Origin of the sequence: Martinezella rhizogenes, assembly GCF_000799715.1 — a bacterium.
In the GTDB taxonomy this organism is placed as follows: domain Bacteria; phylum Pseudomonadota; class Alphaproteobacteria; order Rhizobiales; family Rhizobiaceae; genus Rhizobium; species Rhizobium rhizogenes_C.
Genome location: NZ_JUHG01000018.1, coordinates 169,550 through 350,268, shown reverse-complemented (window position 1 = coordinate 350,268; position 180,719 = coordinate 169,550). Strand labels below are relative to the sequence as shown.

The 180,719-nt window shown below is 59.8% G+C and carries 166 protein-coding genes and 7 tRNA genes (1 of these 173 cut by a window edge); 70 read left to right on the top strand and 103 right to left on the bottom strand.

What is annotated here, in order from left to right; all coding sequences use genetic code 11:
* Both EX00_RS27870 and EX00_RS27865 read right to left on the bottom strand, forming a co-directional pair.
* Positions 1-597: GTP-binding protein (locus EX00_RS27870; protein WP_047465152.1), on the bottom strand; the 597-nt coding region annotated here is incomplete at its 3' end.
* Positions 598-1,014: 417 nt separating this feature from the next.
* Entirely contained in the window at positions 1,015-1,434 is a 420-nt protein-coding gene (locus tag EX00_RS27865) for a DUF3597 domain-containing protein (RefSeq protein ID WP_047465149.1), read from the bottom strand.
* Positions 1,435-1,752: 318 nt separating this feature from the next.
* Between EX00_RS27865 and EX00_RS27860 the strand changes: the two genes are divergently transcribed.
* On the top strand, positions 1,753-1,974 hold the full coding sequence (locus EX00_RS27860; protein ID WP_047465146.1) for a hypothetical protein: 222 nt from the start codon (positions 1,753-1,755) through the stop codon (positions 1,972-1,974).
* A 196-nt stretch (positions 1,975-2,170) separates the two neighbouring features.
* Here the strand turns inward: EX00_RS27860 and EX00_RS27855 are convergent.
* Both EX00_RS27855 and EX00_RS27850 read right to left on the bottom strand, forming a co-directional pair.
* A tRNA-Gly gene (locus EX00_RS27855) sits at positions 2,171-2,244 on the bottom strand.
* A gap of 24 nt (positions 2,245-2,268) precedes the next feature.
* Positions 2,269-2,353: transfer RNA gene (locus tag EX00_RS27850), tRNA-Tyr, on the bottom strand.
* Between the two features lie 196 nt (positions 2,354-2,549).
* Here EX00_RS27850 and rlmB point away from each other — a divergent pair.
* The 3 genes from rlmB to EX00_RS27835 all read left to right on the top strand — a co-directional run bounded on the left by rlmB (position 2,550) and on the right by EX00_RS27835 (position 5,102).
* A complete protein-coding gene (rlmB, locus tag EX00_RS27845) occupies positions 2,550-3,458 on the top strand; it encodes a 23S rRNA (guanosine(2251)-2'-O)-methyltransferase RlmB (RefSeq protein WP_047465142.1) in 909 nt (302 codons plus the stop codon).
* Positions 3,459-3,498: 40 nt separating this feature from the next.
* Positions 3,499-4,197, top strand: coding sequence for a protease inhibitor Inh/omp19 family protein (locus EX00_RS27840; RefSeq protein WP_047465140.1), 699 nt, complete (start codon positions 3,499-3,501; stop codon positions 4,195-4,197).
* A 110-nt stretch (positions 4,198-4,307) separates the two neighbouring features.
* Positions 4,308-5,102, top strand: coding sequence for a class I SAM-dependent methyltransferase (locus tag EX00_RS27835; RefSeq protein WP_080761337.1), 795 nt, complete (start codon positions 4,308-4,310; stop codon positions 5,100-5,102).
* Positions 5,103-5,114: 12 nt separating this feature from the next.
* On the opposite strand, the gene EX00_RS27830 is transcribed toward EX00_RS27835, so the two are convergent.
* The 3 genes from EX00_RS27830 to EX00_RS27820 all read right to left on the bottom strand — a co-directional run bounded on the left by EX00_RS27830 (position 5,115) and on the right by EX00_RS27820 (position 6,034).
* A complete protein-coding gene (locus EX00_RS27830) occupies positions 5,115-5,414 on the bottom strand; it encodes a hypothetical protein (protein WP_404944047.1) in 300 nt (99 codons plus the stop codon).
* Between the two features lie 112 nt (positions 5,415-5,526).
* Positions 5,527-5,796, bottom strand: coding sequence for a hypothetical protein (locus EX00_RS27825; RefSeq protein WP_007691964.1), 270 nt, complete (start codon positions 5,794-5,796; stop codon positions 5,527-5,529).
* A gap of 162 nt (positions 5,797-5,958) precedes the next feature.
* A tRNA-Thr gene (locus EX00_RS27820) sits at positions 5,959-6,034 on the bottom strand.
* A 171-nt stretch (positions 6,035-6,205) separates the two neighbouring features.
* Here EX00_RS27820 and EX00_RS27815 point away from each other — a divergent pair.
* Entirely contained in the window at positions 6,206-6,979 is a 774-nt protein-coding gene (locus EX00_RS27815) for an NAD kinase (RefSeq protein ID WP_047465129.1), read from the top strand.
* Between the two features lie 57 nt (positions 6,980-7,036).
* Here the strand turns inward: EX00_RS27815 and prfB are convergent.
* The 3 genes from prfB to EX00_RS27800 form a co-directional block, all read right to left on the bottom strand.
* A protein-coding gene (gene prfB, locus EX00_RS27810; RefSeq protein ID WP_155294143.1) for a peptide chain release factor 2 occupies positions 7,037-8,168 on the bottom strand; the annotation gives its coding sequence in 2 pieces (ribosomal slippage) (positions 7,037-8,098 and positions 8,100-8,168; 1,131 coding nt in all).
* Positions 8,169-8,294: 126 nt separating this feature from the next.
* On the bottom strand, positions 8,295-10,760 hold the full coding sequence (locus tag EX00_RS27805; RefSeq protein ID WP_047465124.1) for a penicillin-binding protein 1A: 2,466 nt from the start codon (positions 10,758-10,760) through the stop codon (positions 8,295-8,297).
* A gap of 261 nt (positions 10,761-11,021) precedes the next feature.
* Entirely contained in the window at positions 11,022-12,290 is a 1,269-nt protein-coding gene (locus tag EX00_RS27800) for an N-acetylmuramoyl-L-alanine amidase (RefSeq protein WP_404944046.1), read from the bottom strand.
* Positions 12,291-12,922: 632 nt separating this feature from the next.
* On the opposite strand from EX00_RS27800, the gene EX00_RS27795 reads away from it, so the two are divergent.
* Positions 12,923-15,817, top strand: coding sequence for an Rne/Rng family ribonuclease (locus tag EX00_RS27795; protein ID WP_047465122.1), 2,895 nt, complete (start codon positions 12,923-12,925; stop codon positions 15,815-15,817).
* Between the two features lie 381 nt (positions 15,818-16,198).
* Here EX00_RS27795 and EX00_RS27790 read toward each other — a convergent pair whose 3' ends face one another.
* Complete coding sequence (locus tag EX00_RS27790; RefSeq protein ID WP_234709124.1) at positions 16,199-16,696, bottom strand: hypothetical protein; 498 nt, start codon at positions 16,694-16,696, stop codon at positions 16,199-16,201.
* Positions 16,697-16,924: 228 nt separating this feature from the next.
* A complete protein-coding gene (locus tag EX00_RS27785; RefSeq protein WP_047465226.1) occupies positions 16,925-18,082 on the bottom strand; it encodes a pyridoxal phosphate-dependent aminotransferase in 1,158 nt (385 codons plus the stop codon).
* Between the two features lie 212 nt (positions 18,083-18,294).
* On the opposite strand from EX00_RS27785, the gene EX00_RS27780 reads away from it, so the two are divergent.
* From EX00_RS27780 to EX00_RS27755, 6 genes are all read left to right on the top strand, one after another.
* Positions 18,295-19,062: a DsbA family protein gene (locus tag EX00_RS27780; RefSeq protein WP_047465120.1), complete on the top strand. Its 768-nt coding sequence runs from the start codon at positions 18,295-18,297 to the stop codon at positions 19,060-19,062.
* 212 nt (positions 19,063-19,274) lie between these two features.
* A complete protein-coding gene (gene aroQ / locus EX00_RS27775) occupies positions 19,275-19,712 on the top strand; it encodes a type II 3-dehydroquinate dehydratase (protein WP_047465118.1) in 438 nt (145 codons plus the stop codon).
* Between the two features lie 24 nt (positions 19,713-19,736).
* Positions 19,737-20,201 carry an acetyl-CoA carboxylase biotin carboxyl carrier protein gene (gene accB / locus EX00_RS27770; protein ID WP_047465115.1) on the top strand — a complete coding sequence of 155 codons (465 nt, stop codon included), beginning with the start codon at positions 19,737-19,739 and terminating at the stop codon, positions 20,199-20,201.
* A 4-nt stretch (positions 20,202-20,205) separates the two neighbouring features.
* A complete protein-coding gene (accC, locus tag EX00_RS27765) occupies positions 20,206-21,558 on the top strand; it encodes an acetyl-CoA carboxylase biotin carboxylase subunit (protein ID WP_202903781.1) in 1,353 nt (450 codons plus the stop codon).
* 6 nt (positions 21,559-21,564) lie between these two features.
* Positions 21,565-22,188, top strand: coding sequence for a leucyl/phenylalanyl-tRNA--protein transferase (gene aat, locus EX00_RS27760; RefSeq protein ID WP_047465112.1), 624 nt, complete (start codon positions 21,565-21,567; stop codon positions 22,186-22,188).
* A gap of 353 nt (positions 22,189-22,541) precedes the next feature.
* On the top strand, positions 22,542-23,180 hold the full coding sequence (locus EX00_RS27755; RefSeq protein ID WP_047465111.1) for a DUF1062 domain-containing protein: 639 nt from the start codon (positions 22,542-22,544) through the stop codon (positions 23,178-23,180).
* Between the two features lie 70 nt (positions 23,181-23,250).
* Here the strand turns inward: EX00_RS27755 and EX00_RS27750 are convergent, their stop codons facing one another.
* From EX00_RS27750 to EX00_RS27725, 6 genes are all read right to left on the bottom strand, one after another.
* Positions 23,251-23,688: a DUF2155 domain-containing protein gene (locus tag EX00_RS27750; RefSeq protein ID WP_047465108.1), complete on the bottom strand. Its 438-nt coding sequence runs from the start codon at positions 23,686-23,688 to the stop codon at positions 23,251-23,253.
* A 104-nt stretch (positions 23,689-23,792) separates the two neighbouring features.
* On the bottom strand, positions 23,793-24,191 hold the full coding sequence (locus EX00_RS27745; protein WP_047465105.1) for an NADH:ubiquinone oxidoreductase subunit NDUFA12: 399 nt from the start codon (positions 24,189-24,191) through the stop codon (positions 23,793-23,795).
* 105 nt (positions 24,192-24,296) lie between these two features.
* The gene (locus EX00_RS27740) at positions 24,297-24,764 is read right to left on the bottom strand and encodes a GNAT family N-acetyltransferase (protein WP_047465102.1); all 468 of its coding nucleotides are present in this window, start codon (positions 24,762-24,764) and stop codon (positions 24,297-24,299) included.
* Positions 24,765-24,783: 19 nt separating this feature from the next.
* On the bottom strand, positions 24,784-25,287 hold the full coding sequence (locus EX00_RS27735; RefSeq protein WP_047465100.1) for a GNAT family N-acetyltransferase: 504 nt from the start codon (positions 25,285-25,287) through the stop codon (positions 24,784-24,786).
* Between the two features lie 4 nt (positions 25,288-25,291).
* On the bottom strand, positions 25,292-26,797 hold the full coding sequence (gene gatB, locus EX00_RS27730) for an Asp-tRNA(Asn)/Glu-tRNA(Gln) amidotransferase subunit GatB (RefSeq protein ID WP_047465099.1): 1,506 nt from the start codon (positions 26,795-26,797) through the stop codon (positions 25,292-25,294).
* 87 nt (positions 26,798-26,884) lie between these two features.
* The gene (locus tag EX00_RS27725) at positions 26,885-27,394 is read right to left on the bottom strand and encodes a GNAT family N-acetyltransferase (RefSeq protein ID WP_047465096.1); all 510 of its coding nucleotides are present in this window, start codon (positions 27,392-27,394) and stop codon (positions 26,885-26,887) included.
* A 300-nt stretch (positions 27,395-27,694) separates the two neighbouring features.
* Here EX00_RS27725 and EX00_RS27720 point away from each other — a divergent pair, with 300 nt between their 5' ends.
* Positions 27,695-27,952 (top strand): YjhX family toxin, encoded by a 258-nt coding sequence (locus tag EX00_RS27720; RefSeq protein WP_047465092.1) that lies wholly within the window; start codon positions 27,695-27,697, stop codon positions 27,950-27,952.
* Positions 27,953-28,024: 72 nt separating this feature from the next.
* On the opposite strand, the gene EX00_RS27715 is transcribed toward EX00_RS27720, so the two are convergent.
* The 4 genes from EX00_RS27715 to EX00_RS27700 form a co-directional block, all read right to left on the bottom strand.
* Entirely contained in the window at positions 28,025-30,034 is a 2,010-nt protein-coding gene (locus EX00_RS27715) for a DUF4139 domain-containing protein (protein ID WP_047465091.1), read from the bottom strand.
* A 263-nt stretch (positions 30,035-30,297) separates the two neighbouring features.
* Positions 30,298-31,779 carry an Asp-tRNA(Asn)/Glu-tRNA(Gln) amidotransferase subunit GatA gene (gene gatA / locus EX00_RS27710; protein ID WP_047465088.1) on the bottom strand — a complete coding sequence of 494 codons (1,482 nt, stop codon included), beginning with the start codon at positions 31,777-31,779 and terminating at the stop codon, positions 30,298-30,300.
* Between the two features lie 60 nt (positions 31,780-31,839).
* Entirely contained in the window at positions 31,840-32,127 is a 288-nt protein-coding gene (gene gatC, locus EX00_RS27705; RefSeq protein WP_047465086.1) for an Asp-tRNA(Asn)/Glu-tRNA(Gln) amidotransferase subunit GatC, read from the bottom strand.
* A 67-nt stretch (positions 32,128-32,194) separates the two neighbouring features.
* Entirely contained in the window at positions 32,195-32,905 is a 711-nt protein-coding gene (locus EX00_RS27700; RefSeq protein WP_047465084.1) for a metal-dependent hydrolase, read from the bottom strand.
* 116 nt (positions 32,906-33,021) lie between these two features.
* On the opposite strand from EX00_RS27700, the gene ruvX reads away from it, so the two are divergent.
* A complete protein-coding gene (gene ruvX, locus EX00_RS27695) occupies positions 33,022-33,516 on the top strand; it encodes a Holliday junction resolvase RuvX (RefSeq protein WP_047465082.1) in 495 nt (164 codons plus the stop codon).
* Here the strand turns inward: ruvX and EX00_RS27690 are convergent.
* From EX00_RS27690 to EX00_RS27675, 4 genes are all read right to left on the bottom strand, one after another.
* Positions 33,453-33,785 (bottom strand): DUF6105 family protein, encoded by a 333-nt coding sequence (locus tag EX00_RS27690; protein WP_047465080.1) that lies wholly within the window; start codon positions 33,783-33,785, stop codon positions 33,453-33,455. The genes ruvX and EX00_RS27690 overlap by 64 nt on opposite strands.
* Positions 33,782-33,955, bottom strand: coding sequence for a hypothetical protein (locus EX00_RS31820; protein ID WP_202903780.1), 174 nt, complete (start codon positions 33,953-33,955; stop codon positions 33,782-33,784). Before EX00_RS31820 ends, EX00_RS27690 begins: the two co-directional genes overlap by 4 nt.
* Positions 33,956-34,084: 129 nt before the next feature.
* Positions 34,085-34,744: a TetR/AcrR family transcriptional regulator gene (locus EX00_RS27680; protein WP_047465076.1), complete on the bottom strand. Its 660-nt coding sequence runs from the start codon at positions 34,742-34,744 to the stop codon at positions 34,085-34,087.
* Between the two features lie 103 nt (positions 34,745-34,847).
* Positions 34,848-35,465, bottom strand: coding sequence for a GNAT family N-acetyltransferase (locus tag EX00_RS27675; RefSeq protein ID WP_047465074.1), 618 nt, complete (start codon positions 35,463-35,465; stop codon positions 34,848-34,850).
* 84 nt (positions 35,466-35,549) lie between these two features.
* Here EX00_RS27675 and EX00_RS27670 point away from each other — a divergent pair, with 84 nt between their 5' ends.
* Both EX00_RS27670 and vapC read left to right on the top strand, forming a co-directional pair.
* Positions 35,550-35,750, top strand: a complete 201-nt coding sequence (locus tag EX00_RS27670) for a type II toxin-antitoxin system VapB family antitoxin (protein WP_047465071.1) — start codon at positions 35,550-35,552, stop codon at positions 35,748-35,750.
* Positions 35,747-36,145: a type II toxin-antitoxin system VapC family toxin gene (gene vapC / locus EX00_RS27665; protein WP_047465068.1), complete on the top strand. Its 399-nt coding sequence runs from the start codon at positions 35,747-35,749 to the stop codon at positions 36,143-36,145. Before EX00_RS27670 ends, vapC begins: the two co-directional genes overlap by 4 nt.
* Positions 36,146-36,160: 15 nt before the next feature.
* Here the strand turns inward: vapC and EX00_RS27660 are convergent, their stop codons facing one another.
* Positions 36,161-37,819, bottom strand: a complete 1,659-nt coding sequence (locus tag EX00_RS27660; RefSeq protein ID WP_047465066.1) for an acyl-CoA dehydrogenase family protein — start codon at positions 37,817-37,819, stop codon at positions 36,161-36,163.
* Positions 37,820-38,001: 182 nt separating this feature from the next.
* Between EX00_RS27660 and EX00_RS27655 the strand changes: the two genes are divergently transcribed.
* From EX00_RS27655 to rpmG, 9 genes are all read left to right on the top strand, one after another.
* Positions 38,002-38,958, top strand: a complete 957-nt coding sequence (locus EX00_RS27655; protein WP_047465064.1) for an aspartate carbamoyltransferase catalytic subunit — start codon at positions 38,002-38,004, stop codon at positions 38,956-38,958.
* Positions 38,955-40,244: a dihydroorotase gene (locus EX00_RS27650; protein ID WP_047465062.1), complete on the top strand. Its 1,290-nt coding sequence runs from the start codon at positions 38,955-38,957 to the stop codon at positions 40,242-40,244. Before EX00_RS27655 ends, EX00_RS27650 begins: the two co-directional genes overlap by 4 nt.
* A gap of 32 nt (positions 40,245-40,276) precedes the next feature.
* Positions 40,277-40,894: a glycerol-3-phosphate 1-O-acyltransferase PlsY gene (gene plsY / locus EX00_RS27645; RefSeq protein WP_047465060.1), complete on the top strand. Its 618-nt coding sequence runs from the start codon at positions 40,277-40,279 to the stop codon at positions 40,892-40,894.
* Positions 40,894-42,045, top strand: a complete 1,152-nt coding sequence (dprA, locus tag EX00_RS27640) for a DNA-processing protein DprA (protein ID WP_047465059.1) — start codon at positions 40,894-40,896, stop codon at positions 42,043-42,045. The genes plsY and dprA overlap by 1 nt, the downstream gene beginning before the upstream one ends.
* A gap of 240 nt (positions 42,046-42,285) precedes the next feature.
* A complete protein-coding gene (gene topA, locus EX00_RS27635; RefSeq protein ID WP_047465058.1) occupies positions 42,286-44,955 on the top strand; it encodes a type I DNA topoisomerase in 2,670 nt (889 codons plus the stop codon).
* Positions 44,952-47,330, top strand: coding sequence for a ribonuclease R (gene rnr, locus EX00_RS27630; RefSeq protein ID WP_047465057.1), 2,379 nt, complete (start codon positions 44,952-44,954; stop codon positions 47,328-47,330). The genes topA and rnr overlap by 4 nt, the downstream gene beginning before the upstream one ends.
* Before the next feature lie 30 nt (positions 47,331-47,360).
* Positions 47,361-47,816, top strand: coding sequence for a DUF983 domain-containing protein (locus tag EX00_RS27625; protein WP_047465055.1), 456 nt, complete (start codon positions 47,361-47,363; stop codon positions 47,814-47,816).
* A gap of 307 nt (positions 47,817-48,123) precedes the next feature.
* Positions 48,124-49,308 (top strand): MFS transporter, encoded by a 1,185-nt coding sequence (locus EX00_RS27615; RefSeq protein ID WP_047465052.1) that lies wholly within the window; start codon positions 48,124-48,126, stop codon positions 49,306-49,308.
* 96 nt (positions 49,309-49,404) lie between these two features.
* A complete protein-coding gene (rpmG, locus tag EX00_RS27610; protein ID WP_007626161.1) occupies positions 49,405-49,572 on the top strand; it encodes a 50S ribosomal protein L33 in 168 nt (55 codons plus the stop codon).
* A gap of 820 nt (positions 49,573-50,392) precedes the next feature.
* Here the strand turns inward: rpmG and EX00_RS27605 are convergent.
* The gene (locus EX00_RS27605) at positions 50,393-51,766 is read right to left on the bottom strand and encodes a PleD family two-component system response regulator (RefSeq protein WP_047465046.1); all 1,374 of its coding nucleotides are present in this window, start codon (positions 51,764-51,766) and stop codon (positions 50,393-50,395) included.
* Between the two features lie 16 nt (positions 51,767-51,782).
* A complete protein-coding gene (locus tag EX00_RS27600) occupies positions 51,783-52,154 on the bottom strand; it encodes a response regulator (protein WP_028754034.1) in 372 nt (123 codons plus the stop codon).
* 131 nt (positions 52,155-52,285) lie between these two features.
* Here EX00_RS27600 and EX00_RS27595 point away from each other — a divergent pair, with 131 nt between their 5' ends.
* Both EX00_RS27595 and EX00_RS27590 read left to right on the top strand, forming a co-directional pair.
* Entirely contained in the window at positions 52,286-52,594 is a 309-nt protein-coding gene (locus EX00_RS27595) for a DUF3572 domain-containing protein (RefSeq protein WP_047465045.1), read from the top strand.
* Between the two features lie 2 nt (positions 52,595-52,596).
* Entirely contained in the window at positions 52,597-53,244 is a 648-nt protein-coding gene (locus tag EX00_RS27590; protein ID WP_047465044.1) for a hypothetical protein, read from the top strand.
* A gap of 17 nt (positions 53,245-53,261) precedes the next feature.
* Here EX00_RS27590 and EX00_RS27585 read toward each other — a convergent pair whose 3' ends face one another.
* Complete coding sequence (locus tag EX00_RS27585) at positions 53,262-53,843, bottom strand: hypothetical protein (RefSeq protein ID WP_047465043.1); 582 nt, start codon at positions 53,841-53,843, stop codon at positions 53,262-53,264.
* Between the two features lie 81 nt (positions 53,844-53,924).
* Between EX00_RS27585 and EX00_RS27580 the strand changes: the two genes are divergently transcribed.
* The gene (locus EX00_RS27580) at positions 53,925-55,214 is read left to right on the top strand and encodes a DNA polymerase IV (RefSeq protein WP_047465219.1); all 1,290 of its coding nucleotides are present in this window, start codon (positions 53,925-53,927) and stop codon (positions 55,212-55,214) included.
* Here the strand turns inward: EX00_RS27580 and EX00_RS27575 are convergent.
* The gene (locus EX00_RS27575) at positions 55,184-56,929 is read right to left on the bottom strand and encodes a GNAT family N-acetyltransferase (RefSeq protein ID WP_047465042.1); all 1,746 of its coding nucleotides are present in this window, start codon (positions 56,927-56,929) and stop codon (positions 55,184-55,186) included. The genes EX00_RS27580 and EX00_RS27575 overlap by 31 nt on opposite strands.
* A gap of 198 nt (positions 56,930-57,127) precedes the next feature.
* On the opposite strand from EX00_RS27575, the gene EX00_RS27570 reads away from it, so the two are divergent.
* Entirely contained in the window at positions 57,128-58,396 is a 1,269-nt protein-coding gene (locus EX00_RS27570) for a L,D-transpeptidase family protein (RefSeq protein ID WP_047465040.1), read from the top strand.
* Here EX00_RS27570 and dnaE read toward each other — a convergent pair.
* Positions 58,393-61,890, bottom strand: a complete 3,498-nt coding sequence (gene dnaE, locus EX00_RS27565) for a DNA polymerase III subunit alpha (protein ID WP_047465037.1) — start codon at positions 61,888-61,890, stop codon at positions 58,393-58,395. The two genes, EX00_RS27570 and dnaE, sit on opposite strands and share 4 nt — an antisense overlap.
* A 442-nt stretch (positions 61,891-62,332) precedes the next feature.
* Here dnaE and EX00_RS27560 point away from each other — a divergent pair, with 442 nt between their 5' ends.
* On the top strand, positions 62,333-62,800 hold the full coding sequence (locus EX00_RS27560; protein WP_047465033.1) for a DUF5680 domain-containing protein: 468 nt from the start codon (positions 62,333-62,335) through the stop codon (positions 62,798-62,800).
* Between the two features lie 7 nt (positions 62,801-62,807).
* On the opposite strand, the gene EX00_RS27555 is transcribed toward EX00_RS27560, so the two are convergent.
* From EX00_RS27555 to EX00_RS27435, 25 genes are all read right to left on the bottom strand, one after another.
* Positions 62,808-63,491 carry an ABC transporter ATP-binding protein gene (locus EX00_RS27555; RefSeq protein ID WP_047465031.1) on the bottom strand — a complete coding sequence of 228 codons (684 nt, stop codon included), beginning with the start codon at positions 63,489-63,491 and terminating at the stop codon, positions 62,808-62,810.
* A 15-nt stretch (positions 63,492-63,506) separates the two neighbouring features.
* Positions 63,507-64,817 carry a lipoprotein-releasing ABC transporter permease subunit gene (locus tag EX00_RS27550; RefSeq protein WP_047465030.1) on the bottom strand — a complete coding sequence of 437 codons (1,311 nt, stop codon included), beginning with the start codon at positions 64,815-64,817 and terminating at the stop codon, positions 63,507-63,509.
* 23 nt (positions 64,818-64,840) lie between these two features.
* A complete protein-coding gene (proS, locus tag EX00_RS27545; RefSeq protein WP_047465027.1) occupies positions 64,841-66,163 on the bottom strand; it encodes a proline--tRNA ligase in 1,323 nt (440 codons plus the stop codon).
* Positions 66,164-66,803: 640 nt separating this feature from the next.
* A complete protein-coding gene (locus EX00_RS27540; protein WP_047465025.1) occupies positions 66,804-67,082 on the bottom strand; it encodes a DUF1467 family protein in 279 nt (92 codons plus the stop codon).
* A 105-nt stretch (positions 67,083-67,187) separates the two neighbouring features.
* Positions 67,188-67,592, bottom strand: coding sequence for a methylmalonyl-CoA epimerase (gene mce / locus EX00_RS27535; RefSeq protein WP_047465022.1), 405 nt, complete (start codon positions 67,590-67,592; stop codon positions 67,188-67,190).
* A 36-nt stretch (positions 67,593-67,628) separates the two neighbouring features.
* Positions 67,629-69,302 (bottom strand): ribonuclease J, encoded by a 1,674-nt coding sequence (locus EX00_RS27530; RefSeq protein WP_047465021.1) that lies wholly within the window; start codon positions 69,300-69,302, stop codon positions 67,629-67,631.
* A gap of 13 nt (positions 69,303-69,315) precedes the next feature.
* Positions 69,316-70,083 carry a biotin--[acetyl-CoA-carboxylase] ligase gene (locus EX00_RS27525; RefSeq protein WP_047465019.1) on the bottom strand — a complete coding sequence of 256 codons (768 nt, stop codon included), beginning with the start codon at positions 70,081-70,083 and terminating at the stop codon, positions 69,316-69,318.
* Entirely contained in the window at positions 70,083-71,525 is a 1,443-nt protein-coding gene (gene nuoN / locus EX00_RS27520; protein ID WP_047465016.1) for an NADH-quinone oxidoreductase subunit NuoN, read from the bottom strand. The genes EX00_RS27525 and nuoN overlap by 1 nt, the downstream gene beginning before the upstream one ends.
* Positions 71,526-71,543: 18 nt before the next feature.
* A complete protein-coding gene (locus EX00_RS27515; protein ID WP_047465014.1) occupies positions 71,544-73,055 on the bottom strand; it encodes an NADH-quinone oxidoreductase subunit M in 1,512 nt (503 codons plus the stop codon).
* Positions 73,055-75,049, bottom strand: a complete 1,995-nt coding sequence (nuoL, locus tag EX00_RS27510; protein WP_047465011.1) for an NADH-quinone oxidoreductase subunit L — start codon at positions 75,047-75,049, stop codon at positions 73,055-73,057. The genes EX00_RS27515 and nuoL overlap by 1 nt, the downstream gene beginning before the upstream one ends.
* A 7-nt stretch (positions 75,050-75,056) precedes the next feature.
* Complete coding sequence (gene nuoK, locus EX00_RS27505; RefSeq protein ID WP_007689961.1) at positions 75,057-75,365, bottom strand: NADH-quinone oxidoreductase subunit NuoK; 309 nt, start codon at positions 75,363-75,365, stop codon at positions 75,057-75,059.
* Positions 75,366-75,396: 31 nt separating this feature from the next.
* Positions 75,397-76,011, bottom strand: coding sequence for an NADH-quinone oxidoreductase subunit J (locus EX00_RS27500; RefSeq protein ID WP_047465007.1), 615 nt, complete (start codon positions 76,009-76,011; stop codon positions 75,397-75,399).
* 152 nt (positions 76,012-76,163) lie between these two features.
* Complete coding sequence (gene nuoI, locus EX00_RS27495) at positions 76,164-76,655, bottom strand: NADH-quinone oxidoreductase subunit NuoI (RefSeq protein ID WP_047465005.1); 492 nt, start codon at positions 76,653-76,655, stop codon at positions 76,164-76,166.
* 40 nt (positions 76,656-76,695) lie between these two features.
* Complete coding sequence (gene nuoH, locus EX00_RS27490) at positions 76,696-77,739, bottom strand: NADH-quinone oxidoreductase subunit NuoH (RefSeq protein ID WP_047465002.1); 1,044 nt, start codon at positions 77,737-77,739, stop codon at positions 76,696-76,698.
* A gap of 12 nt (positions 77,740-77,751) precedes the next feature.
* The gene (gene nuoG / locus EX00_RS27485) at positions 77,752-79,833 is read right to left on the bottom strand and encodes an NADH-quinone oxidoreductase subunit NuoG (protein WP_047465000.1); all 2,082 of its coding nucleotides are present in this window, start codon (positions 79,831-79,833) and stop codon (positions 77,752-77,754) included.
* 241 nt (positions 79,834-80,074) lie between these two features.
* A complete protein-coding gene (locus EX00_RS27480) occupies positions 80,075-80,779 on the bottom strand; it encodes a 5' DNA nuclease (RefSeq protein ID WP_155294142.1) in 705 nt (234 codons plus the stop codon).
* 8 nt (positions 80,780-80,787) lie between these two features.
* On the bottom strand, positions 80,788-82,092 hold the full coding sequence (gene nuoF, locus EX00_RS27475; protein ID WP_047464995.1) for an NADH-quinone oxidoreductase subunit NuoF: 1,305 nt from the start codon (positions 82,090-82,092) through the stop codon (positions 80,788-80,790).
* Between the two features lie 10 nt (positions 82,093-82,102).
* Positions 82,103-83,254 carry an NADH-quinone oxidoreductase subunit E gene (locus EX00_RS27470; RefSeq protein ID WP_047464993.1) on the bottom strand — a complete coding sequence of 384 codons (1,152 nt, stop codon included), beginning with the start codon at positions 83,252-83,254 and terminating at the stop codon, positions 82,103-82,105.
* Positions 83,255-83,269: 15 nt separating this feature from the next.
* A complete protein-coding gene (locus EX00_RS27465) occupies positions 83,270-83,587 on the bottom strand; it encodes a hypothetical protein (RefSeq protein ID WP_047464991.1) in 318 nt (105 codons plus the stop codon).
* Positions 83,587-84,777, bottom strand: coding sequence for an NADH-quinone oxidoreductase subunit D (locus tag EX00_RS27460; RefSeq protein ID WP_047464990.1), 1,191 nt, complete (start codon positions 84,775-84,777; stop codon positions 83,587-83,589). The genes EX00_RS27465 and EX00_RS27460 overlap by 1 nt, the downstream gene beginning before the upstream one ends.
* 66 nt (positions 84,778-84,843) lie before the next feature.
* Complete coding sequence (locus EX00_RS27455) at positions 84,844-85,446, bottom strand: NADH-quinone oxidoreductase subunit C (protein WP_047464989.1); 603 nt, start codon at positions 85,444-85,446, stop codon at positions 84,844-84,846.
* A gap of 18 nt (positions 85,447-85,464) precedes the next feature.
* Positions 85,465-86,046 carry a NuoB/complex I 20 kDa subunit family protein gene (locus tag EX00_RS27450; RefSeq protein ID WP_007689948.1) on the bottom strand — a complete coding sequence of 194 codons (582 nt, stop codon included), beginning with the start codon at positions 86,044-86,046 and terminating at the stop codon, positions 85,465-85,467.
* Positions 86,037-86,402, bottom strand: a complete 366-nt coding sequence (locus tag EX00_RS27445; protein WP_047465218.1) for an NADH-quinone oxidoreductase subunit A — start codon at positions 86,400-86,402, stop codon at positions 86,037-86,039. Before EX00_RS27445 ends, EX00_RS27450 begins: the two co-directional genes overlap by 10 nt.
* Positions 86,403-86,662: 260 nt before the next feature.
* Positions 86,663-86,739, bottom strand: a tRNA-Asp gene (locus tag EX00_RS27440).
* Positions 86,740-86,790: 51 nt separating this feature from the next.
* Positions 86,791-86,867: transfer RNA gene (locus EX00_RS27435), tRNA-Asp, on the bottom strand.
* A gap of 393 nt (positions 86,868-87,260) precedes the next feature.
* Between EX00_RS27435 and EX00_RS27430 the strand changes: the two genes are divergently transcribed.
* Positions 87,261-87,336: transfer RNA gene (locus tag EX00_RS27430), tRNA-Val, on the top strand.
* 439 nt (positions 87,337-87,775) lie between these two features.
* Here EX00_RS27430 and EX00_RS27425 read toward each other — a convergent pair.
* The 6 genes from EX00_RS27425 to EX00_RS27400 form a co-directional block, all read right to left on the bottom strand.
* Positions 87,776-89,080 carry a capsule biosynthesis protein gene (locus EX00_RS27425; protein WP_047464986.1) on the bottom strand — a complete coding sequence of 435 codons (1,305 nt, stop codon included), beginning with the start codon at positions 89,078-89,080 and terminating at the stop codon, positions 87,776-87,778.
* A complete protein-coding gene (locus EX00_RS27420; protein ID WP_234709123.1) occupies positions 89,080-90,657 on the bottom strand; it encodes an LTA synthase family protein in 1,578 nt (525 codons plus the stop codon). The genes EX00_RS27425 and EX00_RS27420 overlap by 1 nt, the downstream gene beginning before the upstream one ends.
* 143 nt (positions 90,658-90,800) lie before the next feature.
* Positions 90,801-91,655, bottom strand: a complete 855-nt coding sequence (locus EX00_RS27415; protein WP_052210971.1) for an SDR family oxidoreductase — start codon at positions 91,653-91,655, stop codon at positions 90,801-90,803.
* A gap of 18 nt (positions 91,656-91,673) precedes the next feature.
* A complete protein-coding gene (locus EX00_RS27410; RefSeq protein ID WP_047464983.1) occupies positions 91,674-93,095 on the bottom strand; it encodes an aminotransferase class I/II-fold pyridoxal phosphate-dependent enzyme in 1,422 nt (473 codons plus the stop codon).
* The gene (locus tag EX00_RS27405; protein WP_047464981.1) at positions 93,092-100,561 is read right to left on the bottom strand and encodes a type I polyketide synthase; all 7,470 of its coding nucleotides are present in this window, start codon (positions 100,559-100,561) and stop codon (positions 93,092-93,094) included. The genes EX00_RS27410 and EX00_RS27405 overlap by 4 nt, the downstream gene beginning before the upstream one ends.
* A 351-nt stretch (positions 100,562-100,912) precedes the next feature.
* Positions 100,913-102,091, bottom strand: coding sequence for a polysaccharide biosynthesis/export family protein (locus tag EX00_RS27400; protein ID WP_047464978.1), 1,179 nt, complete (start codon positions 102,089-102,091; stop codon positions 100,913-100,915).
* Positions 102,092-102,509: 418 nt separating this feature from the next.
* Here EX00_RS27400 and EX00_RS27395 point away from each other — a divergent pair, with 418 nt between their 5' ends.
* The 7 genes from EX00_RS27395 (at position 102,510) to EX00_RS27365 (ending at position 111,361) form a co-directional block, all read left to right on the top strand.
* Positions 102,510-103,535 (top strand): class I SAM-dependent methyltransferase, encoded by a 1,026-nt coding sequence (locus EX00_RS27395; protein ID WP_234709122.1) that lies wholly within the window; start codon positions 102,510-102,512, stop codon positions 103,533-103,535.
* A 139-nt stretch (positions 103,536-103,674) separates the two neighbouring features.
* Positions 103,675-104,760: a hypothetical protein gene (locus tag EX00_RS27390; RefSeq protein WP_052210970.1), complete on the top strand. Its 1,086-nt coding sequence runs from the start codon at positions 103,675-103,677 to the stop codon at positions 104,758-104,760.
* Positions 104,741-106,036, top strand: coding sequence for a KpsE/RkpR family capsule polysaccharide export protein (locus tag EX00_RS27385; protein ID WP_047464975.1), 1,296 nt, complete (start codon positions 104,741-104,743; stop codon positions 106,034-106,036). Before EX00_RS27390 ends, EX00_RS27385 begins: the two co-directional genes overlap by 20 nt.
* A 13-nt stretch (positions 106,037-106,049) precedes the next feature.
* Positions 106,050-106,703 (top strand): ABC transporter ATP-binding protein, encoded by a 654-nt coding sequence (locus tag EX00_RS27380; RefSeq protein ID WP_047464974.1) that lies wholly within the window; start codon positions 106,050-106,052, stop codon positions 106,701-106,703.
* Positions 106,704-106,771: 68 nt separating this feature from the next.
* A complete protein-coding gene (locus EX00_RS27375) occupies positions 106,772-107,998 on the top strand; it encodes a KpsE/RkpR family capsule polysaccharide export protein (protein ID WP_234709121.1) in 1,227 nt (408 codons plus the stop codon).
* 119 nt (positions 107,999-108,117) lie between these two features.
* Positions 108,118-109,125: a hypothetical protein gene (locus tag EX00_RS27370; protein ID WP_234709120.1), complete on the top strand. Its 1,008-nt coding sequence runs from the start codon at positions 108,118-108,120 to the stop codon at positions 109,123-109,125.
* 52 nt (positions 109,126-109,177) lie between these two features.
* Positions 109,178-111,361 (top strand): glycosyltransferase family 2 protein, encoded by a 2,184-nt coding sequence (locus EX00_RS27365; RefSeq protein ID WP_047464967.1) that lies wholly within the window; start codon positions 109,178-109,180, stop codon positions 111,359-111,361.
* Between the two features lie 48 nt (positions 111,362-111,409).
* Here EX00_RS27365 and EX00_RS27360 read toward each other — a convergent pair whose 3' ends face one another.
* From EX00_RS27360 to EX00_RS27350, 3 genes are all read right to left on the bottom strand, one after another.
* Positions 111,410-111,805: a (R)-mandelonitrile lyase gene (locus EX00_RS27360; RefSeq protein WP_047464964.1), complete on the bottom strand. Its 396-nt coding sequence runs from the start codon at positions 111,803-111,805 to the stop codon at positions 111,410-111,412.
* A 107-nt stretch (positions 111,806-111,912) separates the two neighbouring features.
* Entirely contained in the window at positions 111,913-115,374 is a 3,462-nt protein-coding gene (locus tag EX00_RS27355; RefSeq protein ID WP_047464961.1) for an ATP-binding protein, read from the bottom strand.
* 3 nt (positions 115,375-115,377) lie between these two features.
* The gene (locus EX00_RS27350) at positions 115,378-116,613 is read right to left on the bottom strand and encodes a metallophosphoesterase family protein (protein ID WP_047464958.1); all 1,236 of its coding nucleotides are present in this window, start codon (positions 116,611-116,613) and stop codon (positions 115,378-115,380) included.
* A 217-nt stretch (positions 116,614-116,830) separates the two neighbouring features.
* On the opposite strand from EX00_RS27350, the gene EX00_RS27345 reads away from it, so the two are divergent.
* Together EX00_RS27345 and EX00_RS27340 are read left to right on the top strand one after the other, a co-directional pair.
* Positions 116,831-117,817, top strand: coding sequence for an aldo/keto reductase (locus EX00_RS27345; protein ID WP_047464955.1), 987 nt, complete (start codon positions 116,831-116,833; stop codon positions 117,815-117,817).
* A 74-nt stretch (positions 117,818-117,891) separates the two neighbouring features.
* Positions 117,892-118,629, top strand: a complete 738-nt coding sequence (locus EX00_RS27340) for an SDR family oxidoreductase (RefSeq protein ID WP_047464953.1) — start codon at positions 117,892-117,894, stop codon at positions 118,627-118,629.
* A gap of 94 nt (positions 118,630-118,723) precedes the next feature.
* Here the strand turns inward: EX00_RS27340 and hupB are convergent, their stop codons facing one another.
* From hupB to clpP, 4 genes are all read right to left on the bottom strand, one after another.
* Positions 118,724-118,999, bottom strand: a complete 276-nt coding sequence (gene hupB / locus EX00_RS27335) for a DNA-binding protein HupB (protein ID WP_007692705.1) — start codon at positions 118,997-118,999, stop codon at positions 118,724-118,726.
* A gap of 205 nt (positions 119,000-119,204) precedes the next feature.
* Complete coding sequence (lon, locus tag EX00_RS27330) at positions 119,205-121,625, bottom strand: endopeptidase La (RefSeq protein ID WP_047464950.1); 2,421 nt, start codon at positions 121,623-121,625, stop codon at positions 119,205-119,207.
* 419 nt (positions 121,626-122,044) lie between these two features.
* Entirely contained in the window at positions 122,045-123,322 is a 1,278-nt protein-coding gene (gene clpX, locus EX00_RS27325; protein WP_047465209.1) for an ATP-dependent Clp protease ATP-binding subunit ClpX, read from the bottom strand.
* A 302-nt stretch (positions 123,323-123,624) separates the two neighbouring features.
* On the bottom strand, positions 123,625-124,257 hold the full coding sequence (clpP, locus tag EX00_RS27320; RefSeq protein ID WP_047464947.1) for an ATP-dependent Clp endopeptidase proteolytic subunit ClpP: 633 nt from the start codon (positions 124,255-124,257) through the stop codon (positions 123,625-123,627).
* Positions 124,258-124,562: 305 nt separating this feature from the next.
* Between clpP and EX00_RS27315 the strand changes: the two genes are divergently transcribed.
* Positions 124,563-125,807 (top strand): cytochrome P450, encoded by a 1,245-nt coding sequence (locus tag EX00_RS27315; RefSeq protein ID WP_047465206.1) that lies wholly within the window; start codon positions 124,563-124,565, stop codon positions 125,805-125,807.
* A gap of 123 nt (positions 125,808-125,930) precedes the next feature.
* On the opposite strand, the gene pstB is transcribed toward EX00_RS27315, so the two are convergent.
* From pstB to EX00_RS27275, 8 genes are all read right to left on the bottom strand, one after another.
* Complete coding sequence (pstB, locus tag EX00_RS27310; RefSeq protein WP_047465203.1) at positions 125,931-126,689, bottom strand: phosphate ABC transporter ATP-binding protein PstB; 759 nt, start codon at positions 126,687-126,689, stop codon at positions 125,931-125,933.
* 107 nt (positions 126,690-126,796) lie between these two features.
* Positions 126,797-127,648: a phosphate ABC transporter permease PstA gene (gene pstA, locus EX00_RS27305; protein WP_052210969.1), complete on the bottom strand. Its 852-nt coding sequence runs from the start codon at positions 127,646-127,648 to the stop codon at positions 126,797-126,799.
* Between the two features lie 11 nt (positions 127,649-127,659).
* Positions 127,660-128,631, bottom strand: a complete 972-nt coding sequence (pstC, locus tag EX00_RS27300; protein ID WP_047464945.1) for a phosphate ABC transporter permease subunit PstC — start codon at positions 128,629-128,631, stop codon at positions 127,660-127,662.
* A 75-nt stretch (positions 128,632-128,706) separates the two neighbouring features.
* Positions 128,707-129,678, bottom strand: a complete 972-nt coding sequence (pstS, locus tag EX00_RS27295; protein ID WP_234709127.1) for a phosphate ABC transporter substrate-binding protein PstS — start codon at positions 129,676-129,678, stop codon at positions 128,707-128,709.
* Positions 129,679-130,013: 335 nt separating this feature from the next.
* The gene (locus tag EX00_RS27290; RefSeq protein ID WP_047464939.1) at positions 130,014-130,358 is read right to left on the bottom strand and encodes a cupin domain-containing protein; all 345 of its coding nucleotides are present in this window, start codon (positions 130,356-130,358) and stop codon (positions 130,014-130,016) included.
* An 84-nt stretch (positions 130,359-130,442) separates the two neighbouring features.
* Positions 130,443-131,510, bottom strand: coding sequence for a D-alanine--D-alanine ligase family protein (locus EX00_RS27285; protein WP_047464936.1), 1,068 nt, complete (start codon positions 131,508-131,510; stop codon positions 130,443-130,445).
* Positions 131,511-131,619: 109 nt separating this feature from the next.
* Positions 131,620-132,903 (bottom strand): O-acetylhomoserine aminocarboxypropyltransferase, encoded by a 1,284-nt coding sequence (locus EX00_RS27280; protein ID WP_047464934.1) that lies wholly within the window; start codon positions 132,901-132,903, stop codon positions 131,620-131,622.
* A gap of 171 nt (positions 132,904-133,074) precedes the next feature.
* Complete coding sequence (locus tag EX00_RS27275; protein ID WP_047464931.1) at positions 133,075-133,503, bottom strand: CoA-binding protein; 429 nt, start codon at positions 133,501-133,503, stop codon at positions 133,075-133,077.
* Between the two features lie 113 nt (positions 133,504-133,616).
* On the opposite strand from EX00_RS27275, the gene EX00_RS27270 reads away from it, so the two are divergent.
* The 8 genes from EX00_RS27270 (at position 133,617) to EX00_RS27235 (ending at position 141,071) form a co-directional block, all read left to right on the top strand.
* A complete protein-coding gene (locus tag EX00_RS27270; RefSeq protein WP_047464929.1) occupies positions 133,617-133,943 on the top strand; it encodes a hypothetical protein in 327 nt (108 codons plus the stop codon).
* Between the two features lie 894 nt (positions 133,944-134,837).
* Positions 134,838-135,674 carry an EamA family transporter gene (locus EX00_RS27265; protein ID WP_047464927.1) on the top strand — a complete coding sequence of 279 codons (837 nt, stop codon included), beginning with the start codon at positions 134,838-134,840 and terminating at the stop codon, positions 135,672-135,674.
* A gap of 239 nt (positions 135,675-135,913) precedes the next feature.
* On the top strand, positions 135,914-136,378 hold the full coding sequence (rplM, locus tag EX00_RS27260) for a 50S ribosomal protein L13 (RefSeq protein ID WP_007692724.1): 465 nt from the start codon (positions 135,914-135,916) through the stop codon (positions 136,376-136,378).
* A 2-nt stretch (positions 136,379-136,380) separates the two neighbouring features.
* Positions 136,381-136,848 carry a 30S ribosomal protein S9 gene (rpsI, locus tag EX00_RS27255; RefSeq protein WP_037194169.1) on the top strand — a complete coding sequence of 156 codons (468 nt, stop codon included), beginning with the start codon at positions 136,381-136,383 and terminating at the stop codon, positions 136,846-136,848.
* A 21-nt stretch (positions 136,849-136,869) separates the two neighbouring features.
* Positions 136,870-137,271 carry a hypothetical protein gene (locus tag EX00_RS27250; protein WP_234709119.1) on the top strand — a complete coding sequence of 134 codons (402 nt, stop codon included), beginning with the start codon at positions 136,870-136,872 and terminating at the stop codon, positions 137,269-137,271.
* Between the two features lie 74 nt (positions 137,272-137,345).
* Positions 137,346-138,299, top strand: a complete 954-nt coding sequence (speB, locus tag EX00_RS27245) for an agmatinase (RefSeq protein WP_047464924.1) — start codon at positions 137,346-137,348, stop codon at positions 138,297-138,299.
* Positions 138,300-138,385: 86 nt separating this feature from the next.
* Positions 138,386-139,318 (top strand): N-acetyl-gamma-glutamyl-phosphate reductase, encoded by a 933-nt coding sequence (gene argC, locus EX00_RS27240; RefSeq protein WP_047464921.1) that lies wholly within the window; start codon positions 138,386-138,388, stop codon positions 139,316-139,318.
* A 379-nt stretch (positions 139,319-139,697) separates the two neighbouring features.
* On the top strand, positions 139,698-141,071 hold the full coding sequence (locus EX00_RS27235; RefSeq protein WP_047465196.1) for a tlde1 domain-containing protein: 1,374 nt from the start codon (positions 139,698-139,700) through the stop codon (positions 141,069-141,071).
* 37 nt (positions 141,072-141,108) lie between these two features.
* Here the strand turns inward: EX00_RS27235 and EX00_RS27230 are convergent, their stop codons facing one another.
* Positions 141,109-142,212, bottom strand: a complete 1,104-nt coding sequence (locus tag EX00_RS27230; protein WP_047464918.1) for a COX15/CtaA family protein — start codon at positions 142,210-142,212, stop codon at positions 141,109-141,111.
* Between the two features lie 113 nt (positions 142,213-142,325).
* On the opposite strand from EX00_RS27230, the gene EX00_RS27225 reads away from it, so the two are divergent.
* Positions 142,326-142,535 (top strand): DUF2842 domain-containing protein, encoded by a 210-nt coding sequence (locus tag EX00_RS27225; RefSeq protein ID WP_047464915.1) that lies wholly within the window; start codon positions 142,326-142,328, stop codon positions 142,533-142,535.
* A 139-nt stretch (positions 142,536-142,674) separates the two neighbouring features.
* Positions 142,675-143,937: a GNAT family N-acetyltransferase gene (locus EX00_RS27220; protein WP_047464913.1), complete on the top strand. Its 1,263-nt coding sequence runs from the start codon at positions 142,675-142,677 to the stop codon at positions 143,935-143,937.
* Here EX00_RS27220 and EX00_RS27215 read toward each other — a convergent pair whose 3' ends face one another.
* Entirely contained in the window at positions 143,938-146,121 is a 2,184-nt protein-coding gene (locus EX00_RS27215; RefSeq protein ID WP_047464911.1) for a GumC family protein, read from the bottom strand.
* Between the two features lie 192 nt (positions 146,122-146,313).
* Here EX00_RS27215 and EX00_RS27210 point away from each other — a divergent pair, with 192 nt between their 5' ends.
* The 6 genes from EX00_RS27210 to EX00_RS27185 all read left to right on the top strand — a co-directional run bounded on the left by EX00_RS27210 (position 146,314) and on the right by EX00_RS27185 (position 152,532).
* Complete coding sequence (locus EX00_RS27210; RefSeq protein WP_047465192.1) at positions 146,314-146,889, top strand: polysaccharide biosynthesis/export family protein; 576 nt, start codon at positions 146,314-146,316, stop codon at positions 146,887-146,889.
* Positions 146,890-146,901: 12 nt separating this feature from the next.
* The gene (locus tag EX00_RS27205) at positions 146,902-148,047 is read left to right on the top strand and encodes a glycosyltransferase family 4 protein (protein WP_047465191.1); all 1,146 of its coding nucleotides are present in this window, start codon (positions 146,902-146,904) and stop codon (positions 148,045-148,047) included.
* Positions 148,048-148,123: 76 nt separating this feature from the next.
* Positions 148,124-149,686, top strand: a complete 1,563-nt coding sequence (locus tag EX00_RS27200) for an undecaprenyl-phosphate glucose phosphotransferase (protein WP_047464909.1) — start codon at positions 148,124-148,126, stop codon at positions 149,684-149,686.
* Positions 149,683-150,945, top strand: coding sequence for an O-antigen ligase family protein (locus tag EX00_RS27195; RefSeq protein ID WP_047464907.1), 1,263 nt, complete (start codon positions 149,683-149,685; stop codon positions 150,943-150,945). Before EX00_RS27200 ends, EX00_RS27195 begins: the two co-directional genes overlap by 4 nt.
* Positions 150,942-152,147, top strand: a complete 1,206-nt coding sequence (locus EX00_RS27190; RefSeq protein WP_047464905.1) for a glycosyltransferase family 4 protein — start codon at positions 150,942-150,944, stop codon at positions 152,145-152,147. Before EX00_RS27195 ends, EX00_RS27190 begins: the two co-directional genes overlap by 4 nt.
* Before the next feature lie 94 nt (positions 152,148-152,241).
* A complete protein-coding gene (locus EX00_RS27185; protein ID WP_047464903.1) occupies positions 152,242-152,532 on the top strand; it encodes a helix-turn-helix domain-containing protein in 291 nt (96 codons plus the stop codon).
* Between the two features lie 2 nt (positions 152,533-152,534).
* Here the strand turns inward: EX00_RS27185 and EX00_RS27180 are convergent, their stop codons facing one another.
* Together EX00_RS27180 and EX00_RS27175 are read right to left on the bottom strand one after the other, a co-directional pair.
* Positions 152,535-153,551 (bottom strand): extracellular catalytic domain type 1 short-chain-length polyhydroxyalkanoate depolymerase, encoded by a 1,017-nt coding sequence (locus tag EX00_RS27180; RefSeq protein WP_047464901.1) that lies wholly within the window; start codon positions 153,549-153,551, stop codon positions 152,535-152,537.
* A 224-nt stretch (positions 153,552-153,775) separates the two neighbouring features.
* Entirely contained in the window at positions 153,776-153,988 is a 213-nt protein-coding gene (locus EX00_RS27175) for a hypothetical protein (protein WP_047464898.1), read from the bottom strand.
* Between the two features lie 213 nt (positions 153,989-154,201).
* Between EX00_RS27175 and EX00_RS27170 the strand changes: the two genes are divergently transcribed.
* A complete protein-coding gene (locus EX00_RS27170) occupies positions 154,202-154,909 on the top strand; it encodes a thermonuclease family protein (RefSeq protein WP_047464896.1) in 708 nt (235 codons plus the stop codon).
* 37 nt (positions 154,910-154,946) lie between these two features.
* Here EX00_RS27170 and EX00_RS27165 read toward each other — a convergent pair.
* Positions 154,947-155,023 (bottom strand) — tRNA-Pro (locus EX00_RS27165).
* A gap of 115 nt (positions 155,024-155,138) precedes the next feature.
* Entirely contained in the window at positions 155,139-155,531 is a 393-nt protein-coding gene (locus tag EX00_RS27160; protein ID WP_047464894.1) for a BA14K family protein, read from the bottom strand.
* A gap of 177 nt (positions 155,532-155,708) precedes the next feature.
* On the opposite strand from EX00_RS27160, the gene EX00_RS27155 reads away from it, so the two are divergent.
* On the top strand, positions 155,709-155,969 hold the full coding sequence (locus tag EX00_RS27155) for a hypothetical protein (RefSeq protein WP_007692766.1): 261 nt from the start codon (positions 155,709-155,711) through the stop codon (positions 155,967-155,969).
* 75 nt (positions 155,970-156,044) lie between these two features.
* Here EX00_RS27155 and EX00_RS27150 read toward each other — a convergent pair whose 3' ends face one another.
* Together EX00_RS27150 and EX00_RS27145 are read right to left on the bottom strand one after the other, a co-directional pair.
* Positions 156,045-156,371 carry a hypothetical protein gene (locus tag EX00_RS27150; protein ID WP_007692768.1) on the bottom strand — a complete coding sequence of 109 codons (327 nt, stop codon included), beginning with the start codon at positions 156,369-156,371 and terminating at the stop codon, positions 156,045-156,047.
* A gap of 327 nt (positions 156,372-156,698) precedes the next feature.
* Positions 156,699-157,799, bottom strand: coding sequence for a porin (locus EX00_RS27145; RefSeq protein WP_047464891.1), 1,101 nt, complete (start codon positions 157,797-157,799; stop codon positions 156,699-156,701).
* A gap of 399 nt (positions 157,800-158,198) precedes the next feature.
* Here EX00_RS27145 and EX00_RS27140 point away from each other — a divergent pair, with 399 nt between their 5' ends.
* Complete coding sequence (locus EX00_RS27140) at positions 158,199-158,483, top strand: hypothetical protein (RefSeq protein WP_047464889.1); 285 nt, start codon at positions 158,199-158,201, stop codon at positions 158,481-158,483.
* 29 nt (positions 158,484-158,512) lie between these two features.
* On the opposite strand, the gene EX00_RS27135 is transcribed toward EX00_RS27140, so the two are convergent.
* The 6 genes from EX00_RS27135 to EX00_RS27110 all read right to left on the bottom strand — a co-directional run bounded on the left by EX00_RS27135 (position 158,513) and on the right by EX00_RS27110 (position 162,996).
* Positions 158,513-159,061: a MerR family transcriptional regulator gene (locus EX00_RS27135; protein ID WP_047464887.1), complete on the bottom strand. Its 549-nt coding sequence runs from the start codon at positions 159,059-159,061 to the stop codon at positions 158,513-158,515.
* A 224-nt stretch (positions 159,062-159,285) separates the two neighbouring features.
* Positions 159,286-159,624, bottom strand: coding sequence for an integration host factor subunit alpha (locus tag EX00_RS27130; protein ID WP_047464885.1), 339 nt, complete (start codon positions 159,622-159,624; stop codon positions 159,286-159,288).
* 105 nt (positions 159,625-159,729) lie between these two features.
* Positions 159,730-160,701: a beta-ketoacyl-ACP synthase III gene (locus EX00_RS27125; RefSeq protein WP_047464882.1), complete on the bottom strand. Its 972-nt coding sequence runs from the start codon at positions 160,699-160,701 to the stop codon at positions 159,730-159,732.
* A gap of 19 nt (positions 160,702-160,720) precedes the next feature.
* The gene (plsX, locus tag EX00_RS27120; RefSeq protein WP_047464878.1) at positions 160,721-161,767 is read right to left on the bottom strand and encodes a phosphate acyltransferase PlsX; all 1,047 of its coding nucleotides are present in this window, start codon (positions 161,765-161,767) and stop codon (positions 160,721-160,723) included.
* Positions 161,768-161,869: 102 nt separating this feature from the next.
* Entirely contained in the window at positions 161,870-162,427 is a 558-nt protein-coding gene (locus EX00_RS27115; protein WP_047464876.1) for a YceD family protein, read from the bottom strand.
* 11 nt (positions 162,428-162,438) lie between these two features.
* Positions 162,439-162,996 carry a ubiquinol-cytochrome C chaperone family protein gene (locus EX00_RS27110; RefSeq protein WP_047464874.1) on the bottom strand — a complete coding sequence of 186 codons (558 nt, stop codon included), beginning with the start codon at positions 162,994-162,996 and terminating at the stop codon, positions 162,439-162,441.
* A 278-nt stretch (positions 162,997-163,274) separates the two neighbouring features.
* Here EX00_RS27110 and EX00_RS27105 point away from each other — a divergent pair, with 278 nt between their 5' ends.
* Positions 163,275-163,784 (top strand): outer membrane protein assembly factor BamE, encoded by a 510-nt coding sequence (locus EX00_RS27105; RefSeq protein WP_047464872.1) that lies wholly within the window; start codon positions 163,275-163,277, stop codon positions 163,782-163,784.
* A 72-nt stretch (positions 163,785-163,856) separates the two neighbouring features.
* On the opposite strand, the gene EX00_RS27100 is transcribed toward EX00_RS27105, so the two are convergent.
* The 3 genes from EX00_RS27100 to ribH form a co-directional block, all read right to left on the bottom strand.
* Positions 163,857-165,995 (bottom strand): sodium-translocating pyrophosphatase, encoded by a 2,139-nt coding sequence (locus EX00_RS27100; protein ID WP_047464869.1) that lies wholly within the window; start codon positions 165,993-165,995, stop codon positions 163,857-163,859.
* Positions 165,996-166,244: 249 nt separating this feature from the next.
* Positions 166,245-166,727, bottom strand: coding sequence for a transcription antitermination factor NusB (gene nusB / locus EX00_RS27095; protein ID WP_047464865.1), 483 nt, complete (start codon positions 166,725-166,727; stop codon positions 166,245-166,247).
* Between the two features lie 4 nt (positions 166,728-166,731).
* Entirely contained in the window at positions 166,732-167,187 is a 456-nt protein-coding gene (gene ribH, locus EX00_RS27090) for a 6,7-dimethyl-8-ribityllumazine synthase (RefSeq protein ID WP_047464863.1), read from the bottom strand.
* 199 nt (positions 167,188-167,386) lie between these two features.
* On the opposite strand from ribH, the gene EX00_RS27085 reads away from it, so the two are divergent.
* The 3 genes from EX00_RS27085 to EX00_RS27075 are packed head-to-tail and all read left to right on the top strand — an operon-like array spanning position 167,387 to position 168,972.
* On the top strand, positions 167,387-167,884 hold the full coding sequence (locus tag EX00_RS27085) for a cupin domain-containing protein (protein WP_047464860.1): 498 nt from the start codon (positions 167,387-167,389) through the stop codon (positions 167,882-167,884).
* 51 nt (positions 167,885-167,935) lie between these two features.
* On the top strand, positions 167,936-168,460 hold the full coding sequence (locus tag EX00_RS27080) for a GNAT family N-acetyltransferase (protein ID WP_047465189.1): 525 nt from the start codon (positions 167,936-167,938) through the stop codon (positions 168,458-168,460).
* Between the two features lie 32 nt (positions 168,461-168,492).
* Positions 168,493-168,972 carry a GNAT family N-acetyltransferase gene (locus EX00_RS27075; protein WP_047464858.1) on the top strand — a complete coding sequence of 160 codons (480 nt, stop codon included), beginning with the start codon at positions 168,493-168,495 and terminating at the stop codon, positions 168,970-168,972.
* A gap of 12 nt (positions 168,973-168,984) precedes the next feature.
* On the opposite strand, the gene EX00_RS27070 is transcribed toward EX00_RS27075, so the two are convergent.
* From EX00_RS27070 to EX00_RS27040, 7 genes are all read right to left on the bottom strand, one after another.
* Positions 168,985-169,605, bottom strand: a complete 621-nt coding sequence (locus tag EX00_RS27070) for a riboflavin synthase (RefSeq protein ID WP_047464855.1) — start codon at positions 169,603-169,605, stop codon at positions 168,985-168,987.
* Entirely contained in the window at positions 169,605-170,714 is a 1,110-nt protein-coding gene (gene ribD, locus EX00_RS27065) for a bifunctional diaminohydroxyphosphoribosylaminopyrimidine deaminase/5-amino-6-(5-phosphoribosylamino)uracil reductase RibD (RefSeq protein ID WP_047464851.1), read from the bottom strand. The genes EX00_RS27070 and ribD overlap by 1 nt, the downstream gene beginning before the upstream one ends.
* A gap of 2 nt (positions 170,715-170,716) precedes the next feature.
* Complete coding sequence (nrdR, locus tag EX00_RS27060) at positions 170,717-171,193, bottom strand: transcriptional regulator NrdR (RefSeq protein WP_007692797.1); 477 nt, start codon at positions 171,191-171,193, stop codon at positions 170,717-170,719.
* A gap of 9 nt (positions 171,194-171,202) precedes the next feature.
* Positions 171,203-172,501 (bottom strand): serine hydroxymethyltransferase, encoded by a 1,299-nt coding sequence (gene glyA / locus EX00_RS27055; RefSeq protein ID WP_047464848.1) that lies wholly within the window; start codon positions 172,499-172,501, stop codon positions 171,203-171,205.
* Between the two features lie 178 nt (positions 172,502-172,679).
* Entirely contained in the window at positions 172,680-173,993 is a 1,314-nt protein-coding gene (locus EX00_RS27050) for a L,D-transpeptidase family protein (RefSeq protein WP_047464845.1), read from the bottom strand.
* Positions 173,994-174,518: 525 nt separating this feature from the next.
* A complete protein-coding gene (gene ldtR, locus EX00_RS27045) occupies positions 174,519-175,034 on the bottom strand; it encodes a transcriptional regulator LdtR (protein ID WP_034519488.1) in 516 nt (171 codons plus the stop codon).
* A gap of 130 nt (positions 175,035-175,164) precedes the next feature.
* Positions 175,165-175,602 carry a DUF6163 family protein gene (locus EX00_RS27040; protein WP_047464842.1) on the bottom strand — a complete coding sequence of 146 codons (438 nt, stop codon included), beginning with the start codon at positions 175,600-175,602 and terminating at the stop codon, positions 175,165-175,167.
* 144 nt (positions 175,603-175,746) lie between these two features.
* Between EX00_RS27040 and hemB the strand changes: the two genes are divergently transcribed.
* The 6 genes from hemB (at position 175,747) to EX00_RS27010 (ending at position 179,818) form a co-directional block, all read left to right on the top strand.
* Positions 175,747-176,760, top strand: a complete 1,014-nt coding sequence (hemB, locus tag EX00_RS27035) for a porphobilinogen synthase (protein ID WP_047464839.1) — start codon at positions 175,747-175,749, stop codon at positions 176,758-176,760.
* 77 nt (positions 176,761-176,837) lie between these two features.
* On the top strand, positions 176,838-177,296 hold the full coding sequence (locus tag EX00_RS27030; RefSeq protein ID WP_047464837.1) for an RDD family protein: 459 nt from the start codon (positions 176,838-176,840) through the stop codon (positions 177,294-177,296).
* A 192-nt stretch (positions 177,297-177,488) separates the two neighbouring features.
* Positions 177,489-178,265: an arginyltransferase gene (locus EX00_RS27025; RefSeq protein ID WP_047464835.1), complete on the top strand. Its 777-nt coding sequence runs from the start codon at positions 177,489-177,491 to the stop codon at positions 178,263-178,265.
* On the top strand, positions 178,266-179,147 hold the full coding sequence (locus EX00_RS27020) for a DMT family transporter (RefSeq protein WP_047464832.1): 882 nt from the start codon (positions 178,266-178,268) through the stop codon (positions 179,145-179,147). It abuts the gene before it with no gap.
* 60 nt (positions 179,148-179,207) lie between these two features.
* Positions 179,208-179,429, top strand: coding sequence for an AbrB/MazE/SpoVT family DNA-binding domain-containing protein (locus tag EX00_RS27015; RefSeq protein ID WP_007691500.1), 222 nt, complete (start codon positions 179,208-179,210; stop codon positions 179,427-179,429).
* Positions 179,426-179,818: a type II toxin-antitoxin system death-on-curing family toxin gene (locus EX00_RS27010; RefSeq protein WP_047464831.1), complete on the top strand. Its 393-nt coding sequence runs from the start codon at positions 179,426-179,428 to the stop codon at positions 179,816-179,818. The genes EX00_RS27015 and EX00_RS27010 overlap by 4 nt, the downstream gene beginning before the upstream one ends.
* Before the next feature lie 102 nt (positions 179,819-179,920).
* Here the strand turns inward: EX00_RS27010 and parC are convergent, their stop codons facing one another.
* On the bottom strand, positions 179,921-180,719 hold the final stretch of the coding sequence (parC, locus tag EX00_RS27005) for a DNA topoisomerase IV subunit A (RefSeq protein ID WP_047464829.1). 1,460 nt of this gene lie beyond the right edge of the window; 799 of the gene's 2,259 nt are visible here — the last part of the coding sequence; the start codon falls outside the window, past its right edge — the gene reads right to left on this strand; it ends in the stop codon at positions 179,921-179,923.

The following is a 180,719-nucleotide window of genomic DNA, read 5'->3' as shown; positions in this document are numbered from 1 at the left end:
CGTCGGGATGTAGGCGTCAACAGCAGCCATCAGCTCGCGGATCGCGTCTTCGCCGATGGTCTTGTTGCTGTCGTTGAGCGCGGCAAGAGCCGAACCCTTGACGACCGGGACGTCGTCGCCCGGGAAATCGTAGGACGACAGAAGTTCGCGAACTTCCATCTCGACGAGCTCCAGAAGCTCGGCGTCGTCAACCTGGTCGACCTTGTTCAGGAACACAACGATCGCCGGTACGCCAACCTGGCGGGCGAGCAGGATGTGTTCGCGCGTCTGCGGCATCGGGCCGTCGGCGGCCGAGCAAACCAGGATCGCGCCGTCCATCTGGGCGGCACCGGTGATCATGTTCTTCACATAGTCAGCGTGGCCGGGGCAGTCGACGTGCGCGTAGTGGCGAGCAGGCGTCTCATATTCAACGTGTGCCGTCGAAATCGTGATGCCGCGCGCCTTTTCTTCCGGTGCGGCGTCGATCTGGTCATACGCCTTGTACTCACCGAAGTACTTCGTGATCGCTGCCGTCAGAGACGTCTTGCCATGGTCAACGTGGCCAATCGTGCCGACGTTAACGTGCGGCTTATTGCGCTCAAACTTACTCTTTGCCATTTGAATGCTTCCTGTGAACGTAAATGAGTGACCCCGGCGAACCGGTTTAGTGCCGCCGTTTAAGGCTTTCGTCGCATTTGCGCAAGACTTAATTGCAGGCCCTGTTCTCGGCTAGGTATGGCCGATAGTGGGCGGTGAGCCGCCCCTGGCAATGATTCGCCGCGAAGGTTTCGCCAGCCGATCCGGAAAGACATAAAAGCATTTGCCGGTTCAGCGGCTTAGATAGGTATGTCAAGGAAATAGTTCCAGATGCCGGGAGCAAGATCGCACCCGCATTGGTCGAGCCGAAGACGCCACGTCAACGAAAAACGCCCTCTCCGGTCAGGGAAAGGGCGCCAAAAACCGCGATCACGCGATCGCCTATCTCACATCGACTTATGGCGCCCTTCACTTCAGGGCGCCACGAGCCTGCTGCGATCAATCGAGCAGATCGGCCGGCACCTTGCCGCCATTGTCCGAAAGCTTCTTCAGAAGCGCCTTGTGCAGGAAGATGTTCATCTTGGCGGAATCGCCCGCGTCGCCGGCATAGCCCAGCTCCTGCGCAAGCTCCTTACGTTCCGTAAGGCTCGCATCCATCCCGAGCGCCTTCATCAGATCCACGATCGAATGTTTCCAATCGAGTTTCTGGCCGCTCTTTTTCACGGCCGCGTCGAGGATGGAAGCGATATCCACAGGGGAAGCCGCTGTCGTCGAAGCCGGCGCGCTTGTGGCAGGCGGCGTAGATGAAGGAGCCGATGTCGGCGCAGTACCAGCGGTGGTTGGTGTCGCGGTCGGGGGAGCTTCGGCAGCCTTCGCCTCTCCCCAGATTGCGCTCTTGATCTTGTCGAAGATACCCATGTGCATTCCCCCGTTTCGGTTGGCGTACAAATATCTATCGCTCATTCAAATATAAGCAACCCCTCACGCCAAAGATGCATAGCTGAATATCCTATGGAGCGCGCGGGATGCGTCCAGACAGGCATAACCGGGCGCGGCATCGGTTTCACCCGAATGAGATCGGCGCGATCAATCAGTGGATGTGATTTTGGTGCCGGCCGCGAGCTATCAGCCTTGAATAACGCGGATGTCGTATCGAAGAGTGCATCGCAACATTCTACTATCGACTTTGCTAATACAACATGCATTGATAGCGCGTCGTTCATTTGGAGATTTGAGATGGCATTAGCTCAGCTGACAAGTGCGGATGCAAGTATCGGCACGATCTACGTGAACCCCTCTAATGTGGTGTATGTCGCCACAGCACCGAAATACACCATCATCGCTACAACAGTGCCTAATTCGAACGGTGTGCCATTTCTCCTGTACGTCGCTGACAGCGTCGAACAGGTAAAGCAGAAGCTCAACATTGCCATGGGCAAAATAGCCACTCCTGCTTGATCTTAGCAAACACCTCCGACCTCTAGCTCTATTTTGCCCGGTCTCGCCGAATCGGTGGGATCGGGCAAGATCGGCGCAGCAGTAGCGCGATCTGAACAGCTACCCCGTCGTGGAGGGCGCCCAGATATCGGCCCTTTCGTCGTCGGTGAGGACGATGAGAAGACCTATTGGAAGAATCATATAACGATTGAGAATATGGAGCGGGTAGCGGGAATCGAACCCGCGTATTCAGCTTGGAAGGCTGCTGCTCTACCATTGAGCTATACCCGCGGGTGGTCAAGATCCGGTCCGGAATGGTGGAGGGAGTTGGATTTGAACCAACGTAGGCTGAGCCAACGGATTTACAGTCCGTCCCCTTTAACCACTCGGGCATCCCTCCAGTATTCCGACTGGATCTTGCGACCAAGCTTGCTAGACCAGCGTCACCGCTTCGATCTGCGCCGCGTATATGACCGGCCCGTTTCCGTCTGTCAACACAAGGAATTGCCAAAAATGACGAAAAAATTTCAGTCTTGAGGAAAACGCCTGGACGAAAGAGGACTATGCGCTCCGAGGCGCTGTCGCTATAAAGCCGCATGAGCAAAGATAAAACATTTGGCCATTCCGGCCCTGAAACCCCCGTCGATGACAACTCGGCCAAGGACACGCATTACGCCACACTGCGGCGCGCGCATCGCGATGCCAAGCGCGAGCGCGGCGAAATCCCGACGCCTGTGCCACAGAAACGCAAACGGCCTGGCGCGGACGACTGGAAGCCGCCAGCGCTGGCGCCCGATCAGGTCTATCTCTATGGCCTCCATACGGTTCGCGCCGCCCTTGCCAATCCCGAGCGGAAGAACATCAAGCTGTCGGCTACGCAGAATGCGCTGGTACGGCTCGAGATCGGCCCCGTCGACGCACTCAGCATTCCGTTCGAGATCGTCTCGCCGCAGGACATCGACAAGGTATTAGGCCCTGAAGCAATCCACCAGGGCGTGATGCTGGAGACCCGCCCCCTGCCCGTTCGCCGCCTCGAAGCGCTGAGAGACAGCCCGTTGCTGCTGGTGCTCGACCAGGTGACCGATCCCCACAATGTCGGCGCGATCATGCGCTCGGCCGTGGCCTTCGACGCAGCCGCCGTCATCACCACGCAGCGTCACAGCCCGACCGAATCAGGCGTACTGGCGAAATCCGCCTCCGGCGCGCTGGAACTCATCCCTTATATACAGATCACCAATCTCGCCGATGCGCTCGGCGAACTGCATCGCCTCGGCTTCGTCAGCATCGGCCTTGATTCGGAAGGACCGGCGCCGCTCGAAGGCACGTTTTCGGGCGAGAAAGTCGCTCTTGTCCTCGGTTCGGAGGGCAAAGGACTACGCCAGAAGACACGGGAAACCGTGAACGCCCTGGCACGACTCGACATGCCAGGCGCGATCAAGTCGCTTAACGTCTCGAACGCCGCCGCCATCGCCCTTTATGCGGCACGGTCCTATCTGAGAACCTAGCGGCACTCCGCCGCCGCAGCAGATTTTGGGAGAATTTGCCTTGATCCGTAGTTTTGGTCTCGCGGCGGTTTTCGCCGCCGTCATCCTCGCCGCCGGCCAACCGGCGCGCGCTGCCGATGATGAACTTGTGAAGGCGCAGGCAGGCACCTGGCTGCTGGCGCCCGAGAGCGGCGCCAAGGGCTGCCGCCTCACCTTCGAGACCGGGAAAACGGCCGGCGGCTATGCTATCAGCGGCGCGGATGCCTGCGCGACCGCCCTGCCAGCACTTGCCAGGGCGAGCACCTGGAATTTCACCGACGACGGCTCGCTCACCATCAGTGACGCGACGCAGAAGGTGCTGGTTCGCCTTCAGGAGGAGGAGGGCTCGCCTTGGGAAAGCGAAGGGGCCGATCCGATGTGGCTGCTGCCGGCGCTCGGCGATGTCGATCATGTCCCGAGCGCGGCAAGCCTGAGCGGCGCCTGGCAGGTCCGGCAGCCGGACGGCAAAGCCATCTGCGATGTCACGTTGTCCAGCGAGACAGACAAGGACGGCACATCGAAAATGTCACCGGGCAGCGACTGCCCGGCCAATATCGCTGATCTCAAGCTCTCCCTTTGGGCCACGGAAGGTTTCGGGCTGGTGCTGATGGGTACCGACGGCTCCTCGCTCTCCTTCGACATGCAGCCAGATGGCAGCTTCAAGACATCCGACGAAGAAGAAGGAGATCCGATGCTGCTGGTGCGCAAGCAAGGCGGCTAGGAAGCAGCTTTCTCGTCCGTGGGTTGACGTTCGGGAAATACGACTATGTAATATTAGGCTTTACTAAAACTTGTCCTGATAAGACATATCGGAAAACGGGCGCGGCGTGCATGATCCCATCGAATATCCGTAAATTCATCTTCCACGAGTTGCGAAGTGTTGAAGGATATATCGATCCGCCTGATGCCCTTGTTTATCTTTCCATCCTGGAGCGCCAGCGGGAGCTCGGATTGGATGGCGGCGTCGCTGAAATCGGCGTCTATTTCGGCCGCTCCTATTTTCTCCTGAAAAAGATCACCTCGCCGGACGATCAGGTGCTCGGCATCGATCTCTTCGACATCGGCGAAATGTCGAACGGCATGTCCGAGCAATATCGCTCGTTTCTGAGGCATGGCGACCGGCTGGGCCTGCCGGTCAACAAGGACCTGCTTGTCGCCAGCGATAGCGCGGAACTGCTGCCAAAGGATATATTGGACAAGGTCGGCAAGGTTCGCTTCTTCAGCATCGATGGCGGACACACACTGTCGAACATCATGGCCGATAGCCGGCTGGCAAAAGAGACCGTCGCCGATCATGGCGTTATCGTCTTCGACGACACCTTCAACCCCGCCTGGCCGGAAGTGACCGTCGGCGTCGCCGATTTCCTGCGTGACAACGATGCAGGCTTTTCGGCCTTCTGCATGACAAAATACAAGACCTATGTCTGCCGACGCGAATTTCATGATTTCTACCGCGCGACGATCATGCGGGCACCGCATCTCAGAGCCTTCGAACGGGCGGAAACGCATTTTCTGGGATCGGACGCCGTGCGCCTGCACAACCCCTTCGGCCGGCGCATTCTCTATGAGCTTATGACCCGTTCAGGCATGGGCGCGCTTTCGGAGCGCGCCTACCGCTGCCATTAAACCGGAGCCCGTTCAACGAACCGCAATCGGTTGAGGATGCCAAGCCGATTGTTGCCACAGCGATCGCTGAGTGACCGGACATCCTTCTTGCAGCTTCGACCAGGAGGTGACGTTGAGGTTCATCTCGCACTGGGCAAGATAGCTCCTGCCACCCACGGTCATGCAGGCGACCTCGCCGATCGCATGCTGTTTTCCATCGCTGTTCTTGCAGTAGCAATCCTGGCCGGCCAGCGCCGGCGTAGTTGCCATCACCGCGCTCACGACGAGCGATACTCCCAAGACGATATGCCTGAATGCCTTGCGCATGGCCATTCCCTCGTCCGCAGTCGAAGGAGAAGTTTATGCCCATTTCTGGCGTTGTAAATACGCCCGCATTCGCAGCGGATTAGCCTTACGAAGACCCTATCAGACCAACGAGGCTCGGCTAGTGAACCGCCGGATCGGAGTCGTCAAAAAACGTCTTGATGCCATCGCGGGCAACCGTCGCCAGGAACTCGTCAAACGCCTCACGATCGGTCGCAAACGGCTCTTCCCATTCGATCAGGTCCTCGTCGGGCGTAATCACTTCCATCCGCCAGTCCTGCTGGGTGCCTGCCGGACGGAAGATATCCACGAGCACGGTCATCCCGTCCTCGGTGAATTCGCCGGAGAGCTCGGAGTGTTCGAGTTTGGGCTTCTTGGGCTTACCGGTCATATCTTTTCACACCTAGAAAAAGAGAATCGCATGTTGGCGATCATCATGAATACCCAAAGGATGACATTTCCAATCATGCCGTCCAATCATGCTGGCGCAAATACCTTCTCGCACTGGGCGATCTGGCCGCCAACTCATGAGATGTTCAGTCATTGGGAAAAGTGGTGCCCCCGCCAAGGTTCGAACTCGGGACCCCCTGATTACAAATCAGGTGCTCTACCAACTGAGCTACAAGGGCACATCGGCATGCCAAGTAGCAGATTTTGATTTCCTGTAAAGAGGAAAAACGGCCATTCGGCCTCGAGCCGGCGGATCGGCCATCCCCTTGTGGATTCACCAGTCTTTGCAAAACGTCTTGTCGCATAGGGGGAATATCATTTACCTAGTATGACTGTTCAAAGGACATTGCATGTCACGCGCTTTTCAATCTGTTTGTTTTCTCGCCTCCACAGCGCCGGAAGCCCAGGCTGCCCGGCAGGAGCTGATTCGCCTTTACGGCCAGACGCCGCAGGCGAATGCCGATATCGTCGTGGCGCTCGGCGGCGACGGCTTCATGTTGCAGACACTGCATAATACGATGAACTCCGGCAAGCGCGTCTATGGCATGAATCGCGGCTCCATCGGTTTCCTGATGAACGACTATCGCACGGAAAACCTGCAGGAGCGCATCGAAGCAGCCGTCGAGAACGCTTTTCATCCGCTGCAGATGACCACGCGCAATGCGGATGGCAGCAGTTGCGTTGCGCTCGCCATCAACGAGGTGTCGCTGTTTCGCCAGTCCTATCAGACGGCCAAGCTGAAGGTCGAGATCGACGGCCGCGTCCGCCTGCCGGAACTGATCTGTGACGGGCTGATGGTGACGACGCCGGCGGGCTCCACCGCCTATAATCTCTCCGCCCATGGTCCCATCCTGCCGCTGGAAGCGCCGCTGCTCGCCATGACACCGGTCAGCGCCTTCCGTCCCCGCCGCTGGCGCGGTGCCCTTTTGCCGAACAAGGTGACGGTCGACATCACCGTGCTCGAAGCGGAAAAGCGCCCGGTTAACGCCGCAGCCGACAATACCGAGGTCAAATCGGTCGTCGGCGTCCGGATCATGCAGAGCGAAGATACGACGGCACGCATCCTGTCCGATCCGGACAGGTCGTGGTCGGACAGGATCCTGGCGGAACAATTTTCGGATTGAGGATTGCCACAAAAAAAGCCCCGTCTCCGGGGCTTTTTATTCAAACAGATCCTGACCTCAGTCCACGTCGTCGACGACGGCATCGGCTGCGCCGCTGATGCGGTGCGCGAGCGCTGCTTCCATGAACTCGTTGAGATCACCGTCGAGCACATCGTCGGGAGCGGTACTGGTGACACCCGTGCGCAGGTCCTTGACGAGCTGGTAGGGCTGCAAGACGTAGGAGCGGATCTGGTGGCCCCAGCCGATGTCGGTCTTCGACGCGGCTTCGGCATTGGCCGCCTCTTCCCGCTTCATCAACTCGGCTTCGTACATACGAGCGCGCAGCATGTCCCACGCCTTGGCGCGGTTCTTGTGCTGCGAGCGCTCCTGCTGGCATTGGACGACGATGCCGGTCGGGATGTGCGTGATACGCACGGCCGAATCGGTCGTGTTGACGTGCTGGCCGCCGGCGCCGGACGAACGATAGGTATCGATGCGGCAGTCACCTTCATTGATATCGATCTGGATCGAATCATCGACGACCGGATAGATCCAGATCGACGAGAAGGAGGTGTGACGGCGTGCATTGCTGTCATAGGGCGAAATGCGCACCAGGCGGTGAACGCCCGATTCGGTCTTCAGCCAGCCATAGGCATTGTGGCCCTTGACCAGAAGCGTCGCGGACTTGATGCCGGCTTCTTCGCCGTCATGGACTTCCAGAAGCTCCACCTTGAAGCGCTGGCGTTCGGCCCAGCGGGTATACATGCGCAAGAGCATGTTCGCCCAGTCCTGGCTCTCCGTGCCGCCGGCGCCGGAATGGACTTCGACGTAAGTGTCGTTGGAATCAGCTTCGCCCGACAACATGGCTTCCACCTGCCGGCGCGCAGCCTCCGTCTTCAACGTCTTGAGAGCGTCTTCGGCCTCGCGAACGACACCGGCGTCGCCCTCTTCCTCACCAAGCTCGATCAGCTCGACATTGTCGGCAAGCTGCTGCTCAAGCGCGCGCACGCCGCTGATGCCGTCATCAAGCTGCTGGCGCTCGCGCATCAGCTTCTGTGCTTCGGTGGCATCGTTCCAGAGGTTCGGATCCTCTGATTTATTATTCAACCAGTCCAGTCGTCTTACCGCCTGATCCCAGTCAAAGATGCCTCCTCAGCAGGCTTATGGCCTGCTTGGTTTCGTCGACAATTTTCTCGATTTCCGCTCGCATGATCCTGCTTCTTCGTTCGGCGGCTCGATGTGAACCGCTGCTCAATTCAAAGAGTGCTGGTGACATAGATACACATGCCGCGGCTGTAAAGCCCCGCGGCATGTTCATTGGACAAATCCGATTGGATCAGAAGAGGCCGCCGGAACCTGATGTGACCGCCTGATTGGCCTGCGGCGAGGTTCTAAGAATCTCCTCGGGCGCAACCTGCGCCGAAGCATCGCCGCCGCCGATGACCGTGAAGGTCGTGGCCGGACCGGTGCCGGGCTTGAAGGCTTCCATGATGGCGTTCGGATCGCCGGGCTGAGCCGCCATGCCGGTCCCGCGATTGACCGCCGTGATCGTCATGCCCGCTGGAACCTGGAACTTCTGCGGTGGCTCATCCTTGGTGGCAGCCTGCATGAATTCGTTGAAGATCGGTGCGGCCAGCGACCCGCCGGTTCCGCCGCGACCAAGCGTGCTCGGCGTATCGTAGCCGATATAGAGGCCCGCAACGAGGCTCGGCGTATAACCGACGAACCAGGCGTCCTTCTCATCGTTGGTCGTACCGGTCTTGCCGGCGACATCGGTATTCAACTTGATCTTGCCGGCGGCGGTGCCACGAATGATTACACCCTGCATCATCGAGGTGACCTGATAGGCCGTCATCGGATCAAGCACCTGCTCGCGGTTGTCGGCGATCACAGGTTCATCCTGGCTCTTCCATTCGCTGACATTGCAGGCCTCACAGACACGCTCCTCATGCTTGAAGATGGTCGCGCCGTAACGGTCCTGAATGCGGTCGATCAATGTCGGCTTGATCTGCTTGCCGCCGTTGGCAATGACCGAATAGGCCGAAACCATGCGCAGCACCGTCGTTTCGCCGGCGCCGAGCGACATGGCAAGCACCGGATTCATGCGATCATAGATGCCGAAGCGATTGGCATATTCGGCGACGAGCGGCATGCCCATGTCGGCGGCAAGACGCACGGTCATCAGGTTGCGAGAATGCTCGATGGCAAAGCGCAGCGTATGGGCGCCACCGCCCTCGCCTTCATAGTTTGTCGGCTTCCAGACATCGCCATTGCTAAGAGTGATCTGCAGAGGATCATCGAGAATGACCGAAGCCGGAGTGTAGCCATTGTCCATGGCCGCTGCATAGACGAAGGGCTTGAAGGACGAGCCGGGCTGGCGCTTGGCCTGGGTGGCACGGTTGAATTCCGATTGCGCATAGGAGAAGCCGCCGACCATGGCGAGCACGCGGCCGGTATGCGGATCCATCGCGACGAGGCCGCCCTGCACTTTCGGCGGCTGACGCAGGCGATAGGTGCTGGAATCCGCGCCGCCGGTCTTCTGGGCGAAGATCACATCGCCGGGGCTCAGCACGCCGCTCGGCGATTTCGCGGTCTTGCCGCTGCCAGCCAGGCGGAACGCCCAGCGCATATCGGCGGCGGCGATGGTGCCACGCTTGCGCTCGGTCGCAACCCTGCCGGCGGCATCGACGCTTGGCTGCAAGCCGATATCGACCGTCTGGTCGGATACCGAAAGCACGACGGCAAGCCGCCACTCCGGAACGTCATTCAGAGCCGGAATCTTGGCAAGCTCCGGACCCCAATCCTGCGATGTCGCGATCTGCTTGATAGGGCCATGGAAACCACGGCGCTCATCATAGTCGATGAGGCCGTCCTGCAGCGCCTGGCGTGCTTCGAGCTGCATCTGCGGATCAAACGAGGTGCGCACGGAGAGGCCGCCCTCATAGAGGGCCTTCTCTCCATATTGGTCGATCAACTGCCGGCGAACTTCCTCGGCAAAGAAATCCGAGGCGGCGAGCGATGGTCCGCTCTTCGGCGGCACGACGCCGAGGGACTGCTTCTTGGCCTCTTCACCATCGCTCTGGCTGACATAGCCGTTCTCGACCATGCGGTCGATGACCCAGTTGCGGCGGGTCATCGCAGCTTCGGGATGGCGGAAAGGATTGTAGTTGGAAGGCCCCTTGGGCAGCGAGGCGAGATAGGCCGAATCGGCGATGGTCAGTTCATTGACCGATTTGTCGAAATAGGTGAGTGCGGCACCGGCTATGCCATAGGAATTGAGCCCGAAATAGATCTCGTTGAGATAGAGCTCAAGGATCTTGTCCTTGCTGTATGCCTGCTCGATGCGGAAGGACAGGATCGCTTCCTTAAGCTTGCGGTCGAAGGTCTGGTCGGACGACAGCAGGAAGTTCTTGGCGACCTGCTGTGTGATCGTCGATGCGCCGACAAAGCGGCGGCCGGAACCGATATTCTGCAGGTTGACGGCGACCGCGCGCATCAGACCACCGACGTCGACGCCAGGATGATTATAGAAATTCTTGTCTTCGGCGGAGAGGAAAGCGGCCTTGAGGCGGTCGGGAATGGCCTGGATTGGAATAAACAGCCGGTTTTCCCGCGAATATTCCTTCATCAGCGCGCCGTTGCCAGCATGGATGCGCGTCGTTACCGGCGGCGCGTATTTCGCCAGGACCTCGTAGTCCGGCAAATCCTTGGAGACGACGCTCAGATAAATAGCTGCCGCGGCTGCAACACCCAGGAACAGGATGCAGCCCAGTCCAAAGAAATATCCTATCAGTCTGACCATATGATGCTACCGGTGCTTCTTCTTCATGCGGCACATATGCGAGATCATCGCATATTCACGGGCGTTTTGCACGCTCACGGTGTTAATGCAAGACGGCAACAACACAAAGCCGTGCATGCTCTCCGTGGGCGAACGATACTTTGCTGTAAAGGCGGGAATGTGAGCAAAATAGGGCTCACTACCGGTATTTGCCATTTCATCCCGGCCTATTAGCAGCGGCTGTTACATGGAAGACACGAATGGCGGCCGCCGTCCATACCTTTAACCGCCATTCGCAACGGTCGAAACGCGGTATTGTTTGACGGCTTCGGTTAACTGACCGACCAGCTTCTGCCGCCAATCGTTGTCGAGCAACAGCTTCTCGTCATCCTTGTTCGACAGGAACCCCAGTTCGAGCAGGATAGAGGGCACGTCCGGCGCCTGCAGCACGCGGAAGCCGGCGTGGCGATGCGGATTGTTGATCATGGCAATCTGGCCGTTGAAGGAGGTCAACACGTCCTGCGCCAGCGAAATGGAAAAAGCCTGCGTCTCGCGCCGGGTCAGGTCCATGAGGATATCGGCGACCGCGGCGGGCTGGGCTTGCGTCTCCGCACCGGCGAGCTGATCGGAATTGTTCTCGCGGTCGGCCACTTCGCCGGCGAGCTTGTCGGAGGCCCTGTCGGAGATGGTATAGACCGTCGCGCCGCGAATATCCTTCTGCTTCAACGTATCGGCATGCAGCGATATAAAGAGTGAGGCATGGTTCTGCCGGGCGATGGTCACGCGTTGCGACAGCGACAGATATTCATCCTTGTCGCGCGTGAGGAAGGCCTTGATGCCGGGCTGGGCGTTCAGCTTGTCGGCCAGGAGCTTGGCATAGGCGAGCGTGATTTCCTTCTCCTGCGTGACACCGTCGCTGGCGGTGGCGCCGGTGTCGATGCCGCCGTGACCTGCATCGACGGCCACGAGAAAGGTACTCGGATCGGGCTTTTCCATCGGCACTACCGGGCCGACATCCCTCGCCGTATCGTCATTGGTCCAGCTTTGCTGTTTGACAAGCTCGGCGAATTGGCCGGCGGGCACCATTTCGGCGTCGAGCACAAGGCGATGCCCCTTGCCGCTTTCGTCGGGCTGCACCTTGGCCATGACCAGCTTCACTGGCTTCGTTGCCGTCAGCACGATACGGGCGCTGTCCTCATCCATCGTGCCGTAGCGGATATCCTTGAAAAGACCGATCGGCTTCAGGTCGGCAGCCGGAAAACCGAAGGCGGTTGCCGGAAGATCGATGACGACACGCACCGGATTGTCGAGATAGTGGACGGAGAACGCCGGCTCGCGGTCCATGTCGATGACGATGCGGGTACGGGCGTCATCGCCGGCAATGCGGGCACCATAGGCAAGCACGGGATCGGCGGCGGCCTCAGCCGTCGTAAGCGGAGAAACAATTGAAAGAACCGTCACGGCGAGAGCCGCTATTGCAGTTCGCAAAGCCCTCACGCCATTCTCCGTCCCGCGCCGCGATCCCTTTAACAACTGCCCACCGCGCCCCATATTCAATCCGATGTTGTTTTTGAAGTCCAAAAAGGACGGGAAAGCCATCGATAGCGCGATAGTCTTTGATGTGACGGCGCGCCGCATAAAGAATCGGAAACGCGGTCCCCGCACCTTCCTCATCCGACGAATCCATCAATATTATGGCATACTTGGCTTTCCCCTTGCTATTGTGACAGATAAAACATACAACGCATATTAGGGTAGAAGTGTTGACGGGATAGAGTCGCCGCAAAGGCAGCCGCCTCGAGTACTAGGCGCCATAAGCGGCCGTCATCCGCCGTCTCCAGTGCTTCTGCTCCCATACTGGATATCTGGATTTCCTGTTTTGCGCGGGAAATTCATCGGTGGATAGCCACCAAACGCTCTTTAGAGAGCACATTCATCGGACCCGAACATTGGGTCTAAGGCATTGTCGATCTCGCTTGGTTACGGATGTTACCGCAGCAGCTTTCTCAAGAAGTGAACAGACCCCGGGGAACTAACGTCCCGGCTGCTGTCTGGCTGTTGTCATCGCAAAACAACCAATCGCGACTTTCATTATTCGGTGCAGCAGTGGTGGATTGTATCCGGCTTGTCTCAATGACAGGCCGGGCTCTTCCCGCATGCCGGCGCCGAGGAGCACAACTTTCATGGCAGACAAAATGCTTATCGACGCGTCTCACGAGGAAGAGACGCGCGTTGTTGTCGTTCGCGGGAACCGCATAGAAGAATTTGACTTCGAGTCTCAGCACAAGAAGCAAATCCGCGGCAACATCTATCTCGCCAAGGTAACCAGGGTAGAACCCTCGCTACAGGCCGCTTTCGTTGATTACGGCGGCAACCGGCACGGCTTCCTGGCCTTTGCCGAAATCCATCCCGATTACTATCAGATCCCGCTCGCCGACCGGCAGGCGCTCTTGAGGGCGGAAGCCGAAGAGCATCGCCGCGACGACGATGTCGAGCATGTCGAAACGGCGCTCGATCTTTCCCAGCAGGATCAGCCTGACGTTGGCATCGTTCAGAAGGACGAAGTCGCCGCGGCCGATGACGCTGTCACGGCGGCCATCACCGAAGAGGCCCCTGCCCTTGAGGCAACTGCTCCCGCTGCCGAGGCGGAAGCACCGGTCAAGAAGGCCAAGCCGCGCCGCAGCCGCAAGAAGGTGGTTGCTGAAGCTCCCGCCGACGACGCACCCGTCGCCGAGGCAAAGGTCGACGCCCCCGGCGAAGACGAGGAAGGCCCGTCCGGTTCAATGGCCGCGATGGTTGAGACCGACTCGATCTCCGAAGACGTCGACGTTTCCAAGCGCCGTCATGACGATGACGACGATGATGATCACGACCATGAAGAGGAAGTGATCGAATCCGTCGGCGCCGAAGACGCCATGGAAGAGGTTCCGGACCGCGTGCAGCGCAAGCCGCGCAAGCAGTACCGCATTCAGGAAGTCATCAAGCGCCGGCAGATCCTGCTGGTGCAGGTTGCCAAGGAAGAGCGCGGCAACAAGGGTGCTGCTCTCACCACCTATCTCTCGCTTGCCGGCCGCTATTCGGTTCTGATGCCAAACACGGCACGCGGCGGCGGTATCTCCCGCAAGATCACAAATCCGCAGGACCGTAAGCGCCTCAAGGAAATCGCAAAGATGCTCGAAGTGCCGCTGGGCATGGGCGTCATCCTGCGTACCGCCGGCGCCAACCGCACGAAGGTCGAGGTTAAGCGCGATTTCGAATACCTGATGCGCCTGTGGGAAAACGTCCGTACGCTGACGCTCGCGTCGACCGCTCCCTGCCTCGTCTATGAAGAAGGCAGCCTGATCAAGCGCTCGATCCGCGACCTCTACAACAAGGACATCAGCGAAGTCATCGTCTCCGGCGAGGAAGGCTATCGTGAAGCGAAAGACTTCATGAAGATGCTGATGCCGAGCCACGCCAAGGTGGTTCAGCCCTATCGCGACATCCACCCGATCTTCTCGCGCTCCGGCATCGAGGCGCAGCTCGACCGCATGCTGCAGCCGCAGGTCACGCTGAAGTCCGGCGGCTACCTGATCATGAACCAGACGGAAGCGCTGGTGTCGATCGACGTCAACTCTGGCCGCTCGACCCGCGAACATTCGATCGAGGATACGGCGCTTCAGACCAACCTCGAAGCCGCCGACGAAGTGGCCCGCCAGCTTCGCCTGCGCGACCTTGCCGGCCTTGTTGTCATCGACTTCATCGACATGGAAGAAAAGCGCAACAACCGCGCTGTCGAGAAGAAGCTGAAGGAATGCCTGAAGAACGACCGTGCCCGTATCCAGGTCGGCCGCATCTCGCATTTCGGTCTTCTGGAAATGTCGCGCCAGCGCATCCGCGCGTCGGTTCTGGAAAGCACCACCCAGGTCTGCTCGCATTGCGGCGGCTCCGGCCATGTGCGCTCGCAGTCCTCAGTCGCGCTGCATGTTCTGCGCGGCATCGAAGAGTATCTGCTCAAGAACACGACGCACGACATCACCGTCCGCACGACACCTGAAATCGCGCTTTACCTGCTCAACCACAAGCGTCAGACGATCGTCGACTATGAGAGCCGCTTCGGCGTTGCCATCATCATCGGCGCTGACAATGCCGTCGGTGCACAGCATTTCGCGATCGATCGTGGCGAGCCGGTGGAAAATCCGGTGAAGATCGAAACCCTGTTCAACTTCGCCGCCATTCCGGAGGATGATGACGACGATATCGTCATCGAGGCCGATGAGGACGAAGACGAAGAACTGGAAGAAAAGGCAGCCAGCGTCGAGCAACAGCCTGTTGCCCGGTCTTCCGAGAGCAATGACGGCAACCGCAAGCGCAAGCGTCGCCGCCGTCGTCGTGGTCGCGGCAGCGATGCCCAGACAGCTTCCCAGTCCGATGACACCTCCGCCGAAGACGGCGATGAGGATGGAGACGAAGGCGACGAGGACGATAACAACGAGAGCAGCGAAGTCTCGGCCGTTTCCGGCAGCGATGACGATGACGCTCAGCAAAAGCGCAAGCGTCGCCGTCGCGGCAAGCGTGGTGGTCGCCGCAATCGTGATGGCGAAGGCAATGAATTGGCTGCCGGCGAAGAATCCGGTTCCGACGAAGATGCTGACGGTGAGGATGACGGCGACAACGACGTCTCGGTAACTGTCGCAGAGACCGTCGTTGCCGAAGGCGAAACCGCCGTCGAAAGCCAGCCGGCCATGGCCGCTGTCGAGACGGCATCCATCGTCACCGAAGATGTGAAGCCTGCCAAGAGCCGCAGCCGTCGCAAGCCGAAGGCGGAAGCATCGCCTGTGGAAGCCCCGATCGTCGAAGCTCCCCCTGTGGTTGACGTCGAAGCCGAAACGGTTGCCGAAATCGCAGTCGATCTCGATACCCCGGCCGAACCGGTCGTAGCGGCCGAGCCCGAAGCAGCCAAGCCGGCTCGCGCCAACCGCGAATCGAATGTCACCTCCTCCGAGCCGGTGGTCAAATCCACCCGCACGAACGAGGCCACCGATAGCGACGGCAAGCCGAAGAAGGCTGGCTGGTGGCAGCGCCGCGGGTTCTTCTGAACTCTGCTGTTCGGAACGAATTAAAAAACCGGCCGTGGTGACACGGCCGGTTTTTTTGTTTTGAAAGACAGCGGGCGGGTGCGGCAGATTATTCTTTTCCGACCCAACCTCGACCTTCAGTCCCGCCTTCTTCACAGTTTGATTCAAGGGTTTCCTGAAATACCTTCAAAATCAGTCGCAAGTGATTGATATAGGATTCTATTTGAGGTTTATCCTGTTCACACAGGCATTCACTGTAAGCGATACTCTTGCATGATGAACGCCCGCGCTCGTTTGTATCAGCAGGACAAGCGAAAACTTGTTTCCCAAAGGCAGGTCAACGACAGGCTCCCATGACTGAAGAAGGTCACTTCGGACTTCGCCGACAACTACCGAAGCGCGTCAGTGATTGAGAACCAAGCGTAACTCGCCCAGCACCACGTAGGTTCTTGCCTGTAGGCCAACCTTCATGAAAACGGCAGACTGGCCGCTTGCACAGTCATGCGGAACAAAATCCTTCGGCAATATCTCTTCGATTGACGAGGAAATTTCGTGCTTTGATAAGACATCGAGATTCTTTGACCGTTTGAAAGAAGCAATCTCGATTGCTTCTTTACCAATCAGCACGAACGCAAAATGCCCTTCGTCTGAGGAATATTTGCTCGCAGCAAGATATTTGTTCACCCTCACGGCTACCAACTCTTTTGAGGGCAACCGATCTTGGTAGGGCTGGAGCAAGCAAACCGTCTGAGCTTCGAACGATGATAGATTAGAAAACTGGGCGGCCTCGCCAACCTTGAATTTGTTGAAATCGTCTTCTTTCAAAGAGCCAGCATTGGCGAAAGGTCCGTAGGCAATCACAGCCACAAGACCAACAAACCTGATGAAATTCACCTGCATTCGCTTCCTCCAGGATCGACACAAGACACAACCTTCTGTTGCTGCAATTGCTAACACGTCCTCGTGGTTTTTTTACAGGGGACATGTTCAAGAAAATCGGATCGATTGTCGAACGCCGGATTCCACCTCAATTGTATCCTTCAGGTGAACTGACGTTGTGGGTCATCGCGGCTATCATCCGTCAATAACGCCACTCATGGTGTTTACCTGTAGCGGGATAAGCCTTTTCTATTTCAGCCAGGCGGCCATACGCTCCACGGCTTCCTCGATCTCCGTATTCGAGCCGGCATAGGAGATGCGCATCGCGCGGTGTCCCTCGATCGGATCGAAGTCGAGGCCGGGCGTGGCGGCGACGTTGATTTCGGCCAGCATCTTGCGGGCAAAGGCCATGCTGTCGTTGGTGAACCTGCTCACATCGACATAGGCGTAGAAGGCGCCGTCCATCGGCGAGGCGATGGAGAAGCCGATTTCAGGCAGGCGCTGCGTCAGGAAATCGCGGTTGCGGCGATAGCTTTCGCGATAGACATCGAGTTCCGCCCCTGCCCCAAGCGCCGCCGTGGCGGCGATCTGCGATAGCTCCGGCGCGGAGATATAGAGGCTTTGGGCGACACGCTCGATCGGGCGCACCAATCGCTCCGGCAGCACCATCCAGCCGATGCGCCAGCCGGTCATGCAATAATATTTCGAGAAGGAGTTGATGATGATCGCCTCGTTCGTCAGTTCCAGCGCGCTGGTCTCCTCGCCGACGAAGGTTAGGCCGTGATAGATCTCGTCTGAGATGAAAGCGATCGAGCGATCGGCGCAATAATCGGCGAGCGCCTTCAACGCCGCCCTGCCCGTCACCGTGCCGGTGGGATTGGCGGGGCTTGCAAGCAGCACACCCTTCAGCCGCTTGCCGCTGGCCGTCTGTGCAGCCTCCAGGCTTTCCGGCGTCAGCGTAAATTGCGTTTCCGCCGTGACGGGCACCTCGACGACATCGAGCCCGAGGGCGGCCAGGATGTTGCGATAGGCCGGATAGCCGGGCCGGGCGATGGCAACGCTATCTCCCGGGTCGAACAGCGTCAGGAAGGCGAGATTGAAACCGGCCGACGAACCGGTGGTGATGGCGATCCGCGCGGGATCGATCTCCAGCCCATGCCGCGACCGGTAATGGCCGGCCAGCGCCTGCTTCAGCGCCAGTGTGCCGAGCGCGTCGGTATAGCCGATGCGGCCATGATCGAGTGCTGTGCGTGCCGCCTGAAGCGCTGCCTGGGGTGTCGGGTGCGACGGCTGTCCGACGGCCATGGAGATGACCGCATGCCCCGCCTGCCGCCGCCGTGTCGCCTCCGCCAGCACGTCCATGGCATGGAAGGGTTCGACATCGCTGCGTTTGGATAGGGAAAACAAGGTCACTTCTCTCTTCGTATCGGATTGGCGTGTGACAATTGCCGCAATATCGGTCCGTTCACAATCCCGCGATTGCGGCTTCGCCGTGAAAATTCCTGTTTCTGGAAATAAGCATGCACCGTAAATTGCCCATACCTATTTGCGGATTTTAACCCGGCGGTGCTATGTCGGCCCGAAGATGAAGTCTTAGCATCGACTCGAACGAGGACCCAATGACCCTTTTTTCCAAAACTCTGCTGACGGTTTCGGCGGTTGCCATTGCCGCATCGCTCGCCTTCGTCCAGCCCGCAGCCGCACTGGATGATCAGCAGAAGAAGGAGTTCGGAGAGTTCATCAAGGAATATCTCGTCGAGCATCCGGAAGTCCTGCTGGATGCGCAGGCCGCACTTGAGAAGAAGCAAGATGCAGCGCGCCTCGCCCAGTCGAGCCAGGCGGTTACCCAGAACAAGGACGCCATCTTCAATTCCAAGAGCGATGTCTCGATCGGCAATCCGAAGGGCGACATCACTGTCGTTGAGTTCTTCGACTATAATTGCACCTATTGCCGCCATGCGCTCGGCGATATGGAGACGCTCCTGAAGCAGGACACGAATGTGCGCTTCGTGTTGAAGGAATTCCCGATCCTCGGACCGGATTCGGTTGCAGCATCAAGGGTCTCCGATGCTTTCCGCAAGCTGGCGCCTGAGAAATATGCCGCGTTCCATCGCGCGCTGCTGGGCAGCGACGGCCGCGCCTCGGAAGACAGCGCTATCGAAGTCGCAAGCTCGCTCGGCGTCAGCGAGGCGGCGATCCGCGCCGAGATGGCCAAGAGCCCCAACACCGATTCGGTCAAGGCCACTTACCAGCTCGCCACCGATCTCAATGTCACCGGCACGCCGGCCTATATCATCGGCAACGAGACGATCTCTGGCGCCATCGGCCTCGAGGCCATTCAGCAGAAGATCGCCAATGTCCGCAGTTGCGGCAAGACCACCTGCTGACCCAAGGGGCCTGACGACCCCGCTCGGTCGCCAGACAGGCAACACTCCGAAAGGGGCGCAGGCCTTTACGAAACCGAAACGCTTCCGGATTGAGCGCAAAATCGCCAAAATCGGGGCGTTTCCACACCAGACATGCGCGCCCTCTTATCTGGGGGCTTTCCTACAGGCCCTCGGGAGTCTATAGGTTGCGCTGCACTTTGACGGAACCTCTGATGGCGCAAACCATTTTCGTCCTGAACGGACCCAATTTGAATGCCCTTGGCAAGCGCGAGCCGGGCATCTATGGCGGCAAGACACTCAAGGATATCGAAGCCGATTGTAAGTCCGTGGGCGAAGGCCTGGGCTTCGTCATCGATTTCCGCCAGAGCAATCATGAAGGCGTGCTGGTCGACTGGATGCACGAAGCCGGCGATACCGCCGCTGGCGTTGCGATCAATCCCGGGGCCTATGGCCATACGTCGATCGCGCTTCACGATGCGATCCGGGCGATTTCCATTCCTGTGGTGGAGGTTCATATTTCCAACATCCACGCACGCGAAGAATTCCGGCACAAATCGATGATCGCGCCCGCTGCCAAGGGCATGATCTGCGGTTTCGGGCCTCACAGTTACATCCTGGCGCTGCACGCGCTGAAATCCATCACGCAATAGCAAGAATTACAGGGCACAACATCCATGGCTGAAAAGAAAACGGGTATCGACCAGGCGCTGATCCGCGACCTCGCCAATATTCTCAATGAAACCGATCTGACCGAGATCGAAGTCGAGCAGGAAGATCTGCGCATCCGCGTTTCCCGCGCCGGCACGACGCAATATGTTCAGGCGCCGATCGCAGCCCCGGCCTATGCCGCAGCAGCCGCCGCCCCGGCAGTAGCCGCCGCTCCCGTCGGCAAGGTACGCAATCCGGATAGCGTCATCAGCGCTCCGATGGTCGGCACCGTCTATCTGGCGTCCGCACCGGGTGCAGCGGACTTTGTCCAGGTCGGCTCCGTCGTCAAGGAAGGCCAGACGCTGCTCATCATCGAAGCGATGAAGACGATGAACCAGATCCCGGCGCCCAAATCCGGAACGGTGACCGAAATCCTCATCAAGGATGGAAGCCCGGTCGAATACGGCGAAGCCCTGGTGGTCATCGAGTAAGCCCATGCCCATGATTTCGAAGATACTCATAGCCAATCGCGGAGAGATCGCCCTTCGGGTGCTGCGCGCCTGCAAGGAGCTTGGCATCGCCACCGTTGCCGTGCACTCGACAGCCGATGCCGACGCGATGCATGTGCGTCTGGCGGATGAAAGCGTCTGCATCGGCCCGCCGCCGTCGCGCGAAAGCTATCTCAACATCCACCAGATCGTTGCCGCCTGCGAGATCACTAGCGCCGATGCCGTGCATCCGGGCTATGGGTTCCTGTCGGAGAATGCCAAGTTCGCCGATATCCTCGATGCGCATGGGATCACCTTCATCGGCCCAACTGCGGACCATATCCGTATCATGGGCGACAAGATCACCGCCAAGACCACAGCGCTGAAGCTCGGCATTCCCGTCGTTCCCGGTTCGGACGGCGAAGTGAAGACCGAGGCGGAAGCGCTGAAGACGGCCAAGGAAATCGGCTATCCCGTGCTGATCAAGGCAACCGCCGGCGGCGGTGGCCGTGGCATGAAGGTTGCGCGCACGGAAGCAGATGTCATTGAGGCCTGGTCGACGGCTCGCACCGAGGCCGCCGCCGCCTTCGGCAACGAATCCGTCTACATGGAAAAATACCTCGGCAAGCCGCGCCACATTGAAGTCCAGGTGTTCGGCGACGGCGAAGGCAATGCCATCCATCTCGGCGAACGCGATTGCTCGCTGCAGCGCCGCCACCAGAAGGTCTGGGAAGAAGCCAATTCACCGGCGCTCAACGTTGAGCAGCGCATGAAGATCGGCCAGATTTGCGCCGACGCCATGATGAAGCTGAAGTACCGTGGCGCCGGCACGATCGAGTTTCTCTACGAAAACGGCGAGTTCTATTTCATCGAAATGAACACCCGCCTGCAGGTGGAGCATCCGGTCACGGAAGCGATCACCGGCATCGACCTCGTGCACGAACAGATCCGCGTCGCGTCGGGCGGCGGTCTTTCGGTGACGCAGGACGAAGTGCATTTCCACGGTCATGCCATCGAATGCCGCATCAACGCCGAGGACGCGCGTACCTTCGTGCCCTCGCCCGGCACGATCACGCATTTCCATGCCCCTGGCGGTCTCGGGGTGCGCATCGATTCGGGCGCCTATCAGGGCTACAAGATCCCGCCCTACTACGACAGCCTGATCGGCAAGCTGATCGTGCACGGCCGCACCCGCGTCGAATGCATGATGCGCCTGCGTCGTGCGCTCGACGAATTCGTGGTCGACGGCATCAAGACCACCCTGCCACTGTTCCAGGATCTGGTTTCCAATCAGGATATCGCCAACGGCGATTACGATATCCATTGGCTGGAAGACTACCTGGCGAAGACTACGGTCTAAGCGCCCATGGCACGGCCGCGCGGCAGAAATCCCGGCATTACTCCGGAAATTCTGCTGCGCGCCTATTCCATCGGGCTCTTCCCGATGGCCGAATCGGCCGATGATCCGGAAATCTTCTGGGTCGAGCCCGAGTTGCGCGGCGTCCTGCCCCTCGACGCCTTTCATATTTCGAAAAGCCTGGCGAAGACCATCCGCCAAAAACCCTTCGATATCCGCTTCAATACGGATTTCGATGGCGTCATTGCCGCCTGCGCCGAACAGACCAACGGCCGGCCCAGCACCTGGATCAACAAGACGATCCGGTCGCTCTATTCCACACTTCACCATATCGGCCACGCCCATTCCGTCGAGGCATGGGAAGGCGACAGACTGGTCGGAGGCCTCTACGGCGTCTCGCTCGGTTCGGCTTTCTTCGGTGAAAGCATGTTCTCACGCCGCACGGACGCCTCGAAAATCTGCCTGGTGCATCTGGTCGAGCGATTGAGAGAGCGCGGCTTCACCCTGCTCGATACGCAGTTCACCACCGAGCACCTGAAGACATTCGGCGCGATCGACATGCCGAAGGATGAATACGCAAAGATGCTGGAAAAGGCGATGGAATCGCCCAATTTGAGCTTCTCCGGCAGTTAAACTCAATTTCCTAAGCGTCTTCAAAAATACCGGCATGTCACTGGCTTCAACTCTAAGCTTTTGTCTGCTATCGCTCGACGTGAAGAGTGTTGGCGCGTCGAGGTTTCACTTTGCCTTCGTAAATACCGGTCTCATCCAATTTCACCCCGTATGTGGGGCGGCTCATAGCTGCCCGGCGTATGATCATGTTCACCGGGTGGTGGCCTGAGACCGGTTTGGCATTGTTGACATGCGCCATGCGCAGCCATTGCTGTCTCAGCTCTTCATCCGTCCAAAACATCGCCACACCGCGCCCGTAAAGGGCTTGTCTTGCCGCCAGCTTGGTGAACTTCCGAACGGAAGACCAAGACGGTATGTGCTCTATTCTCAAGGTCCGATGGACCATCAATCCCCGAACTGCCCCGCAACCATCGATCGCCTGCAGCGGCTGCGGAGGACTCAAGCCCTTCAGATCTAGCGGCAAGATCAGGCTCAACGCCAACGGCAAGAAACTCGACGCCTGGCTCGTCTACAAATGCGCGGCCTGCGACAAGACATGGAACCGCACGCTCTTCGAACGCCAGAATGTTCGTGGCCTTGTCCCTCTCGCTCTGGAGGCGCTGCAAACCAACGATCCCTCATGGATCAGGGTGCAGGAATTCGACCTCGAGGCATTGCGGCGCAAAGCTCTGCGCGTCGACGAATTTGCCGATGCCGATGTGCAGAAAGAGGTGCTGCACGAAACGGTTGGCTGGACAGTGCTGGACATCGAGCTTGCGGTCACGCTTTCCTTCAGTGTGCGCCTGGACCGCCTGCTTGCCTCGGAACTCGGCATTTCACGATCCCGGCTTCAGGCTCTGCATAAAAGCACGAAGCTGCAAATCCACCCGGATCGCGCCGACGCCATGCGGCGAAGGGTCAAGGGCGGCACGCGCATCGTCATCGATCTCAGCGACCAAGCCGATCGACATCCGGTTGGGTTGGCTGCCGCGTCGCCAGGAGAAAATGGCTGACGAAATAGCCCGCGGAAGGACTATTCCGCGGGCGAATCTCACAAGATTTTCGGTGCCTGGAAAAAGCGCGTTACTTGCCGGCCGAATCCGGTGGCGGAACGTCCGACTTCTGCTTGCACTCTTTCAACCAGACGTCATAGATCGGATGCTCGACGGCGTTGAGGCCAGGGCTGTCGGCAAACATCCAGCCGGTGAAGATACGGCGGATGCGGCGGTCGAGCGTGATCTCGTCCACTTCGACAAAACCATCGACCTTCTGCTGCTCGGTATCATCGCGCGAATAGCAAGCCTTCGGCGTCACCTGCAGGGCGCCGAACTGCACGGTCTCGTTGAGATAGACATCAAAGGTGGTGATGCGACCGGTGATCTTGTCGAGGCCGGAGAAGACGGCAACGGGATTGGAAATACGCGCCGCCTCGGCGGTCGGCGGCAACAGGGCTCCCGCCGCTAAAGCAAGAACTGCCGCCGATATCGCACGCAAAGTAGCGCTCCGCGTGAAAAACGTCATATCCGCCAATCTCCGCTTGGTCTCGGTCAAAGCGCCGAGCACGAGCCGGCATGTTCTGCGCCTATAGGCCAATTGTGGCCAAAGGACGAGCCGGCTTCCTATGCTCAGTTGCCCGGCGTCCAGGCGTCATAGTCGCCGGTTACCCGCGGACGTTCGCCGGCAACGGCGAGCGAACCTGGCGGGCGATAGGCCTGCGGCGAGCCGGTTGGATTGGCGCGATGCGAAATCTGCCATTCCTTGGCGACGTAATTGTCCTTGGTCGGCGGAACGTCGGTGCGGTGGTGCATCCAGCCGTGCCAGCCCGGAGGAATGGCGGAAGCCTCGGCATAACCCTTGTAGATCACCCAGCGCTTCGGAAGACCGTAGGACGACATGCCGCCTTCGTAATAGACATTGCCCAATTCATCCTCGCCGACACGCTTGCCGAACCGCCAGGTCGCGAACCGCGTACCCATCGTCTGACCATTCCACCAGGTGAAGGTTTGCAGGAGTAAATTCCACATGTCTTTTCCTCGATACCCACAACAGGGCAAGCGATACCAGAATTCAATTCTTCGCTTATGCCGCCGCTGGGCTTGCTTGTCCAGTGATTCCAGCGGCAAAAGCGGTCATTTCAAAGTCATCTTGAAACCGAGATGGCTCGGCTTGAAGCCCAATCTCTCATAGAAACGATGGGCATCCTTGCGCACGGCGTTCGATGTCAGCTGCACCAGCCGCATGCCGCGGCCTTTTGCCTCGCCAATGCAGAATTCGATCATGGCAGCACCAATCCCCTGCCCGCGCAGATCGCCTCGCGTCTGCACGGCTTCGATGATCATCGCGGAGGAGCCGCGCCCGGTCAGAGATGTCGTGATCATCGTCTGGAACGTGCCCACCGCTTCGCCAGCCAGTTCGGCAACATAAAGCGTCTGATCGGACGAGGACTGGATGGTGCGGAACGCCCGGAGGTAGTCGTCATAGGCGGCGCGATCGGTAGTATCGCCGTGGCCGCCGACAGCATCGGCGGCGAAGAGAGCGATCAAGGCGGGAAGGTCAGACTCACGAGCTTCGCGAATGATCAAATTGGCGCCGTTCATGATCGACCTGCCTCAGCTTTCAGTGGTCTTCGAGAGGCTTCTCGAACACCAGCGCCGGAATGCCCGATTGCTCATTTCCGCAGTTTTCGGTGCGGCCGACTTCGACAAAACCATGCGCCTTGTAAAAGGCGATCGCCGGCTCATTTTGCGGATCGACTTCGAGCCGCATGACCTCGGCATCCGGAAAGCAGGTTTCGAGCTCGGCGAAGATATCGCGGCCGACGCCCTGACGCTGGCAGCGCGGGCTGACATAGAGCATGTAGAGCACCACGGTTTTCGTCAGCTCGGTCGACATGGCGGCATAGCCCATGCCGCCGATGTTCTTGCCGTCGTCCGCGACGAGAAACTCGGAGTTCTTTCTGGCGAGCCGCGTCCTCAAGGATTGAAGAGAATGCCAGGAACCATGCAGTTCGCTGACCTTGTCTGCACCATAGAGCCGATCATAGGTCGCATGCCAGGTTTCGCGCAGCAGAGCACGGACCTTCTCCAGATCCTGCTCGCCGGCGGTGCGGACGAAATACACCCGATTATTCCTCTTCGATGCCGAGCTTGGCCTTGACGAGGGCTTGCACGGCCTGCGGATTGGCCTTACCGCCGGTCGACTTCATCACCTGGCCCACGAACCAGCCGGCAAGCGTCGGCTTGGCCTTGACCTTGGCGACCTGATCCGGATTGGCGGCGATGATCTCGTCGACGGCCTTTTCGATGGCACCGGTGTCGGTGACCTGCTTCATCCCTCGGGCTTCGACAATCTCGGTGGGATCGCCGCCTTCGGTAAGCACGATCTCGAACACATCCTTGGCGATCTTGCCGGAGATGGTTTCGGCCTTGATGAGATCGATGATCGCGCCGAGCTGGGCGGGCGAAACCGGAGTCTCTTCAATATCTTTGCCGGTTCTGTTCAAGGCGCCCAGCAAGTCGTTGATCACCCAGTTCGCCGCCATCTTGCCGTCACGACCAGCCGCAACGGTTTCAAAATAATCGGCGATCGCCTTTTCTGAGACGAGCACCGAGGCATCGTAGATCGACAGGCCGAGCTCGTGTACGAAGCGCTCCTTCTTGTCGTCCGGCAGCTCCGGCAGATGCGCCGCAAGCTCCTTGACGAAGGCATCGTCGAATTCGAGCGGCAGCAGGTCCGGATCGGGGAAATAGCGATAGTCATGCGCGTCTTCCTTGGCGCGCAGGGAGCGGGTCTCGCCCTTGGTCGGATCGAACAGGCGGGTTTCCTGGTCGATCGAACCGCCATCCTCCAGAATGCCGATCTGGCGGCGGGCTTCGGATTCGATCGCCTGGCCGATGAAGCGGATGGAGTTGACGTTCTTGATCTCGCAGCGCGTACCGAACTCGCCGCCCGGACGGCGCACGGAAACGTTGACATCGGCGCGCATCGAGCCTTCGTCCATGTTGCCGTCGCAGGTGCCGAGATAGCGCACGATCGTCCGCAGCTTGGTCATGTAGGCCTTGGCCTCATCCGACGAGCGCATGTCCGGCTTGGAGACGATTTCCATCAGCGCCACGCCGGACCGGTTGAGGTCGACATAGGACATGGTGTTGTGCTGATCGTGCAACGACTTGCCTGCGTCCTGTTCCAGATGCAGGCGCTCGATGCCGATCTCAATATCCTCGAATTGGCCCTGACGATCGGGGCCGAGCGAGATGACGATCTTGCCCTCGCCGACAATCGGGTCCTTGAACTGAGAGATCTGATAGCCCTGCGGCAGGTCGGGATAGAAATAGTTCTTGCGGTCGAAGATCGAGCGGTTGTTGATCTGCGCCTTAAGACCAAGACCGGTGCGCACGGCCTGCTTGACGCATTCCTCGTTGATGACCGGCAGCATGCCAGGCATGGCTGCATCAACCAGCGAGACGTTGGAATTCTGCGGCTTGCCGAACTCGGTCGAAGCACCGGAGAAGAGCTTGGATTTGCTCAACACCTGGGCATGGACTTCCATCCCGATAACAATCTCCCAATCGCCGGTGGCACCGGGGATGAAGCGTTTCGGATCTGGCGTACGGACGTCGACAAGGGTCATGGGAAGCTCTTGAAATGCTGTTCTTCTGAACTTTGTGAGGTAGAGCAATTGGCGGGGCGGCGCAAGACTTTCGGCACCGCGCGGGCGCTATAAGCCCGAACCATATGTCCCGTCGCTACCATCAACCAGCGTCTTGGCGAGGCCAACCGTCGGCAGGTCGCGATCGAGCTTCAGAGAATAGACGACGGAGAGCCAGTGGATGGCATAGCCATGGGCCTTGAAGAAGCCGATTGCCTCGCCGTTGTCGGCATGGGTCTGCAACGCGACGTTTTCCAGCCCCTGCCCGCGAACATCCTGCTCGATGCGCGCCAGCAATGCCGAGCCGAGCCCTTGCCTGAGAAAATCCGGATCGATCCAGAAATCGGAGATGGTCTCGTCCAGCGCCTCTCGCGCCGCCCAGCCGGCGACCTCCCCGTTCAACTCAACGACGGTAATCGTCAGCCAGACATCGCGGGTGAAATTCGAGAAGGCATCGCTGGCGCCTTCCAGCATCGCCTCGGAGCCGCCGACCGACCCCATGGCCTTCCGCCACGACCGCAGGCCGATATTGGTCAATATCTCCGTTTCGCCCTCGCGAGCATTGCGAATATGGATCATCGAGCCCCCGATGTTTTCAGCAGTAAAACACCGGCCCGCGGCTTTTGCCAGCGGCCAGATGAAAGCAAGTGCACAATAGCGACCCATGTCCAACGAGAGTGCAACTTGACCGGCGGCTACAACCTGTTTTAAAAATGCCGCGTCAATGGAGTTTTTATGTCCAATTCGTCTGAGCCCCGGTAAAGGCCCCGCCCGCAAGTTTTCTTGTGCGCTGGGCCCGAAAACGAAGCCCCGGCTTCCCTGAAGGGAGCGCCGGATTGTTTTGTTGCGCCTTATGGCGCTTTCCGGATCTCGAAAACCATGGACATTTCCCGCGCAGAACAGCGCATCCTGCATCTGCTCGCCCAGGGCGGGCGCATTGAAATCATTCGCTCCGAAACCAAGAAGATCGAGGACGCGAGTTGCTTCACCCGCGACGGCTGGCTCTATCCCGATTTCGGGATTGAACTCTTTCGCAAGCTCAGACGCCTGAAGGCCATCAGGTCTACCGACGGCTATCCCTATCGGATCACGGAGAAGGGGCTGAAGCTGGTGAGGGCACAGCTGAATAATCGATAGAGACACGAGAGCCGCCCGATCGGGGCGGCTCTCACCCGCTGATGCGGCTCACGGGCAGTGCGCCGAGAGCGATCAGAATGTCCTGATGATGTCCGTCACATGGTCGCCTCGACGATCGCTTTCCTCCTGCACCGAATCGCGCCTTTCGTTCATTGCAGCGATTTGATCCTCGCTATCCGCCAGAGCCTTCAAATAGCGCTTCTTCAGATCACTATTGTCAGGCACGGCGCCGATATTGCGTCTTATCCGCTCCTGCTCATTGATAGTTTTCTCGATTTCACTATCGAGGCTCGCCAGTTCGTTCTGGATCGCGACCTGCCTTTTGCGCGCGTCTGCAAGATTTGCGAGCTTGTCCGTAAGTTCTTTGTCATGGGTCGAAGCCGACCATCCGAGCAGCATGTCCGGCTCTGCGTCGACTAGAGCATAACTGTTGCTCTGAAGCTGCTCGTCGACCGCCGTCAGTGTCTTTTCCGTAGCCGCCGGAACAACCGTCTTGAGCCGCTGGTGTGTTGCCGTCTTGCCGAAGCTTTCGCCGGACGAAAATGACCAGCTGTCCTTGATCGGGTGCTCGACGATGACAGTCCTTTCGCCGTCAAGTGCCCCTGACACAGTGTATGTGGTCGTCTGGCGATATTTAACGACTGCTTGCATCACACCATCCGAAACCTTCAGGGAGGCAATCTCCTCGGTCGGCGTCTGCTGCTCGCTGATCGATACCTTTCGATCGGTTGCAAAACTGGCGAGGCGCGTATCCCCCTTGGGCAGCGCGGATAGCTGGGAATCGCCGACGTAGCCAATCTTGCTATCGTAGAGCGTGAGAATTCCCGCCGGCATGCTGACACCTGTGGTGTTCTTGAGCATCACGGCGGCGATGGGATTGCGGAAGGCGCTGCCCGCCCGATACATGTCCACCATATCCGCATCCAGTTCCGCATCCACGATCGGCACCGATAAGGTGTCGCCATTTGCCAGATCGTAAGTCCCTGGAAGCTCAAAAGTGGCCGAGATATCGCTTTCGGTCGCAGCGGTCGGATTGGCTGCGGCCATTTGCATTGGCACTGCCGGCCTTTCCAGCTCGTCAGCCATGTATGCCGACGCCCCTGCCTTTCTGTTGACACCGCCCATCATTGCCTTGGCAGGCGCGGGCGCTGCTTGTTCCTCGACATCCGATGACAGACGCTGCCTGTTGGACAGGTCTCCGCTATCGGGATCAGGAACATTGCTCGAAGCCGTGTCGACCGGCACCTCTTGCCGCTCTCTCCAGTAGAGCTGGTGCAGGCCCTGCTTCAGCGTCACCGGCTCGGCGGAAGTCAACGTCAGTTTTACGCCCTTCCAATCTTCGCCACTGGCGTTTTCCAGCACGGTCCATGCCTGCAAACGCGCTTTGCCATTTCCCTCGGTCACAACCTTGTAAGCCGTTTTCCAGATCGGAGACGGAACGACATAGGTTAGACCGACATCGCCGCTGCTCTTCGCACCGTTCACCTTGATATCAATGGTGCGGGTGCTATCGTTCTTGCCGCGGGCAATGGCAGATGCTGCTTTGGCTACCTTTGCTCTCATGTCGGCATCGTCAATCCGGACGGACGCATCCTCACCAAGCGCCAGCGTCTCCACCGCGCCATCCTTGTCAAGAACGGTCAGCAGGTGAACCGTCGCGTTCTCGCCGGCCTTCCTGATTTCGATCCCGAGAATGTCTCCCTCAACTGTTTTTCCGCCGCTGGTTACCGATACCCTGGCGCCCTGTATCGATGTCAGAAGCGACGGCACGGATGAGAGCGCTTCCGGCGTGAACGGCAGCCCCTTGAAAGTTTCCTGCAACGGCTGCGGCCCTGCCAGCGAAATGCCAGCCACCGAGCCCTCTGTCCCATTGACCACAAGGCTCTTGAGCATGTCATCGACCTGATCGAGCGGCACCTCGAGCCGGACTACGCCGTCGCTATCGACTGCGGCCGATCGAGAGACCTCGGCAAGGCCACCCGAGGACAAGGTAATGGCACGAATGGCCCCACTGTCGGCCGCCAGCGAAACTGCTGGAAATGCTACGCTGAGAAGCAGGATCGCCGTGACTTTTTTGAGCATGAAGAGACCTTCCGAATCGGTTGCAAATGATAAGGCCAAGCGGCTCGTTGCAATTTATGATCGAATTTCGGTCCAAAGTATGATCCCGCCCGGGCGGAATATTGGCACGCGCGGATAGGAAAAGAATTCATTGCGAGCTGCGTCTATGATGCTGGTGTTCTTGAAATTCGCATCCAGCGCGTCGCCGCTCGGTCAGCCGGCAAATCCAACCGCGCCGACCGCTTTACGGTCGGCGACGGTCATAGATCTTAAGATGAGGTTGCTTACCACCACTTCGTCGGCGTGAACTTGCCGGCGGCCCGTTCGATGACGTGCGCCGTCTTGAACAGCGTTTCTTCGTCGAACGGCTTGCCGATGAGCTGCAGGCCGAGCGGCAGACCCTTCTTGTCGAGGCCAGCGGGGACGGCGATGCCGGGGAGACCGGCCATGTTGACTGTCACCGTGAAGATGTCATTGAGGTACATCTTGACCGGATCGGAGGCGAGGTCCTCGTCGGCGATGCCGAAGGCCGAGGACGGCGTGGCGGGCGTCAGGATGGCGTCGACGCCAGCGTGGAAGGCAAGCTCGAAGTCGCGCTTGATCAGTGTGCGGACCTTCTGGGCGCGCAGGTAATAGGCGTCGTAATAGCCGGCGGAGAGTACGTAGGTGCCGATCATGATGCGGCGCTTGACCTCGTTGCCGAAGCCGGCGGCGCGGGTCTTCTCGTACATGTCAGCAATGTTCTCGCCATCGACGCGCAGGCCGTAACGCACGCCATCATAACGGGCGAGGTTCGACGATGCCTCGGCGGGGGCGACGATGTAATAGGCCGGCAGGGCGTATTTCGTGTGCGGCAGCGAGATGTTGACGATCTCGGCGCCGGCATCCTTCAGCCAGGCAATGCCCTGCTGCCAGAGCGTTTCGATCTCGTCCGGCATGCCATCAACGCGATATTCGTTCGGAATACCGATCTTCATGCCCTTCAGCGACTGGCCGAGCGAAGCTTCGTAATCCGGCACCGGCAGATCGACCGAGGTCGTGTCCTTGGCGTCGACGCTGGCCATCGACTTCAGGAGGATGGCGGCGTCGCGAACATCGCGGGCGATCGGGCCGGCCTGGTCGAGCGACGAGGCGAAGGCGACGATGCCCCAGCGCGAGCAGCGGCCATAGGTTGGCTTGATGCCGACCGTGCCCGTGAAGGCGGCGGGCTGGCGGATGGAGCCGCCGGTGTCGGTGGCCGTAGCACCGGCGCAGAGGTGCGCGGCAACGGCAGCGGCCGAACCGCCCGAGGAACCGCCCGGAACGAGCTGCTGGTTCGAGCCATTAGCGCGCCAGGGGTTGATCACCGGGCCGTAGTAAGAACTCTCGTTGGAGGAGCCCATGGCGAACTCATCCATGTTGAGCTTGCCGAGCATGACGGCACCGTCGTTCCAGAGGTTCTGGGTCACGGTCGATTCATAGCGCGGCTCAAAACCGTCGAGAATATGGCTGCAGGCCTGGGTGTGGACGCCTTCGGTGCCGAAGAGATCCTTGATCCCCAGCGGAATGCCTTCCAGCGCACCGGCCTTGCCGGCGGCAAGACGCGCGTCGGATGCCTTGGCCATATCGCGCGCCTTTTCCGGCGTCACCTTGATATAGGCGTTGAGCTGAGCATTGACCGCGTCGATCGTCGAGAGATAGGCCTCGGTGAGTTCGGTGGCGGTGATGTCCTTGGCGCGCAGCTTGTCGCGGGCTTCGGCAATGGTCAGGCTGGTCAGTTCGCTCATCTTGTTTCGCTTCAGATCTTTAAAAAGGGCAACGGGTCGGAACAGGCTCGGAGCGAGCCCCTATTCGACGACTTTGGGCACCAGGAAGAAATTCTGATCGGTGATCGGCGCGTTGGCGACGATGTCATCGGCCTTGCTGCCGTCGGTGACTTCGTCCGTCCGCTTCTTCATCGCCATCGGCGTGACGGAGGTCATGGCCTCGATCCCGTCGACATTCACTTCGGAGAGTTGCTCGACGAAGCCGAGAATGCCGTTCAGCTCGCCCATCATCCGCTGCGCTTCGTCTTCATTGACGGCGATGCGGGCAAGATGGGCGACGCGTTTAACGGTGGCAAGATCGACGGACATGGCATTCTCCGGATAGGATTTTTCCTATCGCTATAAAGGCCATGTCCGCCATACGCAACGGGTATCGTTATGCGGAAACGCTCTCGCCCGGCTTGGGCGCCGCGACCGCCGTCTTCGAACCCTCCAGGCCGGCAATGAACTTTTCCGGGGTCTGGTCGATGATCGGGAAGGTGCCGTAGTGGCAGGGAATGGCGGTCTTGAAGTTGAAGAAGCGCTGGCAGGCGAGTGCTGCGACGGCGCCGCCCATGGTGAAGCGGTCGCCGATCGGCACGATGCCGATGTCGGGCTGATGCAGCTCGTTGATCAGGCCCATGTCGGAGAAGATGTCGGTATCGCCCATGTGGAACAGCGACGGCTCGTCGTCGAAATGTAGCATCAGGCCGTTCGGATTGCCGAGCGCATGCGACATGCCATCCTCGGTGATCTGCGCGGAGGAATGCAGCGCGTTGGTGAAGGTGGCGGTGAAGCCGCCCAGGGAGACTGTGCCGCCGGTATTGCCCATTTCCAGCTTCTCGACACCCTTGCTGCCGAGCCAGGCGGCGAGATCGGCGTTGGCGAGAACGACGGCGCCAGTGTCCTTGGCGATCTGAACCGTATCGCCGACATGGTCGGCATGGCCGTGGGTGAGCAGGATGTGCGTGACGCCCGCCGTGGCCTCCTTGAGGTCGATCCCGGCAGCGGCGAAGGAAGAGTTATAGCTGAGGAATGGGTCAATAAGGATTTTAGCCTTGGCCGTTTCGAGACGGAAAGCGGAGTGGCCGAGCCAAGTGATCTTCATGGATTTCTCCTTAATGCTTGATTTGAAATGCAAGACTGGTGTTAGGACATATCCGAAACCGTCACAAAGAAAAGCGGTGTGGACTTCAATTTGTTTTGACGGGGAGACAACAGCCTATGACGACGCTGACCATCGAAGACCTTGCCGTGATGCTGCTGCCCCGACAGGCGATTGCCGGCCTCGATCTCGGCACCAAGACGATCGGCCTTGCCATGTCCGATCTCGGCCGGCGGTTCGCCACGCCACGCCCGGTGATCAAGCGGGTGAAGTTCACCCAGGATGCCCAGACGCTGCTTGCCTTCGCCGAGAAGGAAAAGGTCGCCGCCTTTGTCATCGGGCTACCGATGAACATGGATGGGTCGGCGGGGCCGCGTGTGCAGGCAACCCGCGCCTTCGTGCGCAGCATGGCCGACAAGACCGCCCTGCCCTTCGTCTACTGGGATGAGCGGCTGTCGACGGTCGCAGCCGAACGGGCGTTACTGGAAATGGACGTTTCGCGCGCCAAGCGGGCCGAGCGCATCGACTCGGCTGCCGCAAGCTTCATTCTTCAGGGAGCCTTGGACAGGCTCTCGGCTCTCGGCAGGCCGGCTTTTCCAGACCTCGATTCCTGACGGCGCTTCCACCACGCCAGGATGTCGGCGCGCTTGCGGAAAGCGAGGAGCGCGAAAACCAGCAAGGTGTCGAAGGCGATGGCACGGGCCACCAGCGGCGGAATGGTTTCCGGCGGAATGCCCAGAATATTGCCGTAGATATGGAAGACGAGGTCATGCATCTGCCGCGTGAGCATGAAGATGCCGAAGCTCATATCGTAATATGACAGGTAATACCACGCCCCGAGGAACGAGACAGGCGCGGCCCAGAAGATCAGCACCCACTTCATGCGGTTCCCCTTCGGCGCTGATATTGCGTCGTTCCAGACGAAAGGACCAGCCAGTTCGTCAGCGCCATGGCGCTCAACACCATTGCCGGCACCGTTATATCTAGTGCCAGAACGGCGAAGAACATCATCGCCGCGATGAGAAACGGGATTTTTGCGGGTCTGGACCCCATGGCTGCACGCTTATTGGTTAACAATCAGTCTTCGCACAGTGGCGAGTTAACCGATGCGGCGCAATGTAAACCAATTGTTAAGGTTAACAGCCGGGCGAGGCTGTGGATATCTCCCGAACGATCAGAGTATCAGCCGTAAACGCCACGCACGATGCGCCTCAGCGCCGTGGCCGCCTTCTCCCAATCCTTCGTTGTTTTCAACGCCAGGCCTGCGCATTGGTCACCAACGGCGGCGGAGAGAACCAAATGCTGTATGGCCGAGAAGATCAGCGCATTGACGGCGACTGCGTCGATCCCCTTTGGTGGCAGCAGCGAGCCGCGCATGCGCTCGATCCAGCCGCCGAGCGCCTTCGAGCGCGCTTCCGAAAGCCGTCGCACCTGTTCGCTGTTCTCGGAGACTTCCCAAGCGACGATACGGCGCATCAGCGGATCGGCACGCAGCGCATCAAGGAAAAGCAGAGCCAGACGCTCCATCAGGTCGCCATAGGTCAGCAGGAACATGCCGCCGGTATCGTCGGGGATACGATCCTTCACCCAGCTTCCGAGATCCGTGCCGATCGCCTCCACCAGGCCGTTGAGGCCGCCGTAATAGCGGTAGATCAGCTGCTTGTCGCAGCCGGCGCCGCGGGCGACCGCATTGATGCCGAAATTCTGGAATCCCTCCTCCGCCAGCAGCCGTTTGGCGGCATCGAGGATAGCCTGTTCGGTGGCGGCGCGATTACGAACTCGCTTTTCCGGCTCGACGGGTGTTTCGATCGGCTCTCTCAGAACGGCGTTTGCGCTCGGCATCGTGTCGGCTCCAGTCAGTCACCGGTCGGTGAATAGCAAGCCAAGCACAAGCGAACAATGACGCGACGGGGATGGCGGCATGTTAAACTGAGGAATCCACAGATTAGAGATATTGGCCGAACCAGACGGTGCTCTCCGATGCAAGCGCTGTCGGCAATTCCACCTGCGTAAATCCGCGTGACGCCCAGAATCGAATCCCGCTGTGATTGCCCGCACTTGCGCCAAGGTGCACGCCTTTGACTTCATTGTCGCGGGTGTTCGACAGCCATTTGTCGAGAAGCGCGCTGCCGATGCCCCGCCCCTGTGTGCGCGGCAAAAGGTTCATATGGATATGGGCCGGAAACGGATCGGTGAGAACGGCGGGCACTCTCTTTGGATGATGGATTGCATAACTGCGCTGCTGATCCGCGTTCCATGCCGACGGATCGCCCGTTGGCTCCGGATAGCGTTCCCGCAGTTCCGGCCACCATTCGCGCTCCAGCCTTTCCTCGAAAGCAGCCGTGTCGAAGACGCCGGCGATGTAACCACAAACTCCCTCCTCGTCCTCCGCAACAAAGACGGTCTGCGGGCTGAGAACAGCGTAGGGCACCGAATAAATATGCCCGATCATCCGCCCATCGCGATGGAGCGCCGTCGCATCCTTGCCGGCATCGCCTGTGACCAGGGAGATGACATAGAGCTGGTCGATGTCATCGGGTCGGACGGAACGGAGGTTGATCATGGGGGACCTCGATAATTGCTTTCGCGTTTACATTTCGCGCGCTGATGTGTATGATTTCTTATCGACATACACACGAGATTGCAAATGCGAACGAACATCGACATTGACGACGCATTGATCGCGGAAGCGATGGCTGCAACAGGACAGTCGACGAAAAAGGCGACCGTTGAAGAAGCTTTGCGGAGCGTCGTTCGCTGGCATCGCCAGAAAAAAGCCTTCGATGACCTTGCCGGACTTGGTTGGGAAGGCGATCTCGAAGACATGCGCAGAGATCGGCAAACGTGATCGTTGTCGACAGCTCCGTTTGGATTTCGCTTCTACGCGCAACGGAGACGGAAGCCGTGCTTCGTTTGCGAAACATACTCACCGCAGGGCCTCCCGATATTCTGGTCGGAGACCTGATCCTTCTCGAGGTTCTTCAAGGTGCCCGGGGCGAGCGACAGGCAACATTGATCGAACGAAACCTTCGCCAATTTACCATTCGACCGATGTTGAATGACGCACTCGCCGTCAAGGCAGCGCGCAATTACCGCCTGCTACGTGCGCAGGGAGTTACGGTGCGCAAAACCATAGACGTCATCATCGGTACATTCTGCATCGAAGAAGGCCATACTCTTCTTCACGATGATCGAGACTTCGATCCGATGTCCGCACATCTGGGCTTACAAGTCGCCCTGTAAATCCAACCCCACCACCTAAGTCGCCGGCGGATACAGCAGATCGACGATGTAGCTCGCGTCGAACCGCGCATCGAGCATGCCGTAGGTCGAGCGCCAGCCGCCGGCCAGGCGGGTTTCGATGAAGGCGTCGGCGATCTTGCCGGCACCCAGTCGATAAAGCTCTGCGGCACCGGCGGCGAGCGCCATCTGCTCGATCAGCAGGCGGGCAGCGCCCTCGTCCTGTTCGCACAGCGCCATGGCGGCCCGGAGCACGTCGATGGTCTTCTTGCCCGCCGGACCGAGATCGCGGGCAAGGCCGGCGAAGACGGTCTCGAACAGGTCCCTGCCCCGGTTCAGCACGCGCAGCAGATCGAGCGCCATGACATTGCCGGAGCCTTCCCATATCGCATTGACCGGTGCCTCGCGATAATGCCGGGCGATCGGGCGTTCCTCGATATAGCCGCTGCCGCCGATGCACTCCATCGCCTCGTAGATCAGCGCGGGCGCGATCTTGCAGCACCAGTATTTGGCAACCGGCGTCATGACGCGGGCATAGGCGGCGTCTTCGCTGCTGGTGCTGGCCTTGTCAAAGGATTCCGCCAGCCGGAAGGCGAGCGCGGTTGCGGCCGCGACATCGAGCGCCATGTCGGCGAGTACGCGCGTCATGATCGGCTGCTGCACCAGCGTCTTGCCGAAAACGCTGCGGCCGCGCGTATGATGCACGGCTTCGGCGAGCGAAGCCCGCATAATGCCGGCGGAGGCAAGGGCGCAATCGAGGCGCGTCAGCGTCACCATGTCGAGAATGGTGCGGATGCCGCCATCGGGGGCACCGAGCAGGAAGCCGAAAGTGTCGCTGAACTCGACCTCGGAAGAGGCATTCGAGCGATTGCCGAGCTTGTCCTTTAGCCGCTGGAATTGCAGGCCGTTGGCGGAGCCATCCTCGAGCAGTCGCGGCACCAGGAAGCAGCCCATGCCGTCCTTGGTCTGCGCCAGCATGATGAAGGCATCGCTCATCGGCGCCGACATGAACCATTTGTGGCCGGAGAGCCGGTAGATACCGTCGCTGACCTTGTCGGCGGTCGTCTTGTTGGCGCGCACATCCGTGCCGCCCTGCTTTTCCGTCATGCCCATGCCGATGGTGACGGCGGACTTCTGCATGGCCGGCTTGTTGGACGAATCATACTTGCGCGACAGGACCTTCGGCGCCCAGTCTTTTTGCACCGCCGGAGACGCCATCATCGCCGCGACCGAAGCGCTGGTCATGGTCAGCGGGCAAAGATGGCCGCATTCGAGCTGCGCCGTAAGATAGAAACGTGCTGCGCGAACCTTGTGCGACTGGCCTTTCGCATCCGGATCGGCCTGTGCGTCCCAGATAGAAGAATGCAGACCCGCCGACATCGAACGGCGCATCAACGCATGCCAGGCCGGGTGGAATTCGACCACGTCCAGCCGTTCACCGCGCGGCCCATGGGTGCGCAGTTGCGGTGTGCCCTGGTTTGCCATGCGCGCCAGTTCCTGCGCCTCATGCGAGGTGACGTAGCGGCCCATCTGCTCCAGATCCTCGCGCGTCGAGCGCGGCAGGCCGGAGGTCAGATCGACGATCAGCGGATCGGAACGATAAGCATTGATGCCGGACCAGAGGCTCGGCTGGTTCAGTTCAGCAAATGTATCGTCATTCCGGGTCGATTGGGTCATATTTCGCTTTTAGAGCATGAGGATTGCAAAAGGAAACCGGAAGTTTCGTCTCGCGAGATTAGCGCTGTAACGAGATTCGAATCAAATTGCATGGGGAACAAATGAGCTTATCCAAAGCCCACGCTTGCCCCTGAGCCACTCCCTCTTTATAGACGCCCTGACGAAATCCAGAGGGCAGCTTCATGGTCTTCTTTCCCCACCGCCACCTCATCGGCATCAAGGGCCTCACCGAGCAGGATATCACCTATCTTCTCGACAAGGCCGACGAGGCGGTGAAGATCAGCCTCCAGCGCGAGAAGAAGACATCGACGCTTCGCGGGCTGACGCAGATCAATCTCTTTTTCGAAGCCTCGACCCGCACGCAAGCCTCTTTCGAATTGGCTGGCAAGCGGCTGGGTGCCGACGTGATGAACATGTCGGTCGGCAACTCCTCGGTCAAAAAAGGCGAGACGCTCATCGACACGGCGATGACCCTGAACGCCATGCGCCCCGACGTGCTGGTCATCCGCCATTCCAGCGCCGGCGCCGCCGCGCTCTTGGCACAGAAGGTCTCCTGCTCCGTCGTCAACGCCGGCGACGGCCAGCACGAGCATCCGACGCAGGCGCTGCTCGACGCGCTGACCATCCGCCGCGCCAAGGGCAAGCTGTCGCGCATCATCGTGGCGATCTGCGGCGACGTGCTGCATTCGCGCGTCGCCCGCTCCAACATTCTGCTGCTGAATGCCATGGGCGCGCGGGTTCGGGTCGTGGCACCCGCCACCCTGCTGCCCGCCGGGATTGCGGATATGGGCGTTGAGGTCTTCCATTCGATGAAGGAAGGGCTGAAGGACGCCGATGTGGTGATGATGCTGCGCTTGCAGCGCGAACGCATGTCCGGTGCCTTCGTGCCTTCGGTGCGCGAATACTTCCATTTCTATGGGCTCGACGCAGAGACGCTGAAGGCCGCCAAGGAGGATGCGCTGGTCATGCATCCCGGCCCGATGAACCGTGGTGTCGAGATTGCCTCGGAAGTCGCCGACGGCCCGCAAAGCGTCATCGCCGAGCAGGTGGAAATGGGCGTCGCTGTGCGCATGGCAGTCATGGAGACGCTGCTGATCTCACAGAACCAGGGGCCGCGCACCGAGGGAGCTGGCGCATGAGCAACTCGATCGTCCTCCAGAACGTCCGCATCATCGACCCCTCGCGCAATCTCGATGAGGTCGGCACGATCATCGTCGCAAACGGCCTCATCGTCGCTGCCGGCAAGGACGCGAAGAGCCAGGCCGCACCGAAAGGCGCCGAAGTGCGGGATTGCACCGGCCTCGTCGCCGTTCCCGGCCTGGTCGATGCCCGCGTGCATGTCGGCGAGCCCGGCGGCGAGCATCGCGAGACCATTGCCTCGGCCAGCCGCGCGGCGGCGGCCGGCGGCGTTACCTCATTCATCATGATGCCGGACACCGATCCCGTCATCGACGACATCGCTCTGGTCGAATTCGTCAAGAAGACGGCGCGCGATACGGCTGTCGTCAATGTCTATCCGGCTGCAGCCCTCACCAAGGGCCTTGCCGGCGAGGAAATGACGGAAATCGGCCTCCTGCGCCAAGCCGGTGCCGTCGTCTTTACCGACGCGCATTCCGGTGTCCACGACACGCAGGTTCTGCGCCGGATCATGACCTATGCGCGCGAATTCGGCGCGGTCATTTCCTGCGAGACCCGCGACAAATATCTTGGCGCCAATGGCGTCATGCATGAGGGGCTGTTTGCAAGCTGGCTCGGCCTTTCCGGCATTCCGAAGGAAGCCGAGCTCATTCCGCTCGAGCGCGATCTGAGGATCGCTGCCCTGACCCGCGGCCACTACCACGCAGCGATGATTTCGGTGCCGGAATCGGCGGAGGCCATCCGCCTTGCCCGCTCTCGCGGCGCAAAGGTCACCTGCGGCATCTCGATCAACAATCTGGCGCTGAACGAAAACGACATCGGCGAATATCGCACCTTCTTCAAACTCTATCCGCCGCTACGTGCCGAAGACGACCGCATGGGGATGATCGAGGCACTGGCCGACGGCACGATCGACATCATCGTCTCCTCGCACGATCCGCAGGATGTGGACACGAAGCGCCTGCCGTTCGGAGAGGCGGAGGATGGCGCGGTCGGGCTGGAAACACTGCTCGCCGCAGCGCTTCGGCTCTATCACAGCGGCCATGTCAGCCTGATGCGGCTGATCGACGCCCTGTCGACGCGGCCGGCGCAGATCTTCGGTCTCGACGCCGGCACGCTGAAGCCGGGCGCGAAGGCCGATATCGCCTTGATCGATCTCGATGAGCCTTGGCTTGTCGCCAAAGACATGCTTCTGTCGCGCTCGAAGAATACACCGTTCGAAGACGCAAGAATGAGCGGCCGGGCCGTTGCAACCTATGTCGCGGGCAAGCTGGTTCACAGTCTCTAGGTGAAGCTGGGGCTTATAGGGAATAAGACGTGATGGCGGAATTCTGGACATGGCAGCTCACCCTGCCGACCGCACTGGCAGCAGCCGTTATCGGCTATCTCCTCGGCTCCATTCCCTTCGGCCTGGTTCTGACGCGCATGGCCGGTCTCGGCGATGTCCGCAATATCGGCTCGGGCAATATCGGCGCAACCAATGTGCTGCGCACCGGTAACAAAGGTCTGGCGGCGGCAACGCTGCTGCTTGATGCCTTCAAGGGCACGGTGGCAGTACTGATCGTCTCGCACTTCTTCGGCGAGGACGCAGGTATTCTCGCCGGCTTTGCCGCCTTCATCGGCCATATCTTTCCGGTCTGGATCGGCTTCAAGGGCGGCAAGGGTGTTGCGACCTACCTGGGTATTCTCCTCGGCCTCGCGCCGTTCATGGCTTTGATCTTCGCCATCGTCTGGCTGGTCATCGCCTTCACTACCCGCTACTCTTCTCTTTCCGCACTGGTTGCAACCCTTGTCATTCCGGTTGCATTGTGGATACTGGGCGCCGACAAGATCGCCGCCGTCATGGCGCTGATGACCGTTATCTCCTGGTACAAGCACCGGGCCAATATCATCAGGCTGACAGCCGGCACGGAAACCAAGATCGGAGCGAAGGGGTAATGGTCGCAGGCAGCGCAGGACGAAACGGAATTGCGCTGACGGAAAAACAAAGGATCGCCTGGCTCAGGCTCATCCGCTCCGACAATGTCGGCCCCTCGACCTTTCGCGATCTCATTCATCATTATGGCTCCGCTGAAGCCGCTCTCGCCGCCTTGCCGGACCTGTCGCAACGCGGTGGCGGGACGCGGGTGATCCGCATCGCCAGTGAGCAGGACGCGCTGCGCGAACTGGAGGCAGTGCATCGTTTCGGCGCCCGCTTCGTCGGCATCGGCGAGCCGGGCTATCCGCAGGCTCTGAAAGAGATCGACGGGGCGCCGCCGCTTCTGACTGTCAAAGGCAACCTGTCGGCAGCGGTTCGTCCGGCCATCGGCATCGTCGGTTCGCGCAATGCCTCGATCAGCGGCGCGAAATTCGCTGCCATGATCGCCCGCACCTGCGGCGAGGCCGGCTACGCCATCATCTCGGGCCTCGCCCGTGGCATCGATACGGCCGCGCACCGCGCCAGCCTTCGGACCGGCACAATCGCCGCCATGGCCGGTGGGCTCGACCAGCCCTACCCGCCTGAAAATGTCGGCCTGCTGAACGAGATATGGGACGGCGACGGCCTTGCCGTCAGCGAGATGCCGTTTGGCTGGGAACCCCGGGCGCGCGACTTCCCGCGCCGCAATCGGCTGATATCAGGCATTTCTCTCGGCCTCGTCGTGGTCGAGGCTGCGACACGCTCCGGTTCGCTGATCACCGCGCGCCTTTCCGGCGAATTCGGCCGACTGGTCTTTGCTGTCCCCGGTTCGCCGCTCGATCCGCGCTGCGAGGGCACCAATGGCTTGCTAAAGGACGGTGCGATGATCGTCACCCGTCCGGAGGATATCGTCGAAGCGCTGCGGCCATTGGCCGAACCCGACCTGTTTCGCTCGCAACTTGCGGAAACGCCGGTCGAAAAGAACGACAAGCCGTTGTCGCCACCGCCAGACGATACCGACCGCGATCAGATCGTCGACGCGCTCGGACCGACGCCCGTGGAGATCGACGACATTATCCGGCATACCGGCCTGTCGGTATCGTCGGTCCATTCCGTGCTTCTCGAACTGGACATGGCTGGGCGGCTGCATCGACATCCGGGCGGGCTGGTGTCGATCTCAATGCTGGATTGAAAGCATGGCCGATCATCCCGATATGATGGCTGCACCCCCGCCGGAAGCGTCGGCGAACATTTTTTCGGGATGTAATACAGATGCCATCCGGAAGGGATCGCGGCATCGAGCCGTTGGCAAAAATCGACATCGCCTCTTGACCGCGACGAATTCCCTGTCCATGTCGGAAGGCCGGGGAGCGAAAATACCCGGTTTCTCCCGCGCCTTTTTCCGGCGCGACCTCTTATTCAGAGATTTATGATGAACGTTGTAGTGGTGGAATCGCCTGCCAAGGCCAAGACAATCAACAAATATCTGGGACCCGGATATACGGTTCTTGCTTCCTTTGGCCATGTGCGAGACCTGCCCGCCAAGGACGGCTCGGTCCTGCCCGATCAGGACTTCGAGATGCTGTGGGAAGTTGACGCCGCTTCGCAAAAGCGGATGAAAGACATCGCCGATGCGATGAAAACCTCCGATGCCCTATTTCTCGCGACCGACCCGGATCGCGAAGGCGAAGCGATTTCCTGGCATGTGCTCGATCTTCTCAACAAGAAGCGTGTCATCAACGGCAAGCCCGTCAAGCGCGTCGTCTTCAATGCCATCACCAAGAAGGCCGTGCTCGACGCCATGGCCGACCCACGCGACATCGATGTGCCGTTGGTCGACGCCTATCTCGCCCGCCGCGCCCTCGACTATCTCGTCGGCTTCAACCTGTCGCCGGTGCTGTGGCGCAAGCTGCCCGGCGCTCGCTCGGCGGGTCGCGTGCAGTCGGTGGCGCTGCGCCTCGTCTGCGATCGCGAAACCGAGATCGAGCGCTTTATTTCCGAGGAATACTGGAATCTCTCGGCAATCCTGAAGACGCCGCGCGGCGACGAATTCGAGGCCCGGCTGGTGGCTGCCAATGGCAAGCGCCTGCAACCGCGTGCTGTCGGCAATGGCGAAGAGGCCGGCAATCTGAAGGCGCTGCTGGAAGGCGCCTCTTATGTCGTCGACACCGTCGAGGCAAAGCCGGTCAAGCGCAATCCGAGCCCGCCCTTTACCACCTCCACCCTGCAGCAGGCCGCTTCCTCCAAGCTCGGCTTCTCGGCCTCGCGCACCATGCAGGTCGCACAGAAGCTCTATGAAGGTGTCGACATCGGCGGCGAAACCGTCGGTCTCATTACCTATATGCGTACGGACGGTGTGCAGATGGCACCGGAAGCGATCGACGCGGCGCGGATCGCCATCGCCGATCAGTTCGGCAACCGCTACCTGCCGGAAAAGGCCCGCCTCTACTCGACCAAGGCGAAGAACGCCCAGGAAGCGCACGAAGCGATCCGCCCGACGGATTTCGACCGTACTCCGGATCGTGTGCGCAAATACCTCGATGCCGATCAGCTCCGGCTCTACGACCTCGTCTGGAAGCGTGGCATCGCCAGCCAGATGGCCTCGGCCGAGATCGAACGTACCACCGTCGAGATCCTCGCCGCCAATGGCGACCAGAAGGCTGGCCTGCGCGCCGTTGGCTCCGTGATCCGCTTCGACGGCTTCATCGCCGCCTATACGGACCAGAAGGAAGACGGCGAGCAGAGCGACGATGCCGACGACGAGGATGGCCGCCTGCCGGAGATCAATGCGCGCGAAAACCTCGCCAAGCAGAAGATCAACTCGACACAGCACTTTACCGAGCCGCCACCGCGCTATTCTGAGGCATCGCTGATCAAGAAGATGGAAGAGCTCGGCATCGGCCGCCCGTCGACCTATGCGGCAACGCTGGCGACGCTGCGCGACCGCGACTATGTGACGATCGACAAGCGCAAGCTGTTGCCGCAGGCCAAGGGCCGCCTGGTGACCGCGTTCCTCGAAAGCTTCTTCACCAAGTACGTCGAATACGACTTCACGGCCGATCTCGAAGAGAAGCTCGACCGCATTTCGGCCGGCGAATTGAACTGGAAGGATGTGTTGCGCGACTTCTGGCGCGACTTCTTCGCCCAGATCGAGGACACCAAGGAGTTGCGCGTCACCAACGTGCTCGACGCGCTGAACGAAGCGCTGGCGCCGCTGGTCTTCCCGAAGCGTGAAGACGGCAGCGACCCGCGCATCTGCCAGGTCTGCGGCACCGGCAACCTGTCGCTGAAGCTCGGCAAATACGGCGCCTTCGTCGGCTGCTCAAACTATCCGGAATGCAACTATACGCGCCAGCTCTCCTCGGATGGCGGCACTGAAGCCGAATCCTCGGGCTTGAGCGAACCGAAGGCGCTCGGCACCGATCCGGTGACCAATGAGGAGTTGACGCTGCGCTCCGGCCGTTTCGGACCCTATATCCAGCGTGGCGATGGCAAGGAAGCCAAGCGCGCCTCTCTGCCGAAGGGCTGGAAGCCGGAAGACATCGACTACGAGAAGGCGATGGCGCTGATCTCGCTTCCCCGCGATATCGGCAAGCATCCCGAAAGCGGCAAGATGATCTCATCCGGCATCGGCCGTTACGGGCCGTTCCTGCTGCATGACGGCAGCTACGCCAATCTCGAGACAGTGGAAGACGTCTTCACCGTCGGCCTCAACCGCGCCGTCACCGTTATTGCTGAAAAGCAGAGCAAGGGACCAGGCGGAGGACGCGGCACGCCGGCGGCCTTGAAGGATCTCGGCGCCCATCCCGATGGCGGCGGCTCGATTACGGTTCGCGATGGCAAATACGGACCCTATGTCAACTGGGGCAAGGTCAACGCCACTCTGCCGAAGGGTTCTGATCCGCAGGCTATCACGGTTGAAGAAGCGCTGGCGTTGATCGTTGCCAAGGCCGGCAAGTCCGGTGGTGGAAAGCCGGCCAGAGCGCCCGCCAAGGCCAAAGCCAAGACGGCAGCGGCCGCGAGCAAGACGACGAAGACCACCGCCAAGCCGAAAGCCAAAGCGGCCTCCAAGACGAAGACAACGAAGAAGAGTGCAGAGTGAGCAGAGAACCACGCGGCAGAAATTCATCGCCGGAGCAACGCTCCGGCAAGGTTGGCCGCGTGACGAAAAACAGCGGCGATGCAGAGCCGATGATGGCGATCATCCACGGCGTCCTGCCGCCGCGCGAGGTTCTCCTGCGCTTCATCGCCGATCATCCCCAACAAGCGTCCAAGCGGGAACTTGCCAAGGCTTTCGGGCTGAAGGGCGAGGCCCGCATCGAACTCAAGAGCCTCCTGCGCGAGCTTGAACAGGACGGCATGGTGCAGAAGAGCCGCAAGTCGCTCATCCGCCCCGGCGCACTGCCGCCGATCGCTGTTCTCGATATCACCACGCGCGACAAGGACGGCAGCCTGATCGGCCGCCCGACCGAGTGGCCGGAAGAAAACGGCGTGGCTCCGGCCGTGATGATCAAACAGTCTTCTTCGCCAGCCGGCCGCAACGGCAAGGGCAAGGCGCCCGTCGCCGGCATGGGTGACCGCATCCTCGCCAAGATCTTTTCGGCCGTCGATCGCGGCGGCCCTGCCTATACCGCCCGCATCATCAAGGTCATCGACAAGCGCCAGGGCGCGTCCATGGGTGTCTTCCGCGAGACACCGGGCGGCGGCGGACGGCTGATGCCGATCCAGCGGCGCGGCGAGGAAATGGTAATCGATCCGGAATATACCGGCGATGCCAAGGACGGCGATCTGGTCGAGGTCGAAGTGGCCCGTCTCGGCCGTTTCGGCCTGCCGCGCGCCAAGGTTCTGTCGATCGTCGGCTCGGTCGCATCGGAAAAGGCGATCTCGATGATCGCCATCTATGCACATGGCATTCCGCATGTTTTCCCGCAGGCCGTCACCGCCGAGGCGGACGCAGCCAAGCCCGCTACCATGTCGCATCGCGAGGATTGGCGCAGCCTGCCGCTGATCACCATCGATCCGGCCGATGCCAAGGACCATGATGACGCCGTCTATGCCGAAATGGACCCGTCACCCGACAATCCGGACGGCGTGATCATCACCGTCGCCATCGCCGACGTCTCCTGGTATGTGCGCCCCAAGTCGGCGCTGGATCGCGAGGCCCAGAAGCGCGGCAATTCGGTCTATTTCCCGGACCGCGTCGTGCCGATGTTGCCCGAGCGCATCTCCAACGATCTCTGCTCGCTCAAGGAAGGCGTCGACCGCCCTGCCCTTGCCGTGCGGATGGTCTTTTCCAAGGAAGGCCGGAAAGCCGGCCACACCTTTCATCGCATCATGATGAAGAGTGCCGCCAAGCTGTCCTATCAGCAGGCGCAGGCGGCGATCGATGGCCAGCCGGACGACAAGACCGGGCCGATGCTGGAGCCCATCCTGAAGCCGCTGTGGCACGCCTACAAGATCATGCAGCGTGGCCGCGAACGGCGTCAGCCGCTCGAACTCGACATGCCGGAACGCAAGATCCAGCTGAAGCCGGATGGCACGGTCGATCGCGTCATCGTGCCGCCGCGTCTCGACGCCCATAAGCTCATCGAAGAAATGATGATCCAGGCGAACGTCGCCGCCGCCGAGACGCTGGAGAAAAAGAAGCAGGCGCTCATCTATCGCATCCATGACGGCCCGACACTTGCCAAGCAGGAAGTGCTGCGCGAATTTCTCGCTACACTCGACATCACGCTTGCCAAGGGCGGCAATGTCCGCGCCAACAGCTTCAACGGCATCCTGGCAAAGGCCGAGGGCACGCCGCACCAGACCATGGTCAACGAGATGGTGCTGCGCTCGCAGAGCCAGGCAATCTACAGCCCCGACAATATCGGGCATTTCGGCCTGAACCTGATGAAGTACGCGCATTTCACCTCGCCGATCCGCCGCTATGCGGACCTGATCGTGCATCGCGCCCTTGTCGGCTCGCTCGGCTTCGGCGAGGGCGGCATCACGCCGGACGAGGAAGCAGTGCTCGACGATATCGCCGCCGAGATCTCCACCTTCGAGCGCCGCGCCATGGCGGCCGAGCGCGAAACAGTCGACCGGCTGATCGCCCATCATCTTGCCGGGCGTGTCGGCGAGGAATTCGAGGCACGCGTCGGCGGCGTCACCAAGTCGGGACTATTTGTCACCCTGCCCGACTATGGCGCCGATGGTTTCATCCCTATATCCACGCTCGGCTCCGACTATTTCATCTATGATGAGGCGCATCAGGCGCTGACGGGTGAAAAGACCGGGCTCGGCTTTCGCCTCGGCGACAGCGTGACGGTGCGCCTAGTGGAAGCGATCCCGCTTGCCGGTGCCCTGCGCTTCGAAATGTTGAGCGACGGCCGCGCCATGCCGACAGCGATGCGCTCCTTCCACAAGGCGACGCGCCGTAACACCAGTCCGGCGCGCAAGGCACCGGGAACAAGGCCACCGCGCGGCCGCCGATAGACGGCTGCTGCCGGCAGGAAGGAAACGTTCATGACGAGCAGCCCGTCCGATTCCACGATCCGCTATGGCGGTCCCGACGAGGCTGAACGACCGCTGGGGCGCTCCATCATGCGCGGCTTACTGAACCGCTGTCCACGCTGCGGCACGGGCAAGCTCTTCCGTGCCTTCCTGAAGCCGGTCGACCGCTGCGCCGCCTGCGGCGAGGAAATATTCCACCAGCGCGCCGACGACCTGCCACCTTATCTGGTGATCCTTGTGCTCGGCCATGTCGTGGTCGGCGGTTTTATGATGACGGATATGGCTTTTCATCTGCCCGTATGGGTCCATCTCGCCATTTGGGCGCCGATCACGGTGATCACCGCGCTGGCCATCATCCAGCCGATCAAGGGTGGCGTCATCGGTCTGCAATGGGCGCTGAGGATGCATGGCTTCGGCGGCCATGACGACAGCCCGGATGAATGGGATCAGGGGAACAACCGCTCTTGAACACCGCGCTCGAACGGATATCGCCAGCCTTATCGGCCGGCCAGGGTCGGCATGTGCCGCTACAGCCGTCGGTCATGACCGGTATGGAATCATCGCATATTGGTGATTCGCGCGAATTGCCTGATCTCCAACGGCTTGACATCGGCGGCGTTTCTTGTCTGAACATGCCGGGCGTCGAAAGGATCATTCTGGAGGGTACGACCGATCCCATGAGAGCCGAACCGTCACCTGGATTTGGCCGTGCCGTGCCTTTCTATCCCCCCGCGTCGCGAATGATTCGTTCGCCAAATGCTCTAAGGATCAATTCATGACTGAACAGACGAACGGCAAGGCCGGCCATGTCGAAGAAATTCACTGGCCTTCGCTCGTCGCCGCGATTTCGTCCGTTTCGGCTGTCGGCATCGCCATCGGCCTCGGCCTCCCGCTCCTCAGCATCATCCTGGAAAAACGCGGCATTCCCTCGAGCCTGATCGGCCTGAACACGGCGATGATGGGGGTCGCCGCGGTGATCGCGGCTCTGATCACCACGAAGCTCGCCCATCGCTTCGGCGTCACACAGACGATGATATGGGCCGTCGTGCTGTCGGCACTGAGTTCCCTCGGCTTTTACTACGCTGATAATCTGTGGCTCTGGTTTCCGTTGCGCCTGATCTTTCACGGCTCGACGACGACCCTGTTCATCCTGTCGGAATTCTGGATCAATGCCGCTTCCCCACCCTCCAAGCGAGGTTTCGTGCTCGGCATTTATTCCACGGTTTTTTCGCTCGGCTTTGCCGCTGGGCCCCTGCTGTTCTCGCTGGTCGGCAGCGAGGGGCTGATGCCGTTTGCCATCGGCGCCTGCATCATTCTCGCCGCGGCCATACCGATCTTCATCGCCCGCAACGAGAGCCCGATCGTCGACGAGAAGCCGGAGCTGCATTTCGTCCGCTACATCTTCCTGGTGCCGACAGCCACGGCTGCCGTCTTCGTGTTCGGTGCGGTGACCGTCGGCGGCGGATCCTTGTTCACCAGCTATGCCACTCGCCTGGGCTTCAACGAATCACAGGCAGCCCTGCTGCTGACGGTGATGGGCGTCGGGAACTTCATCTTTCAGATCCCGCTTGGGCTGCTTGCCGACCGTATGCACGACAAGCGGCCGTTGCTGTCGATCATGGCGACGATCGGGTTCGTCGGCGCGCTTCTGCTGCCCTCGCTGGCCTCGAACTGGATGCTTCTGGCAGTCATCCTGCTGTTCTGGGGCGGCTGCGTCTCCGGCATGTATACGGTAGGCCTCAGCCACCTCGGAACGCGCCTGACGGGCTCTGATCTGGTCGCTGCCAATGCCGCGTTCGTTTTCTGCTATGCGATCGGTATGGTCCTTGGGCCTCCGACCGTCGGCACCGCCATGGATATCGCCAGCCCCAGTGGTTTTGCCTGGGCGATCGCCTTTTTCTTCGGCCTTTATGTCCTGCTTTCGGGGATACGGCTGCTTTTCATGGGCAAGAGGGGTTGACTTTTTGGGCGCGATTTGTAGTTTCGCGCCAGAATTTGCCGTGGACCTCCGCACTGGCCGTCCACGGCTTTCATTTTTCTTAAAGGCAGGACGACCATGGCCAAGGCTACCACTATCAAGATCAAGCTGCTGTCGACGGCCGACACCGGTTTCTTCTACGTTACGACGAAGAACAGCCGTACGATGACGGACAAGATGACGAAGACCAAGTACGACCCGGTTGCTAGGAAGCACGTCGAGTTCAAGGAAACGAAGATCAAGTAAGTTTCCTAAACTTCTGGTTACAGAAAAAGGCGCAACCGCAAGGTTAGCGCCTTTCTCTTTTCGGACCCGCTTTCCTGTGCAAAACGTCACGAGGGCGCCGACGATCAGGGGATCCTAAAACGCATCTCGCTGATATTTAAGGCCAAAGAAAAACGCCGCCTCCCAAAGGAAGAGCGGCGTTTTAAATTGGGGGCCGGCTAGCCTGCAAAACGGCACGAGGAACCGCTTGAAATTGCCTGCCAGCCGACCGACCCCACGACCCAGGAGATGCGGCGGACCTGAGCATCATGGGGTATTCTCAAAACCCTCTCGGGTTATCTCTGTACGGGACTAAATTTGCGCGAAATCAAAAGAAAATCAACAAATTCTTAATGATAAAAAATTCTGCTCTGGCCGAATGGTTAAAATTCCCGCTTTTACCCAATTTCATCCATAGAAAAGATAACAATCCCGAAGCGAGTACATCCGAAAAACGAAGAGATAATTAGCGTATACATAGCAAATTCGAACGGGAGATATTTAAGTACAATTTCATACTATGGTGACAGGCATATTATGAGTGGCGTCCTCATGGTTTTTCACCCGTTCGATTTCAGAGCCATCAAGCATATCGTGTACAATACGTTATCGGGCATTGGGTCATTGCCGGCAGCCAAGCATTTCGGTCAGATTATACAGCAATTATAACGTTTATTCTGCGGCAGAAATTAGTGTGCATATAATTGTGGAAGCATGGTTCTAAATTTTTGATTGTTGTTCAAAACCCCGAAATGCCCATGGATATTGAAGGGTACCAGATCCGGGACGGCATCATTTCGGATCAGGCGGCCGCGGCAACGACCCGATTGCGGCCTGCCTTCTTGGCTTCATAAAGGGCAAGGTCAGCCTGCTTCATCAACTGCTCGGGCGTCTCTATGGTTTCCAGGCGGGACGAAATGCCGAATGAAGCGGTGATGTTGAGCGCGGCGCCCGTTTCCCGCAGCGTGACTGGCACGGTTTCCACCGCCGCGCGCAGACGCTCGGCAACGACGGCGGCAACCTCGGGAGGCGTATCCGGCATCACCACGACGAACTCCTCGCCGCCATAACGGCAGGCCAGGTCAGCACCGCGCACGGTGGAGCGGATACGAGCGGCAAATTCCTTCAGGACTTCATCGCCCGCGTCATGGCCATGGGTATCGTTCACCAGCTTGAAGCGGTCGATGTCGGTGATCAGGATCGAGAGCGGCCGGCCCCGCGCCAGCGAGCGGTTGAACAGGATCTTCAGGTGATTGTCGAGATAGCGCCTGTTGTTGAGGCCCGTGAGCGCGTCGGTGACGGCAAGCTCGATCGTGTGCTGCATGCTGGCACGCAAACGATCATTATAACGCTTGCGGCGGATCTGCGTCAGGCTGCGAGCAACCAGCTCGTTCGGATCCAGGGGCCGGACGATATAGTCATTGACGCCGAGGTCGAGCGCCCGGACGATCATCTCGTCAGCCCCCTGCTCCGTCACCAGCAGCACCGGCAGGAAGCGCGTGCGCTCCAGCGAGCGAAGCTGTGAGCAAAGCCGCAACGGGTCGTAATCGTCGAAATTGGAGTTGACGATGACGAGCTCGAACGGCTTTTCCGCAGCCTCGAACAAGGCGGCCTGCGGATCGGAGGTTGCCGTCACCTGGGCGATCGGTTTCAGGGCGCGGATGATGCGCTCCTGTGAATTGGCCCGGCCATCGACCAGGAGGACTTGGCCAGTTTCGTCAACGCGGCCATCCCCCAGGCGCAGCAGATCCTCGATGCCGAAATTGCGGGCCGTCTCGTTGCGCATCCGCAGCTCGTCGCTCAGCGTCTTCAGGCGCAACAGGCTTTTGACGCGCGAGATAAGCTGCAGGTCGTTCACCGGCTTGGTCAGGAAATCGTCGGCACCGGCTTTCAGCCCACGCACGCGGTCGGTCGGCTGATCCAGCGCGGTGACCATGACGACGGGGATATGCGAGGTGCGCGGATCGGACTTCAACCGCTCGCAGACGTCGAAACCATCCATGCCGGGCATCATGATGTCGAGCAAGACGAGATCGACCTGCGTGCTGTCGCAGATGGCCAGCGCCTTCAAGCCATCCTCGGCGGTCAGCACCTCGAAATACTCCGCCAGCAGCCGCGCTTCGAGAAGCTTCACATTGGCGGGGATGTCGTCAACTACCAGGATGCGCGCGGTCATCGGTCTTTCCCCACGCTCAGGCGTCGCCCAGATAAGTCTTGATGGTCTCTATGAATTTCGGAACGGAGATTGGCTTCGAGACGTAGGCTTCGCAGCCGCCCTGGCGGATGCGCTCTTCGTCACCCTTCATCGCAAAGGCGGTAACCGCGATCACCGGAATGACGTGCAAATCGTCATCCTCCTTCAGCCATTTCGTCACTTCCAGCCCCGAAACTTCGGGAAGCTGGATGTCCATCAGGATCAGGTCCGGGCGGTGTTTACGAGCCAGATCAAGGGCTTCCATGCCGTTCCGCGTCTGGATCGTGGTGTAGCCTGACGCCTCGATCAGATCGCGAAAGAGCTTCATATTCAGCTCGTTGTCTTCTACAATCATCACTTGCTTAGGCATGGAGAGCTGTCCCTGCATTCGGTATTGCATCCACTTGCTGAAAATATAAGGTCGCGACAAATCGATTCCAAAAATATTTGAATCGGACATTAGCGGCATTTGGTTGAAAAATAGGTAACTTACCTCTCAAAATGCAAAGTAACTTCAAGAACTCCAAGAAGGCGGCCGCCGATCCGCAGGAGACTGCGATCGCGGTACTTGGCTGGCTCGCCAACGAGCCGGATATGTTCGGCCGCTTCCTGGCCCTGACCGGCGTCGAACCGGCACAGGTGCGCAACGCCATCAACGAACCGGCCTTTCTTGCGGGCATGCTGGATTTCCTGATGAACCACGAGCCGACCTTGCTCGCTTTCAGTGAGGCAAGCGGAATGGCGCCGGAGACTGTTATGGCTGCTGCGGCGCATTTTTCACCGCCCGGCCTCTCCTCGGGAGAATATTGACGATGGACGCTCCGATCGAACTGGATATGTCGCATGTCCGCCTGGGAGACCGGCCGCTGGTCGTCTGCGATGTCGATGATGTGGTGCTGCATTTTTTTGCGCCTTTCCTGGTCTTTCTCGATGCCGAGGGCCATGAATTCCTGCCGCGTTCTTTCCGGTTGACCGGCAATATCATTTCGAAGACCAATGGCGCGGCTCTGGAGGAAAAGGACGTCCATCGCCTGATCGAGGCTTTTTTCGAAGCGCAGGAACAGTGGCAGACGCCGCTCGACCGTGTCGTCGAGGCCCTCGGCGATTTCTCGAGGGACGCCGACGTCGTGTTCCTCACCGCCATGCCGCCGCAATTCTGGGCCCAGCGCCGCCGCCTTCTCGACCGGCTCGGCCTTGCCTATCCGCTCATCGCCTCGCTGCAGCCGAAGGGGCCGATCGTGCAGACCCTGCACGGCGCTCGCCCCCTCCCCGTCGCCTTCGTGGATGACATGGCGCATAATCTGCATTCGGTTCGCGACCATGTCGAAAGCTGCCTTCTGATCAATCTGAAGCCGGATTCGATCGTGCATCGCATGGCTCCAACCGTGGCCGCCGATATTCCCCAGACGAACGACTGGGCTGAAGCCGCGCCATTGATCCACGCCCATATCGCCCGCTGACCACAGCCGCGGCGCCATCAGAGAATGAGGCGCATCAAGGGTCGCCCATCCTTTCGTTTCGCCACTTCGGAAAATCCGGCGGCCTCGAATATGCTGAGCGAGCCGACATAGAGGCCGACGGATTTCGACTGTTTCGTCCGTTCGATCGGACAGCCTTCCAGAATACGCGCGCCGGAGGCCTTGGCGAAATTCACCGCCTCCGACAGCATGCGATGGCTATATCCCTTGCCGCGATCGCGCGAATTCATGAAGAAGCAGCTGACGGCCCAGACGGAGGCGTCTTCGGCATCGGCCGGCTCGATCGGCCGTGACACGGTTTTCGGGGAGTTCCACTGCGGCAGTTCCGAGCGCGGACCGACCTGCGCCCAGGCGACTGGCCGTTCACCGATATAGCCGAGAATGCCGAGCGACGGACCGGCGGCGACCCTCGCCTGCATGAACGCCTTTTTGGCATTGCCATCCATCGTCTTACGGTCGGATGTCGGAATGCGGAAATAGGTGCACCAGCAACCATAGCAGGCGCCGCTCGGCCCGAAGAGCGTTTCGAAATCGTTCCAGCGATCCGACGTCAGGGGCAGCACTTTCAATTCATCCAACATCCCCTCCTTTGTCGTTTTTCCGCCTTGAGACTCGCGAGCTTAGAACATAAGGTGGCGATGTTCAATTTTTGTTCTCGTTTCATGACCAGCGCGCCCGACAAAATTTCAGGTTTTTGCCGCGATTGCTTGAGCGAGCAATTGAGCGAGCGAACGCGTTGCCGTGCCTGCGGCAGTCCGCGCCTTGTGTATCACCGTGAACTCTACGACCTGACGCTGGCGCATATCGATTGCGACGCCTTTTATGCCTCCATCGAAAAGCGTGACAATCCGGAGCTGGCCGACAAGCCGGTCATTATCGGTGGCGGCAAGCGCGGTGTCGTATCCACCGCCTGCTATATCGCTCGCATCCATGGCGTCCGCTCAGCCATGCCGATGTTCAAGGCGCTGGAAGCCTGTCCGCAGGCGGTCGTCATCCGCCCCGACATGGAGAAATATGTTCGCGTCGGCCGCGAGGTGCGAACGCTGATGCAGGAGCTGACGCCGCTGGTGCAGCCGCTTTCGATCGACGAGGCATTTCTGGAGCTCGAGGGCACGCAGCGCCTGCATCATGACCCGCCGGCGCGGATCCTGGCGAAATTCGTCAAGCGCATCGAAAGCGAGATTGGCATCACCATCTCGGTCGGCCTCTCCTATTGCAAGTTCCTCGCCAAGGTGGCGTCCGATCTGCAGAAGCCGCGTGGTTTTTCAGTGATCGGGCGGGAGGAGGCACTGTCGTTTCTAGAACCCCGCCCCGTGACGACCATCTGGGGCGTCGGCAAGGCATTCGCGGCGACACTGGAAAGCAACGGCATCCGCACCATCGGCCAGTTACAGACCATGGAGGAAGGCGATCTGATGCGCCGCTATGGCGTTATCGGTCAAAGGCTTTTCCGCCTGTCGCGCGGCATCGACGACCGCACCGTGCATCTGAATGACGAAGCGAAAAGCGTATCGGCGGAAACGACCTTTTTCGACGACATTTCCCGGCACGAAGACCTCGTGCCGATCCTGCGCGATCTCTCGGAAAAAGTGTCGCGCCGCCTGAAGCGTGGCGACATCGCAGGGCACACCGTCGTGCTGAAGCTGAAATCGGCGGATTTCAAAAGCCGCACGCGCAACCGCCGCCTGGAAGACCCGACTCAGCTTGCCGACCGCATCTTTCGCACAGGCCTGCGATTGCTCGAACATGAGACCGACGGGACGAAATTCCGCCTGATCGGCATCGGCGTCACCGATCTCTGCGACGCCGCCCGCGCCGATCCACCGGATCTGATCGACGAACAGGCGACCCGCCGCGCGGCAGCCGAGGCGGCAATGGACAAGCTCAGGGAAAAATTCGGCAACAAGACCGTCGAGACCGGCTACACATTCGGCGGCAAGCGCGGAACGTGAGAGAGGGGCGGCAGCATGTCCGGCTCTTCATCGAAAAGTGCGGCGCGATTGGCGAGCGCCTGCTTGTAATCCGGCCTGATCGCAATCGCATCATCATAGCTCGCCAGTGCCTCGTCGGGGCGCCCCAGGTGGCGCAATGCGTTGCCCTTGTTATTGTGGGCGACAGCATGGTCCGGCTCCAGGGCGATGGCGCGATCATAGCGGATGACGGCGGCCTCGAAATTCCGGGTCGCGGCAAGGATATTGCCGTAGGAGCAATGGACGGCAGCGGAATCGGGACGGAGCTCCAGTGCCCGCCCGATCTCGGCCTCCGCCTCCCTGGCCTCGCCGCGCAGCAGCAGCAGTATGCTCAGCCGATGCACCGCATCGAAATCTCCGGGATTTTCGGCGATCGAAACGCGGCATTGCCTTTCCGCCTCAGCACGGTCCACGGCGCCCTGATCACCGGCTGCGGCGTCGTCGGACCAGATTGCCTGCCAGAGCGTCCGTGACGCCATGATGTCACGGTAGAGGGCCAATGCCTTGCCATGCGTGGGCTCGACGGCAAGGATCTGCCGGCAGCCGATCTCGGCATCGCTGTGATCACCGGCGGCATGCAGATCTTTGACGCGGGCAAGTACAAGCGGCAGACAATGCGGATCGAGCCGCTCGCCCAGATTCCACTCCGTTCTCGTGTCGATCCGATAGTGCTCGATGCGCCGGCTAACGGAGCCGAAAATATACTTATGGGCATAATTGCCCGCGCCGAGATCGTAGATACGAAAGCCATTCTCGATCGCCCAGCGGATCGTATAGGCGTGCAACATCAAGCCTGGGGACATATCCCGGATCGTCACGTCTCGGGCGCTGAGGAAGCAGATCAGGCTCTTCCTGGGGTGGTCAAGAAGGATAGCGGAGGCCGCGATCGGTGTCTCGTCCTGCCGCAAGATCGGCAGAAAGAGATCGGCGCCGCAATCCGGCAGAACCGACCGGGCATTGTCGAGGACGTAGTGCGCATGGCCTGGATCGCGCTGTCCCCATTGCCTCTTCCAGAGGCCCAGCAACGCCGCCAAGTCGTCCCCAGCAGTTCCACTGTCGCCATGGGTCACCCGGAGCGCCGTTGAGCTATCCAGCTTGCGCAGGCCAAGACGAACATTGCGCCGTATTCGTGGACGAAGTTTTTCGCTGAGGAAGGATTCGAAATCCGCCGGTAGCGTCACATGGAGATGGATCTCGGGGTCGACCCGGTCCGTCGCATTCTGAATGCGCGCGGGGTGCCGGACCCTGTCACCGGTAAAATCCTCGGGCGGGAAATGGTCAATGAAAAGTCCGATCCGCGCGGATGACCGATCAATACCGTCCAGATGCAGGCTGCGCCAATGAAAGCTGCGGATGTGCTCCGCAAAAGCCAGGGCCGATGCGTCAGCATGGGCCGCATCACAAAGAATGCCGGTATAGGGAGCGAAGTAGGAACCGCCCATGGCGATGATATTATAGAAGCCCTTGCCTCGATCGAGGCCAGTGCCGAGCTGGATCGGGAAGAAAGCGACATAGGTGTCGTCAGCCTCCTCCTTCGCCGCCAGCACGAACCAGGGCAAGTTGCGTGAAGAAAACCAGCTCGATATCCAGGTCCAGGACAAAAAGCTGTGTGCTTCCGGGTCGATCTCATAGATCCGATCCCAGTTGCCTTTCAACGCTTGCAGATCTTCCAGCGTTTCGATCACGTCCACTTGCATGTCGAACCCCCATCCGGCTCCACATTCTGTAATTTAAGAATTACATAAAACACATCTTGCCGCAATTGCGCTGATTGGGCAGGTCTTTTCGTGGTGAATCGTCGAAAAAGCATTTCGAATAGGCGGCTTGTCTTCAAGTCTTCCTTAAACTTCGAAGTCTAGTCTGCACCAATACGAGTATTGCGTTTTGGTATGTGTATGAAGCGGCGTTTTCTTTTCGGACTTGGCCTGTTATCGGCCACAGCCCTCGTTTACCCTGCCCTTGCGGCGGACGACGTCCGCACGTTGCAGATCGTCGTGTCGAAGGATCGGCAGTCGCTGGCCGTCTATGACGGCGACAAGGTGGTGGCGACGTCGAAGGTTTCGACCGGCAAGCGTGGCCACACGACACCGAGCGGCATCTTCTCCATTCTGGAGAAGGAGGTCTATCACGAGTCCAACCTCTATTCGAACTCGCCGATGCCCTTCATGCAGCGGCTGACATGGTCCGGTATCGCGCTGCACGAATCCAATTCAGTGCCGAATTATCCCGCATCACATGGCTGCGTGCGCATGCCCAGGGCTTTTGCCAAGATGCTCTACCAGATGACCGAGCGCGGCGTGCATGTCGTCATCGCCGACCATCCGCTGGTGCCGCAGCCTTTCGAACATGCCATGTTGTTCCAGCCCGAGGCCGCACCCGCTTCCGTGCTGTTCTCCGATCTCGAGCTGCGCCCGACGACAGCTGTCTTCATCCCACAGGCGAAACCGGTGCAGGTCGCCACGACCGATACAGCCGCCTTGCCGATCCCGCCGGCCGCACGGGCAGCGCAGCCGGTCGCTCAAGCTCCACTGAGCATCCTGATGACCCGCCGGGGACTGCGCGAAAACGTTCGCGATCTACAGGGTCTGTTGAACGACATGGGCTTTGCGACCGGCACGCCTGACGGCTTGCTTGGACCGGCGACCGTGCAGGCGATCGGGGACTTCAAGAAGGCGCACGACATCATGACATCGGGCAGCCTTGTCAGCCCGGCGCTGATGAAGGCGGTCTATGCCGCCGCCGGCAAGGGCGAGCCGCCGAACGGCACCATCATGGTTCGCCAGAATTTCAAGCCGCTGTTCGAGGCGCCCGCGATCATTACGGATCCGCAGGAAGCGCTCGGCACGCATTTCTTCACTGCAAATGCGATCGACAGGATCAACGGCAAGGCGGACTGGTTCGGCGTGACGCTGGAGGACGATCTCTCCAAGGCTACAAAAAAACGGCTTGGTATCACCAGTGAAGAGCAGGCGCAATCGCTCGACGCCGCCGACCGCGCGCTGAACCGCATTACCATACAGGACGACATCAGGCGCGAGATCGGCGACCTGCTGACCGCAGGGTCGTCGCTGACGATTTCCGACACCGGCGTAGGCCCTGAAACCGGCAACGGCACCGATTTCATCACCATCACCAATAGCGGCGCGCTGGGGAAAAAGGGCTAGACCAGCTCCACATCGATGACGCCGGGTGCCGTGCGCAGCGCGGCCGCGATCTCCGGCGTGATGCGGTATTTGTCTTGCAGCACCACCTCGACTTCGCGCTTACCCTCCTCCTTGATGACGATGAAGGAGACCAAGCCATCGCCCTTGGCGTTGAGATGCGCCGCCACCGCCTTCAGCGGGCCGGAATCGCGCACGTAAACGCGCAGCGCCTTCTGCATCTGCAGCGACTTTTCTTCCAGCGACTGGGCCGTCTGCAGCCGCAGGCTGATGCCTTCCGGCCGTTCGTCGGCCTGGGCCGTTATGACGAAGGATTTACCCACTTCGAGAACGTCGCGATATTGATTGAGCACTTCTGAGAACAGTACCGCTTCAAACTGGCCCGAAGCGTCGGAGAAGACGAAGATGCCCATCTTGTTGCCGGTGCGCGTCTTGCGTTCCTGTTTGGAGATGACCGTGCCAGCCAGACGGCCATTGCTGGCCCCCTGCTTCACCGCCGCCGAGAAGTCGGCAAAGTTCTGCACGCGCATCTTGTCCAGCACGCTCTTGTAGGTGTCGAGCGGATGGGCCGTCAGATAGAAGCCAAGAACCTGGAATTCGCGCAGCAGCCGTTCCGAGGCGAGCCAGGGTGTGAACGGCGAAAACGAGATCTTCTCAGGCCCCGAAGCGGCACTTCCGAACATATCGTGCTGGCCGCTGCGCTTGTTTTCCTGCGCAACCTGCGCATAACCCATGATCCGGTCGATCCCGCCGATCAGTTGCGCGCGGTCGATCTCGAAACAATCGAAGGCGCCGGCGGAAATCAGGCTTTCCAGCACACGGCGGTTGATCTGCTTCGGATCGATGCGCAGGCAGAAATCCTCGATACCGGCGAAAGGCTGGTCGCCGCGGACTTCGACAATATGGTCGACGGCGGATTCGCCGACACCCTTGAGGGCGGCCAAGGCGTAATAGATGCGGTTCTCGCCCGTCTCGAAACGGCGGAACGAGGTCTGGATCGACGGCGCGATGACTTCGATACCGAGACGCTTGGCATCCTGGCGGAAGTCGTTGACCTTTTCGGTGTTCGCCATATCGAGCGTCATCGACGCCGCGAGGAACTCCACCGGATAATGCGCCTTCATATAGGCTGTCTGATAGGAGACGATGGCATAGGCGGCGGCGTGCGATTTGTTGAAGCCGTAATTGGCGAACTTGGCCAGCAGATCGAAAATGACGTCCGATTGGCCCTTCGACACACCGTTCTTGACTGCGCCGTCGACGAAACGCTCGCGCTGCTGGTCCATTTCCGCCTTGATCTTCTTACCCATGGCGCGGCGCAGAAGATCGGCCTCGCCGAGCGAATAACCAGAGAGCACCTGGGCGACCTGCATCACCTGCTCCTGGTAGACGATGACGCCCTGGGTTTCCTTCAGAAGGTAGTCGATGGTCGGATGGATCGATTCGATCTCTTCCTCACCATGCTTGCGGGCATTGTAAACCGGGATGTTCTCCATCGGACCGGGACGATAGAGCGCCACGAGCGCGATGATATCCTCGATGCAGTCCGGGCGCATGCCGATCAGCGCCTTGCGCATGCCCGCACTTTCCACCTGGAACACGCCGACCGTCTCGCCGCGCGAGAGCATGTCGTAGGTCTTCTTGTCATCGAGCGGGATACCGGCGAGATCGATGCTGATGCCGCGCTTGGCGACGAAATCGACAGCTGTCTTCAGGACCGTGAGCGTCTTCAGGCCGAGAAAGTCGAACTTCACCAGGCCGGCCTGCTCGACCCATTTCATATTGAACTGGGTGACCGGCATGTCGGAACGCGGATCGCGATACATCGGCACCAGCTTCGACAGCGGCCGATCGCCAATAACGATGCCGGCGGCGTGTGTCGAGGCGTGGCGATAGAGGCCCTCGATCTTCTGGGCGATGTCGAGCAGGCGGGCGACGACCGGTTCCTTGTCAGCCTCCTCCTGCAGACGCGGCTCTTCCTTGATCGCCTGGTGCAGAGGTGTCGGACTGGCGGGGTTGTTCGGCACCAGCTTGCAGATCTTGTCGACCTGGCCATAGGGCATTTCCAGCACGCGACCGACGTCGCGAAGGGCGGCGCGCGCCTGCAACGACCCGAAGGTGATGATCTGCGCCACCTGCTCGCGGCCATATTTGGCCTGGACATAGCGGATCACCTCTTCACGGCGATCCTGGCAGAAGTCGATGTCAAAGTCCGGCATCGACACGCGCGATGGGTTGAGGAAGCGCTCGAACAGCAGCGAGAAGCGCAAGGGATCGACGTCCGTAATCGTCAGAGCATAAGCAACCAGCGATCCCGCGCCCGAACCACGGCCCGGCCCGACCGGAATATCGTGCCGCTTGGCCCATTTGATGAAGTCCGCAACGATCAGAAAGTAGCCGGGGAATTTCATGCCCTCGATAACGCTGAGCTCGAATTCCAGCCGCTCCCGATAATCCTTTTCCACATAGCCCGGCGCCATGCCGAGCGAGGCGAGACGCTGATCCAGACCCTCAACCGCCTGTGCGCGCAACTCCGCCGATTCGGCGCGATCGGCCTCCTCCTCATTGTCGGTGGCGCCGGTGAAGCGCGGCAGGATCGGCTTGCGGGTCTTCAGAACGAAAGAACAGCGCCGCGCAATCTCGACGGTATTTTCCAGAGCCTCCGGCAGATTGGCAAACAGCTTCGCCATATCGGCGCGGCTCTTCAGATAATGATCCGGCGTCAGGCGGAACCGGGTGTCGTCCGAAACGATGGCGTTGTGAGCAACGGCCATCAGCGCGTCATGGGCATCGTAATCGTCACGGGTCGGGAAGAAGGCCTCGTTGGTGGCGACCAGCGGCAGCTCATGCTCATAGGCGAGCGCGATCATCCTCTGTTCGTGGCGACGGTCATAGGTACCGTGACGCTGCAGCTCGACATAAAGCCGGTCGCCGAACAAGCGCTTGAGTGCCAGAAGCCGTGACAACGCCAGGGGCGCATGCCCCTCCTTCAGCGCCATGTCGACCGGACCGCCGAGCGATCCCGTCAGCGCAATCATGCCCTCCGTGCCGATCTCCTCCAACCAGGAGGCGGTGACATGGACAGCCTGATTGCCTTCGCCACCGAGATAAGCGCGGCTGACAAGGTCAACCAGCCGCTCATAACCGCGATCAGTGGCGGCAAGCAATACGATAGACGGCAGTTTGGCCAAGGCCTGCTGCGGGCCTCGCTTCTCGCCCTCGACACCATCCTCCATATCGATCGACACCTGGCAGCCGATGATCGGCTGCAAGCCCTCATCCATTGCCTTCTGGGAGAACTCCAGCGCGACGAAAAGATTGTTAGTGTCGGTGACTGCGATGGCCGGCTGATTGTCGCCGACCGCCTTGGCAAGGATCTTCTTCAGGGGCAATGCGCCCTCGAGCAGCGAATAGGCGGAATGGACGCGAAGATGTACGAATTCCGGCGTGTCACCGACCGGTGCGCTCGTCGCGCCGCTGCTCGCCATATCCGCCATTTTATGCCCTTCCGCATGCCCAAATGAATCGGCTGCATTGTCGGCATAGCGGACGGTAAAGTCCAGAAGCTATCCTCATGAATCACGGGCGCATCGCAACACCCGTGGGGATAAATCTCACATCGCCATCATGATCAGGGAAAAGCTGGCGACGAACATCACGATGGAGGTGAATGCTGCAACGTCTCGAATGATATCGGTCATTTACGCGCTCCTTACTCGTTATGTTTCTTATTTGTTCTATTTTTGTTCGAGAGTCAATAGGTGCATCAATAAATTTCATCGTCAGTATTTTTGAGCGCGACTGGGCATGGAATAGCAGGCGGACCAAATCGGGAGTGATGCGGCGCACCCGGTCATGGCTTCCATTTGTTCACTATACGTTCTTTACAAACCATGGCTCGCATGACATGCTGATCGCTCACCATGAATGGAGAGAACCGTGCCGGATCTTGCCGAGCTGAATGATTTCATTGTCACGGCGAAGGCCGAAACCTATGTCGGCGATGGCGAGAGACTGCCGTCCTGCCGCAGCGGCTCGCATGACATCGGCTATACCCGCGGCCGCTGGCGCTATCTCGACAGCTATTTCGGCGGCACGGATTTCGCCGGACAGGAACTGATCTGGCTTGACGACGAGCCGGTCTGGGTGATGAATTATTTCGGGCGCATTGTCGAACGCGATCTGATCAACGGGACAGTCGCGGGGATGATCATCAAGGCGTCGCTGCTGCGGCTCTACCTCGATGAGAAACGCTTTCTAGGCGGCTTCGAATTCGACCATCCGCTCGGCCGCTATGTCGACCGCAGCACCGGTGGCTGCGATCACTTCATCGGCCACGAAGTCATCCTTGTGAACGAGCGCAAGGCTTACGAGCTGGATTATCGCGGTGGGCTGATCGTCCCGTGACGGACGATCAGAACTCCACAACCTTGCCGTCATTGATGGTAACGCGACGGTCCATGCGCGCCGCAAGGTCGTGATTATGCGTGGCGATCAGCGCCGCGAGGCCCGACTGCCGCACCAACGCCTCGAGCGCATCGAAGACGTAATGCGCGGTTTCGGGATCGAGATTGCCGGTCGGCTCATCGGCCAGCAGCACCAGCGGTGCATTGGCAACGGCGCGGGCGATGGCGACACGCTGCTGTTCACCGCCGGAAAGTTCGGTCGGGCGGTGATCGGCGCGGTGTCCGATGCGCATATAGTCGAGAAGCTGGGCGGCGCGAACGCTCGCCTCCTTCCGCGACAGGCCGGAAATCAGCTGCGGCATCATGATATTTTCAAGCGCCGAAAACTCCGGCAGCAAATGATGGAACTGATAGACGAAACCGATCTCGCTGCGGCGGACCGCCGTGCGCTTTTCATCCGACAGTCCTTCGCAGGCATGGCCGTTGATCGTCACCTCCCCGGCGTCGGGATGTTCCAGCAGGCCGGCGACATGTAGGAGCGTCGACTTGCCCGTCCCCGACGGCGCGACCAGGGCGACGATCTCGCCGCTGTGCAGGGCGAAGTCGGCGCTCTTCAGGATCGACAGCCGGGTTTCGCCCTGCCCGTAATGACGCTCCACGCCCGAGAGCTGGAGAACGACGTTGCGTTTCATCAAATGTGGAATTCCTTATTCGTACCGTAGCGCCTGCACCGGATCGAGCCGTGAGGCGCGCCAGGCCGGGAAGATCGTGGCGAGGAAGGACAGCGTCAGCGCCATCACGACCACGGAAATGGTCTCGCTCAAATTCATCTCCGCCGGCAGCTTGCTGAGGAAGTAGACTTCCGGATTGAAGATCACCGTACCCGATATCCAGGAGAAGAACTGGCGGATGGACTCGATGTTGAGGCAAACGAAAACGCCAAGAGCGACGCCGGCAAGCGTGCCGACAACGCCGATCGCCGCCCCCGTCATGAAGAAGATGCGCATGATCGCCCCCGATGTCGCACCCATGGTGCGCAGGATGGCGATATCGCTTCCCTTGTCCTTCACCAGCATGATCAGGCCTGAAATGATGTTGAGCGCCGCGACGATGACGATCAGCGTCAGGATCATGAACATGGTGTTGCGCTCGACCTGCAGCGCCGAGAAGAAGGTTTCGTTGACCTGACGCCAGTCGGTCAGAAAGACCTGCCTGCCCGCAACCGCCTCAATCTTCGGCCTGATTGCGTCGACATCGTCAGGATTGCTGACGAAAAGCTCTATCTTCTCGACGATCCCCTCGGCATTGAAAAAGAGCTGCGCTTCCTCAAGCGGCATGAAGACCACGGAGGAATCATATTGCGACATCCCCACTTCGAAGAGGCCGGATATGGTATAGGCCTTGACGCGCGGATTGACCCCGAAAGGCGTGACGTCGCCGTCTGGCGCGGTGAGCGTGATCTGATCGCCAACGGCCAGACCCAGTTGCCGTGCCAGGCGCGAGCCGACCATGACGCCCTGGCCGGCGGCAAAGCCAACCATGTCGCCTTCGACGATATGGTCCGAGACAGTCTTGAGCTTCGTCAGGTCCTCGGAGCGGATGCCGCGCACGAGCGCGCCCGTGCCGGAACCGCCGCGACCGGAGGCGAGCGTCTCGCCCTCGACCAATGGCAAGGCCATGGTAACGCCTGGAACGGTCATGAATTTCTGCGCCAGCGCGGCATAGTCATTCAGCGGCGAATCGACAGGCTGGACAACGACATGGCCGTTGAAACCAAGAATTTGCTTGAAAAGCTCGGCGCGAAAACCGTTCATCACGGCCATGACGATGATCAGCGCCGCGACGCCGAGCATGATGCCAACCAGCGAGAAGCCGGCGATGACCGAAATCGATGCCTCCTTGCGCCGGGAGCGCAGGTAGCGCCAGGCAACGAGCCGCTCGAAACCGGAGAATGGACGCGATGACGGACCAGTCGTGAAAGACTTTTCCTGCTGCTCGACTGCCGCGGTTACCGCCATTCGCTTCTCATCCTATTGCTGTATCAGCCTGCCAGTTTATTGATCGCCGCTTCGACGGTCATCGTCTCGCGGGCGCCAGTCTTGCGGTCCTTGACTTCCACCTCGCCGCTCGCGATCGAACGCGGTCCGACGATGATCTGCACGGGCACACCGATCAGATCTGCCGTCGCAAACTTCGTTCCAGCGCGATCGTCCCGATCGTCGAGCAGGACATCCTTGCCGGCCTTGGACAACGTTGCGTAGATCGTCTCGCAAGCGGCGTCGCAGGCCTGATCACCGGACTTCATGTTGATCACGACGACATCAAAGGGCGCGACCGAGGCCGGCCAGATGATTCCGTTCTCGTCATGCGATGCTTCGATGATGGCGGGAACAAGGCGTGTCGGGCCAATACCGTAAGATCCCATGTGGACGGCATGCTCCTTGCCGTCGGGACCCTGCACTTTCGCACCCATCGGCTCGGAATATTTCGTGCCGAAATAGAAGATATGACCGACTTCGATGCCACGGGCCGACAGGCGCTCGCCTTCAGGGATAGCGTTGAAGGCCGCCTCGTCGTGCATTTCGGAGGTTGCCGCGTAAAGCGACGTCCACTTGTCGAAGATCCCCTTCAGACCGGCGGCATCATCAAAATTGGTGTCTTCCGGCGGAATATCGAAATTGACGAAATCCTTGTGGCAGAAAACTTCGGATTCGCCGGTATCGGCGAGAATGATGAACTCATGGCTAAGATCGCCGCCGATCGGCCCGGTGTCGGCGCGCATCGGAATTGCCCTCAGACCAAGGCGATCGAAGGTGCGCAGGTAGGCCGCAAACATCTTGTTGTAGGCCACCACGGCGCCTTCCTGCGTCAGATCGAAGGAATAGGCATCCTTCATCATGAATTCGCGCGAGCGCATGGTGCCGAAGCGCGGACGGATCTCGTCGCGGAACTTCAGCTGGATATGGTAGAGGTTCAGCGGCAGATCCTTGTAGGACTTGACGTAGGAACGGAAGATGTCGGTGACCATCTCCTCGTTGGTCGGGCCGTAAAGCATCGGCCGATCCTGGCGGTCCTTGATGCGAAGCATCTCCTTGCCATAGGCGTCGTAACGGCCGCTTTCCTGCCAGAGCTCAGCCGACTGCAATGTCGGCATCGACAGCTCGATGGCGCCGGAACGGTTCTGTTCCTCGCGAATGATCTTGTTGACCTTGTCGAGAACGCGCTTACCCAACGGCAACCAGGAATAGATGCCTTGCGACTGCTGACGGATCATGCCGGCGCGCAGCATCAACCGGTGGGAAACGATTTCCGCCTCCTTGGGATTTTCCTTCAGGATGGGCATGAAGTAACGAGACAGGCGCATGGGTTGATTCCAGATGGTTTGACGTTCCGCATCCGGCGGAATCGTTAAAAAATTGACTGCTGGAGGCAGTTCATAACTGCTTCGGGGCAGGAAGGAAACCCGCATTTGCAAGGCGCGAATCCGGCGAACACCCGCAAATGCCGGGCGCCATCAAGCACTTTTGCGAATTCAAAAAAATGCATGTTTATAAGGATTTGTGGCGAGAAACTGTCAACAGAAAAATTCTGCGCGACTGTAACAAAAAAGCAAAAAAACAGATGACAAAGCTCATTCTTTGAGCTAATTTTAGCTCACAAAAGAGGCAAGGAGGCTAAATTCTTGTCGTTTCGCGGTCAAGTCTTGGGAGGATCAGATCTTAGGCGCGCTCGTCGCTGCCCCGGCAACGGATAAGGATCACGCGATACTTAAAAACAAGGCTTACCGCCTTGTTTTTTTTTGCTTTCCCGGCTCAAGCAGCCACCCGGTTTCCTCAAAAATCGAGCTTTGAAACGCCCCTCGGCCGCAACCAGTCGGCCTGATGGGACGCCCATTGTCGCGCAGCCTCTTTGCCTCAACCAGATGACGAGGGTATGACGGTTTCCGGGCTATTCAGTGACATATGATGTCCGGTGATGTCCGAAAGAATTTCCGGAGACGAGCATCAGCCATCGTAGCGTGGAATGATCGGTGGAATAGAGTTGAAGCCGAAGCCGAAATAGTGGGCGCTGACATACCACGCGCCGTAGATCACGGCGGATACCAGCGTCGTGATCAGCACCACCCGCCAGCCGCGAAATTTCGTCGGGGCACTTTCGACCGTGCCGAGGATGACGTGATTGTCCTCGGCCTGCGTGCGCAGGCCAAACGGCAGGACGGCGAAAAGCGTGATCCACCAGACAACGAAATAGACGGCGCAAGTCGAGAAAATCTGCTGGGCCATATGCTCCCTCAAGACAGGCTAAAATCAGCCTGTCTCCTCCTCATCCACAAACAGTCTATAGAGCCAAAGCCGGCGCGTTTCAAAGCGCGGCCCAGCGCCCTAATGTCACACTTGCTCGAGCTCGATGAGCGTCCCGAAGAAATCCTTGGGGTGCAGGAAGAGCACCGGCTTGCCATGGGCGCCGATCATGGGCTCGCCATCGCCCAGCACCCGCGCGCCGCCCGCGATCAGGCGATCACGCGCCGCCAGGATATCGTCCACCTCGTAGCAGATGTGATGCATGCCGCCAGTTGGATGCTTGGCCAGGAATTTCAACAGCGGAGAGGCATCGCCAAGCGGCTCCACGAGCTCGACCTTGCTGTTCGGCAACTCGACGAAAACGACGGTGACCCCATGCTCCGGCAAGGACTGCGGCTCGGTTACCTTTGCGTCCAACGTCTCGCGATAGGTGGCGGCGGCGGCGGTGATATCAGGAACGGCAATCGCAATATGATTGATGCGTCCGAGCATGGCTGTTCTCTCTTCCTTGATCGGATCGAAACGTGGTCAGCCCGCCATGCGCGTGACGAAGACAGTCACGACAGGCTTCTTGCCCCAGCCTTGGTTAGCGGCGGAGCGCACCGCGCGGCGCGCGGCTTCCTGCAGCATGTCGATATCCTTGCGACGTGCGCGGGGAATACTCTCAATGGCGCTGACGACGGCGTCGAAAAGCGTATCTTCCATCTCCTCACCCTCATCGTCATAGGCCGGCAGGCCGATCGCGACGAGATCCGGATCGCCGACGATGTCGTAGCGGGCATCGAGCACGACGTTGACGGCGACATGGCCGACATAGGAGAGCTTCTTGCGCTCGCCGATGCCCATCTCGTCGAAATCGCCGATCAGTATGCCGTCCTTGAAGATACGACCATGCGGTGCCTGGCCGATCACTTCGACAGAACCGGGCGCCAGCCGCAATATGTCGCCGTTGCGAACCTTGGGCACGATGGCGATGCCGGATTGCTCGGCCAGCTCTTTATGCGCCGCCAGATGCGTCGGCTCGCCATGCACCGGTACGACGACCTTCGGCCGCGTCCATTCGTACATTTTCTGCAGCTCGTTACGGCGTGGGTGGCCGGATACGTGGACGAGCGCTTCCGCGTCCGTCACCACATGCACGCCCTGTTCGGTAAGGCCGTTCTTGATATCCTGGATCGCCTTCTCGTTGCCGGGAATGGCGCGCGAGGAAAAGACGACGATATCGCCGGCGGCGAGCGCGACATGGCGCATCTCATCGCGTGAGAGCTTGGCAAGGGCGGCGCGGGGCTCGCCCTGGCTGCCTGTCAGGATGATAACGACCTTGTCGCGTGGGATATAGCCATACTCATCCTCGGCGATGAACGGCTTGAGGCCTTCCATGATGCCGATATCGCGGGAGACGTCGACCACGCGCTTCAACGAACTGCCGAGCAACAAAATCTCGCGGCCCGCAGCTTCGGCGGCCTCGGCAATGGTGCGAATGCGGCCGACATTCGAGGAGAAAGTGGTGATCGCCACCCTGCCCTCGGCATTCTCGATGATCTTGCGCAGGCTTGCGGAAACATCCTTTTCCGACGGCGACACGCCATCACGGAGCGCATTGGTGGAATCGCACATCAGCGCCAGCACGCCCTCGTCGCCAAGCTGGCGGAAGCGTGCTTCGTCAGTCAGCGGCCCGAGCGACGGCTCGTGGTCGATCTTCCAGTCACCGGTATGGATGACATTGCCGACCGGTGTGCGGATCATCAGCGACATCGGCTCGGGGATGGAGTGGTTGACGGCGACGCCTTCGATGCTGAAAGGGCCGACATTGATGCGGTCACCGGCCTTGAACGGGGTGATCGGGATCTGGCCCATCGTCTTTTCATAATCGCGCTTGGCTTCCAGCAGACCGGCGGTAAAGCCCGAGGCATAGACGGGGACGTTCAGGCCCGGCCAGAGATCGCTCAGAGCACCGTAGTGATCCTCATGCGCATGCGTGATGATGATGCCCTTGAGGTTCTTGCGTTCCTTGGCGAGGAAGCGGATGTCGGGGAGCACGAGATCGACGCCCGGCAGGTCCGGCCCCGGAAAGGTGACACCGCAATCGACCATGATCCACTGGCGATGTTCCGGCGGACCATAGCCGTAAAGGGCGAGGTTCATGCCGATCTCGCCGACGCCGCCGAGAGGCAGAAACACCAGTTCGTCTTGCTTCGCCATATCTATCTTTTACCTACGATCTGAAAAAAACGTCGCCCGCCGCGATCGGCAAAACCTTGCCGCCGCCGGCGTCGAGCATCAACAAGCCATTATCATCAATTCCGGCAAAATGCCCGGAAATCGAACGATCCGGCAGATTCACTGTGATCTTTTCACCAACACCGCAAGCAACGTCGCGCCAGCGCGCCGTTATCTCGCGAACACCCTTGCCGCTGTTCCAGGCGGCCAGCGCCTCGGCCATTGAGGCATAGAGATGTGCAAACAATTCTTCCGGCGACACCATCGAACCCTGCTCGCGCAGGCAGGTGACCGGATACATCGGATTGTCGGGCATGACGGCGACATTGATGCCAATGCCGATCACCAATGCATAGCGTCCGTCCGGGAGAGCCTCGCCCTCGATCAGGATGCCACAGGTCTTCTTGCGACCAATCAGGATGTCGTTCGGCCATTTGACCTCGACGGGCTCCGCCGCCAGGGGCAGCACGCCGCGCACCGCCTGGTGCACACCGACAGCGACAGCCAGGGGCAGCGAGCCTAGGCGGTCCATGGGGGCGGGATCGATCAGAAGAAGGGAAGCGTAGAGATTACCGGGTTCGGACACCCAAGGACGTCCACGGCGTCCGCGGCCACCCGTCTGGCGGGCTGCCGTTACCCAGAGATTTCCGGCGTCACCAGCCCGCGCGCGCTCCAGGCATTCGCTATTGGTGGACGCAGTCTCTGAGAGGGCATCATGCCGGAAGTCGGCGAGCGACTTCCGGCTATTCATGTCAGACGCCATCAAAACAGCGTCGCGGCGGCAAGGTCGGCAGCACCACCGATAGCGCCGCCAAAGAAGATGTAGGTGATAACGAAGAGACCCGAGAGGCCGAAGACCAGACGTAGCGAACCGTCCGTGCGGACGAACTCGTCCTTGGCTTCATCGAACCACATCAGCTTGATGACGCGCAGATAGTAGTAGGCGCCGACGACCGAGGAGAGAACGCCGATAATAGCAAGCGCATAGAGATGGGCCTGGATGGCAGCAACGAAGACGAAGTACTTCCCGAAGAAGCCTGCCAGCGGCGGGATGCCTGCCAGCGAGAACATCAGCGCCGTTAGCACGGTTGCCATGAACGGGTTGGTTGTCGAAAGGCCGGCGAGATCATCGACATTCTCGACCTGACGGCCGTCCTTGCGGCGCATCGCCATGATGATGGCGAAGACGCCAAGGGTCATGACCATGTAGATGACCATATAGAGCATGACGCCGGAGACGCCGGTCTGGTTGCCGGCCGCGAGGCCGACCAGCGCATAGCCCATGTGACCGATGGACGAATAGGCCATCAGTCGCTTGAAGTTGCGCTGACCGATCGCCGCGAAAGCGCCAAGCACCATCGAGGCAATCGAGATGAAGACGATGATCTGCTGCCAATCAGCAAGCACCGGCTGGAAGGCGGTGATGACGAGACGGACCAAGATCGCCATGGCCGCGACCTTCGGAGCGGCCGCGAAGAAGGCGGTGACCGGGGTCGGAGCACCTTCATAGACGTCCGGCGTCCACATATGGAACGGCACGGCGGAGATCTTGAAGGCCAGACCGGCAAGGACGAAGACCAAACCGAAGACAAGGCCGAGAGAACGGGTTTCGGAGCTCAGCGCCGTGGCGATCGCATCGAAGGTCGTATGGCCGGTGAATCCGTAGACCAGCGACATGCCATAGAGCAGCATGCCCGAGGACAACGCGCCGAGCACGAAATACTTCAGGCCGGCTTCCGTCGACTTGAGGTTGTCGCGGTTGATGGCGGCAACGACGTAGAGCGCCAGTGACTGCAGTTCCAGCGACAGGTAGAGCGAGATCAGGTCGTGCGCCGAGATCATCAGCAGAATGCCGAGGGTCGCCAGCAGGAGGAGCACCGGGAACTCGAAGCGATCGAGCTGCTGCTCGCGCGCCTGCCCCATGCTCATGAACATGGCGACGATCGAGCCGACCAGCGCGACGATCTTCATGAAGCGCGAGAAGCCGTCGGCGAGATAGGCACCGCCGTAGGCCAGGCCCTCGCCCGGCACGAAGATGATCCAGAGACCGGCCACCGCGAGAACCGCGATGGCAAGGCCGGTAACCGTGGGACCAGACCGTTCGCCTGAGAAGACGCCGATCATGAGCAGCACAAGTGCACCGACCGCGAGGATGAGCTCGGGGATGGAAAGATGCAGGCTTGCAAGAATTGTGTCAGCAGTCATGTCGAATAAGTCCCGTCATCAATTCATCGACAGCGCAACATTCTGCGCGGCGTGCAGGGCTGCGGTGTAGTTGTTCACAAGCAGATCCACCGAAGCGGCCGTCGCATCGAAGATCGGAGCCGGATAGACGCCGAAGAGGATCGTCAGTGCGATCAGCGGATAGAGGATCAGCTGTTCGCGTGGCGACAGATCCAGCAGCTTCTTCAGGTTTTCCTTTTCCAGCGCGCCGAAGATGACGCGGCGGTAAAGCCAAAGCGCGTAAGCGGCCGAAAGGATAACACCGGTGGCGGCAAACAGCGCAACCCAGGTGTTGACGCGGAAGACGCCGATCAGGGTCAGGAATTCGCCGATGAAACCGGAAGTGCCGGGCAGACCGACATTGGCCATGGTGAAGATCATCATCGCCACCGCGTATTTCGGCATGTTGTTGACCAGGCCGCCATAGGCCGCGATTTCGCGGGTATGCGTACGGTCATAGATCACGCCGACGCAGAGGAAGAGCGCGCCCGAGACGATGCCATGCGACAGCATCTGGAAGATCGCGCCCTGCACGCCCTGCTGGTTGGCCGCAAAGATGCCCATGGTGACATAGCCCATGTGCGCAACCGAGGAGTAGGCGATCAGCTTCTTGATGTCTTCCTGCATCAGCGCCACTAGCGAGGTGTAGATGATGGCGATGACGGACATGGCGAAGACGAGTGGCGCGAAATATTCAGACGCGTTCGGGAACATGCCGAGCGAGAAGCGGATGAGACCGTATCCACCGAGCTTCAGGAGGATACCGGCCAGGATGACCGAGCCCGCCGTCGGCGCCTGAACGTGGGCATCAGGCAACCAGGTGTGGACTGGCCACATCGGCATCTTCACCGCGAAGGAGGCGAAGAAGGCAAGCCATAGCCATGTCTGCATATGCGGCGGGAACTTGTAGGCAAGCAGCGCCGGAATGTCCGTGGTGCCGGCCTGCCAGTACATCGCCATGATGGCGAGCAGCATCAGCACCGAACCGAGCAGCGTATAGAGGAAGAACTTGTAGCTAGCGTAGACGCGATCCTTGCCGCCCCAGACGCCGATGATCAGGAACATCGGGATGAGGCCGGCTTCAAAGAAGACGTAGAACAGCACGATATCCAGCGACACGAAGACGCCGATCATCATCGTCTCGAGGACGAGGAAGGCGATCATGTAGTCCTTCAGGCGTTTCTCGACCGAGAGCCAGCTTGCCAGCACGCAGAAGGGCATCAGGAAGGTCGACAGGATGACGAACAGCATGGAGATGCCGTCGACGCCAAGGTGATAGCTGATGCCGGTACCGAGCCAGCCGTGCTTCTCGATCATCTGGAAGCCCGGATTGGCGTTGTCGAAACCGATCCAGATGAACAGTGAGACGACGAAGGTGAAGACCGTCGTCAGCAGCGACACGTTCAGGATGTTGCGGCGGCCATTGGGTCCGTCATCCCGCATGAACAGCAGAATGAGAACGCCGACCAGCGGCAGGAAGGTGACCGTTGAAAGAATAGGCCAATCGGTCATCAGAGGGCACTCCCGAGCATCATCCAGGTAACGAGGGCTGCAATACCGAGCAGCATCGCGAAGGCATAGTGATAGAGGTAACCGGTCTGAAGACGGACGACGCGGTTGGTAACATCGGAGACGCGGGCCGCGATACCGTTCGGACCGTAGGTATCGATGACGCCAACATCGCCCTTCTTCCACAGGAAGCGACCGAGCGCCTTAGCGGAACGAACGAAGAGGAAGTCATAGAGCTCGTCGAAGTACCACTTGTTCAAGAGGAACTCGTAGAGCACGCGATGCTGCTTTGCGAGCGCCTTCGGCGTCTCCGGCGACTTGATGTACATGTACCAGGCGGTCACGAAACCAAGCACCATCGCAATGAACGGGCTGAGCTCGACCCAATGCGGAGCATGCTCCATCTCTTCGAGGATCTTGTTGTCCGGCAGCGTGAAGAGCGCATGCTTCCAGAATTCCTCGTAGTCATGGCCGACGAAGTAGTCGTGGAAATACCAGCCGGCGAAGACGGCGCCGATTGCCAGCAGATAAAGCGGGATCAGCATGACGTTCGGCGATTCATGGACATGATGCATGACCTCGTGCGAAGCGCGGGGCTTGCCGAAGAAGGTCATGAAGATCAGGCGCCAGGAATAGAAGCTGGTGAACAGCGCGGCGATAACCAGCAGCGTGAAGGCAAAGCCCGAGGCCGGATTATGCGACGTGTAGGAAGCCTCGATGATCGCATCCTTGGAGAAGAACCCGGCAAAGCCGATCGGCGAGAATGGAATGCCGACGCCGGTGATCGCCAGGGTACCGATGATCATCATCCAGTAGGTCTTCTTGATGTGCGAACGAAGGCCGCCCATGTGACGCATGTCCTGCTCACCATCGACGGCGTGGATGACCGAGCCGGCGCAGAGGAAGAGCAAAGCCTTGAAGAAGGCGTGCGTGAACAGATGGAAGATGGCGGCGCCGTAAGCGCCGACGCCCAGCGCCACGAACATATAGCCAAGCTGCGAACAGGTCGAATAGGCGATGACGCGCTTGATGTCGTTCTGCACGAGGCCGACGGTTGCCGCAAAGAAGGCGGTGATCGCGCCGATGATGGTGACGAAGGTCAGCGCATCCGGCGAGAGTTCGAAGATCGGCGACATGCGGGCGACGAGGAAGACGCCGGCGGTGACCATGGTGGCTGCATGGATGAGCGCCGACACCGGGGTCGGGCCTTCCATGGCGTCCGGCAACCAGGTGTGCAGCAGGAACTGCGCCGATTTGCCCATCGCGCCCATGAACAGCAGCAGGCAGACGCCGGTCAGCGCATGACCGCGATCAAGATGCATGCCGAAGAGGTTCAGCACGATATCGCCCGGCTGACCGCCCTGCCCCGCGGCAAAGGCCTGGGCATTGCCGAAGATGACGTCGAAGTTGATCGAGCCGAAGAGAACGAAGACGCCGGCGATGCCGAGCACGAAACCGAAGTCGCCGACGCGGTTAACAATGAAGGCTTTCATCGCAGCGGCGGATGCCGACGGCTTCTTGAACCAGAAGCCGATGAGCAGATAGGAGGCGAGACCGACGCCTTCCCAGCCGAAGAACATCTGGGCGAGGTTGTCGGAGGTCACCAGCATCAGCATGGCGAAGGTGAAGAGCGAGAGATAGGCGAAGAAGCGCGGACGATGCGGATCGTGATGCATGTATCCGATCGAATAGACATGAACGAGGGTCGACACCGAGTTCACGACGATCAGCATCACCGAGGTCAGCGTGTCGATGCGCAGCGTCCAGGCCGCGTCGATGCCGCCGGACTGGATCCAGCGCAGGACTTCGATCTTGATCGGGCCTTCGCCATGGCCGAGCGCCACTGTAAAGAAGGCGACCCAGGACAGGATCGCGGCGACGATCATCAAGCCGGTGGTGACGTATTCCGAAGCCTTGGCACCGATGCCGCGGCCGAACAGGCCGGCGATGAGAGCGCCAATCAGGGGAAGAAAGACGATAGCCTTATAGAGGAACATAGCTGTATCAGCCCTTCATCACGTTGACGTCTTCGACGGCGATGGAACCGCGATTACGGTAGAAGACGACGAGAATAGCCAGACCGATGGCCGCTTCGGCGGCGGCGACGGTCAGAATAAACAGAGCGAAGACCTGGCCAACGATGTCGTTGAGGAACGACGAGAAGGCGACCATGTTGATGTTGACCGCGAGCAGGATGAGCTCAACCGACATCAGGATGATGATCACGTTCTTGCGGTTCAGGAAGATACCGAAGACGCCGAGCACGAAAAGAATGGCGCTGACCGTGAGGTAGTGGGAAAGTCCGATGACCATGTTCTTGTTCCTTTAACCCTCGTGCCTCGCCTCAGACGCCCTGCCCCGGCTTGACCTTGACCACCTCGACGGCGGTCGCGGGCGTGCGGGCGACCTGTTGGGAAATATTCTGACGCTTGATGTGCGTGCGATGCCTCAGCGTCAGAACGATGGCGCCGATCATCGCGACTAGCAGCACAAGGCCGGCGATCTCGAAGAAATAAACGTAGTTGGTATAGAGCACGTCGCCGAGCGCGGCGGTGTTCGTCCGTTCCGTCAAAGCCGGGATCGGCATGGCGACCGTCTTGGCGATAGTGGGCGAAATCACGCTGCCGCCGACAACGACGATCAGTTCGGCGGCGAGGATGATGCCGATCAGCGCGCCGATCGGGGCATATTCCAGAATGCCTGCCCTGAGCTCCGAGAAGTCGATGTCGAGCATCATGACGACGAAGAGGAAGAGAACCGCAACTGCGCCGACATAGACGACCAGCAGGATCATCGCCAGGAATTCCGCCCCCAGGAGGAGGAAGAGGCCTGCGGCATTAAAGAAGACCAGGATGAGGAACAGGACCGAGTGGACCGGATTCCGCGCCGAGATAACCATGAACGCCGACGCCACCGCGATGAAGGCGAAGATATAGAAAAAAAGAGCCTGCAGACCCATGTTGGTGCCTTTTTCGTCTTCCCCCGGGCAGCCGGGAGTGTCTCTGCCCGATGAGGCTTGACCGGACACATGTCCGGCACAAAGCCCCGGTCTCTATTCAACCGCGACGGCGACCATCTCAGCCATCCGTCACGACATATTCAAAAGTCCGCTTAGCGGTACGGCGAGTCGATCGCGATGTTGCGCGCGATTTCACGTTCCCAGCGGTCGCCATTCTCCAAAAGCCGCGCCTTGTCGAAATAAAGCTCTTCGCGGGTTTCGGTGGCAAATTCGAAGTTCGGCCCTTCGACGATAGCGTCGACCGGGCAAGCTTCCTGGCAGAAGCCGCAATAGATGCACTTCACCATGTCGATGTCGTAACGCACCGTACGGCGGGTGCCGTCATTGCGGCGCGGCCCGGCTTCGATGGTGATAGCCTGGGCAGGACAGATCGCCTCGCAGAGCTTGCAGGCGATGCAACGCTCTTCGCCGTTCGGATAGCGGCGCAAGGCGTGCTCACCACGGAAGCGCGCGCTGACCGGTCCCTTTTCGAAGGGGTAATTGATCGTCGCCTTCTGTTTGAAGAAGTAACGCATCGACAGAAAGAATGCGCCGACGAATTCCTTGAGGAACACCGAGCTGACGGCATTGGAAAATCCGGCCATCTTCAACCTCCAAATCTGCTTGAAGCGAGGATCGACATCATCATGCCCATCCCATCAGCTTCAGCACGAATGCAACGATAATGACCATGGCGAGCGACAGCGGCAGGAACACCTTCCAGCCGAGGCGCATGAGCTGGTCGTAGCGGTAGCGCGGCACGAAAGCCTTGACCATCGCGAACATGAAGAAGACGAGGCACGACTTCAGCATGAACCAGATGATGCCCGGGACCCAGCTCAGGATCCAGATATCGACCGGAGGCAACCAGCCGCCGAGGAAAAGGATCGTGGTCAGCGAGCACATGAGAACAACGGCGGCATATTCACCGAGCATGAACATCATGTACGGCGCGGAACCGTATTCGACCATGAAGCCGGCAACCAGTTCCGATTCCGCTTCCGGAAGGTCGAAGGGCGGACGGTTCGTTTCAGCCAGCGCCGAAATGAAGAACACGATGAACATCGGGAACAGCGACAGCCAGTGCCAGTCGAGGAACGAGGCAGGCAGACCGAGCTTGGTGCCGAGGCCTGTCTGCTGCGACATGACGATATCCGTCAGGTTGAGCGAACCGACGCAGAGCAGCACGGTGACGATGACCAGGCCGATCGAGACTTCGTAGGACACCATCTGCGCGGCCGAACGCAGCGCGCCGAGGAACGGATACTTCGAGTTCGAAGCCCAGCCGCCCATGATGATGCCGTACACTTCGAGCGACGAGATCGCCAGAATGTAGAGAATGCCGACATTGATGTTGGCGATAACCCAGCCGTTCGCCACCGGCACGACGGCCCAGGTGGAAAGCGCTAGAACCACGGAAACCAGCGGCGCCAGGAGGAAGACTGCCTTGTTGGCGCCGGCCGGGATGATCGGCTCCTTGACCATGAACTTCAAAAGGTCGGCAAAGGACTGGAACAGGCCAAAGGGGCCAACGACGTTCGGGCCGCGGCGCAGCTGAACGGCCGCCCAGATCTTGCGGTCGGCAAGAAGGATATAGGCGATAAAGACCAGCAGGCAGACCAGCAGCAGCAAGGACTGACCAATCATAATCAGCGCCGGCCAGAGATAGGTCGAAACGAATGAATCCATGGTCCTCTGCCCTTACTCTGCCGCAGCCTGGAAATTGTTGCGGGCCAATGCGGAGCACTCGGCCATAACCGCCGAGGCACGCGCTATCGGGTTCGTCAAATAGAAGTCTTTGATCGGCGAAGCAAACGCGGATTTGCCCATCGCGCCGGCTTTTTTCGCAAGTGCGACAATTTGAGCGCTATCGCCTTCGGCGATCTCGTCGATACCGGCGAAATGCGGGAAAGCGGCATAGAGCTTGACGCGCAATTCTCTCAGCGAATCAAAGGGAAGCTTCTTGCCGAGCACATCGGAAAGGGCGCGAATGACAGCCCAGTCCTCACGGGCGTCGCCCGGGGCGAAGCCCGCGCGGTTGCCGACTTGGACGCGGCCCTCGGTATTGACCCAGGTGCCCGACTTTTCGGTGTAGGTGGCCGCCGGTAGGATGACGTCGGCATTGTGCGCGCCGTTATCGCCATGCGAGCCGATGTAGACGGTGAACTTCGAGCCCTTGCGGCTGAAGTCCAACTCGTCGGCGCCGAGCAGGAAGAGAACATCCATCGAGGCAAGCATCTGAGCTGCATTGACGCCCTTGGCGCCCGGCACGAAGCCGAGGTCGAGGCCGCCGACGCGGGACGCCGCCGTATGCAGCACGGCAAAGCCGTTCCAGTCATCCTTGACGACGCCGACGGCAGCGGCGAGCTTGGCGGCATTCGCCAGCACTGCTGCACCATCGTTGCGGATGAGCGCGCCCTGGCCGATGATGATCATCGGCTTCTGCGCGGTCTTCAGAACGTCGGCGAAGCTATGCGAGCCGCTGACGAGATCAGCAAGCGTCTCCGGACCGGCACCGAGATAATCGACGGGGTAACGCAGGTCGCCATGTTCGCCGATCACACCGATCGGGAACTTGCCACGACGCCAGCGCTTGCGGATGCGCGAATTCATCACGGCTGCTTCGAAGCGCGGATTTGCGCCGATGATCAGCAGCGCATCGGCGGCTTCGATGCCTTCGATGCTCGGATTGAAGATGTAGCTTGCGCGGCCCAGCGACGGATCAAGCGCCGTCCCGTCCTGGCGACAGTCGAGATTTTCCGATCCCAGCGATTTCAGCAGTTCGGAGAGAGCGTACATCTCTTCGACCGAAGCAAGATCGCCGGCGATCGCGCCGATCTTGTCGCCGCTGGTGGCGGCAACCGCCGACTTGATGGCGGCAAAAGCATCGCCCCAGCTTGCCGGCTGCAGGCGGCCATCCTTGCGGACGTAAGGCTTATCGAGGCGCTGCGTCTTCAGGCCATCCCAGATGAAGCGGGTCTTGTCGGAGATCCATTCTTCATTGATCTGCTCGTTGACGCGCGGCAGCACGCGCATGACTTCGCGGCCGCGGGTATCGACGCGGATGGCCGAGCCGAGTGCGTCCATGACGTCGATCGATTCGGTCTTGCTCAGTTCCCACGGACGGGCCGTAAAGGCGAAGGGCTTCGAGGTCAATGCGCCGACCGGGCAAAGGTCGACGACGTTGCCCTGAAGCTCGGAGGTCATCGCCTGCTCGAGATAGGTGGTGATCTCGGCATCTTCGCCGCGGCCGATCAGGCCGAGTTCGGAAATGCCGGCGACTTCCGTCGTGAAGCGGACGCAGCGCGTGCAGTGGATGCAGCGGTTCATCACGGTGCTGACGAGCGGGCCGATATACTTGTCTTCGACGGCGCGCTTGTCTTCCTGATAGCGCGAGCTGTCGATACCAAACGCCATGGCCTGGTCCTGCAGGTCGCATTCGCCGCCCTGGTCGCAGATCGGGCAATCCAGCGGATGGTTGATCAGCAGGAATTCCATTACGCCTTCGCGGGCCTTCTTGACCATCGGCGTGTTGGTAAAGACTTCCGGAAGCTCGCCATTCGGGCCGCCACGGATATCGCGCACGCCCATGGCGCAGGAAGCCTGCGGTTTCGGCGGGCCACCCTTCACCTCGACGAGGCACATGCGGCAATTGCCGGCCACCGACAGTCGTTCATGGAAGCAGAAGCGCGGGACTTCGGCGCCGGCTTCCTCGCACGCCTGGATAAGCGTGTAGTGATCCGGGACTTCGATCTCGTTACCGTCAATCTTCAGTTTTACCATCGTCCACTCAGTCCTATGTCCCGTCTGCCGCCGAGCCTGGCCGCAGACAATTTCATGACCGCAACACCATCTCGCCACCGGAACGGCATTTCAGCCGCGTGGCACCGGTCTTGCTCACAATCACCTTTGCCGAACCTTGCCCCCGCAAGATCGGCGTCCCGGCTGCGACATCGCAGGCCCCGCCCGCAACATGCTTCACCGCCTCATTCATGCTCTACGGCTGGATCAGCCGTAGAAAACTTTAACCCCGGCCCTTCGGCTGGAGCGCCCTTGCCTGGCCGACCCAGTCGTCACGGCGGATACGGCCATCAAAACCGAGCTCCGCATCGATCCGATCGATATCCCTGTCGCTCCAGGCGGCAATATCGGCAACGCGCAGAATGCCGCGTCCGTTCAGAACCTGCTCCAGCTTCGGGCCGATACCCGAAATCCGCTTCAGGTCGTCCGTCTTCACGGCAGCCTTGCGGCTACGTGCCGGAGCCGACGCTGGTTTTGCCGCAACCGGCTCCGCGATGGCGGCAACCTTGACTTTGGTTTTGACCGCGGCCTTGGCCGGCGCGGCTTTTACCGCGGCCGTCTTCGGCGCGACCTTCTTTACGACTGCCGGCTTTACAGCGGCAGGCTTGGCAGCGGGCGACGCCTTTACCGGCTTCGCTTCCCCTGCTCCATCCTTCTTTGCCGCCGGCTTTTCTTCGGTCGGCGCGGCAGCACGCTTACTCGTTGCATCGACCGCGCCCTGCAACGCACCGAAGAACGCGCCGGCGATCTGCGACGTGAAACCGAATCCAATGGCGGCAGCCGCGGCGAATGCCGCCGCAGGATGCGCCATCAACGGGTGGATCGGCATGACCGGCGCGTTCCGCAGCATATCCGCGGCAAAACGGCCGAGATCAGCCGATGCATCGGCTGCTCCGCTGTCCTGCCTGGTATCTGTGGTCTTCGCCATTGTCATCCCTACTCGGCAGCTTCCAGCACTGCGCCGTGGCTCGTCGCATTGGCCGTGTACTGGTCGATGCGTCTTTCAATTTCCGGGCGGAAGTTGCGGATCAGGCCCTGTACCGGCCATGCGGCGGCATCGCCGAGCGCACAGATGGTATGGCCTTCGATCTGCTTCGTCACCTGGAACAGCATGTCGATCTCGCGCTTCTGCGCATTGCCCTTGGCCATGCGTTCCAGCACGCGCCACATCCAGCCGGTGCCTTCGCGGCACGGCGTGCACTGGCCGCAGCTTTCATGCTTGAAGAAGGCCGAGATACGGGCGATCGCCTTGATGACGTCGGTGGACTTGTCCATGACGATCGCAGCAGCCGTGCCGAAGGACGATTTGACTTCGCGCAGGCCGTCGAAATCCATCGGGCAGTCGATGATGTCAGCCGCCGGAACGATCGGGCACGACGCGCCGCCGGGAATGACGGCAAGCAGATTGTCCCAGCCACCGCGAATGCCGCCGCCATGCTTGTCGACCAGCTCGCGGAAGGTGATGCCCATCGTTTCTTCGACCGTGCACGGACGGTTGACGTGACCGGAGAGCATGAACAGCTTCGTGCCGACATTGTTCGGACGGCCGAAGGAGGAGAACCAGCTGGCGCCGCGACGCAGGATCGTCGGGGCAACGGCGATCGACTCGACGTTGTTGACGGTGGTCGGGCAGCCGTAGAGACCCATGTTGGCCGGGAATGGCGGCTTCAGGCGCGGCTGGCCCTTCTTGCCTTCCAGGCTTTCGAGCAGCGCGGTTTCCTCGCCGCAAATGTAAGCGCCGGCGCCATGATGAACGTAAACATCATAATCCCAGCCCAACTTGTTGTTTTTACCGAGAAGTCCGGCATCGTAGCATTCGTCGATCGCCGCCTGCAGCGCCTCGCGCTCGCGCATGTACTCGCCGCGAACGTAGATATAGGCGGTGTTCGCACCCATGGCGAAACCGGCGATGACGCAGCCTTCGATCAGCGTATGCGGATCGTGGCGCATGATGTCGCGGTCCTTGCAGGTTCCCGGCTCCGACTCGTCGGCATTGACGACGAGGTAATGCGGACGGCCGTCGTTTTCCTTCGGCATGAAGGACCACTTGAGGCCGGTCGGGAAGCCTGCGCCGCCACGTCCGCGAAGACCGGAGGCCTTCATCTCGTTGATGATCCAGTCACGGCCCTTTTCGAGGATCTGCTTGGTACCATCCCATGCGCCGCGCGACATCGCGCCCTTCAGGGACTTGTCCTTGTGGCCGTAGATATTGGTAAAGATGCGATCTTGATCTTGTAACATGCTTCACCTCTTACCGCGGCTTCTTGCCGAAGACCTTGATATATTCCGCTTCGCCACCCTTAGCGAGTGCCTTGGCCTGATTGATCCAGTCGTCGCGCTCAATGCGGCCCTTGAAATTCAGATAGCCGTCGACCCATTCGCGTTCGGCCTTCTTCCACTTTGCAACCTGCGCGAAGGTGAAAATACCCAACTCATGCAGGATGGCTTCGATCTTGGGACCGACGCCGGAAATCAACTTCAAGTCGTCCGGGGTCGCGGGCTTCTCGATACCGGCCGGACGGTTCTTGTCGGTCAATGCCGGCTTCTGCGCGCCTTCGGTCTTGCTGGCAGCCGGCTTGGCCGCAGCAGTGCCTGAAAGCGGCTGCGTTTCGGCTGCCTTGGCATTCTTGGCGGCGGCGGCCAGCGCGGTTGCCGGCGTCTTCAGCGCTGCGTTGGTTTCAGCGTCGGTGCTCTTTGCGCGAGCCGCCTCGGATGGCGGTATCGGAGCCGCGTCGACCTTGGCCGAAGCAGTGCTGCTCGCAGCCTTGCCGCCTGCGCTCTTTGCTTTCGGAGCCTCCGTCGTCAGCGACGTCAAGCCACCTTCCGGCGCGGAGAAGACGCGGTCGATCTGCGGGCCGGTCGGGACTTTGCTGCCCTCGCCTGCGGAGAATGCATCGATGATCTCTTCGAGACGTTCAGGCGTCAGATCCTCATAGGTATCCTTGCCGATCACGACCATCGGTGCATTGACGCAGGCGCCCTGACATTCGACTTCTTCCCAGGAGAGCGTGCCATCGGCATTGCGTTCGAAGGCGTGGCCGTTGATCTTGCTCTTGCAGACCTTCACCAGCCCTTCGGCGCCACGCAACATGCAGGGCGTCGTGCCGCAAACCTGGATATGTGCCTTGGTGCCGACCGGGTTGAGCTGGAACTGAGTGTAGAAAGTCGCAACTTCAAGCGCGCGGATATGGGCCATGTCCAGCATGTCGGCGATTGTCTCGATAGCCGCCCTGGTGACCCACCCTTCCTGCTCCTGCGCGCGCATCATCAGCGGGATAATCGCGGATTGCTGGCGACCCTCTGGATATTTCTTGATCGTCTTTTCCGCCCAGGTCGCATTTTCCTTGTTGAAGGCGAATGCGGCTGGCTGGAATTGATCTTCGGCTAGTCGACGAACGGACATCTTTCACGCCTTATCTCAGTTTATGGACCCACACCGCGTATCTGTCAGGGACAAGAATTCGCAGGCATAGGCCGACTGGTCTTTTTGCATAAACACAACAAACTTTCCGCCGTTCGGCACAGCGGCCTTGATTTCATACCCTTGCGACACGAGATCGGCCATGGTCGATTCCTTGCCCGGCGGGACTGCATTATCGCCCTTTGCAACATTCGCGCTTTTGGCATTCGAACCTTGCAGAGAGATGCTGGGCAACGTCTGCGTCTTGCCGACTTGCTGGGCGGAAGCACCCGAAGCGACAAGCAACGCGGCAACGATGACCGGCCATTGCTGCATCAGCGATCCACCTCACCGAACACGATGTCGAGCGAGCCGAGCACGGCCGCGACGTCGGCAAGCTGATGGCCACGGCACATGAAATCCATGGCCTGCAGATGCGCGTAACCCGGGGCGCGAATCTTGCAGCGATACGGCTTGTTCGAACCGTCGGAGATGAGGTAGACGCCGAACTCGCCCTTCGGCGCTTCGACGGCGCAATAAACCTCGCCGGCCGGGACGTGATAACCTTCAGTATAGAGCTTGAAATGGTGGATCAGCGCTTCCATCGAACGCTTCATCTCGCCACGCTTCGGCGGTACGACCTTACCATCGAGCGAAGAGACCGGACCGGTCTTGGCATCGCCGAGCAGACGGTTGACGCACTGCTTCATGATACGGACGGATTCGCGCATCTCGATCATGCGAATCAGATAGCGGTCGTAGCAGTCGCCGTTCTTGCCGATCGGAATGTCGAATTCCAGATCCGAATAGCATTCATAGGGCTGCGAGCGGCGCAGGTCCCAGGCTGCCCCGGAGCCGCGGACCATGACGCCCGAGAAGCCCCAGGCCCAACAGTCTTCCAGCGAGACGACGCCGATATCGACGTTACGCTGCTTGAAGATGCGGTTGCCGGTGAGAAGGTCGTCGATATCGTCGAGCGCCTTCAGGAAGGGATCGCACCAATCGCCGATGTCCTGGACCAGCTTTTCCGGCAGATCCTGGTGAACCCCGCCCGGACGAATGTAGGCGGCGTGCATGCGCGAGCCAGAGGCGCGCTCATAGAACACCATCAGCTTTTCGCGCTCTTCGAAGCCCCAGAGCGGTGGCGTCAGCGCACCAACGTCCATAGCCTGCGTCGTGACGTTCAAGAGATGCGACAAGATGCGGCCGATTTCCGAGTAGAGCACGCGGATCAGCTGGCCACGGATCGGGATTTCGATGCCGAGCAGCTTTTCGACGGACAGCGCAAAAGCATGTTCCTGGTTCATCGGCGCCACGTAGTCGAGGCGATCGAAGTAAGGAACGGCCTGCAGATAGGTCTTCGTTTCGATCAGCTTTTCCGTGCCGCGATGCAGCAGGCCGATATGCGGATCGACGCGTTCCACAATTTCGCCGTCCAACTCAAGGACAAGACGCAAAACGCCGTGCGCAGCCGGATGCTGCGGACCGAAATTGATGTTGAAGTTGCGGACGTTATGTTCTGTCATGGCGACGGGCTCGCGTTTCCAGGTATTCTCGAGAATGGCAGGCTCAGCCCGCCACACACCATCAAATTATGCCTTTGCTTTCTCGTCGCCCGGCAGCACGTAATCCGTGCCTTCCCATGGAGAGAGAAAGTCAAAGTTGCGGAATTCCTGCTTCAGCTCGACCGGCTCATAGACGACGCGCTTGGCGGCGTCATCATAACGAACTTCAACGAAGCCGGTGGTTGGGAAATCCTTGCGCAGCGGGTGGCCTTCAAAACCGTAGTCGGTCAGGATGCGACGCAGATCCGGATGGCCGGTGAAGAGAACACCGTACATGTCCCAGGTCTCACGCTCAAACCAGTCGGCACCCGGATAGATGCCGCAGGCCGACGGAACAGGCTGATCTTCGCCAACTGGAACCTTGATGCGGATGCGCAGATTCTTCTTCGGCGACAGCAGATGATAGACGACGTCGAAACGATCGGGACGCTGCGGCCAGTCGACGCCGCAAATATCCGTCATGTTGACGAAGCCGCACTTGGCGTCATCACGCAAGAAGGTCAAAAGCGCGATCACGTTTTCGGCTGATGTCGTCACGTTCAGCTCGCCATACTTGATCTCGCTATGCGAAATCAGGGCGCCGCGAACTTCCGTAAGATAGGTGGCAAGCTCGTTCAGGGCTTCACTCATAATACCTTGTCCCCTGCCTTACCGTTCGATCGTGCCGGTGCGCCGGATTTTCTTCTGCAGCAAAAGCACGCCGTAAAGCAGCGCCTCCGCCGTGGGAGGACAGCCCGGTATGTAGATATCGATCGGCACGATGCGGTCGCAGCCGCGCACAACCGAATAGGAATAGTGATAGTAGCCGCCGCCATTGGCGCAGGAGCCCATCGAGATGACGTAACGCGGTTCCGGCATCTGGTCATAGACCTTGCGGAGCGCCGGAGCCATCTTGTTGGTCAGCGTGCCGGCGACGATCATGACGTCCGACTGGCGCGGCGAGGCGCGCGGTGCGAAGCCGAAACGCTCGACGTCGTAACGCGGCATGGAAACCTGCATCATTTCGACGGCGCAGCAGGCGAGACCGAAGGTCATCCACATCAACGAGCCGGTACGGGCCCAGTTGATCAATTCATCGGTGGAGGTGACCAGGAAACCCTTGTCGGCGAGCTCATTGTTGATCTCGCCGAAGAACGGATCGTTGCTGCCAACCGGCTTGCCGGTCGCGGGATCGATGATCCCCTTCGGCTGCGGCGCAACGAGCGTCGTGTTGCTTTGGGCTACTCCCATTCGAGCGCTCCCTTTTTCCATTCATAAATAAAGCCGATGGTCAGCACCGCAAGGAACACCATCATCGACCAGAACCCGAACCAGCCGATCGCACTGAAGGATACGGCCCAGGGGAAGAGGAAGGCGACTTCCAGGTCAAAGATGATGAAGAGGATCGACACCAGGTAGAACCGGATATCGAACTTCATGCGGGCGTCATCGAATGCGTTAAAGCCGCATTCATAGGCCGAGAGCTTTTCCGAATCGGGCGCCTTGAAGGCGACGGCAAACGGCGTGATCAACAACGCCAGGCCGATCACTACGGCAATACCAATGAAAATTGCTATCGGAATATAGGAACTGAGCAGTCCAGTCATCATGTCCATCCCTGCCTGCCATGAGCGCCGGGGCGGCGCCTCTGAGCAAATGCCCAAGCCAAGCGAAAGAGCGTTGCAACAAAGCCGTGGTTAGCGCAGCCGGAGCGCGGGCGCAAGCCTTTTGAATGTCTCGCTTCAAGCACTAGCGAAGCGGACTTATCAATGTGTTGCAACGATATCGCGACAAATCGGCGCAAAGGCGAAAAGGGTCTTTCGCACTCGCAGCAAATAGATGATTGATTGTAGTTACTTGAAGCGAATGGCGCGAGTGACGGGGCTCGAACCCGCGACCTCCGGCGTGACAGGCCGGCACTCTAACCGACTGAGCTACACCCGCGCATTGTTTGACCTGACGGTCTGGCAAAAGCCCGGAATTCATTCTTTGAAATGGCGCGAGTGACGGGGCTCGAACCCGCGACCTCCGGCGTGACAGGCCGGCACTCTAACCAACTGAGCTACACCCGCATTCATTTCAAAGCGTTCCGGATGCTTTCGCACCCATCAAAGCGGCCTTGGCCGTCCGATGAGCGGCTAACTACGGGGTTCGTGTTTGGGTGTCAAGCAGGTTTGAATACAAATCCGTGACAGATCGCGAATTGTTTTCAGAGGCAACGGCAGCGCGCTTCGGTTCCATCGATTTAGCATGGCAGGTTCGCGCTCCACGCATTTCAAAAACAGCCCATATGCCCCGCCCTCACCCGGCCTGCTTTCGAGAAAACACATATTGTTGATAACTCGCGCCGACACCGCGCGAGCAAAAAAATCAAAAAATCTTCACAAACACTCTTGCGGTTTTTCGTCGTTCCGCATAGATCACGGCCACCGAAACGCGGCGGGCAATTGCACCGCTTCGCTGAAGGGCGATTAGCTCAGTTGGTAGAGCGCCTCGTTTACACCGAGGATGTCGGCGGTTCGAGTCCGTCATCGCCCACCATTTTTCCAAAAAAAGAAGATGAATAGGCAAGGCAGCTAGCTTGCCAGTTGTTCGACGCCTGTTCTCACTTGGGAGAGCGTGCCCTCGATGTCTTGCGCACGAATGGCACCGGCACGCCGAAGCGTGCCGCTCAGTAGTTGCCCGTGATGACGATCGTCAAAAGCACCGCTGAAACAAGCACCAGAGCTGCGATGATCGCCAGCAGCTCCTTCAGCATAAACCGTTCCATCTTACTGCCATCCATGACGTTTGCTCCCGGCAAACCGCGTGTTCGTTCTTTGTCTCAACGCCGAATCGACGCATTCAATTTACTACGATTCCCTATGTAAGGTGCCGTTATGTCAATTTCAGGATCGGCGGCCTTGTCGGCGACTCACATATGCGAGAGTGCGCCGCGCTGCTTTTCCAAGGCTGATTGGGCCTTCGACTCAATGGAGGCTTAGGTGATATCGATTTTCATCGGCTTTTGCCGTGGCGGCGGATCGATATAGGCGCCCGGCAAATTGACGGTCCGGGCCATAAGCCGTTCCGCGATCGCAGCCGCCGCCACGCGTGCGCCAGCATGGGAGTAGAAATTCCCGCGCACCTGGATGGAGGCGGCCAGCAATTTCAGGAATGCGCTGCGGATATCGGCCGATGGTGCCGTGGGATGTTCCCAGAAGAGGTCCAGCAGCTTCTGATCGGTCAGACCTTCGATATCGTAGATGGCCGCTCCCAGTGTTTTCACCGGCCTCTCGGCTTGCAGCGCCGAAAGTGCCGCCGTGGAATTGACCGTCACCATGCCAAGGCTCGCCGCGATCAATTTTTCGAGATTGCCGCCGTCGATGACGTGAACGCGGGACGAAACGGCATGGGAGGCGCAGACGCCGTCGACATAGCGCTTCCAATCGACGAGGCCATTATCAAGTGGATGAAGCTTGATCACCAGATGTGTATCCGGAGCCGCATGCGTAGCGAAGGAGCCTATGATCTGCCTTATGGCATCCTGTTGCCGACGGAAGGGAGAATGCGAGCGCAGCTGATAATCCGTCTGAAGCTGCAAGGGGTAGACGAAAAATCGCGTCCCATCGGCAATCAAGCCTTCGATCGTCAGGTCGGCCTTCCGCGCGCGCCTCCCGCTCGACGGCAGGCGGCGAAGCCAGCCCACATATTCCCTCAGCGGATGATAGAGCGCATGGCGCTGATAACCGGGATAGAGGAACCACAGGAAGGCATTCGGGAGATTGTAGAGAAGGTCATAGGCCGCTTCGGCGAGGAAACTGTGGCTAAAGCGGCGCGCCCAGTCCGGCTCGGGCAGGCCCTCTGCTGCTTGCAGGATATGCTGCGGATCGACGGGAAAACGCGAATTGGACGACATTCCGTCACGCTCAAGCGTCACCCAATCCGGCCGTAAATATCCCATCTCGACGATATTGATCCCGGCGCCCTGCCGCCGCGCCTCCTCGATCGCTACCTGATGATAGGGGCGCTCCTCGCCGAGAAGAATCACGTCCGTGATCTTGTCCTTCTCGATTCGTCGGCGGACATAATCGCGCCAGCCGGAGAAATTGCCGCGATAATTGAAGGTGCCGCGGCGATGCCAGAACATCCAGTCGCCGGGATTGAGATTGATGCGGATGCAGCGGCAACTCGCAGCCTCCAGTCGCCTGGCGATTTCGACGAAAAGCGGCGATGACGGCCCCTGCAGGAAGAGAAAGACGCGCGCCGCTGTTTCCTGCTCGCCAGCCCCCTGCCCGCTTGCCATCACTCCGGGACCTCAGTGCTAAGGCCGGCGTAGCGCAGCAAGGTACCGATGAGGTTCCAGGGCGCTTCTTCCTGCGCCGGCATCGGCTTTTGCGAATGTGCCCGAGCGCGCCCGAGCGGAACGATGATGTAGTCCGTGCGCGGATCCGGAAAGGGATCGGCGAAAGCTTTCAGCAGCGGCGCGTGATCGCCATAGAACAGCAGCCAGACGGGACGATCGAGCCGATCGAGATGATGGGCAAGATTGCCGAGCGCATGGTCGGCGCGCATCAGCAATTCGCTATAGATATCCACAGGATCCGTCAGGTCGCCGCAGCGGCCAGGCTCCCAGGGGCCGTGATTCGCCATGGAGGCGACGAACATGAAGTTTTTCGCCGTTCCATCCTCGTCGATCGCGCGAATCACGCTCTTCGTCAGCGCGAGATCGCTGACATAGGGGCCGTCACGCTCGGGCCGGTGGTCGAATTCGTCCAGCATCATCATCCGGTCGAAACCGAGCTGCGGCATGGCCTTGTGGCGCAGGAAGAAGGTCTTGTCATAGGGGTGGATAAACTGCGTCTTCCAGCCAACTTTCTTCAACCGCGCCGGCCAGACGACATCCTTGTAGTGGCTGGCGCGCAGATAGGGATAGCTCGCGTCGATATGGACATTCTCGGGCAAAAGGCCGCTCAACACGGCGAATTCCGTGCGCAGCGTATAGCCGCCCTCGAAAACGCTGGTCATTCGCCCCCATTGCACCGCCTGCTCCCGTAGTCGGTCGAGATTGGGCAGCTTGACGCTCTCCACACCGAAATGCCGGAGATCGATGAAGGATTCGGACTGCCAGACGACGATCAGCGGCTCGTCGTCACCATGTTCCCACAGCTCGTGGAGAGCGGAGATGAGCCGCTCCGACAACTGCGTGACGATCGCCTCACGCTTGACGCCAACCCAAATGACGAAATGAAAGACGACGGATTCAAACGTGCCGAACCTGACCGTATCCTTCTTGACGTCGACCTTGCCCAGAACCTTCTGCGTGAAACGACAGACCGGATCGCTGACGATCCGGCTGAACAAGGCCAGCCAAGGGCCGAAGGCGACGGCCAGCATCACGAGAACCGACAGGAAGCCGTTACTATCGGGCAGGATCGACGGCTCGAAATACATGTAAAGGCCGCTGACGCCGAACACATAGGAAAGCGCGATGATCCAGAAGACGACGTTTAGGGAGCTCGCGTAGAAAATTTCCTTGTATTTGAAAACGTCGACCACCAGAGCGATATCGGAAAAGACCAGGGGTTCACGGATGAACTGGAATTTTGCACGCGAAATACCGGTGAAGATGACGAAAAAACTGATCGCGCCCTGCGCGCCGTAAAGCGGACGCCAGGAAATCGCGAAGAAACCGGCATAGACGAGAGCGATGACCGGAATTTTCGCAGCCCATTCAAAGGCCCGTCGCCTCAAGCTTCTCTCGGTACGATTCTGCCTGTTGGTTGCGGCGGGCATCGCAAAGGGGTCGGTCAGGAATATGACGACGCAGGAAAATGCGAAGCAGGCAACCGTCAGAAGAGCCGGAAAATCATGAAGCTTCAAAACTATATTGTCCAAATATTCGCCAACTACCGCCGCTCTTTCCTAACACCGGAACGAACGCGGCCCCTTCCAAATTTTTTCGTCTCTTGCGCGCCTTATGCCGAGTACGCCACATTATCGCGCGGGTTGAGCAAACTCCGTGATCATTTCCCGTGATCAAAGCCTTCATCGACCGCATCGACAAGAGTTCCCTCTCGTTCTTGCTCAGTTATTTTTCTCATTTTGCGGGAAAACCACCACATCAATGGCGGTTTTATCAACGGGCCGAAATAGGCGAGTGCCGTCAGTGACAATCCGAAGTGAATTCGCACCTTGCCACGATCGAGGCCACGGACGATCTTTGTCGCCACAGCGTCGGCGCTCCAGGGTTTGACGGATCCCATCAAAAGCTCCGCCTCGGCGGGCCGCATCGACATTTCACGGCGATATTGCGGCGTGAGCGTATCGGGCGGAAAGCACACGGAGATGCGAACTCCGAAAGCACCGGCCTCGGCACACAAGGCTTCGGCAAAACCGGCCAGAGCCGACTTGGAAGCGCAATAGGCGGTGTAGCCATAAATGCCGATCAGCGCGGCGCCCGAGGAGATCATCATAATCTTGCCGCCACGGCGCGCCTTCATGCCCTTGTAGACCGCGCGCACGACGTTCGCCGTTCCGACGAGATTGGTGGCGATCTGTTCATCAAAGACCGCCGCCGACATCGCGTCGAAAGCACAGGGTTCGACAATCCCCGCCGAGGCGACGAGGATGTCGCAAGGACCGAAGGCGCGTTCGCAGAGCGCGACGGCTTCCAAGGTCTGGCTGGCCGATGCAACATCGACGGAGGCGATCTGGATGCGAGAGGGATCGACGCTGGAGATGGCGGTAAGTTCGTTGCGTGCCTGCGCCAGACGCCCGAAATGACGGGCGAGCAGGGAAACGCGATCTCCCCTGGTGGCATAGAGCTTGGCTACCGCCAGACCGATCCCACTTGAGCCTCCGGTGACGATAACATGCATGAAATGATCGCCTTGAGGTTAGGGCTTGATGGATGCCTGACGCGTCGGCAACAACTGCATCACCTTGTCCATGTCGATGGACCCTAGGCCGAAGTTCCGATCCTGTAAATCTTTGAGTTTTCGGGCAGTTACGGCGACGGAATGACGAATTTGCTCTTCGGTATGATCGCAGGTGATGAAGAAGCGCAGGCGCGCCATGCCTTCGGGCACGGCCGGATGAATGATGGGCAAAACATTGATGCCCTCGTTCAGCAGATCGTTGGAAAGCTGCACCGCCCGTAGCGAATCACCGACAATGACGGGAACAACCGAAAAGCCGAGGCTCAGGCCGGTATCGAGACCCGCCTGCCTGGCGCATTCCAGGAACAGATTGCCGTTACGCCGGAGCCGCGCGGCCCTGTCCGGTTCCGATTCCAGGATTTGCAGACCCGCGATAGCCGCCGCCGCCAGAACCGGGGCAAGGCCGACACTGTAGACGAAGCCGCCCGCCTCTGCTTTCAACACATCGGCGAGCGCACTGCTGCCGGCGATATAGCCACCGCAACTCGATGTCGTCTTCGAGAGCGTTCCCATCCAGATGTCGACATCGCGCGAATCGAGCCCGAAATGCTCGAAGGTGCCGCGGCCGTTCGCGCCCAGGATGCCGAGCGCATGCGCCTCGTCCACCATCAGCCAGAAGCCATAGCGTGCCTTCAGCTCCAGCAATGCCGGGAGATCGGCGACATCGCCATCCATGGAGTAGACACCTTCGACGATCACCAGGATGCGGCGAAAATCGGAAGACAGCGTCTTCAGGATGCTTTCAAGATTTTCGGCATCATTGTGCTTGAACAGACGCCGCGCCGCGCCGGAAAGCTTGATGCCGGCAAGCGCGCTATTATGGATGAACTCGTCATGGATGACGAGGTCCTGCGGGCCCATCAGGCAGCCGATGGTGGCGACATTGGTCAGGTAACCACTGACGAAACAGACGGCGGCATCGACGCCGTAGACCTTGGCGAGTTGCTGCTCCAACTCGACATGCACCGGCCGCTCTCCGGCGACAAGCCGGCTGGCGGAGGCGGAAATGCCAAAGCGGTCGATGGCCTCCTTGGCACGAGCCGCTACCGACGGGTCTGTATTGGTGCCCAGATAGTCGTAGGAGGCAAAATTGATAAACTCGCGCCCACCCATCCGCGTCGTCGCGCCGGCGGCAACATCATGCGAGCGATAGAAGGGATTGGCGATACCCGCCATCTCGCCGGCAATCTTCTGCGTCATCACGCGCTTGTATTCCGGCAGGTCCTCAAAGCGCGTGGCCTGGCGTACCGGCTGCTGCGCCTGCTTGTTCAACCGTTCGGCCCGGTTGCGCCCAGAGGATTCACCGACGCGGCGCATCTGCTCCAGCAGGCTGCTTTTCCGCTCGCCAGCGGTAGCATCATCATCGGCATCCTGCGTCATGACTGCGCGGCCTTCTTCGGTTGCAGGGAGTGGCTCTGTACCAGGCGGCTAACCACCTGATCCTCGCCTACCGCCGAGCTGGCGGCCTCCTCGCCACTACGGTTCATGACGCGATCGCACAAACGGCTGACGACGTCACTGACCGTTGTCCCCTCCCCGACACCGCTCAAGGGAATGTCGAAGCCGGTCTTCTGCTGGAAGCTCATGCCGAGTTCCATCGCCATCAGACTGTCTAGGCCGATATCCTTTAACACCTTGTCGGGCGTGATCGTATCTTCCGTCACGCGCAGGATCGCGGCAATTTCGGAGGCGACAACCGTATGCAACGCGGCCTGCGCCTCATCCTCGGACTTGCCTTTGATCAGTTCCCGCAGATCGATCGTATCACCATCGTTCAAGGTTTGATGGTTGGCCGCATGGCGCATCAGCGGCGCGAACAGCGACCGGCCGGCGATCGGCAGCATACGGGCCGCGCTCCAATCGATCTCCGCGATCATGACGGCGGCGGCCTCGACCTTGCCGGTGTCGGCAAGCATGTAGCGCTCGACCTGCTCCAGCGCAGTGCGCGCCCTCAAAGCGGCCTTGCCGATACGCTTGGACAGGAGGTCGTTGACTTCGCCGTTGCGGGCCAGGAAACCCTTGTCGGCAATGGCGCCGAAGCCAACAGCGAGCGCCGGCAATCCGGCGGCGCGGCGCGCACGCGCCAGACCTTCGAGGTAGCCGTTCGCGGCAACATAATTCGCCTGCCCCGGATTGCCGAGCATGGTGGTCGCAGAGGAAAACAACAGGAACAGATCGAGATGATCGTATCTGGTCAAACGATCGAGAATACCGGCGCCGCGAACCTTCACATCAATGACGGGTTGGTTGCGCTCCGGCGTCAGGTTGGCGAGCAGTGCATCATCCAGAACCATCGCGGCATGGATAACACCCCTCAGCGCGCCTTCGGAGCGAAGCAAGCCAAGCAGGGATTCGACGGCCGCCCCGTCGGTGATATCGCAGGCGTGCAGCGTTGTGACTACACCCTTCTTTTCCCATTCGCCAACAGCTTTCAGCGTCTCCTCATCAGCCATGCCCCGGCGCGAGCACAGCGCGATGCGGCGCGCACCCTTGGAAACCAGCCAATCGGCGGCGGCAAGACCGAAACCGCCGATGCCGCCAGCCACGAGGAAAACACCATCGGGGTCGAGCCGCAGCGATTTCGCCGGAGCCGGTAAGACGCGGTCGATACCCAGAACAGGCGGGCGGACGACGATCTTGCCGATATGGCCAGCATTCTGCATCAACCGGAAAGCGCTGCCGATCTCGTCGTAGCTAAAGGCTCGATAGGGCAGCGGCGTCAGCTTGCCGTCGGTAAAGAGCTCGCCGATCTCGGCAAAAATCCGCTTTGTGAGAGCCGGAGCGCTGACCAGCAACTGGTCGGCGTCGATGCCGAAATAGCTGATGTTGCGGCGGAAGGGGCGCAGGCCGATCTTGCGGTCGGAGTAATAATCACGCTTGCCCAACTCCAGGAAACGTCCGAACGGCTTGACCAGCTCGATGCTCCGCTCCATCGCCTCGGAAAACAGCGAGTTCAACACGAGATCGACGCCTTCGCCGCGTGTGAGACGGCGAACACCCGCAACGAAATCCAACGAGCGGGAATCGAGCACATGATCGGCGCCAAGCATCTCCAGGAAACGGCGCTTCTCGACCGTACCCGCGGTGGCGATCACCTTGGCACCCTTGAGCTTGGCGATCTGGAGCGCGGCGAGGCCGACACCGCCGGCCGCACCATGGATCAGGATCGTCTCGCCAGGCTGAATACGCCCGAGCTCGACCATCGCGTAATAGGCGGTCAGGAAGGCAACGGGCACCGTGGCCGCGGCAACTGTCTCCATTTTCTCCGGCAATTTGGTAACGCCATCGCGGCGCACGCGCACATGGGTCGAAAACGCAGCGGGGCCGATCCCCATAACCTTGTCGCCCGGCTGGATATCATCGACGGCGGATCCTGTCGCCAAAACGCGACCAGCGAATTCCATGCCGATGGTGGCGCCGGCAAACCCATCCTCCAGCGCCTCTTCCGGAAGCAAGCCCATGGCCCACATGACATCGCGGAAATTGAGGCCAGTGGCTTCGACGGCGACAATCACCTCGCCATCCAACGGCACCGGCGGGTTCGTCTCTTCCCAAACGACGCTGTCGAGGCGGCCGCTCGTGTGCTGCCGGATCGTCGCTGCCGAGACGTCACGGCGGCTCATATCGCTCAAGGCAAAGGGACCAGCGGCAGCGCGAATCTCGCGGACTTCGCCGGTTGCCCGATCCAACGCCCATTCCCTGTTGTCGGTCTTGGCCACAAGGATCGTCTCCACGGCCGCGATCGCCCGCTCGTCATCCGTTTCGGCATCCAGAAGATGCACATCAAAGACGTCGTATTCGTTCTGCAGCACGCGCGCGAAGGCCCAAAGGCCGGAATTGGCGCCATCAATCCGCTCTTCGGCCAGCGGCGAGCCGCCCGGAGCGATAATCACCAGTCGTGGCCTGTCGCCATCGGCGCGACGCGCCAAGGCATCCGCCAGTTTCGCAAACGTCTGCAGCCGCGCCAGCGACAAGTCGGCCGCATCACGATCGCCCTGTCTCTCCGCCGCGTAGAGAATGCGAATCGGATGATGTTCGAGCGACGTTAGGACATCGCCGAGATCCAGAGGCGTCGTTGCGACATCGATTACGGTGGTCCGCGCGCTGGAGATCCCAACAGGGTTCTCGCCACACTCGCATAAAACGAGCAGCGGCGCATCGACATCCGGCGAGGTGGCGGCGTCGACCATCTGGCGTTCAGACACGGCCATTGCCGTGATCAGCACGCCTTCCGGAAAGATCTTTTCTTCGGCTTGCGCCTTGCCGAAACCAAGTGCCGCGAAGATATCCTCGACCTGTTGCACTGTGCCGAGCTGGCCCACGGGGAACTCCGGCGATTGGCTGCCGGCAAACCATCCCTCCGACAGACCGAAGGCAAAATCGTTGAAGGCGCTCGGCGCACGATCAACGAACAAAAGCTGCGCACTGTGCAACGCAGCTGCGCGGATGGCGGCTTTCAGCCCCTCGTCGCGGGACAGAAGGTGCTGGCTTTGATCGCCTGACGCAACAATGATGTCGGCAAGCGGCTGATCCGCAAGCTTGGCAGGCTCTGTAACGATGACATGCGCATCCCGCTCGAAGGCGATTTCAAGCGCATGGCGCACCTGCTCTCGCGGCTCGGCGATGATCAGACAGGCGCCGGCCTTCGCGGCGATCGCCGCCAGCCGTTGGCTGAACGCCGCGGATGTCGAACCCACCTCCAGAATATGGCCAACGATACCGGGATTGGCCTCCATGGATGCCGTCAGCGCTTCTGCGATGATCGAAAGCCGCTTGCCGCTCAGAGGCGCATGAACAAGTACGTGCTTCAACGTTGCGCCGCCAACCGCATGAACGGTCGCCTTGGTCGATGACTGGCCAAGGACATGCTTGTGGACGGCGGCGAGACGCTCCAGCGCCTCGCGATAGGCATTGTTGACGAGAACGGCTTCGGCAACACGGCCGGCGTCTTCACGATAAAGCTCCCGCAAGACGTCGCTTACCGGCGGCAAGGTAAAATCGAGCGGTACGCGCCACTCGCCGTCATCGGCCGAGGCAATACCGGCATCCTCCAGAATATAGAGGCAGTTGACCAGGAATGACCGGAACTCCGGCTCGTCGGGAAGGCTAGAAAACGAAATTGCTCCACCCTTGCCCGCAACCGCCAGTGCGATCTCGTGACACGCCCGATAGATCGTCGCATCAAGCAATAGCGTCGCATTATTGAACGAATGCGTCCTCGCGGGACCTTGCAGTGCCGAAGCATCCGGCAACGTTATGTCCGAACCGGCCCGACGCCCGAAGATCGCCGACGGCACGGTCTCATAATGGAATGCTACGGAGGCAAGCGTCGTATGACGACGCAAGTAGGTGCGGCGGAAGCGGCAATCGTCGAAAACCGCAATCTGACAGCCCTCGGCGTCCATCATGCGGAAACGGGCCTTGATCGAGTTCCGGCTGAACCGATCAATCTCTATGACGGCTTTGGCAACCGGTCTTCCCTTGCCCGAAACACGCACGGTGCCGAAACGGACTGGAATATAAGGGGCGCCGGCCTCGTCACCGGACAGTTGCTCGAACAGCGCAACGAGACCATGAAACGCCGCATCGACCGACATCGGATTGAGATTATAGGTCACAAACGGGTGGGTTGGTGCGGCGGCTCGCTTGAGATCCACTTCGATGACATCGTGGCCGAAAGCGACGGCCTTCGACAGAAGCTGGAAATGCGGACCGTATTGCAGGCCGAAACGCTCCGCCATGTCATAGGTTTTCTCGGAGGTCAGCACGAACTTGCGGCCCTCGGAGCCACGCAGGGCTCGCTCCTCGATCACGCCGAGATCGATCGGCTTGCGGCCTCGCGCAACGGCATGGACGGTCCAGTCGTCATTACTCAGCCGCTCGCGCGAGCGGATCTCGATGTTGCCGGTCTCCGGCGACAGGATGGTCGACAGCTCTGCTATGCGGTCTTGGCGCAATTCCAGTGGCCGCAGGATCTCGAGATTGCCGATCTCGACCTCATCGGTCTCGTAATATTGCTGTATCGCGGTAACGGCGATCTCGATGAAACCGCTGCCCGGCAGGATCGCCTTGCCATCGACAACGTGTTCGGCGAGGTCGGCAAACAGATGCGCGTCCAGATGGTTCTTCCAGCTGGAACTGTTGGGATCCGTGCGCCAGCCGAGCAAAGTATAAGGGCTCTTGCCGTCACGGCCAAAAATATCGATCTCATCCGTAGTCGGCTGTGAACGCAGTTCGACTGGCTCGAATGGCAGGGGCGGCAGCTTAACGAAGGCATTGCGCGTTGCGCTGCCCCGCGAGCGCAGCGCCGGCGCACCATGTGCCACAGCGCGCGCGAAAGACTGCGAAACCGGATCGCGGTCGGGGACAGGCGCCTCGCGCAGCAATGTCGGTATCGTAACCACCTGGACGGACGCCTGCTTGGCGATCTCCGTCACATAATTCGACAGGATCGGACGCGGAGCGATCTCAATGAACAGGTTGCATCCCATCGCGATTGCCGCCTGACAGGCAACCTTGAAAAGCACGGGATCGCGGACGTTGCGCCACCAATATTGGGTATCCAGTAGACGACCGTCATGAAGCTCGCCGGTCACCGACGAAATGAAAGTACCCGTGCCGGCATCCGGTGCGACATCCGGCAAATCCGCCAGGAAGGCGTCCTTCGCCCGGTCAATGATCGGGTGATGGAAAGGATAGTTGATGTCGAGGACGTGCGCGACGATATGCGCCTTGCGGGCGGCATCTCTGAATGCCTCGATCTCGTGGACGGGACCGGAAATCGTGACCGAATTCGGCGCGTTGATCGCCGCAATGCAGATATCGTCCAGGCCGTGAGACTTGGCGAAGGCGAGTGTTGCGTCTTCATTGAGAACCACGGCGGCCATCTTGCCTTCACCGGCAAGAAGATCCTGATGCAGCGAGCGCTTAGCGACGATCACGACCGCCTCGGCAGCCGTCAGCGCCTTGGCCGCATAGGCGGCTGCGATTTCGCCGACCGAATGGCCGAAGACAATATCAGGCTTCACGCCAAGTGCCGCCAGGCAATCCGACAAAGAGGCCTGAACGGCAAACAGCAAAGGCTGCGCGATCTTGGTGTCGGCGAGCCGCAAGGCCAGATCAGCCGAAACCAGAATATCCGTCAGCTTCTCACCGAGATAATATTCAAAGAGCGCGCTAAACGACTGGAAACATTGCCGGAAATGGCGGTTTTCCTGATAGGCCTCGACGCCCATTCCCGCCCATTGCGATCCGTTACCGGAAAAGACGAAGGCAATCTTGACGGCTTGGCTCGGCACTTCACCGATTTCACCAACGGAACTCTCGCCGGACAAATGCGCATCGATCGCCGCAAGCACCGCAGCGCTATCCTTCGCTTTGGCTGCGAAACGGTGACGCATGGGCTCACGATTGGCCACGGCGGACGCGACGATCTGCCGGGCCTCCTTAGGCTCCGCATAGGTCAGGCTGTTCTTATAGTCCTCAAGTAGTCTCGAAAGCGCCGAGGCTGTGTGAGCGCTCGCGACGAAAATCGTGCCATCACCTCGCATCTGCGGTTCGGGAGGAGCGACCGGATCGGGATCGCTGATGACGACATGAGCATTCGTGCCGCCGAAGCCGAAAGAATTGATGCCGGCGAAGCGCGGGCGTTTCGCCGGAAGAAGCTCGATGGCCGATGTATTGACCCGAACATTCAATCCCTCAAAATCGATAGTCTCATTCGGCTGATCGAAATGCAGTGACGCCGGCAGGAAATTGTTCTCCAGCGCGATCATTGCCTTCAGCAGGCCGAAGAGGCCTGAGGCAGGTTCGGTGTGGCCGATATTGGACTTGATCGAGCCGACAGGCACGGGCGCCCGCCGGTTTCGGCCAATGACTTCGCCGATCGCCCAGACTTCGGCGGGATCGCCGACCTTGGTGCCTGTGCCGTGGCCCTCGATGAAGGCGACACGGTTGACGTCGATATTCTTCCCTTCATAGATCGAGCGTAACAGTGCGGCTTGCGCCTCTCGCGACGGCAGCGAGATACCATTCGTGCGGCCAGAGGAATTGACCCCGACCGCATGAATGCGAGCGTAACTGCGATCCTTTTCACGTAGCGCGCGATCGGTCCTGCGCAGAATGACGACCGCGCCACCTTCCGCGCGAACGTAGCCGCGGCCATTGTCGTCATAGGCCCGGCAGAGACCTTCCGGCGACAGCATGCGCGCCTGGGCAAAGCCGACAAAGGAGAGCGGGTGGAGCAGAAGGTTGACGCCACCAACGATCGCGGTGTCGATATCACCACATTCCAGCGCCCTCACCGCCTGATCGAGCGCCACAAGCGACGACGAGCAGGCCGTGTCGATCGTCATGCTTGGCCCCTGTAGGCCGAAAATATGTGAAATTCGGTTGGCAACGATCGAAAGCGTGTTGCCGGTCATGAAATAGGGGCTGCCGGACGCCGGATCTTCGGCCGTCAGATTGCCATGGTCGAGCGACGATGCCCCAACATAGACGCCGACCCTCTCGCCGTCGAAGCCATCCACAGGCAAGTTCGCATCTTCCAGAGCACGCCAGACGAGGTTCAGAAGGATGCGCTGCTGCGGATCCATCTGCATCGCCTCGCGTTGCGAGAGGCCGAAGACTGCCGGATCGAAAGAATAGATGTCCGCCATGACGCCGGCGGCGTAGCTGTAGGTTTTCCCTTGAGTGCCGACGACCGGGTGCCAGAAACGCGCAAGATCCCAGCGTTCATCAGGGATGCGACCGACAGTACAACGTCCTTCCTTGAGAACGAGCTGCAGCTCCTCAATCGAACCCGCCCCCGGGGCGATGCTCGCCCGTCCGATAATTTCAATCGTCATGATCTCTCGGCGTTATTTTTTTAAACTATCCCAGGATGTAAAGTAGCCATCTTCATCTAATAAACGTTCACATCATAATTATCTGCAGTTGTCACCCGTAAAAAGACCAAGTACGGAATGCTGCGTTGAGTAACGGACAGCAATGACGACGCTTTTTGACAAAAAGTATCGGCGGGCAATCGCTTTCGAATGACCGAAGATCGGCGCTTGGAAAATGCGAGCAGCCACCTGCCGGCTCCCGTAAGTCTTCGCGATCCCATAGGTTTTGATCTTTCGACAGTACAACGATCCGCCGAGATCATGCCGGCGCCGGAGGATGCGGAACCATGCATCCCCCCCGCCCCTCGGGGCTTACTGCCCCAGGTTAGCCGCCGTCGCGGCACCCTGAGAGGCTATCCCGAGCGGGGAGCCAACCAGCGTCAGGAACTTCCGGATATCAACCGAGGGGTGACGCGATACATAGATGACGTCACGGCTCTTGACCGGGAATGTTTGCCCAACGATGAGACTGTCGGGATGCGACATGTCGAATCGATAGACGATCGGGTAACGTCCCTTGGAATCCGCCGCCATTCCCTTTTGCATGAGCGCCTGGAAACGCGCTGGGCCGAGCAGGCTCCTGACGATATCCGGCTCCTCATAGCGGAACAGGAAGAATCCCTGGGCATTGGTCGACTCATCGACCGCGCCGTGCCCCAGGGCGACAGCCTCGAGAAGATTGAGGTCATTGGCGCCGAACTCGATACGACCGTCACCCTTGACGGAACCGAGAAGGGTAAAGGTTCTCGGATCGCGCACAAGGAAAACCTGGTCGCCAGGCTGAACGTAAATGTCCTCGGAAGGGTGTTCGACGATCGACTTCAGAAGGGCGGTGCCGATCTTGTTGCCGCGAACCACCGTGACCGAGGTTTCATAAGGCTGCGTAACCGGTCCACCCGCCTTGGCGATCACCTGCGTGATCTTTTCGCTTGTGAGGTCCAGGGGAACCAACGACGGACGGCCGACGGCTCCGGAAACGGTCACCGTACGTGATGCCGTGCCTGTGCTCGTGACAATAACATCCGGTTCGACCGCCTTGGTTGCCAATGCAGCCAGAACCGCCTTGCGGGCCTGCTCCAGCGTCTTGCCCGCGAATTTGACGGACCCCGCATAGGGAATGGCCGCCGTTCCATCCGGCTGGACGACAATATCCAGCGACACCTGCTTCGACTGCGCCGTCGAGAACAACCCGTCGGAGCCGGCTTCGAAAATGGTCACCCGCAGCGCGTCGCCGACACCGATAACCACCCGCCCGACACCGCCGCCGATGCCAAACCGACGGTTGAGCGCGGTGGAAACATAATCGGAAACGAGACGGGCCGTACGGCTATCGATATCGACCACATCGAAAACGGCCGCGTTCTTGCGTCCGAGTTCGGCGCTGGATTGTCCGGCGTCATCACCGATGGCACCGGCCAGCGGCCCCTCGCTCGATACGGAATTACATCCCGCCAGAACTACGCAAACTAGCAACGCGCCTACGCGAATCAATTGAATAACCTCAAAATCAATACCCCCGCCACAGCCGACTCGATCGGAGCAGCGCATTATTCACAAATCCGTTGGCGCCTTGAAAAGCATAACGGACGTCCCTCAACAAGCCCATTCAAGACACACGCCGCCAAAAAATTGCATGCCATGACATAAGTACACTTTGCCACAAACGATCGCGCGACCTTATGGCCATAGGCTGAAAGTATGGGTAACGCAATTTATCTCGGCAAACTTGTATAAATTTAAATTAATATTTATTGAATGATAAAAGTATTCGTTAAGGAATAACGTTAAGCAAAGTCCATCTATAGTCGACCTGAATGAAGCGGGCTTACTCCCTTCCCCTTTTTATAAGCACGCTCTTGCCTATCGCAGCCGCGAACTCTAAACCGTGGCAGACGCATGGACGGCGACCATGACAACCAGGGATCAGTCAAACTTCGGCATCGTTCTTCGCAGGATTAGCCACGGCGGAAGCGAACGAATTCATCTGAGATTACAGGGTACAACACACACTGCGACGAGGTACCGGTTCGACGCGGTCTGGGGGCTCCTCGAAACCAGAACGAAAAAAGTACCGATGAGAATGAAGGTTTTGCCAATGTTCGGCTTTCCAAAGCGATCCAAGAATAAGACCCAGGAGAGCGCTCTCGGAGCGATATTCGATCAATACGAACAGAGCAAACCTGATCATCAAAATGCGATCGATGCTCTTCCCGGCTGGAGTTGCGCCTTTCCCGCCGCCCTCAAACTGAAAGCTGGAAACCTTCATCTCTATACGGATGACCGGATCAGCTGGGCTTTGAAAACCTACGGTTCTATCGAGGGAAAGAAGATTCTTGAGGTCGGACCGCTGGAAGGAATGCACACCTACATGCTGGATCGCCAGCGTCCGGCGCGGATCGATGCCATCGAAGCAAACCGGCTCTGTTTTCTGAGATGCCTGCTGACAAGACAGGTCCTCAATATCAATAGCGCTTCGTTCTTGCTGGGCGACATTCAGGCCTGGCTTGCCGAGCACGAGGAAGTCTATGATTTCGCCCTCGCCTCCGGCGTGCTCTACCATATGGCTGATCCAGGGGAATTCTTGAGACGGCTGGCAAGCCGCACCAAGGCAGTTTTCATCTGGACGCATTTTTTCCTCGACGAGGCGATGCCCAAAGGCGATGCGCGGCGGCGTCCCTTCAGTGGTAAAGTCGAAACGAAAACGATCGAGGGTGTTCCCGTGCGCTATTATGAGCGCAGCTATCAACACGCCAACTCGAATGCCTCCTTCTGCGGCGGCATGAAGGATCGGCATTTCTGGATGCATCGGGACGACATATTGGGGCTGCTGGAAAAGCTTGGATACAACGACATCGTGATCAAGGATCAGAATTACGATCATCCCGGCGGACCGTGCTTCTCTCTCCTGGCGCGCAAGGAGCCTGCTACTTCCTGACAACGGCACCAGCATGCAGGTTTGAACACCAGGATTTGGGATGATCTTGACGTGATTGAAGGCACAGACGACAACTTGATGGTTCCTGAAGGTCAACGCGGCCCCCCCACCGAACGGGCCGGGACGCCGGGAGGCATCGGTGCTATTTAATCTCGAATATGATCGGGGCACGGTTCTGGAGGGCTATCTCATCCCGGACGGCTTTTCCGATCTGCCGCATATCAGGGTTTCGGATGCCAGCGGCAATCTGATGGTTCTGCCCTGTGACCAGATCAAGCAGGCGGTCGTCGATTCGGGTCGCCATGAGAACGGCCGGGTCGGCTTCAAACTCGACACGAAGATCATTCCGGATCTCGCCGAACGCAGTACCCTCATGATCCACGACGCCAAGTCGGGATTGCTGGTCTACCGTCGACCGCAGGTATCACAACTGGTCTCGCAGAAAATCTTGCGGCTGGAAACGCAACTCCTGCCGATGGTCAAGTTCGATTATCACTGCGGCCGTCATTTTCAGTACGAGCTGTCGTCGGTGGAGCGCTTCGGCCACGAAACGGCGCTACAAGCCTTTCATCTCAATGCCGTCAAGTCGATTTACATCAGCGGACGCCTGCTGTTGCGCAACTATGAGGAGTTTCTTGACAAGGGTTTCAAGGCCATCGTCTTGCTGACCGACCCTTATTACGAAATGGCCCTGCGTATCTTTCTCCTGAAACGCATGGCGAAAACGCAGATCTCCTTCTTTGGCGACCGTGACAAGATCATCCTGGCGCCCGCGGCGGAACACTTCGCCGAGGTCGATCTCGAAAGCGAGACGTCTCTTAAATCGGCGCTCAAGAAAGCGCCGCAGAACGTCACGAACGTTCTGGTCTCGCCCGTTACCCGCCAGCTCGTCACAACCACGCCGGAGCAACTGTCGACGCGCGGCGATGTCGCCGCGGCGATCGACCTGCTTTCCCGCTTCACCGTCGTCGGACACGATACCAACAGCATCCATTTTCAAGACGCGGTCGGTGAACTCTTCGGCATTTCGATCGGCGACCTTCCGCTGCTCTCCAGGCACACCGCCCTTGAAGACGTTGCTAGGAGATTGCGTTCGTTGCATATTGCCGAACTAATGCTCGAAGAAGATTTGATCTTTGATCACTATGTGCGTGAGGCGATGAAACCAACCGCGCCGGAATTGCGGAACATGAGTGCAAGCCGACATGCCCAAAACAGTCATTGAAGAGACCATCGATCAGCAATATCCGCAGGTAAAGCCCGCGCGTCAGATCCTGCCGTCACTGTTTCGACGGTGGGTCCCCGAGCGTCGCGAACGCAATGATCTGCAGGAGATCGAATATATACCGGCGCCTGGTGTCCAGGACCCGGAGCTTCAAACCGGCGGGAAGCCGCCGATCAGGCTCATCACCTTCCTGCTGTTCGTTATTCTGCCGTTTCTGGTGTGCTCGGTCTATTACATCTTCATTGCTTCGGATCAGTATGTCGCCGAAGCTCGCTTTGCCGTTCGCTCGCTTTCCAGCACCGGTTCGGGCGACAAGGGCGATGGTACATCATCCGACAACAGTTCCGGGCCCACGGGCCTTCTCAACATGCGCTCCGCTTCGCAAGACGCTTACGTCGTCACGAGCTTTATCCACTCGACGGAAATCCTCAAGCGGATTGGCGAGAAACTCGACTACCGATCGATGTTTGTGCGGCCGGATGCGGATTTTCTATCGCGATTTCGCTCCGCGCAATCCGACGAGGAATTTCTCGATTATTGGGCGGATCACGTCAGCGCTTATATCGATGTCTCCTCGGGCATCATCACCCTGAAGGTGCGCGCATTCACGCCGGATGACTCCGTCAAGCTTTCCGAGGCTATCATCCAGGAGAGCGAATTGCTGATCAACCAGCTTTCGCAGCGCGCGCGCGACGACATCGTGCAGAGCATGCGCGGCGACGTCGAGAAAAGCGGAAAAGCCTATAGCAACACCTTGACCGCGCTCAACCAGTTCCAGCATCAATCCGGACTTCTCAGTCCGGAGACTCAGGCCACCAACAGCAGCACGCTTCTGACGGGACTGCTTGCGCAGAAGCTCGCATTCGAAACGCGACTGTTCGTGATGCGGCAGTCAAATGCGGATAGTTCGCCGGCCTATCAACAATTGACCCTTGCCCAGCAAAGCCTCCAGGATCAGATCGACAAGATGAAGCTGGAGCTGACGGGTCCGGAAAATGCGAGCCTTGCCAAGGCATTGCTGGAATACTCGCAGCTGGACACAAACCGGATGATCGCGGAGAAGCTCTATGAGGCTTCTCAAAGGAATTACGACACGGTGCTTGCCGAAGCGCTTCGAAAGACGCTTTATCTCGCCGTCTTCGTCAGTCCAACGCTTCCGGATGAAGCCATCTTTCCGCATCGGTTCACGACCCCATTGATGATATTGCTTGCTCTGGCCGTTATCTGGATGACCCTTTCGCTGATTTGGGCATCCGTGGAGGATCACCGGATATAGTGAGAGACGACCGATGATCCGCTTCAAAAACGTGTCGAAACATTTCAAGACACAAAATGGCAAGAAAGTAATCCTGGATCGCGTGAGCTGCGAATTCATGTCGGGCTATTCCTATGGCCTGCTCGGCGTGAACGGCGCGGGAAAGTCGACAACCATGCGGATGATCGCCGGCACGATGCTGGCAAATTCCGGCAGGATAACCAAGGACGTTCGGGTATCATGGCCGCTGGGCTTCGCCAGCGGCTTCAACCCCTTCATGACGGGCAGGGCAAATCTCCATTTTGTCGCCCGGGCCTATGGAGAGGACGTCGGACGAGTCTCCCGTTTTGTCGAGGAATTCGCGGAGCTGGGCGACTATATCAATGCGCCGGTGCGCACCTATTCCTCCGGCATGAGCGCGCGATTGGCCTTCGGGCTTTCCATGGCCATCGAATTCGAGTGCTACCTGGTCGACGAGGTCCTCTCCGTCGGCGATGCCCGCTTTCAGGAGCGTTGTCGCGCCGCTTTCGAGAGCCGCCGAAAATATTCCGACATCATCATGATCTCGCATAGTATGGGCATGATCAAAAAGCACTGTGATAAGGGTATGGTACTCGTCGACGGCAGACTTATGGTTTTCGACAAGGTCGAACAGGCGATCGAAGCCTATTACAGATTGAACAGGTAAGATGCGACGGAGTGGCAGCAAGGTCCCATATGGCTCACGATAGTGGAAAAACGTCTGAATCTGTTCAGTTGAGCGCGATCCAGCACAGCCGCGATGTAGCCGCGAAGTTGTCCGTGACCGCGCGCAAGCTGCGTTTCTCGACATCGAAGCGGAGCCAGCTTTTCAAAGCGGTCGGCCTGCGCCCCCGCCCGCTGGAGCAAGTTATCGGACGGCTGATACTGGCTTCCGCGATTCTGATTGTTGTCATTCCGAATATTGTTTCGGTCTTCTACTTCACGCGTATTGCCGTGGATCAATACCAGTCAGAAACACGCTTCACCGTCCGCTCCTCGACGCCGGCACTTGGCAAGGATCAGCTCACCAAGGTCACGGGCCTGCCATCGGCGCAGATCGCCCAGGATACACAGATCGTCACGAATTTCATTGCCAGCAAGGACATGGTGGCCGCCCTCCAGTCCAAGGTCAATTTCCAGAAGCTCTATGGAAACCCGGATATCGATCCACTGGCGAGGCTCAGGCAGGATGCCTCGACGGAGAAGCTGCTCGACTACTGGGAGGACATGGTCTCCATCAAGACCGACGCGAACAGCGGTATCGTGACAGTCAAGGTCCGAGCCTTTTCGGCTGCTGACTCGCAGAAGGTATTGCAAGAAGTGGTCGCCGCCTCCGAAGTCGTGGTCAACGATGTCAACAACCGCATCTGGCGCGATGTCATCACCACCGCTCAGACCAATCTCGACAATGCGAAAAACCAATTGCAGAAAACGCGGGAGCAGCTTCAACTCGCCCGCAATCAAACCGGCGTCCTCAGCGTCGCGGGATCATCGGCGATCTTTACGAACCTGATCACAACCGTGCAGACAGACAGAATCAACCTCCAGCAGAGATACGATGCGCTGCTCGGCAATGTATCGCCCACCGCGCCGCAGATGCGGGTGCTGAAGCGCGAGATCGAAAGCAAACAAAAGCAATTGGACGATCTGAACAGGCAGGTGGCCGGACAAGGCAAATCCGAACAGAACCTGGCGGACGTATCGGTCGACATGTCTCAGCGAGAGCTGGAGCAGACCCTGGCCGAACAGCAGTTTGCGGCGAGCATGAAAACGCTGGAGCAAGTACAGTTCGTCAGCAAGCAGCAACTGCTTTATCTCGACACGTTCCTTGCCCCAAATCTGCCCGACGAAGCGAAATACCCCAAGCGCGGGCTCTGGATCGGCGGCGTTCTAGCAGCCACCATCCTCATCTGGGGCGCTGTTGTCGGCCTGCTGACGGCCCTGCGAAATCGTCTCGCGTGATTTCCCCCGGTCGACCCTCCATGCAAATCCTGCGCAACATCATCTACGGATTGCTTCCAAGGCCTCGGCTTTCCGCCGCGCCCATTGCTGGAGCGCCTTCCCCTGCAAAGCGGCTTCTCGTGTTGTCGCGATACCCCAATCCCAGTGTCAGCTATTATCTGGACGAGCGAACCAAGGCTCTTGCCGATATCCCCGTCATCATGAAGGGCCTCGACGAGGGATTGGAGGACGTCGACAGCGAAGGGCTTTTTGTCATCATCTGCCGCTATATCAAGGAGCCGCAATTGCGCTGGCTGGAAGACAAGCGAGGCAGCCTGGCGGGGGTGGCCTATTTCGTCGATGACGATATCCCCGCCGTCGTTGCCGGTGACGAGGCGACCTGGCCCTACAAAATCACCCTCCTCAATCTCGCCGTCCGACCGCTTCCTCGGGTCAATCGGTTACTCACGCATCTGTGGACATCGACGGAGACCCTAGCGGACACGTTGACGAATACACACCAAAAGATCGAGATCCTCGCGCCCATGCCGGCGGCTCCAGGCCGGAGACCGTCGGAAATTTCCGACGAAACCTCCGCGTCGCTGAAAATGGTTTATCATGGGACGGGCGTTCATCGCCGTGAACACGAGTTCCTGATGCCGATCGTCAAGACAGCGATGGACAAGCACAGGAATTTGCATTTCGAGGTTTTTGCCGAGGGCAATCTTGCGCGCCAGTGGAGCCGCCAGGACATCGACCCGGCGCGAACGACCATAGGCCTACCATTGCCCTGGGCGTCCTATCTCGCGAAGACCACGGATCATGGCGCTGATATCGCGCTCGCGCCGCTCCTGATCGGCAAGACCAATGATAGCCGATCGGACACCAAGCGGATCGACATCAGCCGCCTGGGCGCCGCCGCGATATTTTCCCGCTGCCCGACATTCGCGCGCTGCGCCGTCGCCGGGGAGCTTCACATCGGCAACACAGCGGAAGAATGGCTGATGGCGATCGACCAGCTCGTGGGCGATAGGGATCGGCGATTGATTGCGCGCAATGCCACAATGAAATCCATAGAAAAAATGCGGCAGAGCACGACGACGGCGTTTCCGGGGATCCGTTTCAATGCGCTTGGCGATATGGCATGAATTGGCCATGGAGACGCTCTGCGCCGCCGGCCGTTAGGATATCCAGGTATCAATGACACTCAAGATTTTACCGAACGACGACCTTGAACGCGAGATTTCGCCGGAAGCAAATTCCAACCTATGGAAGTCGCTTGGTGACGACCCCGCTTTCGAAGTCAGATTTTCGCCTGTCAGAAAAAGGCTTGTCGTCATTCATATCGCCGGCGCCGACGAGGCCATAGACCCGAAATTCTATATCAATCGCGGTCGTGGGTTCCGCGAGAAGGATACGGTCACGCTGACGTCCGGGCGTCGGTTCATCGTCACGGCGGATGTCGGGGCTATCGGCACCATCTGCGCCCTGCGCGCCGACCCGGCGACCTTTCCCACCACGCTCAGCTTCGACGTGAAGGCGTTTTCCTCGGCAAAATCGGCCGAGAAGCACATCGCCGCTTTGCTTGGCGCACATGGGCCAGCCGAGCGCGTGGATCTCGGCAAACTGCCGCAATACTGGACGAAAGTACCAAAACTTGCCTTCGGAAAACGGTCGCCGAGCAGGACGATACAATATGCGGAGGCGAGCTATCGGCTGGGCTCCGATCTTCCCTCACCATCCGTTTCCGCCACTCCCGGCACCTGGCTCAGCGTTGTCGTGCCCGTCTACAATGCCCCACCCCGTTATCTCGACGATCTCGTCAGATCCTTTGAAGAGCAAAACGAAGAGGGGGCGGAACTTATTCTCAGCGATGACGGATCGAACGCGGCAGAGACGCAACGATGGTATGAGACGCAGAAGCCGAAAGACAATATCCGGTTCGTTCTGAATGACCGGAACGGCGGCATAGCGGCCGCCACCAATGCCGGGCTATCTCAGGCTCGGGGCCTATGGGTTGCCTTTCTGGACCACGACGATGTGATCGCACCGCACGCGTTCAAGGTCGTGCGGCACACGCTCGAGCAGAATCCGGGTGCGAACTTCCTCTATACCGACGAATTGGTGGTCGACGACACGCTAAGGCCTACTGGCCTGATGTTGAAGCCGGCCTATGATCCCGTTCTCCTGACGGGCGTCAACTACATCAACCATTTCTCCATCTATCGCCGCAGCCGGCTTCAGGAGATCGGCTATTTGCGCACCGGCTATGACGGCTCGCAGGATTATGACCTGCTGCTGCGCTATCTGGAGGGTCTGCCCGACGATACCGTCCTGCACTTGCCCTATCCGGCCTATTGGTGGCGGCGCAACGGACGCACCTATTCGCGCAAGTTCATGGATGCCGCGACCACCAATGCCCGCAAGGCGCTTTTCGAACGGTTCGCGCTCCGGCAACAGCCTATTCGCGTGGAGAAAGCGCTGACGGATACCCTCCATCGCGTCATGTTCGAGCGGCCGGAGGCTTCATGGCCCAAGGTTTCGATCATCATTCCCAGCAAGGACAGCCTCGACCTGATCTCTAGGGTGCTGAAGGATATTTTCGAGCGAACGGACTATGCGAATTTCGAAGTGCTGGTCGTCGATAACGGCTCCTCGGACCAGGCTGTCCTCGATCTTTACGACCATTACCGCCGGACCTACCCGCAATTCTCCGCATCGATCTCGCCGGAACCGTTCAACTTCTCACGCTCGGTCAATCGCGGCCTCGGCGCCGCCACGGGTGAACACCATCTGATCCTCAACAACGACGTCGAAATCATCGAGCCGGGCTGGCTGCAAGAGATGGTGACTTGCCTCGCCTATGAGGGGACCGGCATTGTCGGCGCCAAGCTTCTCTTTGGAAACAACAAGCTCCAGCATGCCGGCGTGGTCATCGGCTTCGGCGGGCTGGCGGGTCATTGGTACATGAGCAAGCCCAGGGAGTTCGGCGGCCCGATGAACAGGCTGCATGTCCGCAACTCCATGACCTGCGTGACAGGGGCGGTCATGCTGATTTCCGGCGACTGCGCCCGCGCCATCGGCACATTCGACGAAGAGAATTTCGCGGTCGCCTATAATGATGTCGACTATTGCCTGCGCGCCCACAAGGCCGGGTTCCGCATCATATGGACGCCGTTCGCCTGCCTTTATCACCATGAATCACTGTCACGGGGATCGGACAAATCGGGAGAACGGAAGAAGCGCTTCGAACGGGAGAAGGATAATTTGCGCAGGCTGCACGGGACGCTGACCTTCGCGGACCGCGCCCTCAATCCGGCCTATAGCCGGGACAAGTCGGACCCCAAGATCCTGATACCGACGAAACTGCACGTTCCACAGTGAATTCACGGCGATCCCACCGGATCGCCGTCGTGTCGCGTCGTTTTGCCCTTATGCGCGATACTGCTCCTCGGTCACATATTCCATCCAGTCCGCGGCCTTGCCGTCCTGCGTCTCCTGAATGGCGATATGGGTGAGCGCGGTCTCCGGCCCGGCGCCGTGCCAGTGCTTTTCGCCAGGCGTGAACCAGAGGACATCGCCGGCATTGATCTCGCGGATATCGCCGCCCCAGCTCTGCGCAAGTCCCTTGCCCGCCGTCACCACCAGTGTCTGGCCGAAAGGATGCGTGTGCCAGGCGGTGCGGGCTCCCGGCTCGAAACTGACGCTGACGACCTGGACGCGGGCTGGCGCCGGCGCTTGCATCAAAGGCTCCTGGCGCACCTCGCCAGTGAAATACTCAGCCGGTGCCTTGAGCACGGCGCGCGATCCATTGGGCTTAATTTCCAAGGCTAATCTCCTGCTACGAACGGCGCTCACCGCGCCTGGTTCCTCCAGCCAGCCTATGCCATTCGAAGACGTCATCCAAGCGAGAAGGCCGGCATTCCACCGAGCGCTCAAAGCTGGATCAGATCCAGATCCCCACCGATCTCCCGTTTGGCAATCTCGACCACGCTCATCTCATGCGTGAAGAGAATGGTCTGGAAGCGCTCCGCCGTGCCGGCGAGAGCCTTCAGCCCGGCACTGGCGCGCTCATCGTCGAAGGTCTGGAAGATATCGTCGACGATGAGTGGGGCCGGCTCGTTGCGGGAGGAGTAGTCTTCCAAGAAGGCAAGCCGCAGAGCGAGGTAAAGCTGATCGCCGGTACCCTCGCTCAAGCCTGCGAGCGGCACGCGCTCACCGCCGAAACGTTCCGCCAGCAATTGCAGCGTATCCGTATCGTCGTGCTCCTCGACCAGCCGTGTGAAGCCATGGCCGGTCAGCAGCGAAAACAGCTCTCCCGCCCGCGTGATGACCGGATCGGCCTGCTGCTCGCGATAGGCCTCCATCGAGCTTGCCAGCATCTGCGCGGCAAGCTTCAGCACCACCCATTGCCGCGCCAGGTCCTTGGCTTCCTGTTCGGCGGAGAGCTTTTCGAAAACGGCGTATTCAGCGCTGACACCGGTTTCAAGCGCGCTTCGCTGCCGCTGGTTTTCCGCCAGACGAGCCACGAGCGCACCGTTCTCGGTGAACTGCCTTTGATCTTCGGCGGAGAGCCGTTCGATCTCCAGCCCGGCGGCGACGCGTTCGAAGCCGATAAGTTCCGCACGGATCACATCTTCGCCATCGCCTTCCGCCTGCTGGCGCAGGCGGTCGCGGCTTTCCGTCAGCCGCGCCTGCAAACGGGCGCGATCGCGCAGACGCGAGAGCAGAGCAAACAGATCAGTGTCCTCGGGCAAATCCGCCGCCATATCGGCAAGGCTAGCCATCACCGTCGCAAGCGCTTCGCCGCACTGGGTAGCCTGCGCCTCGGCGCGTTGGCGCTCCTCCTCGAGCCGGTCGTGTTTCTTCTGCTCGCCACGCACGGCGCTGACGCGAGCGTGCAATGCCTCGGCGGCGGCGTCCGGCGGCAGGTGATCCACCTCGTATCCAGCGGTGGCGGCAAGGGTCGCGAGACGCCGCTCAAAATCGGCCATGTCGCGGCGCATGCCGCCGACGCGACGCTGACGATTGTCGTGCTCCGCCAGAACATCCGGTAGCTCCGTCCATGCCTTCAAGGCCGCAGCGGCCATTTCCAGCGTCGCATCGGCGGAAAGGCCGAGCAAAAGGACAGCCTTGCCGAATGCATCGCGCCAAATGGCCTGACGGTGCTCAATATCCTGCTGCTGCTCACCGAGGCGCGTCAGCCGATCCCGCGCGGCACCAATCTCGCCCTCGCGCGTACGGCTCTCGCTCCAACGCTCTGAAAGCAGGCGAAGGTGTTTTCGCAAGCCTTCCGCCATAGCACCTGGCGGCAGGCGGCCGCTCTTGTAACCGGTGGCCTCGGCAATATCCTTCAGCCCCGGCGAGACACGCGTCTCCGCCAATGCGGCCTCACTCCGCTCATCCAGCAGATCACGAAGAGCCCGGCGCTCGCGGAAGAGAGCCTCGATCCCGCGCCGCCATTCCAGCATCGCTGCCGGATCGAGAGCGGAAACACCGGATGCATCGAAGAGTGCCGCGAAAGCAGCCAGTGCCTTTGTCGACGTCTCTTCTCGCTGTTGCAATCGTTTTGCGGCAGCCTCGCGTTCCTGAAGCAGCCGCGCCTGACGCAAGCGATTATCGGCATGGCGCGAGACACGATCCGCATCGCTCAGCGCCACATCGGCCAGTCGATCGGCGTCTGCGAGGCTTGTCGCAAAGCTGGCGATCGCTTTGCCATCCGGAGCTGGGCCTCCATCCGTCAACCCGTCGCGGATCGATCGCCATTGGGCATCGCGAGCCTCACGCGCGCCGGTGATCTGTTCACGGGTGACGATCGGGCCAGTACGCTCCGCATCCACCAGCGCCTGTTCGATATCGGCCAATTGCTCATCATAGCCACGCACCTTGTCGGATGCCTCGCGCACGCTGGTGCGGGCCGCATCGATGGTCTCACGATGCGCGACAATTTCGGCACTGTCCGGCAGCGGGGCTGCAAAGAGCGCGTCGATATCAACGATCGATGGACGCAGGCGGGAAGCAGTTTCGCGAAGATCCGTCTCGATACGGCTGATCTGCGTCTCCAGTCCATCAAGGCGGGCAAGGCTGGCGAGATCGCCAGTCAATGCTTCGAGTTGATCAACATAGGGTCTCGGGTCGATCAGGCGGCCTGCAGAACCATCCTTCTCAAGCGACGTCAGCTGTCGGCGCTCGCTGTCCAATTGCTCGGCATTTCCCTGGCCCTGCAACAACAGCCGCCTTCCCTCCTCCACCAGCTCGGAGAGGCGGACGCGATCGGCGTCGCTGGGTTGCTGCTTTTCCAACTGCGCCGTATCAGCAAAGCCTAGACGGCGGCTCAGTTGCGCAAGCGTCGCCTCATAGCCGGCCAGCTCCTGATCGACGCGCGGCAGATCCTGGCGCTGGCTGCGATAATTGCCGGTATCGGCAAAGAGCTGGGTGATATCGTCCGATATCTGCAACACGGTTTCGTCGATGCGGATCAGCGACAGCTCTTCACCGGTGCGCGCGGCAAGCTGCTGGGCGCGGCGCAGCTCCTCCTCTGCGGCACGCTTGTCGTTCAGGCCCTGCTCCAACCGATCGGCAAAACTATCCGGTATCGCCGTGAGATCGGCAAGGTCATCAAGGGCCGCCCGCTCGGCATCAATTTCAGCGAGCAGCGGCTGTAGCGTCTTCAGCTTCTGCAGCCGATCGAGTGCCTGTCGCGTCTGGCGGCGTTGATCCTGAAGGCGCTCCAGCTCGGCTTCGAGTTCGGCAGCTTCGGCTAGCAGCTTCTTCCAGTCTCCGGATTTGAGCTCGTTGTCGCGTTCGACCTTGCGCGCCTCGTCGTGACGGTCCAGCGCCTGATAGAAACTGCGGTCCTTGGAGCGCCGCTGCGCATAGATGCCATCGGCCTCGCCGTCCAGCGACTGGCGCAGGCGAGAGAGGCCGGTGAGACCAGAGGCAGCGGAAAACAGCAGGCTGCCGATCTCGCCGCCGCTGCGCAGCATCGCCGTCGCCCCTTGCCGCAAACGCAGCGAATCGAGGCCGAAGGCGCGCTCGAACACATCACGGCTCAGATTGCCGAGAAATGGCGCCAGGGCGTCTTCGGCAAGCGGTGTTTCCTTGTCGTCGGGAGCAAGCAGCGTGTTTTTGCGCCCGCGACGCCGACGAAAGGCGAGTGTCGTTCCATCGCGCGTGGCGATCGATGCGCCGACGCGCAGGGTTGTCGGCTCGTGCAGGAAGCTTTGCTCGGCGGCCGTGGGAAAGCCGAACAGCAGGTCGGAAATCGCACTCAGCGCCGAGGACTTGCCGGCCTCGTTCGGCCCGTAGATAACATGCAGCCGAGCGCCCGTGCGAAAATCGAGCGTGCGGTCGGTCAGCGCGCCGTAGCGGAGAATGTCGAGCCGGTTAAAGCGCATGGGTCAGCTCGCCCCCTGCCCGCGCGCCAACAGCAATTGCCGCGCTTCTTCGATCAAGGTCTCCAGAGTATCGTCCAGCGGCAACTCTGCCGCGCCCAAACCTCCTGGCAGACGAACCGCAATCTCGCCGACGAGCCGGCCCGCTTCGGCCACGATGCCCGCGTCGCCGGCATGCTCGGAAAGCAATTGCCCGAGATCGAGCGTGCCATTGGCCTCGACAGACGCCGCTGCGGGCTGCTCCAGCCGCAGTTCCAGCTTTTCCAGCCAGATATCCTCATGCACGCGATGGCAGGCTGCCTCGACTTCGTCACGCCATTGCTGGCGATTGGCGGCGATGGCGCCCTGCAGCGGCGTGATACCCGACAGCCGAACCCGCAGCGCCGTCATCCGCCCCGCCATGTCATCGGCCAGCGGCTGCACCGCCTGCTCGACATGACGCAGGATCGCGGCCTGATCGTCCTCGGGATCGACCGTTATATCGACCTGCGCAAACCGCGCCTCGTCGACGATCAGCCGTTCGTGGCTTATGCGGCCATCCTCGACGGTGACGAGCACCGCTCCCTTGGCGCCACGCTCACGAATACTGCGACCTTGCAGATTGCCGGGAAAGATCACCAGCGGATCCGTTGCCACCACTTCATAGTCATGGACATGGCCAAGCGCCCAATAGTCGTAGCCGCGCGAACGCAGATCCTCGACCGAGCACGGCGCATAGGGCGCATGCGGCTCGCGGCCGGTGAGCGATGTGTGGAGAATGCCGATATTGAACCAGCCGGATACGGGTGCTGGATAGTTTATGGCCAGATTGTCATTGGCCGAGCGCTCGGCAAAACCCTGCCCGTGCAGCGCCACCCGCAGCGCTTCCAGCCTGACGGAGCCGGGCTTGCTGGTCGGGAATTCATGGACGTTCTCCGGCAGAGTGATGGTCTTGGTGATGACGCTTGCCGCATCGTGATTGCCGCGCAGTAGATAGACCGGGATGCCCGCCCGCTCCAGCCGCGCCATTTCGCGATTGAAGAACAGGCCGATCTTGTTGTCTTTCCAATCGCCGTCGTAAACGTCGCCGGCGATGAGGAAGAAATCGACCTGTTTCTCGATTGCCAGCCCCACCAGCGTCGAAAAGGCCTTGCGGCTGGCCTCTACGAAGATCGAGGCGACAGCAGCATCCTTCAAGGCCAGCCCCTGGAAAGGACTGCCGAGATGCAGATCGGCGGCGTGGATGAAGCTGAAAGAGGCCATAGGCTCCGGTCGATGTCAGATATCTGGCATCCCTTTTAGGCAAATACGACGCTGATGAACACCATGCCGCGCGGGTCATCCCATGCTTTCGTGTATTGCCGAGCGCTGTCATATTCCTATGTCACACGATTGCGATCCTGCGCCATCCTCACGCGCTTGCCGCGACTTCAGACGGCTGCTACTGCGCTAGACATTCAGCACGAACGGAGAGATTTTCATGAGACACCATGCTTTCGGCCGCACACCCTTCACCGTCACGGATGTCGGCTTCGGCGCCTGGCAAATCGGCGGCGCCTGGGGAGATGTCAGCGAGGCCGATGGCCGCGCCGCACTGAACGCAGCACTCGACGCCGGCATGACCTTCATCGACACTGCCGACGTCTATGGCGATGGCCGCTCCGAGAAGATCATCGCCGACGTGCTGAAGGCCCGTGGCGGCGCGCGCCCGATGGTTGCGAGCAAGGCCGGCCGTCGGCTGAACCCGCATGTCGCTGACGGCTACACCAAGGCCAACCTCGAAGGCTTCATCGACCGCAGCCTGAAGAATCTCGGCGTCGACAGCCTCGACCTGGTGCAACTGCATTGCCCGCCGACCGAAGTCCTCTATCGTCCCGAGGTCTTCGCCGGTCTCGACGAATTGCAGAAGGCCGGCAAGATCAAGGGATACGGCGTCAGCGTCGAGAAGGTCGAGGAAGCGCTGAAGGCGATCGAGTATGCAGGCGTCGTCAGCATCCAGATCATCTACAACATCTTCCGCCAGCGCCCTGACCATCTGTTCTTCAAGGAAGCCAAGCGGAAACAGGTCGCCGTCATCGCCCGCGTGCCGCTCGCCTCCGGCCTGCTCTCCGGCAAGATCACCCGCGACACCCACTTCGCCAGCGATGACCACCGCAACTTCAACCGCAACGGCGAAGCCTTCGATGTCGGCGAAACCTTTGCCGGCGTGCCTTTCGAGGTCGGCCTGCAGGCGGTGGAAGAGGTGCGCAAGCTGGTCCCGGCCGGCGCCAGCATGGCGGCCTTCGCGCTGCGCTGGATTCTAATGAACGATGCTGTCACGGTTGTCATTCCCGGCGCCCGCAACGCCGAGCAGGCCAAAGCCAATGCCGCCGCCGCCAACCTCGCGCCACTCTCGGCCGATGTCATGACCGCTACGCGTGAGATCTACGAGCGCCTGATCGCTCCGCACGTCCACCACCGTTGGTAAGAGCAACGACGATCTAGACAACACGTGGCCGGGTGCAGACCCGGCTACGAACAGGGATCAAGGAGGAAAATTCAATGAAGGTGGCTCTGGTAACGGGCGCGTCCCGTGGTCTTGGCGCGGTCATCGCGCGCGGATTGGCGGAGGACGGCTGGGCCGTGGCTGTCAATTATGCGAACGATACGCCAGGCGCAGAAGCGGTGGTTGAGGCGATCCTGCAACGGGGCGGCAATGCCTATGCGGCGAAGTTCAGCGTGATCGACAAGGCTCAGCTGACCGCAGGTCTGGATGCAATCAGGGACGCGCTCGGTCCGGTCGACCTGGTCGTCAACAACGCAACGGGTCCGCAGCCGAGCATGCCATTGATGGAGCAATCCTGGCAAACCTATCTCGATCAGCTCGAGTTCTTCGTCAAAGCGCCCCTCGAACTGCTTCAGGCGGTGCTGCCGGATTGGCGCGCGCGCAAGTCGGGACGAATTATCAATATCGGCTCGGAAATAGCAGAGCTCGGCAATCCTCATGTCGGGAACTATGCATCGGCAAAAGGCGCCATGCTTTCGATGACCCGCTCCTGGGCCCGGGAACTGGCACCCGAGGGGATCACGGTCAATCTGGTCGCTCCCGGCTGGATTCCCGTCGAGCGCCATGTCGGAGCGTCTCAACAGTCGATCGATGGATATCTCGATCAGACCCCGCTTGGGCATTTCGGGACGCCGGAGGACATCGCCCACATGGTGGTATTCCTCGCCTCGAACAAGGCGGACTTCCTGACGGGTCAGAAATTTGCGGTCAACGGCGGACGAACGCTTCTATGAGCGAGAGCTGCAAATAAAAAAGGGGATCCGAAAATTCGGACCCCCAATATCCTCCACCCCCAGGGAAAACGCCTGGCGGCAGGTGAAAACAAAATCAGCTGTTAACAGCGTCCTTCAGGCCCTTGCCGGGCGTGAACTTCGGCACGTTGCGAGCCGCGATGTCAACTTCAGCGCCGGTCGACGGGTTACGACCCTTGGAGGCTGCACGGTGAGAAACGGTGAAGCTACCGAAACCTGCGAGACGAATGTCGCCGCCCTTCTTCAGTTCAGCCTGCACGGCATCGAAAACAGCGTCAACAGCGGAAGCAGCGTCGGCCTTCGTAATACCGGCCTTCTCGGCCACTGCGGACACGAGCTCATTCTTATTCATGTTTCCACCCCTTTCTACTGGTATGAAACGACTAGTCTGTTAGCGGGGCGCAGAATACGTATGCTCCGGCCCGCCGCAACCCCAAAAGCCCTGCAAATCAAGGAAAAGCAAGCACTGCCAAAAGCTTTTCACAAAAAAAGACCGGCAAAAACGCCGGTCTTTTCTGGTTTTGTGTCAATTTGTCATAAATCAGGCGAAACCGCACTTAATGCGCGATCGTCGCACCGACATCGTCCACACCCTCGACTGTTGCAATCACCGGTGTTTCGACGGTGCCGTCCCATTCGATCGGCTCGGGCCTGCGAACCAGCGCATGCTTGATCACCTCGCCCATGCGGGATACCGGGATGATCTCCATGTTGTTTTTCACGTTATCCGGAATCTCCGCCAGATCCTTGGCGTTTTCTTCCGGAATCAGCACCTTCTTGATGCCGCCGCGAAGCGCTGCGAGCAGCTTTTCCTTCAAGCCGCCGATCGGCAGGACACGTCCGCGCAGCGTGATTTCCCCCGTCATGGCGACATCCTTGGAAACCGGGATGCCGGTCATGATCGAGACAATGGCGGTTGCCATCGCGACACCGGCCGACGGACCATCCTTCGGCGTTGCCGCTTCCGGTACGTGAACGTGAATGTCGCTCTTGTCGAAGCGCGGCGGCTCGATGCCAAAATCGACGGCGCGCGAGCGGACATAGGAGGCCGCCGCTGAAATCGATTCCTTCATCACTTCCTTCAGATTGCCGGTAACGGTCATGCGACCCTTGCCCGGCATCAGCACGCCTTCGATCGTCAGCAACTCACCACCGACTTCCGTCCAGGCGAGACCGGTGACGACACCGACCTGATCCTCACGTTCGGCTTCGCCATGGCGGAAGCGTGGAACGCCGAGATACTGGTCGATATTCGCAGCGGTGACCGCGACGGACTTGCTCTTGCCCTTGATGATCTCGGTGACCGCCTTGCGGGCGAGCTTCATCAATTCGCGTTCGAAGTTACGAACACCGGCTTCGCGGGTGTACTGCTGGCTGATTGCCATCAGGGCATCGTCGCTGACCGAGAATTCCTGCGGCTGCAACGCGTGTTCCTTGATGGCCTTCGGCAGCAGGTGCCGCTTGGCGATTTCGCACTTCTCGTCTTCGGTGTAGCCGGCGATACGGATGATCTCCATGCGGTCCATCAGCGGAGCCGGGATGTTCAGCGTATTCGCCGTCGTGATGAACATTACATCCGACAGGTCGTATTCGACTTCCAGGTAATGGTCCATGAAGGTCGAGTTCTGCGCCGGATCCAGCACTTCCAAAAGAGCCGAAGACGGATCGCCACGAAAATCCATACCCATCTTGTCGATTTCATCGAGCAGGAAGAGCGGGTTGGACTTCTTGGCCTTCTTCATCGACTGGATGACCTTGCCGGGCATCGAGCCGATATAGGTGCGGCGGTGACCACGAATCTCGGCTTCGTCACGAACGCCGCCAAGCGCCATGCGGACATACTCACGGCCGGTCGCCTTGGCAATCGACTGGGCGAGCGAAGTCTTGCCGACGCCCGGAGGGCCGACGAGGCACAGGATCGGGCCCTTGATTTTCGCGGCACGAGCCTGGACGGCCAGATATTCGACGATGCGCTCCTTGACCTTGTCCAGGCCGAAATGATCCGCTTCGAGGATCTTCTCGGCATTGTGCAGGTCGGCCTTGACCTTCGACTTCTTGTGCCAGGGGATGCCCAGCAGCCAGTCGAGATAGTTGCGCACGACGGTGGCTTCCGCCGACATCGGGCTCATCTGGCGCAGCTTCTTCAGCTCCGCGTCGGCCTTTTCCTTGGCTTCCTTGGATAGCTTCGTCTTGGAGATGCGCTCTTCCAGTTCGGCCATCTCGTCGCGGCCTTCCTCGCCGTCGCCGAGTTCCTTCTGGATCGCCTTCATCTGCTCATTCAGGTAGTATTCGCGCTGCGTCTTCTCCATCTGGCGCTTGACGCGCGAGCGGATACGCTTTTCGACCTGCAGCACCGAAATCTCGCCTTCCATGAAGCCGAGCGCCTTTTCGAGGCGGCCCTTGACGCTCGTGGTTTCCAGCATCTCCTGCTTCTCGGTGATCTTGATCGACAGATGCGAGGCAACCGTGTCAGCGAGCTTGGAATAATCTTCGATCTGGCTGGCGGCGCCGACCACTTCCGGCGAAATCTTCTTGTTGAGCTTCACATAGCTCTCGAATTCCGAAACGACCGAGCGGCTCAACGCCTCCAGTTCGACCGGATCTTCCTGCGGCTCATGCAAGACGTGGCCGAGGGCTTCGTAGAAATCCTCGCGCGCCGTATAGGTGTCGACCTCCGCGCGTGCCTTGCCTTCGACCAGTACCTTGACGGTGCCGTCGGGAAGTTTCAGGAGCTGCAGTACGTTGGCCACGGTGCCGACCTTGTGGATCGCATCCGGGGCCGGATCGTCATCGCTGGCATTGATCTGGGTGAGCAGCATGATCTGCTTGTCAGACCCCATGACCTCTTCCAGCGCGCGGATGGACTTCTCCCGTCCGACGAACAGCGGCACGATCATGTGGGGGAAAACCACGATGTCGCGCAACGGCAATACCGGATAGGCAATGCTCTCATTTGCCGCAGACGTTTTCTTAGTCATGTCATTTCCTTTCCGTCGTCCCGTTCCCGGGCTCTCTACCGGCTTTAGGGGATTAGCCGGCTCTCTCACTTGGGTTAGAAGTGGAGCTTCACATTATCTATTTCAAGTCGTGCGGGACGCGTGCGCCGTGAGGCAGCGAAACACGTATTCACGAGAAGGAACGCAACAACAAACACCGGACCCCGGCTACTCGAACACTGCCGGTAACGCGGCCCCGGAGGACCAAAGCCGGGCGAAAGCCCAATCCACCGACGATTCCGGAATCATGCCATCATGGCTGCGGCGGGCGCTCTTCACAACCGGTTTGGACGGCGTTCCCATAAGCTTATCCCGGACTTTATCAGCAAACTGTACGATTTTTCAAATAGAAAGGGGCCCGTCAACGACGAGCCCCTGGATTTAAGCCGCAGATCTGTCGATCAGGCGGTGGCGTTGGCCTTTTCATCCTGCCGATCGGCATAGATGTAGAGCGGGCGGGCGGAACCACGAACCACTTCCTCGGAAATGACCACTTCGCGGACACCTTCCAGCGCCGGCAGATCGAACATGGTGTCGAGCAGGATCTTTTCCATGATCGAGCGCAGGCCGCGAGCGCCGGTCTTGCGCACGATCGCCCTCTTGGCGATTTCGCGCAATGCGTCCTCGTGGAAGTTCAATTCGACGTCTTCCATCTCGAACAGGCGCTGGTACTGCTTGACGAGCGCGTTCTTCGGCTCCGACAGGATCTGGATCAGCGCGTCCTCGTCCAGGTCTTCCAGCGTCGCCAGGACCGGCAGACGACCGATGAATTCCGGGATCAGGCCGAACTTGACCAGATCTTCCGGCTCCAGCTCGCGCAGCACTTCGCCGACGCGGCGGTCATCGGGGCCCTTGACTGCGGCACCGAAGCCGATCGAGGTCTTTTCGCCGCGGGCGGAGATGATCTTGTCGAGACCGGCAAAAGCGCCGCCGCAGATGAACAGGATGTTCGTCGTGTCAACCTGCAGGAATTCCTGCTGCGGATGCTTGCGGCCACCCTGGGGAGGAACGGAAGCAACCGTGCCTTCCATGATCTTCAGAAGCGCCTGCTGCACGCCTTCGCCCGAGACATCGCGGGTGATCGACGGATTGTCCGACTTGCGGGAAATCTTGTCGACTTCGTCGATGTAGACGATGCCGCGCTGGGCACGCTCGACATTGTAGTCGGCAGCCTGCAGCAGCTTCAGGATGATGTTTTCGACGTCTTCGCCAACGTAACCGGCTTCGGTCAGCGTCGTGGCATCAGCCATGGTGAAGGGCACGTCGATGATGCGGGCCAGCGTCTGCGCAAGATAGGTCTTGCCGCAGCCGGTCGGGCCGACGAGCATGATGTTCGACTTCGCCAGTTCGACATCGCCGTTCTTGGACGCATGAGCGAGACGCTTGTAGTGGTTGTGCACCGCCACCGACAGAATCTTCTTCGCCTGCCTCTGGCCGATGACATATTCGTCGAGAACCTTGATGATATCCTGCGGCGTCGGCACGCCGTCGCGGGATTTGACCATCGAGGATTTGTTTTCCTCGCGGATGATGTCCATGCACAATTCGACGCATTCATCGCAGATGAAGACGGTCGGTCCGGCAATCAGCTTCCGGACTTCATGCTGGCTCTTGCCGCAGAATGAACAATACAGAGTATTCTTGGAGTCGCCGCCGTTGCTGCCGCTGACTTTGCTCATATCCTTTTCCTTCCAGCACGCCGCGGATTCCAAATCGAAATCGCGGTCCACTCAATGCGCCCGCCGGACCTGCCCCTCGTTTCATCAGCAGGTCGCGGCGCTCTTCGGGGTACTGAACGCAGCCCAACAAACCTGCCGGGCCGCGGTGGCAACGAATCCCCCTTCGAATGCCGAATGCCATGTCATAAAAACGCTACATAGCATGAATGCTTACTATTACCGTGTTCCGCTCCACATTAAACCCCTATTCGATCACAAATGGGATAGAACTGTGGCGTAGAAGTCACCGCCGCGTGGATAACTCACGTAGCGGCTTCACCTTCCATTTCGGTACGCGACGTCAGCACCTTGTCGATCAGACCCCAATCCTTGGCCTCTTCGGAGGACATGAAATGGTCACGATCGAGCGTCTGCTCGACCTCTTCATAGGTCCGGCCGCAATGCTTGACGTAAATTTCGTTCAGGCGACGCTTCATCTTGATGATGTCGCGGGCATGGCGTTCGATATCCGAAGCCTGCCCCTGGAAACCGCCCGACGGCTGGTGAACCATGATGCGGGAATTCGGCGTTGCGAAACGCATGTCCTTGTCGCCAGCGGCAAGCAGCAGCGATCCCATGGACGCAGCCTGGCCGATGCAAAGCGTCGAAATGGCCGGCTTGATGAACTGCATCGTATCGTAGATCGCCATGCCGGCGGTCACGACACCACCCGGCGAATTGATATAGAGCGCGATTTCCTTCTTCGGGTTTTCCGCCTCGAGGAAGAGAAGCTGGGCGCAGACCAGCGTCGCCATGTGATCTTCCACCGGGCCGGTCAGGAAGATGATGCGCTCCTTCAGCAGGCGGGAATAGATGTCGTAGGACCGTTCCCCGCGATTGGTCTGCTCAACAACCATCGGCACCAGAGCCATAGCTGTATCGACTGGATTTCTCATGTGCGTCCTTTACCAAGCTTGCCCCGACGGCGATAACGCCGGGAATCGAATAAATTCTTTATCCCTACATAGAGTGTCACCGCCCTGCACTTCAAGACGCCCGAAGGGATAACGTCAAAAAGGACTAATGCTCAATAGATGTCGAAGAAGCGTTTCCTGCCGCTGATGCCAATAGACCCGATGACGCGATACGAGTATTCCACCGCATTTCCCAACCAAAAGGTGAAGGAAGGATGAAATCCGGCGATGTTGGCACAGATGCAACGGTCTTTTCCCATCCGATTTATTCCGATAATCCTCTTCTCATGACCATATCCTCCATTTTCTCCATCGATCCCGTCGCACGCCGCCTTTCCCTCGATGGCCGCAACCCCGCCTTCTACGGCAACCCGAACGCGGTCTACGCCGCCTTGCATGCCGAATGTCCCACCTTCTACTGGGAAGAGCAGAAGCAATGGTATTTCATCGGCTACGACCATGTGAACGGGCTGCTGCGCGACCGCCGATTCGGCCGGCAGATCCTGCACATCGCCAGCCGCGAAGAGCTCGGCATGGCCGCGCCACAGGCGCATCTGAAAAACTTCGATCTGGCCGAGCAGCATTCCCTGCTCGAAATCGAGCCGCCGGAACACACGCGGCTTCGAACCCTCGTCAACCGCGCCTTCGTCTCCCGCCATGTCGAGAAGATGAAGCCGGAGCTGGCCGAGCTGGCGAACCGGCTGATCGACAAATTCGAGAAGAAGGGCGAAGTGGAATTGCTGTCGGCCTTTGCCGATATCATCCCCGTCACCATGATCGCCGGGATGATCGGCATTCCGGAGGAGATGGGGCCGCAGCTTCTGAAGTGGTCGCATGCCTATGTCCGCATGTACATGTTCGGCCGCACGCGCGAAGACGAGGACGCCGCGGATCAGGCCGCGAAGGAATTCTCCGATTATGTGAAATCCGTCATCCGCGAGCGCCGCGCCAATCCGCGCGACGATCTCCTGACCCATATGATCACCACCGAGCACAAGGGCCAGTACCTGACCGAGGACGAGCTGGTGTCGACGACGATCGTGCTGCTCAATGCCGGGCACGAGGCGACCGTGCACCAGATCGGCAACTCTGTCCGCGTCATCCTGGAAAGCGGCTATGCGCCATCGGCGCTTTTCAAGGACGAGGCGACGACAGAGCGCACCGTGGAGGAGACGCTGCGTATCTGCGCGCCGGTGCATATCTTCGACCGCTGGTGCCTGGAGCCGGCGGAAATAGACGGCGTTTCGTTCCAACGTGGCGACAAGGTGGCGATGATCCTCGCCGCCGCCAATCTGGACCCCAGGAAATTCTCCGATCCCCTCACCTTCAAGCCGGACCGCAATGAAGCACCGAACCTCTCCTTCGGCGCCGGCATCCATTTCTGCATCGGCGCGCCGCTGGCGCGGCTGGAGCTGAACGTGGTGCTGCCGATCCTGTTCCAGCGCCTGCCCGGCCTGAAGCTCGCCAAGACGCCCGAGGTCAAGGACGTCTATCACTTCCACGGTCTCGACCGACTGGAATTGAGCTGGTGAAGGAGAGGATGGCGGGGTGATCCCTTTACCCTGCCCCTACCGCGACCCAAAACGCAAAATGGCGCGCCAAGCGGGCGCGCCATCGTAAAATTGCCGGCTGCGGTGAGGCCCGCTTCTGTCATATCAGCCGTAACGGCCGGTGATGTAGTCTTCCGTGCGCTTCACCTTCGGCGCCTGGAAGATCTGCTCGGTCGGGCCGTACTCGATCAGGTCGCCGAGATACATGAAGGCGGTGCTGTCGGAGATACGGCTGGCCTGCTGCATGTTGTGCGTCACGATGACGATGGTGAACTCCCCCTTCAGCTGCGAGACAAGTTCCTCGATCTTGGCGGTCGAGATCGGGTCAAGAGCTGAGGTCGGCTCGTCGAGAAGCAGGACTTCCGGACGCAAGGCGATGGCGCGGGCAATGCAGAGGCGCTGCTGCTGACCGCCGGAAAGGCCAAGTCCGCTCTGGTGCAGCTTTTCCTTCACTTCGCTCCATAGTGCTGTTTCCGTCAGCGCCGCTTCGACGCGGGCGTCCATTTCGGCCTTGGAAATCTTCTCATAGAGCCGGATGCCGAAAGCGACGTTTTCATAGATCGACATCGGGAACGGCGTAGGCTTCTGGAACACCATGCCGACCTTGGCGCGCAAATCGTTCAGATCGACGTCCTTGGCGAGAATATTGCGACCGTCCAGCAGAATCTCGCCGCCAACCGTCTGGCCCGGATAGAGATCATACATCCGGTTGAAGGTGCGCAGCAGCGTGGACTTACCGCAACCCGAAGGGCCGATGAAGGCGGTGACCGCATTTTTGCGGATGTTCATATTCACACCCTTCAGAACGCGATGGCCGTTCTGATAGGTAAAATCGAGGTTCTTCACCTCAAGTTTCGCGAGCATGCCGAGATCCGACTGAGAAACGGCGTCCTTCCCCGGCTGCGCGTTGACGCTCTGGAAATTGTTGTCGCTCATGTTCATGGTTTCATTCCTATCGTTCGGCGGCTGCGTCATTGGCGACGTCCACTCAAGACACGGGCAAGGATATTGAGGGCAAGGATGGCAACGGTGATGATCAGCGCGCCGGCCCATGCCAATTGTTTCAGATCCTCGCCTGCGTCGGCGGCGAGCGTATTGATGGCGACCGGCAGCGTGGCGATTGGACCGGTCAGACTTGCATTCATGAATTTGCTGTAGCCAGCCGTGAAGAGAAGCGGCGCGGTTTCGCCGCTGATACGGGCAACGGCCAGCAGGATGCCGGTGAGGATGCCGGTCCAGGCGGAACGGTAGATCACCATCGTCATCGACTTCCAGCGCGGCGCGCCGAGTGCTGCGGTCGCCTCACGAAGCTCGTTTGGCACCAGCAACAGCATGTCCTGCGTCGTGCGGTTGACGACCGGAAGGGCGATCAGCGCCAGCGCGAGGATGCCGGCGATGGCAGAGTTGCCGTGCATGGGTACGACCACGGCGCCGTAGACGAACACGCCGATGATGATCGAGGGTGCGGACAGCAAGATATCGTTGAGAAACTTGGCGGCCTCGGTAAGCTTGGTGCCGTTGGCATATTCCACCAGATAGGTGGCGGCGAGAATGCCGATCGGCGCTGCGATCAGGATGGCGCAGCCCGTGACCAGTACCGTGCCATAGATCGCGTTGATCAGGCCACCGCGCGAGCCCTGGGCCGGGATCGACATGGTGAACACGTCGAGGCTGAGCGCCGATACACCGCGATAAATCAAGGTTCCAAGGATCACGCTGAGAAAGAATATGCCGAGAATGGCCGCGATGAGGCACAAGACCATCATCACCCGGTTCTTCCCATAACGCCTCGACACGAGGTTCTGACGAATTGCATTGTCCATGGTTTTTTTCCTCAAAGCGCGGTGCCGCGGCCGATCATCCACCTCGCCGCCGCGAGCACGCAGAACGAAAGGACGAACAGAAGCAGGCCGAGCGCAATTAGGCTCGACAATTGCAGACCATCGGCATCGCCGAAATTGTTCGCGATCTGGGCGGAAATGGTGGTGGACGGCGAGATGATCGACGATTGCAGGCGGCTCACCGAGCCGATAACGAACGTGACGGCCATGGTTTCGCCAAGCGCGCGGCCAAGGGCGAGCATGATGCCGCCGACGAGGCCGCGACGCGTATAGGGGATCAGGATATGGCGAGCCACCTCCCATGTGGTCATGCCCGTGCCGTAAGCGGATTCACGCAGCATCGGCGGCACCGTGCCGAACACGTCGCGGGAGATCGCGGTGATAAATGGCAGGATCATGATGGCCAGTACGAGGCTTGCGGTCAACAGGCCGACGCCCGGCGCCGGCGGCTGGAACAGCAGGCCGATCAACGGCACCTGGCCGATCGTCATCATAAGGAAGGGCAGAATATAGGTCTGCATCAGCGGCACGAGAATGAACAGGCCGACGATGCCGTAGATAATAGAGGGAATACCGGCCAGAAGCTCGATGGCCGTACTGATCGGACGTCGCAGGCTACCGGGGCAAAGTTCCGTGAGGAAGATGGCGATGCCAATGCCCAGGGGAACGGCGATCAGCATGGCGATGAACGAACTCACCAGCGTACCGACCACGGCAGGCACAGCGCCATAGATATCGACGGGAGCGCTCCACTTCGTGCCCCAGAGGAACGAAAACCCGAAGGCCTGGAAGGTTGGCAAGGCATCGATGATAAGAACGACGATGATCGCCAGCAGCAGAAGCACGACAAGAGTAGCCGAGCCAAGCGTCATAAAATAGAAAATCCGATCCTGTATCCGGAATTTTCTGGTGACGGCGCTGGTATCCAGTGCCTGGAAGCCAGCCGTCTGAGTCGCATCAGCCATCGATTTCCCCTTGTCCTGTCACGAAAGGCGGACAGGGGCATACCCTGTCCGCCGTAACTTCTCAGCTAGCACAAATTACTTCGCGCCAAAGTCCTTCGTCCAGGACTTCTCAACAACCGCGGCAACACTCTCCGGGATAGCAAGATAGGACAGGGCGGTCGCGTCCTTCTGGCCGTGTTCATAGGACCACTTGAAGAACTTCAGCGCTTCTTCGTTGACAGCAGGATCGGCCGGCTTCTTGTAGAGCAGAACCCAGGTCGAAGCTGCAATCGGCCAGCTCTGGTCGCCCGGCTGATTGGTGATGATCAGGTTGAAGTTCTTGGCATTGGCCCAATCGGCGTTGGAAGCAGCAGCCTTGAATGTGTCGAGGCTCGGCTCGATAACCTTGCCGGCAGCATTCTTCATCTTCGCAAAACCGATGTGGTTGGCGATGACGTAGGAATATTCAACGTAGGAGATCGAACCAGCTGTCTGGTTGACAGTGGTGGAAACACCTTCGGAACCCTTGGCGCCGAAGCCGACCGGCCATTCAACCGCCGTGTTCGAACCAACCTTTTCCTTCCACTCCGGCGAAACCTTCGCCAGGTAGTCGGTGAAGTTGAAGGTCGTGCCCGAGCTGTCGGCGCGATAAACGACGGAGATCGGCGTGGAAGGCAGCTTAACGTCGGGGTTGAGGGCCTTGATGGCCGCATCGTCCCACTTGGCGATCTTGCCGAGGAAGATGTCGGACAGTGTCTTGCCGTCGAGAACGAGTTCGCCCGGCTTCACGCCTTCAACGTTATAGGAAACGACGATACCGCCGGAGATCATCGGGAACTGGGCAATGCCGTTCTTCTCGAGGTCAGCGTCGCTCATCGGCTTGTCCGAAGCGCCGAACACGATGGTCTTGTCGAGGAGCTGCTTGATGCCGGCGCCCGAACCGACCGACTGATAATTGACGACATTGTTCGTCGCGGCCTTATAGCCTTCAGCCCACTTGGACAGAACCGGCGCGATGAAGCTCGAGCCAGCGCCCGTGATGTCGGCAGCCGAGGCCGAAACGGACATGGCAGCGATGAAGCCCGCCGTCAGGCAAAGCGAACGAAATTTCTGGTTCAGCATGTTAGACTCACTTCCTCAAGTGATGAAAGGATGGCGAGCAGGAGTCTGGCGCGGGGTGTCCCATCGGTTGGTAACGCCCACCTGAATCTCCTGGCGACAGTGATGCGTCTAAAGGCGCAGTGTTTCAGTTTGATGACAGTTTGGTGAAAGCCCGGTGACACAACCTGTGGCAATGGAAACGGCCGCCCCGAGGACCGCATGAAAAAGACCGGCGCGCATTGATTCGACACCGGTCTTCATGTTTTGATTCAACTGGCTTCGCGACGGAATCCGAAGCGCTTTCAGAGGCGGATCACATAGTCCTTGCGAGTCGTTTCAATGACTTCCCAGGTCCCCTTGAAGCCGGGCCTTAGAATCATCCGGTCGCCGGCACGCAGGTGAAAAGTCTCGCCATTCTCGGCAGTTACCACCGAATGGCCGGAGAGGATGTGGAAATATTCCCACTCGTCATAGACGATCTTCCATTTGCCCGGCGTCGCCTCCCAGATGCCCGCATAGAGCCCGCCATCGGCCTCCTCGGCATTCCAGGTGCGAAATTCCGGCGCTCCGGAAATGACCCGATCCTCGGCCGGCGCGCCCGTTTCCGGTTCGATGCCGGCGGTATCCAATCGTAAATATGTTGTCATAAATCCCTCATGCCGAGCTCGAAACGGGCTGTCGTAATGTCTCGCATCTGGTCAACTCCGCGACGTTGAAGAACAACAATCCGGTTATCGCCCGCCTCTTGCAAGCCCGTGTTCGATCAGCCGGTCGACGAGCACTGGATAGGAAATCCCGCTCGCTTCCATGGCCTTGGGATACATGCTGATATTGGTGAAGCCCGGCATCGTGTTGACCTCGTTCACCACCATGCTCATGTCCGGCCTTACGAAGAAATCGACACGCGCGAGACTTTCGCAGCCCAATGCACGAAACGCATCCTGCGAGAGCTCGCGAAGACGCTGGGTCAGATCGGCAGGCAATTCTGCCGGCACGCGAGTCACGGCGCCATCTTCATCGATATATTTTGCTTCATAGGTATAGAAGCTGTGGTCCTGGCCGGTGACGATCTCGCCCGGCAGGGAAACAAACAGCGTCCCATCGGTCTGCTCCAGGACGGCGCATTCGATTTCACGCGCCTTGACGAACTCCTCTATCAGAACCTTGTCGTCATGCTTGAACGCTTCGACGAGCGCTGCTCGAAATTCGTCGGCGTTCGCCGCCTTGCTGACGCCGACGGAAGAGCCCTGTCGCACCGGCTTGACAAAGATCGGCGATCCCAACTTGCTCGCCGCCTCTTCAAACGAAGGGTGATCGCCAGGTCTGACGGTGATCGAACGGGCAACCGGCAGGCCGGCGTCGCGCAGCAGGCGCTTGGCGATATCCTTGTCGATGGCGGTTGCCGATCCAAGGATGCCACAGCCGACCAAGGGAACGCCGATCATACGGGCGAGGCCCTGGATGGAGCCATCCTCGCCATAGAGACCGTGCAGGACCGGGAACAGGATATCTATCGCCGGCAACTCTCGCGGCCCGGCCGGATCGCTGACAGCAAGAATCCGGCCCTTGCCGCCCGGCAGCAGGCAGACTTCAAGACCAGCATAAGCGACTGGGTCAGGCAGAGAGCTCCCTTCCAGATCGATCAGCAACCATCGTCCATCACGGCTTATGACGATCGGCACGATCTCGTATTTCTCGACATCGATTGCTTTTATGACGTTGCGGGCGGACAGGAGGGAAACATCGTGTTCTGAGGACTGTCCGCCAAAGAGGACCGCTACGCGCAATCTTGAGGTCATGGTTTTCTGGAGCTCACCGTTTCAATTCGTCGCTAAAGTTGTAGCGGACCAATTGCAACGAAATTGCGATCTCCACGAGGCCGTAAACCGAGAAAGTGGTTGGCGCGCGTCAAACCTTCGCCAGGGCCTGCTCCAGATCGGCGATGATGTCCTTCACATCCTCGATGCCGATCGACAGCCGCACGACGTCAGGACCGGCACCGGCGCCAATCTTCTGCTCGTCGGTGAGCTGTTTGTGCGTTGTGGAGGCCGGGTGGATGACCAGCGAGCGCGTGTCGCCGATATTGGCGAGATGGGAGAAGAGTTCCAGGGCTTCCACGAAGCCCTTGCCCGCCTCATAGCCGCCCTTCAGGCCGAAGGTGAAGACGGAGCCCGCGCCCTTCGGCGAATAGCGCTGTTGCAGCGCATGGTTCGGGTGATCCTCCAGGCCGGCATAATTCACCCAGGCCACCTTGTCCTGCCCCTTCAGCCAGCGTGCGACCGTAATCGCATTGTCGGAATGGCGCTGCATGCGCAGCGGCAGTGTTTCGATGCCGGTCAGGATCAGGAAGGCGTTGAAGGGGGAAATAGCGGGGCCGAGATCACGCAGGCCAAGGACCCGGCAGGCGATGGCGAACGCGAAATTGCCAAAGGTCGCGTGCAGCACAATGCCATTATATTCCGGCCTCGGCGTCGACAGCATTGGATAGTTGCCCGACGCGGACCAGTCGAAGGTGCCGCCGTCGATGATGATGCCGCCCATGGAATTGCCGTGACCGCCGATGAATTTGGTCAGGGAATGCACGACGATATCGGCGCCATGCTCCAGCGGCCGGATGAGATAGGGGCTTGCCAAGGTATTGTCGACGATCAGCGGCAGGCCATGCTTGCGAGCGATCGCCGCGATCGCCGCGATATCCACGAAAGTGCCGCCGGGATTGGCGAGACTTTCAATGAAGATGGCGCGGGTGCGTCCGTCGATTTGTGCTTCGAACGTGGCGGGATCATCGGAATCAGCCCAGCGAACATGCCAATCGAAATTCTGGAAGGAATGGCCGAACTGATTGATCGAGCCGCCGTAGAGCCGCTTGGCCGCGACGAAATTGTCGCCCGGCTGCATGATAGTGTGGAAAACGATCATTTGAGCGGCATGGCCGGAGGCAACGGCAAGGCCCGCCGTGCCGCCTTCGAGGGCCGCCACCCTCTCCTCCAGCACCGCCTGGGTTGGGTTCATGATGCGGGTATAGATATTGCCGAACTGCTGCAGCCCGAAGAGCGCTGCGGCATGATCCGCATCCTGGAAGACGAAGGAGGTGGTCTGGTAAATCGGCGTCGCGCGGGCACCCGTCGTCGGGTCCGGCTGCGCGCCCGCATGGATCGCCAGTGTGTCGAAACCCGGATTGTTCGTCGCCATGATCTTTCCTCCCGTCAACATTATTATCGCGATGACAGGATCATAGCGCCTCGGATCTGAAAGGTAACCGCGAAGATTTCCAAGCTCTTCCTCTTACAGGAAAAACTTGCTCTCTTTCGTTGATATCACGCGACAAATGGCCAGTGCTCGTGGATGAGCGTTATGCCTGCGTCAGGCGACCAGTCGCGGATATTCGATGGCCGGGCAGCGGTCCATGATGACCTTGACACCGGCCGCTTCCGCCCTCGCCGCAGCAGCATCGTCACGCACGCCGAGCTGGCCCCAGATGACTGGCGGGCGCGGCTCGATCATGATCGTCTCCTCGACCACCGATCGCAGATATTCCGGCGCGCGAAAGACATCGACCATGTCCACCGGCTCCGGGATGTCGGATAGATGGCCGAAGACCCATTGGCCGAGGATCTCCTTGCCGGCCTGTCCGGGATTGACCGGAATGACGCGATAGCCCCGCGCCAACAGATAGGCCATGACGCCGTTGCTCGGACGCTCGGGATTGGGTGATGCGCCGACGAGCGCGATGGTGCGCACGGACAAAAGGATATCGGCGATATAGGAATCATCATAACGGTCGTGGTTCATCACGGAGCCTCCCCATTCGATCACACTTGTGTTTTGTCACAAATCCGGAAGCCAAAGCTTCGCTTTTGGATGTATATATAAGGATTATAACAGTTTCAGGGAGGATTGCCCCGATGAAAAAAATCATCCTGCTGGGCTTGCTGATCACCTCGGCCACCACGCCGGCATTGGCGATATCACGCTACAATGCAATGTCCTTCACCTGCGCCGAGGCCAGGGCAATCATCAACCGCGAACGGGCCGTCATCATGCGATATCCATCCACGAGGGTCCGCAACATGACGCTCTACGATCGCTACGTCTCGGATAGCAATGCCTGCAATGCCGGCTACTATGCCTATCAGGACTACATGCCGACCAAAGACCGGGCCAATTGCCCCGTCTATACCTGCCGACCATCAACCGACTTCGACGACGACGATATTTTCCTTCGGCGATGAAAAATTTTTATCGCCGATAAGATTAATCGCAACCCCTGCAAGCATCTGATTGCTCCGAATCTTTCTCTCTATTTGTTTCCGCGCCCGGATTCGAATCAGGTCGGCCGCTGTCGCCATACCTGGCCTGTCGCAACGTAAAATAGTTTCTGGCGCATAGGATTTTTGGGGTCGCGCCCAAAGCGCTTTCAATCACGCCCGTTCCAGTTGGCGGGTTGTGTTCTCATGAAATGCGATTTTTGTTCACTATTCATTCAGAGGTGAATTAGTGAAATCTTATAATGAGTTACAGAATGAGGCCCGATTGCGAACGGACGATATATGCTATCACATGAATTTACTGCGAAAAAAGAGCGTGGTTAAAAATCACTTATTCTACAATAAATATTACTTTTTGTTGTCTCAGTTGAGAATGCTAGTTGATTTCTCTAGAAAAAGCCAGCGTCGCGCCGATATGTTATTGCGCTTGAGTTTTGCCCGCATCTATCTCCGCTTACCGCCTTTCATGCCTCGGCATACGTGTCATTCTCCAGACGACGGAGACCGGACGAAGCCGGATCGCCAAATTGATTAACGCTATTTCTCTTCGGTATTTTCACAGCGCTTTGAGCACCCATCGACGACGGCCGCCACAATGCGTTCACTCGACATCCAATTTTTGTTCTCGCTTCATACCCACATGCATTAGAAACACCTCATAGTTGAGTATCGAAAATAGAACGGATAGGAAACGACGGAGCCGGCGTATTTTCCGCCGATCGATAGCGCGGCAATATGGTCGACAAACCATGGACCGGCTTATCTGTTGCTTTTTGGTGCATTGAGGATCAAATGGCGGCGCGATAACCACAAATTATCAAGTTTTTGCCCGCTAGCGCCTATTTCCTTGAGGTTTCCGTGTCTCTTGACGTCGTCGCTCTTGTCCTTTTCGGCGCCCTGCTGCACGCGACCTGGAATGCGATCATCAAGGCCGGCACTGACAAGTCGCTCGATGCGGCATTGGTTTCGGCCGGCGGCGCGGCGACGGCCCTGCCCTTCCTAGCATTTCTGCCGCTGCCAGCCTCCGCCGCGTGGCCGTTCATCGGCGCGTCGGCGATCCTGCAGTTCGCCTATTTCCAGCTGGTGGCCGCCGCCTATCGCGCCGGCGATATCGGCCTCGTCTACCCCCTGATGCGCGGCGTTGCGCCGATGATCATCGCGGCGACCAGCGGCTTCATCCTCAAGGAGAGCCTGTCGGGCGGCGCCGTACTCGGCATCATGACCATCTGCGCAGGCATCATGACGCTGGCCTTCGAAGCGCGTAAGGGCGGGCGGACAGCCATCAAGCTCGCGCTTTCCAATTCCGTGGTGATCGCCACCTATACCTATGTCGACGGCATCGGCGCGCGGCTATCGGGCAACTCCATATCCTATACGCTATGGATGTCGCTTCTGCCGCCGGTACTCCTGTTCGCCTGGGCGATCTCGCAGCGCGGCGTGAACGCCGTGACCGCCCATGTCCGCTATAATTGGTGGCGCGGCCTGATCGGCGGCGCCGGCTCCATCGCATCCTATGGCCTGGCGTTATGGGCGATGACAAAGGCGCCCGTCGCCACCGTCGCGGCACTGCGGGAAACCTCGATCCTGTTTGCGCTGGTGATTTCCGTGGTCATTCTAAAAGAGCGGTCGAGCATCTGGCGCTACATCGCCGGCGCGATCATTGCCGCGGGCGTTCTGATTCTGAAGCTGGTTTGAGGCCAAAAAGTATGTGGTATATAAATACCCTATAGGTAACATGCTGATTTTGCTTTGTGATTTTTACAAGTGTCAAAATCGATCATATTGACCTTCTTGCACATTCTCTCTATAAGCCGCCCCAGATCACAGCCTTTCCGGGCCGTTTTCTTTTTTGGCGTTCGTTTCGCTCGCCAAACCAAGCAACAAGAAACGCCCTGATGCCCTCGGGTCCAGGGTCCTAAAAGAGAGTATACAACATGGCAACCTTCTCCCAGAAGCCTGCAGAGGTGGAGAAGAAGTGGATTCTCATCGACGCCGAAGGGCTTGTCGTTGGTCGTCTCGCTTCTATCATCGCTATGCGTCTGCGTGGCAAGCATAAGGCTACCTTTACGCCGCACGTCGACGACGGCGACAACGTCATCGTTATCAATGCCGACAAGATCGTTCTGACCGGCAAGAAGTACGAAGACAAGGTTTACTACTGGCACACCGGTTATGCCGGCGGCATCAAGGAGCGTACCGCTCGTCAGATCATCGAAGGCCGCTTCCCGGAGCGCGTCGTCGAAAAGGCTGTCGAACGCATGGTTCCCCGCGGCCCGCTCGGCCGTCGCCAGATGAAGAACCTGCGCGTCTACGCCGGCTCCAACCATCCCCATGAAGCGCAGCAGCCAGTCGTTCTCGACGTGGCCAAGCTGAACAAGAAGAACGTAAGGAGCGCCTGATAATGGCTGATCTCTCTTCCCTGAAGGATCTCGGCACGGTATCGGAAGCAGCTGCTCCCGTTCACGTCCGCAAGGTTGACTCGCTCGGTCGCTCCTACGCGACCGGCAAGCGCAAGGACGCAGTTGCCCGCGTTTGGCTCAAGGCCGGCTCTGGCAAGATCATCGTCAACGGCAAGGACTACACGGCTTATTTCGCCCGTCCGGTCCTCCAGATGATTCTGCGCCAGCCGATCTTCGCTGCTGCCCGCGATGGCCAGTTCGACATCATTGCCACCGTTGCCGGTGGTGGTCTTTCCGGCCAGGCCGGTGCTGTTCGTCACGGCCTGTCCAAGGCTCTGACCTACTTCGAACCGGGCCTGCGCCCGGTCCTGAAGAAGGGCGGCTTCCTGACCCGCGACAGCCGCGTCGTCGAACGCAAGAAGTACGGCCGCGCCAAGGCTCGCCGTTCGTTCCAGTTCTCGAAGCGTTAATCGCTTATCCGAGATCGGATTTTGGAAAGGCCGGGCTTTGCCCGGCCTTTTTTGTTTTTCCTGATCTTTTTTGACGTATGCCACATCGCCATGCAGGCAAAGCGCGCATTTTATGGCAAACTCCCGCATCACCCATGGAGGAGCTTCAGGATGACACGGACGATAGCTGGATTGATCCTGGCATTTCTGCTTGTGATATCGGGCATCTCGCCTGCCCTTTCGGCGGACGCTCCGCAGCCGACAACGCAAGAGCAAGCGCAGATGGAAAGCATGAAGGAATTCATACAGGCCAATCCGGATTGCAAGGAGTTCACCGATCAATGCTCGGTCTGCACCCTCAGCGACGGAAAAGCCAAATGCTCCACGCCGAAAATCGCTTGCGTCAAGCAGGTCTACCAATGCTCAGCTCCAGCCAGCAAATAGCAAAGCCTTGCAGGCATGGATGCTTGCGCGCGTCGAGCTAGCCTGTGCTTTCAGCCTAACCGAAGGAGAAATCCGTGCCGAGCACGTCGATCGATCATGCCTTTACAACGACCAGCCTGACATCCGCCGCCAGCGACCCGACTTTCGCCGGCGCGCTCTCCTTCATGCGCCGCCGCTTCACCAAATCGCTCGAAGGCGTCGATGCCGTCGTCTGGGGCATCCCCTTCGATGCGGCCACCTCCAATCGGCCGGGAACGCGCTTCGGGCCGCAGGCAATCCGCCGCGCCTCCGCGATCTTCGACAACGACCCACAATACCCCTTCAACCGCGATCTCTTTGCCGAGATGTCCGTCATCGACTATGGCGATTGCTTGCTCGATTACGGCAATCACCAGGAGACGCCGGCGGCGATCGAAGCCCAAGCAAACACGATCCTCGACAGCGGCGCTTTTCTTCTGACGCTCGGCGGTGATCATTTCGTCACCTGGCCTTTGCTCAAAGCGCATGCCGCCAAGTATGGCCCGCTGGCGCTGGTGCAGTTCGACGCGCATCAGGATACCTGGTTCGACGATGGCAGGCGCATCGATCACGGCTCCTTCGTTGCCCGCGCCGCCCGCGATGGCCTGATCGATCCCGACCGCTCAATCCAGATCGGCATACGCACCCATGCGCCGGAGAACTACGGCATCCGGGTTCTCCATGGCCACGAGGTCGAGGATATGAGCGCCGCCGATATCGCGTCGACCATCATCACCCATACCAGGGGCGCGCCCACCTACCTGACATTCGATATCGACTGCCTCGACCCGGCCTATGCGCCGGGCACGGGGACGCCCGTGGCCGGTGGGCCGTCAAGCGCGAAAATCCTGTCGACGCTGCAGCGCCTGCATCAGCTCGATATCAGGGGCGCCGATGTCGTTGAGGTATCACCGGCCTATGACCATGCCGACATCACCGCCATTGCAGGGGCGACAGTGGCGATGTATATGCTCGGTCTTCACGCTGAAAAGCGTGCAAACGGTCGTTGAGACCAGCTGTTATCATTCTGAATCAACTTCATGGCAAACTGAGTCCGGAAACATTCTGAACCTATTGAAAGAGCAGGAATAAAGACATGGCACCGAAGATCTTCATCGATGGCGAACACGGCACCACGGGCTTGCAGATCCGCACGCGCATGGCCGACCGCCGCGACGTCGAGCTTCTGTCCATTCCGGAAGCGGAGCGCCGCAATGCCGCAATGCGCGAGGACATGCTGAACAGCGCCGACATCGCCATTCTTTGCCTGCCCGACGATGCGTCGAAGGAAGCGGTGAAGATGGTCTCGGCCAACAACAATGTCCGCGTCATCGACACCTCGACCGCCTTCCGCGTGCATCCGGATTGGGCCTATGGCTTTGCCGAAATGGACAAGGATCAGGGCGGCAAGATCACGAGCGCGCGTTTCGTCGCCAATCCTGGCTGCTATCCGACCGGCGCTATCGCCCTCATTCGGCCGCTGCGCAACGCCGGCATCTTGCCGGACGGCTATCCCGTGACTGTCAATGCCGTTTCCGGCTACACCGGCGGCGGCAAGCAGATGATCGCGCAGATGGAAAATGCCGATCATCCGGATGCGATTACCGCGCCGCATTTTCTCTACGGTCTGCCGCTGACCCATAAGCATGTGCCGGAAATGACGACGCATGGGCTGCTCGATCGCGCGCCGATCTTCTCGCCGTCGGTCGGCAAGTTCCCGCAGGGCATGATCGTGCAGGTGCCGTTGTATCTCGACGACCTCGCCGAAGGCGCGACGATGGACAGCATCCATGTCGCGCTTGCCGCGCATTTTGCCGGCCAGGACATCGTACAGGTCGTCCCGCTTGCGGACAGCCGCGCCCTGCCGCGCGTCAATGCGGTCGAACTGGCCGGCAAGGATACGATGAAGCTGTTCGTGTTCGGCACGCCGGGCACCACCCAGGTCAATCTCGTCGCCCTGCTCGACAATCTCGGCAAGGGCGCCTCGGGTGCCGCGGTCCAGAACATGGACCTGATGCTCTCCGCCTAAGACCTCTCAGCGGCACTTCCAATTTTCGGCGGTCGGGATTTCATTCCGGCCGCCGAATGCATTTTGACGATTGCCTTGCGGACAAGTGAGCTGTCTCCGCCCACACCTAATTCATCACCAAAACAAAAAAATGATTGCGTGTGATACTTACGCCACATTCACTCCCTACGGCCTGCACCAACCATTTCGGGACACTGCGGCTACGGTCATGGCTCATAAAGCAATTTTCAGGATCGAGCCGGCGTAAAGGAATTGGTTACCATAATTCGGCATGCTTTCCGACAGCCGGCAGAGTGGCGTCCGGACGCAGATTACGCGTCCCGGCACGGATACCTTTGTGAGCCGGCATGGTGCGTATGTAGTTTGGATCAAGAGTATCATGGCGTTTGCGGCCGAGACGTTCGGTAACATCAATTCCCGTTCCGGGCCTGCTTTGCGCCGGAACAAATCCTCCGGGATCAGTCCCGGCACCGTCGTCACCGGTATCTCGGTGGTGGTTTTCGCCTGGGTAGCGGCGACCCTGATCACCACGCAATCGATGGTCCTGTCCCTGCCTGGCGCGAATATGTCGGCGATAGATTCGTTCACGCCGAGGGCATCTGCTTTCATCGTGCCGCAAAGCCATCTGACACGCCCTGCCCGCCTGGCGAGCCAGACCTTGCCGATGCACCAGCCAAGTCACGCAAGCAGCGTGCCGGCCGACGCGCCGATCGGCGGGGCCGGATATACGGCGACTAGGGACGTCGTCGTACAGCCCAAGGCAACCGCTGCCGATGCGATGCGGGCACAGCTTGCAAGCGCCCTTGCGCAGCAGGCCTCCGAGTTTCGACAGGCGCAGGCTTCGGCGTCAAGCATCAAGGGCAACCGTCCGGTCATAGCGGCGTCGCCCGCCGCAATCGACCATCTGCGCAAGGTGATCGCTCTCAACTTCGCCAGCACAGTGCAATCGCTGATGCAGGTCAGATATGCCGCCGCATCCTTGCCGACGGCCGCGCCGGCAAACGCCGCCCCGCGGCCGGTTGAAATTGCTTCCGCTGCTCCCCTTGCCGGCGCGCCGGCTGAGGTCGATGCCGTACCGCTTCCTGCAAAGGACACCGATCTGCCTGTCGCAGAGACCTTGCCGGTCGCCGCGAACCTGCCGAGCGTGATACCGCTTTCCCGCCCGGAACATGTAGTGGAAAGGGCGCCCGTTGTCGCCTCGGCTGCGCCTGTCAGGTCCCGCAGTGACGACACGGTTGTCGCCGCACCGCCCGCGCGTCCGATGGCCTACGCCAAGACGGACGACGATGAAACCAGGCCGAAACCCTTCCTCAACCCCTTCGCGGCCATCAGCCCGCGCGGCGGCAAAGGCACCGCCATCTACGATATCTCGGCTGGAACCGTCTATCTGCCGAGCGGCGAACGCCTCGAAGCGCATTCCGGCCTCGGCCACATGCGTGACAATCCCCGCTATGTCGACCGCAAAAACACCGGCCCGACGCCGCCTGAAACTTATGACCTGACATATAGGGAAAGTCTGTTCCATGGCGTTCAGGCGCTGCGCCTGACACCCACGAACGGCGCCCGCGTCTATGGCCGCGACGGCTTGCTCACTCACTCATACATGCTCAGAGGAGGCCGCGGCGAATCGAACGGCTGCGTGGTCTTTAAGGATTACGCCCGCTTCCTGGCTGCCTTCAAGCGCGGCGAATTCAAACGCATACAGGTGGTGGCGCGTCTGTCGTCTGCGCCCAGCAATATTGCGTCGCGCTGAAGCTTTGCGAAACAAGAGGGCGAGCAGGTCATCCGCCTTAGTCCCTCACGGCAATGACCGTCTGGCGCGGATATTCTCCGTAAAAACCGCGCCAGTTGGCGATGGCGAAGCCGAAGACGACAAGCGCGCCGGCCTGATGGGCGAGCGCCAGATGCAGCGGCACCTGCAACAGCAGCGTCGTAATACCCAGGACCGCCTGAATCAGCACCAGCACGAACAGCACAACCGAACGGCGGGCATGAGTGGTCTCCGCCGCGGCGCGCAGTGAAATGATCATGTTGATCGCGACGACGGCGAAGAGCGCATAGGCGCCGAGGCGATGGACATATTGCACCATCTTCGGGTTCTCAAAGAAATTGATCCACCCAGGCGACTGCACGAACAATCCGCCCGGCACTACCGCCCCATCCATCAGCGGCCAAGTATTGTAGGACATGCCCGCGTCGAGGCCGGCAACGAGCGCGCCGAGATAGATCTGGAACAGCGCCATGAAAGCGATGAGGCCGGCAAGTTTCGCCGAATAGCGCGTCGGCGCCGGCTCGTTCGAATGCGGCGACAGCGCTCGCATGAACCACATGCAGGCGGCGAAAATCAGACAGGCGGTGACAAGGTGGGTGGCGAGACGATACTGGCTGACGTCGGTACGCGCTTGCAGGCCTGATGATACCATCCACCAGCCGATCGCTCCCTGCAGCCCGCCGAGCAGGAAAATGCCGCCAAGCGGCAACCATAGCTTGCGCTCGACACGGCCGCTGAGCACGAAGAACAGCAAGGGTACGCCGAAGATGATGCCCATGGCGCGGGCAAGAAAGCGATGCGCCCACTCCCACCAGAAGATGCTCTTGAACTCGTCAACCGTCATATCCCTGTTCAACAGCTGAAACTGCGGGATGCGCTTGTAAAGGTCGAACTCCTCCTGCCATTCCTGTGCATTGAGCGGCGGGATGACGCCATGGATCGGCTGCCATTCTGTGATCGACAGGCCGGATTCGGTGAGCCGCGTTGCGCCACCCACCAGCACGAGGGCAAAAAGCGCCAGAAGCACGCAACCGAGCCAGATGCGGATAGCACGGCGATTGCGGTCCTGACGGGCCACTTCGTTCAAAACAGCCTGTTCCGACGTCAAATTAGCGACAGCCATGGTGTCTCCCTTCAATGCGCCTGTTGATTTGCCTGATGGGGGCGTGCAAAACAAGTCCTGGGAGTTTGCGGCATGCCGTCGCGGTATGCCGTCGTAAGAGGAGAAACCATTCCGTGCCCCTTCGCCTGCGCAAATTTGTCGGGATGATCCTGCTCGTCCTTTTGGTCGTGATCTATGCAATCGTGGCGATGATCGTGGCGGTGCGCACGCTGGCCGATCAACCCGGCTGGATGCATTTCCTCTATTTCTTCGTGAGCGGCATCATCTGGGTGCTGCCGGCGATGGGGATCATCAAGTGGATGGCCGGGCCGCGCCCGCGATAAATGCGTGGTCAAACGATCACGGATTAACGCGAGGATAACCGTGATGAGCGGGAAATCCTTCGCATGACGTCACCTTAAATCAAAAATAAGCCGCCTGAGCGAAGACTGTATCCGAATGCCGTCCGATTGGAGACATCAGGTGCAGAGGCAGAAATTCGATATCGCCGACATGCCCGCTACGAATGCGGTGCGCGGGAATATTGGGTCCGCTGCCGTGCCGTCGGCAGCTGGTCGCAGTATCGACATCAAGGTCTTCGACAACATGGCGCCGCTGGAGGCCGAGTGGCGAGCGTTGGAGCAAGACGCTCTCGCCTCGCTCCACCAGAGCTATGACTGGTGCGCGGCCTGGGTCGAAACCTCTGGGCATCGACTGGCAATCGTCCACGGCTCCTTCAATGGCCGCACCGCCTTTATCCTGCCGCTGGAGATCATTCGCTCCAAGGGCGTGCGCCGTGCCGAATTCATCGGCGCACGTCATAGCAACATCAATACTGGCCTATTTTCCGCAGAGTTTCAGGAAGCCGTGGGCAATGGCATGACGGCCTCGCTACAGGCGGAGATCGCGCTGATATTGCGGGGTAAGGCCGACTTGATGCTGCTGCGCAACGTGCCGCTCACCTGGCGCGGCCGCAAAAGCCCCCTCGCCTCGCTGCCATCAGTCGAAAATCAGAACCACGCCTTTCAACTGCCCTTCCTCGGCTCCTTTGAAACGACGCTGAAGCAGGTGAATGCAAAGCGGCGGCGCAAGAAATTCAAACATCAGAGCCGCATCCTCGATGACAAGGGCGGTTATGAGCATGTGATCGCAGGGCCTGATCAACAGGATGCGCTACTCGACCTGTTCTTTCGGCAGAAGGCGGTTCGCTTCAAGGAGGCGGGTCTGCCGGACGTGTTCCAGGATGCGCCGACCCAATCCGCGCTGCACCGGCTATTGGCGCATCGGGACGCGGGAGGAGTCGACATCACGCTCGAGATGCACGCGCTGCGATTGAAGGGCGAGCATGAGGGGCACATTCCGGCGATCGCCGCTCTCTCACGCAAGGGCGATCACGTGATCTGCCAGTTCGCCTCGATCGACGAGACGCTGGTTCCGGAGGCAAGCCCAGGAGAACTGCTGTTCTGGCTGATGATCGAGCGGCTGCATCGCGAGGGTGTTGCCCTCTTCGACTTCGGCATCGGTGATCAGGGCTACAAGCGCTCCTGGTGTCCGGTGGAGACCGTGCAGCACGACCTGATCCTGCCGGTCTCGGCGGTCGGTCATGTCGCGGCTTTCGTGCAAAGAAGCATCACCCGCGCCAAGGCAGCCATCAAGGCCAGTCCGTGGCTCTATGGGCTGATCCAGCGACAGCGCTCGCGGCAGGGCAGCAACGCCTCTTCGACGGAAGAAGCCGACAAGGATTGATCAGGCGGCGTGCTGGCGGGCGTCGGAGCCATGCTCAACGCGCCAGCCGGACATCAGGATGATGTGCTCGTAGCCAGCCTTCTGGAATTCCGTCATCGCTGCCATGAACTGGCTTTCGTCAGGCTCCGGCATGGAGAGCAGAATTTCCGTATCCTTGCTGCGCGTCAGTTTGGCGACGCCGGAGACATCTGCCGCGCCGCATTCGACCAGAACGATGTCATAGGCCGAACCGAGCGCATCGAGGATGAGCGACAGGCGATCCGCGCCGCGCATGGCGCGACCGACATCGCTGGTGCCCTGCGGCACGAGATGGGCGTCGGACAGGCGATCCGGATGAATAGTGTCGGCGAAGGCGGCCTCACCGCAGAGCAGGTCCGTCACCCCCGAAAGATCGTCGGATTCGGCCATCAGCCGTGATGGGCAGCCGGTTCCCGTCATATCGACCAGCACGATCCGGCATCCGGCATCGGCGATGGTGCGTGCCAGCATCACGGTCGCCGTGGAGCCATTGTCACCGGTCGGCGATATAGCAATGGCGAGGCGGGAGTCGTGGCCGATCAGATAGTCGGCGACCGACTGAATGGAGAAATCTTCCTCGTCTTCCGCGGCCGCTTGCGGCAAATGTCCAAGATCGACCGCCTCTTCCATATCCCGCGCCAATGCCTGATCGGCAGCGACGGAGAGCATGCTTGCCGGCACAGCACTCTGTTGTGCGTTGGCAGCGGTTAGCGGATGAGCAGCGCTTTCTTTCTGAACCAAAGCCTCGCGCTCCGCCGGGCCAACGGGTCGCAGGGCGCGGCCGCTGAAGAGCTCCATCAGCATGATGACGATGCAGGTCAGGAGAAAGGATGCGAGCGCGGCGACGACGACGATCGGTCCAACCTTCGGGAAATAGGGATCGACCGGCTCGACGGCCTGGGAGACGACGCGGGCATCCGCCGGGCTTGAATTCTTGTTGACGCGGGATGCGGCCTCGCGATAGCGGGCGAGATAGGTTTCCAGCAATTGCCGTTGCGCGGTCGCTTCCCGTACCAGAGCGTTGAGGCCGACTTCATCCTGCCCTGCCCGGGCGCTATCCGCTTTCAGCGTGTTCGATTGCCCCACGAGCTGCTGTTCACGCAACTGCGCGACCTTGGCTTCGCTCTCGATGCTGGCGAGAATCTTTTGGGTCTCGCGGTCGATCTGCTGGCGGATGTCGGTCAGCTGGGCGCGCAGGCTCTTCAGTCGGGGATGCCCCTCCATCAGGCTCGTGGACAGATCCGAAATCTGCGATTCCAGACCGGATTCCGTTGCCTTCAGCCGCTGGATGGTCTGCGAGCCCGAGACGTCGGTCAGCGCATCGGTGGATCGGCCGGAGGCGAGCGCACCGCGTACGGCCTGTGCGCGCGCTTCGGCATTGGCCCTTTCGCCGCGCACCTGTGCCAGCTGACCGGAAATATCGGCAAGCTGCTGGGTCGCGAACGTATTGGTGTCGCTGGTCTGAAGAAGACCGTTGGCGGAGCGGTAGTCGGCGACCTTCTTTTCGGCCTCGCTGACCTTCTCGCGCAGATTGGTGATCTCCGGCTCCAGCCAGCGCGTCGCCTCGCTATTGGAATCGAGCTTGGCGCCGCTCTGCATCGACAGATAGACCTGCGCCATCGCGTTCGGAACGCTGGCCGCCAGATCCGGATCGCGGGAAGTGAAGCTGACGCCGATCACGCGGGAACTGTTGATCTGATAGACCTGCAGCCGGTTGGTGAAGGCATCGAGCATCCGCTCTTCCGGCGCTTTGTCGAGCGAGCTCTTCTTCAGGTGCAGCATGACCAGAATGTCGGAAAAAGCCGAGCTTCTGGTCGCCGCGTCAAATTCCGGATGCTCGTAAAGCTTCAGATTGGTGATCACCTGCTTGACGAGATCGGCCGATTGCAGGATCTGCACCTGGCTGGCGATATTAAGCTCGTCCAGCAAGGGAGCCGCGCCCGCGTCGTTGTTCTGCGTCGTCGTCGCGAATGCCGGCGCGCGCTGCTCGATCAGGATGCGGGTTTCGCTGCGATATTCCGGAGAGACGACCTTGGCGATGGCGAAGGCCAGACATGCGCCGGCGAGCGTAATGACGATGACCCGCAGCCGTCGCTGCCATATGGCGCGAAAGAGCAGCGCCAGATCAATATCAACATCCTGCTGGCTGTTGTTGATGCCGGGCATATACAAGAACTCCATAATATAAAGCCAAGTTTAATCGTAAACGACTATAGTAACCCAAGCGTTAATAGTATTTTTCAGTATTACTTTCGCGACTACTAATAAATGACGCGGATTTTTCTTCGCTCTTTACCGACCGTTAACCCTAACGGATCGATAACGACGGCAGTGAATTTCCTCATCCGTGAGCGCGAAATGCCCTTCACAAAGCCAAAGATTGTCCTGGCATTCGGCATGGCTGCCGTGAGCGCCGCGCTCAGCGGCTGCAACACCTATCAGCCCGCGCCGAAGGCCTTCAGTGAAGCGACGATCCAGCCCTATATGCTGGATAGCGGCGATCGCCTGCGCGTGACCGTCTTCGATCAGGAAGGCCTGACCAACACCTATACGATCGACCAGGCCGGCTATATCGCCTTCCCGCTGATCGGCCAGGTCCCTGCCCGCGGCCGCACGCTGCAGCAGCTTTCCGGCCAGATCGCGCAGAAACTTCGCCAGGGCTATATCCGCGATCCCGATGTCACCATCGATATCGACCGCTACCGCTCGGTCTACATCATGGGCGAAGTCGGCCAGCCCGGCCAATATTCCTACGTGCCCGGCATGACGATCCAGAACGCCATCGCAGTCGCTGGCGGCTTCAGCAGCCGCGCCAACCAGGCCAATGCCGATGTGACCCGCAAGATCAACGGTCATGTCATGACCGGTCGTGTCGGCATCTCGGATCCGGTGCTGGCGGGCGATACGATCTATATCCGCGAACGGCTGTTCTGACCGTTCACGATGATGACAAAACCGCTCCGCATCCTCCATTGCTTCAGGTCACCGGTCGGCGGGGTCTTCCGCCATATCCGCGATCTGGCGGAGGAGCAGAGCAAGGCGGGACATCAGGTCGGTATTCTCTGCGACAGTCTTACCGGCGGGGCGCATGAGGACCGGCTGTTCGACGACGTCAGGCCCTTCCTCGCGCTCGGCGTGACGCGCCTGCCGATCCGGCGGCATATCAGCCTGTCCGATATGACGACGCTCTGGAAGAGCTACAAGACAATCAAAAGTTTGCGGCCGGATGTGCTGCATGGGCATGGCGCCAAGGGCGGCCTGCTTGCGCGCATCATCGGCTCAGTCCTGCGGGTGAAGAAGTATCGCGTAGCCCGCCTCTACACAGCGCATGGCGGCAGCCTGCATTTCTCGCGCACCTCGCCGCAGGGCATTCTGGTCCATAGCCTGGAGCGGCTGTTGGAATTCCTGACCGACGGGCTGATCTTCATCTGTGATTTCGAACGTCGAAGTTACGAGCGCAAGATCGGCAAGCCGCGCACGCGCACGGCCCTGATCTACAACGGCATCAGCGACAGTGACTTCAGGACCGTCCCCACACGATCGGACTCGGTCCATTTCGTCTATATCGGCATGCTGCGGGACCTCAAAGGTCCCGACCTGTTTGTAGAGGCCTTCGCCAAGACCGAACGGCGGATCGGCCGCCCCCTCTCCGCGCTGATGATCGGTGACGGGCCGGACAGGGACAAATACCGGACGATGATGATCGAGCGCGGCCTCGGCCAGCGCATTGGCCTGTTGCCCGCCATGCGCGTGCAGGACGCGTTTGCCCTGTCGCAGACTGTCGTCGTCCCCTCGCGCGCCGAAGCCATGCCCTATATTGTGCTCGAGGCGCTTGCGGCGGAGAAAGCCGTGATCGCGTCGCGCGTCGGCGGTATTCCGGAAGCGCTCGGAGAGAACAGCGCGGCGCTTGCGGTTCCCGATGATACAGACGATCTTTCGCGCGTGATGGCCGAGGCCCTCACCGAGCCCGATTGGGCTCGTCGCGTCATGCCCGATATCGGCACAATCCGCTCGGCTTTTTCAGCCTCGATCATGGCGAGGGATACTGTCAACCTATATTACAATATACTTGGACCAGACGCCGAACGTTAGAATACAAACAAGTGTTGTAAGCGTTTCTTAGCTCATACCTGCTAGGCGATATCCGGTAACGATCGGATGAATTGCCATGAACCCCATCGAGAAGTCCAAGCAATTTGATTTGGACCATATTCGCAAGCAGGTTTCGGAAATCCGCGCCCGTAGCGCCGAGGAAATGGGCGGCGATAAGCTGTCCGGCGACATCAACGCCTATGCCCGCCAGATCGCCGAGCAGTTTCGCGAAGGCAATCAGACGCCGGCGATCGTCATCGGCCAGTACCGGCTCTTCGAGTTCCTGTCGCTGCTCGCCGTCGGGCTTGCGGTTCTCCTCTTCCTGACAGCACCGGGCGATCATTCCTTCCTGGCAAAGGCAGCCGTAACCATCTCGCTCAGCGCGCTCGCCGTCATCTTTCTGCAGGTGGCCGACGCCTATCAAATCCCGGTGCTGCGCATGCCGCACCGTTTCCTGCCGCGTATCCTGCTGCCGTGGGTGATCGCATTCGCGGTGGTCGCCGTTGCTCTCCTCACCTTCGATGTCAATGGCATCCATTCTGTCCGCCTTCTTGCCACCTGGCTTGCCGCCGGCGCGGTTTTCCTTGTCGCCGCGCGCCTGATGTTCGCCTATGGCATTCGCCACTGGGCCCGCAACGGCATCATGGAGCGGCGCGCGGTCATCGTCGGCGGCGGCGAGCCGGCCAAGGAACTGATCCGCGCGCTCGAGCACCAGCCCGACAACGATATCCGCATCTGCGGCATCTTCGACGATCGCGGCGAGAAGCGCTCTCCGGTCATGATCGCAGGCTATCCGAAACTCGGCACCGTCCCCGAGCTGGTCGAATTCGCCCGGCTCACCCGGGTCGACATGTTGATCATCGCGCTGCCGATGAGCGCAGAAGACCGCATCCTGCAACTCTTGAAGATGCTCTGGGTACTGCCCGCCGATATCCGTCTGGCGGCGCATGCCAACAAGCTGCGCTTCCGCCCGCGCGCCTATTCGCATGTCGGCGCGGTGCCGATGCTCGACATCTTCAACAAGCCGATCCGTGACTGGGATGGTGTCGCCAAGCGCATTTTCGATGTTTTCTTCAGCGTCTTCGCGCTTCTCCTCCTCTGGCCGATCATGCTTGCCGCCGCTATCGCGGTGAAGACGACCTCGAAGGGGCCGATCTTCTTCATGCAGAAGCGTCACGGCTTCAACAACGAGATCATCAAGGTCCTCAAGTTCCGCTCGATGTACACGCATATGAGCGATCCGACGGCCCGCAACGCGGTCACCAAGAATGATCCTCGCGTCACACCGGTCGGCCGCTTCATCCGCAAGACCTCGGTCGACGAGCTGCCGCAGCTTTTCAATGTGCTGCTCGGCAACCTGTCGCTCGTCGGGCCGCGCCCGCATGCCGTGCTGGCGGCAAGCCACAACCGCACCTATTCCGACGTGGTCGAAGGCTATTTCGCCCGCCATCGCGTCAAGCCCGGCGTCACCGGCTGGGCGCAGATCAACGGCTGGCGCGGCGAGATCGACAGCGACGACAAGATCAAGTTCCGCACGGCCTATGACCTCTATTACATCGAGAACTGGTCGCTGTTCTTCGATCTAAAGATCCTGTTCCTGACGCCCTTCCGTCTTCTGAACACGGAAAACGCCTATTGACCGCGATCGACCTCCCATACCAGCGCGTCGAGCGGCCGCAGCTTGCCACGTTCCGGCTGATCGGCACGGCTTGCGTCGCCTTCGGGGTGTTCCTGTCGGGCTTCGTCATCGCCGAACCCGCGCCCTATGAACTGTGGCTCGCCTTTCTCATCGGCGTCTGGTTTCTTCTTGGGCTGAAAATCTCGCGCAGCACCGCACCGCTTCTGGCTCTTTTCCTTGCCTTCAATGTCGGTGGCATGCTGTCGCTGACGCAGATGCGCGATCTCGGCGCCAGCGACCATCTCGACGGGCCGGTCTATATCGCGGTCTCCACCTTCCTGGCGCTGAGCGCCGTCTTCTACGCCGCCATCATCGAGGACAGCGAAAAACGGCTGAAGCTGATCTTCAACACCTGGGTCGTGGCCGCGCTGATCACGGCAAGCCTCGGCATCCTCGGCTATTTCCACGCCGTTCCGGGCTTCGGGATTTTCACTCGCTACGACCGTGCCATGGGCGCCTTCCAGGACCCGAATGTCTTCGGTCCCTACCTGGTGACACCGACCATCTTCCTCATGCACGGCATCTTGATCGGCGATCTCAAGAAGGCGCCGATCAAGGCGCTCTGCCTCATCGTTCTGGCTTTCGGCATCTTTCTCTCCTTCTCGCGTGCCGCCTGGGCACTGTTCGGCTTCGCCTCGGTGATGCTGATCTTCTGCATGCTGCTGAAGCACCGCAGCAATGCCTTTCGGCTGCGCATCCTCGTGATGTCGCTGACGGCGATCGTTCTCATGGTCGCCGTGCTGATCGTCGCGCTGCAATTCCACCAGGTCAGCGACCTGTTCTCGACCCGCACGCAGCTCGTACAGGATTACGACGGCGGCCATCTCGGTCGCTTCGAGCGGCATCGCCTCGGCTTCATGATGTCGATGGAACGGCCGCTCGGCATCGGGCCGCTGGTGTTCTCCACCCTCTTTCGCGAGGACGAACACAATATCTGGCTGAAATCGCTGACCACCTATGGCTGGCTCGGCTTCTTCTGCTGGGTCAGCATGATCTGCTGGACCATCTATATCGGCTTTCGCAACCTTTTGAAGGAGCGGCCCTGGCAGCCCTATCTGATGATCGCCTGGATCGTCATTCTCGGCCATGTCGGCATCGGCAACGTCATCGACACCGACCATTGGCGCCATCTCTACATGCTGATCGGTATCGTCTGGGGCTGCGGGGCACTGGAGCAACATCATCAGCTTGGCCTGTCTCGAAGGGAAGCGACACCATGAACATCAATGTCGCCGTCAAACGCCTGTCGTTGCTGCAAGTCCTCGAACCGAGCGGCGGCGGCTCCGGGCGGCATTTCCTCGACCTTTGCCGCGCCATGCAGCACCGGGGTCATTCGGTGACGGCGGTCTATTCGCCGCTGCGCGCCGAAGCCGCCTTCGTCGCGGAGCTGGAGGGCATGGGTCTCGATAGCGTCATTCCGCTCGCCATGCGGCGCGCGCCGGGCCCTTGGGATCTTGCCGCATGGTGGAACATTCGCCGGGTTGTTGCACGGCACGGACCGTTCCATCTGATCCATGGTCACAGCTCCAAGGCGGGCGCGCTGACGCGCCTGCGGCTTCCAGGCCCGCATGTCCCGGTCATCTACACGCCGCATGCCTTCCGCACCATGGACCCGACGCTGGGTTCCAAGGGCCGGACGATCTATGGCGGAATCGAGCGGCTGCTCGGCAGCCGGCTGTCCGACCGCCTGATCTGCGTGTCCCGCGATGAATATGACCACGCGCGATCGCTGGGCATTCCGGAGGCCCGCCTGCGCATCGTCGTCAATGGCGTCAGCGCGCCGCCATCAGGACAACGCGCCGCCATCCGGGCGCGCTATGGCATACCGCAGGACGCCCTGCTCTTCGGTTTCGTCGGCCGACTGACACGGCAGAAGGCACCGGAGCGACTTGTCGAGGCCTTTGCCCGTATCGCCAGGGACTTGCCGCGAGCGCATCTGCTGATGATCGGGGTCGGCGAACTGGCTGACAAGGTCCAGTGCATGATCAGGGCCGCCGGCCTTGAAGATCGCGCCCATCTCGATGATGCAATCCCCGGCGCCGCCGCCATCGACGCCTTCGACGTCGTCGTCATGCCCAGCCGTTACGAGGCGATGTCCTATGTCATGCTGGAGGCTGCGGCCGGCGGCAAGCCGCTGCTTCTGACCGATGTCGGCGGCGCGCGCACGGTGATCGAGCCCGGCCGCAACGGCTATATCGTCGCCAACAGCGACAATCCCTCGGAACTGGCGATGGCGATGCGGCGCTTTGCCGACCCGAAATTGCTTGGAAACTTCACCGTCGAGGCCCGGCAGCGCAAGGATGGCTATACGCTCGCCGGCATGGCCGACGCGACGGAGGAAATCTATTTCGAACTGCTCGGCTATCGCGCGCCTGCGCCACTGCGGAGACAGGAAAAACTCCTGCTGCGCAGCGCCTCCTGAAGGATGCGCGAAAAACGCTATCGCATTTAAGTCTGCAGGTGAATTCCATCCGAAATCAGTTCCGATTTTCGGGATTTTGCGCTAAATTTCAACCATGATCACTTCAGCGCAACTCCGTGGCGCACGCGCCATGCTCGGACTGACACCAGAGGCGCTTGCCGCCGAAAGCAAGCTTCCCCTGGCGACGATTAAAACGCTGGAAACGGATGTCAGTTCAGCGGACGCCAAATCGCTTGTCGCGCTACGCTTGGCCCTTGAAGCTCGTGGCGTCCTGTTCCTCGCCAACGGCAGCGACGGAAACGGCGGCGCCGGTATCCGCTTCAAGCATTGGGCGGAAAACGGCGGCACCCGGCCGGAAAACCTGAATGCCACCAACGACGACTAGCCTTACGCTAGCTTCCAGCTTTGAACGAGTTGCTCCGGCGCGGAGATAGCTGCCGACAGGATGAAGCGCTCGGTATCGTTGGCCGGCTCCCTGCCCGCGACCGTGGACCGGACCGGCAGGCCATGACCGAAATCATTCAAGGTTACCAGTGACACCACCACGTCGCCGTGGTCGCCACGCCATTCGCGGCGCTCGCCGCCGTCGAACAGGCGCAACCGGCCCTTTGTCTGCGGACGCTCATGCACCGCCAGCCACTGCGCCACCGACGCTTCGGCATTGGCGTATGAGACGGTGCCGTCGTCAGATCCATGCCAGATGGAGACCGAGGGAAAGCGCGCGGCATCCGGCGAGACTTCGCGGACGAGCTCCGCCCATTTTTCGGCGGGACGCGCGGAGCCCCTTCTCATGACATCCAGCGCCGACATGGCATCGCGAGCGGCACCAAAGGGCAGGCCGCCGATAATGGCGCCGGCGGCGAACAGTTCCGGATAAGTGGCAAGCAGCGCCGACGCCATCGCGCCACCGGCCGAGAGGCCCATGACGAAAATCCTCTTGTCGTCGATCTTGTGCAGCCGACAGCTGAAATCGATCATCTCGCGAATCGAACCCAGTTCGCCACGATCGCGCGTTACCGAACTCGGGCGGAACCAGTTGAAACAGAGATTGGGATTGTTGAAGGGCTTCTGCTCGGCATAAAGCACGGCGAAGCCATGCTTGCGCGCCAAGGCCGTCCAACCGCTGGCGCGGTCGAAATCCTCGGCATTCTGTTGACAGCCGTGCAGAACGACGACGAGCGGCATCGGGCCTTCGACGCCCGGCGGCACATATTCCAGCATGCGCAGATCGCCCGGATTACGCCCGAACCACAAGACCTCCGTCAGGCTCTGCGGCACGAGCTGCGTCGATACACGCTGGCGCGTCGGTTGCGACTGCGGTCTCGTTACTGGGAACTTGAGCTGTGGCAACTCGACGGAATCGACGAGCAAACGGCGGAGCCGGCTCGGAACCTTGAAATTCATCCTAGACCTTTCAAATTATCCGCGCCCGCCATTGTTGATTTTGTTTGGCGGGCGTCGACCGCACTTCGTCCCCTAGGGGTCGGCATCGAGCAATTCGACTCTATTTGTGCGATGCAGCAAATATAGGGCGATAAACGGGATTCGAATAGGCACAATGCATCATTGCTGCTATGTGAAATCAGCTTAAATCGATTAAATCACCGGCGGCGAAAACGCCGAAAATGTCAGAGATAGGCTCGCGCAAGCGCGATAAGCTTCGCGTCGTCCTTCACGCCCTGGCGATAGAGCTGGATGATCAGCGCGCCGAGGCGTTCGGCTTCCGGGCCGCGATGATCGATCCCACGATCCTTGCAAACAGCATCCAGCACCTTCTCCAAACGATCCAGATCGTCCGAAAACAGGGGTAAATCCTGGGGATGGATGGAGGTTTCCAACATACGCGCCGCCTCGTCCGCCGGGCAGAAGCACGCCAACACACTCGCCGGAGCCCGCTTTATAACCGGCGATATCGAAAATAACTATGCGCCCTGCCCGGGGGCTTGGCAAGGAAGGCATTGCAATTTGTCAGATGCCCGGCACCAACAATCGAAAAGCCAACGGATCGGTAAGAAATCGCGGCGATAATCCCCCCGCAATTGAGGGATGACACCATGGCAAAAGCGAAACGACGCACGCGGCGCAAGCCACAGTCCAAAGCGGGCAATTCGATGTGGCTATGGGGCACGGTGGGCCTCGCCGCAGTGGCCGGCATTTTCGCCTATGAACACCGGCGAGAAATGCCGGCGCTGCTGGCCAATGCTGGCGCCACTGGCGCCCGGCATGTATCGCAGGTGACAGAGGCGGCGGTACAGGCAGCGCCGACACCGGCTGCAAGACCGAAGGTCAAGACGGCGGTCGTCGTCCCCGAGCGTCCGGATACGACAATGCCTGTTCCGCCCAATGCCATCCCCGTCTCCTTGCCGACGGAGCGCGCGGCTCCGGTTCTCGCCTCTGCCCCTGCCCGCGAGAGTGGCGGCCGATTCGGACTGTGCGGCGGCACGACGGGCGCCAACTGCGTCGTCGACGGTAATACCTTCTGGCAGAACGGGGTCAAAATCCGCCTGGCGGACATCGATGTGCCGGATGCCGATCCATCGCGCTGCGGCGGCGAACGGCAAAAAGGCGCCGCGGCAAAACTGCGGCTACAGACCCTGCTCAACGACGGCACGTTCGCACTCTCCGGCAGTGCCCGCGGCGAAGATCAACATGGCGGCAAATTCCGCATCGCCATGCGCGCCGGCCGCTCCATCGGCGATCAACTGGTAGCCGAAGGCCTGGCCCGCCGCTGGACGGGACAAACCGCATCCTGGTGCGGCTAAATCAGTGAGAATTTGATTGGGAGTTCAAGGAGATAAATGGTCGGGGCGACAGGATTTGAACCTGCGACCCCTTGACCCCCAGTCAAGTGCGCTACCGGGCTGCGCTACGCCCCGACCTGCCTAAAAAGGCCTGATTGCATTAGTCCGTCAGCCATGGCAGCGCAAGGGGTAAAATCGCAGCTCGGTGGAAAAATGGCGGCCTGGGCGAGAAAAATCCTCGCTCTTTCGCTCACCTGCATTCCCGGCGCGGCCCGTGGCTTGGCTGATATGTGTTGTCCGAAGGTCGGTAGGATTGGTAGCGGCTGGCGCAGGCCCGCCCACGACTGTCGTAATAGCCTTGCATGTGCTGCCTGTAGAACAGCGTGCCGGTCACGAAGGACTTGAACAGCACGCCGCTATCTGAGTCATCGTCATAATAACCGTCGAAACCGTGACGTTTGTGGCCGCCGCGCCAATGGTTGTGGCTGTGCCGGTGGCCATGTCCGTGAACCTGAATGATGTCGGACTGCTGCTGCGGCACAGAGAGCGCGGGCATGGTGATGGCGCTGGCGGGCATGACCGCACTTGCGGCCAGCAATAGGCCGAAACCAGCAATAGCCATCGACCTGGTGATCGTTCGCATGTGAAGCTCCTTCGAATTCCAACGACGGCGGATCAAAGCACATCTGCGTGAGAAACCTTGCCGCCGACCACTCCGGCATTATCTTTATATAGTGAGTTCGAGACGCGCTCACAGATGCCTTCCCGTCTTTCTTCCCGACGGATTTCTTTGAATAAGAAGTAATTGGAAAGTTACGCGATGAAGCCCCTGATTGCTCTTCTGCTATGCGCGCCGCTGCTCGCCGCATGCACGACGACCGAACAATCCCTGCAGCCAATTCCCGGCAGCATCACCTATCGCGGACAGCCGGAAATGAAACTGACGCAATCGCCTCCGGGCACGCGCCTGCCGCATCATTTCACCAATCAATGGGGTGAAGACGTCTACGAAACCTATATCATCCAGCCTGACCACAGCTTGAAGCTTGTCAGCCGCCAGGTGATGACCCGGCCGCTATAGGCTGGAGTAAACTTGCCAACAAAAAACTCCGCCGGTGCAGCATCGGCGGAGTTTCTGTATTCTGTCGTGTCCGGCTTACCAGCAGCGATAGCAGCGACGGTAATAAGGACGGCCGTAATAGCCGCGATGATGATTGTCGCTGACCGCGGCGCCGACGAGGACACCGCCGATGACGCCGGCGGCAATACCTGCCGCGGCCTGATTTTCGGCCTGCTGCGCCTGAGAGCGATTGGCCTGATAGGTGGCGCCGACACAGCGGCTGTAGCGCTGCGTGCCCGGGCGCAAGCCCTGTGATTGGCAGGTCATTTCAGCACTGGTTGCAGATTGCTCCGGCGTCTGGCAGCTTGTCAAAATAGTCGAAATGGCGAAAAGACCGAGCGCCATGGTAGCTCGTATGCGCATATTCCCCTCCGGCAATTTAAAGTGTTGTTCCTGAAAACGGAAATACAGCCAAAGGTAAGCAAAGGCAAGCCTTCCATTACCAATTAGTTAATAAGAAGGCACCAAGGGTCCGGTCACCCCCAACGACCAGAGCGCTTCAATGCGTCACGGAAGCACTCTGGGTTATTTTTCTACGCAGTTCCGCACGGAAACCACTCCCCACTTTTCCTGCGATTGCTCTAAGCGCCGTTGAGCCCCAGCGCCTCCGAAGTGAGTCTAAAAACAAAGGGCCCGGCACAACGACCGGACCCCTTTTCTACTCTCGAAGCTCGGCTGGATCTGATCCGATCAGAAATTCCGCTCGAAACGCAGAATGCCGGCAACGGTGTCATCATTGATGAAGTCATAGTGCATGTAGGTCAGTTCCGGCTCGATGAGCAGGTCCTTGACCGGTTTGAATTTGAGGTTGGTGGTCGCCTCGAAGATCTTCGAGTCGGTATAGGCAAGCTGCAGGTTCCACTTCAGCTTGTCGTTGACCGGCACGCCCACGCCGCCCCAGACGGCCCAATCGCCCCATCCGCACTTCGCCCCATGGACGACACCGTCGGAGGTCGTGCAGGCCGATTCATCCTGATAGGAGCCGGCATACTGGTTGAGTTTTTTGCCATCCGTGTTCCAGCCGCCCATCAGGAAAGCTTCCACGCCGCCGAACTTGGCGTCGACGCGGGCCTTGATCGCGCCCTCCTCGACGATGGAGTCATAACCGCCGACGACCTTGACGCCGAGCGTGTCGGTCGTATAACCCAGACCGGCAACGACGTTGGGCGCGTATTGATCGGCCTTCGAGGTAACCCAGGCACCGCCATAGCTATCGGAATCCGATCCTGAGTTGCTGTCTTCCAGTGAGATGACGGCGGAGAAGCCGGCGCCGGTATCATATTTGTAGGTCAGCTGGTTGAGTTCGTACGGGCCATCATAGATCGCATCGTCATTGATGACGTCGCCAGCATAGCCGGCATAGAGATTATACTGCGAGTCGAGCTTGCCGACGGTGAATCCGGCCAGGCTGATGTTCGCAAACAGCAGCTTATCGGCTGTGGCGCCTCCGTCGTTCCACTCCCAGCGCAGGATCATGTTGGTCTTCAGGGGGCCATATTCCGTGTCCGTCGCCGTATCGACATTGAGTTCGACGCGCTCATGCCAGAGCGTGCCGACCTTGTTCGTCGGATTATAGGCGTCGTACCACTCACCTTCGGTACGGACCTTGCCACCGATCTTCAGGCAGGTCTCCGTGCCTGGTATGAAGAAGTAACCGGTGCCATAGGCATCGCAGATGCGGACATATTCCAGCGGCTCCGGTTCGGCCGCGACGATGGCATCGGCCGCATGGGCGCCGCTCACCGTTGCCAGCGCGGCAGCGGAGCCGAGAAGAAGGCTCTTGATGTTCATAGTGTCTCCATTCGAATATCCATCAGGGGATGGAGTTTCACGGTAGACAATTTCATACCGCCCCATAGCCCGACTTGACATCTCCCCCTAACGGGAACGAAGCAGCAACGCTTCTTCCACAAAGCTGAACCCAGCGCTGCGAGCTTGCAAGTTAATAAGCATAGCAACCTAATTGTCACATTCGCATAGATCGTCTTACGTGACAAAAATATCACTCCCGTTGATCCCATCATCACGATACGCGCGCGGATGGGGCATTTCAAGGATGGTGATCGCCGGCCGGGGGAGCACCATAGCTGTATTGAAAGACGACGATAAATAAATACAATTGCCCGCCGGGATCAGGAGGTGGTCGCGATCAAACGCGATTCAAGCAGTTATGATTCGGAGGGAATGCCCATGCTTTTCAAAATCTTAAGTGTATTCTTGCTCACAGTCGGCACGGCCACGGCGGCAATGGCCGCCTCCAGCGGCCGCAGTGGCGGCGATCGCGGCGGTTGGGGCGATAGCCCCGGCGCCGAAAACAGCGGCAACTATCGCAGCACCATCATCGAAAGAAGCGACGCGGGCAATACGGACGAAAAAGATCCGAATGCCTGCTGGACGCTGCCACGCTCCGCCGACGGCAAATCGATCGTCGCGCCGAGCCAGGCGAATCCCATCGTTCCGCGCAAATGCAATTAATCAGACAGTTTTGAAGCTGATGGCTTCGCTTAGCGCACCTGGTCGAGTAACCGTTTGCATTCCAGCAGATCGTAGAGTGTCTCCTGGAGCAGCGCCCGATCTTCCTTGCCGACGCTCGACTTGCCGAGGGAAACATCCGGCGCATCGTCTTCGCCGCTCACGAAGTTGAAGAAGCGGCGACTGATCGGCGCCTTGGCGCGGCCGACGATCTGATCCTCATCGGGATGGCCGGATCCGACACGCGGCTCGGCCGGAGCCGATTCCTGCGCGGCGGCGGCAAGCGCCTCGACGCTGGCGAGGTCGCCATGGCCAACGGCGATGACGAATTTATTGCCGTTGGTTTTGAGGAGCTTCTGGACACCCTTGATCGTATAGCCGTGATCATAGAGCAGATGGCGGATGCCGTTCAGCAGGTCGACGTCCTCGGGCCGGTAGTAGCGCCGGCCCCCGCCTCGCTTCATCGGCTTGATCTGCGGAAAACGGGTTTCCCAGAAGCGCAGGACATGCTGCGGCAGATCAAGGTCTTCCGCGACTTCGCTGATCGTGCGAAATGCATCCGGGCTCTTGTCCATCGTCATACTCCCACAGCATGTTTCCGAAGCCATCAGGCCGGATTATGCGAAACCGGATATCGGTACCGCGGCTCATCGCGATACGACTCACCATATTTCAACGGTTTGCCGGGAGAAATTCAAGTCATCTCTTCGGCTGTTTTACAAGCAAGCCGGAAAATAACCGAGAAAGGTCTGGAAAACAGCACGACGTGCGACGCGGGGACACGCCGACATCCGTTTCGAAGGGATCAGGAAGCAGGATTTACCGGCCGCGCCTTCGCCTTGCGGCTGGCATGGGCCTTCAAGATACGCGTCTTCAGGACGTTGGACGCCTTGAAGGTCATGACGCGACGCGGAGAGATGGGCACCTCTTCGCCGGTCTTTGGATTCCGGCCAATACGCTCGTTCTTGTCGCGCACCTGAAACGTCGCGAAGGACGAGAGTTTTACAGTTTCGCCACGCACGATGGCGTTACAAATCTCATCGATCACCGTCTCGACGAGCTCCGCCGACTCGGTTCGGGAGAGACCGACTTTCCGGAATACCGACTCCGCCAAGTCTGCGCGCGTCACTGTCTTGCCCGTCATGGTTCCCCGCCCAAATTGCTGCGTAATATTATCCAAGCCGCGAGAGTATTGCCCTTGCACCAAACGGTCAAGCTCTTGTTCGGAATCGGGTTTTAGAGACTTGCCCTACCAGCGCAGCAGGACCGCGCCCCAGGTAAAACCGCCGCCCATGGCCTCCAGCATCACCAGATCACCGCGCTTGATTCGGCCGTCACCGGCGGCAACGGCGAGCGCCAACGGGATCGATGCCGCAGACGTATTGCCGTGCAGATCCACCGTCACCACAACCTTTTCGGGAGCAATTCCGAGCTTCTTGGCCGAGCCGTCGATGATGCGGCGATTGGCCTGGTGCGGCACCAGCCAGTCGAGATCGTCGGCCGTCACCTCGGCTGCCTTGAACGTCGCTTCGATGACATCGGTAATCATGCCGACGGCGTGCTTGAATACCTCGCGGCCGGCCATGTGCAGCACGCCGACCGTGCCCGTCGAGGACGGACCGCCGTCGACATAGAGCTTGTCCTTGTGCGCGCCATCGGAGCGCAGGCTTGACGTCAGCACGCCGCGATCGGTATTGGCGCCGGTCCCCTCGCCCGCTTCAAGGATCAGAGCGCCCGCGCCGTCGCCAAAGAGAACGCAGGTCGTGCGGTCCGTCCAGTCGAGAATGCGGGAGAATGTTTCGGCGCCGATGACGAGTACGCGCTTGGCAACGCCGCCGCGAATATAGGCATCGGCGGTGGTCACGGCATAGACGAAGCCCGAGCAGACGGCCTGGACATCGAAGGCGAAGCCATGATGCATGCCGAGCCGGTTCTGGATGTTCACCGCCGTGGCGGGAAAGGTATTATCCGGCGTGGAGGTGGCGACGATGATCATGTCGAGATCGTCAGCCGTCAACCCGGCACTGATGAGTGCTGCCCGTGCCGCCTGCTCACCGAGCGAGGCCGTGGTTTCGCCTTCACCGGCGATGTAGCGCTGACGAATACCGGTGCGCTGGACGATCCAGTCATCGCTGGTGTCTACGACTTGCTCCATATCGCGATTGGTCATGACGCGCTTAGGCAGCGCCGACCCATATCCGCGAACAACTGAACGAATCATTCCTATTATACCCCGTCACTCATGCCGCTTCAGGTCCGATCGGCGGCTGCCGCCTGGCATGATATCTTTTCAGATCATTTTCGATTTTTTGTGTCAGGCCATTCTTGGCCATATCGTAGCCGACATCGATGGCCGCCGCGAAGGCTTCGGCATTGGCGCTGCCATGGCTCTTGATGACGATGCCGTTGAGGCCGAGGAAGACGCCGCCATTGACCTTGCTGGGATCGAGTTTCTCGCGCAGCAGGTCGAATGCACCCTTGGCGAAGAGATAGCCGATACGGGCGAGCAGCGTGCGTGTCATCGCCGCGCGCAGATAAGCGCCGATCTGCTTTGCCGTGCCCTCGGCGGCCTTCAGCGCGATATTGCCGGAAAAGCCTTCCGTCACCACCACGTCGACCGTGCCCTTGCCGATATCGTCGCCTTCGACGAAGCCGGAATATTCGAGCGATTCAAGGTTGGCTTCGCGGATCAGGCGACCGGCTTCCTTGACGTCTTCCTGGCCCTTGATTTCCTCAACGCCGACATTCAGGAGACCGATGGTCGGGCGTTCGATCTCGAAGAGGGCGCGGGCCATCGCCCCACCCATCAGTGCGAAATCGAGCAATTGCTGCGAATCGGCACCAATCGTAGCGCCGACGTCGAGCACGATGCTTTCACCCCTGAGCGTCGGCCAGATTGCTGCGATCGCCGGGCGTTCGATGTTGGCCATGGTGCGCAGGCAGAACTTCGCCATCGCCATCAGCGCGCCGGTGTTCCCCGCGGAAACGACGACATCAGCTTCGCTCAGCTTCACCGCCTCGATCGAGCGCCACATGCTGGAAACGTAGCGGCCGCGGCGCAATGCCTGGCTCGGCTTCTCATCCATGCTGATAGCGACATCGCACTCGTGGAAAACGGATTTGTCGCGGAGCTTCGGATATTTTCCCAGGATCGCTTCGCAACGATCCTTCATGCCGTACATGATGAAGGTAATATCGGGATGCCTCTCCAGCGCCTTGGCCGCGCCAGGAATAACAACCTCTGGGCCGAAATCGCCACCCATCAGGTCAAGAGAAATTCTGATCACGCGTCCCTAGTCCTTCTTGTCCGCCGGGTCTGGCGAAATTGGCGTCAAAATACCGGTTTCTCCCCGCGTTACAACTGAATTGTGTTCAATTGCCAGGGGTGCCTATTCCTTTTTCCAGTCTTTTAGGACAGCGAATGGCGAGGGTTTCTTGTCATCTTCGCCTGTGTCTTCGATGTGGTCTTCAAACGCGATACCGGGCTTGCGCGGGTAAGGATCGATGCCAAGCGCGGCAAATTCCGCAACGGCTGCACCGGCATCGATCGTATCGCCGATGAAGGTTTCCGGAAGATCCGCACCATCCGGATCAAGCACCATTTCCCCGGCATCCACGGACGGCATCCGCGCCAACTTCGACCCCTCGGGGACGAAGATTTGCTCGAATTCCTCGTTGATTTCCGATTCGACCGGCTCGAGCGTGACCACGCAGGCCTGAACGATCTTGGCGCGCACATTGCCCTTGAGGCGAACCCCATCGCGCTTCCATCGGGCGATCTTCAGATCCGCCTCGAGTTTCGGCACGGAGAGCACATTCCAAAGCTTGGCAAGACCGGCAAGCTCCCGATTGTCGGCTTTGAGACGAACCTCCACTGGATTGGCGGAGATATGGCCGACTTTTACCGGATAGGAAAAGGGCGTTTCGTCGGAGTTCGGTTTTCTCATTTTCTTGTCTCCTAAGCTACGTCTCTGCCGATCCCGCGTGGCTGCGGGAGGGTTGCCGAACCGGTGGCGATTTCGGCTTCCGCCACATCCGCCAGATGCGCCTCGGCCGTCATCATCCAGTCCGCCAGGCCAAGCATGGAGGGAGCTCCCTCACTTGCCTTGGGATGGATGTTGCGCTGAAGCGCCGCGGCCAGCGCGTCACGATCATTGCCGTCCATGGCGGCCGCATAGCTTTCGAGTCGCCCGTAAAACATGCCCGCCAGTTTCTTCATCCGCTTCGGCACGCTGTTGTCGCCTATACCAAGTTCGCGGATGGAATAATCGATATCCTCGAAAAAGGCATCGATAATTTCCTGCGCAAGCTCCTGGCCGCTGGTCGCGGACGAGCGCGTCCGACGAAAAAACAGGATCATCACCGCCGACAGCAGTTCGAAACGCCCCATGACCGTGTCCGGCACATCATAGTCGGTATAGAAAACCGGCTGGCGCGCCATCGAGGTCAGAACGTCATATTGTCTGACGACGATGATCTGATTGTGATTTCTTTTGCGGAACAGCCCAAAAATCATGAAAATTCCCGGAATTGACCATTCGGAGCGCCGTGTCGCGCTTGGCCTTGTTGCATCCACTTAAAAGCTGGTTTACCGAAGCAGGCGCGAATTGCAATGCCGTTTGTGCCCGCTTCAAGGCCCCGCCCCGACCCGTCGTCACGCTGTGCATGATTGGTGATGAAGAGTGCCGGACAACATCGCTGATGCCCTCCCAATCGCGGAAAGGCCACAATGATGTGCACAGCAAGATCTTATTGGCCGTTCGGCCATCGGTTTGATTCATTAGGGGAGATGAGATGTCGTTGACGAAACGGTATTTCAAGTCTGAGAGAACTTTCATCAGCAGTGCCGCCATCGCCCTGGTGATCGGGACCGCGGGGCTTACGAGTTGCAAGACCAGCGAGGTCATGAACAACGGCTACATCTTCGATCAGCAGTCGCTCAATCTCGTGCCCATCGGCTCGAGCCGCGAGCAAGTGCTGCTTTCGCTCGGTACGCCATCGACGACGGCGACCTTCGACGGCGAAGTCTTCTATTACATATCCCAGAAGCGCACCCGCGCCGCGGCCTTCATGAAGCCGAAGCTGGTCGACCAGAACATTCTGGCGATCTACTTCGACAAGGATGGCATCGTGAAGCAGGAAGCCAACTACACGCTGAAGGACGGCAGGGTCTTCGACATGATCAGCCGTACGACACCGACCGGCGGCCGCGACATCACCTTCCTGCAACAGATCCTGCAGGGCGGCGGCAACGGCGTCAACGGTGCGAGGAACTTCCTCAACAACCTCAATCCGGGTCAATAAGCCGGATAGATCGCATCAAAAAACCCGCGAGGCGCGAGCCCTGCGGGTTTTTCATTGGTTCCGCTTTCGCCCCTATCCAGCGAGAACGGCAAGCAGCAGCAGCGCGACGATATTGGTGATCTTGATCGCCGGATTGACCGCCGGACCAGCCGTATCCTTATAGGGATCGCCGACGGTATCGCCGGTCACGGATGCCTTATGTGCCTCCGAGCCCTTCATATGGCGCGTACCGTCCTTGTCGACAAAGCCGTCTTCGAAGCTCTTCTTGGCATTGTCCCAGGCACCGCCGCCCGACGTCATGGAAATGGCGACGAACAGACCGTTGATGATGACCCCCAGCAACGAAGCGCCGAGTGCCGCGAAGGCCGAGGCCTTGGAGCCGGAGATCAGCAGCACGCCGAAATAGACGACGAGCGGCGCCAGCACCGGCAACAGCGACGGGATGATCATCTCGCGAATGGCCGCCTTGGTCAGAATGTCGACGGCGCGGCCGTAATCGGGACGCTCCGTGCCCAGCATGATGCCCGGCTTTTCACGAAACTGCTTGCGCACCTCCTCGACGATCGCGCCCGCCGCGCGGCCGACGGCCGTCATGGCGATGCCGCCGAAGAGGTAGGGGATGAGCCCTCCGAACAGCAGTCCCGCGACAACATAGGGGTTGGAGAGATCGAAGGAGATCGTCCCTACATCGGCGAAATAGGGAAACTGATCGCCATGGGCCGCGAAATATTTCAAGTCGTTCGAATAAGCGGCGAATAGCACCAGCGCGCCGAGACCGGCCGAGCCGATGGCGTAACCTTTCGTCACCGCCTTGGTAGTGTTGCCGACGGCGTCCAGCGCATCGGTCGACTTGCGCACTTCCGGCGGCAGATGCGACATCTCCGCAATGCCGCCGGCATTGTCGGTGACCGGGCCGAAAGCATCGAGTGCCACAATCATGCCGGCAAGGCCGAGCATGGCGGTGACGGCGATGCCCGTGCCGAACAGGCCGCCGAGCTGATAGGTCGCGAGAATGCCGCCGACGATGACGATTGCCGGCAGCGCCGTCGATTCGAGCGAGACGGCCAGGCCCTGGATGACGTTGGTGCCGTGACCGGTGACGGATGCCTGGGCGATGGAGTTGACCGGCCGCTTGTTGGTGCTGGTGTAGTATTCGGTGATCACGACGATCAGCGCCGTGACGATCAGCCCGACGATGCCGCAAAGGAACAGGTTCGTTCCGGTAATATCGAAACCTGCGACAGCACCGATCGAACCCCAGCCGATGGTCAGCGATGTGGCCACACCAAGACCGATGATCGATAGCAGGCCGGTGGCGATCAGGCCCTTGTAGAGAGCACCCATGATCGAGCCATTGGCGCCGAGCTTGACGAAGAAGGTGCCGATGATCGAGGTGATGATGCAGGTGCCGCAGATCGCCAGGGGGTAGACCATGGCGGAAGCAAGGACCGGCGTGCCGGCGAAGAAGATCGAGGCGAGAACCATGGTCGCGACGACGGAGACTGCATAGGTTTCGAAGAGGTCGGCAGCCATGCCGGCGCAATCGCCAACGTTATCGCCAACGTTATCGGCAATGGTCGCGGGATTGCGCGGATCGTCCTCGGGAATGCCCGCTTCCACCTTGCCGACGAGGTCGCCGCCGACGTCCGCACCCTTGGTGAAGATACCGCCGCCGAGACGGGCGAAGATCGAAATCAGCGAAGCGCCGAACCCGAGCGACACCAGCGCATCGACGACAGCGCGCGAGCCCGGCTCATGGCCGAGAATGCCGGTCAGCACGTAGAAATAGATGGAAACACCCAGCAGCGCGAGGCCGGCGACCAGCATGCCGGTCACGGCGCCCGACTTGAAGGCGATATCGAGACCAGCCGACAGGCTGTGCGACGAGGCCTGCGCGGTGCGAACATTGGCCCGCACGGAGACATGCATACCGATGAAACCGGCAGCGCCCGACAAAACAGCACCAATCAGGAAACCGAAAGCGGCTTCGGCGGAAAGCAAAAGCCAGGCCGCGATGAAGACGATGACGCCGACAACGGCGATAGTCCTATATTGACGCGCCAGATAGGCTTGCGCGCCTTCTCGAATATAACCCGCAATCTCCTGCATGCGTGCATTGCCCTGGTCGGCGGCGAGCACCGACCGGGTTGTCCAGATGGCATAGACCACCGAGAGCAATCCGCACGCGATAACACCAAAAAGAATCGACATTTCGCTTTTTCCCTCCAAAAAAGCCGGCGGTTCACTCCTCCTCCGGCCGCCTGCGACAACGGTGACCTCCCTCCTCCAAGGCGGTCGACAGATGTGCATAGCGGAGATTGCGTTTGGGAAAACGTCGCGTCAAGACCGCCCGCGGGTAAAACACCCGATGGCGGTTCAAAAGAACATTCGTAGCTGAAATCAGGCGCGAACGAAGCAAACGAAAGTAGACGGCGCCATCAACGGCGCCGACATCGCTGCTTATTTCTTGGCTTCGCCGCGAACTTGCTTGGCGATTCGATCAAGCACGGCGTTGACGAGCTTAGGCTCATCATCATCAAAGAAGGCGTGGGCGATCTCGACATATTCGGTAACGATGACCGCGACCGGGACATCCTTGCGGTCGAGAATCTCGAAGGTGCCGGCGCGCAGGATGGCGCGCACGGTGCTGTCGAGACGCGACAGCGCCCAGTCGTCCTGAAGCGCGGAACCGATCAGCGGATCGAGACGGGTCTGCTCGCGCACGACGCCCGAGACGATGGAGCGAAACCAGGACGCGTCGGCCTTCAGATAGGTGTCGCCATCCAGCTCCTGCCCGAGACGATGCGCCTCGTATTCGGCCACCACCTCCAGCACACCGGTTCCGCCGACATCCATCTGATAAAGCGCCTGAACGGCGGCAAGGCGGGCTGCCCCCCGCTGGTTCGCGGTCTTTGCCGGTCGCTCGTTATCCTGATTGCTCATGAACTTATGCACCCAACTTTTGTTTCAGCGCGATCATCGTCAGCGCTGCGCGAGCGGCAAAGCCGCCCTTATCCTTGTCCGAACGGCGCGCACGCGCCCATGCCTGGTCATCGTTCTCGACAGTCAGGATGCCGTTGCCAATCGCCAGGGATTCGCTGACGGCCAGATCCATCAGCGCACGCGAGGATTCGTTGGAGACGATATCGAAATGATAGGTCTCGCCGCGAATGACCATGCCGAGGGCGACATAGCCCTGATATTCCGTGCCGCCATTGTCGGCGCCGTCGAGCGCCATGGCGATGGCAGCCGGAATTTCCAGCGCGCCGGGCACGGTGACGATGTCATAGGTCGCTCCGGCTTCTTCAAGCGCGGTCTTGGCGCCATCGAGAAGGGCGTCAGCCATATCGTCGTAGAAGCGGGCTTCCACGATCAGGATGTGGGCATTGGTAGAGCTGGACATACGTCACCTGCGGAATGAGAGGGCGGGCAGCACCGATAACGGCGGGTCAAACCACGGCGGGCCGCGCTTGGCAAGTGTTTTTCGGCTATCCGCCTCGATTCTGATCGGGATTTGGGGAAGATCGGGCTTTGCTGGAAATTGCATCTTTCGCCACCGCACTCGCTTCGATAATAATTCGCGACCGGCAAGGGAGGCCCTTATGACAAAGAAGACCAGACACGCCGTCAATATTGGCGAGCTTCAGCTCGACCACTGGCAGCAGGGAGATTTTTTTGCCGGCAGTGACGCCTCTTTCGGCGCGCTGCTCGGCCTCAAGGATCTTGGCATCAGCTACAACGAAGTGCCGCCCGGCAAATCAGGCTGTCCCTTTCACAATCATCATGTCGAGGAAGAGCTTTTCGTCATCATCGACGGCGAAGGCGAATATCGCTTCGGCAATGAACGCTTTGCGGTAGCCAAAGGCGATGTGCTGGGGGCTCCCGCCGGCGGCCAGGAAACCGCTCACCAGCTTATCAACACCGGTCCGGGCGTGCTGATCTATCTTGGCATCTCGACCAAGGCGCGGACGGAGATCGTCGAATATCCGGATTCCGGCAAATTCCTGGCGAAGACCAATCGGGCCGATGAAACACGCTTCCGCTTCATCGGTCGCGACGGGGCGCCCGTGGATTATTGGGATGGCGAACCGGGAGCCTGACGCATGAGCATGAATGCAGAAACGGTAGACAGGAAGGACACCGCTCCCGCCATGACCAGCATACCGACATTGACGACCGAACGCCTCATTCTTCGCGCCCACCGGTTGGAGGAATTCGAGGACTATGCCGACTTCTGGAAGCAGGAGGCTCTGATGCGCTTCGTCGGCGGCGAGCCACCGACACGCGAACAGACATGGGCGCGTTTGTTACGCTATACCGGCATGTGGCATCATCTCGGTTTCGGTTTCTTCGCCATCGAGGAGCGCGAGAGCGGCCGTTTCGTCGGCGAGACCGGCTTTCTGGACTCCCATCGCGACATGACGCCGACGACGGAAGGCACGCTGGAAACAGGTTGGGCCATCTCGCCACCATTGCACGGCAGGGGCTATGCGACCGAAGCTATCAGGGCCGCGATCGCATGGGCCGACAAGACGTTTGCCGACCGGCGCATGACCTGCATCATCGATCCGGGAAACGAGCCTTCACTGCGGGTTGCCGAAAAGGTCGGGTTCCACCGGATCGGCGAGACTGTCTACAAGGATAAAATAAACGTCATGCTCGAGCGATGGAAATAGAACGACCATAACCGTCGAAGGTAGCCCATCCCATGAGCTCAGAATATCGCTTCACCGTGCGGGAATATCGTTCCGCCGACGCCGGTGCCACGATCGATATTTTCGTCAGAGCAATCCGTGAGGTCGCCTCGAAGGACTACAATCCCGCGCAGATCGATGCCTGGGCGAAGGTCGATGACCCCGAGGTGTGGGCGCAGTGGCGCGCTGGCAGGCCGACATGGCTGGCGATCTGCGAGGGGCGGCCCGTCGGCTTTACCGATCTGAAGGCGGACGGTTGCCTGGATATGATGTTCGTTCACCCCGACCATCAGGGCAAGGGTGTCGCCAGCCTGCTTTTGAAAACCGTGGAGGCCGCCGCCCGGGTTCGGGGACATCGGCGGATTTTCACCGAAGCCAGCCTCACCGCCAGACCTTTCTTCGAACGAAAGGGATTTATCGTCCTCGCCGCTCAAACCGTGGAAAAGCGCGGGCAGACCCTTCCAAACTTTCGCATGGAAAAATCGCTCGCCTGAGATGGTCGAACGTCAGCCTTCGCGAACAGCCGGAAATTCCGCCAGCCGCGCGGCATAGCGGGCCATGGTGTCGACTTCGAAATTGACGAAATCTCCGGCCTTGCGCTCGCCCCAGGTGGTGACTTCCAGCGTGTGGCGGATCAGGAGCACGTCGAAATCGGTGCCGTCGACGGCGTTGACCGTCAGCGACGTGCCGTCAAGCGCGATCGAGCCCTTGGGGGCGACGAACTTGGCGAGATGTTCCGGAGCGCGCAGGCGATAGCGGGTAGCGTCCCCCTCCTCCGTCACCGACAGGATTTCCGCCTTGCCGTCGACATGACCGGAGACGATATGGCCGCCGAGTTCATCGCCGATCTTCAGCGAGCGCTCGAGATTGATGGCGCTGCCGGCCTGCCATTTGCCGATGGTGGTTAGCCGCAGGGCTTCTTCCCAGGCTTCCACTTCGAACCAGCGGCCATTGCTGCCCGCTTCCGGCAGGCCGGTCACGGTCAGGCAGATGCCGGAATGGGAGATCGAGGCGCCCATGTCGATCGTCGCCGGGTCGTAATTGGTGGCAACACGCAGCTTGATGCCTTCCTTGAGAGGGGAGACGGATTCGACCGTGCCGATATCGGTGACAATTCCGGTAAACATCAAAAACCTCTTTCAAATTCGTCGCAGCGATCGTCGCCAAACTGGCTCGCGCGGATATGCCTGAAACTGGGTGGGATATTGGTCTTCGTGACCGGCGATTCAATACCGCCCTCGCCGATCGTATCCAGCCCCTGAAACAGAAGGATGCGATCGACCACGTCCGCGTCGAGAAAGCGTTGCGCCGTCCTTGCGCCGCCCTCGACCAGGAGGGAGGAGATGCCGCGCGTGCCGAGCGCTTCCAGCAACTCGCCCGGTTCGCCGGAATTGGATTGCAACACCTCTACACCGGCATCATCGAGCGCAGCGCGACGGGCCATGAAGACCTTGTCGGTATTTTCGTCGAAGGCCGGCGGATGACCGGCGACAGCGATGACCGGATATTGCCGCGCCGTCTTGACGAGCTTGCCACCGAGCGGAAGCTGAAGCTGGTCGTCTATGACGATCCGCAGCGGCGAGCGGCTTTCCAGCCCGGGCAAGCGGCAGGTCAATTCGGGATCGTCGGCGATGGCCGTGCCGATGCCGACCAGGATGGCGTCGCTTTCGGCGCGCAGGACCTGCACCTGAGCGCGGGCGACATCGCCGGTAATGCGTACCTGCCCCGTGCCCGTCTTGCCGATCATGCCGTCTGCTGAAATGGCAAGCTTGAGAGTCACATAGGGCCGGTTTCTCGTCTGGCGCATGAGATAGCCGGCAAGCTCGCGCCTGCCCTCCTCCTCGAGAACGCCGGTATCGACCTCAATCCCCGCGTCCCGCAGCATGGCAATACCGCGTCCGGAAACGCGCAGATCGGGATCGGTGACGCTGATGACGACACGCGCGACCCCATAGGCGATCAGCGCCTCGGAGCATGGCGGCGTCTTGCCGTAGTGGGAACAGGGTTCGAGCGTGACGTAGGCTGTTGCCCCCCTCGCCGCTTCGCCGGCTTCGGCCAAAGCCTGCGGCTCGGCATGCGGCCGGCCGCCGATCGCGGTCACAGCGCTGCCGATGACGGCACCATCCTTGACGATCACGCAACCGACGGACGGGTTGGTGGAGGTCAACCCGAGATGCCTGCGCGACAGGCGGATCGCCGCGGCCATGAAACGCTCGTCGTCCGGCCGGGGGATCATCGTCAGGGGTCCAGCGGATCGCGGGCGATCTTGGCGTTGATTTCGGTAATCACGTTCTCGAAATCCTCCGCATGCGAGAAATCGCGATAGACGGAAGCATAGCGCACGAAGGCGACGTCATCGAGGCTCTTCAGCGCTTCCAGCACCTGCAAGCCGATCTGTTCCGAGCTGATTTCCGTCTCGCCGGAGCTTTCCAGCCGGCGAACGATGCCGGAGACGGCGCGCTCGATCCGATCCCGGTCGACCGGCCGCTTGCGCAGCGCGATCTCGAAGGAGCGCACCAGCTTGTCCCGATCGAACAGCACCTTGCGGCCGGTCTTCTTGATGACCATAAGCTCGCGCAATTGCACGCGCTCGAAGGTCGTGAAACGGCCACCGCAATCCGGACAGATCCGCCGCCGGCGAATGGAGGTATTATCCTCCGCCGGCCGCGAATCCTTGACCTGGGTATCTTCCGAACCGCAATAGGGGCAGCGCATTCGCTCTCCTTAGCCCATGTAGCCGTACATCGGGAAGCGATCGGTAAGCTTGATCACCTTCTCACGCACGGCAGTCTCGACAGCAGCATTGCCTTCATCGGAGTTGGCGACCTTCAGGCCATCCAGCACTTCGATGATGAGATTACCGATCTCGCGGAACTCGGCTTCCTTGAAGCCACGCGTCGTGCCGGCCGGTGTGCCGAGACGGACGCCGGAGGTGACGAAAGGCTTTTCCGGGTCGAACGGGATGCCGTTCTTGTTGCAGGTGACATAGGCGCGGCCAAGAGCAGCCTCGGCGCGCTTGCCGGTGGCGTTCTTCTTGCGCAGGTCGACGAGCATCAGGTGGTTGTCGGTGCCGCCGGAAACGACGTCGACGCCGCCGGAGATCAAGGTTTCGGAGAGCGCCTTGGCGTTCTTGACGACCTGTGCGGCGTAGTCTTGGAAGTCCGGCTGCAGCGCTTCACCGAGGGCCACGGCCTTGGCGGCGATGACGTGCATCAGCGGGCCGCCCTGGAGACCGGGGAAGACGGCCGAGTTGAACTTCTTCGCCAGATCCTCGTCATTGGTGAGGATCATGCCGCCGCGCGGGCCGCGCAGCGACTTGTGGGTCGTGGTCGTCGCGACATGGCAATGCGGGAACGGCGACGGGTGCTGGCCACCGGCGACGAGACCGGCGATGTGGGCCATGTCGACCATCAGGTAGGCGCCGACGCTGTCGGCGATCTCGCGGAAGCGCTTCCAGTCCCAGATACGGGAATAGGCGGTGCCGCCGGCGATGATCAGCTTCGGCTTGGTTTCTTCGGCCTTGCGCTGAACCGCTTCCATGTCGAGCAGGTTGTCGCCTTCGCGCACGCCGTAGGAAACGACGTTGAACCACTTTCCGGACATGTTGACCGGCGAACCATGCGTCAGGTGACCGCCAGAATTAAGGTCGAGGCCCATGAAGGTATCGCCCGGCTGCAGCAGCGCCAGGAATACGGCCTGGTTCATCTGCGAACCGGAGTTCGGCTGGACGTTGGCGAAGTTGACGCCGAACAGCTTCTTGGCGCGCTCGATGGCGAGCTCTTCAGCAATGTCGACATACTGGCAGCCGCCATAATAGCGCTTGCCCGGATAGCCCTCGGCATATTTGTTCGTCATGATCGAGCCCTGCGCTTCCAGCACTGCGCGGGAAACGATATTTTCCGAGGCGATCAATTCAATCTCGTGCCGCTGGCGACCCAATTCCTTGCCGATTGCGCCAAAGATTTCCGGATCGGTATCGGCGAGCGAGCGATTGAAGAAAGGTTCGGTGGAAGCAGAGGTCATCGTGAAAGCTCCTAACGGGCCGGAACGGCAATGGAGACACGGTATTAGCGTCAGGGTTGCCCGAGGGCAATACGATCAGCGACATTTGCTGGGCATTCTACGATGAGCACCTCCCGCAAACGAAAAAGCCGCGTCCGAAGACGCGGCCTTATCGCAAATTTCCTCAAAGCAAGGCCGATTATTGAACCGGCTGCTCCATGCCCTGGGTCGTGTCGAGCGCCAGCTGAGAATTGCCGTCGAGATTATAGATGTCATCGCGGAACTGGACGATACCGTCGGCAGCGCTCCAGGCGGAGATATAGACGAAATAGACCGGCACTTCCGTCGCCAGCTTAATCGGCGTGTTGACGCGAGTAGAGATGACCTGCTCGATGTGCTGGCGCGGCCAGCCCGGAGTGTCGGTCAACAGCCAAGTCGCCAGGTCGCGGACATTCTGAACGCGCACACAGCCCGAGCTATCGAAACGCATCAGCTTGTTGAACAGGCCCTGTTCAGGCGTGTCGTGCATATATTCGTTGTTGGGATTATAGAAGTTGATCTTCGTGGAAGCCATGGCGTTGGTCTTGCCCGGATCCTGACGGAACATCAGGTTCGGCGCCTTGTCCGAACTCCAGTCGATCGTCTCAGGCGCAACTTCCTGGCCCTTGCCGTCGAGAAGGCGGATGTTGTTCTTCGCCAGGTAAGTCGGATCCTTCCGCATGAGCGGCATGATATCCTTGATGATGATGGAACGCGGCGCCGTCCAGTACGGGTTGAGGATGACCTCGTAGATCTTTGAATTGATGAGGTGCGTCGGCCGAGATTCCCGGCCGACAATCGCCTCGTGACGCAGCGCCACCTGACCGTCCTCCACAGCTTCGACACGGGTCGCCGGGATGTTGACCATGACGTGACGGCGGCCCAGATCGGACGGGAACGTCTGGAGGCGAATGAGGTTGGTGTTCAGCTGCTGCAGACGAACGTTGGCGGGAATGTTCATCGCCTTCAGCGTGAAGTCACCGATAACGCCATCCGGCGGCAGACCGTGGCGGGCCTGGAAGCGCTTCACGGCGCCATCGACATAGGAGTCGAAAGCGGAGGAAATGCCGGCTTCCCTCGGCAGGTCGCCCGTTACCATCAGATGCTGGCGCAGCGCCTGAACGGCGCCGTCGGTGACGCCAAGCTGCAATTTCTGATCGCCGGGAGTGATCTGCGGCCAGCCGCCATTGGCGGCGATGTTCTGATACTGGGCGATCGCCTGCTGGACGTTCGGGACGGAATCAGGCCCGAGGATCGGTGTGTTCGACTGGACCGCGGAGGCGGTACGCGCGGCGGCCTTTGCGTCGAACTGGTCATCCCAGTTGCCGCGGGCGCGGTTGTTGATCAGCGCGTCGAGCGGCGTCTGATCCTGCTGGGCAAGAGCAGGAGCGGCCAAGGCGGCCACGCCAAAAGTTGCCGCAGACCGCAGGAAGGAGCGGCGCGAGAAAGGTTCAATTCCGTTTTTCTTCGACATATCCCTACCGTTCAACGCTGCGATCAATTTCATCCGCAGCCAAGAGAGGAAGCAGCAAATACCCCGGCTCGCGCCAAGTCGTGCAGCTCAGTATCAATCCGTTGCCTCAAAGCACCACAAAAACTTCGTCACGGACCGTCACAACATTGCGAGCCCACAGCGCTCAGGCATGAAAATCAAGGCTTGAGGCGCAGCTTGCCGTTCGTTTCCGCTGTCATAGCAATATGGCTGATTCGTGTCGTCCGGCATGAAACTTGCGTTCGTCTGCCGGATCGGAAGAAATGCCATCTCGCACTTGCTAAAATACCACTAGATGAGCGCGGTTAATAGCGCCTGTTGATCCGGCGTCAATGACGCAGAGGTCACTGACGGCGCTACTCCCGCAAGGTCGCGACGGGACGTGGCAAAAAGCCCACAGAACAGGGGATACATATCCCTCCTCTTGAACAAACACAGCCGGACGCGCAGGGAACGCATCCGGCTTGTTTTGACTGGAGAGTCTCGCGGTCAATCCGCTGATATTGCTTAAAGGCGATACAAAATCTGGTCGTTCCAGAAGCGATCGAGGCGCTGCAGGAGCTTGTTCATCTGGGTGAACTCGTCGGTGCCGATGCCGCCGACCTTGTCGATCGAGCCGATATGGCGGTCGTAGAGCTTGGCGACGGTTTCGGCGATGTCCTGGCCGCTTTCGGTCAGGCTGATGCGGACCGAGCGACGGTCGATGCGCGAGCGCTGGTGGTTGATGAAGCCGAGGTCGACCAGCTTCTTGACGTTGTAGGAAACGTTGGAGCCGAGATAGAAGCCACGCGAGCGCAGCTCGCCGGCGGTCAGCTCGGAATTGCCGATGTTGAAGAGGAGCAGCGCCTGCACGGCGTTGACGTCGTCGCGACCCTGGCGGTCGAACTCATCCTTGATCACATCGAGGAGACGGCGGTGAAGACGCTCCACCAGGTGGAGAGATTCCATGTACAGACCACGGATGTCTTCGACCTGCTGGTCCCGAGCGGTTGCGACTGCCTGCGGCTTGATTTTCGTGTTCATCATGACTTGGCCTCACTGTTTGTTTGGCGGTGTCGTTTTCTTCCCGCCTTGAGTGAGACCCTATCGAATACACATAAAATTCTACTTAAACTGCAAGCTTAACAGCACCTTACCACGGCGGGTTAGTGTCTCAGGGTAAATCAACCATTACCTGCTGCCGGCGCCGGCGCTTTTCCAGCCATAGCAAAATGCGGAAAGCGCAGTAGAGAACGGCCACGCAGGCATGCAGGATCACGATCAATAAGTTGGAGCCGAAGATCTGCGGCCAGAGGCCATACATCAGTGCCTGACCGCCCGCGGCAAGCACCCAGATGACCGGCCCCCAGGAGACCGTCAGCCATAGGCCAAGCGCCGCAACGGGGAAGACAACGGCCAGGCCGGCGCTCGCCACTTTCCAGGGCAGATTGAGCAGATCGAACCGGGCCTGGCCATCAAGCGAATAGCCGACCAACATCGACCAATATTGCAGGCCGAGCCAGAAACAGGCGATGGCGATCAGCCGCAGGAACACGACGAACAGGATGTCCGTCAGCGTGTTCTTGGGTATGGTGGAAGAATCAGGTTCCATGCGCGAACAATACGTAGGAGGTTACGGGCTTGCCAGAGCTATAATGGCTGCGGCCTTTCGCCCGGTTTTTTATCCTGGGGACAGCGTGTAGGTACGCTGCCTATATATTAAGTCGATAGATAGACCAAAGAGGACGGCGGGACCATGCAGGACAAGACGCATCTTGTTGACGAGATAACCGGGCATCGGCGGATGCGGCGCAACCGCAAGGCCGACTGGACGCGTCGCCTGGTGCAGGAAAACCGCCTGACCGTCGACGACCTGATCTGGCCGATCTTCGTCATCCCCGGTAGCGGCATCGTCGAGCCGATCCCGGCCATGCCCGGCGTCAATCGCATGACCGTCGACAAGGCCGTGGAGGCGGCAAGGGAAGCCGCCGATCTCGGCATTCCGGCGCTCGCCACCTTCCCGAACATCGAGATGGAACTGCGCGACGCGAGCGGCTCGAACAGCCTGGAAAAGAACAACCTCATCAATCTCACCACCGCCGCCATCAAGAAAGCCGTCCCGAATATCGGAGTTATCACCGACGTCGCGCTCGATCCCTTCACCAGTCATGGCCATGATGGCATTCTGCGCGGCAATGATATCGTCAATGACGAGACGGTCGAACAGGTCATGCGCGCCGCCGTCTACCAGGCGGATGCCGGTGCCGACATCATCGCGCCGTCGGAAATGATGGACGGGCGCATCGGCGCCATCCGCCAGGCGCTCGATGCTGCCGGCCACCAGGGCGTTGGCATCATGAGCTACGCCACCAAGTTCAGCTCGGCCTTCTATGGCCCCTATCGCGAGGCCATCTCGACCGGCGGCCTGCTGAAGGGCGACAAGAAGACCTACTATATAGACCCGGCCAACGGCACCGAGGCCGTGCGCGACGCCGCCCTTGATGTCGAGGAAGGCGCCGATATGCTGATGGTCAAGCCCGGCCTGCCCTATATCGACATCTGCTGGCGGCTGAAGGAGGCTTTCGGCCTTCCGACCTTCGCCTATCAGGTCTCCGGCGAGTATTCGATGATCAAGGCGGCTGCCGCCAATGGCTGGATCGACGGCGAGCGGGTGATGCTGGAAACGCTGCTCGCCTTCAAGCGCGCCGGCTGTGACGGCATCCTCACCTATTTCGCCATGGACGTGGCGAAGCTTCTGGCGAAGAGGTAATTGCTCACCACAGACTTATTGCATTTGCCGAACCTTACACCATATGTTCGGCGAATGTTTCCCCAAGGAGGAAAACAATGAGCTCTAATCCCAGCCCGCTTTACGCGGCACCGGACGACTGGCGCGCCTATAGTGGCGTGCTGAGCCGGCGCATTTTCGCGTTCATCATCGACTACGTCATCGTCGCCCTGCTCTGCATTCCGGCGGCTGTCGTTCTGTTTTTCGTGTCGGTCCTGACGCTTGGGCTCGGCTTCTTCCTCTATCCCGCCCTCTTCATCATCGTGGCCGGCCTCTATTTCGGCTGGACGCTCGGTGGGCCGCATCAGGCTTCGCTCGGTATGCGCGCCGTGGGCATCGCCATGGTGCGGGTCGATGGACGGCGGATGGATTTCCTGACCGCCATCGTGCATCTGGCCCTGTTCTGGATCCTGAACTCCATCCTGACGCCGCTCATCCTGCTGGCGGGCCTGTTCATCGAGCGCAGCCGCCTGATTCATGACCTGTTGCTCGGCACGGTCATCGTCAAAACCGCGTAGAACAGGACGATATTTACCTCAAATATCCTCGCGGCCCGGTTATCCGGGCTGTTTATTGTGCATGGAAAGGCATTTTGCATCAAAATAGGGCAGGAAACTGTGACCTCACACGAAGGACATGGTTGACGTTTTCCAAACTTGAGCCATGCTTGTGCGATGTCGAATGCTGAATGAAAGGTCAACCAGCGGCAGATGAATACGCAGTCGACGCCATCTCCGCAGTTTTATCTGACGGCACCGGCAACCTGCCCGTACCTGCCGCGTGAGATGGAGCGCAAGGTCTTCACCCATCTCGTCGGCCCGCGCGCGGCGGAGATGAATGATATCCTGACCCAGGGCGGTTTTCGCCGCTCGCAGAACATTGCCTACCGCCCCGCCTGCGAAGCCTGCCGCGCCTGCATTTCCGTTCGCATTCTCGCCCAGGAGTTCGAGCCCGGCCGCTCGATGAAACGCGTGCAGTCGACAAACAGCGATATCATCGCCACCGAATTTCCGGCCCAGCCGTCCAGCGAACAATACTCCCTCTTCCGCCGCTATCTCGATTATCGCCATCAGCAGGGCGGCATGTCCGACATGACCGTGCTCGATTATGCGATCATGGTGGAGGACACCCACGTCAACACCCGCATCATCGAATATCGCCGGCGCGAGGAAGGTTCGGGACTGGAGCAACGACCGAAGGGCGAGCTGCTGGCAGCCGCCCTGACCGACGTGATGAGCGACGGGCTTTCGATGGTCTATTCCTATTTCAATCCCGATCAACAGGATCGCTCGCTCGGCACTTTCATGATCCTCGATCATATCAGGCGAACCAAGGCGCTCGGGCTGCCGCACGTCTATCTCGGCTATTGGGTCAAGGGCTCGCGCAAGATGGACTACAAGACCCGGTTCCAGCCGCAGGAACATCTGACGCCACGCGGCTGGGAGCGTTTCGATCCCGCGGATGCCGGCGAAGATCACTCCCGCTGAATGATCTCCCATCTCTCCGATCACCGGAAAGGCCTGTTGCTGAGCACGATCGGCGGCCTCGCGCTGTCCGTGGATATTCCGTTGATCCGGCTTTCGAGCGGTGAGGCCTGGTCGGTGCTGTCGGCGCGTAGCCTTGCGACCGTCATCGTGTCGCTTATCGCCCTTGTCGTCATCCGCCGGCTCACCGGCTCCCTGCGCAGCGTCCTGCCGGGCTGGGCCGGACTTCCCGTCGCCCTGCTCTATGGCCTGACGACGATCGCCTTCGTGCTTGCCATTTATTACACGACGGCGGCCAATGTCGTCTTCATCATCGCCCTCAACCCGATGTTCGCCGCCCTCCTCTCCTGGATTTTCCTGAAAGAGCGCCCCGCCCTTTCCACCATCGTCACCATGATCGCCATGATCTTCGGTGTTAGCCTGATCGTGCGAGATGGCATGGAGAGCGGCCATTTTCTCGGCGACGCACTCGCGATTTTCGCGTCCTTCGCCATCGCCTGCGCCATTACGATCGGCCGTGCCTCGCGGCGGGACATGGGCTTCGCCTCGCTGCTCTCCGCCATCATTCCGGCCGCCGTCGGCCTCTATCACGTCATTCCCGCAAGCATTGCGATCGATCATCCCGGCTGGATCCTGCTTGACGGCGGGGTTCTCATGCCCCTCGCCTTCTGGTGTCTTGCGACCGGCACACGCTTCCTCTCGGCGCCGGAAGTGGCGATGTTCTATCTGCTGGAAACGATCCTCGCGCCGATCTGGGTCTGGCTGATCTTCGCCGAAGCGCCGAGCAACATGACACTTGCCGGCGGACTAGTGCTGATCCTGGCGCTTGCAGCGCATTCGCTGTGGCAAGCGCGGGTCAAGGCACGAGCGGTGGCGGCGGAGTGAGGCGTTGCGACGGCGATTTTCTAGTGTTATAACTTAGTTATTACACAAGGAGTATCGAGCGTGAACATCGTCATCCGCAAGATCGGCAATTCCGAAGGCGTGATCATTCCGAAGGAAGTTCTTCAAAGACTCGGCTTGAAAAGCGGCGATGCTCTGGAAATACGTGAAGTGAATGGCACTATCGAACTGGTTCCAGAGCGCGCTGACCTTGCTGAACAATTGCGGGCGGCAAGGCTCGGGATGCAAAAATATCGCGCCGCCCTGCGCGAACTCGCAAAATGAGCGGATACAAGTGGCTGACGCGCGAAGCGATCGAGATCATGCATCACGAACAGCTTGCGGAGCATGGCGGATTAGCGGGTCTCAAAGATGAAAACGCGCTGGAAGCTGCTATCGCACGTCCACTAAACAAAGCCGCATATGGCGAAAATGATCTATTCGCTCTTGCGGCGGCCTACCTGTATGGCCTCGTTCGGAACCATCCTTTTTCAGATGGAAATAAAAGAACGGGCTATCTGGCGGCCTTTACGTTTCTCTACATCAACGGCTATCTGATCGACACGGACGATGGAATGATTGTCGCCCTCGTGTTGGGCGTCGCAGCCGGAGAAATCGATGAGACAGGCGCGACCCAATTCCTCAGAGATTTCTCCGTTCCGCTAAGCGACTGACGATTACCCTTGCCACACACACCCGGCCCTTCGCTTGAGCTCAGGGCGTTCGTCGCCTGAAACGCCCCAACGGGGCGTTTCATCAACTATTCCGACCGTCCCTCACCCCGAAAACTTGCCGGTCCTGGGGAAGCCCTTCGGCACCGCGCGGCCGGCGGCGGAACGATCGCCGAGCCATTCGGCCAGCTCGTCTTTCGTCTTGGTGAAGGTGCGGCCGGCGCTGTCTTCCCAGGTCAGGCCATCAGCGATAGCGAAGCACTTGATATCCGAGACACCGCCGTCCTTGTAGCGCTGCAGGCGTACGCCCTTGCCGCGCGACATTTCCGGGACCTGCGACAATGGGAAAACCACCAGCTTGCGGTTCTCGCCGACGACGGCAACATGATCGCCGGACACAGGCACGAGCAGCTTCGTCTCGTCCGGCGTCGTGAGGTTCATGATCTGCTTGCCCTTGCGGGTATTGGCGACCAGTTCCGTTTCCAGCACGATAAAGCCGTTGCCGGCGGTGGAAGCGACGAGTTGCTTGCGCTGCGGGTCGTGGACGAAGGCGGTCAGCACGTCCTGGTCGTTTTCCATGTCGACCATGATGCGCAGCGGCTCGCCATGACCGCGCCCGCCGGGCAGCTTGTCGCCACCGAGCGTATAGGCCTTGCCGCCGGTGGTGACGATCAGGATCTTGTCCGTCGTCTGCGCCGGGAACGCGACCTTCAGCGCGTCGCCTTCCTTGAAGGTGAGCGTCGCGGTCTCGGAGATGTGACCCTTCAGTGCACGAATCCAGCCCTTTTCCGACACGACGACGGTGATCGGTTCCTTCTCGATCATCGCCTGCTGGAGCGCGGCATCATCAGCCTCTGGCGCTTCGGCGAATTGCGTGCGGCGGCGGCCGATCTCGGTCGCCTTG

Excerpts from the sequence above, each read along its gene's own strand:
- EX00_RS27865 (WP_047465149.1), bottom strand. The coding sequence starts at position 1,434 with ATGGGTATCTTCGACAAGATCAAGAGCGCAATCTGGGGAGAGGCGAAG.
- EX00_RS27860 (WP_047465146.1), top strand. The coding sequence starts at position 1,753 with ATGGCATTAGCTCAGCTGACAAGTGCGGATGCAAGTATCGGCACGATC.
- rlmB (WP_047465142.1), top strand. The coding sequence starts at position 2,550 with ATGAGCAAAGATAAAACATTTGGCCATTCCGGCCCTGAAACCCCCGTC.
- EX00_RS27835 (WP_080761337.1), top strand. The coding sequence starts at position 4,308 with ATGATCCCATCGAATATCCGTAAATTCATCTTCCACGAGTTGCGAAGT.
- EX00_RS27830 (WP_404944047.1), bottom strand. The coding sequence starts at position 5,414 with ATGGCCATGCGCAAGGCATTCAGGCATATCGTCTTGGGAGTATCGCTC.
- EX00_RS27825 (WP_007691964.1), bottom strand. The coding sequence starts at position 5,796 with ATGACCGGTAAGCCCAAGAAGCCCAAACTCGAACACTCCGAGCTCTCC.
- EX00_RS27815 (WP_047465129.1), top strand. The coding sequence starts at position 6,206 with ATGTCACGCGCTTTTCAATCTGTTTGTTTTCTCGCCTCCACAGCGCCG.
- EX00_RS27805 (WP_047465124.1), bottom strand. The coding sequence starts at position 10,760 with ATGGTCAGACTGATAGGATATTTCTTTGGACTGGGCTGCATCCTGTTC.
- EX00_RS27800 (WP_404944046.1), bottom strand. The coding sequence starts at position 12,290 with ATGGGGCGCGGTGGGCAGTTGTTAAAGGGATCGCGGCGCGGGACGGAG.
- EX00_RS27795 (WP_047465122.1), top strand. The coding sequence starts at position 12,923 with ATGGCAGACAAAATGCTTATCGACGCGTCTCACGAGGAAGAGACGCGC.
- EX00_RS27790 (WP_234709124.1), bottom strand. The coding sequence starts at position 16,696 with ATGCAGGTGAATTTCATCAGGTTTGTTGGTCTTGTGGCTGTGATTGCC.
- EX00_RS27780 (WP_047465120.1), top strand. The coding sequence starts at position 18,295 with ATGACCCTTTTTTCCAAAACTCTGCTGACGGTTTCGGCGGTTGCCATT.
- aroQ (WP_047465118.1), top strand. The coding sequence starts at position 19,275 with ATGGCGCAAACCATTTTCGTCCTGAACGGACCCAATTTGAATGCCCTT.
- accB (WP_047465115.1), top strand. The coding sequence starts at position 19,737 with ATGGCTGAAAAGAAAACGGGTATCGACCAGGCGCTGATCCGCGACCTC.
- accC (WP_202903781.1), top strand. The coding sequence starts at position 20,206 with ATGCCCATGATTTCGAAGATACTCATAGCCAATCGCGGAGAGATCGCC.
- aat (WP_047465112.1), top strand. The coding sequence starts at position 21,565 with ATGGCACGGCCGCGCGGCAGAAATCCCGGCATTACTCCGGAAATTCTG.
- EX00_RS27755 (WP_047465111.1), top strand. The coding sequence starts at position 22,542 with ATGTGCTCTATTCTCAAGGTCCGATGGACCATCAATCCCCGAACTGCC.
- EX00_RS27750 (WP_047465108.1), bottom strand. The coding sequence starts at position 23,688 with ATGACGTTTTTCACGCGGAGCGCTACTTTGCGTGCGATATCGGCGGCA.
- EX00_RS27745 (WP_047465105.1), bottom strand. The coding sequence starts at position 24,191 with ATGTGGAATTTACTCCTGCAAACCTTCACCTGGTGGAATGGTCAGACG.
- EX00_RS27740 (WP_047465102.1), bottom strand. The coding sequence starts at position 24,764 with ATGAACGGCGCCAATTTGATCATTCGCGAAGCTCGTGAGTCTGACCTT.
- gatB (WP_047465099.1), bottom strand. The coding sequence starts at position 26,797 with ATGACCCTTGTCGACGTCCGTACGCCAGATCCGAAACGCTTCATCCCC.
- EX00_RS27725 (WP_047465096.1), bottom strand. The coding sequence starts at position 27,394 with ATGATCCATATTCGCAATGCTCGCGAGGGCGAAACGGAGATATTGACC.
- EX00_RS27720 (WP_047465092.1), top strand. The coding sequence starts at position 27,695 with ATGGACATTTCCCGCGCAGAACAGCGCATCCTGCATCTGCTCGCCCAG.
- EX00_RS27715 (WP_047465091.1), bottom strand. The coding sequence starts at position 30,034 with ATGCTCAAAAAAGTCACGGCGATCCTGCTTCTCAGCGTAGCATTTCCA.
- gatA (WP_047465088.1), bottom strand. The coding sequence starts at position 31,779 with ATGAGCGAACTGACCAGCCTGACCATTGCCGAAGCCCGCGACAAGCTG.
- gatC (WP_047465086.1), bottom strand. The coding sequence starts at position 32,127 with ATGTCCGTCGATCTTGCCACCGTTAAACGCGTCGCCCATCTTGCCCGC.
- EX00_RS27700 (WP_047465084.1), bottom strand. The coding sequence starts at position 32,905 with ATGAAGATCACTTGGCTCGGCCACTCCGCTTTCCGTCTCGAAACGGCC.
- ruvX (WP_047465082.1), top strand. The coding sequence starts at position 33,022 with ATGACGACGCTGACCATCGAAGACCTTGCCGTGATGCTGCTGCCCCGA.
- EX00_RS27690 (WP_047465080.1), bottom strand. The coding sequence starts at position 33,785 with ATGAAGTGGGTGCTGATCTTCTGGGCCGCGCCTGTCTCGTTCCTCGGG.
- EX00_RS31820 (WP_202903780.1), bottom strand. The coding sequence starts at position 33,955 with ATGGGGTCCAGACCCGCAAAAATCCCGTTTCTCATCGCGGCGATGATG.
- EX00_RS27680 (WP_047465076.1), bottom strand. The coding sequence starts at position 34,744 with ATGCCGAGCGCAAACGCCGTTCTGAGAGAGCCGATCGAAACACCCGTC.
- EX00_RS27675 (WP_047465074.1), bottom strand. The coding sequence starts at position 35,465 with ATGATCAACCTCCGTTCCGTCCGACCCGATGACATCGACCAGCTCTAT.
- EX00_RS27670 (WP_047465071.1), top strand. The coding sequence starts at position 35,550 with ATGCGAACGAACATCGACATTGACGACGCATTGATCGCGGAAGCGATG.
- EX00_RS27660 (WP_047465066.1), bottom strand. The coding sequence starts at position 37,819 with ATGACCCAATCGACCCGGAATGACGATACATTTGCTGAACTGAACCAG.
- EX00_RS27655 (WP_047465064.1), top strand. The coding sequence starts at position 38,002 with ATGGTCTTCTTTCCCCACCGCCACCTCATCGGCATCAAGGGCCTCACC.
- EX00_RS27650 (WP_047465062.1), top strand. The coding sequence starts at position 38,955 with ATGAGCAACTCGATCGTCCTCCAGAACGTCCGCATCATCGACCCCTCG.
- plsY (WP_047465060.1), top strand. The coding sequence starts at position 40,277 with ATGGCGGAATTCTGGACATGGCAGCTCACCCTGCCGACCGCACTGGCA.
- dprA (WP_047465059.1), top strand. The coding sequence starts at position 40,894 with ATGGTCGCAGGCAGCGCAGGACGAAACGGAATTGCGCTGACGGAAAAA.
- topA (WP_047465058.1), top strand. The coding sequence starts at position 42,286 with ATGAACGTTGTAGTGGTGGAATCGCCTGCCAAGGCCAAGACAATCAAC.
- EX00_RS27625 (WP_047465055.1), top strand. The coding sequence starts at position 47,361 with ATGACGAGCAGCCCGTCCGATTCCACGATCCGCTATGGCGGTCCCGAC.
- EX00_RS27615 (WP_047465052.1), top strand. The coding sequence starts at position 48,124 with ATGACTGAACAGACGAACGGCAAGGCCGGCCATGTCGAAGAAATTCAC.
- rpmG (WP_007626161.1), top strand. The coding sequence starts at position 49,405 with ATGGCCAAGGCTACCACTATCAAGATCAAGCTGCTGTCGACGGCCGAC.
- EX00_RS27605 (WP_047465046.1), bottom strand. The coding sequence starts at position 51,766 with ATGACCGCGCGCATCCTGGTAGTTGACGACATCCCCGCCAATGTGAAG.
- EX00_RS27600 (WP_028754034.1), bottom strand. The coding sequence starts at position 52,154 with ATGCCTAAGCAAGTGATGATTGTAGAAGACAACGAGCTGAATATGAAG.
- EX00_RS27595 (WP_047465045.1), top strand. The coding sequence starts at position 52,286 with ATGCAAAGTAACTTCAAGAACTCCAAGAAGGCGGCCGCCGATCCGCAG.
- EX00_RS27590 (WP_047465044.1), top strand. The coding sequence starts at position 52,597 with ATGGACGCTCCGATCGAACTGGATATGTCGCATGTCCGCCTGGGAGAC.
- EX00_RS27585 (WP_047465043.1), bottom strand. The coding sequence starts at position 53,843 with ATGTTGGATGAATTGAAAGTGCTGCCCCTGACGTCGGATCGCTGGAAC.
- EX00_RS27580 (WP_047465219.1), top strand. The coding sequence starts at position 53,925 with ATGACCAGCGCGCCCGACAAAATTTCAGGTTTTTGCCGCGATTGCTTG.
- EX00_RS27575 (WP_047465042.1), bottom strand. The coding sequence starts at position 56,929 with ATGCAAGTGGACGTGATCGAAACGCTGGAAGATCTGCAAGCGTTGAAA.
- EX00_RS27570 (WP_047465040.1), top strand. The coding sequence starts at position 57,128 with ATGAAGCGGCGTTTTCTTTTCGGACTTGGCCTGTTATCGGCCACAGCC.
- dnaE (WP_047465037.1), bottom strand. The coding sequence starts at position 61,890 with ATGGCGGATATGGCGAGCAGCGGCGCGACGAGCGCACCGGTCGGTGAC.
- EX00_RS27555 (WP_047465031.1), bottom strand. The coding sequence starts at position 63,491 with ATGAAACGCAACGTCGTTCTCCAGCTCTCGGGCGTGGAGCGTCATTAC.
- EX00_RS27550 (WP_047465030.1), bottom strand. The coding sequence starts at position 64,817 with ATGGCGGTAACCGCGGCAGTCGAGCAGCAGGAAAAGTCTTTCACGACT.
- proS (WP_047465027.1), bottom strand. The coding sequence starts at position 66,163 with ATGCGCCTGTCTCGTTACTTCATGCCCATCCTGAAGGAAAATCCCAAG.
- EX00_RS27540 (WP_047465025.1), bottom strand. The coding sequence starts at position 67,082 with ATGGCCCAGCAGATTTTCTCGACTTGCGCCGTCTATTTCGTTGTCTGG.
- mce (WP_047465022.1), bottom strand. The coding sequence starts at position 67,592 with ATGCTCGGACGCATCAATCATATTGCGATTGCCGTTCCTGATATCACC.
- EX00_RS27530 (WP_047465021.1), bottom strand. The coding sequence starts at position 69,302 with ATGGCGAAGCAAGACGAACTGGTGTTTCTGCCTCTCGGCGGCGTCGGC.
- EX00_RS27525 (WP_047465019.1), bottom strand. The coding sequence starts at position 70,083 with ATGGCGTCTGACATGAATAGCCGGAAGTCGCTCGCCGACTTCCGGCAT.
- nuoN (WP_047465016.1), bottom strand. The coding sequence starts at position 71,525 with ATGACTGCTGACACAATTCTTGCAAGCCTGCATCTTTCCATCCCCGAG.
- EX00_RS27515 (WP_047465014.1), bottom strand. The coding sequence starts at position 73,055 with ATGACCGATTGGCCTATTCTTTCAACGGTCACCTTCCTGCCGCTGGTC.
- nuoL (WP_047465011.1), bottom strand. The coding sequence starts at position 75,049 with ATGTTCCTCTATAAGGCTATCGTCTTTCTTCCCCTGATTGGCGCTCTC.
- nuoK (WP_007689961.1), bottom strand. The coding sequence starts at position 75,365 with ATGGTCATCGGACTTTCCCACTACCTCACGGTCAGCGCCATTCTTTTC.
- EX00_RS27500 (WP_047465007.1), bottom strand. The coding sequence starts at position 76,011 with ATGGGTCTGCAGGCTCTTTTTTTCTATATCTTCGCCTTCATCGCGGTG.
- nuoI (WP_047465005.1), bottom strand. The coding sequence starts at position 76,655 with ATGGCCGGATTTTCCAATGCCGTCAGCTCGGTGTTCCTCAAGGAATTC.
- nuoH (WP_047465002.1), bottom strand. The coding sequence starts at position 77,739 with ATGGATTCATTCGTTTCGACCTATCTCTGGCCGGCGCTGATTATGATT.
- nuoG (WP_047465000.1), bottom strand. The coding sequence starts at position 79,833 with ATGGTAAAACTGAAGATTGACGGTAACGAGATCGAAGTCCCGGATCAC.
- EX00_RS27480 (WP_155294142.1), bottom strand. The coding sequence starts at position 80,779 with ATGGCGAAGACCACAGATACCAGGCAGGACAGCGGAGCAGCCGATGCA.
- nuoF (WP_047464995.1), bottom strand. The coding sequence starts at position 82,092 with ATGTTACAAGATCAAGATCGCATCTTTACCAATATCTACGGCCACAAG.
- EX00_RS27470 (WP_047464993.1), bottom strand. The coding sequence starts at position 83,254 with ATGTCCGTTCGTCGACTAGCCGAAGATCAATTCCAGCCAGCCGCATTC.
- EX00_RS27465 (WP_047464991.1), bottom strand. The coding sequence starts at position 83,587 with ATGCAGCAATGGCCGGTCATCGTTGCCGCGTTGCTTGTCGCTTCGGGT.
- EX00_RS27460 (WP_047464990.1), bottom strand. The coding sequence starts at position 84,777 with ATGACAGAACATAACGTCCGCAACTTCAACATCAATTTCGGTCCGCAG.
- EX00_RS27455 (WP_047464989.1), bottom strand. The coding sequence starts at position 85,446 with ATGAGTGAAGCCCTGAACGAGCTTGCCACCTATCTTACGGAAGTTCGC.
- EX00_RS27450 (WP_007689948.1), bottom strand. The coding sequence starts at position 86,046 with ATGGGAGTAGCCCAAAGCAACACGACGCTCGTTGCGCCGCAGCCGAAG.
- EX00_RS27445 (WP_047465218.1), bottom strand. The coding sequence starts at position 86,402 with ATGACTGGACTGCTCAGTTCCTATATTCCGATAGCAATTTTCATTGGT.
- EX00_RS27425 (WP_047464986.1), bottom strand. The coding sequence starts at position 89,080 with ATGGCAAGCGGGCAGGGGGCTGGCGAGCAGGAAACAGCGGCGCGCGTC.
- EX00_RS27415 (WP_052210971.1), bottom strand. The coding sequence starts at position 91,655 with ATGCATGTTATCGTCACCGGAGGCTCAAGTGGGATCGGTCTGGCGGTA.
- EX00_RS27410 (WP_047464983.1), bottom strand. The coding sequence starts at position 93,095 with ATGACGCAGGATGCCGATGATGATGCTACCGCTGGCGAGCGGAAAAGC.
- EX00_RS27405 (WP_047464981.1), bottom strand. The coding sequence starts at position 100,561 with ATGACGATTGAAATTATCGGACGGGCGAGCATCGCCCCGGGGGCGGGT.
- EX00_RS27395 (WP_234709122.1), top strand. The coding sequence starts at position 102,510 with ATGACAACCAGGGATCAGTCAAACTTCGGCATCGTTCTTCGCAGGATT.
- EX00_RS27385 (WP_047464975.1), top strand. The coding sequence starts at position 104,741 with ATGCCCAAAACAGTCATTGAAGAGACCATCGATCAGCAATATCCGCAG.
- EX00_RS27380 (WP_047464974.1), top strand. The coding sequence starts at position 106,050 with ATGATCCGCTTCAAAAACGTGTCGAAACATTTCAAGACACAAAATGGC.
- EX00_RS27365 (WP_047464967.1), top strand. The coding sequence starts at position 109,178 with ATGACACTCAAGATTTTACCGAACGACGACCTTGAACGCGAGATTTCG.
- EX00_RS27355 (WP_047464961.1), bottom strand. The coding sequence starts at position 115,374 with ATGCGCTTTAACCGGCTCGACATTCTCCGCTACGGCGCGCTGACCGAC.
- EX00_RS27350 (WP_047464958.1), bottom strand. The coding sequence starts at position 116,613 with ATGGCCTCTTTCAGCTTCATCCACGCCGCCGATCTGCATCTCGGCAGT.
- EX00_RS27345 (WP_047464955.1), top strand. The coding sequence starts at position 116,831 with ATGAGACACCATGCTTTCGGCCGCACACCCTTCACCGTCACGGATGTC.
- EX00_RS27340 (WP_047464953.1), top strand. The coding sequence starts at position 117,892 with ATGAAGGTGGCTCTGGTAACGGGCGCGTCCCGTGGTCTTGGCGCGGTC.
- hupB (WP_007692705.1), bottom strand. The coding sequence starts at position 118,999 with ATGAATAAGAATGAGCTCGTGTCCGCAGTGGCCGAGAAGGCCGGTATT.
- lon (WP_047464950.1), bottom strand. The coding sequence starts at position 121,625 with ATGACTAAGAAAACGTCTGCGGCAAATGAGAGCATTGCCTATCCGGTA.
- clpX (WP_047465209.1), bottom strand. The coding sequence starts at position 123,322 with ATGAGCAAAGTCAGCGGCAGCAACGGCGGCGACTCCAAGAATACTCTG.
- clpP (WP_047464947.1), bottom strand. The coding sequence starts at position 124,257 with ATGAGAAATCCAGTCGATACAGCTATGGCTCTGGTGCCGATGGTTGTT.
- EX00_RS27315 (WP_047465206.1), top strand. The coding sequence starts at position 124,563 with ATGACCATATCCTCCATTTTCTCCATCGATCCCGTCGCACGCCGCCTT.
- pstB (WP_047465203.1), bottom strand. The coding sequence starts at position 126,689 with ATGCTCGCGAAACTTGAGGTGAAGAACCTCGATTTTACCTATCAGAAC.
- pstA (WP_052210969.1), bottom strand. The coding sequence starts at position 127,648 with ATGGACAATGCAATTCGTCAGAACCTCGTGTCGAGGCGTTATGGGAAG.
- pstC (WP_047464945.1), bottom strand. The coding sequence starts at position 128,631 with ATGGCTGATGCGACTCAGACGGCTGGCTTCCAGGCACTGGATACCAGC.
- pstS (WP_234709127.1), bottom strand. The coding sequence starts at position 129,678 with ATGTCCGTTTCGGCCTCGGCTGCCGACATCACGGGCGCTGGCTCGAGC.
- EX00_RS27290 (WP_047464939.1), bottom strand. The coding sequence starts at position 130,358 with ATGACAACATATTTACGATTGGATACCGCCGGCATCGAACCGGAAACG.
- EX00_RS27285 (WP_047464936.1), bottom strand. The coding sequence starts at position 131,510 with ATGACCTCAAGATTGCGCGTAGCGGTCCTCTTTGGCGGACAGTCCTCA.
- EX00_RS27280 (WP_047464934.1), bottom strand. The coding sequence starts at position 132,903 with ATGGCGACGAACAATCCGGGTTTCGACACACTGGCGATCCATGCGGGC.
- EX00_RS27275 (WP_047464931.1), bottom strand. The coding sequence starts at position 133,503 with ATGAACCACGACCGTTATGATGATTCCTATATCGCCGATATCCTTTTG.
- EX00_RS27270 (WP_047464929.1), top strand. The coding sequence starts at position 133,617 with ATGAAAAAAATCATCCTGCTGGGCTTGCTGATCACCTCGGCCACCACG.
- rplM (WP_007692724.1), top strand. The coding sequence starts at position 135,914 with ATGGCAACCTTCTCCCAGAAGCCTGCAGAGGTGGAGAAGAAGTGGATT.
- rpsI (WP_037194169.1), top strand. The coding sequence starts at position 136,381 with ATGGCTGATCTCTCTTCCCTGAAGGATCTCGGCACGGTATCGGAAGCA.
- argC (WP_047464921.1), top strand. The coding sequence starts at position 138,386 with ATGGCACCGAAGATCTTCATCGATGGCGAACACGGCACCACGGGCTTG.
- EX00_RS27235 (WP_047465196.1), top strand. The coding sequence starts at position 139,698 with ATGGCGTTTGCGGCCGAGACGTTCGGTAACATCAATTCCCGTTCCGGG.
- EX00_RS27230 (WP_047464918.1), bottom strand. The coding sequence starts at position 142,212 with ATGGCTGTCGCTAATTTGACGTCGGAACAGGCTGTTTTGAACGAAGTG.
- EX00_RS27215 (WP_047464911.1), bottom strand. The coding sequence starts at position 146,121 with ATGCCCGGCATCAACAACAGCCAGCAGGATGTTGATATTGATCTGGCG.
- EX00_RS27210 (WP_047465192.1), top strand. The coding sequence starts at position 146,314 with ATGCCCTTCACAAAGCCAAAGATTGTCCTGGCATTCGGCATGGCTGCC.
- EX00_RS27205 (WP_047465191.1), top strand. The coding sequence starts at position 146,902 with ATGACAAAACCGCTCCGCATCCTCCATTGCTTCAGGTCACCGGTCGGC.
- EX00_RS27200 (WP_047464909.1), top strand. The coding sequence starts at position 148,124 with ATGAACCCCATCGAGAAGTCCAAGCAATTTGATTTGGACCATATTCGC.
- EX00_RS27190 (WP_047464905.1), top strand. The coding sequence starts at position 150,942 with ATGAACATCAATGTCGCCGTCAAACGCCTGTCGTTGCTGCAAGTCCTC.
- EX00_RS27185 (WP_047464903.1), top strand. The coding sequence starts at position 152,242 with ATGATCACTTCAGCGCAACTCCGTGGCGCACGCGCCATGCTCGGACTG.
- EX00_RS27180 (WP_047464901.1), bottom strand. The coding sequence starts at position 153,551 with ATGAATTTCAAGGTTCCGAGCCGGCTCCGCCGTTTGCTCGTCGATTCC.
- EX00_RS27175 (WP_047464898.1), bottom strand. The coding sequence starts at position 153,988 with ATGTTGGAAACCTCCATCCATCCCCAGGATTTACCCCTGTTTTCGGAC.
- EX00_RS27170 (WP_047464896.1), top strand. The coding sequence starts at position 154,202 with ATGGCAAAAGCGAAACGACGCACGCGGCGCAAGCCACAGTCCAAAGCG.
- EX00_RS27160 (WP_047464894.1), bottom strand. The coding sequence starts at position 155,531 with ATGCGAACGATCACCAGGTCGATGGCTATTGCTGGTTTCGGCCTATTG.
- EX00_RS27155 (WP_007692766.1), top strand. The coding sequence starts at position 155,709 with ATGAAGCCCCTGATTGCTCTTCTGCTATGCGCGCCGCTGCTCGCCGCA.
- EX00_RS27150 (WP_007692768.1), bottom strand. The coding sequence starts at position 156,371 with ATGCGCATACGAGCTACCATGGCGCTCGGTCTTTTCGCCATTTCGACT.
- EX00_RS27145 (WP_047464891.1), bottom strand. The coding sequence starts at position 157,799 with ATGAACATCAAGAGCCTTCTTCTCGGCTCCGCTGCCGCGCTGGCAACG.
- EX00_RS27140 (WP_047464889.1), top strand. The coding sequence starts at position 158,199 with ATGCTTTTCAAAATCTTAAGTGTATTCTTGCTCACAGTCGGCACGGCC.
- EX00_RS27135 (WP_047464887.1), bottom strand. The coding sequence starts at position 159,061 with ATGACGATGGACAAGAGCCCGGATGCATTTCGCACGATCAGCGAAGTC.
- EX00_RS27130 (WP_047464885.1), bottom strand. The coding sequence starts at position 159,624 with ATGACGGGCAAGACAGTGACGCGCGCAGACTTGGCGGAGTCGGTATTC.
- EX00_RS27125 (WP_047464882.1), bottom strand. The coding sequence starts at position 160,701 with ATGATTCGTTCAGTTGTTCGCGGATATGGGTCGGCGCTGCCTAAGCGC.
- EX00_RS27115 (WP_047464876.1), bottom strand. The coding sequence starts at position 162,427 with ATGAGAAAACCGAACTCCGACGAAACGCCCTTTTCCTATCCGGTAAAA.
- EX00_RS27110 (WP_047464874.1), bottom strand. The coding sequence starts at position 162,996 with ATGATTTTTGGGCTGTTCCGCAAAAGAAATCACAATCAGATCATCGTC.
- EX00_RS27105 (WP_047464872.1), top strand. The coding sequence starts at position 163,275 with ATGTCGTTGACGAAACGGTATTTCAAGTCTGAGAGAACTTTCATCAGC.
- EX00_RS27100 (WP_047464869.1), bottom strand. The coding sequence starts at position 165,995 with ATGTCGATTCTTTTTGGTGTTATCGCGTGCGGATTGCTCTCGGTGGTC.
- nusB (WP_047464865.1), bottom strand. The coding sequence starts at position 166,727 with ATGAGCAATCAGGATAACGAGCGACCGGCAAAGACCGCGAACCAGCGG.
- ribH (WP_047464863.1), bottom strand. The coding sequence starts at position 167,187 with ATGTCCAGCTCTACCAATGCCCACATCCTGATCGTGGAAGCCCGCTTC.
- EX00_RS27085 (WP_047464860.1), top strand. The coding sequence starts at position 167,387 with ATGACAAAGAAGACCAGACACGCCGTCAATATTGGCGAGCTTCAGCTC.
- EX00_RS27080 (WP_047465189.1), top strand. The coding sequence starts at position 167,936 with ATGACCAGCATACCGACATTGACGACCGAACGCCTCATTCTTCGCGCC.
- EX00_RS27075 (WP_047464858.1), top strand. The coding sequence starts at position 168,493 with ATGAGCTCAGAATATCGCTTCACCGTGCGGGAATATCGTTCCGCCGAC.
- EX00_RS27070 (WP_047464855.1), bottom strand. The coding sequence starts at position 169,605 with ATGTTTACCGGAATTGTCACCGATATCGGCACGGTCGAATCCGTCTCC.
- ribD (WP_047464851.1), bottom strand. The coding sequence starts at position 170,714 with ATGATCCCCCGGCCGGACGACGAGCGTTTCATGGCCGCGGCGATCCGC.
- nrdR (WP_007692797.1), bottom strand. The coding sequence starts at position 171,193 with ATGCGCTGCCCCTATTGCGGTTCGGAAGATACCCAGGTCAAGGATTCG.
- glyA (WP_047464848.1), bottom strand. The coding sequence starts at position 172,501 with ATGACCTCTGCTTCCACCGAACCTTTCTTCAATCGCTCGCTCGCCGAT.
- EX00_RS27050 (WP_047464845.1), bottom strand. The coding sequence starts at position 173,993 with ATGTCGAAGAAAAACGGAATTGAACCTTTCTCGCGCCGCTCCTTCCTG.
- ldtR (WP_034519488.1), bottom strand. The coding sequence starts at position 175,034 with ATGAACACGAAAATCAAGCCGCAGGCAGTCGCAACCGCTCGGGACCAG.
- EX00_RS27040 (WP_047464842.1), bottom strand. The coding sequence starts at position 175,602 with ATGGAACCTGATTCTTCCACCATACCCAAGAACACGCTGACGGACATC.
- hemB (WP_047464839.1), top strand. The coding sequence starts at position 175,747 with ATGCAGGACAAGACGCATCTTGTTGACGAGATAACCGGGCATCGGCGG.
- EX00_RS27030 (WP_047464837.1), top strand. The coding sequence starts at position 176,838 with ATGAGCTCTAATCCCAGCCCGCTTTACGCGGCACCGGACGACTGGCGC.
- EX00_RS27025 (WP_047464835.1), top strand. The coding sequence starts at position 177,489 with ATGAATACGCAGTCGACGCCATCTCCGCAGTTTTATCTGACGGCACCG.
- EX00_RS27020 (WP_047464832.1), top strand. The coding sequence starts at position 178,266 with ATGATCTCCCATCTCTCCGATCACCGGAAAGGCCTGTTGCTGAGCACG.
- EX00_RS27010 (WP_047464831.1), top strand. The coding sequence starts at position 179,426 with ATGAGCGGATACAAGTGGCTGACGCGCGAAGCGATCGAGATCATGCAT.